Origin of the sequence: Sinorhizobium numidicum (genome assembly GCF_029892045.1) — a bacterium.
GTDB classification, from domain to species: Bacteria; Pseudomonadota; Alphaproteobacteria; order Rhizobiales; family Rhizobiaceae; genus Sinorhizobium; species Sinorhizobium numidicum.
Genome location: NZ_CP120368.1, coordinates 623,511 through 848,750 on the forward strand (window position 1 = coordinate 623,511; position 225,240 = coordinate 848,750).

Below are 225,240 nucleotides of genomic sequence, written 5' to 3' on the forward strand. Positions count from 1 at the left end.
TTAAATACAAATAAACCAATCGCTTAGAGACAAGAATACCCCTTGCCTCATCTATCCGACAACCTTAGCCTGTCAGTGTGTCAACTGTAGGAGGCAAAGCATGGCGGTCAGGGAACGCGGGAAAGGCTATCAGGTAGACTTCGCCGTAGCAGGGGTAAGATATAGACCACCGATCTTTGCCTCTGCCGAAGACGCAATCAAATGGGAAGCTGAAGCTCGGGCCGCTGTTAGGCTTGGAAGGACGTTGCCGAGCCTTCCGACATTCATTGAGGGTTTGCAGGAGAGCAGCATCGGACACGCTCTGAAGCAAGCGAAGGAGAAACGGTGGGCGTACAAGAGGGGCTCTTCAAGGACCGTCTGTAATGCCGAGAAGTTTGCGGAATGGGTCGGCAAGAAGGAAAAAGTCTCCATCGCGCTATCCGAGGATAAAATACACGAGTTCGTCCGCTACCTCATCAATAAGCGGAAGGTTTGCGGATCGACAGTGAACCGGTATCTCTCGGCTATCTCGGTCCTGATCGAACACGCGAGGGTGGAGCGGCCCGAACTTCCTTACCAGAGCAAAGGGAAGACACGACAACGGTTCTTTACTGACGAAGAAGTTGACCTTGTCATTCAAACCCTCTCGCTTTGGGGCAAAAGTCGCGAAAGGGACCTGTTCATCTTCCTCGTGGATACCGGAGCGCGCCCTTACGCCGAAGCTTGCGCACTCCGATGGGAGAACGTCGGCAATCGTAGAGTAACTTTCGTGGGTACTAAGAACGGCGACGACCGGACACTGCCTCTGACAACCCGCGCATGGGAAGCGGTGCAGCGCCAGCGAAGCGGGGCACAGCGCCAACTCGAAGGGCCCTGGTTTGATATTGCCGATTGGCAGATGGTGGAGGTCTGGCGGAACATACGGGCGCATATCCCGGCATTGAAGGACACCGTCGTCTACACAGCCCGTCACACCTGTGCATCTAGGCAGGTAATAGATGGCATAGACCTTTTGCGGGTCATGAAGTGGATGGGCCATCGATCGTACCAAACGACACTCGGCTATGCCCATCTTGCTCCAGATCATCTAATGGAAAACCTTCGCGTACTAGAAGGCCGTGGATCGAATAGGTTGATGGAGATCAATCGCAGAAACGACTAGTCCGCCCGCGTTTTGGCTTTCACATCATATTTCGGGAGCTTGAGAATTTCACGATACAGCGCTTTCATGGTGTTCTCGCCGTAGTCAGAACTTGCACTGCCATCTTCGTGACCCTGTATGGCGTCCATGTATCGAGGCGCAATATCGACATCTCGCGCGACCGTTTTGAAGCGGTGCCGCCATGCGTGATTGGGCTGCACACGCCTGTCGGTAATCTTTGCAACATCCCTAACCCAATCACTCACTTTACCCCGAACGCTTGCTGCCTGAGTGTGCCCAGGCTTTCTTTTGCGGTCGTTCGGAATGTAGAAGAGCGGACCTTGCGGTCTCGATTGGACGAACTCTATCAACCCCAGTTCAACCAGGTGGGGATGGATTGGCACCATCCGATATAGGCCCGTTTTGACCGAGCCGGCTTCCGGCGTGATCTTGAGAAACGGGATGCCGTATTCCTCTGAAAAATCCTCCCGCCTCAACTGCGTGATTTCCCCGGCTCTTGCTCCCGTATAGGCGCAAATCCACGGAACCCATCGACAGGCCAACTTATTGAGCTCTGACATCTGACCGAGAGAGGATGGATCCCCTAGGGCACACGCCAGAATGACCTTGGCCTCCGCATCTGTGAAGCTCTTGGGTCGTTCTTTGATGGCCTTCGGGACGGAGACTTTGATGTTCGCCGTGGGGTCAGCTTTGATACGAGATTTCGCGAGCCCAACTCGGAAGATGATCCGGATTGCAGCGAGATATTTGCCGTTGACTGTTTTGGCAGACAAGCCCCGTTCGTGTCGCAGCATGTCGCAATATTCCGACACATTCAGCCCGGTTACCGTCTCTGCGTTCTCATGCCCTAGGTGCTTTTTGAAGTCTTTGATCTTCTGCAGGAAGTCCGCTGGCGTTCCCTGTGCGCCATTGTCGGCTAGGTGATCGCGCTCCCATAGCTTGAACAAATCTGTGAGCGTTACGGCTTTGGCCTTCGTACCCCTTGGCTTCAGAGGGGGAAAGCGATTGGCATTGGGGTCTGGACTGTAGTTGCCCTCGGCTTTCTTAACTTGCTGTGCCGCCGCTAGGAGAAGTGTTTGATGCACCTGCTGGATGAGGCGCTCGCGGCTCTCGTGATCGGTTACGGTGTCTTCGCTCAGAAGAAGTTCATCTACGCTCGGACCGTACCATTGTTCCCAGTTTCCATCAGCTGCGACCCGCTCGGCCAGCGATATGATGTTTCGCCACAGTTGCGGGCTACCGGGCTCGTCATCAAACTTCTCGATAATTTTCCGGTAGACCTTGCCGCTCAACGCAACGATCTGTTTCTGAGACAGTGGTTCCGGTCTGGTCCTAAGCAACCTCCAATGTTTCGTGACCTGCTGTTCCTTAGCGGAGAACAGCTCTTTGGCGGCTGCTGGCTCTTTGGTTCCCAGCGAAATTTTTATCTCACGCTTTCCGATGGCACCCACCAAATCGGCAGGGACGCGCATTCGAAAATAGTAGACACCGGTCTTAGGATGTTTGAACGGGCGGGGCATGTGCAGAACCATTGTGGCCACCTCTGTGTACCACCGAGGTGCTTACAAATCCTTGAAAACAGCTAGTTATTTGATTTCCAGATAGGAAAACTGGTGCTGCTAGAGAGATTTGAACTCTCGGCCTCTCCCTTACCAAGGGAGTGCTCTACCCCTGAGCTATAGCAGCGTCCGGCGGCGGTTTTTCACAAGCCGCATCAGGCGAGGCGCCTATTGCCATAGCTTGAGGGAGAGCGCAAGCCGCATTTCCAAGTTTTTGGCCGGACCGAGATCATGAGGATTTCCGCTGAGCCAAGCCAAAGGCATAAAGCTGATCGATTCCAATGCGTTGAAAGCGGGAAGCGAGGGAAAACCGCACCGATTTTTCCTTTGCCCGTTTAAACAGAAATCGCCGTGCCGCTTTCGAATATCCGTCTTTTGCGCTAAGGCATTGCGCATGCAAGACGATGACGACAAGCAGCGTGCGCGGGGTCCGGAAAGGGGCGCGGAGCGCAGCAGCAAACAGGCCGAGGCGAGAAAGTCGCGCTTGGCCAAGAACCTGCGCGACAACCTCCAGCGCCGAAAGCAGCAGATGCGCGCGCGCCGTGCCGGCGCCGCCGACGAGACATCCGGACTGCCTGCCGCAAAAACGGACGAATCGGAAGATTAGACAGCGGCGGGGATGGAGGTTGCGAAGCCTCTGTCTACCATTCCCACAGACCGGCAATTTCAAGGCACTTCTAATTTCATGGCATCTCCACTAAGAGACGCCCCCTAGCACCACTGAATTTGGCACCACCGAATTTGGCAACATCGTATTTTTTGGAAAGGCGGGCACGGCCCGTTCGAGAGGTCTCATGGATCGCATCAGGATTGTAGGCGGAAATGAACTTCACGGGGTCATCCCCATTTCCGGCGCGAAGAACGCCGCTTTGCCGCTGATGATCGCGTCGCTCTTGACCGACGATACGCTGACGCTGGAAAACGTGCCGCATCTCGCCGACGTCGAGCAACTGATCCGCATTCTCGGCAATCATGGCGCCGATATTTCCGTCAATGGCCGGCGCGAGCGCCAGAGCGAAAGCTATGCCCGCACCATTCATTTTACCAGTCGCAACATCGTCGATACGACGGCGCCCTATGAGCTCGTCTCCAAAATGCGTGCGAGCTTCTGGGTCATCGGACCCCTGCTTGCCCGCGAAGGCAAGGCGCGCGTGTCGCTGCCGGGCGGCTGCGCCATCGGCACAAGGCCCGTCGATCTCTTCATCGAAGGGCTGACGGCGCTTGGCGCCAACATCGAAATCGACGGCGGTTACGTCAATGCGACGGCGCCACAAGGCGGGCTCATCGGTGCGCGCTATCAGTTTCCGAAGGTTTCGGTGGGGGCGACGCATGTGCTGATGATGGCGGCGACGCTGGCCAACGGCACGACGATGCTCGGCAACGCGGCGCGCGAGCCCGAGGTTGCTGACCTCGCCAAGTGCCTGAACGCCATGGGCGCCAAGATCACCGGGCAGGGCACCAGCACGATCACCATCGAGGGGGTACACTCGCTTTCGGGCGCGCGCCACCGCGTACTGCCCGACCGCATCGAGACGGGCACCTACGCCATGGCCGTCGCGATGGCCGGCGGCGATGTCATCCTCGAGGATACGGACGCTGCCCTTCTCGATACGGCACTCGAAGCGATCCGCCGCGCCGGTGCCGAGATCAGCCAGACGAACAGCGGCATCCGCGTCGTTCGCAACGGTGCCGGCATCAAGCCGGTCGATATCGTTACCGACCCGTTCCCCGGATTCCCTACCGATCTCCAGGCCCAGTTCATGGGACTGATGACCAAGTCGGAGGGCACCTCCCACATCACCGAAACGATCTTCGAAAACCGTTTCATGCATGTGCAGGAACTGGCGCGCCTCGGTGCCAAGATCTCGCTCTCCGGCCAGACGGCGAAGATCGAGGGCGTCAGCCGACTGAAGGGCGCCCCCGTGATGGCGACCGACCTGCGCGCTTCGGTTTCCCTGGTCATCGCCGGACTTGCGGCCGAGGGCGAAACCATGGTCTCGCGTGTCTATCACCTTGATCGCGGCTTCGAGCGGCTCGAAGAGAAACTCACGCGCTGCGGTGCCCATGTGGAACGCGTCAGCGACTGATTCATCGCCGGTCCGCACCTGATACCGTTGCGGTTTCAGGCGCGACGTCCTATGTCCTTGGCGGTCACAGCGCAATATTATGGCCGCGAAGCAAACAGGGATGGATCGCATGGATGCTCTGAAACTGCTGGCACTCGACGAGGAAGACCTTGGTGTCGTTTCCGCTCATGTGCAGGACGCAGTCTTCAAGGTGGCCGGCATTCTCTATGATGCCCGCCACAGGCACTTTTCCCTGGTGATCAATCGCTTCGTCTGGGAAAAGGCGGAAGGCAAGCGCCGCAACTTCGAGCGGCGGCGAGCCGTGCTCCTGTTCAAATGCGTTACCGCCGTGCGCTCGCTGGGCTTCGACCGCAATGACATGGACGCGGTGCTCGATCTCCTCGCGCTCCGCTTCTCGGTCAAGGGGGATGGACCGGAGGGAACGATCGAACTCGTGCTCGCCGGCGAGGCATCCATCGCACTCGATGTGGAATGCATCGAGGCGCAGCTTACCGATACCGGCGGCGCGTGGGAAACCGCGTTCAAGCCGCGCCATCCCGAAGGTGCGTGAGCGCACAACCAGCTATCACCAAAAGGATCGTCCCATTGGCAATCAGGCTGAACTATCTCGACAGCAGCTTCGAACGTGAGTTCGCCGCGTTCTTGACAACCAAGCGGGAAGTTTCGGAAGACGTCAACGCCGCCGTACGCGCCATCATCGAAGACGTTCGGGCGCGCGGCGACGCAGCGCTCGCCGATTATTCCGCCCGTTTCGATGGCATCGATTTCGGGACGACGGGCATGGCCGTCACCGCCGCGGAAATCGATGCGGCGATCCAAGCGGTGGCGCCGGAAGTCCTCGGCGCTCTAAAGGTTGCAGCGACCCGGATCGAAGCCCATCACCGCCGCCAATTGCCGAAGGACGACATCTACGAAGACGCGATGGGGGTGGGCCTCGGTTCGCGCTGGACGGCAATCGACGCAGTCGGGCTTTATGTTCCCGGTGGTACGGCAAGCTATCCAAGCTCGGTTCTGATGAACGCCCTGCCGGCGAAGGTGGCTGGCGTCGCGCGCATCGTCATGGTCGTGCCGGCAAGCGGGGGCGCGATCAATCCCGCCGTGCTTGCGGCTGCGCGCCTCGCCGGTGTCGAGGAAATCTATCGTGTCGGCGGCGCGCAGGCCATCGCAGCACTTGCTTACGGCACCGGGACGATTGCACCGGTAGCGAAGATCATCGGCCCAGGCAACGCCTACGTCGCTGCCGCCAAGCGGCAGGTCTTCGGCGTGGTCGGGATCGACATGATTGCCGGCCCATCCGAGGTTTTGGTGATTGCCGACCGCGACAACGATCCCGATTGGATCTCCGCCGATCTGCTCGCGCAGGCCGAACATGACGCCGGCGCCCAGGCGATCCTGATCACCGACGATGCCGCGTTCGGAGAGGCGGTCGAAACGGCGATCGAGCGGCAGCTGAAAACGCTTCCCCGCGCCGAGACGGCGACTGCGAGCTGGCGCGATTTCGGGGCGGTCATCGTCGTTCCGGATCTGGAGGATGCGGTGCCGCTTGCCAACCGCATCGCGGCGGAACACCTTGAGCTGGCGCTTGCGGATCCGGACATGATGGTCCCGAAGATCCGCAATGCCGGCGCGATCTTCATCGGCCGCCACACGCCCGAGGTCATCGGCGATTATGTCGGCGGTTCCAACCACGTCTTGCCGACGGCCAGGTCGGCACGCTTCTCCTCCGGCCTTGGCGTGCTCGACTATATGAAGCGGACCTCGATCCTGCGGCTCGGCCCGGAACAGTTGCGCATGCTTGGCCCCGCGGCGATCGCATTGGCGCAATCGGAAGGGCTCGAGGCTCATGCTCGCTCCGTCGCTATCCGCCTCAACCTCGGAGGAGAGGGATGAAGGCCGATCGCAACCTGCGGCTCTGCGACGTCGTGCTGGACGAGACGATCGGCCGCTCGACGCCGGACGTTGAGCATGAGCGTGCGGTTGCGATCTTCGACCTTCTCGAGGAGAACCTGTTCGAGCCCGTCGGCCATCCCGGCGGACCTTATCGGCTCAACCTGTCGCTGGTCGACGCAAAGCTCGTCTTCTCGATTTCGACCGACGGAGGCGCCGACGTCGCCACCCACATTCTGTCGCTGACACCCTTTCGCCGGATAGTGAAGGACTATTTCATGATCTGCGAGAGCTATTATGAGGCGATCCGATCGGCGACGCCGAGCCAGATCGAGGCGATCGACATGGGGCGCCGCGGAATTCACAACGAGGGCTCGCAAACGCTGATGGATCGGCTGTCCGGCAAGATCAGACTGGATTTCGACACGGCGCGCCGGCTCTTCACGCTCGTCTGCGTGCTCTACTGGCGCGGCTGACGGGGACGACATGATCGGGACCGCCTCGCTGCAATCAAAGACGCCCCGCTCGATTCTCTTCATGTGCGGGATGAACGCCATCCGCTCCCCGATGGCCGAGGCGCTCGCCAAGGCGGTATTGCCGAAAGGGACCTATGTCGCCTCCGCCGGCGTTCGGCACGGCGAGCGCGATCCCTTTGTCGACGTGGTCCTCGATGAGGTAGGCCTGACGATCGGCCGCCATCAGCCGCGCACGCTCGAGGAGCTAGAAGACGATTACTTCGACATCATCGTAACGCTGGCGCCGGAGGCTCACCACGTGGCGCTTGAGTTGACCCGCTCCATGGCCGTCGATGTCGTTTATTGGCCGACGCCCGATCCGACGGTCGCGACCGGTACGCGAGAGCAGATCGTCGCGGCCTATCGAGCGGTGCGCGATCATCTGGCGACGCTGATCGCCAACCGGCTGGTCGCCGATGGCCGACGCAAGGGCGGCTGACCGGATGAGAGGCTTCCGCCGGTAAAGTGTGTCGCTCGGGCACGTTGAATGCCGCTGCGGTCCGCTCCTGTTCCGGGCAGCGCGTAGTCAGTCGGCAGAATTCGGAAAAAGCGCAGTCAAGGCGGTTCACAAAGACGTGGCGATTGTGTAGTTTCCGGCAAATTTTTCGGGATGCGTGGCGCATCCGCGAATGAACACGAGAAAGAACAATCCCGCATGGCGAAAGAAGAAGTCCTCGAATTTCCGGGCGTGGTCACCGAATTGCTCCCCAACGCGACGTTTCGCGTGAAGCTCGAAAATGAGCACGAGATCATCGCTCACACGGCAGGCCGTATGCGCAAGAACCGCATCCGCGTTCTTGCCGGCGACAAGGTGCTCGTCGAAATGACCCCCTACGACCTGACGAAGGGCCGCATCACCTACCGCTTCAAATAGGCCCCGGCGACGGCAGGCTGGCCAAACCCGGGATTGACGGCTCGCTTTAATGGCAGTGACCCAAAAATTGATACTGGCGTCCGGATCGCCGCGTCGTGTCGAGCTTCTGGCGCAGGCGGGCATCGAGCCCGCGCGCCTGTTGCCGATGGACCTCGACGAGACGCCGAAGCGTTCGGAGCATCCGCGCTCTCTGGCGCGCCGCCTCTCCGCCGAAAAGGCAAAGGCGGCATTGGCTGCGATCAAGGGGGAGCCCGGCTGGGACGGGAGCTATATTCTGGCCGCTGACACGGTCGTTTGCGTCGGCCGCCGCATTCTGCCGAAGCCGGAACTGGTCAGCGAGGCCTCAAGCGCCTTGCACCTTCTGTCCGGCCGCAGCCATCGCGTCTACACGGGGATTTGCCTGGTCACGCCGGACCGCACGCTTCGCCAGAAGGTCGTGGACACGAAGGTGCGTTTCAAACGCCTCTCCAGCCTCGATATCGAGAGCTATCTCGCTTCCGGCCAATGGCGCGGCAAGGCGGGAGCCTATGGTATTCAGGGGATTGCCGGAAGTTTCGTCATCAAGATCGTCGGATCCTACACGAATGTGGTAGGCTTGCCGCTCTATGAAACGGTCAATCTGCTCATCGGTGAGGGATATGACGTGCACAATCGCTGGCTGGAAGGCTGAAGGAAAGTGAGCGGCGAAGACAAGAAAAGCCGTTCGAATGTCGAGCCTCTGCGCCCGACGCGCCCCTGCCCGGAATGCGGTCGCCCGTCGGTGCGCGAGCATTATCCGTTCTGCTCCGTGCGCTGCCGCAACGTCGACCTCAACCGCTGGCTTTCCGGCTCCTATGCGATCCCTGTCGCCGACGACGAGTCGCAAGCAGACGATGACGACGATCGTTAGAGGATCCCGAGTTCGTTCGATCGAAGGACGAGGGCGAAAGCGCTGAGCAGCCTGCGCTTCACCCCTCGGCTTGCATCTGCGAGGATAAACCGACCTCGTCTCCGACCCGCGGCCTCCGTGATCGTCCAGGCGATCCTGCTGAATCCGTTTGCTTTTCGGGGCTTTTCCGCCGCCAGCTAAATTCCTTCGAAAAAGAGTCATTTTGGTGCTGGACACCGCCGAGCAAGATGTTATAACCCCGCTCGCTTCCGGGGCGAACCAAGCGCCCCGACGATTTCTCAGAGAAATCGTTGCTCTCAAAAGCAGATGCCCGGATAGCTCAGTTGGTAGAGCAGCGGATTGAAAATCCGCGTGTCGGTGGTTCAAATCCGCCTCCGGGCACCATTTTTCTCTCAATAAAATCAGCGGCTTATCGCAAGATGGGCCGCTTTTGTTTTGATATTTTATGTTGCATGCCGCTTTCAGAAATTCCCGCGCATTTCCAATGGGTTCCTAAAAATGCCCGCCAACCCTTGCGACACGAACTGCGACATGAAATGCGCCACAAATCCTGTTTTGTTCCGGCACCTTAAAGCGCGCCTAGAATGGCTGCCTGGCCTCGCAAATTTCATCAATTTCACGCGCAGCATTCAAGGCAAGGTGGCGTCATAGTCGCGTCGTGCGCTATCCAGTGCGAGGAAGAGGCACTTCGGAGGACATGGGATGACGAAGCGGACGCGGCACCCGACCCAAAAGGAATTCACGCCCGGCCATGGGAGCATCAAAGGGGGTCGGGACGAGGTTTCCGATAGCCCCGCCGCCAATCACGAGCAGATTGCAAAAGCTCGCCGTATGGACGAAACATGCCCTGAGTTAGCGGATTTCATACGGGCGCTCGCTCGTTACGCTGCGCGGCGCGACCATAACGAGCTCTTGGGATCAGAGCCAGCGGGCAGACAGGAAAAAGACGGTGCCCCAGAGAAACGGGGCCGTATGCGCGCGGTGCTTAGGCGCCCGCAATCGTCGGGCGAGTGAAAATGAAAAGCCGCTTGCCCGGCACAGCAAACGGCTTTTTCATCAGTCGGCGTGATCAGTCGCGAAGCAGCGGGCGCGATGCAACAACTGCTCGTACCGCCTCAAATGCGGAGTTGCTCACATCGTCGGACAGGCCTGCATCGGCGATCCCCTCGAACACCAAACCCGATCGGGCCAGGGAGCCATGCCAATCTCCGGGAGCCACTTCCATGCTCATAGCGTGGTCGAGGATTTCCACCATCTTTACGTTGATCGCGTCAAGCAGGAGCTCAATCTGCTCGCCGCCCCCGTTCAGGGCTTTGTCGCCGATGCAGGCAGGCGAATTCAGCGTAGCGCGGAGGGCCTCTCGCGCGGCACGGAAAGCGGTCCAAACCGTCTTTGCCTCGTCGGCGAAAGGAGGGAGAAATCAAGGCCACTGATCATAGCGAAGCCTTCGGTGGTTTGATAATCGGCGGCTAGCGGCCGATACGCAGGTAAGGCATTGATGTCTTCCAGGGGAGCTTTTGGATCAACGTGGGCATTCATGAAATAGTCATCCTCTCTGTTTCAACACCTGGGGTCGTCGGCTAAGCCGAAGTGATCAGGTATGTTTACGCTAGGAATAACCTATGAATAATGCAACCGAGAGCGTTAGAAAAAACCTTGGAGGACGACCAAGGGTGGATAGCGAACAACTGAATGTCCGCCTGCATCGTGCCGAGATCGACGCGATCGATGCATATGCGGCAACCCAAGACGACACACCGAGCCGCACGAAAGCGGTGCGGAGTATCATTCGAGCATGGCTTATTGATCACGGCTATTTGCCGAAGTAGCGCAAGCGCCCTGGCAGGTTTTTCTAAAACGAGATCATCGACCAGCGCGATAGTCGGTCGGTTGTTCTTTCATTTGGCGCCCTCGTCCTGCTTGCCGCCGCGCGCCCGCTTGATGCTTGCGGCAAGATCGGGGAAGACCTCGGCAAAGGGGCGAGCCTGCGCAAGCTGCTCGGGGGTCGCCTCGGGGCTGTCGGACACTTCGTCCCAATCGGCTTTGGTATAGCCTCGGCCGGGGACGAATTCCTTTTGAATGGGGTGCTTCTTCGCCATAGGAAGGCTTTCCTTTCTGCCGCGCTTGCGCGGCGCATGCCGATTACCGAAATCCCCTCGCTTCCGAGGCGGGCCAAGACAACCGCGATGGTTCCGTCTTCCCCTTTGCGCGCAGCGCAGCCGCCTCTTCCTGCTGCCGGGCGACAGCCTCGGGATCGATCTCGTCGCCGCTGCCCTATGCCCGGCGCTTCTATGCGAATGAGGGGCGGTATGCGCAGTCAAGATATGCTCCGTTTGCTGAAATTGCTACGCAACCGACAATAGCGCGTATTTCTTCCATGCAATTTACAAGGTGCAGGATTTCCGGTTGGAAATTTTCCAACGCAGGAAAACCTATGGTTTAAATTAATTACAGATCGAGTACATAAGGGCTATCGGCTGATTGGGGTTGGCATGGGGAAATCTATTGATGAAGATTGGGTCAAGAATGGCCTGTTGGTTTTCGGTGCGCTGGGTACGCTTGTTGGTATCGGAGGCTGGCTCACCCAAGACCTAACCCTCCTGCTAGCGTTCGTGGCCGGAGCTGGCTGGACACTCGCGGTCCCGCTGCTGGTGATTGTCGGACGCAATTCCCGGGAACTTTCCGATCTGCGAAGGGAGATAGCCACTACGCGCGAAGCGAGCGAAGCAGAGGCGCGTGACCTTCGGCAGCAGATATCAGAATGGCGCACCATCGCGACGCAGGACAGCGAAAGCCTCAATCGGTTTGTTAGCCGGGCGGTCGAGATGCCGATTGTCCACCCGCGCAGGGCGGGCGTGCTTGCAGTCGATCCGGAAGGAGAAGAGTAGGAATGACCGTCGATTTTGATGCCTATCGTTACTATCCCTCCCTGCGCACGCGGCTTTGGGAAATGCGTGGCTATAAGGAACTTGGCGAACCGGAAAAAGATAAGCTTCTGCCGATTATTGTGCTGGCGAGCCACGGCCGGACAAAGGGCATTGCAGACGTAGGCGCAAAAGTCGAAGAAGTCTTGGAAGGTCGCCCGAGGATCATCGATCTTGAGCAGAGCCCCATCTACTCTTGCGACGAGTGCGTAGCCCTCAGCAATCCCGATAAAGGCTTTGCTGCTTGGCGAAAGTTCGTAGGGAGCCAAGCCAACATTGTGCCAACCGCGCTTTTGCCTTCGGATGGCCCTCTGCGCGACATCGTACGACAGGTAATGCTGCTTGAGCACGTTAGCGGCCAGGTCGTGGTCCGATCGCGGTCTCCTCAGAGCGATCTACCTATCCTGTCAGCGATCATGAGCGCCGTAGATGCCGTAGACAATTTGTTGCTGGTCCTCGATTTCGGATACGTCCGATCTCGGGTCAAGGCGCGAACTATCGAAGCAGCAAACGTGATCAATGCGCTCCGCGAGATTGATGACGCTGCTCGTATCGTCGTGATGGGCTCAAGTTATCCCAGGTCCGCAGCCGCTTACGACGACAGCGCGGCGGTGTTGGAAATTGAGGAGCGCGCTATGCATGCCGCCTTGGGCGGCGACGCAGTTGCGATCTACGGTGATTTTGCGTCTATCCACCCGGAACCCATGGAGCCCGTACAGTCGCGCTTTGTTCCCCGAGTAGATTATGCACTGCCCGATGCATGGGTCTTTCGACGGGTCCGGGCCGATCAAGGTGGCTATGAACAGTGCGCTCGCAGGATCACACAACTCGTGGATTGGGACCCCTCCCTCGTCGAAGCAGGGGTTTGGGGGGCCGAGAAGATCAGCGCGGCAGCTAGAGGCGACCTTACGTCAATGAACACGCCCGGCCCATGGATTGCTGCTCGCGTCAATATGCATCTATGGCAGCAAATCCATTATCGAGATGGCGCAGTTACAGTCGAGGACGCCGATATCTTTGGTTAGCCCATTCTGCGAGGCCGTACGGCCAGGGCAAGTGATGCCAGGTCGGCGGCATCGGAAACGTCGGGAGAGCGGCGCTCGATGACAGCGGGGCGTCCTTCATTCCACGCCGGGCGCCGAAGGAGCGGCAAGGCTGTAAGCGTTCCATGCTGCTTCCGCGCATCGGCGAACTCTTCGAATGGTCGCCGATAGCGCGTCTTAACCGCCGCCAAGGCGGCGCGACGCACATCAGCTAGCGGAAGCGTGCGAACCCGCGCTTCTAAGGTAAAGCGATCGCGGGCACCATCCGAATTGGCAGCAAACTTGCTAGCGAGCCTATACAAGTCATCGGCACGCATTTGAGCGATGGCGGTTTCGATACTCATGCTCCGAAGATGAGGTTTCCGGACCATTCTCGCCTTGGGAAGATCAGCCTCGATCTGGTCCACCGCCACCACGCCGACTGCCTCGGGCGTGCATTCGAGGACTTCGTCGAGGTGTCGGGCGCCGGTCACGATGACGATCCCTTCGAACGCCTTTTGGTAGGCCTCAAGCTGGCCCATAAGGCGGGAGGTCTTGTCCCCGTCGGACTTGATCTCAAATCCTACCAAATGGCCATTTGCCAGCACGATATCAGCTCGGCGAGCCATGAAGGCGACCGGCATTTCGCTGATAACAACGGTGTCGTCGTAAACGCGCCCATCCGCGAACAAAGCGTCGATGAGGGCCGCTTTGATCTCGGGTTCCCGCAACCTCGCTGTGGCAGAAATTGAATTGGTGCCGTTGTCCATGCCGGTGTCCCTACACCTTTTGTGGCGCGCTCCGAAGCAAATTCTCTTACCGCAACACTTTCGAGACCGTTATCGGCGAATTGCCAGATTTAACGATCAATGCTGACCACGGACTATGTCGTCATCGGTCAACCCCATTGCAATGATAGCCAGGGCCCTGTCCCGAGCTCGATACGCAGTGGGGCGGCTCCATCCTCTTCGCTCGATAGCCTGACCAAAGGTCATCCCCTTTGTCAACCTGGCACGCACCCAATGCTTGAGCACGCGCGCCGGGCCGGACTGATCCGCGAGATACCTCGCCTGCCACCACAGCGCCCGCTCAAGCTGCGAGACGCGGGCGGGCGGTATTGCCCGCCGCATCGGCCAGGCTTCGAGATCGGGAATGGGAGGCCACCCTTCGAAGTCCCGGTCGGTCAAGATCATCGCGAGGTCCGGCATCGCGGAGCGGACGCGCGCCGGGCCTATGGGACCGGCGCTGCGATTGGCCCACCGTACTGCTTCGAGCAACTCATCGCCAACCAGCTTAGGCGTCCACATGCCATAATCGATATCATGAACCGGCAAGATCGTCCTCTGATGAAAATTGAAGCGTGACAGATCGATGTCACGCTAAGTCACGGTCGGAGCAATTTTGTTACGATGAAGTGTCACGCTCAAACGGCTGCGGTGGTCCTCGCGAGAGCTTCAATTCAACCGGAGCTCCAGGTCCCTGGCGACGCACCATCAGGTAGCCAAGTGCGCCCAAGCGATCGAGGCAATGCGAAGCCGTCGGCGCCGTTGTTCCGGCGGTGGCGGCGATCTCCGTCAATCTTGCCCGGTAGCTACCCCGCTTTGAGTGCGCAGCGACAGCGTGAGCGATGCGAAAGGCCGCGTTAGTCACCGAAGGATCGCGCCGCACACGCTCAAGCCACAAATCGGGGGGCAGGACCTCTTTCGCACCCGCAACAGCGGCGGCAACGACAGCGCTCATGGGCGATCCTTTCTCTTGTTTGGAGATTATTCGATGAGACCGGAAATATGTCGCTGAACTCACCACAATGCTAGGCATTTATCGAATTTTATGCGGCCAGAACCCAACCCAACCGCGTTTTTGAGAAGTTGAAAAACACTCAAAAGTCGGGGGGCCGCGCTCCCGCGCCCTATAGGGAGCCGAAAAGGTACCTGTTGCCGCAAGCGCCGATCTGATCTCACCCGGATCGAAATTGTCAGATGTTCGAAGATTAACTTGTGGACAAATGCAGATGCATTCGAACGGAGAAGCCGTCTGACTTTCCTCAACCCAGCGGCCAATAGATCATCGCGAGATCGACAACAGAAACGGTAGTAACCCGCTGATGATGCCTGACGTAAAATGGCTTGATGCCCTTAAACTGCCGACCAAGATCATGGGCGGCTTGTTCGCCTTCTTCGTGATTGCGCTGGTTTTCCACTGGTTTGGCTTTGTCAATCTCACAGATTTTGGTGCGGTGGTCTTCTCAGCGTTCGTTCTCGCCGCCCTATTGTTCGGCTGCCTTTTTCTGTTTTCTGCTGGGGATGTCGTTCGACTTTGGCTCGCTGAGCGATCCGATCGCAGGCGACAAGAGAGCGCCGCCTCTGCTGCGAAAGCCGAGGAGATCGCCAAGGCCGATGCTGCCAAGAAACGCATCTTGGACAACTTGGATCATCTGACGAGCAAAGAACTGCAATATCTCGCGACCGCACTGAGAAAAGGCGAACGCTCCTTTTTGGCATATGTTCACGATGGTGATATCGCGAATATGCTGATGAAGCATTTGATAGGGACACCCGGCGGGGAGCACCATCAAGACTACTATCCCTTCACCATTACGGATTTCGTCTGGGAGGAGCTCCTCAATCGCAAGGAAGAGTTTCTCGCGCGAAACGACAAAAACGAGCAGCTACAACGAAACATTCGTCGTGGGCCGGGCGGTCGCCGGTAAGATGCAGCCCTTTGCTGCTTTCATCGTTCGAACCGAACAACATTATTCTGCGAACTGTCGAGCGAGCTCCTCTCTTTCCGGACACGTAACCGGGCAACAATGTCGCCGTGGCTTGCTCCTTCCTCGATCAGCTTGAGGGCTTCCGCTTCTCGACCGCGAACGGCGGGGTCCGACAGGATCAGGCGGGCGAGCCGGAGGGCCGCGAGCGCTCCTTCCTCAAATGCCGTGCCGTAGACCATTGCTGCGGCGGCTTCGCCCTCAAGCAGGCCAAGACGCTGCGCCGCATCGTAGACACCGCGCTGCATCCACGGTCGCCGCGCCTGCTCAGTGACGAGGCGGGACGCATCTGCCCCGCCTCGCCGAATGAGACTGTCGATGATCAAATCGAACAAGCGATCTGTAGCCATCAGCGCGCCGGAAAGTCAGCGTGCGCGCCCCGGAGGAGACTGTCGATCTCGTCCCTGACCAAATCACGAGCCCGGCGCGCCGCTTCCATTGGGTCGCTGACACCGTTGATGTTGAATGGTCCGATTGTGATCGGGCCGCTCAATCCGGCTTTACTCGCGGGGGTGATCGTTCCGGCCGACTTCGGGGTGAAGACTTCTGGCTCCTTCTCGCCGACGAGGAACGACCCGCCCGGCCACACCGGCCCGCCGCGAGCGCGGTGACCGGATACGGCAGGCTTGGCAGCCGCATTGTCGGTTGCGGGCCCAGGACCCTCGACGCCGCCGGCCCAGGTCGGAAGGTAGCCCCGGACCTTGTTGACGGCGTTGATAGCGGAATTTGCGATCGCGGCGCCGATCTGCGCACCGATGCCAGCCGCCCAATCGACCAAGCCGGTGAACACTGACTTGATTGCCTCGATCATCCGCGTCGCTGCATCGTGCCCAGCCCGCTCCCATGCGGCCTTTTGATCCTCGGATAGCACCTCCTGCTCGAAGAACGATCCGATCCATCCGGCGAAGTCGCTGATCGCCTGGGAGGCCTTCCCCCATCCAGACGCGATGGCCTCCCCGACGGGACGAAGCCATTCGAGGTAAGGCTTGGCCGCCTCGATCGCGGGGGCGAACTGCTCACCGAGCGCACGCGCGACGCCGCTGACCACGGAGGAGGTGCGGTCCCAATACTTCCACAGGAGCGCCCCTGCTCCAGCAACGGCTGCGACGCCGAGCGCGATCAGCCCCCACGCAGGAGCGGAGATCGTAGCGAGCGCGGCCCCCACGGCCGATAGAGCCCCGCTGATTGCGGAGACGCCGGGGACGGCAAGGGCCATCCCTTTAAGCGCGTCCACCGCTGCGTTAAGGCCGGTGTACCGAATGCCGCTCATAGCCGCGAGGGACGACTGCAAGGCAACCATCCCCCGAGCGCCGCGTGTTGCTGCGATCGCCGCCCGGCCGACGGTGTTGAAGCCGAGGGCCAGCATCGAGAGGGCGCCGCCTCGGCCAATCAAACCGACAAACGTCAACCCGGCGGTCGCGATCTTGAAGCCGACGACCGCCGCTGTGGCTGCGATCACATTCCTCGTCAGGTCCGGGTGCGCCTGGGCGAAGCTCGTAATCCCATCAACGATCGGTGCGAGCCGGTCCATCAGATCATTGAGCGCCGGGATCAGGGCCGCACCGATGACGATCTTCAATGCCGACAGGCGATTGTTGAAGACCTGCACCGCGTTCTCAAAAGTCTTGGACCGGACCGCAAATTCGCGGAAGGACGACCCGGCGAACTTCGCTTGATTATCCACGAGCCCGATGCTCTTGCGCAAAAGATCGATGTTCGTCAGGAGCGGACCGAGCGCCCTCGCCTCATTGCCGAACAGATCAGACGAAATCGCCGCCTGCGTCTCTTTCGGGAGCTTGCTGATCCGCTCAAGGACATCGATCGTCGTCGCGACCGCATCCTTCTGCATCGCCTTAGCGACCTTCTTCGCGTTCAGACCGAGCTTCTTAAAGGCGGCATCCTGCCTGTCTGTAGCGCTTTCCCCGCGAGTTAGCGCCTGCGCCATGTTGCGGAAGGAGGTTGCTGCGACATCAGTCTCCGCACCCGCCGAGATCATCGCGGACGCGAAGGCCGAGACCTGTGTCGCAGTAAAGCCGAACTGCTTCGACTGCGCGCCGACGCGACGCACAACATCGAGGATTTCAGCGGCCGAGGATGCCTGCGCATTGGACAGGTGGTTCATGCTGTCCGTGAGCAGGACCGCCTCGTCGATCGTCAGACCGAGGCCGGTCATCAGCTTGGCGATCGCGTCGCCAGCCTGATCGGCGCTGATATCGAAGGCAACGCCGACCTTGGCGGCAGCCTCCGTGAATTTGATTAGATCGTCCCCGGCGATGCCTGCCTGACCGGCGGCGGCGGCGATCTGCGCCAGGCCGTTGACCGACATGGGCACGGTCTTCGACAGGTCCATAAGGGCCTGCTGGAACTCTTTGAACGCCTTCGGGGTCGGAAAATCGACGACCTTTTTGACATCGGCCATCGCGCTTTCAAAGGCCATCGCTTCGCGCACAGGCCCGGCGATCGCGCCCTTCAAGGCGAAGAAGCCCGCAGCGGCGTCGAACAGGGAGCCGCGCGCGTTATCCAGCGCGCGATTGTTCCGCTCGATGGCCGCGCCGAGACGCGAGCCGAAGCTGCCGCTCGCAGCCCTATTCAGCCCGAGCAGGCCGCTTGCAGCCTTGCGCGCCGGGCCGCTGACCTGATCGATCAGGCGAACGACGAGGGATGAAGTGAGAGTGCGACCGGCCATGCCGTCAGCTCCTTATTGCTTTGCCGATCCGCTGCGCCTGCGCGTGCATACGCAGGAGCAGGCTGATCGGTGTTTTGCGGCATTCGGGGAAAGGCGTGTGCAGAAGGTGGGCGACCTCAGCGACTATCCTGTCGCCGCGATCGCGCCACAGCAACACGACCGAGATCAGCCCACCGACGCCGCCGCGCGCAAAATTGCGCGTGCTGCGTCTTCTGCAAGAAGCGTGTGCTGATCGAGGAACCGGCCGATGTCGGCGATCGTTTGCGGGGTCAGCATGGCTCAACCTCCCATCACGAGGGCATTGTCGAGGCCAATGTCGTGACGCGACCGCCAAGCGGGCGACGTTTCGACGACCTCAAGGACGGCGCGCGGATCAGCGTCGGCGCGGCGCGGGATCACCTGGCCGATCGCGGCGGCGGCAGTGATCGTCGTCTCTTCCAGCCGCTCGGCCGCGAGGCGGTCGGCGGCGAGCTTCCCGAGTGCGGCGTCGCGCTCGTCGTCGCTCATTGCGTTTTCTGGCTCGATCGTGCCAGCTAGGGCAAGTGCCTGCTCGGTGATGACATCCCGCATCGCCCAAACCAGTGTCTCCGCAATGCGCGGCCCGGCCTTGGAATTGACGAAACCGAGTGCCCGGTCGAGCCTGATCGGCGACACCTCGCGGGCGGTGAAGCTGATCGAGGGGCGGCCCCTCTCGGCGATCGCGTCGATCTCGCGGACGATAGACTTGCGAACGTCCGCAAGCGGGAGCGGCGCATATTCGACCGCAGCAAGCCGCTCTTCGATTTCGGCGATCTCTTCCCGAACGCGCTCAACATCCTTCAGGAAGTCGCTCGTCTTCAGCTTCGCGGCGGGCGCGTCTTCGAGCCTGGCCTTGGCCCGCATAGCTTCATTGAGCCACTGCACGGTAGCATCAACGACGGCGAACGCCTGAAACGCTTCTGACGCCCGGTCGAGGCGAGGCTTGAGCCGTTCCGCGATGTCGAGCTCGGCCTTTGCGAGGAGCGGCGTGACGAGGTCTTCGTCAGTCGCGCCGGAGATCAGTGCACGCAGCTTGTCGGTCGGATAGTTCGCAAGGTTGACCGTGCCCGTCCGAATGCGCTGTCCGGCATTCCGGGCATCGCGTTCGATGGCATCCCTACGCGCCCATCCGGCTTCGAGGTCGTTGTTTGCCGCCTTCACGGCGGCAGCGGCGGCGTCCCGCGCCTCGTCGAGCGCGATTGCTTTTGCGCGCGCCTTCTTCGGCAGGAAATTAATATGAACGTCGGAAAATACGGGCAATCGAGCCTCCATCTGAGATAATTGAGCAAATATTACCGTTCAGATGGACGCCGCTCTACGAATGAAATCTGCACAAATCTGCAAATCGGCAAAGCAACGGCCGGAGATTATCTCCGGCCACGTAAGTTGATTGCGTCGAGATAGTACCTTCCCCCTATTCGGACGCCGGACCCTCCCGCCTTGATCTTTCTGACGACCGTACCCGGATCAGTGCGCACTATGACGGCGGCTTCTTTCGGAGCGAGCCAGCGGCGCGAGCCGTCGGGAAGTCGCTCATCAAGATCGACGGTCGTCGGGTCGATCGGGCCCAGTTCGGGTAGAAGGTCGAGCTGCTTGGGCGCGGCGGCGTCGCCGCCCGCCCTACGCGCGAGTTCGGCGAGGGCAGCGGTGGCAAGCTCCGCGAGATCGGCTGTCGGTAAAGCTTCGAGTTCAGACTGCATGGCGGACCTCGAAAATCTTGTGCGAGCCATCGAACCGCGACCGGATCACACCCGTCGCTTCGACTTCTCGAACGAGGTCGCGAACGTCGTGCCTGCCGATGCGCAGGCGCTCGGCGAGCGCCCGCGACCCGATACGGGCGTGTCCTTCCGCGCCGATTTCGCTCAATATTTCGAAGCCGACCTGTAACGCGCGAAGGGAGATGCCGGACGCGATCAGAGCTTCCGCGATTTGCCGCTTCGTCATCGAGCGGCCCTCCGATTTTCCGAGGCGCGCGGGGCGGCCTCAGAGCCGCCCGGAAGCGCGCCGGTCTGGCTGGACGCGAGGGCGAGAGCGACCCGCCGCGTTATCCTGTCTCGTAAGGAGATGAAGGACTGAACGACCCTTTCGAAATCCGGGCAGGTCGTGTATTTTTCCGCGTGTACTAATTTCTTATTGATCCGGTCGCGTCCCGCCGAGGATGTGGCCGGTTTCTTTTTCCCGTCGATCAGATTGACGGCGGCTCGGGCCTTGCGCGGCCTTATCGGCCGCTTGCCCGCCGCCGAATTCGAGGTTGGCAAAGTCGCGTCCCCCCTATTTCTCTTACCGTGGGCCCGCGAGATTGACACGTCGCCGATTGTCCCATCTTCGATCCAGCGGCGGATCGTCCTGATGGACTTACCGTGCACCTTCGCCAATTCTTCGAGAGCTTCCCTCTTCGCCTTTTCATCAGCGCGTCTCTCGTCCATGCTGCGCGAACGGGCGCGCCGCTTCCGATCAGCCCGTCGCCTCCTGTCCTCATCCTTTAAGAAGGCCGTGTATTCGTCGTCGCTGAGGTCACGGGCGCCGATCATCGTAAGCCCGAGCCACTGCCGCTCTTCGAGGCCGACGCCCAACAGCCGGGCGACATCCTGGCTGCTCATCGCGTAGGAACCAGCCCCGAGTTCAATAAGCTCCTCAACCGTGAAGTTTGGAAAGGCGTTAGCTGTGAAGCGGGCCGCGACCAATCGGTTTCCACGTTGCTCCCACATCAATGTGAAAAGCAGCGCTCGCACATATGGCTTGGCTACAGCGCGAGGAACTTTCTCTCCCCCGAAGCGGGAATTCACCACAGCAATAATATCGTTGACACGGCGGCGCGCGAGCTGCTGCCGCCGATACGCACCTTTCGCGACTGTGACCTCGGACATCGCATCATCGAGCGAGCGCTCTGCCCGCGCTATGCGATCCTTTGCCTTCAAGAGTGCGTCAGTCCTCATCGCCGCCCTCCATCAGCTTGATGCGGACGATCCGGGCCTCGATGGCGGCTTTCAGGTCGGCCACGTCTTGCCGAGCCGTTTCCCGTTCGACGCCTAGGGCGGCAAGTTCGGTTACGCGCTTGTTGAGCCAACCCTGCACGCCGGGCGACCGACCGGCAATGATCGCACGGGCTGCACGCTCGATCTCGCGGCTATTGCGGGCCGACGGAAACGGCACCGGGCCACCCCCGGGGGCGCCGAGCTCGTAGTGCAAAACCCAAGGATCGCGAAGCTCTTCGAAAGTGAAATTCCGGGCAGCGCTCATTCCGTAACCCTCCCGCACTTCGAGCACCATAGCCGCCGCCCCGCCAAGGCGGGCGGCAGGGCGACAGAAGCCTTATGGCCGCAGACGCAGCGGACTATCCGCGTAATCTTTGCCTGCGCCTCGGCGAGCTCCTCGCGGAGGCTCGCCTTCGATTGCCGCAACTTCGGCGGCGTCAAGCCGCCGGGGAGGCCGTAATCTGCGAGGTTGTCGGAGCCCTGGCGAGCACTCCGGTCGCGATCGGCAGCGCCACTCCAATTCATCCGCTTCGTCATGCGGCGCCTGCCTGAGGGTTGCCGTGTTTGAAGAATGCCCGGAGCTCCTCGCGATCTGCCACCCATCTGCCGCCTACTTTCCGGGCCGGGATATGGCCGGCCTCAAGAAGTGCAAACGTCTGCCGACGCGTTCGGTTGATTTCAGTGGCGATCCGGTCAGCGCCCCAAACGAGCGATGCCTCTTTCTCCGTATGCGCCTGCATCGATATCTCCTTTGATGTTGCGGTAATTTGAAATTTACCGTAACGCTAGGTAATTATCGGAACGCATCGAAATCAACCGGCAAAAGTTCCATATGCAATCGTGCACGGAATTAGAATAACGGGGGCGGCTATGTATATGATTTCATTGGATTGGCGGCGACCGTCGGATGGGGTGGAAGTTGTACCCGCAAACACATTGCTGCCCGACATTCTAGGGGACGCACAACTGGTCAGGGCGAAGACCGATCGAAAATCTTTGATCCCTTTCCGAGTAAAAAGTCTTGAAGACCCGATGGCCTTGCGCCTCGTCAACGCGCGGAATATCGACGCACTTGCATCATTTACATCGCGGTTCGGTATGCCCGCGCCGCCCGACTACAAGGCTGATCGTGAGTGGATGCTTGTCCCGCTCTTAGAAAGCCTGCGGGAGGAACTCGAAGAAGGCCTACAACTAACGAACGCCGATGAAGACAGCGGGCGAGCCCTTTGGGCCGAGCGATATCTCCGCAACGTCTCATTCTATCCGGCATTCGAACACTCAGAAGATGCGAAGAGGCAGAAGTTGGTTTTTAAACCGTCTTCGCTTGCTGATCTGATGTTTTGTGAGGTCGCCTTTGCGCTCGAAGCGGGCGCGAAGTTGCGACACTGCGAGCATTGCGGATCTGTGTTCTTGACCGGGCATCTCACCGGACGCCGTGCCAGCGCCGTCTATTGCTCTGACCGCTGCCGGGTTGCTGCGCTCCGAGCCAAGAATTCAGCCAGTGCAAAACCTAAGAGATGAGGCGTCTGACATGTCGGTAAGGAAGCGAGAATGGACGACTGCGAAAGGTGAGGAAAAATCCGCCTGGATTGTTGATTACTTCGACACGAAGGGCGTCCGGCGGCTCAAGACCTTCGCAAAAAAGAAAGATGCAGATCAGTTCGCAGCGACAGCGAAAATCGAGGTACGTGAAGGCACTCACGTTGCAGACCGCGACAGCTCCACTGTGAAACAGGCGGGAAAATTTTGGATTTCGAGCGGGGAGGCGGCTGGTCTTGAGCGCGCGACTATCGAGCAGCGAAAACAGCACCTTAAATTCCACATTGAACCGCTCATCGGGACGCCCTCCTTTCCCGCCTCAATGTCCCGGCGATCCGCGATTTCGAGGACCGGCTGCGCGCTGACGGCCGCAGCCCGGCGATGGTCAAAAAGGTGCTGGGGTCCCTAGGCTCTATACTTGCCGACGCGCAGGAAAGAGGACTGGTGACGCGTAATCCAGTTCGGGACATTCGCGGCGCCCGTCGGAAGGGGAAAGAGCGCGCGGCGGAAAAGCGAGCGAAGGGCAAGCTCAAGATCGGTGTCGATGTTCCGACGCCTGCCGAAGTCCGCTCGATCATCAACGAACTTGCCGGACGATGGCGTCCATTGATCTTAGCTGCGATCTTCACCGGCCTGCGCTCATCCGAGCTTCGCGGCCTCCGGTGGGCTGATGTCGATCTCAACACGCTCGAAATCCACGTGACGCAGCGCGCAGATCGCTACGATGACATCGGGCGTCCGAAATCAGGGGCAGGGGAGCGCAAGGTGCCGTTGCCACCGCTCGTCGCCAATGCCCTGCGGGAATGGAAGCTGATATGCCCCCGCAGGGATATAGGACGGATCGATGATGCCGGGAATGCGATTACGGAGTTGCATTTCGTTTTCCCAAACGGTTTCGGGAATACCGAGAGCCACGCCAACATCGTCAATCGCGGCCTTATCCCTCCCCAAATCGCTGCCGGGCTTACGGTCGATACCGGCAAGGTCGATAAGGACGGCGATCCGATCCTCAAGGCGAAGTACACCGGCCTTCATGCCCTCCGGCATTTTTACGCCTCGTGGTGCATCAACCGGCACGAAGACGGTGGTCTCGGCCTACCGCCGAAAGTCGTTCAAGAACGTCTCGGACACTCGTCCATCACCATGACCCTCGACACGTATGGCCACCTGTTTCCAAAGGGCGATGACGGTTCTGCACTGGCGGCGGCGGAGGCAATCTTGATGGGGGGTTAATTTTGGACTGCGACATGGTTGCGTCATGGAGGCGAAAAGACCAATACTTTCAAGACATGATCTCGGATTGAAAATCCGCGTGTCGGTGGTTCAAATCCGCCTCCGGGCACCATTCTACAAATTAGCGCTTGCTCACCGAATACAATTTCCTGCCGTGTCGCTCGCACGCCTTGCGACCGAAGGCTGTTTATTGGGCTGGCGTGAACGCGATTTTTCGATCACAAATAAGAAAATATGTTGGGGACGCCGATCCGAATTGATTGGCGAAGGGCAAGGGGTTTGGAATGAAGTTCCGCGTCTCTGACGGGGCACGATTTTTCCTGCTTGGTCAACGGAAGACGGTTTTTGTTGAATCGTCGCAACAGATTTTTGAAGTCGACGATCTCACGGCCTACCTGACGTGCACGCTCGCCGAGGCCACGTCGTTTCAACAATTGGAAGCCGATCTGACGGGACGTGGCATCAGCCCGAGGGGCGCGCGCTCGTTCATCAAAGAATATCTTCTCTATTGGTCGCGCCAGCAATTGCTGGACATTGTCCTCGATCGGGAGGATGGAGCGCCCCTTCATAGGCAAGTGCTCGATCTCGCAGGGACGGCGGTGTCGGTGGCCTATCATGATCAAGGATTGCTCGACCTCGTTCTGCCTGTCTTCGATCATCAGGCATCGCAAGACCTTCGGCCCTCGATTTCCTACGAAGTGGCGCGCTTCGGGGACCGGGCGTGCATCATCAGGAACCGCTCCGGAGGGACGATCGTCACTGCGGCAGAAGCGGCACCGACTCTGAAGGCATCGCTGACGGACGATGTTCTTGCAAACGTCGGGACGAATGTTGCCCTTCATGCGGCCCTTCTGGTGAAGAAATCGAATGGCCTTCTGCTTTGCGGCGCGCCCGGCGCCGGCAAGACGACGCTCGCTCTGGCGCTTCTCGAAAGAGGCTTTGCTTGCGGCGGCGATGACATCGCGTTGATGAGCGCGGATGGCTTGCTGCGGGGGGTGCCCTTTGCGCCGGCGCTGAAGCGAGGTTCATGGAACCTCTTTGCGGGCCTCCAGGATGCCATCATGGCCTGTCCGATACACCGCCGCCTGGACAATAAAAATGTGCGATATCTCGCGCCGGTCCGGTATGCACCGCGCGAGACGGTTCCGCTCGGAACTATCGTTCTCATCCGCCGCCGGAAAAAGGGCCCGGCCGTGATTTCAGATGTCGAGCCGGCGCGGGTCCTGTCGGAGCTGCTTTCGGGCGCCTTCACGCCGGCGGGCCGTCTGAGTTTGATGCAATTCCAAAGCTTGTTGCATGCTATTTCTGGTGCTCGCACAATCGAGCTTACCTTTTCGCGGCTCGATGAGGCCGTCGAGGTGCTGAGTCGATATCATGACGGGAAATAGCTACCGAAATCTTCTGGCCCTTGCGTCCTGTCTCGATGGCAAACCCCCTAAGGAGATAAATTGGGATGAACTGATAGCGCTGGCGAACAACAGCCTGACGATCTCATTCCTTGCTCTCGCGACAGCTAAATTTCCAGAAACGGTCGGCGTGCCCGAGGACGTCCGGAAATACCTGGCCGTGCTTTATGAGAGAAATACGCAGCGCAATTTGAGGCTGAAGACGCAGCTGAAAGAAGCGGTCAATTGCCTTAATCGGGTCGACATCGAGCCGATCGTCATCAAGGGCACGGCAATTCTCCTGGCCCGGGCACCGAGCGAGATCGGTGCCCGAATACTGACCGACCTGGATATTCTCGTTCGTCCCGCGGACATGCCCGGAGCTATCACAGCGCTTCAGAGCATCGGATATGAAATCCAGTTCACCGCTGGCGACGGCTCATGGCCGGGAAATCCAAAATTTCATCTGCCGGCCGTGCTGGTGCGCCCAACGGATGTCGGGAGCATCGACCTTCAATGCCGCCCGAAAGGTCCCATCTCCTTCAGCGATATCGAACGGCTATACCGCCACAGCAGCCGCACGGCCGTTGATGGCGGTGTTGTGCATATCCCGTCGGCTTTAGCGCAGATCGTCTTCCTGATACTGCATGATCAGTTTCAGGACGGCGATTATTGGCGAGGTCTGGTGGACCTACGCCATCTTTTCGACATTGCGAACATCGTCCGGTCGAACGACGTTAGGTGGGAGACGCTAAGGTCGCTGTTTGCAGATGGTTATGAAAGAAACGCCGCGGATACGCAAATTCTGACGGCTGCCACTTTGTTCCGTATCGACAATGCGACCAAACTGACATTCGGCAAGCTGCCGCATCTACAGCTTGCCCGGCGGAAGATGCAAATCGAAAGACAATACCTCGCCGTGCCTTTGACGCTTTTGACGCTTCTGACGGAAGTGGCGCACTATTCATCCTGGGACCGCTATGGCGGCGAGCCTTACCCCTCCCGATGGCAGGAGGCGAAGCGGAAAGCCCGTGAGTTGCGCCGCATTTTTCGGCCAAAGCCTTTGGGCAAGGTATAGAATTGGCCGTGAAAGCGCGCAGGAATTTCACTGTAACGCCTGCTAACGTGTTGAAATTTATTTGCAGTTTGCAACTAATGATTTCGGATTAATCCGAAATTATCGCGAGCTAAGTCTGGAGATTGGAAGTAAACAAGATAAATTCAGTGTCTATTGTGTAAATATTATTGTATTACTAATAAAAGACGCAACGCGAAGGAGAGGCGTGGATGTCCGAGATGCCAAACGAGCTGCCGTCACGGAGCGAGGAAGATCGGCGAGAATTTTTGAAAAGCTGTGGCCGATTCGCGATCGTGACGCCGCCCGCCGTCACCATGCTGCTTTCCACCAGCCTCACATCCAATGCGATTGCCGCTTCCGGAGGCGGTGGCAAAACTAAGGGTAATAATGGCTGGGGCAACGGCGCTAGCCCCAACAATCCCGGCAGTTCGCATGGCAACGGCGTGTCGCAGGGCGGTTCCGGCGCGGGACAGTCGCAAAGCGGCTCCAAGACCAACGGGGTTCGGTAAGCCAGCCTGCGTAAGATTTTTTTGCCGTTCCGATGGAAAAGTTATTCGCTCGTCCTCTTGCGCCGTGGGTCTTTTCAGACGCGCGGCGCCTTCACCTTTTGGATGCCGTTACTGCATGATTCCTCAAATCGGTTCTGATTAAGGAAGGGGTGCGCCTCCCCTTCCCGCAGGGGAAATGGAGACTCCTCGTTACTGCTCCAGGAGGCTCAGATCACGACGGTGCTGACGATGTCGCTCTCGCAGAAGACCAGATTCGGCGAGTAGCCTTCCGCAAGAAATGATTGCCGATCCTCACCGGCGACGACAAAGACCGCTGTCCGCAGGATTTCGTCCGGGGAGAGATCGGGGTCGTGGCTGACGACGGCAATATCTTGGCGGAGGCCGAGTTCTCGCAGGAGCCCTTCCAGCGAAGCGTGACTGTCGACGCCATGCAGCACCAGCCGATGAATCTCGGCTGCGGCATTCGTCGACCAGGCAAGGGTTTGCACCGCGACCATGAGCGGCAGCGATCCCTTCAGCTGCTGGGCAACCGGATGATGCTCGAATCCGGCAAGCGCCAGTCGCGAGAAGATTTCATACGCCTTGATATAGTCTTTCTTCGCCGCCCACATGCGCATCGCAACGGCCATGCGGACGCATGTGAACTGTTTGATGAGCTTGTCATGTGCCTGTCGCCGATCGGGCGTCAGCCGCACGGCACCGTGTTTGGCTCCGACGTGCAGGAAATATTCCAATCCACCCCTGTACCGATCCCACGCGGTCAGCAGTTCGTCGTGGCCCGCCTGCGGGCGATCACGGGCGATCTTCGACTGAATGACCTGGCGATAGAAGGGTTTCTTCAGGAAGGCGACGCCGCCTTGCACCATGTAATGGGCGAGATTCGCGAACGCCCAATAGGCGAAGTGGCGAGGCAGCCAGGCCGAGCGGAGCGTTGCCGTCCGGTAAATGCCGATTTCCGGAAAGATATGCCGCTCGACCATGAAGGCGAACAGCCGCTCGAACGCATCCTTGTCGAATTTGACGTCGGCGTCGACGTTGTAGAACAGCTCGGTATCTCTGCCCTCGACCTCGTTGTGGATGTACCAGGGTGCAAAGCAGGCGGAAATCTCCGGGTTTAGATCGAGATAACGAATCGCCTCCAGGAGGCCGTCGATGGCCAGCATGTCGTCGTCGGCGAGGTAGACGGCGTATTCGCCCCGCGCATGGCGGAAGGCGCTCGCCAGATTTGGCTCGGCGCCGTGGTTTTCCGCGCGTCGAAAGTAGCGGATGGGCAGCCCCTTGCCGACAAAGGTGTCGACGGTCTCGCGGGTGTTATCGGTGGAGGCGTTGTCCGAGACGACAATCTCATAGCGGTAGGGGATCTTGTAAAGATCGACAAAATAGCCGAGCGCCTTCTCGAGAAACGGTGCCCGATTGTATGTCGGTATGCAGATGCTGAGCTTGATTTGATCCACCCGGTTGCTCCTTATGATCTCGGCTCGTGCAGTGTCCGCTGCACAAGCGGGCTCGGCCTGAGACTGTTCTGCAAGGTCGTCGCTCAACGACAACTATGGCGACGTTCGCATTCCGGAATGCAGGCTTCGGCTTGCGTCCGACGAGATTATCCGGAGATCAGACGGAGCACAGCTATTCGACTTTGATCTTGCGCGAGGCTTGATCCGTCGAAGTATTTCGGTTGCCGCGAGACGCCGGCCATCGGCACGTTTTTGAGCCCAACCCCGGCAAGTCGACCGGGCAAGCGAGCCCGAGCGGATGAGGCTGGGCTACCTACGGCCGGGCTACTCCCTATTGGCAGGATGATTTCTTAGCCGATTTGTTACAAAATCCTTGACGTCCGATGAGGCGGGCCGGACTTCCGCGTCAGCCCGGACGTTGCATTCGTCCATTCCTGGGAGCTGAGGGGAATGACGGAACATATGATGAAGGTATTGATAAGCATCATGGCCGCGCTTTCGCTCGGCTCGTTGATGTTTCTATTCGCCATTCTCTAACTGCCGGACCGGCAGCCGCCTCAGAGCGGATCGCCGGGGTGCTTTGCACGCGCTCTGCGTCTCTCAGACGCACAGAGCTCGCGATAGCTTTGGCCATTCCAGATGATCAAGTTTCCGACACGTCGATCCATTCGGCTCCGGTCAGCTCAGCCATGCGCGCCGGGCTGATATGCACGGCGGCATTGGTTGCGCCGGCGGCGGGAACGACCACGTCATAGGTCTTAAGGCATTCGTCCAAGTAGATGCTGTGCGGTTTGGCAAGGCCGAAAGGGCAGACGCCACCGACCGGGTGCCCCGTCTCCGCCTCGACTTCTTCGAAGCCGAGCATGCGCGCCTTGGTGCCGAAGCGGGCCTTGTATTTCTTGTTGTCGAGGCGGGCGTCGCCACGGGTGACGATCAGGATGACATCATCGCCCACTCTGAGCGCCAGGGTTTTGGCAATCTGGGCCGGTTCGACGCCATGACCTTCGGCAGCGAGCGCGACCGTCGCGGTGCTTTGCTCGAGTTCAATGACATTGATGTCCGGGGCGTGGTGGGAAAAAAACTGCTTGACGGAGGCGAGGCTCATTTCGGGCGATCTATGCTGTAAATTGCTCGTTGTGAACGGACGGAATGCGCTGCCGGCGCGCTGCAGTTTCAGCGGCGTCGCGTCCGGATGGCGCAACGTTTCAATCGTCATTCGAGGCGTCAAGTTCTTCGGGGCGCAGGCCTTCCTGTTGCGGCGGCAGGTAGCCGTGGCTTGCGAACCAGTTTTCCAGAATCGTGGAAATCGCCTGTTCGCGTGTCAATGTGCCCGGATGATCGGTGATGAAGGACTTAAGCGCCGTCTCGATCTTTTCGGCATAGCGTTCGGTCATCTTTGCCTCCGCTCGTTCATTGCAGTGGTCGGCCCGCGCATAGTGCGCGGACCGTCTAAAAGGGTACCGCCATTCAGGCTTGTTTGACGATGCGAATGAGCACCAGGAGGATGATCGCACCGATCGTCGAGTGAACGATCGCGGAAAGAATGCCGCTGCCGATGCTGATGCCGATCGCCGGGAAGAGAAAGCCGGCAATGAGGGCACCGACAATGCCGACGACGATGTTGCCGATCAATCCGAAGCCGAAGCCGCTGACGATCAGGCCTGCAAGCCAGCCCGCAACGGCGCCGACGATCAGAAATACCAGAATGCTTTCAATACCCATGAACGGTTCTCTCCATTGTACCCCCAAGGAAAGATAGATCATGAAATCAGATAGCGGGCAATTCGATCACACAACGATTTTTGACCGGAGTCACACGGCAGATGCCGTTGAAAAACAGCGCGATCTTTCTCCAACGTGGTAATTGCCGGAGGTGCGGAGCGCGAAATGTTCCCTTTTCTTCGCGCCCCGGAACGCGGTTCAGACGATGCCGCCGCCACCGCCGCTGACTGCCGGGCGCTCCGCCGCCACTTTCATGCGGTAGCCGCTGGTGCGATAGGTCGCGACCGGCGCGATGGCGCCGCCGTTTTCGAAGCGTGCCATCGCGAGGATCGGCTCGACATCGGTTCGGAAAGCGACTTTCAGCGTTTCCGAGGCCATCAGCGCATCGTTTTCCTGCTGATAACCCTCGAGTGCCCTGCGATCGACGAGGAGCGCCTGGGCATAGGCGCGGCCGACTTCCATGGCGCTCGTCATCAGGCTCTCGATCGGGTCCGTCACATTGTGACTCTGATCGAGCATATGGGCTGGATTGAAGCCGTCGGCGGCCCGCACCTCGGCATCGACGAGTTCGTTGAACACCAGGAACAGGCGATAGGGATCGATCGATCCGGTATCGAGATCGTCGTCGCCATATTTCGAATCGTTGAAATGGAAGCCGCCGAGCTTCTTGAACTGGATCAGCCGAGCGACGATCATCTCGATATTGACGTTCGGGGCATGGTGGCCGAGATCGACGAGGCAAAAGGCTTTTGGGCCGAGCTCCTGTGCGATCAGATAATTCGTGCCCCAATCCTGCACCACCGTCGAATAGAAGGCGGGCTCGTACATCTTGTGCTCGGTGAAGAGCCGCCAGTCGTCGGGAAGCGCCGCATAGACCGCCTTCATCGCGTCGAGATAGCGCTCGAAAGCCCTTGTGAAATTGCTCTGCCCCGGAAAGTTGGAGCCGTCGCCGATCCAGACCGTCAGCGCCTTCGAGCCGAGTTCCTTTCCGATCTCGATACACTCGAGATTGTGCTCGACCGCCTGGCGCCGTGTCGCCGCATCGGTGTGCGAGAGCGAGCCGAACTTATAGGAGTGCGCCTGACCAGGGGTATCGGAGAAAGTATTGGAGTTCATCGCGTCGAAGCCGAGTCCGAGCGCTGTGCCCTTTTCCCTCAATGCCTTGAGATCGGAGACCTTGTCCCAGGGAATATGCAGCGAAACGGTCGGGGTCGCGCGCGTTAGCTGCTGAATGACCGAGCAATCTTCGAGCTTGTCGAAGATGCTGCGTGGCTCGCCCAGGCCCGGAAAGCGCGCAAAGCGCGTGCCGCCGGTGCCGACCCCCCAGGAGGGAACGGCAACGCCATAGGCGGCGACCCTCTGCTTGACGGCGTCAATGTCAATTCCCCGGCGCGCCAGACGCTCGCCGAGACTTTCGTAGTCGCGGCGCAATACATCCCGACGGTTTGCATTTTCGGCCTCGACAACGGATGTGCTGATCATTTCGGTCATGGCAGCCTCCCAATCAACGGGTGAAGGACTGGGCGTTGCCCGCGTCGACGTTGACGATGTTGCCGGTCGATTTCGCCGACATGTCGGAGGCGAGGAAGTAGACCGCCTCGGCAATATCTTCGGGGAAGACGCTGAGCTTCAACATGGAGCGTTCACGGTAATGCGCCTCCAGTTCGTCGACGTCCATCTTGTAGGCGGCAGCGCGCTGCTCCTTCCACTCGCCACTCCAGATCTTGGAGCCGCGCAAGACTGCGTCGGGATTGACCACATTGACGCGGATCTGCGCCGATGCGCCTTCGAGCGCCAGGCAGCGTGCAAGGTGAATCTCGGCCGCCTTGGCCGTGCAATAGGCCGAAGCGCCGGGCGAGGCGGCAAGACCATTCTTGGAGGCGACGAAGACGATGTTGCCGCCGGCCTTCTGGCTGCGGAAGATACGGAAAGCTTCGCGCGAAACCAGGAAATAGCCGGTCGCGAGAATATCCATGTTCTTGTTCCAGAGCGTGAGCGTCGTATCCTCGACGGCTGCCGACGAAGCGAGTCCTGCGTTGGAGACGAGAATGTCGAGCCCGCCGAAGGCGAGCAACGTGTCGCCGAAGCCACTTTCGACGGCCGCCTCGCTGGTCACATTCATATTGACGGAGCGGACGAAGTCTTTGCCGTAACGCCCGGCGAGTTCCCCCCGAGCGGCCTCGAGTGCCGTTTCGTCGATATCGGCGAGAACGACGCAGGCGCCTTCCTGCATCAAACGGTCGGCCGTCGCCTTGCCGATGCCGCCGGCGCCGCCGGTCACGAGCGCAATGCGTCCGGCGAGGCTCTTCGGCTTCGGCATCCGCTGGAGCTTGGCCTCTTCGAGGAGCCAATACTCGATGTCGAAGGCTTCCTGTTCGGGCAGGCCGACATAGGTCGAGACGCCGGAGGCGCCGCGCATCACGTTGATTGCATTGACGTAGAATTCACCCGAAATCCGGGCGGTCGCCTTGTCCTTGGCAAAGGTGATCATTCCGACACCTGGGATCAGGTAGACGACCGCATTCGGGTCGCGCATCGCCGGGCTGTCGGCGTGCTGGCAGCGCTCGTAATAGCCTGCGTAATCGGCGCGGTAGGCGGCGATCGCCGCCGGAAGTCCGGCAAGCGTCTGTTCGACGTCCGGCTGCGCCGGGTCGAAATCGATGACCAGGGGCCGGATTTTCGTCCGCAAGAAATGGTCCGGGCAGCTCGTTCCGAGCGCCGCCAACGGCTTCAGCTCTTTGGAGGTTACGAAGTCCAGCACTGCCTGGCTGTCGTCGAAATGGCCAACCTTCTTCTCGTCGGCGCTGATCAGGCCACGGATTATCGGCATCAGCCGCTTGGCGATGGCGACACGCTCGGACGCTTCGAGTACGGGCTTCACCGGACCGCCGAAAGCCGGCGCCGTGTTCTCGGCTTCGAACCATGCGATCGCCCGATTGATGATCTCGATCGTCGTCTCATAGGCCTCTTTGGCCGTATCGCCCCAGGTAAAGAGGCCGTGGCTTTCGAGCACGACGCCGCGCGCCTTGGGGTTTTCGAGGCAGAACTTTTCGAGCCAGAGCCCGAGTTCGTAGCCCGGCCGCTTCCATGGCAGCCAGCCAATCTCGTCGCCGAAAATCTTCTGGGTGAGTTCGCGGCTGTTTTTCGATGCGGCAATCGCGATGATCGCATCCGGATGCATGTGGTCGACGTGAGCCTTCGGCACATAGGCATGCAGGGGCGTATCGATCGAGGCGGCGCGCGGATTGAGGTTGAACGTGCAATGCGGCAGATAGCCGACCATCTCGTCTTCGAATTCGACGCCGCGATAGATGCCTTTCAAGGCGTTGAGCTTGTCCATATAGAGGGTGGCAAAGCCGTCCATCTTGATGGTGCCGACGTCGCCGCCCGATCCCTTGACCCAAAGGACTTCCACGGTCTCGCCGGTAAGCGGATCCTTTTGCATCACCTTCGCGGAAGTGTTGCCGCCGCCATAATTGGTGATGCGCTTGTCCGACCCGAGGAGATTTGACCGATAAAGAAGCCGCTCCGGCTCGCTCATCCCTGCCGGCTTGGCCTCATCCCAGAGATTGGCCAGGCGTGCGCCCTGTTGCTTGTCGAGCATCTCGATTTCCTCCCGGTCAGATGTCCGCTGGCGCTCAGGCCGCGGCGATATGATTGACATCAGATCACACGGTGGCTGCGCAAATGTCAATCAAAAACGATCAAAAACATTCATATTGCGGCGCACAATGAAAAATTATGATCGATGCTGATTGACAATGCTCGGGACTGATGGAAGCATGCAGGCATCGGAGGAGCGCATGCACGAGAAAGAAAGACATAGGGTCATCCTGTCGGCCGTACAGGAAAAACCGGTCGTAACCGTGCCCGAACTCGTCGAGCTCACCGGCAGCTCGGAGGCGACGATCCGCCGTGATGTCGCGGCATTGCATGTGCAGAAGCGCCTGCGCCGGGTGCGCGGCGGCGCCGAGGCGATCAATCCGCCGCAATTCGTCGGGCTCGCCGGCCGCCCCTTCAGCGTGAATGAAGGTCTGCATGCGCGAGAGAAGCAGGCGATCGCCCGGGAGGCGGTGGCGCTTTGCAAGGACGGCGAGCCGATCATTATCAATGGCGGCACGACGACCTTCCAGATGGTGCATTTCCTGGCGAACCGGCGGATGCAGGTCTTCACCAATTCCTTCCCGATCGCCGAGCACCTGCTTAAGCACTCGAAGAATACGGTGATGCTTTCGGGAGGCACGATTTACCGCGAGCAGAACATCATCTTGAGCCCGTTCGATAATGACGTGACGCGCAACTTCTATGCGCGGCGCATGTTCATGGGCGCCCAGGGGCTCGGACCGCTCGGCCTGATGGAGGCCGATCCGCTGCTGATCCAGGCCGAGCAGAAGCTGATCGACCAGGCCGACGAACTCGTCGTGCTCGTCGATTCCTCGAAATTTCACAAGCGTTCGAGCCTCATTCTCTGCGGGCTCAAGCGCATCGCCACGGTGATCACGGATTCGGGTATCGAGGACAGGCATGCCTCGATGCTCGAAAGTGCCGGCGTCAATCTCGTCATCGCCAATGCGAGGCCGACGATAGACGCGGAAAATGCTTCGACATCCGCCTGATGCGGATGGGGAGAGGGGAGTAGAGTCGGCCTTCCCGGGCGGGAGCCCACAAGAAGGTCGCTGAAAGCACAGGCGGGCCGGACGATGCATCCACTCCGGATACACGGGCCCAAGGGAGGAGAAAGTCATGAAAATTCTGAAATCACTGATGGTCACGGCGGCAGTCGCGGTTGCGCTGATGGCCAATGCCGCTCACGCGGAAAACAAGAAAATCGCGCTCGTCGTCAAGGCGCTCGGTATCGGCTTCTTCGAAGCCGCCAACAAGGGTGCGCAGGAGGCGGCGAAGGAACTCGGCGATGTCGATGTCATTTATACCGGTCCGACGACCACGACTGCCGAGGGCCAGATTGAGGTCATCAACTCGCTGATTGCCCAGAAGGTCGACGCGATCGCCGTCTCCGCCAACGACACCGACGCCCTCGTGCCGGCCCTCAAGAAGGCGATGGATCGCGGCATCAAGGTTATTTCCTGGGATTCGGGCGTCGCCAAGGAAGGGCGGCTGATGCACCTCAACCCGTCGTCTAGCCCGCTGATCGGCAACATGATCATCAAGCTCGCTGCGGATCATCTGCCCGAGGGTGGTGATGTCGCCGTGCTCTCGGCTTCCGCAACGGCCACCAACCAGAATACCTGGATCGCGGAGATGAAGAAGGTCCAGGGCAACTACAAGGGCATCAATGTCGTTGCCACCGTCTACGGCGACGATCTTGCCGACAAGTCCTATCGCGAGACGCAAGGCCTCATCCAGTCCTATCCGAACTTGAAGGCGATCATCGCGCCGACCTCTGTCGGCATCGTCGCAGCGGCGCAGGCGGTTACGGACGCCGGCAAGATCGGTCAGATCAACGTCACGGGCCTTGGCCTTCCGTCCGAAATGGCTGGCCATGTGAAGTCCGGCGCATCGAAGTCCTTCGCCATCTGGAACCCGATCGACCTCGGCTACTCGGCAACGATGATCGCCTATGACCTCATCAACGGTGCCGAAGCCAAGCCCGGCGCGGAATTGAAGATGGGCCGCATGGGGACCGTCAAGCTCGACGAGAACAATGAGGGCGCCATGGCCGACCCGTTCGTCTATGATGCCTCTAACGTCGAGGAATTCGCGAAGATCTTCTGATCGGCGCATGTGGTGGGCAAATTGCCCCTCATCCAGCCTGCCGGCCCACCTTCTCCCCGTAGAGATGGGGAGAAGGGAAATGCGGCGACGCCTTCGTCCCGCAAAGAGGTTGCTGCCAATGACGGCCGACCATCGGGGCGGATTCCCTCTCCACGCGAACGGGGAGAGGGCCAGGGTGAGGGGCGGTTCGCCTCGACGGGCGGCTCACCTCGAAGAAGGCACAGCCGACCGCCGCCTTATAGAAACGACTGACTTGGTGGACTGTCTTTTGTTACAGGATACGATCACATCGCGGATGAAACCCGCCGTTGCACTAGAGGGCATATCGAAGTCCTTTCCGGGCGTTCGTGCGCTCTCGGATGTTTCGCTTGCGCTCTATCCGGGTTCGGTGACGGCGCTCGTTGGCGAGAACGGCGCAGGTAAATCGACCCTCGTCAAAATTCTGACGGGCATCTATCAGCCCGATTCCGGGGTGATCCGGGTCGCCGATACAGAAACAACTTTCCCGACCGCCCTTGCTGCGGCTAGGGCAGGGGTCACCGCCATCCATCAGGAGACGGTGCTGTTCGACGAACTCTCTGTTGCGGAAAACATCTTTCTCGGTCATGCGCCGCGCAATCGCTTCGGCCTCATCGACTGGAAAAAACTCAACGAAGATGCGCAAGCCCTGCTGCACCGGGCGGGCGCGGATTTCGATCCGACTATCCGGTTGCGCGACCTCGGGATAGCCAAGAAACATCTGGTCGCGATCGCGCGCGCGCTTTCGGTCGATGCGCGTGTCGTCATCATGGATGAGCCGACGGCGGCCTTGTCGCACAAGGAAATTCACGAACTCTACGCCCTGATCGAACGGCTCAAGGCAGACGGCAAGGCGATCCTCTTCATCAGTCACAAATTCGATGAGATCTTCCGCATCGCCGATCGCTATACCGTCTTCCGAGACGGAGCCATGGTCGGCGAGGGACTGATTGCCGACGTCAGCCAGGACAATCTCGTCCGGATGATGGTCGGCCGCGCCGTCGGTTCCGTCTATCCGAAGAAGGAGGTTGCGATCGGTGAGCCGGTTCTTACCGTCTCCGGCTATCGCCATCCGACCGAATTCGAGGACATCAGCTTTGAACTGAGGCGGGGCGAGATCCTCGGTTTCTATGGTCTGGTCGGCGCCGGGCGTTCGGAATTCATGCAGTCCTTGATCGGTATCACCCGGCCGTCGGCCGGCGCCATTCGACTGAATGGTCAGGTGCTGGTGATCCGCAGCCCGGCCGAAGCGATCCGCGCCGGCATCGTCTATGTGCCGGAGGAACGCGGCCGCCAAGGCGCTATCATCGGCATGCCGATCTTCCAAAATGTCACACTGCCTTCTCTATCGCAGACGTCGCGCTCCGGCTTTCTGAAGCTCGCCGATGAATTTGCGCTTGCACGCGAATATACCTCGCGTCTCGATCTCCGTGCCGCCTCGCTCGATCAGGACGTCGGTACGCTCTCGGGCGGCAATCAGCAGAAGGTGGTGATCGCCAAATGGCTGGCGACCAAGCCCAAGGTCATCATTCTCGACGAGCCGACCAAGGGCATCGACATCGGCTCCAAGGCCGCGGTCCACGCTTTCATGAGCGAACTCGCCGCTCAGGGCCTGAGCGTCATCATGGTGTCCTCTGAAATTCCGGAGATCGTGGGCATGTCCGACCGGGTGATCGTCATGCGCGAAGGGCGCATTGCCGGTCGCTTCGAACGTGCCGAACTGACGGCCGAAAAGCTGGTGCGCGCGGCCGCTGGCATCGAAACTGAGCTCAATGGCAGGGCCGCATGATGGCGAAGCTTCTGAAGAATCGAGAAATCCTGCTGGTCGCGGCGATCCTTGTGCTCGTCGCTCTCATCGCGCTGCGCTTCCCCGCATTCGTAGCACCGGCAAACCTCGCCCGCGTTTACAACGACACGTCCATCCTGATTATTCTCGCTCTTGGGCAGATGGCGGTGATCCTGACCCGCTGCATCGATCTGTCGATGGCGGCCAATCTTGCGCTTTGCGGCATGGTCGCGGCCATGCTGAATGCTGCGTTTCCCGGTCTGCCGGTTCCGCTCATCATCCTTGTCGTCATGGCGCTCGGCGGCATTCTCGGCATGATCAACGGCGCGCTCGTCTGGAAGCTCGACATTCCGCCGATCGTCGTCACGCTCGGAACGCTGACGATCTATCGCGGCCTGATCTTCCTTTTGACGGACGGCAAGTGGATCAACGCGCATGAGATGAGCGACGCTTTCAAGGCGCTGCCGCGTTTTGAACTGGCCGGTGCGCCGGTGCTTTCGTGGCTGTCGCTGCTGACGATCGCGCTGATGTTCATGATCATGAGCCGCACGCCGCTCGGTCGCGCCTTCTATGCGGTCGGCGGCAATCCGCATGCGGCCGTCTACACCGGCATCGATGTCGGCCGCACGCGCTTTTTCGCCTATTGCCTCTCGGGCACTTTGGCCGGGCTGTCGGGCTATCTCTGGGTTTCGCGCTACGCCGTCGCCTATGTGGATATCGCCGCGGGCTTCGAGCTCGATATCATCGCGGCTTGCGTGATCGGCGGCATTTCGATCGCCGGCGGCATCGGTTCGGTGGCGGGAGCCATCCTCGGCGCTCTTTTCCTCGGCGTGATCAAGAACGCGCTGCCGGTCATCAACATCTCGCCCTTTGCGCAGATGGCGATTTCCGGAACGGTTATCATCATCGCGGTTGCGGTGAATGCCCGCGCCGAACGCCGCAAGGGCAGGGTCATTCTCAGAAAGGCGGAGGCTGTCTGATGGCGGACGCTCAACTCTCTCCTCGCAACATTCCCGATCGCTTGCAGGGACGCGGTGCGCGCATCCTCAAAAGCTGGGAATGTCTGCTCCTGGTCGTGGCGGCCGCCGTCTTCCTCGGCAATTCGCTGGCCTCTCCCTATTTTCTCGATCCATGGAATCTCTCCGACGCCACCTTCAACTTCACCGAAAAGGCGATGATCGCCTTCGCCATGGCGCTCGTCATCATTTCCGGTGAGATCGATCTTTCGGTGGCATCGATCATCGCGCTCGCCTCCACCGCCATGGGCTATGCGGTACAATTCGGCTTCGACACGCCGGCGCTTGTCGCCATCGGTCTTGGCGTCGGCCTCGTCTGTGGCGCCGTCAACGGATTGCTGATCACCGGTCTCGGACTGCCGTCGATCGTCGTGACGATCGGCACCATGAGTCTGTTTCGCGGGCTGTCCTTCATCGTTCTCGGCGACCAGGCCTTTACAGGCTATCCCGAAAGCTTCGCCTGGTTCGGCCAGGGCTATGTCTGGTGGGTCTTCTCCTTCGAGTTCACGCTGTTCGTGCTGCTCGCCGTCATCTACGGCGTAGTGCTTCACAAGACGAACTTCGGACGCGCCGTCTATGCCATCGGCAACAACCCGACGGCGGCGCTGTTCTCAGGCGTTCGCGTGGCGCGGATCAAGTTCACGCTCTTCCTGCTCACTGGGCTGATGGCAGGACTGGCATCGATCTGCCTCACCTCCCGTCTCGGCTCCACGCGTCCATCGATCGCGCTCGGCTGGGAACTGGAAGTCGTCACCATGGTGGTACTCGGCGGCGTCAGCATTCTCGGTGGTTCCGGCACCATACCCGGCGTTGTGCTGGCGGCGCTGATCATGGGCATGGTCACCTTCGGCTTCGGCCTGCTCAATGTTCCGGGCATCGTCATGTCGATTTTCATCGGCCTCTTGCTGATCTCGGTCATCGCCTTGCCGATCCTGTGGCGGCGCGCCCGCCGTCGCCTTGCGCATTGAGGTTCACTATGGAGAAATACGCGTTTCGCATGCGGCTCAATCCAGGCAAGGCCGCTGAATATCAAGCACGCCATAATGCGATCTGGCCCGAATTGGTCGTCCTGCTCAAGGAAGCCGGCATCTCCGACTATTCGATCCATCTCGACGAAGAAACCAACCTGCTTTTCGGCGTGCTCTGGCGGACGGACACGCACAGGATGGCGGAGCTTCGCTCAGATCCCGTGATGCGGAAATGGTGGGCCTACATGGCCGATCTCATGGAGACCCACACGGATAACGAGCCCGTGGCTGTACCGCTTAAGACCGTCTTTCATCTGAGCTGACGATGAGGACCGTTGCTGTCATCGACATCGGCAAGACGAACGCCAAAGTCGCACTGGTCGATCTCGACCGGTTCGAGGAAATCGCCGTGCGCAGGACGGCAAACAGCGTCGTCGATAGCGGACTTTATCCGCATTTCGACACCGAGCGCCTTTGGCGCTTCATCCTCGCCAGTCTCGCCGCGCTCAATCGCGAGCAGCGGGTGGACGCGATTTCGGTTACGACCCATGGCGCGACCGCCGTGCTGCTCGATGAAGCGGGCGAACTCGCACTGCCCGTTCTCGATTATGAGTTCGCCGGGCCGGATGCGCTGGCAGATGAATATGGCAAGGTCCGCGCACCCTTCTGCGAAACCGGTTCGGCAAGACTGCCGATGGGCCTAAATGTCGGGGCCCAGCTCTTCTGGCAGCAGCGCATGTTTCCGGAGCATTTCTCGAGAGTCGCGACGATCCTGACCTATGCGCAATATTGGTCCTATCGCTTGACCGGCGTGCGGGCCTGCGAACTGACGTCGCTCGGCTGCCATACCGACCTCTGGAATCCGAAAGCCGCAACATTTTCGACGATGGTCGATGTACAGGGCTGGGGCCATCTCTTTGCACCCGTGCGCAAGGCAGGCGACGTGCTTGGCGGATTGTTGCCGCCCTTGGCGGAGGAGACGGGCCTGCCGCCGGGATTGCCGGTCCATTGCGGCATTCACGATTCCAACGCCTCGTTGCTGCCGCACCTCCTGACGCGCCCCGCGCCGTTTTCGGTCGTCTCGACCGGGACCTGGGTCGTCATCCTGGCCGTGGGCAGCGATGCGGTCGATCTTGATGAGACCCGCGACACGCTGATCAATGTCAGCGCGCTCGGCGATCCGGTGCCCTCCGCCCGCTTCATGGGGGGCCGCGCCTTTTCGATGCTCTTAGGCGACAATCCGCCGGCGGCTTCGCCCGAGGCCGAAGCGCGCGTTGTCGCGGCAGCACACATGCTGCTGCCGTCGGTTCCGGGCGGCTCCGGTCCCTTTCCAGCGGCACAACCGCGTTGGACAACGGACGAAGAAAAGCTGAAGCCTGCCGAGCGGCTCGCCGCCGTTTCGTTTCATCTCGCCTTGATGACCGCGACCTGTCTCGATCTCATAGGTGCGAGGGGAGAGATCGTTGTCGAAGGGCCCTTCGCGACGAATGACGCCTACTTGCGGATGCTTCTAGCCGCGACCGGACGGCCGGTCCTCGCCAACAGGCTGAGTACCACCGGCACAAGTCTCGGGGCGGCCTGCCTCGTTACGGGAGCCCGCATCAGAACGGGTGCGGAGGCCTTTACCGAAGCAGTGCCGAAAACCTATCTCGATTATGCAGGCGACTGGCGCAGGTTGACCGCGGAGCATGTGCAATGCGGTGTCGGTTCCGAATGCTGATCGGTCGATTGACGAAGTAGAGCTACTGCATGTTTCGTTAAATCGGAACCGATTTTAAGGACAAAGACATGCAGCAATTAAAAGTGCTACAGCGACCTTGTACGTCTGAAAAGACGCATGGCGCTGTAGTGGAGCTTTGCAGAGACTGGGCGCGGTAACGGCGCCTTAGAATATGTTTCTGTTCTCTGCGCGGCTATGATCGAGATTTATGACGATGGATATTGCCGTCATTGCCAGGATCGCGGTAATGGCGGCGCCGATTCCAAGAACAATCATTGTTCATTTCCCGTGAGCGCATCTTCATGATGTCGCCCTGTGCCTACGATGGTGCAGTTCGCGCGCTTTGCGCCCATTTGACTTTCGCTTCGATACAGGGCGCCAAGTAGAACTGCAATTCTAAACTCTTGTGAGTGAAAACCTGTTCCTTCGACGTGAATAAGTAGTGCAAAAACAGCAGTGAGTGACGTCCTGGTTGAATTTTAGCGATTCCGATTACGCGCCAGGGAGCGTTAACCTTCAAGCAAGGAATTAACCATAAACATGGTCCAACACGTCGGAATGGGAAGTTTCAGGTTCCCCTCAAGGCATGATGCCGCCCCGCCGTACCGGTTCCGGTCCGGTATCTATTCTTCATCGAAATTACTTGCGGAATGGACGATACCAGACGCTCAGGCGCGCTGATCTCATCGATCGGGCGTGACCGGCCACGGCCCCGTGATGGGCCAAATCTTCCCTCAGGCAAGTTTACGCATTACAGCGCCGCGCGTCGGTTCAGGCGTGCAAAGTCCGCTGTAACACTTTGAATTGCTGCATAGTTTTAAGGAGTTATGCAGTAGCCCGGGGATCAGCGTGAAGCAGGAAGCGTCAGAACAGGCAAGAAGCAGCCAGGCGGGCAGTCTGCTCGAACGCCTGCGCTTTGCCGGCCTCGACGAGGATGCCTGCGCGCTCCTGCGCGACCACAGGCAAGCGCTTTCGCCGCGCATCGATGCTGCTCTTCGTGACCTTTTCCATCGGCTACAGACCAATCCGGATGCCGCTCGTCACTTCGATAGCGATCGCCAGCTCGATCGCCTGCATGATCTTCAGTCGTCGCATTGGAACGTACTGACCGACGCTCGCTTCGATGGGCTTTACGCCGAGCGCGTGAAAGTGCTCGCCGACACGGAGGGCCGCATAGGCCTTGATCCGCGGTGGCAGATCGCAAGCCATGCGGTCGTCCTGGAGCACCTGCTTGTAGGCGCGATCGAGGATGCCTGGCCCAGGTCCATGCTTTCCTTTGGCAAGGCTCGCAGAAAGGAACTCTGCGATCTTGTTGCGGCTCTTGTTCGCACGGCCTTTGTCGATGCGGAGATTGCCGTTTCGCTGCGTTTCAATGCCGCGCGACACCAGTACCAGCGCCAGCTTCTGGAGCAGCGCAAGGACGACGAGACGGAAGTCACGGCTCTTTTCGCGGATGTCCTGCGGGCGCTCGCTGAGGGCGGGTTGGGTGTTCGTCTCCCGGAAGATGCGCCGGATGCCTATCGGCCGATCGTTGCCGGTTTCAACGCCGCGTTGGATCGGATCCAAGAGGCCCTTATTTCGGCGGCCGAGCGCGCCCGAGCGGCCGAAACGATCGTTTCCGACCTGTGCGGCCGCGCGACCGAATTTTCGGGCAAAGCCGCGGTCGATGCCGAGACCCTTTGCGACCGGGCTGCCGCGCTTGAAGCCGTGACCGGCCGTATGCGCATCGGATCGGCCCGGATCGGCGAGACCGAGGCGAAGGCGAGTGAAACGCGCATTGCCGTCGAACGGAGTGGCGAGATCGCCGGCCAGGCAATTTCGGCCATGGCTGACATCGAAGCATCGGCGGAAAAGATCGGCCAAATCATCGGCGTGATCGATGAGATCGCCTTTCAGACCAATCTTCTGGCTCTCAATGCCGGAATCGAAGCCGCGCGCGCCGGCGACAGCGGCCGCGGTTTTGCCGTGGTGGCTCAGGAAGTTCGCGCACTCGCGCAGCGTTCCGGGGAAGCGGCGCGCGAGATCAAACAGCTCGTGACGGGAACAAAGGCCCAGGTTGAGGCGGGCGTGAAGATCGTCGGCCGGACCCAGGACGCGATCGGCAGCATCGTCGAACAGGTGATTTCGATCAATGCGGCGGTTTCGGGCATTGCCCGGGAAGCGGAAGGTCAGGTGAACGACCTGGCTGCGGTCGCCTCGGAGATCGGCGGCGTCTCACAAGCGATTGAGCAAAGTGCAGCGCTGGCGAACACCGCGCTCGCCTCCTCGGATGATCTTCACGGCGTCATCCTGGAACTGGGGCAGACGATCCGGCGATTCCGATTCGAGCGTCAGATGGGATTGTCGCCGTCATCCGCCTCGTCCCCCGCTTTGCCGCCGCAGGTGCAAGAAGAGGAATCGTCGATGCTCTTCGACGATGACCTCGCCTCCGAGCGGCACCATGCCGGATGGCGGCGCTAGGTTCAGGGCAAGTCGATGAAGCAGGCGAGGGAAAAAAATGGCCAGCAGGAACACCGCTCAAGAAACGCTCAAGCTCGCTCCGGTGCTTGATCTGAACGAAGCGACGGCGCTGCACGAGAAGCTCCTGGCGCTGAAGGGCGGCGCGGTTTCGATCGATGCCTCCGCCGTCGAGCGGATCGGGGCGCTCTGTGTTCAGGTTCTGGTCGCCGGCGCAAGAAGTTGGGAAGAGGACCAATTGTCTTTCACCTTTGCCAAGGTGTCGGACGCTTTCGTTAAAACGACACAGCTCATCGGCGTGGATGTCGATCCCCTGATGGCAAAGGAGATTTGAGAAATGAAGAAGAGAGTTCTGACTGTCGACGACTCCCGGACGATCCGGAACATGCTTCTCGTCACGCTCAACAATGCCGGATTCGAGACGATCCAGGCCGAGGACGGCGTCGAAGGCCTTGAAGTACTCGAAGCGGCCAATCCGGACGTGATCGTCACCGATATCAATATGCCGCGGCTCGACGGCTTCGGCTTCATCGAGGGCGTGCGCAAGAACGACCGCTATCGCGCCGTGCCCATTCTGGTGCTGACGACGGAGAGCGATGCGGAAAAGAAGAACCGTGCACGACAGGCAGGCGCTACCGGCTGGATCGTAAAACCGTTCGACCCGACCAAGCTTATCGATGCCATCGAACGTGTAACGGCCTGAGATCCGGGGACAGCCATCCAATGGATATGAACGAAATCAAAGAGATCTTCTTCCAGGAATGCGAGGAGCAACTCGCGGAACTGGAGACGGGTCTCCTGAAGCTCAATGACGGCGATCGCGACCCGGAAACGGTGAACGCCGTATTTCGCGCGGTCCACTCCATCAAGGGTGGCGCCGGCGCGTTTGGGCTGGATGACCTCGTCTCGTTCGCACATGTGTTCGAGACGACACTTGATTGCGTTCGGTCCAACAAGCTGGAGCCCAACCAGGATGTTCTGAAGGTCATGCTGAGGTCTGCGGACGTGCTCGCCGATCTCACGAATGCCGCCCGCGATGGCGGTACCGTCGACGAGGCCCGCAGTCGCCAGTTGATCAAGGAGCTTGAGGCTCTCGCCAACGGCGAATCGCCGCAGGCGGCCGCTGCCGAGCCCGCTCCGAAAGCGGCGCCGGTCGTCGCAACAATGCCCGCGCCCGCAGCGAACGATGAAGGCTTCCAGCCCGTTGCCTTCTCGTTTGACGATTTCGAGACCGAGGAACCGGCCGCTTGCGACCTTCCGGCCTACGACATCGTCTTCAAGCCGAAATCCGACCTTTACTCCAAGGGAAACGACGCGACGCTCTTGCTGCGGGATCTGTCGCGCCTCGGCCAAATGAGCATCCATTGCGATATGGACGGCTTGCCGACGCTTGATCGCATGAACCCGGAGGCCGCCTACTTTACCTGGAAGGTTTCGCTGAAGACCGACAAGGGCGAAGAAGCGATCCGCTCTGTGTTCGAGTTCGCCGAGTGGGACTGCGACCTCGATGTGACGCTCGCAGGAGATACTCCTGTCGCGACCGACGAACTGCCGATGCAGCCCGTTCCTTTCGATCTCTCCATGCTCGATGAAGGGGCCCAAGCGCCAACCAGTGCGGCCCAGGATCAGATCGCCGCACAAGAGCGTGACGCGAGGGATGCAGCTGTGTCGGCTGCGGAAACTGCAAGCAATGTATTGCAGATGGCGCAGACGGCTGCGCGCCCGCCGGCCGAGGCCGGGAGAAACGCGACGACCGCATCTTCTGCCGCGCAGACTGCCGCTGCCCAGCAGGCCGCCTCCGCCGCGACCCCGACAATCCGCGTGGACCTCGATCGCGTCGACCGGTTGATCAACCTCGTCGGCGAACTCGTGATCAATCAGGCGATGCTGTCGCAGAGCGTGATCGAGAACGACACCAACGGCACATCGTCGATCAATATGGGTCTCGAAGAGCTGCAGCAGCTCACTCGCGAGATTCAGGACAGCGTGATGGCAATCCGCGCTCAGCCGGTGAAGCCCGTCTTCCAGCGCATGTCCCGCATCGTCCGGGAAATTGCCGACATGACCGGCAAGTCCGTTCGCCTCGTTACCGAGGGCGAGAATACGGAAGTGGACAAGACGGTCATCGACAAGCTCGCGGAACCGCTGACGCATATGATCCGCAACGCGGTGGACCACGGGCTCGAAACGCCCGAAAAACGTCTCGCCGCCGGCAAGAGCGCCGAGGGAACCGTCCGGCTGACGGCCAAGCATCGTTCCGGCCGCATCGTCATCGAGCTTGCCGACGACGGCGCCGGCATCAATCGCGAGAAGGTGCGGCAGAAGGCGATCGACAATGATCTCATCGCCGCCGACGCAAATCTTTCGGACGAGGAAATCGACAATCTGATCTTCCACGCCGGCTTCTCGACCGCGGACAAGATCTCCGACATTTCCGGTCGCGGCGTCGGCATGGACGTCGTCAAGCGTTCGATCCAGGCGCTGGGCGGTCGCATCAACATCTCGTCGAAGCCGGGTCACGGCTCGATCTTCACGATGAGCCTACCGCTGACGCTCGCGGTTCTCGACGGCATGGTGGTGACGGTCGCGAACCAGACGCTCGTCGTGCCGTTGACGGCAATCGTAGAAACACTTCAGCCGGAGGCTTCCGCGATCCACAGCTTCGGCGCCAGCCAGCGCCTGATCTCGATTCGCAATTCCTTCTGCCCGTTGGTCGATGTCGGCCGCATCCTGAACTTCCGCGGGATACAGGCCAATCCCGTCGACGGCGTGGCCCTGCTCGTCGAATCCGAAGGCGGCGGACAGCGCGCCTTGATGGTGGACGCGATCCAGGGCCAGCGCCAGGTCGTGATCAAGAGCCTCGAGGCGAACTACACGCACGTTCCCGGCATCGCCGCAGCAACGATTCTCGGCGACGGGCGCGTAGCGCTCATCCTCGATGTCGATGCCATCGTCTCCGCATCGCGCGGACAGTCCCTGAAACCTGAAATATCACTTGCCGCAGCCGGATGACGATCATGAGCAATGCCGCAAAAAATCTGACGACTGGCGCCCGGGAGCTTATCGCTTTCCGGGTCGGCAATCAGGAGTTCTGCGTGAACATCATGTCCGTGCGCGAAATCCGCGGCTGGGCGCCGGCAACGCCGATGCCCCATGCACCGCCCTTTGTGCTCGGCGTCATCAACTTGCGCGGCGCGGTGCTGCCGATTGTCGATCTCTCGGCACGGCTCGGCATGACGCCGGCCGAGCCGACGGTTCGGCACGTCATCATCGTCGCGCAGGTGAAGAACCAGGTGGTCGGGCTGCTGGTAGACGCCGTTTCCGATATCCTGACGGTCTCGGATGAAGAGATCCAGCCCACGCCCGACATCTTGTCCGACTTCGAGAAGAGTTTCGCGCGCGGCGTGCTCGCGATCGGTGGTCGCATGATCTGCCTGATCGAACTCGATGCGGTCTTTCCCCGCGAGGAGAGGGAAGCTGCATGAAAGCCCATGCCATTCTCGAACAAAGACAATCTCCCGACGAATGTCTCGCAAGCGGCGAATATCCGCTGACGCGTCGCGACCTTAGCGAAATCGCCGCGATGATCTATGCGGATGCCGGAATCTACCTCAACGAATCCAAGGCGTCGCTCGTCTACTCGCGGCTGTCGAAGCATATCCGCAATCTCGGGCTAAGAGGGTTCCGCGACTATTGCCAGCTCGTCGCCTCTCCCGCAGGTGCGGCGGCCCGCCGCGATATGCTCTCGCATCTGACGACCAATTTCACCCGCTTCTTTCGCGAGAACCACCATTTCGAACACCTGAAGACGGATGTATTGCCGGGGCTGATTGCCCGGGCGAAAAACGGCGGGCGCGTTCGCATCTGGTCGGCAGCCTGTTCGGATGGGCAGGAGCCGTATTCTATTGCACTCACGGTCCTCTCGCTGTTGCCGAATGCCAGCGACTACGACTTCCGCATCCTTGCGACCGATATCGATCCGAAGATACTCGCGCTGGCGCGGACAGGCGCCTATGACGCGACGGCACTCGAGACTGTGAACCCCGCAATGAGGAAGCAATGGTTCAGCGAGGTCAATGTCGGCGGGCGCGTCAAATGGCAGGTCGATGAGCGTGTGAAGCGGCTAATTACCTTCAACGAGCTCAACCTGATGGCGCAATGGCCGCTCAAGGGACCGTTCGACGTGATCTTCTGCCGCAACGTCGTGATCTATTTCGACGAGCCGACGCAGATGAAGATTTGGTCGCGCTTTGCCGGCGTGCTCGACACCAGTGGACATCTCTATATCGGCCATTCGGAGCGTGTATCCGGAGACGCCAAGTCGCATTTTGACAATATCGGCATCACCACCTATCGCCATACCGGCAAGTTTCACGGAGCTCGGGCATGACCGTTCCCGCACGTGTTCTCGTCGTCGACGACTCCGCCACCATGCGCGGGCTGATCTCCGCTGTGCTCAACGCCGATCCGGACGTGAAGGTCGTCGGCCAGGCGGCCGACGCGGTCGAAGCGCGCCAGGCCATCAAGCAGCTCGATCCCGATGTGGTGACGCTTGATATCGAAATGCCGAACATGAACGGACTCGAATTTCTCGATAAGATCATGCGTCTGCGGCCGATGCCGGTCATCATGGTTTCGACGCTGACCCACAAAGGCGCGGAAGCGACGATCGCCGCCCTTGAAATCGGCGCCTTCGATTGTGTCGGCAAGCCGCAACCAGGCGAGCCGAACCCGTTCGGCGATCTGGTCGACAAGGTGAAGGCGGCCGCCCGTTCGCAGCGAAAGTCCATCATTACCAGCAACAAGGCCGCAGCGCCGGCCGCGCCTGCCGTTTCCGAATACCGGGCCGGACGCAAGATCATCGCCATCGGTGCTTCGACTGGGGGGGTCGAGGCCCTGATCACTGTGCTGCAGAAATTTCCGGCCAATTGCCCGCCGACAGTGATCACGCAGCACATGCCGCACACTTTCACCAGGAGCTTTGCCGAGCGGCTGAACCGCCTTTGCGCTCCGACCGTGCAGGAGGCAACCGATGGTGCGCGCCTGGAGATCGGCAAAGTCTATCTCGCACCCGGCGGCGAACGGCATCTTCAGATCGCCAATGCCTCGGCGCCGTGCTGCCGGCTTATCGATCGCGATCCGGTCAATGGACATCGGCCCTCGGTCGACGTGCTGTTCGACTCGGTTGCCGAGCTCGCGGGCCGCAACGCGATCGGTGTCATCTTGACCGGCATGGGCCGCGACGGTGCCGCCGGTCTTCTCAAAATGCGGCATGCCGGAGCACGCACTTTCGGACAAAACGAAAAAACCTGTGTCGTCTACGGCATGCCGCGAGTTGCCTATGAATTGGGTGCCGTCGAAACGCAGCTCCCCCTCGGATCGATCGGGGACGAGATACTGAAGACGGCGGCAGCCCGGAAAGAAGGAAGCGAATAATGTCCCTCGCCGAAAAAATAAAAGTTCTGATCGTCGACGATCAGGTCACGAGCCGCTTGCTCTTGGGCGATGCCTTGCAGCAGCTTGGCTTCAAGCAGATCACCGCCGCCGGCGACGGGGAGCAGGGCATGAAGATCATGGCTCAAAACCCTCATCATCTGGTCATCTCGGACTTCAACATGCCGAAGATGGACGGGTTGGGACTGTTGCAGGCGGTGCGCGCCAACCCTGCGACGAAAAAAGCGGCGTTCATCATCCTGACGGCGCAGGGCGATCGCGCGCTGGTACAGAAGGCGGCGGCACTTGGCGCCAACAACGTTCTCGCCAAGCCGTTCACGATCGAGAAGATGAAGGCTGCCATCGAGGCCGTATTCGGGGCGCTGAAATGATCACTGAAGCTGCCGGCAGGCGCGTGCATGTCATTCAGGGCGAGTTCAAGGTCGTCAACGATCCCGATATCGTTCTCTCGACCATTCTCGGCTCCTGCGTGGCTGCCTGCATGCGCGACCCGGTAACCGGCGTCGGCGGCATGAATCACTTCCTGTTGCCCGGCTCCGCGACGTCACCGTCCTCGGGCGGGGACGCCACCCGTTATGGCGTGCACCTGATGGAGCTCCTTATCAACGGCTTGCTCAAGCAGGGTGCGCGCCGTGATCGGCTGGAGGCGAAGATCTTCGGTGGCGCCAGGACGATTGCGCGGTTCTCGAATGTCGGGGAGCAGAATGCAGCCTTCGCGCGCCAGTTTCTCATGGACGAGGGCATCCGCATCGTCGGCGAGAGCACCGGCGGCGAGCACGGGCGCAAGCTCGAATATTGGCCTTCCTCCGGGCGTGCCCGCCAATATGCTCTGACCGGCGTCGAAGCGCAGCGCGCGATCCAGATGGATCAGCGGCCAGCACCCGCGCCGAAGCCGATGGAAAGTTCCATCGAATTCTTCTGATCGTGCCCGGCCGCAGGTCGGCTTACGGTACTTCTCTAAATTCGCCCGCAAACCACGTGAGAACAGACGATGCAAACCGATTATCTGAGCCATATGCCTCACGTGGAGGAATCCTTGCCGGCCGTACTGATGCGCATCGTTACCGAACTCCATGATGTCGCCTATCTCATCGAGCGTATCGAGCCGCAGCTTTGGAACGATCACGGTGCAGCCGCGCCGGACACGGCTGACAAGATGATGGTGCTCCAGGGTATCGACCTTGCGGTGCAGAAAATGCGTGGGCTTGCCGAATTCATCGATACGATCACCGCCTCGATCCCGGATACGTGGCTCGTGGACGTTACGACCGCCGTCAACTTAGTCAAACTGGCCGATATGAAGAAAGCGCTCGGCAACGGCATGCTCCGCCACGGACACTCGCAGCCGCTGACGAAAGCCTCCGGCGATTTCGAGGCATTCTGACACTCGCCTCGGCATCGCTTCCGTTTCGTCAACTTCGCGCAAGTTTCGCCGCCTAGCTTCGCTTTCGGGGCTGGTAGATTCGCGCGTAGTGGACTGAGGGCACGTCGAACCCAGCAAACCCGAATGTTGAATTTGCGCGGGCGCCAGCGGATGGCTGTCCTCGCGATACTGGGTGCGAAAACAGAATGAATCTGTTCGATCAATTTTCGACGCTTACGAAAAATCTGAGCAATCTCGGGCAGGGCAAGCTGATTGCGCTTGCGATCGCCGGCATTGTCGCGGTCGGCTTCATTCTCGGAGCCGGTATCTACGTCAACAGACCCTCCTATGAGACGCTCTATGTCGGCCTTGAGCGCAGTGATGTCACCCAGATCAGTATTGCGCTTGCCGAAGCCAATATCGATTTTAACGTCGGTTCGGATGGCGGCAGCATTCAGGTGCCCGTCGGCATGACCGGCAAAGCCCGCCTGCTGCTTGCCGAGCGCGGCTTGCCGAGCAGCTCCAACGCCGGCTACGAACTTTTCGACAATGTCGGCTCCCTCGGCCTCACCTCATTCATGCAGGAAGTGACGCGCGTTCGCGCGCTCGAGGGCGAAATCGCCCGCACGATCCAGCAAATCTCCGGCATTGCTGCTGCGCGCGTCCACATCGTCATGCCGGAACGCGGAAGCTTCCGCAAAGCCGACCAGACGCCGACCGCATCGGTCATGATCCGCGCCAGCGCCACGGTCGGCCGCAACGCCGCCTCCTCGATCCGCCATCTGGTCGCGTCGTCGGTGCCCGGGCTCGATGTCGACGACGTCACCATTCTCGATTCGACCGGCCAACTCCTCGCTTCCGGCGACGACCCGGCAAGCAGCGCTCTCAATCAGTCGCTCGGCGTCATTCAGAATGTTCAGACCGATCTCGAAAAGAAGATCGACAATGCGCTTGCGCCGTTCCTCGGCATGGACAATTTCCGCACCAGCGTCACGGCGCAGCTCAACACCGATGCACAGCAGATCCAGGAAACCGTCTTCGACCCGGAGTCACGGGTCGAACGCTCGACGCGCGTGACCAAGGAAGAGCAGAAGTCCAGCCAGCAGCAGCCGGACAATGCCGCGACCGTGCAACAGAACGTGCCCCAGGCAGCGCCGCGTGGCGGAGCCGGGCCGCAATCGAGCGACGAGGCGGCGAAGAAGGAAGAGCAGACCAATTACGAGATCAACAGCAAAACGATCGCCACGGTCAAGAACAGCTATTCCATCGAGCGGCTCTCGGTTGCGGTCGTCGTCAACCGCGGCCGCCTTGCGGCCATGGTCGGGGAGCCCGTCGATCAAGCGAAGATCGACGCCTATCTCCAGGAAATGCAGAAGATCGTCGCAACTGCCGCTGGCGTCGATGCGAGCCGTGGCGATGTCGTGACGCTGAACGCGATGGATTTCGTGGAGACGCAGCTCCTCGATCAGCCGGTCGCCGGTCCCGGCGTCATGGAAATGCTGACACGCAATCTCGGCGGAATCATCAACTCGCTGGCCTTCGTTGCGGTCGCCTTCCTCGTCGTCTGGATGGGTGTGCGGCCGTTGGCTCGCCAGCTGGGTTTCGGCGGCGCGGCAGGTCAGCTCGAAGGCGAGGCTGCCGGTCTCGAACTGCCCGACTTCTCTCCGGTCGGCGCCAGCACCGGAGGCGCACTCATGGAAGGCTTCGGCTCGGATTTCGGTTTCGACAGCACGGACGACCTGCTCAATCTCGGCGGCGACAGCGGCAATTTCAATCGACGCGTCAAAGAGGGACCGGAGCGGCGCCTTGCGCGCATGGTGGAGATCAGCGAGGAGCGCGCGGCGAAGATCCTGCGCAAATGGTCCCTCGACCGCGCCGCCTGACGAAAATCCTCCCAAGCAAAACTTCAACAGCGATCCCGCCCTCGAGGCGGGATTTCTACAGCGCCGTGCGTCTTTTCAGACGCACAAGGGTCGCCGTAGCACTTTGAATTGCTGCATGTTTTATCCTTAAACCGGCTCCGATTTGAGGAAACATGCAGTAGTTTGGCCGATTGCAGCGCGACACGCTTATAAGACAAGAGCGCGGTCGATCGTGCTCTGAGCCGCGTATGCGGGCTGCCTGGTCGCCGTGAGCCTCAGGCTCCGCCCATCAACTAATCCGCAAGTTGTCGTACGCATCTGGAATATTACCAAGGTCTAAAGCTTGCTCACCGGCAAGATCGGGAATCTGAATGAAGAATCCTCTACGCGCACCGGAGTCATGATCGAAACTTCGCTCGCGAAAATTTAATAAGAATTTAACTTTCTTAAACTCCGAGACGTCGACAACGCTTTGAGAGTTGTGTCGTCCGCTGGCCATTGTTTGCCGGTGGTGCAGTTGTTCTTAAATATAACCTTGATTTCCACAACTATAATGTAGATCATAGAGTTTGTTAGTCGTTGTTTTGTTGTCGTCTAACTGCATCTGAACTGATGCATTTCGGCAACAGCCAGATGTCTAAAGTAAAACCATGGCGCCGCCAAGTTCGAAAAAGTGGGCGCTCTTCAGGGCCTCGGAAGAGAAAAAAAACGCTGCCTCAGCCTTCCGCTTGCCGCGTTAGCACCATTGGGCAATCGGGAAAATGCTTGAAAATCAAACCTGTGCGTAAAAGCCGTCGACCCTGATCGGGATGCCTTCATCCGCGGAGCAGGACATGCGGTGACGTTTTCCAAGGGCAAATGCGGAAGTAAACGGCGCTAGGAGGGCGGTGTCATTTTAGGGGAGGCGATGTACAGTTTACCAGTTGATTCGATTCCTGATTTGCGAACGGTGGTAAAGCCGGCGGTGGCGGCGGTACGAGCGCAATTCCCAGGTCGTCGGATCCGACACGGGGGCTGAAAAATTATGGGCATTTCGCGGGCAGACGCAGTCTGGTCAGCTGCGTCGCGTATGTGTGGACGGGGAATTTCACGGGAACAGTTGATCCGAAGGCTCGGCGAAACCGCCGAGCGCAGCGGTCTCGGTAACGGGCTGGCGGCCCTGACGGAATATGTCGGAGCGGCGCATTATCTTCTTGCCCGTCATGATCTCTCTCAGCAAGGCGGGCTAGATTGTATCGTCTGCTCCGATTGGCCGTTCGATATCGTCCGCCGCTTGTCGGGCATCATCAACGGACTCAACGCCAAGACGACCGAGCTGGAAAAGTGCCTGGGTGTCCTGCAGCCATGCTTCCTGACCATGCCAGATGACATCGACTTGCCGCGCAGCGTCAGCCGTAGCTACTGCGCCACCACATTCAACGTGGGGCGTTCGCGGTTCTCGTTGATGCTGTTGTTTCCCGAGGACGTAATCCTGTCCCAGGAGGGGTTGCGTGATGTCGCGCTGCTTGCGGGCTATATCGCCAGCCTGAAGGCCGGCGTCAATGTGCGGCATGATCGCGAGTTCGAATTGACCGAACGCGAGCTCGAGTGCCTGTTTTGGATCGCAGAAGGAAAGACGAGCGAGGAAATCGCCGTCATCCTGGGGATTTCTCGCAACACGATCAACAACTACATCACCAGCGTGATGCGAAAGACCGCAACGCGGACAAGATCGGAAGCGATCGCTCACGCCGTACGAAACAATCTGGTATAGGAGCGGCGGCGATGATGCATTTCGCGAGTGGAGGCCGTGCCGACGATGCCCAGACGGGCCGAAACGCCCGGGCGGCGCGCGCCGCGACCTTGGTGACACGCCTCCAGGCGATGCAGCGGCAGATCAATGCCAGAAACTTTGCTGTCCTGCGCGTCAATGGACGCGGCACGCCGGTGACGCGCAAGCTCACCTGCGCTCTCAACAACTGGGGTGTCTCGTCCGAGCTGAACGCGCATGATCTCATAAAGGTTTACGGCGAGGAGTTGCTTGCGCATCTCGATCGTTCTCTGCTGCCGGTATTATGGGATGGACAGGGCGAGCACCAGGCGACCGACGTTTCCGGCTTCGGACCGTTCACACTCCGGTTGAACGGGCGAACGCTATCCTATTCGGGTATAGCCTTTCCAATACGTCTCGGCGCTCAGGGCAACGGCTACGTGGTCTTCACCGGCAGCTATATCGACGCCTCGAGTGAGCAGATCATAGACTTGCACGTCGGCTGCGCGCATATCATGACCGATATGCTGGCAGCGGACGAAAAAAGGCTGTTCAAGGCCGAAACTCTCAGTGATCGGGAGATAGCCTGTCTGCAGATGGCCGGCGACGGTTATATCAGCGAGGAAATCGCCGAGAAAATGGGGCTTTCCGTCCACACCGTGAACGCCTATCTCGGCGCCGCGACGACGAAACTCGACTCCGTCAACCGCATCCAGGCGATCGCCAAGGCTATACGCCTCGGCTACATCAGCTGAGACTCGTGGTTGCTTCCAATAAGTCGACGCGGGACGCGCCTGAGGCTGCGTCCCGCACTGTTTCGGCTTATTCAGCTTGCAAGCCGCAGCGGGTAGGATTTGACGAACTTCGCTTCCTCAAGGCTGCTGGCAAGAAAGGCCGTATTCTCTTCCGGATCCGGTGAGGGGTGCTGAAAGTTGATATGGCTGATCTCAACGCCCGCGGTTTCCTTGGCGAGCACGAGGCGCGCATAGACGGTGACGCCGCGTGGCTTCAGTTCGAGGTCGAGAACGATTTCCGGGTGGCTATCCCAATCCAGATCGTAATTGCCGCCCAGTCCGAAATTCACCGTTCCCGGCAGGAAGTAGAGCTCGGCCGCCGATTCCACCAGATCGGCGAGGCTCGCATAGGACTCGAACCGCAGGAGCGCGATGAAATCCGCAGCATCGATGAGGCGTAGTTCCGTTGCTACCGGACGGATCGCCTCCGCCACTATCTGTTCGCGTTTTTCGGAGAATTCGGACTTTTTCAAGATTATGTCACCCGTTTTTGTTGCGGCTGAGCTGCATAGACCCGGTGAATGAGTTCGGCGACCGCCTTGTAAAACACCGGTGGAATCACACTATCCACCGAGACTTGTGCAAACATGGAGCGTGCCATTGGTGGATCCTCGAAGACGGGAATGCCATTTTTCTCGGCAATTTCGCGAATCTTCAGCGCGACGAGATCCTGTCCCATCGCCACGACGACGGGGGCGTCGCTTTCTTCCCGCACGTAGCGTAGTGCAACGGCGTAGTGCGTCGGATTGGCAATGACCAGGGTGGCGCGGGGCACGGAGGAAATCATGCGTTTGCGGGCACGATCGCGCTGCATCGACCGCAGCCGCGACTTGACGATCGGGTCGCCCTGCGACTGCTTGAGCTCCTCCTTTACCTCCTGCTTGGTCATCATCAGTTCCGTGTACCAATGATGGCGGGTCCAGAAGAGATCGATGATCGCCAACAGGGCCGTCGCCAAGAGTACGACGATCAGGATCTGCTTGAGATCCGATGTCATTGTCGTGAAGATGGTCACCGGATCGGAGAACATCAGGTCGAGAGTGGCGAAATAGTCGTTCCATAGGACAAGGACGACGATGATCGAAACGACGATGATCTTGAACAGCGACTTGCCGAATTCCACCAGACCTTGGACGCCGAAGATACGCTTGAAACCCGCCGCCGGCGATATGCGGTTCATCTTGGGTTGGATGCGGTCGAGCACGGGTCGAGGCAGGTTCTGGAAGATCGAAGAACCGACACCAAAGACGATGAGGAGGATGAAGATCGGCACGAGCAGCGCTGCCGATTTCAGGATGATGTGCGAAATCAGCCCGACGGCGTCGGTCGCCGTTTCCAGGCGCCAGGCCTCCGGTTGTTCGAATACGTCCTTCAGCGCCTCGGCGATGCTGGCCGCGCCGTCCGCAAGAAAGAACACAACGAAGATATAAATCGCTAATGTCGAGGCGAAGATCGTCACTTCGCGGGAGAAAGGGACATTACCCTTGTCGGCCGCGTCGGATAGCTTCTTCTCCGACGGCGCCTCGGTTTTGCTGTCCTTATCCTGATCTTCCGACATGAAACGGGAAAACTCCCCAGCCTGTGGCAATCGAGCGCGGGGCGATCAGGCGACCTGACGCGCGCTCTGCTTCTGTGGTGAACCCGGGCGGGCTCGCGCGCAAGGGCCGGGGGCCGGCAACGCAGCCGGTTCAACAGAAATTAGATGCTCATTGAGCAACGAAAGCTTCAGGCGGCTTCCGCTTCCTTGTCCTTGAGCTCCAGCTGGCCGCTTGCGGCAAGCCGGATAGCTTCCTGGGTAATCGACCGTCTTGCGATCGCGATGTCGCGCGGGTTGATTCCGGCGTCGCCAACCGCGAGGTCCGATTCGATCATGCGCCGCTGGCGGGCGCCGATCGAGGCAAGGATCGATTCGCGCAGTTCCGGGGCCGAGCCCCTGAGAGCCATCGTGATGACATCCGTGGACACGTCGTTGAACAGTTGCACGCGGCTTCTTTGCGGCATGAAGAGAATGTCGTCGAACAGGAAGATCTTCGGCCGGACTTTCTTGACCGAATCGGTGCTGATCGTTTGGAGGGAGGCAAGCAGCGTGTCCACCTGTCCCTTTTCGAGTTCGTTCATCACTTCCGCGATCTTGGCCGGTCCGGGCGAATTGCGCTCCGCTTCCATGTCGCCGATCATCTGCATCACCCGCGCTTCGATGATGCCGGCCGCCTTCGGGCTGACATTCTTCATGTTGACCGCACGATTGAGAATGTCCGGCCGCTGCCTTTCCGATAGCTGCAGCAGCACCTTGGCGCCGAAACTGGACGGCATCATCGACAGGACATAGGCGATGGTCTGCGGATGCTCCCTGGCGAGCGACTGGGCGACCGCGACGGGATCGCAGTCCTGCAGCCGATCCCAGATGCTCGCTTCGTAGGACTGGAAGGTGGCGCGGCGGCCGAGAAGGCCGTCGACTTCATCCGGGGTCAGGCCTTCTTCGAGAATACTCTCGATCGCCTTGGCGTTGTCCATCAGACCCGCGCCCTCGGTGAAAAGATCCTCGAACTCGTTGACGAGGGCCTCGAGCTCGTGGGGAGGAATCGCGCGTAGTGATTGCGCGGCTGCGATGATCGCCTGCAGCTCGCTCTGCGTGAAGAACTTCAACAGTTTCCCGGCCACTGACTTGCCCATGGCGAGCAGCACGGCTGCGGCCTTGTCCGTCTGGCTCAGCGGTCGTGCCAGCGCTTGTGCCTCGAAACTTTCGAAATCCATCATGGATCCATTCCTCGCCCAATCATCGGGCCTATGACTTCTTGCCGCCCTTGATCTCGATGAGCTTGACGCCGAACCGGGTCACATCGCCCTCGAGAACTGTAATTTCGCCGCGGCCGATAATTCGGCCGTTGACCATGATTTCCACCGGCTCGCCAACCTTGCGGTCGAGCGCGATGGTTGCGCCTTCGCTCAGCCCCATCAGACCAGAAACCTGCATACGGCTGGTGCCGAGCACGATCTGGACATCGATCGGGATGTCCATGATCAGGTCCATGTTGGCCGTCATGCCGCTTCCTGGAGCGATTTCGGCGGCCGTGTCCGCCACGGCAAAGTCGCCGCCGCCAAAGCCTGCGTCCGTGCCACCGACCAGGCCAGCGTCGGCGAAATCACCGCCGAAGCCGCTCGCGCCGATGTCGCCGAATGCGTTTGCGCTGTCTGCCGCACCGAAATCACTGCCGAAATCGGCAGTCTGATCCAGGGGGTCGGTAGCTGCGAAATCCGCTCCGAAATCCGCCGGTCCGTTATCCTTCTTGAGAACGCCGCGCAGATCGTCGATCGCCTGGTCGAGCTCGTTGTCCTCCGCGAATGCGGCCGGTTCTGCGATGGGTGCTGCTTTCTTGGGTGCCATGTGCGGATTATTCCAGTTGAAGCTTGCCTCAGGCATTCTGCCGAACGAGGGCGGCTGTTTAGCTCATGATGTGGCGAAGAATGTCCTGCTCGGAACCGTGTGTATCCTTGATCCTGACCGTGTATTTCGATCCCGATCGGCCGAACTCGCAGAGATAGAGATCGCGGCCGTTGGCGTTAACCTCGACGCGCACGTCCTGGCCGTCGTGGAACGGGATCACGTCTCCTGGCTGCAGGCGGCTGATCGTGTTCAGCGTCAGACTTTCCAGACGAACTCGCGCCTCCAGCATCACGGCCGAGCGGCGAACCTGCTCCTCGAGCTGTTCGGTCCATTCCGTCTTTAGATGATGAGCCTGGCCCGCGCCCTTGGGAAAGACGATCTCGGTCTTTAGGAGGGCGCTTTGAGGCACGATAAGCGAGAAGGTGGAGAGCACCGGCCCAAGACCTATCGTCATATCGATGGACGCTGCGTAGACGTCCTCGATCGCGGCATCGGGCCTGAGGCGCTCGGCGCTATTGTGCGGGCGGCCGACCACCGGCTCGAATCCGCCCGCCGCGTTCACCGCCGTGCGCAAAACCTCGGCAATCTTGTCGAAAATCGGCACAGCCACGTCGATCTCGATTTCAGACAGCGCCCTTGGCTGCGGTTCCTCGATGCTCGTCGGCTCCGCCCCGAGCAGAGCTTCGACGAGAGTGATCAACACAGGGCTGTCGCAGCCGATCTGAAAATCCGCGCACCAGTTGCGCAAAGAAACGTCGCTGAGCAGAACCCCGTCCCCGAGGGCCGCGATCAGATTGTTCCTGAGTCCAGTCCTGAAGCCGGCATAGCCGATCGCGATATCATGCCCGATTTCGGCCCTGAGGATATCCGGAAGGAACTCGCTGAACACCTGACCGAACTCGAGGGCCGTGCGGCCGATGGTCTTGTCGTCGCCGAGCGCGCCGATCATGCGCGCAAGCAACCTCTTGTCGAATGCATGTACGTTCGATGCGGTGCTCGGATTCATGGTGTTAAGCCGCCTTGCTTTCGCTGCCGCCGCGCGGGTTCATCATTTCCTGCTCGACCGCGTCGATGGACGGGCGTTCATAGGCGGAAATCGTCTTGCGGCCATATTCGAGCGCGACCTGCGGAACCGAGCCGTTCATGTAGGCGAGCAGGGTCTGCTTGACGATGACATAGAGCCGGTTCTGCTTCTCGCGGACGGACTTGATGTTGGCCACCAGCGGGGCAACGACCGAATAGGAGAGGAATACGCCGAGCAGCGTTCCGACGAGTGCGGCAGCGATCTTTGCGCCCAGCACCTCCGGCGCCTCGTTAATCGCCCCCATCGCCTTAATGACACCCAGGACCGCGGCGACGATGCCGATTGCCGGCAGAGCGTCGGCCATAGTTGTCAGCGAATGATAGCACTTCATCTTATCGTGCGTGATTGTCTGGATCTCCTCGTCCATCAGCGCCTCGATCTCGTGCGAGCGGGCATTGCCGATGATGATCAGCCGCACATAGTCGCAGATGAAGGCTGTCAGCTCCCTGTTCTGTAGAACGGTGGGTGCGGATTGGAAGATGGGGGATTCTTCCGGGTTGTCGATATGGCTTTCGATCTCATTGCGCGATTTGGTCCTCAGATCGCGCATCAGGCTGTAGAGGACACCGAGTGTGTCGAGGTAGTGACGCTCTTTCGGCACCTTATGCCTGAAGGCCTCTCCGAGCGCTTTGCCGGTATCTTTGACCACCTTCATGGAGTTGGCCATGATGAAACCGCCGATGCCAGCACCGCCGATGATCATCAGCTCGAAGGGCTGATTCAGGACTTCCATATGGCCGCCCATCGCCAGGTACCCGCCGAGGATACAGCCGAAAGTCACAAGAAGCCCGATGATGATGTTCATTGTCGATACCTGTCGCCATCCTGATTTTCCCTCTGTGGAATAGGGTTTCATCCTTGCGTGAGGCTGGCCGTCGAAGCCAGTCGGAAACCGGCACGCGAGACAGGTTCGCGCAAGCCAGTCAGGTCAGGATTTGCGAAGGTCGGGCCAAGTCGCGCCGGCCCAATCCAGGACGAACCGATCGTGACCACGACCTACACGAGCTACAAGCTGATCACCGCCGATCTGACGAAGTCGCTGCAACGCGTCTCCGAGCAGCCGGACGTCGCCCGGGAAACCGAATACTATCTATCGAAAATCGGCAGCATCAAAACGATCGACGAATTCTTCGCCGACAGCCGACTCTACGATTACGCGATGAAGGCGCACGGCCTCGAAGACATGGCCTATGCCAAGGCCTTCATGCGCAAGGTGCTTTCCGAAGGCATAGACAGTGACGATGCTTTCGCCAACAAGCTTGCGGATGGTCGTTACAAGGAATTGGTCGAGTCTCTGAACTTCGCTCGTAACGGCGAGGCGGCAACGTCGTTCGATCGCGCCCAGAAAGGCGTAGCCGACAGATACGCTCGACAGACACTGGAGCAGAACGCCGGCGACGAAAATGCCGGCGTGCGGCTGGCGCTCTATTTCTCGCGCATGGCGCCGACGATCGACAGCGGTTATGCGATCATCGCCGACGAGGCTCTGGCGCAGGTGGTTCGAACCGCTCTGCAATTGCCGGAGGAATTCGCAGCGACCGAGGTCGACCGGCAGGCCGAAGCCTATGAGGCGGCGGTCGATCTCAAGGACTTTCAGGATCCCGAGAAGGTCGCGGCCTTCCTCGATCGCTTCACCGCCCTTTGGGAAGTGAACAACTCCACGGGCAGCTACGATCCGCTCGCCGTTTTCGGTTCATCGAGCGGCTACGGAATCTCCTCCGACCTGCTTCTGTCCATCAACAGCTTGAAACTCGGGGGACGCTGACTTGCAGACCGGTCTCTATGTGGCGATTTCGTCCCAGATGGCGCTTGAGAAGCGCTTGAACACGCTTGCCGACAATATCGCGAATTCCAACACAGTCGGCTTCCGCGCCTCCGAGGTGAAGTTCAACCAGATGCTCGGTGATACCAAGCCGACCAAAGTTTCCTACGTTTCTGAAGGCGAGGAATACATCAGCACCAACAATGGCGCGCTTGCGCGTACCGGCTCTGCGCTCGATTTTGCCGTCAAAGGCGATGCCTGGTTCTCGATCGAAACGCCTGGCGGGCTGGCGCTGACCCGCGACGGCCGCTTCACACTGACGGAGACCGGTGAACTTGTGACCATCAGAGGCTATCCCGTGCTCGACGCCGGCGGCGCGCCGATCCAGCTCAACGGCGGAGCGGGCGAGATCACCGTCGGCGCCAATGGCGCCATCCATCAGAACGGTGTCCAGATCGCTCTGCTCGGCCTCTACGAGGCGGATTTCAGCAAGGGGTTCATGCGCTACGACAACAGCGCCGTGATGCCGACCGTCCAGCCGGAGCCTGTCGTCGACCGCTTCGACGTCGGTGTGATGCAAGGATTCCTGGAGGAATCAAACGTCAACGCCATTCAGGAAATGTCGCAGTTGATCATGGTCACCCGCGCCTTCGACAATATCACCGCCCTGATGCGCGACAGCGAAGGATCGCTCGACGAAGCGATCAAGACGCTCGGCGGCAGCTAACGGCCGACAAGTGTGAAGCGGCTTTCGGCCCCGCATCGCCGCCATTTCACGACAGTCGATCCCGACGGAAATCTGTATGGAAGACCAAAGCTCCGAGATCATCGCAACTTCGACGTCGCTGGCGGCACTCGCCGGGCTCATCGAGCGTTACGCCAATCCCGAGTTTTCGATCGCGCCGGGCGGCCACGTCCAGACGATCTCGCCCGGACATTACACCGTCAGCGGTCTCTCGCGCCATGTTCGGCTTGGCGACTTTGTCGCACACAAGAGCGCGACCGGGACCCATCTCGGCGAAGTCGTGCGTGTCGAGCCCGAGCGGGTCGTCGTGTGCCCGATCGAACCGGGTGATCCGATCGGCATTCATGATGTTGTCATTCGCAAGGGGGCCTTCCGCGTAGCACCCACGGATGGCTGGTGCGGGCGCACGATCAATGCCCTGGCGGAGCCGATCGACGGTCTCGGGCCCTTGCTGCAGGGCGACATCCGCCGGTCGATCTCCAATACCGCGCCGCCGTCCATGACCCGCAAGCGCGTTGAACAAGGTTTCCGAACCGGCGTGCGCGCCATCGACATTTTCTCGCCGCTCTGCCTCGGGCAGCGGCTCGGCATCTTCGCCGGTTCCGGCGTTGGCAAGTCGACGCTTCTCTCCATGCTGGCGCGCGCCGATGCCTTCGACAAGGTCGTGATTGCGCTCGTCGGCGAGCGCGGCCGCGAAGTCCGCGAATTCATCGAGGACACGCTCGGCGATAATCTCTCCAAGTCCGTTGCCGTCGTCGCCACCAGCGATGAGAGCCCCATGCTCAGAAAAATGGCGCCGCTGACAGCGGTCACGATCGCCGAACACTACCGCGACAAGGGCGACAATGTCCTCTTGATCGTCGACAGCGTAACCCGCTTCGCCCATGCCATCCGGGAGGTCGCGACGGCGGCCGGCGAGCCGCCGATCGCGCGCGGCTATCCGGCCTCCGTCTTCACGGAATTGCCGCGCCTGCTCGAGCGCGCCGGCCCCGGCGCCGAGGGAACCGGAACGATCACTGCGATCATCTCGATCCTGGTTGATGGCGACAATCATAACGATCCGGTCGCCGATTCGGCGCGGGGCATCCTCGACGGGCACATCGTCCTCGACCGGAGCCTCGCCGAGGAAGGCCGCTATCCGCCGGTGAACCCGCTCGCCTCGATCTCTCGCCTGGCTAGAAAGGCGTGGACGCCGGATCAGGAAAAGCTGGTCGCCCGGCTGAAATCGTTGATCCATCGGTTTGAGGAAACCCGTGATCTCCGCCTGATCGGTGGTTATCGACCTGGGGGCGACGCAGATCTCGACATGGCGATCAAGCAGGTGCCGGTCATCTATGAGGTTCTCAAGCAGACACCCGGCGAGCGGGCTGCGTTCGACGCCTTCACCGATCTTGCCAGTGCGCTGAAGGCGGCCGCAATGGGAAATCAGCCCGGCGCCGCCGGCATGCGACCGAGGGGGTAAGGGTGACCGACTACGACGCAGACGAAATCGTTCATCAGCGCCGGCAGGATGCCAAGATGCCGCTGATCGACAAGGTCCTTGGGACAATCGGTTTGGCGATGGCCGCTTTTGCGACCTTCTTTCCCTGGTACGCCTTCCTGCATCCGGAAAAATTCTCGATGCCTCTCCTTTGGCAGGGGACGACGCGCGACCTGCCGGAAGGCCCTGGCCGTGAGGTTCTATCGATTTCGCCGTTGGCAATGAAGGACATGGACGGCGAGACTGCCGCCGCGGTCGACCGCCTTACGACGGCGACGGTGCCCGGCATCGGAAATGAGTCGGCATCGGCGGCGGACGAGAAAGCCGATCTTGAGCAGCCCTTCCCTGAGCGATCCAACTTCCGGCTGATGCACGTCGCCAATGGCCGCGCGCTGATCGAGGACGCGAGCGGCATGTATATCGTCCGTGTCGGATCAGCCCTGCCGGACAACAGCCGGTTAGCGACCTTCGAGGAGCGGAACGGCCGATGGGTGATGATCACCTCCAAAGGCGAGATCTACGAAACGAACTAGGCCGGCTGCTGCTGCATAACTCTTTAAAACGCGCAGTGCTTTTAAGGACGAAATTATGCAGCACTCAAAGTGTCACAGCGACCTTTGCGCGTCTGAATAGACCCGCGGCGCCGTAGACGCAGGAAAAACCGGATCGCTTCTTCCGTCCGGCGTTCTCGACAAGTCCCACGCAAGATTACCTGCCTAGGTTCGTCATCATCAGCAGGAGCTCTTGATGGAACCGATTCAGCTTTTCGAACTCGCGTCGCGCCAGGCCCAATGGTTGACGGTTCGCCAGAACGTCGTGGCCGGCAACATCGCCAATGCCAATACGCCTCATTACAAGGCGAAGGACGTTCAGCCCTTCGAGAGCGTGCTGCAGAACACGGGCGTCCAGATGGCCGCAACCCATCGTGCCCATTTCACCGAAGGTCCGGAAGCCGCGCACGTGACGGAGGTCAGCATGATCGATGACGTGCAGGTGCAGCAGTCCGGCAACAGCGTCGCGATCGAGCAGGAAATGATGAAGACCGGTGAGATCAAGCGCGATTACGAGCTCAATGCCGGGCTCGTGAAATCGTTTCACCGGATGATGCTCATGACGGTACGGAAGTAAGAACGATGGATCCATTGACTTCGGCGCTCAAGGTCTCGGCCTCCGGTCTGCAGGCGGAATCGACCCGGCTGCGGATCGTTTCTGAAAATATTGCCAACGCTCGATCGACTGGCGATACGCCTGGTGCCGATCCGTATCGCCGCAAGACCATCAGCTTTGCGGCGGAGGTTGACCGCGCGAGCGGCGCATCGCTTGTCGAGATTCAGCGCCTCGGCACGGACGATTCGAATTTCAACATCGAGTTCGATCCGGGCAACCCGGCTGCCGACGAGAAGGGCATGGTGAAGATGCCGAACATCAATGTGCTGATCGAAATGGCCGACATGCGCGAGGCAAACCGCGCCTATGAGGCCAATCTGCAGACCATCAAGCAGTCTCGCGATCTCATTTCCCAGACAATCGACCTGTTGAGGGCTTCGCAATAATGATCGATGCAATTCAGTCTGTCGGCGCGTTTTCGGCCATGAAAGAGGTCGAGGGCACAAACCTCACCGCCTCGACCTCGCTCGCCATGCCGGTCGCTGGCGCTTCCGTACCCCAGTCGCAGAGTTTCGCCGAAGTGCTCGGCAACATGACGACGGACGCCATCCGTTCGATGAAGTCCGCTGAAGGGGCGTCGCTGCAGGCCGTCCGCGGCGAAGCCAATACCCGTGAGGTCATCGACGCGGTGATGAATGCGGAACAGTCGCTGCAGACCGCGATCGCCATTCGCGACAAGGTGGTGAGCGCCTATCTCGAAATCGCGCGCATGCAGATCTGAAGGAACGAGACATGAAGGCCCTTTCCATCGCAGCCACCGGCATGAACGCCCAGCAGTTGAACCTGGAGGTCATCGCCAACAACATCGCCAATATCAACACGACCGGCTACAAGCGTGCCCGTGCCGAGTTTTCGGACCTGCTCTACCAGACCGAACGCGCTCAGGGCGTGCCGAACCGCTCCAACCAGGCGATCGTGCCGGAGGGTGCGATTATCGGTCTCGGCGTCCAGACTTCGGCCGTGCGCAACCTTCATATCCAGGGCAGCCTCGTCAATACCGGAAACGACTATGATTTGGCGCTCGTCGGCCGCGGCTGGTTCCAGATCGAAACGCCGGACGGAGAAACCGTTTATACCCGGTCGGGCGCCTTCAACACCAACGCCACCGGCCAGCTCGTCACCATTGACGGCTACACGGTCGTGCCCGGCATAACCGTGCCGCAGGATGCGACCGAAATCACCTTCACATCTTCGGGACAGGTGATGGTGCGCATCGGCAACAACACGGAACTGCAGGAAATCGGCCAGCTGACGATCGCGAATTTCGTCAACGAGGCGGGGCTCGAGCCGCAAGGCGAAAACCTCTTCAAGCAGACACCGGCCTCGGGCGAGCCGATCATCGGAACGCCGGCCGATCCTGGTTTTGCGCTGGTCAAGCAAAATTATCTCGAGGCCTCGAACGTCGATCCGGTCAAGGAAATCACCGACCTGATTTCGGCTCAACGTGCCTACGAGATGAATTCCAAGATCATTCAGGCCGCGGACGAGATGGCGGCGACAGTGAGCAAAAACCTCAGGTAAACGGGAGCAGGGGGCAAACATGACGTTTCGCCGATCCGCCAAAAGGGCAGCAATCGAAAGCGGCGTCGCGCCTCGAGCGCGGGCCGTTCTGTTCGCCGCAATCGCCGCCGGCTTCCTGTCGCCGGCGGTCGCCTCCGCGGAACCGCCGACCGCAGTCATTCCCAAGCAGACGATCTATCCCGGCGAACCTCTCGATGCGAGCGTGCTGGAGGTCGTCGACGTGACTAATCCCGACCTCGCCGGCGACTATGTCCGTTCTCTCGATGAAGTTGAAGGCAAGATTAGCAAGCGGACCCTCCTTCCCGGACGGGTGATCCTCGCATCGGCCTTGCGCGAGCAATACGCGGTCGAGCGCGGTTCGACGGTTCGGCTCATCTTCAGCAATGGCGGCTTGACGATCACCGCTGCGGGGTCGCCGTTGCAGGATGCCGCCGTCGGAGAACTGATCCGTGCGCGCAACATCGACACCGGCGTCATTGTCTCCGGCACGGTGATGGCCGACGGCACTATTCATGTGGTGGCGAAATGAAGATGCGTGCCTGTAAGTGGTTGCTTACCGTCACCGTGGCTCTTGTCGCTACCTTGACGCTTGCGCATGGTGCTTCCCGCATCAAGGACGTCGCTTCGCTGCAGGCCGGCCGCGACAACCAACTGATCGGCTACGGCCTGGTGGTCGGTCTGCAGGGGAGCGGAGACAGTCTGCGTTCTTCTCCTTTTACCGATCAGTCGATACGCGCCATGCTGCAGAATCTCGGCATCTCCACCCAAGGTGGCGATTCGCGCACGCGCAACGTCGCGGCAGTCCTGGTCACCGCAACACTGCCGCCCTTCGCGAGCCCCGGCAGCCGCGTCGACGTAACCGTCGGCTCCCTCGGCGACGCGACGTCGCTGCGCGGCGGCACCCTGGTGATGACCTCGCTTTCCGGTGCCGATGGCCAGATCTACGCGGTGGCGCAAGGCTCCGTCGTCGTGACCGGGTTCAGCGCTCAGGGCGACGCAGCAACGCTATCGCAGGGAGTGACGACGGCGGGCCGCGTCCCGAACGGCGCCATCATTGAGCGGGAACTGCCGTCGAAGTTCAAGGATGGATTCAATCTTGTGCTGCAACTGCGCAATCCCGACTTCTCGACCGCCGTCGGCATGGCGGCCGCGATCAACAACTACGCCGCCGCGCAATTCGGCGGTCGTATCGCCGAAGCCTTGGATTCGCAGTCCGTCCTGATCCAGAAGCCCAAGATGGCCGATATGGCGCGCCTGATGGCCGACGTGGAAAACCTGGTGATCGAGACGGATGTGCCGGCACGCGTCGTTATCAATGAGCGCACGGGAACGATCGTCATCGGCCAGGATGTGCGCGTCGCCGAAGTGGCCGTGAGTTACGGCACGCTGACGGTGCAGGTCAGCGAAACGCCGACGGTCGTGCAGCCGGAGCCTTTCTCGCGCGGCGAGACGGCGCTTGAGCCGAATACCACAATCGAAGCGCAGTCGGATGGTGGCACGGTCGCGATCCTCAACGGATCGAGCCTCCGCTCGCTGGTCGCCGGCCTCAACAGCATCGGTGTCAAGCCGGACGGGATCATCGCGATCCTCCAGAGCATCAAAACGGCGGGAGCCCTACAGGCGGAGCTTGTTCTGCAATGACCGGAAACTTGGATCATTTTCTCGGCAGACCGCTTCGGATGCTTGTTGCCTCGGCTGCCGGTGCATTGGTGTTGGCGATGCCAGGCGCCTTCGCGCAGGACGTGACGGCGCCGCCCGCGGACGGCGCCACTGCGAATGAAATCCAGCAGTTCTGCACCAATATCGCCGACGCCGCACGTGACCAGCGCTACCTCCTGCAGCGCAAGGATCTCGAAGCATTGCAGGCGAGCGTCGACGAGCGGATTGCGACGCTCGAGAAGCGCCGTGCCGAATACGAGGACTGGCTGAAGCGCCGCAACGATTTTCTGAAGCAGGCGGAACTCGGCCTTGTCGATATCTACAAGACGATGAAGCCCGATGCCGCTGCCGGCAAGCTCGAGATGGTGCGCCCGGAGATCGCGGCGGCGATCGTCATGCAGCTGCCGCCGCGCCAATCTTCGCTGATCCTCGCCGAGATGAGCGACGACAAGGCGGCGGTGCTGACCAACATCATCTCAAGTGCGAGCGATCCGAACACCTCGAAGGAGCCATCATGAGAATGCGTCTTACGGCCGTAATGGCCGCAGGTCTCCTTGCGGGATGCCAGAACCAGGCCTTCAAGGAGATCGGCCAAGCGCCGTCGATGAGCCCGATCGGCAGCGGCCTGCAATATACGCAGACGCCGCAGCTTGCCATGTACCCGAAGCAGCCGCGGCACGTCGTGAACGGCTACTCGCTGTGGAACGATCAGCAGGCGGCCCTTTTCAAGGATGCGCGCGCGATCAATGTCGGCGACATTCTCACCGTCGATATCAGGATCGACGACAAGGCCTCCTTCGACAACAAGACGGACCGCAGCCGCAAGAACACGAGCGGCTTCAATCTGGGCGCAAGCGGCCAATCGCAGACAAGCGATTTCGAGTGGTCCGGCGACCTGGAATACGGTTCGAACACGAAGACCGAGGGTGACGGCAAGACGGAGCGGGCCGAGAAGCTGCGGCTGCTCGTCGCCGCCGTCGTCACCGGCGTCCTGGAAAATGGCAATCTGCTGATCAGCGGTTCTCAGGAAGTTCGCGTCAACCACGAGTTGCGCATTCTCAATGTCGCAGGCATCGTCCGGCCGCGGGATGTCGATGCCGACAACGTCATCTCCTACGACCGCATCGCCGAGGCCCGCATTTCCTATGGCGGTCGCGGCCGCCTGACGGAAGTCCAGCAGCCGCCTTACGGCCAGCAGATAGTTGATCTCATTTCGCCGATCTGATCCGGGCATTCGCTCCGAGAGAAGATCGGCACGGAACGACACGATGGAAGAAATCGATAGCGCGCAGTCCTCCAAATCTCCATCGACGGTGGTAACGATCGCCATCGTCGCGGTGCTGACGCTTGTCGCCGGAGGTGGCGGCTGGCTTGTCGGGGGGCTGTTGGCGCCGCCGCCGGCAACGGAGAAGGCGGAAGCCGCGGCGGAAATGCCGGCGAATGCCACCGGCGAAGAAGGCATTCCCAAAATTGCGACCGAAGCCAATGGGATCGTCCAACTCGCGCCGATCACGACGAACCTTGCCTATCCTTCGGAAAACTGGGTCCGCCTTGAGGTCGCCTTGCAGTTCGATGGCATTCCAGACGTTGCGATGGCGGAAGAAATACACCAGGACATTGCCGCCTACGTGAAGACCGTGTCGCTGCAGCAAATCCAAGGGCCGCGCGGCTTTCAATATCTCAGGGATGACGTCCAGGAACGGGTTGACCTGCGCTCCGGCGGACGCGTAACCAAGGTGATGTTCCGAACCTTCGTCATCCAATGATTCGCTAGATGCTCCGGATTGCTGCCTTTATAGTTGCCGTGATGGCGATGTCGGGAATCGCCGGGGCTCAGGGCTTTCCCGCCGATATTCTGAATACGCCGGTCGAGGGCTCGGTCGCCTCGTGGATCATCCGCACCTTTGGTCTCCTCACCGTTCTTTCGGTGGCGCCGGGCATCCTGATCATGGTGACGAGCTTCCCGCGCTTCGTCATCGCCTTCGCGATCCTGCGCTCAGGGATGGGGCTCGCAACCACGCCCTCCAATATGATCATGGTGTCCCTGGCATTGTTCATGACCTTCTACGTCATGGCGCCGACCTTCGACCGCGCCTGGCGCGAGGGCATCGATCCGCTGTTGAAGAACGAAATCTCCGAAACTGACGCGTTCCCGCGTGTCGCCGAACCGTTCCGGGAATTCATGCTGGCCAACACCCGCGACAAGGACCTCCAGCTTTTCATCGATATCGCCAAGGAAAAGGGGCAGACCGTCGTCGTCGACGAAAAGGTCGATCTGCGCGCCGTCGTGCCCGCTTTCATGATCTCGGAGATCCGCCGCGGCTTCGAGATCGGCTTTCTGATCATGCTGCCGTTCCTTGTGATCGACCTGATTGTCTCGACGATCACCATGGCCATGGGCATGATGATGCTGCCGCCAACTGCGATCTCGCTGCCGTTCAAGATCCTGTTTTTTGTGCTGATCGACGGCTGGAACCTGCTCGTCGGCAGTCTGGTGCGCTCGTTTACCTGATCCTGTCTTGCGCGAACGCTATCCAGCGCCTAGCCCGCCTCTTTCTTCCAGGATCGGAACTTTCTCAAACGGAAAGAGGCAGGGTTTCCTGCCTCCTGCCGCGACTCCAACACAGCGCGGTTGCGTCTTTTCAGACGCACGAAGGACGCTGTGACACGTTGAACTGCTGCATGGCTTTGTCCTTAAATCGGCTCCGATTCAAGGAACCATGCAGTAGCTTCGCTGATCTATGGCTCGAAAGAACCGTCGCGCGGCGGAAGCGCCGGCACGTCGATGTGATCGGGCGGCAATTTCCGTTTGGCCCGATCGACCATCATTTCATAACCGCGCTCGAGATGACGGCAGAAGCGTTCCGCATCGAAAAGCGGCGTGCGGAAGCGGTTTTCCTGCAATGCGGCCTTATACTCAGCGATCCTGTCTCGGTTTTCGTAAAGCGCGACGGCATCGGAGACGTATTCTTCCGGTCCGGCACTGACGAGTTCCGGCAGCCCGATAGCTCGAAGCAGGCTTTCGCTCACCCGAGAGGCGAAGTTGGTCCCTTTGAAGGTGAGCACCGGCAGGCCGGCCCATAGCTGCTCCGAAGTGGTCGTGTGGCCGTTATAGGGATAGGTGTCGAGGCCGAGATCTGCGGCGGGCAAGCGGTTTATGTGTTCGACATAGGCCGCCTTGCTGCAGAAGATGATCCGCTTCGAGGCGATGCCGCCGCTTTGAAGCTTGCGTAGAATATTGGCCTTCGCGTCTGGCTTGCACATGATCCACAAAACGCTTTCGGGCGTCCGGCGCAGGATTTCGATCCAGAGATTGATCGTCTGGAGCGAGATCTTCCTGTTCGCGTTGAAGGAGGCGAAGACGAATGCGTCGTCAGGAAGGCCGAGATCCTTACGCGCGATACCGTAGGGGCGAGGCCGGTGGTAGGGATCGTTCGGCTGGTATGTTTCCGGAAGGCGGCAGAATTTTTCGTAATAGTGCTCCTGACTTCCGTCGGGCAGCACATACGGATCGCCGATAACGTAATCGACATCGACATTCGTGGCGGTTCCGGGAAAGCCCAGCCAGGTGACCTGAACGGGAGCAGCCTGATGATCGAGTATCTTCAGCCGATTATCGAGCGTATGTCCCTTCAGATCCACCAATATGTCGATACGCTGCGCCCGGATGGCGCCTGCGGCCTGTTCATCCGACATCTCGTTGATACGAACTATTCTCCCCCACTTGCCGCGATTGCCTCTGTCGCGCGCCAGATTGCTTTCCTTCGTGTGGCAGAAGAGCGTGACGTCGAATTTTTCCGGATCGTGCAACTCCATCACCGCTTGCAGCAGCTTCATGGTCGCATGCTGGTCCCAGAAGTCGGCTGAAAGATAGCCGACACGGATTTTTTCTGCCCATTGATGGGGCATATTGCGCCGTGCCTCGGCGATTGCGGAGGCGGACGGCCGTTTTCGCGCGCCGGCCCATCGGTTGAGCTTCTCATCGCCGCACCAGGTGACGTGATAATAGGGGGACTCGGCGGCGAGGATTTCGTAGCGGCCGGCATCGAGCGCTTTCTGAATTTCCGGATAGTGGCGTTCCATCTCGGCAAAGTCGTTGGCTTCGCGAGCAAAGACGAGATAGGCGGCACGCAAGACGCTGCTCTTCGGATTCTTTCGGAAGAGATTGATCACCGCATCGCGATCCTGCGCGTCGTCGATTTCGGCTGTCAGAAGCCTGAAGGCGAGCGTCTGGTGCTGAAGGCTTGGGCTCGTCGAGAGCGGCGCCTTGAAGAGACCGAGAATTTCCTTCTGGCCGCGTTTCAGGAAAATGGACGCGATGATGAAGGCGATCTCCGGGTCGGTTTTTGCCGTCTCCAGAAGAGGCAAACCGATGCTCAGCGCTTCGTCCTCATTGCCGCAGGCAAAATGGAGCTTCATCGCTTCGGCCAGGTAATGTTCGGAGCGCGAACCCTTTTCCTCTCCCGCCAGTTGATAGGCACGCGCTGCGTCAGTCTTGAACCCGAGTTTCAAAAGCACCTTTGCCAGCAGGACGAATGTCTTGGATTCCCTGCTGACGTTCATCAGCTGATTAAGTTGGTCGAGCGCTTCCGTGTATTGGCCTTTCTGGTATTGCCGGGAAGCGGTCGCAAAGAGGGCATGGGCGTTCAATTGCGGCTCCGTCGGATTGCGGGACCAGCGCCGGCAGCCGGCAGCTCGGGCCCTGATTCGATCGACATTTTTCGGAGAGCATTGTCGCGCTGGGACCTTGCCTCAGGCGTGATTTCCAAACGGCCGTGCTGTCTCGCAAGCGGCGTCCCCATGCGGATCTCTGCAGAGCAGAAAAACACGCGCAGTCAGGTATTTAAGACGGCATTAAGCATGAATGGAGTCTCGCAGTGGCGGCTTTCGCATTTAATGAATTTGCAAGCTTTGGCCTCGATATTCCTCCTCACATGACGGGTTTGGTTTCTTCCAAGGATGTTTGTTGGAACCGAGTGGCATGAAGCCGGTCCGTCATCACCGGTAGTGTACGCAGTCCGGTATGTCCCCCAACCGTATTCAGTAAAAAAGGGACAACTCAAATGACCAGCATCATGACGAACTCTTCGGCAATGGCCGCAATCGCGACCCTGCGCTCGATCAATTCCTCCATGGAAACGACGCAGGACCGGATTTCCTCCGGCTACCGTGTTGGCTCGGCCTCCGACAACGCCGCCTACTGGTCGATCGCGACCACGATGCGTTCGGATAACAAGGCGCTCTCGACCGTTCAGGATGCTCTCGGCCTCGGCGCCGCCAAGACCGACGTTGCCTACACGGCGATGAAGTCCGCCATTGACGTCGTCGACGAAATCAAGGCCAAGCTGGTTGCGGCAAGCGAGCCGGGCGTCGACAAGGGCAAGATCCAGAAGGAAATCACCGAGCTTCAGAACCAGCTCGTCAGCGTCGCGAAATCCGCTTCCTTCTCCGGCGAGAACTGGGTCTACAACGATGCCAACAACGCTGCCGGCACCAAGTCGATCGTCGGCTCGTTCAACCGTGACGCCAACGGCAATGTCAGCCTTACGCAGCTTCAGTTCGACACGGCGAAGAGCTCGCTCATCGAAGTCGATGCGTCCGGCGATTACGTCACCAACGGCTCGGGCCTGCTCTCTAGCGACCTGGAGTACACCGACACCGATGGCACCACGACCGTCACGCTGAGCTACAACCTGCTCGAAATGGACATCTCCAGCATGACTGCTGGCGATCTGGCGGAAGCCATCTCCGGTGTCGATGCCGCCCTGCAGACCATGACCGATGCCGCCTCGGATCTCGGCGCTCTCAACAGCCGCGTCGATATGCAGAAGGACTTCGTCGCCGATCTGATGGATTCGATCGAAAAGGGTGTCGGCAAGCTCGTCGATGCCGACATGAATGAGGAATCGACGCGCCTCAAAGCACTGCAGACGCAGCAGCAGCTCGGCATCCAGTCGCTTTCGATCGCCAACAGCAACTCGCAGAACGTTCTGTCGCTGTTCCGCTAATCGCGATGAAGCGCGGGTTGGAACCCGCGCTTCATTCAAAAAGTCCAGAAGCCGCGTCTCGCAAGAGGCGCGGCTTCTGCATTTCCCGACCTAATTCTCGCAATCGAGAAAATTCTGCGCAGGTGACGCTTCGGCTTTAGCCTTCGTTAACCAAGTTGGTGTTTTCTGTGGCCATCGAAACAGCGGGTTAACCAACAAGATTAACGCGTTAGCAGGCATGAAGCTGACCGCCGTTTCCCGGTAATCCCGGAATGTCCCTTTCATCTCGAACTGTCAACAAGGGGCACTCAGCCAATGACAAGCATCATGACGAACACCGCCGCAATGACGGCGCTTGCAACCCTGCGCTCGATCGACGCGTCGATGGAAACGACCCAGGATCGGGTTTCCTCCGGTTACCGCGTTGGCGCTGCCGCGGATAATGCCGCCTACTGGTCGATCGCGACCACGATGCGTTCCGACAACAAGGCACTCTCGACGGTTCAGGATGCTCTCGGCCTCGGCGCCGCGAAGACCGACGTCGCCTACACGGCGATGGAATCCTCGATCGATGTCGTCGACGAAATCAAGGCGAAGCTGGTTGCCGCCAGCGAACCGGGCGTCGACAAGAGCAAGATCCAGAAGGAAATCACGGAGCTCCAGGCTCAGCTCGTCAGCATCGCCAAGTCCGCTTCCTTCTCCGGCGAAAACTGGGTCTACAACGACGCCAACAACGCTGCCAGCACGAAGTCGATTGTCGGTTCGTTCAACCGTGACGCCAACGGCAATGTCAGCCTCACGACGCTTCAGTTCGACACGGCGAAGAGCTCGCTCATCGAAGTCGATGCGTCCGGCGATTACGTCACCAACGGTTCGGGCCTGCTCTCCAGCGATCTGGAGTACACCGATACCGATGGCACCACGACCGTTACGCTGAGCTATAATCTGCTCGAAATGGACATCTCCAGCATGACCACTGGCGACCTGGCGCAAGCCGTTTCCGGCGTCGATGCTGCCCTGCTGACGATGACCGATGCCGCTGCGGATCTGGGCGCTCTCAACACCCGCGTCACCATGCAGACGGACTTCGTCGCCGACCTGATGGACTCGATCGAGAAGGGTGTCGGCCGCCTGGTTGATGCCGATATGAACGAGGAATCGACCCGCCTCAAGGCACTGCAGACGCAGCAGCAGCTCGGCATCCAGTCCTTGTCGATCGCCAACACCAACTCGCAGAACATCCTGTCGCTGTTCCGTTAATAGGAAACCGCGACTGGGCGGGCCGTCCCGCCGATTGATTGGTAGACAAAGCCGCGCAGTTCGAAAGCTGCGCGGCTTTTCTTTTTTACCGGCGAGTCGGCTTAAGACTTCGTCCATCTTTATTTATTTTCATTCATTTTTCTTACCGCCTTGCAGCCATCGTTAACTATTTATTAACCATCAAATCGTTACATCTTCGTTAAGAGCGAAGGGCTGCCTCTTCAGGGCAAATTAGGGGCGGTTCGCATGACGCTGGTCCCGTCGCTGCCGGTAATCACTCCGGAATGCTTTCGAAAATCATCCAGGGCAAACAATAATGACCAGCATCATGACCAATGCCGCCGCCATGGCGGCACTTCAGACATTGCGCTCTATCAACACCAACATGGCCGAGGTGCAAAACCGCATTTCGTCCGGTTACCGCGTCCAGACCGCTGCCGACAATGCGGCCTACTGGTCGATCGCAACGACGATGCGGTCCGACAATGCGGCTCTTTCGACCGTCCAGGACGCTCTTGGCCTCGGCGCCGCCAAGGTGGATACCGCCTATGCCGCCATGGACACGTCCATCGATGTCATTAGCGAGATCAAGGCCAAGCTCGTCGCGGCACGCGAACCCGGTGTCGACAAGCTGAAGATCGACAAGGAACTCACCGAGCTCAAGAACCAACTCGTGGCGGCGGCACAATCCGCTTCGTTCTCCGGCGAGAACTGGCTCTACAATTCAAACGCCGCGGCAGTAGGCACCAAGTCGGTCGTGGCGTCTTTCAATCGCAGTGGCAACGGAAATGTTTCCGTCACGACGCTGGATTTCGATACGGCACAGTCGATGCTGATCGATACGGCGGATGCCACGCGCGGTCTGCTGACCAACAGCTATGACGCCGATCAACTGCAGGCGACACCAAGCGGCACAGCGCGGCTTTACCACCTCATCGTCGCACCACCGGCTACCCCCGTTGCCGGCAGCACCGAGATCAAGCTGACGACTGCGACAACGAGCGTCCAACTCGACGACATGATCAGGGTTGTCGATAAGGTGCTGAGCAAGCTTACCGATTCGGCCTCCACGCTCGGTGCGATCACCACGCGCATCGACATGCAGGAGGGATTTGTCGCGAACCTGATGGATGTGATCGACAAGGGCGTAGGACGGCTGGTCGACGCGGATATGAACGAGGAATCGACACGCCTCAAGGCTCTGCAGACGCAGCAGCAGCTCGGCATTCAGGCACTGTCGATCGCCAACACCAACTCCGAGAACATCCTGCGCCTGTTCCAGCAGTAAGGCGGCAATATCCGTAGGAAGTCGGCTCACTCGTCGGCCGCTTTTCGCTCGCCATGAGCGAATGCATGATTTCTGCCGTGCCGCCGGTCATCGGCACCTGGTGGAAACCGTTGGACCGCGCTACTTGCCCTGGCGCGGTCCAACCCCTTCATTTTCGCACAAGTTTGACCGGATAGCCTCCTTTCGCAGTCTGATCCGACGACTGCCGGCCGAGATGACTCTTGCGCCGCCGCTTGCATCGGCCTTTCGCTCGGACCTGCTTCCGCGAAACCTTTGCACATCGAGAATGTGGGTTCTGTCGCTGTCTCGGGCGGTCGGAACCGATGGAGATATTGCAACCGTGTCAGGCTGTTTGGATTTCCGGGCCATGAGGCGAGCTCTGCCGAGCAGGCGGAGAGCTTCGACAGCCGATGCGCGCAAGCCGGAGGTCCGCCGATGAGCGCCTCGCTCTCCCGCTACCTCAAGGATTTCAGTGCGCCGAAAATCGAATTGTCGAGAGTGTCGCCGAAATATTTCCCGGACCTCGGCGTCGATTTCTCTGATGGCGATCGCACTGGTGCGAGGCAGGCCATGCCCGTGATAGACATTGACTCCGAGCGCCGCGCCGCCTTTGAGCAAGGTCGCGCAGAAGCCAGCGCCGAGCTCGTTTTCGAGCATGAGAGGGAGATCGCCGAACTGAAGGCCCGTCACGCCCAGGAACTCGAGGCGTTGGCGCGGCGCCTGGAAGAGGAGGTCGCCGTAAAGCTTGCTGCCAATTTCAATGAAATGACGGATCGGCTGGCCCTGGCGCTTGGCGACCAGACGGCGCGCGTCCTTGCACCGGTGATGGAGAACGCGCTGCTCAAGCGGGCCATCGAGAGCCTCGCCGCTATGGTCAGGCAGGGTCTCGCCGGCGGCGAAGGTTTTGCCGTAACGGTCAGAGGGCCGCTCGCACTTTTCGAGGCGCTGAAGCGGCATCTCCCGGACGAGGCGACGGCGTTCCGCCACGTTGAAACCGGCGATGTCGACCTCACCGTCGAAATAGGCGGCGCCGTATTGGTGACCCGAATGGCCGCCTGGTCCGATACTGTCCGGAAGGTTCTCGCATGAATGACGAAAGTCATCACAACGGCAAGAATGAAATCATCATCGTCAGGCGTTCTGCGGATGGCCACGGTGAGCATCACGGCGGCTCGTGGAAAATCGCCTATGCCGACTTCATGACAGCGATGATGGCCTTCTTCCTCGTCATGTGGCTGATCAATGCCGCCAACGAGGAGACGAAGGCGGCGATCGCTTCCTATTTCAATCCGGTGCAACTCACCGACCAGAAGCCGTCGGAGAAGGGCCTCAAGGACCCCGCCAAGGACGCCCAGGGCGAACAGACGCAAGAGCGATCGAAAACGGACGGCGAGCAGACAAAATCCGGCGGTTCGGCCAAGACCGGCGACCAACTGACGGCAACTTCCGGCGAGGAGACGAAATACTCCGACGCGGACTTCTTCGAAAATCCCTATTCGGTTCTTTCCGAGATAGCCCGGGAGGTTGGCCACGAGGCCAATATCAGCGTCAAAGGCGATGGCGGTGCCGCACAATCGGGGCCGGCGACCGGTGCCGAGGGCGGCGAGGCCTACCGCGATCCCTTCGACCCGGATTTCTGGACCAAGCAGGTCGAGGTCAAGCATGCGGGCAATGCGGCGGAAACCGACGTGGCGGTCGCAGCAAACCCGGCGCCGGAGGGCGGCGTTGCGCTGCAGTCGCCCGACGGGCAGGAGCTGACGAAGGCAGAAGACGAAGCGGCAAAGGCTGACGTCGCACCTGAAGACCAGCAGAAGGCGGCCGACATTCTGAAAGCCGAAATCGAGAAGGCGCTCGGCGGTGAGGCCGGCCGGCTGCTTGAGGGGCTGGTGGTGACACCGGCCGAGGGCGGTTTGCTGGTCACCATCAGCGAGCAGACAGATGCGCCGATGTTTACGGTCGGCTCCGCCGTGCCGCAGAAGGAATTGGTGCTTGCCATGGAGAAAATCGGCAGGCTGCTCGCCGAGCGCGAGGGAGCCGTCGCCATCCGGGGACACACCGACGGGCGTCCGTTCAAGGACGGGACCTATGACAACTGGCGCCTGTCGGCGGCCCGCGCCCAGAGTGCCTATTACATGCTTGTTCGTGGCGGCCTGAAGGAAGATCGCGTCAGCCAGATCAGCGGCTTTGCGGACAGGCGCCTGCAGGTGCCGAACGATCCCTATGCGGCCGGCAATCGGCGGATCGAAATCCTGTTGCAGTCAGGGCAGGGTTGAGGGCGATGCTGAATCGGCTGCATGCCATTCTTGTGATCTCGGTTTTGTCGCTTCCGTTTGCGACCGGCCTTGCCCATGCGAGCGAAACAGCCGAGCTTGCGCCGTTCAAGATGATCCGGTCGCTGCAATATGTGCAGGACTCGGTGGTCCTCGGAGATCATTCCGCGATCGAGATGCAGCGCTTTATGCTGGGGGCAATCGACAAGCGCCTGAGGGCGGTCGATCCATTGGCCTTTCGGGATCCCCGCAACGTCGACGCGGCCCTTGTTTACGCAATGAGCGGCGGCAACCCGGATACGCTGAAATATCTCGCGGATCGCGATATCGACGGTAATTTCGACAGTCGCGTGACGGATGCGCTGCGACAATATCTGCGCGGCAAGGGGCCGCTGATGGTCGAGAACCTTTCCAAGGCCGCTCCGGAGTACAGGAATTCCCGCATCGGGCCCTACCTTTTCCTGATCCTCGCAAACGCCACGTCGCAGCAGGACCCGGTCGCTGCGATGAAATACTACGATTGGGCCCGCCTGACTGCGCCTGGCACCATCATTGAGGAGGCGGCGCTGCGCCGTTCCGTTTTTCTTGCCACGCGCGCCAACGAACCAGACAAGGGGTTTCGCTACGCTCTGAATTATGCGCGGCGTTACCTGACATCGCCCTATGCGAGCCAGTTCGCCGATGTCTTCGTTGAATTGGCGGTGGCGAATTTCGACGAGGCGGCCGAACAAAGGGTCTCCGAGATCCTCGCCTTCATGGACCGGTCGCGCCAGCGCGAAGTCTATCTGCGTGTGGCGCGCCGTGCCGCGATCGGCGGCAATCAGGCGCTTGCCCGCCTCGCATCGAAGCGTGCGGAGGAACTGGCGGAAGATGCCGGCTCGCAATCCCAGTTGCTCGCGAACTTTTACGAGGGAATCGCGACTGTACCGTCGCCGGACGTCTTCTCCGCGACGCAGATGATCAGCGCAATTCCCGACGAAAAGCTATCGCTGCGCGACCGTGCCTTGCGTGAGGCGGCCAAGGCGATCGCGGACGCGGTGGTGCGGCCGCCGCAGGATGACAGCTCCACGCAAGCGGCCCAGCCTACAACCGATGGATCCGTTCGGGTCGAGAGGCTTACCGACACCGAGGAAACCGGAAGCGGCATGAGTCCCTTTGGCCAGCCAATCGAGACACCACCGCCTGCCCCGAAGGACGGCGGGGGAGCCGAGCTCGCTGCGTCGAACGACCCGGTGCTGGAGGGCTTTCTTGCCAACGGGCGCTCGAAGCTCGAGGAAATCGATGCGCTCCTGAAGGAGGAAGGACAATGAGGCCTCTTGAAGAGAGTTTGCGCGGACAGGCCGCGGCTGTCAGCGGCAGGCCCAGCTCGAAGCAGGGCGGGCGAGAGCAACTCGGAGGAGAAGCTGGTGCCTTCGAGACTGCGGTCGCCGACGCTGGCCGTCAGAAAGCACAGGGACAGGTTCCGGTGCAAGGCACGAAAACAGAGACGGGCAGCAACTCAACGGCAATCGGCTCGCAAGATACGCCCCGCAATTTTGCCATCGGCAATCGCGGAACGGACGTCTTGATCGGAAGCAATGCAGCAGAGGCAGCAGACCGTATTCCGGCCATCTCGATACAGGCCCTGGGACTCGGCGAAACAGAGAGCGCGGCCGACACGGGCGAGACGACGCCATCCGATCCCTTCGAGACCGTCCACGAAAACGCAGCGACGGCGTACCGTCGTGGCGGTTTGATGGGCAGGACTCACGTACCTGCGGCGGATGAGCAAGGCGCCGACGAAACGGAAACGGACGCGCGCGCCACAGCCGCAACGGGCCTGTTGCGCCGGCAGGGGCAGGCAGCCGCCGGTCCGTCGACGGAAGTCCTGACGACCGAAATGGCGGATGGAGATGCTGCTTCCGCTGGGCCTGCGAACGGAACCGTCGACGATATCCTGACGATGCTTGGCGGCGTCGCGATGCCGGCCGTCGGTATGCAGCCGGAGGGCAAGACATCCGTTCCTGCGGGCGAGCGTACCGTCGACGGAATGTCGGTGAAAATCGACGGCGTCTTGTCGGATGCTGCTGGCCAAGATCATCCGCAGATCGAACAGCATAGTGATGATATGACTTCGGACCGGCTCTTCCGGTTCGCCCGCGCCGACGGCAAAGGCCAGGCGGTCTCGATGAGCATTTCGAAGGACGGCGATAGGGTTGCCGTAGAAAGCGGCAAATCGGTCGGCTCCAAGGCCGAGACCGTGACCGTCCTGGAAGCGCGCCGCTATCTCGGAGTGGCGATGAATGCGAGCTCGTCATCGGTCACCGACGCGATTTCTGGCGATGCGGCGCAATCGTTGCAGCCGAGCGCAGCACTGGCGCAACCGGGCGCCTGGAGTCAGGCCGGCAAGACGCTCAACACCCTCAAGATTCAGCTACACCCGATCGAACTCGGGATGGTGACGGCGACGCTGCGGCTGAAGGACGACGAGCTTCAGGTCGATTTGAAAGTCGAGACGGGCGAAGCGTTCCGTCAGTTGAGTGACGACCAGAGCGAAATGGTGAAGGCGCTTCGCGCTCAAGGCTTCGCGGTGGATCACGTGAACGTCGTCTTCAACGCGGGGGGAGACGCATCGAACGGCAGCGGCTCGCAACCGCAGACGCAGCTGGGGCAGCAGAGCCGCGAGGGCGGCAGACAGGAGCGGCGGCAGGATGGCAGCCAGGCTGCGACAGTGGAGAGGTGGACAGGCAATGATGGTACGGATGACGCGCCGGTCGGCGCTGAGCGCCCTCGTGCTGGTCATGTCTACATGTAGCGCTTTGGCGAGCGCGGGCGTCTGCGAACGCGAGATCGTCTCGGCCGCCTCCAAATATGGCATTCCCACCGGGATTCTCTACTCCGTCGGTTTGACCGAGACCGGGCGCAAGGGTTCTCTTCAGCCTTACGCGATGAACATCGAAGGTAAGGCCTATTTCGGAAGCAGTGCCGCGGACGTTCTGGCGCGGTTCGGCGCTGCACGGGCGCAAGGTGCCAAGCTGATCGATCTCGGCTGCATGCAGATCAACTACTACTTCCATGGCGAGCACTTCACTTCGCCGGAGGAAATGCTTGATCCGCGCAAGAATGTCGAATATGCCGCGCGCTTCCTCTCCGACTTGCGCGCCAGGCACGAGACCTGGACGATGGCTGTCGCACGCTACCATGCCGGGCCGAACAATGACCCGGCGCAGAAGAAATACGTCTGTCGGGTCATCGCGAATCTTGTCGCGACCGGCTACGGCAAATGGACGCCGAACGCGACGCAGTTCTGTCAGTAATCAACCTGCAATTGTCTTTTCGCGATCAATGCCGCATTGTGGCGACAATGCGGACAGATTGTGATCGCAAGAAAATTCATGTCCTTGCGTTAACTTTTCCACATCATTTTAGTGTCATGCTTAACGGACACCTACTAGATATAGATCAAATCGGCACGCAATCCTTAATCAACTATTAAAATCTCCCATTAACTTCCTCTAGTTGTTCGTGAATCCTTCGATTCGTACCTCTGTTTCAACGAGGCATCCATACTGATTCGGAGGCGGACGAATGATCGTGGTGGTTGATGACAGAGAGCTTGTTAAAGAAGGCTACACATCCCTGTTCGGGCGCGAGGGCATTCCCTCGACGGGCTTTGATCCGAAGGAGTTCGGCGAATGGGTGAGTACGGCAGCGGATTCCGACATCGATGCAGTCGAGGCGTTCCTGATCGGCCAGGGCGATAGCGCCTTCAGCCTGCCGCGGGCGATCCGCGATCGCTCGATGGCGCCGGTCATCGCCATGAGCGACACGCCGTCGCTGGAGAACACGCTGGCGCTCTTCGACTGCGGCGTTGACGACGTGGTGCGCAAGCCGGTGCATCCGCGCGAAATTCTCGCGCGTGTCGCGGCAATCCGCCGGCGGCTCAAGGCTATCGCCAACTACACGGATATCGGCCCGGTTCGCGTTTTCGCCGATGGCCGCGATCCCGAGATCAACGGCGAGGTCTTCGCCCTGCCGCGTCGTGAGCGCCGCATTCTCGAATATCTGGTCGCCAACCGCGGCCGCCGGGTCTCCAAATCGCAGATATTCAATGCAATCTACGGCATTTTCGACGAGGACGTCGAAGAGAACGTCGTCGAAAGCCATATCAGCAAGTTGCGCAAGAAACTGCGCAAGAAGCTCGGCTTCGATCCGATCGATTCCAAGCGCTTCCTTGGCTACTGCATCGACTGGAATTGATGCGCGTTGATCGCCAGCAGGGCCAGCTTAAGACAGGTTCACGCAAGGCCCGGCTCCTAGTCTCGCTGCAACAAGGAAACGAGGATCCGATATGAGTCTCTACGGTACCATGAGAACGGGCGTGTCCGGTATGAACGCCCAGTCGAACCGGCTCAGCACAGTCGCCGAGAACATCGCCAACGCCAACACGACCGGCTACAAGCGTGCCTCGACGGAATTCACATCGATGATCCTGCCGTCGAGCAACGGCGCGTACAATTCGGGCGGCGTACAGACCCAGGTCCGCTACAGCATCTCCGACCAGGGCGCCACGACCTACACGACGTCCGGCAGCGATCTTGCAATCGACGGCGGCGGTTTCTTCATCGTAGAAGGCGCCAACGGGCAGGAATATCTGACGCGTGCCGGCTCCTTCGTCCAGGACAAGGAAGGCAATCTCGTCAACGCCGCTGGCTTCACGCTGATGGGTTACGAGTATCAGGCCGGCGTCGATCCGACGGTCGTTGTGAACGGTTTCGACGGTCTGGCCAAGGTGAACCTCGCTTCCGAAGGGCTGGTGGCCGAGGGATCGACGACGGGTTCCATGGGAGCCAATCTGCCCTCAGGTGCGGCGGTGGGTGACATCTCCACCACCTCGCTTGTCGTCTACGACAGCCAAGGCAATACGCGCATTCTCGACTTCAACTACGAGAAGACGGCGGCGAATGCATGGTCGGTCGAGATTGTCGACCGTACATCGTCCACCGTTCTCGGTACCAGCGCGCTGACCTTCAATGCCGCGGGTGACCTGACGACATCACCGGCGACCGTTGTTGCTAACGGCGCGCTGATCAGCCCGCTCGCAGGTACAGGTGCCAACCTCGGTGCGATAACGATCGACCTGACCAAGACCACACAGCTCGGCTACGCCTTCAACTCCGATGGCGGCACGATCGATGGCAATGCGCCGAGCAAAGTCGCCGGCTATCAGATCGATTCCGACGGCATCGTTTACGTCAAGTACGAAAACGGCAAGCTCGATCCCCGTTACCGCATAGCGCTCGCCAATGTGCAGAGCCCGGACAAGCTGCTGCCGGAATCCGGCAACGTCTATTCGCAGGGCGTCGACTCTGGCGTCATCATCACCGGTTTTGCCGGCTCCGGAAACTTCGGCGAGATCCTCTCCGGCGCGCTTGAGAGCTCGAACGTCGATATCGCCGAGGAACTGACGGCGATGATCGAATCCCAGCGCAACTACACCGCCAATTCCAAGGTTTTCCAGACCGGCGCCGAATTGCTCGACGTTCTGGTCAACCTGAAACGGTAATCGAAAGAGAGACGGTCCCGCGTCATGTCGCTGTCCACCGCAATTACGATCGCGCAGTCGGCCTTCAACAACACGGCGGCGCAGACCGCCATCGTGTCGAAGAACATCGCGAATGCGGGCAACGCCGACTATTCGCGTCGGCTGGCCTTGCTGGGCAGCACGCCGAACGGAGCGCAGGTCGTTTCGATCTATCGCGCGCAGAACGAGGCGCTGCTCAAGCAAAGCATATCGAGCATCGGCCAGTCATCGGGGCAGGGTCGCCTTCTTTCCGGCCTGGAGCTTCTGAAATCGTCACTGGGCGGCAACGACTACGAAACCTCGCCGGCCACCTTCTTGGCTGCCTTCCGCGATAGTCTGCAGACATTCGCGTCGACGCCCGGAAACACGACGATGGCTGCTTCGGCCGTGTCGGATGCCGGCGATCTGGTGAACTCCATCAGCACCACGGCAAATGCGGTTCAGAACCTGCGGACCGATGCCGACAAGGAGATCGCACTCGAAGTCGAAAAGCTGAACAGCCTGCTTGCCGATTTCGAGCAGGCGAACAATGCGGTCAAAGCCGCGACCGCGCAGGAGCAGGATGCAAGCGACGCCCTCGACCAGCGCGACACGATCCTGAAGCAGATTTCCGAAATCGTCGGCATCTCGACGGTTACAAGGGCCAACAACGATACCGTTATCTACACTTCGGACGGCACCGTGCTTTTCGAGACCATGGCGCGGTCCGTCACCTTCACGCCCAAGACGGCCTATGATGCGACGATTGCCGGCAACAGGATTTATATCGACGGCGTTCCAGTTGCTGCCGGCGCCGGCGCCAATACGACGGCGGAGGGCAAGCTCGCAAGCCTGCTGCAATTGCGCGATGACATTGCGCCGAAATTCCAGTCGCAGCTTGACGAGATCGCGCGCGGCCTTGTCACGATGTTTCAGGAAGGCGGCGCACCCGGATTATTTACCTGGGCGGGCGGAACGGTTCCTGCGACGGCGACAGTGCAGCCCGGCATGGCGGCGACGCTTGTCGTCAATCCGCTGGCCAAGGCCAATCCGCTCCTGCTGCGCGACGGCGGTTTCAACGGGATCGTTTCCAATCCCGGCGGCGCTGCGACGCCCAACGCTGGCTACACCGCGCTGCTCGAAGGCTACATCGCTGCCATGGGGCAGGACATGACCTTCGACCCGGCCACCGGGCTCGACGGAACGAGCTCGATCCTCGATTTCGCGACCTCCTCCATCGGTTGGCTGGAGCAACTGCGCAGCACCGCCTCGACCGCCAGCGACAATAAATCGGCGCTTCTCGCCCGCACGCAGGAGGCGCTCAGCAAGGAGACGGGTGTCAGCATCGACGAGGAGCTGTCGCTGTTGCTTGACCTGGAGCAGTCCTACAAAGCGTCGGCCAAACTGGTCAGTACTGTGGACGCCATGATGGCGGCCCTTCTCGAAGCCGTGAGGTAATCATGAAGACATCCTTCGTTTCGAATCTGGCGGTACAAAACGCCATGCGGCTGACGATCCAGCAGCAGCAGGCGGAGATGCTCGACCTTCAGAAGGAATTGACGACGGGCCGCCATGCGGATGTCGGCGTCACGCTCGGAGCGGCGACCTCGCGCTCGCTCAATTTGCAGCGCGAGCTGGTGCGATTGAATGCGCTGACCAGCACGAACTCGATCGTCAACCAGCGGCTCTCCGCGTCTCAGGAAGCGCTGGAGACGATGTCGAGCGCAGCCCAAAAGGTGCGCGACACGCTGGTCACCTTCAAGGGCAACGATTCAGCGGACAAGCTGGCGATCCAAAAGACGGAGATCGACAGCGCCCTGTCATTGTTCACGGCTGCGGCAAACACCTCCTTCAATGGAGAGTTTCTGTTTTCCGGCATCAATTCGGACGTGAAGCCGCTCGCCGACTATAATTCAGCGGTGCCGTCCGCCGCCAAGACCGCTTTCAACACGGCGCTGTCGACGTTCATGGCGGCGCAGGTTCCGCCGCTGACGGCGATGGATCAGTTCTCGGTCACGCAGATGAACGACTTCATCACGACTGTTGTCGAGCCGATGTATACCGGTGCTGACTGGGACACGGACTGGTCCGACGCCTCGAATCAGAACATGACCAGTCGCATCAGCACGACGGAGGTGATCGAGAGCTCCACGAACGTCAACACGAAGGGCGTTCGGATGTTCGCGCTCGCGAGCGTCATAGCATCGGAGCTGATGGACACGGGGGTTACCTCCCAGGTGCGCACCGCGATCGGTGAAGCCGCGTTCCAATATGTCGAACAGGGCATCACCGACATCGATGCCCAGCGCAGTGCGCTTGGCGTCGCCGAAGCGCGCGTCAAGAAGGCGAACGACTCGCTGGCGGCGCAGACGAAGCTCATTGCGACACATATCGGCGACATCGAAGGCATCGACGAGGAGGCAGCCTCGACGCGGATAAACCTGCTGAAAACGCAACTTGAGACATCCTACACACTCACGTCGCGGATCCAGCAGTTGAGCTTGCTCAACTACCTCTGATTGAGAGGGACCGGACAAACATGAAGGATGTCTGAATGTACCAATTTTCTTATGCCGAGATCATGGAAGACGGCGTTGCCGATTCCAAAGATCGCGAACGGCAGGTACTCGATCGCTCGATCGCGCTGCTGGAGGCGGCGAGAGAGCAGAAGGGTTACTCCAGGGAGGCTATCGAGGCGATCTATTTCACCCGGCGCGTCTGGATCCGCTTCATCGAAGATCTGCGCACGCCGGATAACCAGCTCAACGAAGAGTTGCGCGCCAATCTGATTTCGATTGCCATCTGGATACTGAACGAGACGGAGAAGATCCGCAAACGTGAGTCTTCGAACTTCCAGGGCATAATAGACATAACCACCATCATCAGGGATGGACTGAAATGAAGAGCACACTGCGTATCTCGCTGAAGTCGGGCGAAAGAATCTTTGTAAACGGCGCGGTGCTCCGCGTTGACCGCAAGGTTGCGGTCGAATTCCTGAATGACGTCACGTTCCTTCTGGAAAATCACGTCCTGCAGCCGGAAGATGCGACCACGCCGCTGAAGCAGCTCTATTTCATCGCCCAGATGATCCTGATCAATCCCGAAGGCGCGGAGCAATCGACGGCAATGTTCCGCAAGTCGATCGTCATGCTGCTGACCTGCTTCAAGAACGACGAGGTGCTGGCCGAACTGAAACGCATCGACGGTTTGGTCACGCAGGGTCGCGCCTTCGAAGCGCTGAAGGCGATCCGTGCGCTCTACCCAATCGAGGATCGCATTCTCAACGCCCAGGAAATCACGCCGGCTACGGTCGAGCAGATACGCAAGGAGATCGCACCATGGCGGTAAGCGGCGTCAACAACACGTCGAGCAGCTACACACCAACCGTGTCGGGGGTGGAGTCGGGCGCGGACGCCAGCGCCGCGGCGTTGAACTACGAGAGCTTCCTGAAGTTGCTCGTGGCGCAGATGAAGAACCAGGACCCGACCGAGCCGATGGACGCGACGCAGCAGATCGCGCAGCTCGCGACCTTCTCCCAGGTGGAGCAGACAATCAAGACCAACAAGAATCTCGAAAGCCTGCTTCAGCGCACCTCGCTCAGCGAGGCGGATGCGGTTATCGGCAAGACGGTGACTAGCGCCGACGGCAAGACGACTGGCATCGTCAAGGAAGTGAAACTATACTCGGACGGAATCATCGCGGTGCTCGACACGGGCAAGGAGCTTGTCATCGGTCCCGGCGTTAAAGTGAAGTGACGTCTTCATGAATGAGGCAGATGCCCTCGACATCGTACAGGCTGCGATCTGGACCGTGATCGTCGCGTCGGGTCCTGCCGTTCTGGCCGCCATGGTGGTCGGTGTGGTCATCGCCTTCATCCAGGCGCTGACCCAGGTGCAGGAAATGACGCTGACCTTCGTGCCGAAGATCCTGGCGGTCATGATCACCGTCGCCGTCTCGGCGCCCTTCGTCGGGGCGCAGATATCCATCTTCACCGATCTCGTCTTCTCGCGAATCCAGTCCGGTTTCTGACGTTGCAGCAACCTTTGTGCATCTGAGCAGACGCACGGCGCTGTAATACCACCTTCGCGCAAGCTTGGGCCTTTAGATCTTCCGTCATAGCTTGGGCAGCTTCGCGATCGCTGCCCGCCTCTCATGAAGAGACGGAAGAGACATGGCACAACAGGCGACGCTGACTATCCCGAAACTCGCACCCAAGAGCCGGGACGTCGGCTTTGCGCTCGGGATCGTCGCGATCCTGTCGATCCTCTTCCTGCCTATTCCCCCGTTCCTGATCGATCTGGGCCTTGCATTCTCGATCGCCTTCTCGGTGCTGATCCTGATGGTCGCGCTCTGGATCCAGCGGCCGCTGGACTTCTCCTCCTTTCCGACCATCCTCCTGATCTCGACCATGATCCGTCTGTCGCTGAACATCGCGACGACGCGCGTCATCCTTTCGCACGGGCATGAGGGCCATGGCGCCGCCGGCGGCGTCATTTCCGGCTTTGCAAGCCTCGTCATGTCGGGCGATTTCGTCATCGGTCTGATTGTCTTCCTGATCCTGATCACGGTGAACTTCATCGTCATCACCAAAGGCGCGACGCGCATTGCGGAAGTCGGCGCCCGCTTCACTCTCGATGCGATCCCCGGCAAGCAGATGTCGATCGATGCAGATCTTTCAGCCGGCTTGATCGACGAGAAAGAGGCGCAGCGTCGCCGCCGCGAACTGGAGGAGGAAAGCTCCTTCTACGGCGCGATGGACGGTGCGTCGAAATTCGTGCGCGGCGATGCGATCGCCGGCCTGATCATTACGGCGATCAACGTCTTCGGCGGCATCATTATTGGTTACCTGCGGCATGGCATGCCGATCGGCGAGGCAGCCGACGTCTTCGTCAAGCTCTCCGTCGGCGACGGTCTGGTCTCACAGATTCCGGCGCTGATCGTCTCGCTCGCCGCGGGTCTGCTCGTCTCGCGCGGCGGTACCGCGGGCTCCACGGATCAAGCGGTCGTCGGCCAGCTCAGCGGCTACCCCCGCGCACTGATGGTCGCCGCCGGCCTCATTATCCTGCTTTCGGTCGTGCCCGGTCTGCCGTTCCTGCCTTTTGCTACCCTCGGCGGCGGCATGGCTTTCCTCGGCTGGGCTATTCCGAGGCAGCTCGAAGCCGCCAACGCGGAGAAGCGGGCTCAGGAGGCGGCGAAGGCGCAGCAGACGAAGGAGAGCGACAAGGACTCCGTCAAGTCGGTGCTGAAGACGGCGGAGATCGAGCTCCTGCTCGGCAAACAGGTCTCGACACGGCTTCTCGGCGCGCATCAGGAGCTTGCGTTCCGGGTGGGCAAGATGCGCCGCAAGTTCGCCGTGCAGTACGGCTTGGTCGTCCCGGAAATCAAGGTATCGGACGATATCTCCATTCCCGACAAGGCCTACCACATCCGTATCCATGGCACGACCATCGCATCGAACACCGTTCGCGTCGGCGAAGTCCTGGTGGTGACCGGCGGTGGTCGCCGGCCGAGCGTGCCCGGCGACGAGATCCGCGAACCGGCCTTCGGCATGCCGGCCGTTTCCATCCTGGAGACCTTTACGGAAGACCTGAAGCGCGAGGGCTTCCATCCGATCGACAACGTCTCGGTGGTGCTGACGCACCTCAGCGAAGTGATCCGCAACAACCTGCCGCAGCTTCTGTCCTACAAGGACGTGAAAGTGCTGATCGAGCGGCTCGATCCGGAGTACCGCAAGCTCGCGGACGAGATCTGTACATCACACATATCCTATTCCGGGCTCCAGGCGGTCTTGAAGCTGCTGCTCGCCGAGCGCGTTTCGATCCGCAACCTGCATCTCATTCTCGAAGCCGTGGCGGAACTCGCGCCGCACGTGCGCAAGACCGAGCAGATCGTCGAACATGTGCGCGTCCGCATGTCGCAGCAGCTCTGCGGAGACCTCGCCGACAACGGCGTTCTGCGCGTCCTGCGACTCGGCAACAAATGGGACATGGTCTTCCATCAGGCGCTGAAGCGCGATGCCAAGGGGGAAGTCGTCGAGTTCGACATCGATCCGCGTCACCTAGAGGAATTCAGCGAGCAGGCGACGAAGGTTATCCGTGAACATCTCGATCGCGGCATGCCCTTCGTGCTGGTAAGTTCACCCGAATCCCGCTCATATGTGCGCATGATCATCGAACGACTCTTCGCCACGCTTCCCGTGCTCTCCCATGTCGAGCTCGCCAAGGGCCTTGAGATCAAGATCATCGGCTCGATTTCATGATAACCGACCCCGAGGGTACGGTGCTGGCGCTGTTTGCGGCCTTCTGCCGGATCGGTGCGTGCATCATGATCATGCCGGGATTTTCAACCGCACGCGTCCCTCTTCAGATCAGGCTGTTCATCGCGGTCGCGGTTTCGATGGCTATCCTGCCGGTCATGTGGACGGATATCTACCCGCAGGTCACGGGGAAAGGGCATACCTACATCTATTTCATCGCGACCGAGACGGTCGTCGGTGCCGTCATCGGGCTCATTGCACGTTATTACGTGCTTGGCCTGCAGTTCGCCGGGACGGCGATGACCATGCTGATCGGATTCACCCCGCCGCCGACGGCCGATGTGCTTGAAGATACCGCCGAAAACCAGCTCACCAGCATGATCAGCTTCGCGGGCCTGATGATCCTCTTCATGCTGGATTTCCATCACGCCATCCTGGAGGCGATCGTGCAGTCCTATCGCGTGATGCCACTCGGCGTTGGCTTCGATCCGCAGAGCGTGCTGATCACGCTTACGAACGCGCTGGAACAGACATTCATGATCATGTTGCGGCTCGCCAGCCCGTTCGTGATCTATGGCCTGCTCTTCAACGTCGCTATCGGCATGGTGAACAAGCTGGCGCCGCAGATTCCGATCTATTTCATTTCCCAGCCCTACCTCATCATGGGCGGTATGTTCCTGCTCTATCTCGGGATCGCCGCGATGCTGCGCCTGTTCGCGGATGGCTTCGGGCCGGTAATGCAAGGGGGATAGAGCATGAAAACGCGATCGGAAAAATTGAAACGCCTGGTCGCCGTTCAGCGGCATCTCGAGCAGATGGCGGAGAGCGAACTCGCCGAAACCGCGCGCCAGCGCACGGCGCTTGCCGAAACGATCGATGTCGTCGTGGATGCAATGGGCTCGGCTCACCCGATGCACCGCATGTTTTCAGGGCACTATTCCTCCCAGCTCGGACGCCTCGTGCAAAAGGATCAGATGCTGCTCGGCATTCAGCAGGTGCATGAGGCCCGCATGCTGAAGGAACGCGCAAAGGGCGATCGGCTGAAAGAGAGCATGAAGGACGCCCGCGTCCTAGAGGATCGTGAGGCGGCCGACAACTCTATCCTCGATCTGATCGATCAGCACGTCTCGGGCGGGACGCCAGCTTCCGGTAAGGTTGACGGGCGATAGTACCCATCCGGAGGCGCAGCAAACGACGCCGTTCCGGTTCGGGACACTGACTGCGCCCCCGGACGGCGACGGCCGCCGCTCCGGCTTCGAGAGGATCTGACATGGCAATTTCCCCGCCCAGCGACCTGGTTATGGACGTCGTCCGTGCCGCCGATCCGGCCGAAATTCAGGAGGCCCAGGCGCGGCTCAAGGCCAATCGCGCGGCCTTCCAAGCAACCAGCCTGGCGGAAAACGGCAATGGCTTCGCAGCCGCCGTTTCTGTGCTGAATCCCTCCGACGGATCGAGCGGCCTCGGCGACATCAACAATCGCCTCGAACCGAAGAAGATCCCCGAGACCTATCGCAAGTTCGAGGCGATGGTGTTGCAAAATTTCGTGAAATCCATGTTGCCGAGCGAAAGCGAGAATGTCTTCGGCAAGGGCACGTCCGGCGATATCTGGAAGAGCATGATGGCCGAACAGATCGGCGACGTTCTCGCCAAGGGAGGCGGGATCGGCATTGCCGACCGGATGGCAGGCAACGACGCGGCCGACCGCGTGAACGCTTCGCTTGACGGCGACAGCCGCAATCTGGCTGCGGGCATGGTTCAGGAATACGAGCGCAAGGCGCTCGCCGGTTTTTTGACGAACGACGACAGAAAAAAGCAAGCCTAGAGCGGGCCCTCGACAAGCGCGCGGACATCATCCGCTCGCATCCCGCCATGATTGATCTTGGGAGTTGATTTATGGAAGCAGTGGCATCCAATGACGTACGGATACAAAATGTTCTCGGCCGCCTGGAGATGATCATCGACAACGAGAACAGCCGCATCGGCGTGGACCCCGACTTCGACATAAAGACGTCGAACGCGCACAAAAGCCGCTGCCTCTATGAGCTGACGATGCTCCACCGTGACGCTGTTGCCAGCGAAATCTCACCGGCCTTCGTCTCGCAGACGCGCCATCTCAGAAATAAGCTGCAGATCAATTCCCAGAAGGTGGAAGCGCATCTCGACGCGGTCCGTTCCGTCGTCGACCTTCTGAAGACGGCTGCGCAGGACGCCGATGCGGACGGCATCTATACCGAAGCGCAGTTCCGCTATAGCGATTTCTGATGCTGAAGCTTGCTCTTACCGGGGTTTGGGTCTGTGCCGTTACGCTCGGATCCGTGTATTTTTCGATCCAGCATGCTTCGGCGCCCGTTATCTCGGAGGCCGAAGCCGACCGTCGCGCCGCAGAAGAATATGTCCCGGGAGAAATCATTACCGTCCCGATCATCAGGGACGGAGCCGTGCAGGGATATTTCCTTGCAAAGCTCTCCTTTTCGGCAATGAGGGAAGGAATCGCGAAGCTGCACGCACCTCTTCGCCAGGTCGTCACGGATGAGCTCTATGATCTGCTTGTCGGCTCAAAACTAATCGACGTCGCCGATATGGGGACATTCGATCTTCCGAGCTTCAAGAACGCGGTCAAGGATGGCCTCAACGGCAAGCTCGGAAGCGAAGTGATTACCGAAGTTCTGGTCGAGCAGCTCGAATATCTCACCAAGGATGATGTCGAACGCGTGGCCAACAGCCAAAACAGGCCGTACCAGAAGCCGGTCGCCATCGTCGACCGAAATGGCAAAGTCGCTTCCGATAAGATTCCGGAAGGTGCGGTGAAGGCCACAAGCGGACATTGATCTACCGCACGTTCCTTAATCGGGAGCCGATTTTAAGACATGCAGCAATTCAGAGTGCTGCAGCGACCTTGTGCGTCTTAAACGACGCACGGCGCCGTAGGACTGCGCCGACGCAAGTCACCCTTTCGGCTCGTCGGGGGATTGCTCGCCGACAAAACCGATTTCGGCCATCAGACGGCCCACTGCCACATAGAAGTGATAGAGGCCTGCGGCGGCAAGGCCGGTTTCCGCCCAAAGCTTGAGACCACGCGGCAGCGAAGTCACGAGCAGCGCAAGGGATTTACCAACCGTTTTCAGTCGGCCGGCGAAAGTCGAATCGCGCTGGTGCTCCAGGAGTGTCGAAATCGCGCCAGCTTCGAGGCTGCGGGCACGGGCCCATGACGCCGTCGTGTGATGCGCCGGGACCGTCTCCGCGACCCATGCCTCCGCTGCCCAGGCAAACGAGAATCCCTTGGCCTTGCAGCGGTTGAAGAAGTCCGCGTCGCCGCCACCGGGGAAATTCAGGGCCGGATCCAGAAACGGCTGGGCCATGGCGTTGAGCACAGGCCTGGTCAGAAGGACGTTGCCGGCGGAATAGAGTACCGGCACCTGTCCTGTCGCTTCGTAATGGGGCGCAAAGACCGGATGTCTCTTCCATCTTTGCCCTTTCGGATCCTCGAAGACGGGCAGTTGTGGGCCGCCAACGATGTCCGCTCCTTGCGCTTCCTGGACCGCAGCAAGACAATCGAGCCATTCGGGCGCGGCCACTTCATCGTCATAGATGACGGCCAGGGTGCGCAGATTGGGATAGCGCTCGAGGGCCATCGCCCATCCGGCATTGCAGGCATGGCTGTGTCCACGACGCTGGGCGACGATAATGGTGGAATCGGACGGATGCCCGAGAAAGAAGCCTTTTGCCGCTTCTGCGCCGGCCAGGCCGTCGGCGTCGTTCTCGACCACGATTGTTGCGCAGGGAACGTCAGGCCGTTGTGAAATGATGGTTTTCAGCGTCTTGATGAGGTGATCCGGACGACGAAAGGTCGGCAGGACCACGACGAGTTCGATATCCGCCGCGTCCTCCAGTTCGGTCTGAAAGTGGACGGAAGTATCCTGACCAGTCGGCGTCATCATCAAAGCCCCTGCGCGCAGAGTGCAGACTAGCACTACAGCAGATCTTCCTAAACAGATGTTGAATCTGGAAAGCGGTTTTTGAATGAGAGCTTTAAGCGCAACTTCACCGCGTGCCGCTAAAAGCTGGAGGAACGGTTTTCACCACGCGTATCTCTCTTCACCCGTGCCGGCGCGAATCTTGGGAACAAATGCATGACGAACTCGCTCCTGCGCGGCGCCGCTAAACCGCTCAACCCGACGACCGGCGACATAGCCCCCCGCGACCTTGGATGGGCCGAAGCGCTCGCCTTCGCGGACAGGGCGGTCTCTCGGGCCAAGGGACAGGTGATGGTGACCTTCCTGAATGCGGGCAGTGCCAAGCTGACGATGCGGGACGAAGGGCAGGGGGACGCGCTTCGGCGACAGGAGTTGAGCGGATGCGACGCCGCTCGCGCTTCTCGCCTGTCCTGCGACCGGGTGTTTGCAGCCAAACTGAACGAGTCCGATTTCGTGCCAGCGCTCCTGACTTACGTCGAAAAACCGATGCGTGTCGCTTTGGTCGGTTCGCGCAGCGACGTTCTGCAGTGCGCTGCCGCAGTTTTCCGGGCTCGCACGCCCTGGCACGAATTCGTTCCGATCATGGATGCCTTCTGCGACCATTCAATTTCGCAGAAGGTTCTCGATCGCCTGCATTCGCTTGCGCCGGACATTCTTGTCGTTGCCGTAGAGGGCCTGCCACAACGCAAATGCGTCGACCGACGACTAGGTCAAGACGAGGCGCCTCTCGTCATCACGGTGAGCGCTCTTTTCGATCATGTCACGCAGGAACAGGCTGCGGCGCCGACGCTTCTCCGCCATCCCGGACTGGGGTGGCTCTATCGCCTTCTCCTGGGATTTCGGCGGCTGTGGCGCCGGCACTTCCTGGGCGATCCCGTTGTTTCCTAGGGGCGCCGAGCCGCGGTCGATCCGCTTCCGGCATCTTGGCGCCGGCCGATAAGCCACTCGGACGCTGCGCTCTCGCATCGGCTGATCCACAGCAATTTGCTGCATGCCGGCTGCGACCTTTCACAAATGCAAGGAAATGCGACGCTCGCCGGCCGATCGCGGCCTCGGCACTTTCCGGCTCTTGCATTTATGCGTTTGGGACAGCATAGGGCGCATGCAGGCAATCGCGCGATGCCGCGCGAATTAGAGTGTGCCGCGTTCGAGACAAATCGGGAGATACGCCGTGACGACTGTGATTGATGGCAAGGCCGTTGCCGCATCGGTCATCGAAACCGTGAAATCCGCCACCAGAACGCTGGAGAGCGAGACGGGCGTACGTGCGGGCCTCGCAGTGGTCATCGTTGGAGACGATCCGGCGAGTCACGCCTATGTGTCGTCGAAGAGCAAGATGGCCAAGGAATGCGGTTTTCTCTCCATCCAGCACACGCTGCCGAACGAGACGTCGCAACAGGACCTGGCAAAGTTGGTCGCAGACCTCAATGCCGACCCCGAGATTCACGGCATTCTCGTGCAATTGCCGCTGCCGAAGCCGCTTCAATCGGAGCCGATCATCCAGTCGGTTCTCCCGGAGAAGGACGTCGACGGCCTCCATGTCGTCAACGCCGGCAAGCTCGCTACAGGCGACCTCGAGGGCGGGCTCGTCTCCTGTACTCCGGCCGGCGCGATGGTGTTCGTGCGCCGCACCTATGGCGAAGATCTTTCCGGTCTCAATGCTGTCGTCGTCGGTCGCTCCAACCTCTTCGGCAAACCGATGTCGGCCCTGCTTCTTGCAGCCAATGCAACGGTGACCACCGCGCATTCGCGCACCAAGGACCTCCCGGCCGTCTGCCGCGATGCGGATATTCTCGTGGCCGCAGTCGGCCGTCCGGAAATGATCAAGGCGGATTGGGTGAAGCCTGGCGCGATGGTGATCGACGTCGGTATCAATCGCGTTCCGGCGCCGGAAAGAGGCGAGGGCAAGACGAAGCTCGTCGGCGATGTCGCCTTCGAGGAATGCGCCAAGATCGCAAGCGTCATCACCCCGGTGCCGGGCGGCGTCGGGCCGATGACGATCGCTATGCTGATGGCGAACACGATCATTGCCGCCTATCGCAAGGCGGGCCGCAAGCCGCCGAAGTTCTGACGATCGCGATCGCTTTCACGAAGAAAGGGATGCCTCCTTTCCTGCTACCGGCCGGGCGCCGGTCCTGTCGAAGCTCTGACGATCAGTTCGGCGCGCCACAGCTCCTGTTCCGGATAGTCGCCACTGTCGAGAATCCCGCCGATCAGTCGCGTGGCAATACGAGCTCCGGCCGCCCGGAGCGATGAGCGGGTGGTGGTGAGCGGCACGCTGAAATTCTCCGGCTTCAGCATCGGCAAAACGTCGTCGTGGGCGATGACAGAAATGTCGGCGCCGATGGTGAGGCCCGCCTGATTGATCGCACGCACTGCGCCGAGCGCCAGTACGGTACTGGAGCAGAGAACGGCGGTGGGCGGATCCGGCTGCTGCAGGAAACTCTGCATGCTGCGATAGCCATATTCGTCGGTCATGACCGAGTGATGGACCAGGGCTTCGTCGAGACGGAGGCCCCACTCTTCCAGCGCACGCATCAGCCCCTTTTTTCGACGGATGGAGAAGGTCAGGTATTCCAGCCCGTTGATCAACGCGATCCGCTGATGGCCGAGCTGGAGCAGAAGCTTGGCCGCGTCATAGAACGCACGCGTATTGTCGATATCGAGGAACGGGTAGTCCTGCGGTCCGCCGATCGATCTGCCATGCACGACGAAGGGCATCGAGAGCGATTTCAGCATGGCGATGCGTGGGTCGTTCGCGCGCATGTAGGCGAGGAAGACCGCGTCGACGGTGCCGCTTGCCGCGAGGCGTCGAAATGTTGCTTCCTCGTCCTCCGGCGCGCTCGGATTGAGGACGAAGTGAAAGTCGTGCTTGATGGCCGCCTCGCCGAGGCCGGCGAGAAACTCGCCGAAATGAATATCGGAGTCGATGCCGGGCGCGATTGGCATGACAAGGCCGATGGAATAGGCCTTTCCCGTCGCGAGCCGCTGAGCGGCCCTATTGGGCCGATAGCCGGTCTCGCGCACCGCCTGCAGGACCCGTTGCCGTGTTTCCGCGTTGACTTCCGGGTAGCCGTTCAGCGCTCGGCTGACTGTCGTCTGCGACAGGCCGAGCAGCTCCGCCAGCTGCTTAAGATTAACCGGCATGCTCCGCATTCCTCCCAAAGCGCTTTGAATATTGCTTTTCTTTTTGTTGTCGCGGCAAGCGCTCTTTTTGTCCTCTATCACTCGTCCGGGGCATGAAAAAGCAGAAAACCGTCTCTTCGCGTCGCAAAATGTTGACGCACAGCAAAATTCTGACGCACTGGGGCGCTGGTGGAAAGCTCTTGACTCTTCGTCTGCCGCGATGGTTTCTTAGCAAACTCAAAGCGCTTTGAATTCGCGCTTGGTGATCCGCCCGTGGCGCAACGTCCGGGTTTCATGTTGGGGAGGAGAAGAACGTGAAAAGATCATTTCTGATGGGTGTGGCTGCGCTCGCTCTGATGGCAGGGGCCGCGAACGCCGCCGACCTCAAGTTCAAGCCGGGCGAGGATTCCAAGTTCAACTGGGCGAGCTTCGAGGAGTTCAAGAAAGGTCATGACCTGAAAGGTCAGACACTGACGATCTTCGGCCCTTGGCGCGGCGAGGACGAGGCTCTGTTCAAGAGTGTCTATGCCTATTTCGTCGAAGCGACGGGTGCTGAGATCAAGTATTCGTCCTCCGAGAACTACGAGCAGCAGATCGTCATCGATACCCAGGCCGGCAGCCCGCCGGATGTGGCGATCCTGCCGCAGCCGGGTCTGATTGCCGATCTTGCCTCCAAGGGTTATCTGACGCCGCTGGGCGACGAAACCAAGCAATGGCTGCTCGACAACTATGCCGCAGGTCAGTCCTGGGTGGATCTCTCCACCTATAACGGCAAGGACGGCACGGCGGCTCTCTATGCCTTCCCCTATAAGATCGACGTCAAATCACTCGTCTGGTACGTGCCGGAAAATTTCGAAGACGCCGGTTACGAAGTGCCGAAGACCATGGAGGAGTTGAAGGCGCTGACGGAGAAGATCGCCGCTGACGGGGAGAAGCCCTGGTGCATCGGTCTCGGCTCCGGCGGTGCGACCGGATGGCCCGCAACGGACTGGGTCGAAGACCTGATGCTGCGCACGCAGGCGCCCGATGTCTACGACAAATGGGTCAAGAACGAGATCCCCTTCAACGACCCGGCTGTCACCGGCGCGCTTGACGAATTCGGCTGGTTCGCCCGCAACGATCAGTTCGTCGATGGCGGCGCGGCCGCCGTCGCCTCCACCGACTTCCGCGACAGCCCGAAAGGTCTCTTCACCTCTCCGCCGAAGTGCTATCTGCACCATCAGGCCTCGTTCATCCCGTCGTTCTTCCCCGAAGGGACAGTCATCGGCGAGGATGCGGACTTCTTCTACATGCCGCCTTACGAGAGCAAGAAGGAACTCGGCAATCCGGTGCTCGGCGCCGGTACGCTCGCGCTGATCACCAAGGATACGCCGGCCGCACGCGCCTTCATCGAGTTCTTGAAGACGCCGATCGCGCATGAGGTCTGGATGGCGCAGACGAGCTTCCTTACGCCCTACAAGAGCGTCAATGTCGACATCTACGGCAATCCGCCGCTTAAAAAGCAGGGCGAAATCCTGCTCAGCGCGACGACCTTCCGCTTCGACGGTTCTGACCTGATGCCGGGCAAGATCGGTGCCGGCGCCTTCTGGACCGGCATGGTCGATTTCGTCGGCGGCAAGTCGTCGGCCGATGTCGCGGCCGACGTGCAGAAGGCTTGGGACGCCATCAAGTAAACCTCAAAGTGGCGGACGAACACGGGTGTCGTCCGCCCTTTCCTCACTTCGGGTTGTTCAGCGAAATTGCGGGCCATCCCAAAAACGAGCGGTAGCCGCCGTCACGCGATGCGCTGGAGCGTCCTGCTCCGGCGGCATTTACAGCGCCGCGCGTCTAATTAGACGCGCAAAGGTCGCTGTAGCACTTTGAATCGCTGCATGATTTTGTCCTTAAATCGATTCCGATTTAAGGAATCATGCAGTAAGGGGGAGGATGTGTCATGCAGCTCGTCGCTGCCATTCTGATGATGATAGCCGGTGTTCTGGCCTGCGCGGCGTATTTCTGGAGCACCAATTTCATCCTTGATTGGATTTTTCCCTCGAAGGGGCTGTCGGGTGCCGCTGCATCCCGCAATCTGCGCATCACCAATGCCATCCGGCCCTGGCTGTTCCTCGCGCCGGCCCTGTTTGCGCTGACAATCTATCTCATCTATCCCGTCATCCAATCCGCGATCTTGAGCCTCCATGACAGGGGAGGCCTGAATTTCGTCGGGCTGCGCAACTACGTCTGGATGATCAACGACGGTGAGTTCCGGCAGTCGATCTTCAACAACTTCCTTTGGCTTCTGGTCGTTCCGGCGCTTTCGACGTTCTTCGGTCTGATCATCGCCGCGCTGACGGACCGCATCTGGTGGGGCAACATCGCCAAGACGCTGATCTTCATGCCGATGGCGATCTCCTTCGTCGGCGCCGCAGTGATCTGGAAATTCATCTATGACTATCGGGCCGAGGGGTCCGAACAGATCGGCCTGTTGAACGCGATCGTCGTCGCCTTCGGGGGCTTGCCGGAGGCGTGGATCACGTTGCCCTTCTGGAACAATTTCTTCCTGATGGTGATCCTCATCTGGATCCAGACAGGCTTCGCAATGGTGATCCTGTCAGCGGCTCTGCGCGGCATTCCCGAGGAGACAATCGAAGCTGCCGTCATCGATGGCGCCAATGGCTGGCAGATCTTCTTCAAGATCATGGTGCCGCAGATATGGGGCACGATCGCCGTGGTCTGGACGACCATCACCATCCTGGTGCTCAAGGTCTTCGATATCGTGCTGGCGATGACGAACGGGCAATGGCAGAGCCAGGTGCTCGCGAACCTGATGTTCGACTGGATGTTCCGAGGCGGCGGTGATTTCGGCCGCGGCGCCTCGATTGCAGTGGTGATCATGGTGCTCGTCATTCCGATCATGATCTGGAATATCCGCAACGCGACCAAGGAAATGGGGGGCCGTTGAGATGAACCCGTCCACGCGTTCCCCGCTCACTTGGGCCGTGCATGTCTCGGTGCTGCTTCTGGTCGTGCTCTGGACCATGCCCACGGCCGGGCTCTTGATTTCATCGCTGCGAGACAAGGATCAACTCGCCGTCTCCGGCTGGTGGACGGCGCTTGCCACCTCGTCACGCAACAGCGTCGCGCGCGCGCCTTCCGCCGACAGCCAGGTCGAACGCGACGGCAAGTTCGTCATCTCCGGCAACTTTCTTGGCGGACAGCCCGGCCAGGTTTCCGCCTTCGGTTTTTCGAGCCGCGAGCCCGCCAAATTCAAGCCTGGAGAGACGGCGGAGCTCAATGACGGCGAAAGACTCACCGTGCAGGAGGACGGCAGCTTCGAGATCGTTTCGGACAAGAGGATGGAAGGATCGCGCGGCCAGCGTATTTTCTTTACCTCCGCGACGCCGCCACGTTTCACCCTTGAAAATTATGGTGAGGTGCTGAGCGCCGAAGGCATCGGCCGGTCGTTCATCAACTCGCTGACGGTCGCGGTTCCCTCGACGGTCATCCCAATTCTGATCGCAGCCTTCGCGGCCTATGCACTCGCCTGGATGCCCTTTCCGGGGCGCGCGATTCTGCTCGCTGTCGTCGTCGGTCTGCTGGTCGTGCCGCTGCAGATGTCGCTCATTCCGCTGCTGAAGCTCTATAATGGGGTGGGGGCCTTCTTCGGCGTTCCCGCCAAAACCTATATGGGCATCTGGCTTGCCCATACCGGCTTCGGCCTGCCGCTCGCGATTTATCTGCTGCGCAACTACATGGCCGGCCTGCCGCGCGAAATCATGGAATCCGCGCGCGTCGACGGCGCCAGCGATTTCGACATCTTCGTCAAGATCATCCTGCCGTTGTCGTTCCCTGCGCTGGCATCCTTCGCCATCTTCCAGTTCCTGTGGACCTGGAACGATCTTCTCGTCGCCATCGTCTTCCTCGGTACGGGCCAGGATCAACTGGTCCTGACGGGCCGTCTCGTCAATCTTCTCGGCTCACGCGGCGGCAATTGGGAAATCCTCACCGCCTCCGCCTTCATCACCATCGTCGTTCCTCTGATCGTCTTCTTCGCTTTGCAACGCTACCTTGTTCGCGGTCTGCTGGCTGGCTCGGTCAAGGGCGGCTGATTTCATTCAAGGCAAGGACATTTAACGCGCATGACAATAACCGAAACGACCGGCTCCATTCTGCAGCCCGACAGGGATTGGTGGCGTGGAGCGGTGATTTACCAGATCTATCCGCGCTCCTTTCAGGACACGAATGGCGATGGCATCGGCGATCTGAGAGGCATCACCGCCCGCCTGCCGCATGTGGCGGCGCTCGGCGCGGATGCCATCTGGATCTCTCCCTTCTTCACCTCGCCGATGAGGGATTTCGGGTACGACGTCTCCAACTACACCGATGTCGATCCGATCTTCGGGACGCTCGAGGATTTCGATGCGCTGATCGCGGAAGCGCACCGGCTCGGCCTTCGGGTGATGATCGATCTCGTGCTGTCTCACACGTCGGATCAGCATCCGTGGTTCATCGAGAGCCGATCGAGCCGCAGCAATGCCAAGGCGGACTGGTACGTCTGGGCCGATTCGAAGCCGGATGGTACGCCGCCGAACAATTGGCTGTCGATCTTCGGCGGTTCCGCCTGGGCCTGGGATCCGACGCGACTGCAATATTACCTGCACAATTTCCTGACCTCGCAGCCGGACCTCAACCTGCACAATCGACAGGTGCAGGAGGCGCTCCTCGGTGTCGAGCGCTTCTGGCTGGAGCGCGGTGTCGACGGTTTCCGGCTCGATACGATCAACTTCTATTTCCATGACAAGCAGTTGCGCGACAACCCGGCACTGGCTCCGGAGCGGCGGAACGCCTCGACGGCGCCCGCCGTCAATCCGTACAACTATCAGGAACATATCTACGACAAGAACCGGCCGGAGAACGTGGAGTTCCTCAAGCGCTTCCGCGCGGTGATGGACGAATTTCCGGCGATTGCCGCCGTCGGCGAGGTCGGCGACAGCCAGCGCGGTCTTGAGATTGCCGGCGAATACACATCCGGCGGCGACAAGATGCAAATGTGCTACGCCTTCGAATTCCTGGCGCCCGATGCGCTGACGCCCGGAGGGATCGCCGAGGTGCTGCTCGATTTCCAGAAGGCCGCTCCGGAAGGCTGGGCCTGCTGGGCCTTCTCGAACCATGATGTCGTGCGCCATGTCAGCCGCTGGGGAGGTGGCGTCGCCAATCACGACGCGCACGCTAAGCTGCTCGCCAGCCTGCTCATGTCGCTGCGCGGCTCCGTCTGCATCTACCAGGGCGAAGAGCTGGGGTTGAGCGAAGCGGAGCTCGCCTACGAGGACCTTCAGGACCCCTACGGCATCCAGTTCTGGCCCGACTTCAAGGGCCGCGATGGTTGCCGGACCCCCATGGTGTGGGAGAGCTTGCCAGATGGCGGCTTCAGCAGCGCGAGACCCTGGCTGCCGGTTCCGGAGAGCCATCTTTCCCAAGCGGTTGCAGCGCAAGAAGGCGATCCGGCCTCAGTCATGCAGCACTACCGCCGCTTCCTATATTTCAGGAAGGCACATCCGGCTTTCGCCAAGGGAGAGATCGAATTCGTGCGAACACGGGCGCCGCTTCTTGGCTTCCTGCGGACCCACGGCGATGAGAAGCTGTTCTGCCTGTTCAACATGAGCGAGGAGCCGGCGGCCGCGGAACTGCCAAGTGGAGGGCTGAAGCCGCTCGAAGGTCACGGCTTCATCTCTGATATAAAGGACAACGGGATCAATCTTCCGGCTTGGGGCGCGTTCTTCGCGCGTCTGGCCTAAAAGGAGGGGAGGGTGCGATGACGGGCCTGCTGCTTAAAGATATTCGCAAGTCCTATGGGGCGGTCGATGTCATTCACGGCATCAATCTTGAGATCAAGGAGGGCGAGTTCGTCGTCTTCGTCGGACCGTCCGGCTGCGGGAAATCGACGCTGCTCCGGATGATCGCCGGGCTTGAGGAGATAACGGGCGGCGACATGTTTATCGACGGCGATCGGGTCAACGACGTGCCGCCTTCGAAGCGCGGCATTGCGATGGTCTTCCAGTCCTACGCGCTTTATCCGCACATGACGGTCTACGACAACATGGCCTTCGGCATGCGGATCGCCAGGGAATCGAAGGAGGAGATCGACCGCCGCGTGCGCTCGGCGGCGGAGATACTCCAGCTCACAAAATACCTCGACCGTCTTCCCAAAGCCCTCTCCGGCGGTCAGCGCCAGCGTGTGGCGATCGGGCGGGCGATCTGCCGCAACCCGAAGGTCTTCCTTTTCGATGAACCACTCTCGAACCTCGACGCTGCGCTGCGCGTTGCCACGCGTATCGAGATCGCCAAGCTCAGCGAGCGCATGTCGGGCACGACGATGATCTATGTGACGCACGATCAGGTGGAGGCCATGACCCTTGCCGATCGCATCGTCGTTCTCTCCGCAGGTCACATCGAGCAGGTCGGCGCTCCGCTCGAGCTCTACGAACGCCCGGCGAACCTCTTCGTCGCCCGCTTCATCGGCTCGCCGGCGATGAATGTGTTCCCGTCGACGATTTCAGCGGCCGGTGCGCAGACGACGGTGATGCTGGCGGGCGGAAAATCCGTGACGTTGGACATCTCGACCAATGCCTCCGAAAACGGAACGGAGGCAAGCTTCGGCGTCCGGCCGGAAGACCTGCGCGTGACGGACTCCGAGGATTTCCTGTTCGAGGGGACCGTTGCGATTGTCGAAGCGCTCGGCGAAGTGACGCTGCTCTACATCGAAGGGCTCGTCGAAAACGAACCGATCATCGCGAAAATTCCGGGAATCACGCAGGTCGGGCGCGGCGACAAGGTGCGGTTCACCGCCGACAGGGCAAAGCTGCATCTCTTCGATGCGGCCGGGCAGAGCTATCGCCGCTAGATTCGACTAAGGCCGCAGGCGAGAATGCCCCTCACCCTAGCCCTCTTCCCGCAGGCGGGGAAAGGGGACTAAAAACACCGCGCTCGTACTTAGTCTCCCGAAGCGCGCGCCACGCGCGTCCTTCTCCCCACGTGCGGGGAGAAGATGCCGGCAGGCGGATGGGGGCCGCCGAACGGTGGAACACCGCGCGTCGCCTCGTCCCCATCATCGCCTTCCCTCTGACCCTTCCGGCAGCCGCCGCGCAGCTTTTTCGTGTTTTCGAGACCGGCCAAACTCTCTGTTAAATTTCAGGGGTTAGCGTGGTTGCAAACAAAATACGAAAGGCGAGTTCGATGAGCAGCGCAGCTCCCATGATGCACCGGCACTTTCTCAACAAGGAAGAGTCGTTCATGTACGATCGGGAGGTAAACTTCCCGATGGAAGATACGCGAAACGAGGCGCGTATCGAGTTCACGGAGAAGGCTGTTCAAAATCTTTCGTCACGCCGTTGCGAGATTATCAAGCTCTCCAAGAGCAGCGCCGTCATCAGCATTCTCACGCAGTTTCAGCTCCCGCAGAACTTCTACCTCGATATCCCAAGCGCCCGCATCCCGCTGATCGGCTGCCTGCTGAAGCGCGTTCACGCCAACAACATCATTGAGGCCCGCTTCCTGCGGCTGCTGAGCGATCGCGATCTGAACCGGATTTTCGTCTACAGCACGCATCCGAGCCACCGAAATCGCACGCTCGACATCTATCGATAAACGCGGAAAGCTCGATCGACACATGATCGATTGACCACATGACGCAGCGCAAGCGAGGGAGCCGCCATGCAACGACCCTATCGTCTTTCCTGTCACTGCGGCGGAATCGCGATCGAGGTCGAGGCTGAACTTTCGCGGCTCGTTGAGTGCAACTATTCGACGTGTCGGCGCTCGGGCTTCCTTCACTGGAAGGTGGATGCCGCCGCTGTCAGGCTCGTCACGGAAAAGCGCCGGATGTCGACCTACGTCTGGCGCGGCATCACGGAGGGCCATCATTTCTGCCCGACATGCGGCACCGCGATCATGCGCAGTGGCTATCCAAACGCCAGCGTTTCCCTCAATGCCGGGTGCATTGAGGGCGTGGATGTGTATTCACGCTCGAAGTCGAGCGCTACGACGGTCGGAATGATATGCCTCCCGGGCCGATCCCGTAACGCTGTGACGGTGCCGACGCCTCAGTGAAAGAGTACGCTTGCTCCATGATCGGCCGAGCCGGCGATCTGGCGGAATGGGGCGAAGAGTTCGCGGCCCATGCCGAACTCGTTATCGGAGAGATCGATATGCGCGGGCACACGCGTCTTCAGCGCGATATCTTCGACCAGCACCTCGATCGTTCCGTGAACGGCATCGATGCGGATGATATCGCCTTCCTGGATGCGGGCGATGGGACCGCCATCCTTTGCTTCCGGCGTTACATGAATGGCGGCCGGAACCTTGCCCGATGCGCCCGACATGCGGCCATCCGTGAGGATTGCGACTTTCTGGCCGCGGTCCTGCAGAATGCCGAGCACCGTCGTCAGTTTGTGTAGTTCCGGCATGCCGTTGGCCTTGGGACCCTGGAAGCGTACGACGGCGACAAAATCGCCTTCCAGCTTGCCCGCCTTGAATGCGGCGTTCAGTCCCGCCTGATCGTGGAAGATCTTGGCCGGCGCCTCAATGACGTGGCGTTCCGGCTTGACGGCTGAAGTCTTGATGACCGCCTTGCCGAGATTGCCGGTCAGCATCTTGAGGCCGCCGGTATGCTGGAACGGATGGTCGATGGTTGCGAGCACCTTCGAGTCGCCGCTTTCCTCGGGCGCCGGCTCGCGCCGCACGCCGCCGTTGGCGCCGAGCTTCACGTCGATCGCATAGGCATTGAGGCCCTGACCGAAGACCGTCCGGACATCGTCATGCAGCAAGCCTTTCTTGAGGAGCTGGCTGATCAGGAAGCCCATGCCGCCGGCCGCGTGAAAGTGGTTCACGTCCGCAAGCCCGTTCGGATAGACGCGCGCGAGCAGCGGCACGATGTCGGAGAGTTCCGAAATGTCCTGCCAGGTGAGCACGATGCCGGCGGCGCGCGCCATCGCGACGAGGTGCATCGTGTGGTTGGTCGAGCCGCCGGTCGCATGCAGGCCGACGACGCCATTGACGATCGACCGCTCGTCGATCATCTCGCCGGCGGGTGTGAATTCGTTGCCAAGTGCGGTGATCGCCAGCGCCCGCTTCGCCGCCTCCTTGGTCAGAGCGTCGCGAAGCGGTGTGCCGGGATTGATGAAGGAAGCGCCGGGCAAGTGGAAGCCCATGATTTCCATAAGCATCTGGTTGGAGTTGGCGGTACCGTAGAAGGTGCAGGTGCCGGGACCGTGATAGGACTTCGACTCCGCCTCCAGCAACTCGTCGCGGCCGACCTTGCCCTCGGCGAAGAGCTGCCGGACGCGGGCTTTCTCGTCATTCGGCAGTCCCGAGGTCATCGGGCCTGCCGGAATGAAGACCGCGGGCAGGTGCCCGAAGGTAAGCGCCGCGATCGCCAGGCCCGGGACGATCTTGTCGCAGACGCCGAGATAGACGGCGGAATCGAACATGTTGTGGGAGAGGCCGATGCCTGCCGCCATCGCGATCACGTCCCGCGAAAAGAGCGACAGCTCCATGCCGGGCTGCCCCTGGGTGACGCCGTCACACATCGCCGGCACGCCGCCGGCGACCTGCGCGACGCCGCCGGCCTCATGGGCCGCCTCCCGGATCAGCGCCGGATAGGTCTCGAACGGCTGATGCGCCGAGAGCATATCGTTATAGGAAGTGATGATGCCGAGATTGGGAACGCGGTCGCCGGCGAGCGCCACCTTCTCGGCGGGGGAACAGACGGCAAATCCGTGCGCGAGGTTGCCGCAGCCGAGCACGCTGCGGTGCGGTCCATTCGCCGCGGCGCTGCGGATCCGATCGAGATAGGGTTCGCGATAGGGCTTCGAACGCTCGACGATACGGGCGGTAATGGCGGCAATGCGGGAATCGGCGGACATGGCAAATCCTATTCCGGAGTCTTGGGACTCCTCATCTTCATCCTGTCATCGGCTTACAGCGGCATCGCTTTTGCAGAGGCGCACGTGCCGGTGTAACGCTTTGAATTGCTGCATAATTTACCGTCAATTCGGTCGTGAATTAAGGAATTATGCAGCGAGAATCGCTCCTTCGTGCTGGAGCATCCCTCCGCTCCGGTGATCCCACCGAAAAAACCGGGACACTCCAAATCTCCCCGCCGGACCGTGTTACGGCGCCCAATAGATCTGCAACGGCGATCTTGCGCGCCTCAGCATGGCACGGATCGGCATCTCCATCTCGTCGCCGGGCGCTTCCGCCCGGGCAAGGACCTCTTTCTTGCCGTCGCCTTCAATATGCAGGACCAGAAACCCGGCATCCTGAAGGCTCGAAAAGGTAAAGGTGAGGCGCGTTTCACCGGCGCCGTCGGCGTTCATGGTGATCACGCTGCGTGGCGTCGCCGGATCGATCGCCTCCCTGAGGCGTGTCCCACCGGGAAAGAACGAAGCCGTATGGCCATCCGTTCCCATCCCGAGAACAACGATGTCGAAAGGATTAGCAAAGCCTGCAGTCGCTTCGCTTGCCATTGCCGCAGCGTGTTCCGCGGTGGCCGCGGCACGATAGAGCGGCACGAAACGCGCCGCTGCAGCCTTGTTTTGCAGGAGGTTGGCGGCGACAAGCCCGTGATTGGAACGATCGTTTTCCGGCGGCACGAAGCGTTCGTCGACAAGCGTGACGATTACTCGCGTCCAATCGAGCTCGCGCTGCGAAAGCGCCTGGAAGAAAGCCTTGGGTGTGGAACCGCCAGAGACGGCGATGCTTGCCGTCCCGCGCTCTTTGATTGCCGCCGCGAGCCTGTCGCCGACTGCGTCTGCAAGCGCCTCAGCCAGCGCGGTTCCGTTCTCGAATGTGTGCAGGGTTGCGCTCATGGATCGGCCCTAGATCGCATCGTTCCAGGTGCGGCCGTCGCGCTCGATCAGCGCGATCGACTGGCTCGGGCCCCAGGTGCCGGCGGTATAGCCCTGCACCTGCTGTCCCGTCGCTTCCCACGCCTTGAGGATAGGATCGATCCATTGCCAGGCGGCCTCTACCTCGTCGCGGCGAACGAACAGCGTCTGGTTGTTGCGGACCACGTCGAGCAGCAGCCGCTCATAGGCATCCGCGTTGCGCACGCTGAAGGCCTCGGCGAAGCTCATGTCCAACGGAACGTTCCTGAGGCGCATGCCGCCCGGTCCGGGATCCTTGATCATCAGCGATTGCTTGACGCCCTCGTTCGGCTGCAGGCGGATCATCAGTTGGTTGGCCGAAATGCGCCCGGCGCTGTGGTCGAAAATCGAGTGCGGGATCTGTTTGAAGGTAATGACGATCTCCGACATCCGGCCTGCCATGCGCTTGCCGGTGCGGATATAGAACGGTACGCCGGCCCAGCGCCAATTGCTGACCTCGGCCTTGATCGCCACGAAGGTTTCGGTGTTGGAAACGCCGCCTTCAAGCTCCTCGAGGTAGCCCTTGACCGGGCCGCCCGCGGATGCGCCGGCGCGATACTGGCCACGCACCGTCACCTGCTCGACATTGCCGGAGGTGATCGGCCTCAGTGCGCGAAGCACTTTGAGCTTCTCGTCACGCACGGCCTCCGCGTCCATCGAGGTTGGCACTTCCATGGCGACGAAGCAGACGAGCTGGAGAATGTGATTCTGCACCATGTCGCGCAGCGCGCCCGCTTTGTCGTAATAGCCGGCACGGTTTTCGAGGCCGACCGACTCCGACACCGTGATCTGCACGTGGTCGATATGGGCGGAGTTCCACAGCGGCTCATAGAGCGCATTGGCGAAGCGCAGCGCCATCAGGTTCTGCACCGTTTCCTTGCCGAGATAGTGGTCGATGCGGAAGATCTGCTCTTCGCGGAACACCTTGCCAATGGTGTCGTTGAGTTCCGTCGCCGAGGCAAGATCGCGCCCGATCGGCTTTTCGACGACGATGCGGGTGTTCTTGGTGATGAGCTTATGATCGCGGATCTTTTCCGAAATATCGCCGAAGATCGCCGGGCCGACGGCGAGATAGAAGGCGCGGATGCGATCCCTGCCTTCTTCGAGAGCTTTCTTGAGCGTATCCCAGCCCTGATCGGACTTGGCGTCGACCGAGACGTAATAGAGACGAGAGGTGAACTTCTCCACTTCCGCCTCGTCGAACTCGCCCTGCTTCAGATGTTCCTTCAGTGCGGCGGTCGCAAATCCGCGATATTCCTCGTGGGTGAGGGCTGCGCGCGAGGCACCGATGACCCGCGTCGGTTCCGTGAACTGGCCCTCGATCTGCCGGTGGTAAAGCGCCGGCAGCAACTTGCGCTCCGCAAGATCGCCGGTGCCCCCGAACACGACATAGTCAAAAGGTTCGACGGGTATGATCTGGCTGCTCATGGGATATCTCGATCTCGTTCAGTCTGGGGCCAGGTATATTCTAATCGATTTAAAAAGGCTAGGGTGCGGCGCAACAAAATAGCGGCGCTGTACACTTAGTAGTGCATCCTACCCCCAGGTGGAACCCGGATAAAATGCTCCGGACGAACACGTCGAAGAGCTATTTGCGCGTTCGGGTGGCGCCTGCGTTTCAGAACCGGTCGCGCAGGGCATACCAGCTGAGAGCGAGAAAAAGGAGTACCGAGCGGAATCGCATTCCCCCCGGAAAGGCCGGTATTTTCAGATCCCCAAGAAGATCAAGTTCGGTCTTGTTGCCGAGCGTCAGGTCGGCGAAAAGCTTGCCGCAATAGTTGGAGAGCATGACGCCATGGCCGGAATAACCGCCAATTGTGGTAACGCCCGGAATAACCTCGCGGTAAAACGGCTGTCGGGGCATGGTAATGCCGACCGAGCCGCCCCAGGCATGCGTGATCTCGATATTGGCGAGCGCCGGATAGATTTCGCTGATCTGGCGGCGGATGTGACTGGAGATGTCGCGGGGGTTGTCGGCCGTATAGGCCTCGCGACCGCCGAAAAGCAGCCGTCCGTCCTTCGACTTGCGGAAATACCGCACCACGAAACGCGAATCATCGACCGACTCGCCGCCGGGAAGAACTTCCGGATGATCGGATAGAGCCGTTGTCGCACCGATGAAGGAACGGATCGGCATGACATGGCTGGCGGTTACCGGCTCGAGATTGCCGATGTAGGCATTGCAGGCGATCAGCGCGCGATCCGCCGTGATGGTTCCGTGGGTCGTCTCTATGACGATCGCGCCACCCTGCTTTTCTATCTTCAACGCCTTGGTCTGCTCAAAGAGCTTGGCGCCTGCGAGCGCTGCCTGTTTTGCCAGGCCGACGAGCAGCTTCATCGGGTGGATATGGCCGGTGCCCGTGTCTCTTATGCCGAAATGATAGTGGCTCGACCCGAGCCGGCTCACGGTCTCCTCGCGGTCCATGAAGGTAAGATGCGGATAGCCGAACCGCTCGGCCATTGCGTCGACGTGATTACGGTAGTCTTTTTCGAGGCTCTTCTTATGGCTGACGGAGAGTTGACCGGGCACGAACTCGATGTCGATACCGTGTGTTTCTGCGAAATCCAGCACATAGCGCTTGGCATTTTCCGCCATGCCGAAAAGCAGTTGCGCGCGCTCATGGCCGAGCGCCTCTTCCGCCTCGTCGGCCCAAGCGCGCTGGCCTGTTCCGAATTGACCGCCGTTTCTCCCCGACGCGCCATCGCCGAAACGGCAGGCGTCGATCAGCGTGACGTCGGTGCCGGCCCGCGCGAGATTGTATGCCGCCTGCAGGCCGGTATAGCCGCCGCCGATGATTGCGACATCGGCCTTGCGCGAGCCCGGCATTGTCGGATAGGGCGGTCGCTCCGGAACTGTCGCCTCATACAAGGAGGTTCCAGGAGAGATAGGGCTTTGCCAGATCATGGGGACGTCTCGCGGATCAGACATTCAGAAGCAGGAATTCGCGTTCCCAAGGGCTGATGACCTGCATGAAGGTTTCGAATTCCCCGCGCTTCACGCCGGCATATATGGCGATGAACTCGGCGCTGAACACGTCGGCGAGCGATGGCTCCGATTCGAGCAGCGAAACGGCCTCGAGCAGTCCGCGCGGCAGATCGATTTCGCCTTCGTTGGCGGTATCGTCGCTGGGCGGGCTCGGATGCAGGCCCTCGATGATGCCGAGATAGCCGCAGCCGAGCGAGGCGGCGAGCGCCAGATAGGGGTTGGCGTCGGAGCTCGGCAGGCGGTTCTCGATGCGTCTGGCGGCCGGATCGGAAACGGGAATTCGGAAGGCCGTGGTCCGGTTGTCGTAACCCCAGGCGGTGTTCACGGGCGCGGACATGTCGGGGGTCAGCCGCCGATACGAATTCACGTAGGGCGCCATCATCGACAATGTTTTCGGCACGTAATGCTGCATGCCGCCGATGAACGAGAAGAACTCCTTGGAAGGCGCGCCGTCCGCATTGGAGAAGAGATTGCGGCCGGTATTCATCTCGATCACCGACTGGTGGATGTGCATCGCGGAGCCCGGCTGTCCCTGCATCGGCTTTGCCATGAAGGTGGCATAGATGCCGTGCTTCAGCGCTGCTTCGCGGATCGTGCGCTTGAACAGGAAGACCTGATCGGCCAGCTCGATCGGATCGCCGTGCCGCAGATTGATTTCGAGCTGGGCCGGTCCCTCTTCGTGGATCAGCGTGTCGATCTCCAGACCCTGCTTCTCGGAGAAATGATAAATGTCGTCGATCAGCTCGTCGAATTCGTTGATGCCTGCAATCGAATAGCCCTGGCCGCCAAGGATCGAGCGGCCGGAGCGGCCCTTCGGCGGGCGCAGCGGATAATCCGGATCGTCATTCTGCGCGACGAGGTAAAATTCGATCTCCGGCGCTACGACCGGTTTCCAGCCTTTCTGGCGGTAGAGATTGACGACGCGCTTCAGAACGTTGCGGGGCGTGTAGCTGATCTGCTCGCCCTGCGAGCCGGCGATATCGCAGATCACCTGCGCCGTCGGGTCGGTTTCCCACGGAACGATGGAAAGGGTGGAAAGATCCGGCACCAGCTTGATGTCGCTGTCGCGCGAATCGTAGCGGAACTGACCGGTTTCCTCGGGATATTCGCCGGAAATGGTGTGGCGGTAGATCGCTGACGGCAGAGCGAGCGAGGTGTTCGAGGTGAACTTTGAGGTCGGCATCATCTTGCCGCGCGGCACGCCGGCAAGGTCGGGAGTGATGCACTCGATGTCTTCGATGCCGCGGATCTTGAGCCAGTCGACCGCCTCCTTCCAGGTCTTCACGCCTCGGGCAGAATGGAGCGCGACGGGTATTTTCGAACTTTTGCTGATCCTTGTTGTCTGTTGGGCAACACTTCTCTTGGATGGCATAAATCACCGGATTTCGCTTCGGATAGCGCATCATAGCCGCAGATTGGTAATTGGCTACTGCATGTTTCCTTAAATCGTAGCCGATTTAAGGATGAAAACATGCGGCAATTCAAAGTGCTGCAGCGACCTTTGTGCGCCTGAGAAGACGCACGACGCTGTAGAGCGGTTGACGATTGACTCTTGCGTTCGTCATCGGGAAGGAAAGCGGAAACGTGAAGAGGGCACTGCGTGGCAGAGAAACAGGACGTGGTAATCATCGGCGCGGGCGCCGCCGGCATGATGTGCGCCATCGAGGCGGGTAAGCGCGGGCGCCGCGTGCTGGTGCTCGACCACGCCAAGACGCCTGGGGAAAAGATCCGTATTTCCGGCGGCGGCCGCTGCAATTTCACCAACATCCATGCGGGCCCGAGGAACTTCCTCTCCGACAATCCGCACTTCTGCAAATCGGCGCTCGCCCGCTACCGGCCGCAGGATTTCCTTGCGCTTGTCGAGCGGCATGGCATCGCCTGGCACGAGAAGACGCTGGGGCAGCTTTTCTGCGATCACTCGGCCAAGGATATCATCCGGATGCTGCTCGCCGAGATGGAGAAGGCAGGTGCGGAACTGCGGCTGGAGACGGCGATCTCGGCCGTCGAAAGCGCAGAATCGAGCTTCCGCCTGGCGACGAATTCCGGAACGATCGAGGCCACGTCGCTGGTCGTTGCTAGCGGTGGCAAATCGATCCCGAAAATGGGAGCGACGGGTCTTGCCTATAAGATCGCGGAGCAGTTCGGTCTGCCGGTCGTGGAGACGCGGCCGGCATTGGTTCCCCTGACCCTCGACCAGGCCCAACTCGAAAAGCTCGCCGCCCTTGCCGGCGTCGCCGCCGATGCCGAGGCCCGTTTCGGCAAGGCTGCCTTTCGCGAAGCGGTGTTGCTCACTCATCGGGGGCTGAGCGGGCCGGCAATCCTGCAGATTTCCTCCTATTGGCGCGAAGGCGCCGAGATCGTGCTGCGGCTGATGCCGGATATCGATATCGCGTCCATTCTCAGGGGAATGCGCCGGACGAACGGGCGTCACGCGGTGCAGACCGCGCTGGCCGACATCCTGCCGCGACGGCTGGCACAGTTTTTTGCCGAGGAAGCAAAGCTGACGGGGCGGTTGTTGGCCGATCTCTCGGACAAGGCCATCGATGCGCTCTCGACCTCCATTCAGGCCTGGACGCTCAAGCCAGCCGGCTCGGAGGGCTACCGAACCGCCGAAGTGACGCTCGGTGGGGTCGACACGCGCGCACTCGATTCGAGAACAATGCAGGCACGGAGCATTCCGGGCCTCTATTTCATCGGCGAATGCGTGGACGTTACAGGCTGGCTCGGCGGCTATAATTTCCAATGGGCCTGGGCCTCCGGTTTTGCCGCCGGTCAAGACGTGTAACCATCCGCCAAAAATGGTGATTTGCACCTTCAGCCATTGTTAAGGGAAATGGCTGAACCTGCTTTCATGGCTGCAAGGCCGGCCGAACGGTCCACGAATGGAGACCACACTGTTTCCATTTCATGGACTTACCCTGGCGGCAGGATGGTTGCACCATGATGCGCATGGGCAAGGCGGCATCGGCCTTGCCGGCCAATGACAAGGACAGGAATGCCATGACCCAGCAACGCCGCCGTCCCCGCGCTATCGCCATCAGCCGCACCGGTGGAAGCCGTTCGCAGAATGAGCTGATCGCATTTGCTGCCGTTCTCGCCCTTTTTACTGTCCTGGCCTACGCGATATTTCCCTCTTTCTGAGAGGCGAGGCAGGCGCTTCCCGCGTCTGAAAGGATTCGCGGCGCTGTGGGGCGGCTTTCAGTAACCGACCGCGCTTATACAAATCTTAATCGTTCAAAATGAATATGAGCAACAAGTGAGTCCGTCAGGGCGTCGCTGCCCGTGAGGTGGCGCGGTCCCGCAATGATTGCCGACGGACTGGCGGCGTGCTCCGCATGACTTTCCAAAAACATCAGCCTGTTTGCGCACCGGGTGCGCCCGCGCGTTCGCCTCGAATTTCGGCCTTCGAGACGATTGGACGCTTCGAGCCACCGGGGGAGGCGAAATGCTAGCTGGGAGCCAAGGTGTTTTCCATGTTCATTGATCGGATTCTTGCCCGGTTCAAGATTCAGACGAAGGTGCTGTTCTTCATCCTGCCGTTCGTCGTCAGCATTTCGGCTGTCGGCATTACCGGCCTCTATGCCTCGGGTTTGCTTCAGGGCCGCATGGAGATTTCCAACAGCGTTCTGCAGACGCTGAGCGGCTTCAAGGATGTTTATGCCGGAATGAACAACTTCCTGCACAAGACCACCGAAGAAAGCCGGCAGGCAGTTCAGGCCACGATTGGCGCGCAGAAGGACATTCTGGCGCAGACGGCCGCGCAGGTCGCCGGGCAGAACGGGGAAAACGAACTGGGTGCCGCGATTTCCGCGACGACCGATATCGAAGCGCGCATCGACGAGCTTTGGACGCTTCATGTCGGTGAGCAGCAACTGCGCGGCGCGACGAAGGCCAATCTGGAGCGCCTGGTCGCCGAACAGGTGAAGATCAATGACGAGGCGAACCGACTGCAATACGCCGTGCGCAAGGATGAGAATGCTGCGAAGACGATGCTGCGAAACGCCGAGAAGCTCATGCGCGCGAGCCGTTTCTACACAGAATTCGCGACCGAGGTCAGCAAAGTCACGACGATCGAGGAGAAGCTAAAGGTCGCAAAAGACCGCTTTCCAATGGTCGGCCGCACGCAGCGCGACATTTTCGTGCTGCTGCCGAAGGGCGAAAAATCTCTCGCAGATACCGTCAATTCGTCTGCAAGCGCGATCGGCTCACTTGTTAACAAGCCGGCCGGCCCGGAAACCCTCGCCGGTCTTGCGAAGTATGTCGATCGCTTCCGCACGGCGAGCTTCCGCCTGGAGGCGGCTTCCGTCGGCAAGATGCGCGAAGCGACGCAAATCTTCAGCGAACTCGACGGCAAGATAGCGAGTACCGAATCCGTCCTGACCGCGACACGCAGGCTCTCGGCATCGATTACCGATATCCAGATCGCCGCCGCCGCGTTTCTCGGCAGCACGACCGAGGAAAACCGCCAGAAGCTTCTGGACAAATTTCTCGCCGTTCAGGCCAACTTGACGACCTTGCGCGGGGTCGCCAAGGGCATGAGCTTCTTCGATGTCACAGCCGATACGCTTCTGCCGATCGTCAACGTGATGAAGAAGGATGGCGTCGCCCTGGTCGAGATCACGCAGAAGCGGACCGCCGAATTCAATGCTGCTGGCGCGTCGATCAACGCGATCTGGGGCGATCTCACCGTGTTTGCCGAGCAGCAGAAGGTTGCCGCAGGCACGGAGAGGGAGGAAGCCAATCAGATTTCAGTAGCCGCGACGATCGCCGGCGTCGTGATCGCTCTTCTCGCCGGCATCGCGCTGACGCTCACGCTTAAGAAACCGATCGGCCAGATCACCGCCGCCATGCGCCGGCTCGCCGACGGCATGCTCGATACCTCGATCGACGGCGATGCGCGACGCGACGAGATCGGCGACATGGCGCGCGCGCTTGGCGTCTTCAAGGAAAATGCCCTTTCGAAAGTACGCATCGAGGCCGAAAGCGAGGAACAGCGCGCCCGCTCCGAGGCCGAGCGCAGCCGCAACGATACGGAAAAGCGTGAACTCGACCGGCAGATCGATCTGGCCGTCAGCGAGCTTGCGGCGGGCCTCGGACGGTTGGCACAGGGCGATCTGTCGCGGCAGATCGCGGTTCCGTTCCATGGCCGGCTCGAGCAGTTACGGATGGATTTCAACGGGTCGCTTATCCGTCTTCAGGACACGCTGGCGCAGATCCGCGCGAACGCCCAGGCGATCCAGCAAAGCGGAGCGGACATGCATCATTCCGCCGACGCGTTGTCCAAGCGCACGGAAGCGCAGGCTGCATCGCTCGAGGAGACGGCGGCCGCGGTTGACCAGATCACCGTAACGGTGCGCTCGTCAGCCGAACGTGCGCATGAGGCGAACCACGCCGTGTCGCAGACCAAGAAGAGCGCCGACAGCTCGGCGACAGTCGTCACCAACGCGATTGCCGCGATGGGGCGTATCGAAGGGGCCTCGCGGCAGATCGAGCAGATCATCGAGGTGATCGACGATATCGCCTTCCAGACCAACCTGCTCGCCCTGAATGCCGGTATCGAAGCCGCACGCGCCGGCGAGGCCGGAAAAGGCTTTGCCGTGGTCGCGCAGGAAGTCCGGGAACTGGCGCAACGCTCGGCCGAGGCGGCCCGGGAAATCAAGGGCCTCATCAACAAATCGACCGAAGAGGTCAATTCCGGCTCGTTGCTTGTCAAGGAGACAGGCGCGGTGCTCGCCTCGATCAGCGCCCAGATCGTCTCCGTCAGCCAGCATGTCGAGATGATCGCGACCGCAAGCCGCGACCAGGCGATGGCGCTGAACGAAGTCAACGGTTCCGTCAACCAGATGGACCAGATGACGCAGCAGAACGCCTCGATGGTGGAAGAGGCGACGGCCACCAGTCGGGCGCTGGCCAACCAGGCGGACACGTTGATGATGCTGGTCGAACAGTTTCGCCTGGAGCCGGAAACCGGAGCCGGCCAGGTTTATCGCGCGGCGTAGCGGAACAACCGCAAGGCGGATGGATGCTGCTGCAAGCAAGATGGAGCGCCGCGCATCCCACTGCATGTTTCCTTAAATCGGAGCCGATTTAAGGATAAAAACATGCAGCAATTCAAAGTGCTACAGCGACCTTTGTGCGTCTGAAAAGACGCACGGCGCTGTAGATGCGCGGCGCATTCATTTGATGCCACCTTCGCAGGAAGCGGTCCGAGTGCTTTCATAATCCCTGCACGTCTCCACCGGTCGCCGCTTGCGGATGACCGTGGACAGCAATCGTGTCGCGAGCCGCTCGGTCCGGCTTGGCGGGCGAGGTTCGAACGCCTCATCCCACGGGCGGTTCTTCGAAAGCAGGTCGAACATATAGGCCATTGCCATCATATCCATGGTGATGCTCCTTGTGTTTGGGCATCCCCTTTTTATGCATCTGAAACTGGTTTACATACAGTTGATTTCCCCATATGTTTTTCACTCATGAAAAACGTTGACTGGGACGTATTCCGCTGTTTCATGACCGTGGCGCGCGGCGGCGGGCTGACCGGAGCAGCACAGATTATGGGGCTCAGCCCTGCCACCATCGGCCGGCGCATGCTGGAACTCGAGGAGCACACCGGGCGCGCACTCTTCATCCGCAGCCAGACCGGATACACGTTGACCGCGGACGGCCGGTTCCTCTTCGAGCAGTTGCAGGAGATGGAGGCGGCCGCCCGCAAGGTCGAGAGTTGGCAGAAGGAGGGCGAGGGGGCTACCGTCGTCCGCGTTGCGGCTGGCACGTGGGGTTCGTGGCTGATCGCCGAGAACTTTCCCGCGATCTGCACGGAGCGCGACACATTCGGCATTTCGCTGTCGATCGGTGAGGCGCGGGCGAACCTGGCCTACCGCGAGAGCGACGTCGGTATCCGCGCCTTCGAACCGGAAGAGGCTTACCTCGCTTCGCGGCTGATCGGCGAAGTCGCCTATGCCGCCTATCGGCAGAAGAACACGTCCAGCGGAACGGAGCGCTGGGTAGCCGTTGCCGAAGAGGAAGCATTGTCGGCCTATCTGCGCTGGCCGCACGAGCATGCGTCTGGCCGCATCGTTGCGACCGTCAGCCGCCCCCGTTCGCTGCTTGATCTCGCGCGCGCCGGCGCCGGCAAGGCGGTGCTGCCCTGTTTCGTCGGCGATCTTGATCCGCAGCTCGAGCGGGCGGGCGACGAAATCGAGCCGCTCAGGCACCGGCAATGGATCGTCATGAACAATGAGGACCGCCACCGGCGGGACATCCGCACCGTCGTCGATCGCATGACGCGTCTGCTGCGCAGCCATGCGGATCTCTTTGCCGGCAAGCGGCCGCGGCGGAACTCTGCTTGATCCGATAAATACTTTTCGGCCGACGTTGCCGCCGGCCGATATGGCATGATCGCCGGTTAGGCCGTCAGTTCAGGCTCGGCCCACGCGGACGGCCTAGTGGGATGGAGCGAGCCTCCAGCCTCCTACTGCATGATTCCTTAAAATCGGAGCCGATAAGGACAAAACCATGCAGCAGTTCAAAGTGTTACGATGTCCTTTGCGCGTCTGAAAAGACGCACGGCGCTGTAACGCGCATTTCCTGCCAGCTTACGGAGCAGAGCAGGAGCGCGGCCGCAGCCGATGCGAGCGCAATCATCACGTCCGTCCCTGGGTGACGATGACCGGGATCAAGAGATCGCCCCAGTTGCCGTCACCGCCGTGATGGCGCGCCGAGCGCACGAGCTCGACCGAGACGCCCGCGTCGACCGCCTTCATGACCGACTGATTGAGGCGATGCAGGTCGTTGGCGACCATACGGATGGCTGCCTGCTGTTCCGTTGTCATGGCCGATGACTGTTCCTCGGCCCGTTCCTTGACGCGTGTCTGTACTGTCATTGGACTGCTCCCTTAAAGTTGTGTCGCTTCGGTTCGAGCTTCCCGCCAGGCGCGCGACGGGCAGGGATTGCCGCGCGCCCCTCTTTTTTCATTCGGCCGCCGGAAGGAACTGGTCGTGCTCGGTCGATTCCTTCATGGCGGTCGTCGATGACTGCCCGCCGGTGATCGCCACCGACACCGCGTCGAAATAGCCGGTGCCGACTTCGCGCTGGTGCTTGGTCGCGGTGTAGCCGTTTGCCTCGGCGGCGAATTCCGCTTCCTGCAGCTCCGAATAGGCGGCCATCTGCCGTTCCTTGTAGCCGCGCGCCAGTTCGAACATGCCGTAGTTCAGCTGATGGAAGCCGGCGAGCGTGATGAACTGGAACTTGTAGCCCATCGCGCCGAGCTCGCGCTGGAACTTGGCGATCGTCGCGTCGTCCAGGTTCTTCTTCCAGTTGAACGAGGGCGAGCAATTATAGGCGAGCAGCTTGCCGGGATGGGCCTTGTGCACGCCTTCGGCGAATTTGCGCGCCTGCTCCAGATCAGGCTTCGAGGTTTCGCACCAGATGAGGTCGCAATGCGGCGCGTAGGCGATGGCGCGGGCGATGCAGGGCTCGATCCCGTTTTTCACCTGGTAGAAGCCTTCGACCGTGCGGCCGGCGTCGTAGTCGACAAAGGGCCGGTCGCGCTCGTCGATATCCGAGGTCAGAAGCTTAGCCGCTTCCGCGTCGGTACGGGCGATGACCAGCGTCGGCGTGCCCATGACGTCGGCCGCAAGCCGCGCGGCATCGAGATTGCGGATATGCGCCGCGGTCGGGATCAACACCTTGCCGCCGAGATGACCGCATTTCTTTTCCGACGCAAGCTGGTCCTCGTAGTGGACGCCCGCCGCACCCGCCTCGATGAAGGCCTTCATGATCTCGAAGGCGTTGAGCGGCCCGCCGAAGCCGGCCTCGGCATCGGCGACGATCGGTGCGAACCAGGTCTCGACCGAGAGGCCCTTGCCTTCCGCGGTCTCGATCTGGTCTGCGCGCTGCAGGGTGCGGTTGATCCGCTTCGCCAGCTCCGGCGCCGCATTGGCCGGATAGAGCGACTGATCCGGATACATGGCGGAAGCCGTATTGGCGTCGGCGGCGACCTGCCAGCCGGAGAGATAGATCGCCTTCAGGCCGGCGCGAACCATCTGCATCGCCTGGTTGCCCGAGAGCGCACCGAGCGCGTTGACGAAGTCTTCCTCATGAATGAGTTTCCAGAGGCGGTTGGCGCCCATTTCGGCAAGGGAATAACGGATTTCGATCGAACCTCTGAGCCGCTTCACATCGTCGGCGGAATAGGGACGTTCGACGCCTTCGAAGCGGCCGGGTGGCGCGGTGAGGACGAGCTTGTAAAAATCAGTCATTATTTTTTCCTCGCGAAATTCATAATTCTTCGACCTTCGTCTAACGCCGTTTCAGGCGATAAGATCATGTGACAGTTTTTACATTGCGCTGCATAAGGACGCTATGAAAAAGGGTGGAGCGCCAGGATCAAAAAGGGTTAGCTTGTCTTGTGTTTGACAAGGCGGATCTGTAATTTTGTAAAAGTTGTTAAACAGGTTCGGATCGTTGATCTGTAAAGGAAGTTACAAATGGCCGAGAACAAGATTTTCGCCGGGCCACGGGTCAGGAGAATCCGCAATGGCCTTCAACTGACGCAAACGGCGATGGCGGAGGCGCTCGGTATCTCGCCGTCCTATCTGAACCTGATCGAGCGCAATCAGCGGCCGCTCACGGTGCAGCTGCTTCTCAAGCTCTCCTCGGTCTACAAGGTCGACCTGGATGAATTGCAGGGCAAGGCGGGTGGCGGGCTCGGGCAATTGCGCGAGGTCTTTGCCGATCCGCTGTTGGCCGGCGAGCTTCCGGGAGATCAGGAACTGATCGAAGTTGCCGAAGCGGCGCCGAACGTCTCAGGCGGCATCGTCAAACTCTATCGAGCCTATCGCGAACAGGCGTCGCGCCTGAAGGACCTCGCGGATCTTTTGGCGGGCCAAGGGCACATGGCGGCGCTTTCGGATGCGCGATTGCCGATCGACGAAGTGCGCGAGGCGTTCGAGGCGCGGCCCAATCATTTCGCGCGCATCGAGGAGGCGATGGAGGCGTTCCACGCACATCTCTCGCCCGGTGACGATCTGGCCGGAGCCCTCAAGAGTTGGCTGAAAAAGGAGCATGGCCTTGTCGTCAGGACCCTGCCGGTGCACGCAATGCCGAACCTGCGCCGCCGCTTCGATCGCCACTCCATGCGCCTCTTCATTTCCGAGCGCCTGTCGCCTTTCGATCAGACACGGGAAATCGCGATGGAAGTGGCGTCGATCGCCGGTCACGAGGCAATCGCCGCTGAACTGGAACACTTCCGCTTCTCGACTGCCGAAGCGCGACGGATCGGCCGTTTCGAACTTGCGCGCTACGCCGCCCATGCGCTGCTGATGCCCTATGCAGCCTTCCATGCGGCCGCACAGCGCGCAAAATACGATGTCGATGTGTTGAGTGCGCGTTTCCAGGTGTCCTTCGAGCAGGCCGCCAATCGCCTGACGATGTTGCAGCGTCCCCGTGCCGTCGGTATCCCATTTTTCCTGATGGAAATCGACAATGCCGGCCATCGATTGCGTCGCGCCGGAGCGCAAGGCTTCCCGCATACCCGTTTCGGCGGCTCCTGTCCCAAGCTCAACATTCATGCCGCCTTCGCGGTCCCTGGACAGATCCTCGTCGACCACGTGGAAATGCCGGACGGCAGCGAGTTCCTGGTGATCGCGCGGGCGCTCGACGGGCCGCAGGCGGGTTTTCAGGAGCGGGTGAGACGCACGGCGCTTCTCATCGGCTGCGAGGCCGGTTTCGCTGGGGACACTGTTTATGGTGCAGCGCGGATGGCGGCAGTCCCCGTTGGCCCGGCCTGTCGCCTTTGTGAGCGGCAGGGCTGCCTGGCGCGCGCTGAGCCGCCCGTCACCCGTCCGCTTGGGCTCGATGAAATGGTGACGGGGCTGAGCGTCTTCGATTTTCAGTAGCTGGCGGGATGCTGGCTTGGCAGCAGCGGCGCGTTCGACGCGAAGCATTCCGCGGGAAGCCCGGTCGTATAACCGCGCGTGATATGCGCTTTTGCCGCATAAGCTTCGTTTCGCATCAGGATCGCGTGCAGTTCCGGCAGATTGTAGTAAGGCACGCCGGGATAGAGGTGATGCTCCAGGTGGTAATTGATGTTGTGGGGCGCGAAGAACAGCTTCTCCCAGGCATGCGGATAGACGGTTCGCGAACTGGTCAGTTCGTCGCTGTAGTCCATGCTGCCGAAATGCTCGGCGACGCTACGGACATAGAGAAAGAGGCAGAAGAAAGTGAAATACGGCACGAGCCAATAGATCACGAACTCGCGCCAGATGCCAAGAATGGTGAAAACCACGGTGGCACCGAGATAGAAACCGAGCCGAAGAGCCTTGTAGCCGCGCGTGGAACGGTCGCTTTTCCCGATCCGCCTGGCCATGTGCATGAGGTCGCGAATCGAATTGATTGCGACGAGGTAGCCGAGCAGTTGGGTGATACCGCGCGCCAGCTTCTGCGGGAAAGTGAATTGCGCCATGCCGACTTTCGACGTCCAGTCCGGATCGTGGTCGGTGTTGGCGTGCTGGTGGTGGGCGAGATGGTTCTGCCGGTAGCCGTCGACCGTTCCGAGGATAGGCCAGGCCAGCAGAACGTCACCCATCCAGTCGCTGACTTTGCGATCGCGAATGATGCGGTAGTGGGCGGCTTCGTGGACAAGACAGCCGAGCGCGTGCATTCGACCGGCGATCAAGGTGACGGCGATCACATAGACGATGGGATGGCCGGCATATTCGCTGGCGGCGATCGCCGCCGCGATAATCGCCCAATCCGAGGCGATTGCAGTTAGTGATTTTCGCGGTTCCAGCACGGAGAGGCGTTTCAGTTCCCTCGGATCGATCCTGCGGTCTCGCTTACTCATGACTTGGGGCCTGGACGCTGATGCACAACCGTCGGTAAAGAAGCATCTCCGGTAGGGTTAATCAATGGTAAACGCGCGCTTGGCCTGGGATGTTGCTGCCATGGTTAACGCCGGCACATGCTTCAGATCGAGACAGGCGCGCTGTTGATCCGCGGCGGTAAGTGCCCGTTTTTGCTTGCGCTTGCCAAAGCGCATCCGATCCGGGATCGTATCTTCGTCCGGCGTGAAAGCGCTTGAGCTTATTGCGAAACATGCCTAACTTCGGCACCGGAACGATCGACAGACGGGGCTCGACCGCGCGGGAACAGGCGGCTTGTCTCCAACCGACAATAAGAGGGGAGTTGCATGTCCAAACTCATCGTCGCAACCTTGGCGGCCGCAGTGCTGGCGGGATCGGCCACGCTCGCCTACGCACAGGAGCGGGTCGTCAATGTCTACAACTGGTCTGACTATATCGACAGCAGCATTCTTGAAGACTTCACCAAGGAGACCGGCATCAAGGTCGTCTATGACGTCTTCGATTCCAATGAAATTCTCGAAACGAAACTGCTTGCCGGCAGCTCCGGCTACGATGTCGTCGTCCCAACCGCATATTTCCTGCAGCGCCAGATCGCCGCGGGCGTGTTCCAGAAGCTCGACAAGTCGAAGCTGCCGAATCTCTCGAACATGTGGGACGTGATCATGGAGCGTACGGCCCAGTACGATCCGGGCAACGAATATGCCGTCGACTACATGTGGGGGACGACCGGCATCGGCTACAATGTCGAAAAGATGAAGGAAATTCTCGGCACCGACGAGAAGCCGAACTGGGACGTCATCTTCAATCCTGAGATCGCGGCGAAATTCAAGGATTGCGGCATCCATCTCCTCGATTCGCCGACCGACATTATTCCTTCTGCGCTTGCCTATCTGGGGCTCAACCCCGACAGCCATGATCAGGCTGATCTCGACAAGGCCGCAGAGGTGCTCACGAAGATAAGGTCCTATGTGCGCAAGTTCCACTCGTCGGAATACATCAATGCGCTGGCAAACGGCGACATCTGCCTCGCGGTCGGTTTCTCGGGTGACATCTTCCAGGCGCGCGACCGCGCGGCAGAAGCCAAGGCGGGTGTAACCGTCGACTATTCGATCCCGGTACAAGGGGCGCAGATGTGGTTTGACATGCTGGCGATCCCCGCCGATGCGCCGCATGTTGCCGAAGCGCATGAGTTCATCAACTACCTGATGAAACCCGAAGTCATCGCCAAGGCGTCGAACTACGTGTTCTACGCCAACGGCAACAAGGCCTCCCAGCAGTTCCTGGACAAGGAGGTGCTCGAAGACACGGCCATCTACCCGTCGGACGAGGTGATGCAGAAGCTCTTCACGGTTACGCCATTCGAGCCCAAGGAGCAGCGGGTGCTAACCCGGCTCTGGACCAAGATCGTCACCGGTCAATAGAGCGGAAACATAAATGCCCGGACCTGAAAAATCCGGGCATTTTCTTAGAGTGGATGAGGAACGAGAGCTGCTGCCGCGGGGAGCGGGCGCTGCCCCAATCCGCTCTTGAAATACAACGGGCACCGGACAGGCAGTGACCCCGTTGGCTGTGGCATTCGGGGATAGATGATGAAGTCTCTCGGTAGTATCCGGCGTTCGTTCGCACCATGGGCGGACCCCGCCTCCAAACCGTTCATTTCCGTCAAAAACGTGACCAAGAAGTTTGGTGACTTCACCGCCGTCGACGATCTTTCGCTGAATATCTATACGCGCGAATTCTTCGCCCTCCTCGGCGCATCGGGTTGTGGAAAATCTACCCTGTTGCGCATGCTCGCCGGCTTCGAGCAGCCGACCTCTGGGGAAATCATCCTCGACGGCCAGAGTCTCGCGGGCATTCCGCCCTACCGGCGGCCCGTCAACATGATGTTCCAATCCTACGCGCTGTTTCCGCACATGACGGTTGAGAACAACATCGCCTTCGGTCTGAAGCAGGACGGCATGCCGAAGGCGGATATCGCCGGGCGCGTGGCGCAGATGCTGAAGCTCGTCAAGCTCGAGAAGTTCGCCAAGCGCAAGCCGCACCAGCTTTCCGGCGGTCAGCGCCAGCGCGTGGCACTCGCCCGCTCGCTCGCCAAGCGCCCGAAGGTCCTGCTGCTCGACGAACCGCTCGGCGCGCTCGACAAGAAGCTGCGCGAGGAAACGCAGTTCGAACTGATGGATCTGCAGCAGGAGCTCGGCCTCACCTTCGTCGTCGTCACCCACGATCAGGAAGAGGCGATGACCATGGCCGACCGCATCGCCGTCATGAGCCACGGCAAGGTTGTTCAAGTGGCGACGCCGGCCGAAATCTACGAGGCCCCGAATTCGCGCTTCGTTGCCGACTTCATCGGCGATGTGAACATATTCGACGGGACCGTGGCTTCGGTCGAGGCGGGCTATGTCCGTGTGGAAACCACCGGCGGGATGCCGATCCGCATGGCTTCGTCGGAGCGGTTAGCGAACGGCGCCAGGGCCGCCGTCGCCGTTCGGCCCGAAAAGATCAGGATCAGCCGGCAGGCACCCGCGCACGCGCCGACAAACGCGGCCGAGGGGGAAATCTGGGACATCGGCTATCTCGGCGACATGACCGTCTTCCACGTCCGGCTGAAGGACGGCAAGGTCATCAAGGCATCGTCGCTCAACGCCGTGCGCGCGATCGAGGATCCGTTCGGCTATGACCAGCAGGTCTGGATCTCGTTCGGCGAAGACGCGGGCGTCGTGTTGAAGGATTGAAACCATGGCGAAACTTGCCTCAGCCCTGTTCAGCCGCCTGGTCATCATCATTCCTTATGCCTGGCTACTGTTCTTTTTTCTCATTCCGTTTTTCATCGTCTTCCGCATCTCGCTCTCGCAGACGGCGATCGCCATGCCACCCTACACGCCCGTCTTCGACCTTGCCGGCGGCGTCTCGGGCGTTCTCGAGAAGATCAGGGAGCTGTCGATCGACAACTATGTTTGGCTTACAGAGGACGCTCTCTATTTCAACGCCTATGTGTCGAGCATCATTATCGCCGGCGTTTCGGCGTTCCTGACGCTTCTGATCGGCTACCCGATCGCCTACGGGATGGCGAAGGCGCCGCGCTCGATCCGGCCGACGCTGCTGATGCTGGTGATCTTGCCTTTCTGGACGAGCTTCCTGATCCGTGTCTATGCCTGGATCGCTATCTTGAAACCGGAAGGCTTGCTCAATCAGTTCCTGATGTCCGTTCATGTCACCGGTCAGCCGCTGATCATCCTCAACACCAACTCGGCGATCTACATCGGCATCGTCTATTCCTATCTCCCCTTCATGGTGCTGCCGATCTACTCGGCACTTGAAAAGATGGATCACTCGCTGACCGAGGCAGCGCAGGACCTCGGCTGCACGCCGAGCACGGCGTTCTGGCGCGTCACATTCCCGCTGTCGCTGCCAGGCGTCGTGGCGGGCTGCCTGCTCGTCTTCATTCCGGCCGTCGGCGAATTCGTGATCCCCGATCTGCTCGGTGGCTCGGAAACACTGATGATCGGCAAGACGCTCTGGAACGAATTCAATTCCAACCGCGACTGGCCGGTCTCCTCCGCCGTGGCGACGATCCTTTTGCTGATCCTCGTCATCCCGATCGTCTACTTCCAGAATATCCAGGCGAAGGCCGACGGCGAGGAGAAATAGAAATGGAAAGATGGTCGCGCTTCAACATTGCCTCCGTCGTTCTCGGCTTCGGCTTCCTCTACCTGCCGATCGTCCTGCTGGTGATCTTTTCGTTCAACGAGTCGAAACTCGTGACGGTTTGGGCCGGTTTCTCTACCAAGTGGTACGCCCAGCTCTGGCACAATCAGGGGCTCCTGGACGCCGCCTGGGTGACCATTCGGGTAGCGTTCCTCTCGGCCACTTCCGCGACGGTGCTCGGAACGTTGGCGGCACTCGCGCTAGTGCGCTACACGCGTTTTCGCGGCCGAGTGCTTTTTTCCGGCATGGTCTACGCGCCGCTGGTGATGCCAGAGGTGATCACCGGCCTTTCGCTACTCTTGCTCTTCGTGGCCATCGGGCTCGACCGCGGCTTCTGGACGATCACGCTTGCGCATATCACTTTCACGATGTGTTTCGTCGCGGTCGTCGTGCAGTCGCGCCTCTTGAGCTTCGATCAGTCGATCGAGGAGGCGGCGCTGGACCTTGGTGCGACGCCGGTAAGAACCTTTTTTGCCATCACCCTGCCGGTGATAGCGCCGGCCGTCTTTTCAGGCTGGGTGCTTGCCTTCACGCTTTCGCTCGATGACCTGGTGATCTCAAGCTTTACCACCGGCCCGGGCGCCACGACCCTACCGATGAAGATCTACAGCCAGGTTCGTCTCGGCGTGACGCCGGAAATCAACGCCATCTGCACGATCCTGATCGGTGTCGTCGCCTTGGGTGTGATCATCGCTTCGATCGTGACGAAGCGGCGGGAGGTCCAGCGCGAGAGGGATGAACGGGCGGCCTTTGCCGCAATAGGTTGACGGCATTTTCAGCCGCACAAAGGTCGCTGTAGCACTTCGAATTGCTGCTGCTTCCTTGAATCGGTGCCGATTTAAGGAAGCATGCAGCATCTCATTTCGGCAGAACGGAGAGCGGAGAGATCACAGCGTTCGGCCAGGAGCCGCCGACGAAAAAGCGCAATGGCTCGCTCGCGGTTCCTGCGGTTTCCAGCGCTCCGGCGAGTGCCAGGCTGCCGTTGCGATAGGGAATGATCCCGGTCACCGACATTTTGCTGGAGGATCCGGCAAAATCCGCCCGGTCCAGCCGAGCCGTGCCGGCTTGGAAGCTTGCTTCGAACTCGGCAGTCTGGAAGTCGAAAGTGCCCTCACTTGCTTGCGACAGCGAGAAGAACTCGCCTTTCCGGACGAGATCGGTAAACGCGTTGACATCGAATCCGGCAAGGCTGCCATTTGTCAGCGAGTAAGTAAGACGGCCCGAAACATCCGCCAGGCTCGTCGCCCAGAAAGCATGGTCCGTCGCGATATCGATGTTGAGAATTCCCCTGCCGCCGGGGACCGGGCCCTTGAGACCGAAACCGTCGAGCACGGCGGCGAAATCGGCATCTTTCAGGCTCATCTGCAGCCTGCCGCCATGCTCGAGGCCTTTGTCCGAGAGAACGGCGCGGCCGCTGAGGCTGCCGTTCGCATAGGTGCTGTCGCCGATATCGAGCGACGCGCGGCTGCCGTCGATCATCACGCCGGCGGCAACGTCCGTCAGATGCAACGGGCCGACAAGCACCTCTTGAGACGAGAGGCGAAGATCGGCGCGCCAGGCGCCGGCAAGGGCTTGCGCCATCCGCCAAACGCGATCGTCGCCGTCGGTCCGCTCCAGCGTCGGCGGGCGTAGGCCGTTGAGATCGATGCGGTCGAAGGCGAGCGTCCCTTCGATGCGCGGCGTTTGACCGGCCGGAAGCGCAATATCCAGCACTCCGGTGGCGCCGGCGCCGCCCATCGCAAGCTGCAGTTCCTCGAGCTTGAGCGCCTTCTCAGCGGTGGTCACCTTGGCGTCGATGCTGAAGGCACCTGCTGGGAGCGTCGTTTCCGAGCCGCCGCGGTACCATGCGACGAGCGTTGCAAGCGAGGGCGCGGACATCTGCAAATGGCCGGAGGCGAAGGGCTGCATCGAAAGATTGCCAGTACCTTCGAACGAAAAGGTCAGGAGACTAGAGGTCAGCGATGTTTTGAGCGGCGAGTTGCGCCTGGCAAAAAGAGCCAGCGGTTCCTCACACACGAATGCCCAGGCGATTTCTTCCCCGCCGACGTTCGCCGACACCTGCGCACTCAACCGTCCTGCGAAGGAAGGCCACTTGACCGTGCCGGAAATACCGGGAATGTCGACGCTGTTATCACCGGCCATTCGATCGATGACGCGAAGTCGGCCGTTCTCGATCGCGATGTCGCCGAATGGGCTATCCTCTTCCGGGATCGCCGTTTCCGGTGGAACGAGCCAGTGCGGCCTTTGCCAGTTGATCGTACCGTCGGCTGCCCGCTCGATCGTGATGACCGGATTGACGAAGCGAATGTCGTCGAGCGTATGTTCGCCGCGAAGAGCCGAAAGCAAGCTGAACGAGGCGGTGATGCGGCCAATGCTCGCAAGCTCACGCGAGTCTGGCCCTTGCGATTCGATGGTCGCGGAGGGGAGCGTCAGCATGGGCTCCGGCCAGAACCGGATTTCGGGCTCTCCGCTGATCCTGCTCTTGCCGCCCGACCAGGCGTCGAGCATCCGCTCCATCGTCGCGCGGGCGCCGGTCGTCGAAACGAGCAAGGGCAGCGCCACATTGTAGCCGATAGCGAGACCCACTCCGATCGCCGCCGACCAGACGAAGTAGCGGCGGCGCAGCCGCGACCGCAGGCTGGAAGCGCGCAATTTCTGCAGGATCTGTCTTGTCATTTCGATCGGATTGCCGTCGCCTTGGATGAAGCTCGTCTGGATAGGCCTTCAGCTTGCATAAAGCAAATCCGGCTGACATGGAAATGTCGCCGTCGCAACGCCGGGGCCGTGCGCATGCTGTTTATTTTGCGTTGCAGCATGATATAGATCATGGGAGAGGAGTGGAGGACAGCATGCAAGCAGATAGACCTTTGTGGGTTCCGGACAGCGAGACGCTCGAACGAAGCCCGATGGCGCAATTCATGGCGTGGTGCGGGCAACGCTTCGGTCGGACATTTGCCGACTATGACGCCTTTCACGAGTGGTCGGTGTCAGAGCGTGGCGATTTCTGGACTGCGGTCTGGGAGCATTGCGGCGTCGTGGGCGAGCGAGGCGAGCGAGCCCTGATCAATGGCGGTCGGATGCTGGATGCGCGCTTCTTCCCGGACGCAAAGCTCAACTTCGCCGAAAACCTGCTGCGCAAGAGCGGCAACGGCGATGCGCTGGTCTTTCGCGGCGAGGACAAGGCGTCCTACCGGCTTTCCTGGAACGAGCTACGCGCGCTGGTCTCGCGGCTGCAACAAGCGATGAAGGCGCAGGGCGTCGGCGTCGGGGACCGTGTTGCGGCAATGATGCCGAACATGCCGGAGACCATCGCCCTGATGCTCGCCACCGCTTCCATAGGCGCCGTCTGGTCGTCCTGCTCTCCTGATTTCGGCGAGCAGGGCGTTCTCGACCGCTTCGGCCAGATCGGCCCGAAGCTGTTCATCGCCTGCGACGGCTATTGGTACAACGGTAAGCGGCAGGACGTGGATGCCAAGGTGGGCGCGGTTGCCAAAGTTCTTGGCGTGCCGACGCTCGTCGTTCCTTATGCCGGAGACAGCGGCTCTCTCGCCGCCACGGTCGAAGGCGGCGTGACGCTTGCCGATTTCATTGCCGGCTTCGAAGCGAAGCCGCTTAAATTTGAGCGGCTGCCATTCAGGCATCCGCTCTACATCCTGTTTTCCTCCGGCACGACCGGCGTGCCGAAATGCATCGTGCATTCCGCCGGCGGAACCTTGCTGCAGCACCTGAAGGAGCACCGCTTCCACTGCGGCCTCAAGGACGGCGAGAAGCTCTTCTACTTTACCACCTGCGGCTGGATGATGTGGAACTGGCTGGCGTCCGGCCTGGCGACGGGAGCAACGCTCTGCCTCTTCGACGGCTCGCCTTTCCATCCCGACGGCAATGTTCTCTTCGATTTTGCTGCGGACGAGAAATTCGCGGTCTTCGGCACTTCGGCGAAATACATCGACGCGGTGCGCAAGGGCGGTTTCACCCCGGCACAAACCCACGACCTTTCCGCCCTGCGGCTGCTGACCTCGACCGGTTCGCCGCTTTCGCCGGAGGGCTTTTCCTTCGTTTACGGGGGCATCAAATCGGATGTCCAGCTTGCCTCGATCTCCGGCGGCACCGACATCGTCTCCTGCTTCGTGCTCGGGAACCCGATGAGGCCGGTGTGGCGCGGCGAAATCCAGGGGCCGGGGCTCGGCCTGGCTGTGGATGTCTGGAATGACGAAGGCAAATCCGTCCGCGGCGAGAAAGGCGAACTCGTCTGCACCAAGGCGTTTCCGTCGATGCCGGTCATGTTCTGGAACGACCCTGACGGCGCCAAGTATCGGGCAGCCTACTTCGAACGCTTCGATAACGTCTGGTGCCACGGCGACTTTGCCGAATGGACGCCGCATGGCGGCATCATCATCCATGGCCGCTCGGACGCGACGCTCAATCCGGGCGGCGTGCGGATCGGCACGGCCGAGATCTACAATCAGGTCGAGCAGATGCAAGAGGTCGCCGAGGCGCTCTGCATCGGCCAGGATTGGGAAGGGGACGTTCGCGTCATCCTGTTCGTGCGCCTGGCGCCCGGCGTGGAACTGACCGATGGACTGACCAAAGCCATCAAGAATCGCATTCGCAGCGGCGCCTCGCCGCGCCATGTGCCGGCAAAAATCATCGCCGTCGCGGATATTCCGCGCACCAAGTCCGGCAAGATCGTCGAGCTTGCCGTTCGCGATGTCGTGCATGGGCGCCCGGTGAAGAACAAGGAAGCGCTGGCGAACCCCGAGGCGCTGGATCTCTTTGTGGGACTTGAGGAGTTGAAGAGCTGAAAGAGGGAGACGCGAGAACTCCTACAGCGTCGTGCGTCTTTTCGGACGCACAAAGGTCGCTGTAGCACTTTGAATCGCTGCATGTTTTTTTCCTTAAATCGGCTTCGATTTAAGGAAACATGCAGTAGTCCCTCCGATGTCCGCGAGCTCACGTTAACCCACTGGCGCCGCCGGAATTAACCAAGTCTGCCGACTTCCGGCACATCCCCTAAGATTGTCGGAGAAAAAAGTAAGGTCTTGTTTACGTTTAGCGGCGCATGGTCAAGCCAACTTGAGGCCGACCGATCAAGGGCCGGTGCCGCAGCAGCGATGTTGCCGCAGACATGACGTCACCTTCTCGAGCATTTGTTGGTTAGCATTCAATTCAAGGGTGGCCTCCCAGCCGCCCTCTTTTTTTGTCCATAACGGCCCAGGCAGTCCCCAGCCGCCCGGAAGATGGTTTTACGATCGGCGTTCCATCGACCGCGATACCAGAATGACCGGAATCATCCCGGCGACAACGATGATCATCGCGGCGACCGATGCATCTTCCACCTTCGCGCGCGAGGCGTCCTCGTACACGAGCGTTGCGAGAGTATTGAAGTTGAAGGGGCGCAACATGATGGTCGCGGAAAGCTCCTTCATCGTCTCGATGAAGACGAGGAGCGCCGCCGTCAGCACCGCAGGCCGCATCATTGGTAGGAGCACCGTCCGCAATGTCTGGCCGCTCGTGCGGCCGAGCGCGCGCGCGGCCATATCGAGATGCGGTGACAGCTTATGGAAGCCCGCCTCGAGCGTGCCCTCCGCCATGGTCAGGAAGCGAACGCTGCAGGCATAGACGATCGCAAAACCCGTTCCGCTCATCAGCAGCCCGGTGGAAAACCCGAATGCGCCCCGCATTTGTGCGTCGATCGCATTGTCGAAAGCGGCGAGCGGAAAGAGTACGCCGATCGCCAGCACCGTGCCCGGCACCCCATAGCCAAAGGAGGCAAGCCGGCCGGCGACGTCAGTGATACGCGAACGGCCGGTTCGGGCGGCATAGGCGAGGACGAAGCCCAGGAGGACGGTTACGAGCGCTGTCAGGCCGGAGACCAGAATGCTGTGCAACAGGGCGTTCAGGAGGCGCGGTGCCAGAAACTGGTCGAGGCGCTTCAGCGCGTAATTGCCGAGGATGAAGAAGGGGATGGCAAAGCCCGACAACATCGGCAGCAGGCAGGCAATGGTCGCGCCCCACTTCTTCCAGCCGGAGAGCTTCAGTCTCACGACGTCGTGGACGGCGGCGGTTGTCTTCTGGCTTGAAAAGCGCTGCCTGCGCCGCGCCGCGCGCTCGATCATCATGAGGGCGATGACGAAGACCAGCATGATGCAGGCGATCTGCGCCGCCCCGGCGAGACTGCCGCGGTTGAGCCAGGTATCGAAAATCGAGAAAGTCAGGGTCTGGACGCCGAGGAATTCGACGGCGCCGATGTCGTTCATGGTTTCCATGGCGACGAGCGTGAGGCCGATCATGATCGCCGGTCGCGCCATCGGGATCTGGATGCGAAAGAAAACCTTGAGCGGCCCCGCACCGAGCGTTCGCGCCACGTCTGCCGCCGCGCGCCCCTGCATCAGGAACATCGAACGACAGGCGAGATAGACATAGGGGTAGAGGACCGAACTCAGCACGAGTACGGCGCCGCCGAGCGAACGCACGTCCGGGAACCAATAGTCGCGGCTTGTCTGAAATCCAAAGATCGCTCGAACAAGCCCTTGAACCGGACCGGTGAAGGTGAGCAGCTCGCCGAATGCATAGGCGGCGAGATAGGCGGGTATCGCAAGCGGCAGCACAAGCGCGGCGGAGAGGAAGCGGCGCAGCGGAAATTCGCAGCTCGCCACCAGCCAGGCGGTGAGAATACCGGTGAAGGCGGTCGCCGCTCCCGTCAACAGCACGAGCTGGATCGTTCGCCCGGTCGCTCGCGGGATCACGTTCTCGATGAGATGCGGCCAGTCGGCGCTGCCGCCTGAAATCGCAAGCCAGGCGATCGCCACGATCGGCATCAGGACGATGGCCGAAGCAAGACCTGCCCAGGTCGCAAGCAGCGGGTGCGACAGGCCCGTCCCTGAACTCGCATATCGTCGGAGGCTTTTGGGCTTAGATTGCAATCGATCTGTTCCGAGGCGAAGCGGCCGCCCGTGCGGCAATCTTCATGCGTCCGGCAGGACGCAGGCGCTGTGTTCCCTGCCGAGCCAGCAAACTGGTTTCTGCAGGTCAACATTTCCTTTACAGCATTCGTCCTTAATTCGCCAAGACGCGTTGTGACGGGAAGGATATTTCCACCAATGTGCCTTCGTTCTGCGCCGAGCTGATCGCGAACTGGGCACGGTTCGCCTCCGCCATCGCCTTCGTCAGCGGCAGGCCAAGGCCGGTGCCGTCGCTGCGCTTGCGCCCGCCGGTCGTCACCTGGCGGAAGGGCTTCATCGCCTGATCCAGCTCGCTCCGAGTCATGCCGATCCCCGTGTCGCGTATCCGAAGGATGACGCCTCCATTGGCCTCGTAGGATGTCGACACGACGATCTGCCCGCCCGATGGCGTGAAGCGAATGGCGTTTGCCAGAATATTCAGCGCGATCTGCTTGATGGAGCGGCCATCGGCCACGACCTCCGGCACCGAAGCCGAAAGCGAGGTGCGGATAATCACGCGCTGGCTGTTGGCCTGCGGCTGCACCAGCGATACCGCCTCGGAGACCGCGTCGTTGAGATCCACGGCGCTGAAATCGAGATCCATCTCGCCGGCCTCGATCTTCGAGATATCGAGCAGGTCATTGACGATATCGAGGACATGCCGGCCCGACCGGCCGATATCGCCCGCGTATTCAACGTAACGCGGGTGGCCGGCAGGGCCGAAATGTTCGCTCGCCATCATATCGGAAAAGCCGATGATGGCGTTCAGCGGCGTGCGGATCTCATGACTGACCCTTGCGAGGAATTCCGTCTTGTGGGCGTTTGCCGTCTCGGCCGCCCTCTTGGCGTTGCGCAGTTCTTCCTCGGTCCGCTTCCACTGGGTGATGTCGCGTATCACAGCGCAATAGCCGTTGGAGGACGAAAGCCGCCCGATCGTCATGAACAACGGGATGAAGCCGCCGCCCGCTTCGCGGCCGATCACTTCGCGACCGTCATTGAGGACGCTCGCGACGCCATGGCCTGAGAGCCCCTGGAGATAGTCGATTACCGCCTTCTGGCTCTCATGAGCGAAGAGCGCGCCAAAAGGCTTTCCGCGGATCTCGTCCTCATCATAGTTGAAGAGCGCGCTTGCCGACCGATTCATAGTACGCACATCGCCTTCCTGTCCCAGGATCACGACGCCGTCGGTGGCAGTTTCCAGGATCGAGCGAAGCTCGTCGATTTCCATGCGAAGGCGGGTTTCTTCCTTTGCCGCGGCGTCTCCGTCCTCCGCCTCGTTTTCGGCGATGCTCCCGCTTACCGGGGCGAGCGCAAGCATGAGCGCGCTTTTGCCCTCCCAGCGGATCGAGTGCAGATGTGCACTGACCGATGTGAGTTGGCCGTTCTCGCGGATCAACGTCATCGTTCCGTCCGGCTGCTCCTCGCCGGCTTCGTCGCCGTGTGCGAAAAGGGCTTCGATACCACCTTCGCGTGCGAAGGCTTCGAGGTCTTGATAGCCCGTCAACCGCAGGAATTCCGGATTGGCATGCAGCAGCTGGTCGCCATGGTGGACGAGCAGTCCCAAAGGCAGTCTGTCGAGAATCTCGCTGCTCATGCTGACAGCCGTGCGCGCGGCGGGGACGGCCTCGTCATCGGCTGCCGGCGTGGCATCGTCTTGCGCGACCGTCGTCTCGGGTTCGCCCGCTTGCGTGCCGTCCGCCGACGCTACTTCGGTGGGAGTTGCTTCCTGTGCCGGCGGCGCTGTGGTCACCGATTGGCCGCTGTCTTCACCCTCCGCGGGTGCCTCTGCCGCAGGGGTACCGAAATGCTCGCCGAGCTGCCTCGCGATTTCGCGGAAGGCTGCCTGCTCGCCTCGCGTCAGCGACGCGGAAGGCCTGCGTTCGTGGAGTGCGATGACCTTGTCGGTTGACGGACGTTCCGGCGTATCGACAACGCGAAGTGCCGGCTGTTCGCCGCGGAAGGGATCTTTCGACGCGGCCGGCGCCGCCGGATCGCCGGACACCATTTCCGGCGCTTGCGGCGTGTCGGAGGCAGCCGCATCCGAGTCGAGTTGCGTCGCCACCTCATCGTCGGCGCGCCCCGCGATCCTATCCTGCCCTTCCGTATCCGATGGGATGCTGTCTTGCTGGGGAAGCGCGAGCCCGCCGAGAGCTAGCCCATTGGCCTTTTCGTCCACGATGGCGTCTGCGAGCCTGACGATGCCGAAGCCACGGAAGCCGTCGAACTCGCGCGACCGCGAATAGGTGGGAAGGGCGGCGAGATCGACCGGCACCTTGAGGCTGGTGCCTTCGACCGGCCAATAGATCGTCTTGCCGGACCAAGTGTCGCGACGATGGAGGAGCTCGTTGATCTTGTTGTCGGGGTCGAGGTCATAGCGGGCGGCGAGGTCGGCAAAGGTCACCCCGATGACGTCGGCCGCTTTCGGGCCGACCGCGGACGCGAACTCCTCGGAGATTTCGCTGAAACATCCCTCCGCGTCGATCTTCCAGACGAAACGGACGGCACGCCCGCCAGCCGCGAACGCAAAGTCCGAAGCTGTCCGGTCTGCCTCTGCCGTCGGATTGACCGGTTCGGATTCGGGAAGTTCCCCGCCTCGCGCCGGTTCCGTGGCCGCTTCGTCGCCAGCCTCCAGCGTCAGTTCGTCCTGCGTATTGGCGGAGCCACTCGGCGTTTCTGGCTCGCCCATCGAATCCGTATCTGCTGCCGAGGCGTCCGTCGAAATCTCCTGCGTCGGCGCCTCGGCGGGCTCTTCCGGCTCGGCAGGCGGGGAAGCATCGTCTGGCGTCTCCGCTTCTACGTTGTCGCTCGCCAAGGGCTCGTTCGTTGCAGTCGGCTCCTGGCCATCAGCTTCCTCGAGGAGAGCCTCCACCGCAAAGAGAAGGTGAAGTGCCGGATGGTCGGAAATCTTGCCGATCGCAGCCGGAAGCTCGCCCTTCTCGGTCGCGACCGGACGCTTGATCAAGCGGTCCTCGTCGCGCGTTACGGCTGCGACAAGGCTCCGGCGAGTCTCTGCCGGAAGCCCCAGGCCGTCGAAGCCCGGCGACTGGGCAATGATCGCTCCGTCGCTGTCGAGCACGGCCATGTGCGTGCCAGGGCCGTCGAGGCCGGCGATCATTCGGGCGGCACGGTCTTCCGTCGAAAGCGCCTTGCCGTTATCCGGGACAGTGAAGAGAATGCCGTCTTCACCGGGCCGAATGCGGACCATCTCCACGGTCGCATTGAGCGGGAGCCGCCGGAAACCGGCCGCTATGCGGATCAAGAGCTGCCGGCGATCGCCGACGGCCGTGAGCTGCGCCGCGGCCGCGCGCAACTGGCGAAGCGAAAGGTCGTTCGGGTTCAGCGCCGTATCGATGAAATCGTAGACAGAGGCCGCGCCGAACAGGTTCGCCCCCTGATCGTTGGCCCATAGCACGCGCGCGAGATCCTTCGAAAACAGGACGGATGCGTCCCCCCGGGCAAAATGCTCCCGGACCCGTGCATGCACGGCAATGTCGATGAATGGGTACTGTCTCGCGGGCATGGGCAGGCCTATTGACGGATCGCTTGCGCGTTAACACTATATTAATACCCGGCCCACCTGCGAGGGTCCAGCAATGGCTCCCGGTCGGCAACGGCTTTCGACGCGCAAGGTTAATGGCAGGGATTTGTGCGTTGCACAATTATGTTGCATTGCACAATGAAATCGATTATAGAATGCGCAGCAAGCAACCGGCGCCTCTGAAGAGGGCCACACCAAGGAGCGCATACCATGGCTACCAAGAAGACCGACGACGCATTTTCGCTTTCCTCTTTCGACCCGGCCAAGTTTGCCGACAGCTTCCGCGATTTCGCCGAAAAGGGCGCTGCGCAGTCGAAGGAAGCTTATGCCAAGATGAAGACGGCCGCCGAAGAGGCGACGAAGACGGTGGAAGCCACCGTTGAGAACGCTCAAGCCGGCACCGTCGAGCTCGGCCTCAAGGCCATCGATGCGCTGCGCACCAACGCCGAAAATTCGCTGTCGCATATGGAAGCGCTGCTCGGCGTCAAGTCGCTTTCGGAACTCGTCGAACTGCAGACCGCTTTTATCCGCAAGCAGGCTGAACTCGCCGTCGAACAGGCCAAATCGATGCAGGAAGCTACGAAGAAGGTCGCCGAAAACGTTGCCAAGCCGGGCAAGGATGCCGCGGAAAAGGCAATGTCCAGCCTGAAGAAGAGCTGATCGGCAAGACTGCCATCTTCAATCTGATCGCAGGGACCGGATGGCTTGCCATCCGGTCTTTTTGCTTGATAATCTTAAGTTAAGGCTTGCAAATCATCGGCACTGCCCGTATGTGAGCCGCCAAGCGACGTGGTCGCGGCGTGCGGTTGTAGCTCAGTTGGTTAGAGCGCAGGTTTGTGGCACCTGAGGTCGGTGGTTCGAGACCACCCAACCGTACCATTTCTCTTTTTCATGCCCAGTTCACATAAAAACCTGATGCTCCGCCGTCACCAGTTCCTGCAGGAATGAGACGACGGTGCGCACCCGCACCAGATCGCGTGCGCTCTCGTGATAGGTCGTCCAGTAGGCGCGCCGGATCGTCGTCTCCGGCAGCAGCCGCTTGAGCTCCGGATATTGGCGGGCGATGTAATTGTGCAGGATGCCGATGCCGGCGCTGGAGCGGACCGCCTCGGTCTGTCCGGTGGCGCTGGAGATCTCGAAGGAGGCGTCCCAGCTGCGCATGATCTCGGCGGAGAAATTGAGCGAGGGCGTGAAGATCAGGTCCTCCACATAGCCGATCCGGCGATGGTTTTTGAGGGCGTCGATCGTCTGCGGCGTGCCGTAGTGGTCAAGATAATCCGCCGATGCATAGAGCCCTAGTGTATAATCCGTAAGCTTGGACGAGACGAGACGCCCCTGTTCCGGCCGTTCGATGGTGATGGCGATGTCGGCCTCGCGCTGCGACAACGAGAAGGATCTGGGCACCGGAACGAGTTGGAGCTTGAGCTCAGGATAGCGCGCCGTGAGTGCCCCGAGGCGCGGCGCCAGGAAGGAGACGCCGAAGCCGTCGGGGGCGCCGATGCGTACGGTGCCGGCGATCGCCGTGTCGATCCGTCCGATCTGCGACTGCGCCGCGAGCATTTCGGTTTCCATGCGCTCGGCCGCTGCCAGGAAGACCTCGCCTTGGGCGGTCAGTTCGCAGCCACTGGGACGACGGACGAGAAGCCGCGTCCTCAGCGTTTCTTCCAGCGCCGTGACCCGGCGGCTGAGGGTGGCATGATTGATGCCGAGCCTCTTCGAAGCGGCGAGGATCTGGCCCGTTCGCGCCACAGCGAGAAACACTCTGACATCGTCCCAGTCCATGTTGTTACTCTGAGGCTTCGATTTTTGCACAACGGTTCCTGAATATCGGAAATTGAATTGTTTAAATCGTAGTGCCATCATGCGCCCGAGATCAAGACCAGGAGGAACACTCGATGTATGAGATCGGACATTTCATCAACGGCGAGCGCGTCGCCGGCAAGAGCGGGCGCACAAGCAACATCTTCAACCCCGCGACCGGTGAAGTTCAGGGCACCGTGGCGCTCGCAAGCGATGCGGAACTCGCCGCAGCCGTCGAAAGCGCCAAAGCCGCCCAGCCGAAATGGGCCGCCACCAACCCGCAGCGCCGCGCCCGCGTTTTCATGAAGTTCGTCCAGCTCCTGAACGAAAACATGAACGACCTGGCCGAGACCCTTTCCCGCGAGCACGGCAAGACCATTGACGACGCCAAAGGGGACGTCGTTCGCGGTCTCGAAGTCTGCGAATTCGTCATCGGCATTCCGCATCTGCAGAAGAGCGAGTTCACCGAAGGCGCGGGGCCGGGCATCGACATGTATTCGATCCGCCAGGCTGTCGGCATCGGCGCCGGCATCACCCCGTTCAATTTCCCCGCCATGATCCCGATGTGGATGTTCGCGCCGGCGATCGCCTGCGGCAACGCCTTCATCCTGAAGCCGTCGGAGCGTGATCCCTCCGTGCCGATCCGTCTTGCCGAACTGATGATCGAAGCGGGCCTGCCTGCCGGCATCCTCAACGTCGTCAACGGCGACAAGGGCGCGGTCGACGCGATCCTCACGCATCCGGACATCTCCGCCGTCTCCTTCGTGGGCTCGACGCCGATTGCCCGCTATGTCTATGGCACGGCAGCGATGAACGGCAAGCGCGCCCAGTGCTTCGGCGGCGCCAAGAACCACATGGTCATCATGCCGGACGCCGATCTCGACCAGGCGGCGAACGCCCTGATCGGAGCCGGCTACGGTTCCGCCGGCGAACGCTGCATGGCGATTTCGGTGGCCGTGCCAGTGGGTGAGGACACCGCAAACCGGCTGATCGACAAGCTGGTGCCGATGGTCGAGAGCCTGCGCGTCGGCCCCTATACGGATGAAAAGGCCGACATGGGTCCGGTCGTCACCAAGGAGGCCGAACAGCGCATCAGGAGCTTGATCGAGAGCGGCATCGAGCAAGGCGCGAAGCTCGTCGTCGACGGCCGCGATTTCAAGCTGCAGGGCTATGAGAACGGCCATTTTATCGGCGGCTGCCTATTCGATCACGTGACGCCGGATATGGATATCTACAAGACGGAGATTTTCGGCCCGGTGCTCTCGGTCGTGCGTGCAAAGAATTACGAGGAGGCCCTGTCGCTGCCGATGAAGCACGAATACGGCAACGGCGTCGCGATCTACACCCGTGATGGTGATGCCGCACGCGACTTCGCCTCCCGCATCAATATCGGCATGGTCGGCGTCAACGTTCCGATCCCGGTTCCGCTCGCCTACCATTCGTTCGGCGGCTGGAAGTCCTCCTCCTTCGGCGATCTCAACCAGCACGGCACGGACTCGATCAAGTTCTGGACCAAGACGAAGACCATCACCTCCCGTTGGCCTACGGGCATCAAGGATGGTGCCGAGTTCTCGATCCCGACGATGAAGTAACGGGATAAAGATCCTCCCTCCACTCGGGCCTCCTTCGGGAGGCCCTCTTTGTTGCATCGGCCCACAAACGAAAACAGCGGGCTCGCGCCCGCTGTTTCGTATTATCTGTCTACCTGCGTATCAGTCCTGCGGACCGTCGTTGTAGCCGACTTTGTCCACCAGTTCCGATGCCTTCTTGCGGTTTGCCGCGATCTCGGCAAGCGGCAGCGTATCCGGCTTGATCGCTCCGAAGGACTTGACGACGTCGGACGGCTCGGCGCCCGGCAGGACCGGATATTCGAAGACCTGCTCGGCGTAGATCTTCTGGGCTTCGCCCTCGGACAGGAATTCCATCAGCTTGAGCGCGTTCTCTTTGTTCGGCGCGTTCTTCGCAAGCGCCATGCCGGAGATGTTCACATGCGTGCCGCGGTCCTTCGCGTTCGGGAACAGGACCTTGATGGCGGCGGCCCATTCCTTTTGCTCGGGCTCCTTCTCATTGGTCATCATCAGGCCGACGTAGTAGGTGTTGCCGAGCGCGAGGTCGCATTCGCCGGCGAGAATGGCTTTCGCCTGATCGCGGTCGCCGCCGTCGGGCTTCTTGGCGAGATTGTTCTTGAGACCCGTCAGCCATTTTTCCGTCTCAGCCTCGCCGTGATGCGCGAGCATCGAGGCGAACAGGCCGATATTATAGGAGTGCTGGCCGTCGCGGGTGCAGATCTTGCCCTTCCATTTCGGGTCGGCAAGTTCCTCATAGGTAATATCGTCCTCCGTCACGCGCTCCTTCGAAGCGTAGACGACACGGCCGCGCGTGGTCAGGCCGAACCAACTGCCGTCCGGATCGCGGAAATGGGCGGGAATGTCCTTGTTGATCGTCTCGTTAACGACCGGCTGCGTCACGCCGGCGTCCTTCGCCTCCGTCAGGCGGCTGATGTCGACGGTCAGGATGACATCGGCAGGAGAATTCGCGCCTTCCGCCTGGATACGCTCGACCAGGCCCTTGTCGAGGAAGAGCACATTGGTCGTGATGCCGGTCTTCTTGGTAAAGGCGTCGAGCAGCGGCTGAATGAGATCAGGCTGGCGATAAGAATAGATGTTGACTTCGCCATCTGCCCGGACCGATGCAGTAGAGGCAAGAATGGTTGCCGCCACGGACAGGGTGCCGATCAGCGCTTTTGAGACGTGCATGGTGTTCTCTCCATTTTCATGCTTATAACTTAACTATGTCGGTCATATTTCTGACTTCGGTGCGCCTGACAGTCAACTGCGAAACGGTGAAGATGAGCACGGCCGCAAGTTTTTTGCGTTTTTGGAATTGTTCCAAACTATGATCCATCCTATATGATGAAGAACGAATTTTTCGATTCCGGAGTGAACTATGCGTCTGACGAAGCAAACAAACTACGCCGTTCGCATGTTGATGTACTGCGCTGCGAATGGTGAGAAGCTCAGTCGCATCCCCGAGATCGCCAGGGCCTACGGTGTCTCCGAGCTGTTTTTGTTCAAGATTTTGCAGCCGCTGACCAAGGCGGGCTTGGTCGAAACGGTGCGTGGCCGCAATGGCGGCGTACGGCTGCCGAGGCCGGCTTCGGAGATCAGCCTTTTCGACGTCGTGAAAGTCACCGAAGACAGTTTTGCCATGGCCGAATGCTTCGAGGCAGGCGAGATCGACTGCCCTCTGGTCGACAGTTGCGGCCTCAATTCCGCATTGCGCAAGGCGCTGAATGCTTTCTTCGAAGTGCTTCAGGGCTACTCGATCGACGACCTGGTCAAGGCCCGGCCGCAGATCAATTTCCTTCTGGGTATCGAGGAAACGGCACGCCCGCAGACCTCCGCGGCCTGAACGCCCGAGCTGCTGTACGGCCGCTGCTGCGTTTGCGGTAGCTATTCCCTTAGATAAATCGATCACTGTCGGACCGATTTCCGATCTGTCGAGCTGGAAATCCGCTCAGCCGCTTCACTGAAAGCTGCTTCCCTATCGCCGCTAGACCAATTGCGTCCGACTAAGCACGTCAAGCCTCTTGATGGGTGGCGGTGCACGAATTCACCGTGTGTTCCGGGGCTGAGACTATCAGGCGACCTCGCCGGCTGTGCTTCCCAGCCGCGACGGCGAGGTCAGCTCAGCATGGCCGGAATTGTTGAAAAAAGCGCCACAACCAGCCTTAATGGGCAGCAACCGACGGTCAGCATGGCCGACCGCGCCGGCCGTGTTCGAAAATAGTGGAAAGCTCGGCTCGGTTCTACTTGCGGAAGAATTTTTCGCATAGACAAATTTCTGAAGTGACTTATTGCATTGCGACGCCAAATGTCGTTCCATCCGCCCTTGACCGGGCGGTAAACGTCCGCGTCAGGAAGAATACGAGAACAAAAAACAAATCTGGGAAGCAAGCTCATGAAAAAGCTCACTACTCTCTTCGCAGCGACGGCGCTCGCCACGCTGATGGCCGGCGCCGCCTGGTCGAAGACGTTCGTCTATTGCTCGGAAGGCTCGCCGGAGGGCTTCGACCCCGGCCTCTTTACCGCCGGCACCACATTCGATGCCGCCGCGCACACCGCGTATAACCGTCTGCTGGAGTTCAAGAAGGGCACGACCGAAACCGAGCCGGGTCTTGCTGAAAGCTGGACGATTTCGGACGACGGCCTCGAATATACTTTCAAGCTGCGTCCAGGCGTCAAGTTCCAGACCACCGAATACTTCACGCCGAGCCGCGATTTCAACGCCGACGACGTGATCTTTTCGCTCGAGCGTCAGTGGAAGTCCGACCATCCGTGGCATGGTTACGTGACAGGCGGGTCTTGGGAATATTTCTCCGGAATGGGTCTGCCGGAAGTACTCGAGTCGATCGAAAAGGTCGACGACATGACGGTCAAGATCAAGCTGAAGCGCAGGGAAGCGCCATTCCTCGCCAATCTTGCCATGCCCTTCGCCTCGATCATGTCCAAGGAATATGCCGATAAGCTGCAGGCCGAAGGCAAGATGAACCAACTGAACCAGATGCCCTTGGGCACCGGTCCCTTTGCCTTCGTCGCCTATCAGCAGGATGCGGTCATTCGCTACAAGGCGCATCCGGATTACTGGGGCGGAAAGCAGAAGATCGACGATCTGGTCTTCTCGATCACCACCGATGCAGCCGTCCGCTTTCAGAAGCTTAAGGCAGGTGAGTGCCACCTGATGCCCTACCCGAACGCGGCCGATGTCGAAGCGATGAAGGCCGATCCGAACCTCAAAGTGATGGAACAGGCCGGCCTCAATGTCGCCTATCTCGCCTATAACACGACGCAGCCTCCGTTCGACAAGGTTGAAGTCCGCAAGGCGCTGAACAAGGCGATCAACAAACAGGCGGTCGTCGACGCCGTCTTTCAGGGGCAGGCTACCCCGGCTACGAACCCGATTCCGCCGACGATGTGGTCTTACAATGATGCCATTGAAGACGACACCTACGAGCCGGAAGTAGCAAAGAAGATGCTTGAAGATGCCGGCGTCAAGGATCTGTCGATGAAGCTCTGGGCGATGCCGGTCGCGCGGCCGTACATGCTGAACGCACGTCGCGCCGCGGAACTGATGCAGGCCGACTTCGCAAAGATCGGCGTCAACGTGGAAATCGTCTCTTACGAGTGGGCCGAATACCTTGAGAAGTCGAAGGCGAAAGACCGCGACGGTGCGGTGATCCTCGGCTGGACGGGTGATAATGGTGACCCGGACAACTTCCTCGACACGCTGCTTGGTTGCGATGCTGTCGGTGGAAACAACCGAGCCCAATGGTGCAACAAGGAATTCGATGATCTAGTGACGAAAGCCAAGGAAACGTCCGACGTCGCTGAGCGCACCAAGCTCTATGAACAGGCGCAGGTCGTGTTCAAGCGCGAAGCGCCATGGGCAACGATCGACCACTCGCTCTCTATCGTCCCGATGCGCAAGAACGTTGAAGGCTTCGTGCAAAGCCCGCTCGGCGACTTTGCTTTCGACGGCGTTGATATTGTAGAGTAATCTGACCAACTGACCGAAGGGGGCGTTTGCGGCTGGCGAGCGCCCCTCTTCGTTTTTTGCCAGCGCTGCCGCTCAGCGAGACCGCGGCGATGATGGCATGAGGTTTAACATGTTCCGATTTTTCCTGGGGCGATTGGCGGTCCTGATCCCGACCTTCATCGGGGTCTCCATCATCGCCTTCTCCTTCATTCGCCTTCTTCCTGGCGATCCTGTCGCCCTTCTTTCGGGCGAACGCGTGATGTCACCGGAGCGGCACGCAGAGATTTCACATCAGTTGGGCTTCGATCGGCCCATCGTTGTTCAGTATCTCGATTATCTCTGGGGTGTCCTGCAGGGTGATTTCGGCCTTTCGATCGTCACCAAGAGGCCGGTTATCGATCAGTTCTTCGAGCTCTTTCCGGCGACGGTCGAGCTTTCGCTTTGCGCCATCATCTTTGCCGTTGTTCTCGGCATTCCAGCTGGCGTCATTGCGGCGATCAAGCGCGGCTCCTTCCTGGACCAGCTCATCATGGGTACCGCTCTCGTCGGCTTCTCCATGCCGATCTTCTGGTGGGGTCTGCTGCTGATCATCGTGGTTTCCGGCATCCTGCAGTGGACGCCGGTATCGGGCCGTATCTCGCTGATGTTCTTCTTCCCGTCGGTCACTGGCTTCATGCTGATCGATTCCTTGCTGTCGGGGCAGGAGGGGGCTTTCCAATCGGCTTTCAGCCATCTCATTTTGCCGACGATCGTTCTTGGAACGATTCCGCTTGCGGTGATCGCACGTCAGACGCGCTCGGCGATGCTCGAGGTGCTGTCGGAGGATTATGTTCGGACCGCACGCGCCAAGGGACTCTCGACCTTCCGAGTGGTGGGGATACATGCCCTGCGGAACGCCATGATCCCGGTGATTACCACTATCGGCCTGCAAGTTGGCGTCATGCTGGCGGGTGCTATCCTCACGGAAACGATTTTCTCGTGGCCAGGCATCGGCAAGTGGCTGGTGGATTCCGTTTTCCGCCGCGACTACGCCGTCATTCAGGGCGGACTTTTGATCATTGCCGGCGTCATCATGCTGGTGAACCTCGCCGTGGACTTGCTCTACGGTCTCATCAACCCGCGTATCCGGCACTGAGGAGGGCGACATGTCTGAAGCAACAGCAACCAGCCCCATTTCGACCGACCCATCTCGCCGAGCAAGACTAGCCGAGTTTTGGTTTTACTTCGCCGAGAACCGGGGCGCGGTCATGGGACTTGTGTTCTTCGTGTTTCTGGTGCTGCTCGCACTATGCGCTCCGCTGATTGCCCCGCACGACCCGAGCATCCAGTTTCGCGAAGCCGTTCTGGTGCCGCCGTTCTGGGAGGAAGGCGGGCGCGCCGACTTCCTCCTCGGTACCGACGCCGTCGGGCGCGACATGCTTTCCCGTCTCATCTATGGAACGCGGTTTTCTCTGTTCGTCGGCGTCATCGTGACGACGCTGTCCTTGGTCGGCGGGATATTCATCGGCGTCATCGCAGGTTATTTCCGCGGATGGGTCGATACCGTCATCATGCGGCTCATGGACATAATCCTGGCCTTTCCGTCGCTGCTGCTGGCGCTGGTGCTGGTCGCCGTCCTCGGCCCGGGCCTGACCAATGCGATGATCGCTATTGCTCTCGTTTTCCAGCCGCATTTCGTCCGCCTGACCCGGGCAGCCGTGATGACCGAGAAGACGCGCGACTACGTCGTCGCGGCCAAGGTGGCCGGCGCGAGCCACCTGCGGCTGATGTTCAAGACGATCCTGCCGAATTGCATGGCGCCGCTGATCGTTCAGGCGACGCTGTCGTTTTCCAGCGCAATCCTCGATGCTGCGGCGCTCGGCTTTCTCGGTATGGGCGCGCAGCCACCGACACCGGAATGGGGGACAATGCTTGCGGAAGCACGCGAATTCATCCTGCGAGCATGGTGGGTCGTTACCTTGCCCGGTCTCGCCATTCTCGTGACCGTGCTGGCAATCAATCTGATGGGCGATGGCCTGCGTGATGCTCTCGACCCGAAGCTGAAGAGGTCCTGATATGGCGCTTCTCGAAATTGAGAATCTGGTCGTCGAATTCCAGACGGCAACCGGCCCGTTCCGAGCCGTCGACGGCGTCTCGCTCAAGGTTCATGAGCGCGAAGTGCTGGCAATCGTCGGAGAATCAGGCTCGGGCAAATCGGTGTCCATGCTTGCGGCGATGGGGCTTCTGCCCTGGACCGCGAACGTTACGGCTGACAAGCTCACCTTCAACGGGCGGGATCTGTTGAAGATGTCGCCGCCCGAGCGACGCAAGATCATCGGTAAGGAAATCGCGATGATCTTCCAGGAACCGATCGCCAGTCTCAATCCCTGCTTCACGGTGGGCTTCCAGATCGAGGAAGTCCTGCGCATTCACATGGGGCTCGACAAAGCGGCGCGGCGTAGGCGCGCAGTCGAACTTTTCAAAGCGGTCGGCATTCCCGACCCCGAGGAGCGGCTCGGCCACTATCCGCATCAGATGTCGGGCGGGCAGTGCCAGCGCGTGATGATCGCCATCGCCATTGCGTGCAATCCGAAGCTTCTGATCGCCGATGAACCGACGACAGCGCTCGATGTCACGATCCAGAAACAAATACTGGACCTGTTGATGAGGTTGCAAGCCGAGTACGGAATGGGCCTCATCATGATCACTCACAACATGGGCGTCGTTGCAGAAACGGCCGATCGGGTGGTCGTGCAATACAAGGGTCGCAAGATCGAAGAAGCGGACGTGCTGTCGCTGTTCGAGTCGCCGAAAAGCAACTATACCCGCGCGCTTCTCGCCGCGCTCCCGGAGAACGCGACGGGCGACCGGTTGCCGACCATTTCCGAACTCTTCAATGACCAGCAGATCCTCGAGGGAGCCGCTCGATGACCCATGTTCTCGAAGCCAGGAACCTGGTGCGCGACTATCACGTTCCCGGTAGCCTTTTCAAAAAGGCCCGGACCGTTCACGCGCTGAAAGGCGTCAGCTTCACCGTTGATGAAGGAAAGACACTGGCGATCGTTGGCGAGAGCGGTTGCGGCAAGTCGACGCTTGGACGCATCATCACGCTGATCGATCCGGCGACCGCAGGCGAGTTGCTGATCGAGGGAAAGAAGGTCGACATCGCAAGAGACGGCCTGACGCCGGAGATGCGTCGCAAGGTGCAAATAGTCTTCCAGAATCCCTACGGCTCACTGAACCCGCGTCAGAAGATCGGCGATATCTTGGCAGAACCGCTGATCATCAACACCAAGGCACCGGCCGACGAGCGGCGCGAGCGTGCCATGGCGATGTTGAAGAAGGTCGGTCTCGACGAGAAGCACTATAATCGCTATCCGCACATGTTCTCCGGCGGACAGCGCCAACGCATCGCAATTGCGCGCGCGCTGATGCTCAACCCGCGGCTCCTCGTGCTCGACGAACCCGTCTCCGCGCTTGATCTATCCGTGCAGGCGCAGGTGCTCAATCTCCTCGCAGACCTCCAGGATGAGTTCCAACTGACCTATGTCTTTATCAGCCACGACCTGTCGGTGGTGCGCTACATTGCCGACCATGTGATGGTGATGTATTACGGCGAGGCGGTGGAGTATGGCAGCCGCGACGAGGTTTTCGCCGACCCGAAGCACAGCTACACCAAGACACTGTTTGCCGCCACTCCACGCGCTGACGTTGCCAGCATCAAGGCTCGCCTTGCCCGAAAGGCCGCGTAGCTTCCCCGGCCCCGCCGCCCCATCATCGGCGGGGCGACTTATCGCCCGTGCGGTAAGGCGCAAGTGTTTGGACAGCTCCTTGGACTCGTTTCGCCTTTAGTGTAGAGCTTCGTCGCTGCCATTTACTCCTCGCCTTTCGGCAGCGGACAAACCCTATTTGGCTGGACGAAATATGTTCGGCCCAACCTTCAGGAACGACGATTATGGAAATCAAGCGCTTCGAAACCGGCCCGCGAATGAGCCAGGCCGTGGTCTATAACAACACGGTTTACCTGGCCGGCCAGGTCGGCAATGCCGGAGATGACGTCGTCACTCAGACCAAGCAGGCACTGGCCGAAGTTGACCGTCTGCTTGCGCTCGCCGGCACAGATAAGACGCGCATTCTTTCCGCAACGCTCTGGCTTGCCGACATGGCGGATTTCGCCAAGATGAATTCCGTTTGGGACGCCTGGGTGCCCCAGGGCCATACGCCCGCCCGCGCGACCGGCGAAGCCAAGCTCGCAACGCCGGAATACCTCGTCGAAGTCATCGTGACGGCAGCACTCTAAGTTCTTTCTGCCAGCCGCTGGAGCGGGACAGGAAGCCTGTAAGCAGTGTGCGCCCATCCTGCTGCAACGCCTCGGAGCCGGTCTCGGCCAGCTTGGTCTATTCAAGCGAAATCATCGCGATGCGACGCAGGCTGATACCGTCTGCTCAACGCCGCTGGGCTCTGTGCCCGGCGGTTTTTTTGGTCTCCGCTACTGCATCTATCCTTAAATCGGAACCGACTTAAGGATAAAAACATGCAGCAATTCAAAGTGTTTACAGCGATCTTTGTGACGCGCGGCGGCGTAGTGCTTCCGTCAGGAACCAATCTCATCTTTGCACGTTTATCGCTCATTCCGCATGTGGAGGAATGAACATGCTCTACTGGCTGCCACGGCTTTGCTTGGTTTTGCTTGCCGGGGCGGTAATCGTCTTCGGTCTCGTCCCGCAGACGTCGGAGGGTGTGGCCTATACTTTGCTGATAATCATTCTGGGCTTGGGGCTGCTCTCCCTGACGCTCCACATATTCCCGCCTGAGAAGCATTGAGTGTGGGCGCGATGCGGCTTGCCGAGCTACGGCGTGTGTTCACGGCGGCGCGGTGTCTTGCGGCGGCGTTTTGTGCACCGTCGGAAGAGTGCTGGGTCGATGGGTTCGTTTGACGAAGGATACCGATGGACACGGCAAGGCGCATAGCGGCTGCCCGCAGCCGCAAGCGGGATGCTGAGAAAGAGATCGCCTTGGCCAAGGCGTCGAAGACCGCTGTGCGAAAACGCGACGGAATTGACCTGCTCGTTGCGTGGAGCGTAATCGGCCTGTTTGTGGTCGCCAGTTCTGCAGCCGTCTATTCGATGGAAGCGATCCTGATGCCGGTCACCCTTGCGATCATCGTCGGCATCGTTCTCGGCCGGGCGGCCGATGAATTGGCGCGATTCGGTCTCCCTCCGTTATTCGGCGGCCTGTTGCTGGCGCTCTTCTTCGTTCTTGCGCTGTCGTCGCTGGTGAACGCTATTCTCGGCCCGATAACCGAGGTCGCGCGCGAGGCGCCGCGGTTGGCAGAAGGCGTCATGAAGCGGATACTGCCGTTCATCGATCGTTTCGAATGGGTGGAAATGGCATTGGCCCGTGGCGCCGGTGAGGATGCATTCGCCGATGTCATCGTAGAGAACGCGGGGCCCCTGATCGGGACGGTTGCGGCGAGCGTGACGCCAGCGCTCATCCAGACGCTTATCTTCCTGGCGGCGCTCGTCCTTTTTTTGCTCGGCCGCGTTCAATTGCGCACCACTATCATTCTCGCGTTTGCCACTCGCGAGGGCCGCCTGAGCGCGATCCGAGTCATGAACGCTACCGAGGATGCGCTTGCTCAATATTTTTCAACGGCAAGTTTGATCTATTTGGCGCTGGGCGCGTCGACCATGGTGATTGCGCTCGTCGGCGGGCTTACAGTACCCCCACTATGGGGGCTCTTCGCCTTCGTTTCCAGCTTCATTCCCTACCTCGGCGTGACCTTCATGACCCTGTCACTACTGGTCGGCGGCCTTATGACGCACGACTCGCTGTCTCTGGGGATCGCGCCGGCTGTCGCCTTCTTCCTCCTTCATCTCGCCATGGAAAATCTTGTCGTGCCCGCAGTTCTCGGCCGCCGCTTTGAAGTCAATCCGTTCTTGATCTTCGTGGCGATCATCTTCTGGACGTGGATGTGGGGTGCCGTCGGAGCGATCCTCGCCTTGCCTCTTTCGCTGATTGCAATGACCATTTTCGAACAGATGCGTGAGCCACCGCCGGAACCGCAACTGCCCGGTTGAGATGCAGCCACTCGACCGACTCATTCGGCCCTAGCGATCGCCCGTGCGCGCGTGCTCGTCGAAGAACAGAGCCTGACTGATCAGTGCCTTTACCATCTCCGGATTGAAAGGCTTGGTTACCAGAAAAGCCGGCTCCGGCTTCCTGCCCGTCAGCAGTCGCTCCGGGAAGGCGGTAATGAAGATCACCGGAACAGAGGTATGGGTAAGAATGTCGTTAACTGCGTCGATGCCGGAACTGCCATCGGCAAGTTGAATGTCCGCAAGAACCATCCTTGGTGATGTTTCGTGGTAGAGAGCGAGAGCCTCGTTGCGGGTGCGGGCGATCCCGGTGACCCGGTGACCGAGGCTTGTCACCATATCCTCGATGTCCATGGCGATCAGCGGTTCGTCTTCGATGATCATGATGTCCGTCGTCACCTGACGCGAAATCTCTTCCGAAGCGCTGGCAAGGAGCTTGGAAAAGGCGCCTTGGTCGACTGCCATGATCTCGGCCGCTTCGCTCGGCGAAAACCCTTCAACGGCAATCAACAGAAACGCCTGTCGGGGCGCCGGCGAGATAAGCGCCAGATTGGCTGCGGCGTTCTGCTCCCAGGCGTAAGGCGAGGTAAGGCTCGATCGGTCGACGTCCAACTTTTCGAACAGCGAACAGAACAGCTTATAAAGGCTGATTCGGTCGCTGGACGCGGCAGGGAACAATTCGATGTCGTCGATCAACGCTTCGAGGACAGCGGCGACATAGGCATCGCCGGCCGCCTGCGAGCCGGTGACGGCACGGGCATAGCGCCGCAGATAGGGCAGGTGGGGCGCAATCCTTGTGGAAAGTGACATTTAGGCCTTCCTAAACTATTGTGCGGTATGGTCCGCGTCTTGCGGACCATGGACGTGCAGCCGGATACGTCAATGGAGCACGTCTTTCGCATTATGAAAAGTCTTGAGCGAGCAGATGACGGGATATGGATTGAGAACGGCCGCGAGAGGGGGACAGCGCGCCTCCGCGCACGGGACTGGAAAATGAACGAGTCATTGAGAGGGCCTGGCGCGCGCGGTGCGGCTGCCGGCCGCGTTCAGAAAACGGATCCCAACGCCCGGATCGCTTCGAAGCTGAAGATGCTTTATCAGGCGCTGGAGAACGAGCCCGTTCCGCAACAGTTTATCGAGCTCCTCGAACGTCTTGACCAAGCGGAGAGAGCGCAATCACGCGATTGATGGCTGGTGTCGTAGCGGCTGTTGGCGCCACACCGCTGCACGATCTTTGTGGTTGGCATCACGTAGCATGATGCAGCGGTCCATACAGCGCCGCGCGTTTTTTTAAGACGCGCAAACGCCATTGTAACATTGTGAATAGTACACAAGTTTGTCCTTAAATCGGCTCCGATTTAAGGAATTGCGCAGTACTGCATCTCCGGAAAGACGCACAGCGCCCGGGTTCCTTGTGGGATCGGTCGCGTTTCGATCAGCAAGCCGCGGTATAGCGGCGTCCGTAGCGGTCGCGGTAGATGCAGCGGCCAGGTTCGCTTGCACTGCCGATGAGAGCGCCGGTGGCGCCACCGACTGCTGCACCGACGGCAGCTCCCCTGACATCGTTTGTTACGGCCCCGCCGATAATTCCGCCAGAAGCGGCGCCGATTGCCGCACCTCTCTCCGTTTGCGTGCAGGCCGCCAAGGGAAGAACAAGGCTTGCGACGACAAGTATCTTCTTCATGATGCGTTCCTATCTCAGGTTGGGTTTAAGGATTGTGGGAAATGGCAAACGGTGCCGCCCGATCGGTGAAACGCCGACCGGCCGACAGGAGTGGGCGAAATCACGCACCGGGGGTAATCTCGGTGATGCTCACGATCGCCGCGTATTTCTGCGATTGCTGGGATACTCGTAATAGGCGCACCTGAGGCTCGCATTCCCATCTCCCATGGACATGGCCGCCGCCGCGGCGCTTGTTATTGCTGCCAAAACGCCGATTGCCGACTTTTGTTCCGCGCCTCCGGCCCGCGGCGCGCGCGATGGTTGCCGGTCGGCCCTGTTTCGGTCCGGGCACCGACCGTCGGCGGATGGAGCCGGCGACATTTGCATCAGCTTTCCAGAATATTTCTGATCTTCGCTCAGGAACCGGCGACGGGTCTGTTCCGTTTTCTTCCTCACGTAAGCGTTGAGGAGCACGCAAATGGAACATGTTGCGGCCATCATGATCCTCGTCGGCTGCATGCAGGGCGCTATGGCCTGCCGCGAGGTGCCGTCGCCGGTCGTTGGTTTCGAGACCGCCAAGGAATGCCAGGCGTTGCTTTCGCCTGCAGTGGAGGAAGTCGGCAAGGTGTTCAAGGAAGCCTATGGCAAGTGCGCCCCTGTCGATCCCGCCCTGTTCGTCGAAAACGTGGTCATCGAATGGGAGGTCACCTCCGCGCGGGAGCTCCAGGTCCAGATAATCCCCGAGGAGGAAGCGCCCTACGCCATTGCTGAGCGTGGTCTGCGGCCGACCCCTCCAACTGAACCTTCAACGATCTCGCCTCGGCGATCCGGCCTCGGCTGGGCAGTCTCGAACCCATAGACGGAAAGGAAGAGGCAATGAACTGGGATATGATCGAAGGCAAATGGAACGAGTTCAAAGGCAAGGCGCAAGTGCAGTGGGGCAAGCTGACGGATGACGATCTCGACATCATCAACGGCAGCCGCAAAGAGCTCGCGGGGCGCATCCAACTGCGTTACGGAATTGCCAAGGATGAGGCCGAGCGCCAGATCGACGAGTGGGTGTCGCGTCACTAGCGCGGGATGAGGAAAAGTGTGCGCGGTTTTCCGCCCGCATCCCGCGCTAACTTATTAGAATCGATCACGTTCATGATTTTAGGTCGATCCGACCTAAAATCATCGTGATCTAGCGCGTGAGGACAAGAATCGCTCCCGCCAGGGCCTGGCGGGCGCGCGCTTGCGCATGTGGCGAAGGCCCTTGATGACCTACCTGCGAATTTTGCGTTCGGCTTTCTCCAACTCCTCGAGCAGGCCCTGAAGTCGCGCATTGAGCTTTTCTTCCGTATGCATCTGAAGATCACGGATGGTTCTGCCGATATGCAGATTATGGTTGCGGAGATCGGACTTCTGCCGAGCACTGTCGGTCACCGATTTCCATATATGTCGCGAGGGGATCTTCATTTCATTCCCGAGAAGCCTGTTACCGAAACAACGCCAACCCCTATCGAAGGTTCCTGGCCAATTTCGTTGTGGCGTCTCGATTTTCGAATGTTTTCGTTTTCGTGGTTAACCGACGGTTTCCACTCGTGAATTACTGAGCCGTCTCGCAAGGAAAGTGCTTGCACTGGAACAAAGGCGAGACGCCGTGCGTTTCGATTCCCAGCAACGTACGCAAGGAGATTAGAAATGCTCTATTATGCGCTCGTCTTTTTGATCATCGCCATTATTGCCGGTATTCTCGGCTTTGGCGGTATTGCAGGCGCTTCGGCCGGCATTGCTCAGATCCTATTCTTCTTGTTCCTGATACTCCTGGTAATTTCGCTCGTGGCAGGCTTTATTCGCCGAACGTGAGGCAGCGAGGGTCAGCGAGCTCCGATGGCAGCGGGAGAAACCTGCGCGGCCTTCCGCTATAATTCGTTAGAATCGATCGCATTTACGATCTTGACTGGTTAGGCGGAAATCATTGCAAGCCGGGGCGGAGCGATCAGCTTTGCCCCTTTTCCATTTTCGCGTGACACTCTGTTCCCTTGCTCCGGCCAATGCGCTTGGCTATTCATGCGGCGACACCCGCCTCACACGTCAGAACAGGCGCGGCGATGATTTCGAGCGGGTAGCGGGGCAGCGGATATGAAGACTGACATAGTGGTTCTTGGCGCCGGCATTGTCGGCATTTCCGCTGCCATCCATCTGGCGCGACGCGGTAAGTCGGTGGTGCTGCTCGATCGCCGCGGGGCGGGAGAAGAAACGTCCTATGGCAACGCGGGCCTCATTCAGCGCGAGGGTGTCTTTCCCTATGGTTTCCCGCATGATTTCGGCGCTCTTTTCCGCTACGCGCTCAACAACACCATCGATGCCAGCTATCACTTTCGTGCATTGCCCGGGCTCGTGCCCTTCCTGGTGCGATACTGGTGGCATTCCGGATTCACCCAGCACCAGAGGATTGCGCATCTTTATGCGCCGCTCATCGAGAATTCGATAGCCGAGCACAAGGATCTGATCGAAGCATCCGGTGCGGGCGAGCTCATTCGCAAGGACGGCTGGATGAAGGTGTTCCGCACGGAAAAAGAACGCGACGCCGCGTACAAGGACGCCGAAAAGCTTTCCGCGGCATTCGGTGTCAATCATCAGAAGCTTTCGACCAGCGAGATGAAAACCATTGAACCGTCTATTCAGGTCGAACTCGCCGGCGGTCTGCGCTGGACGGATCCCTGGTCTATCCGCGATCCGCACAGTCTCAACAAGGCCTATCTCGACTATTTCCAGTCGCTTGGTGGCCGGCTCGTTTCGGGCGACGCGGCAACACTTGAGCATATTCTGGAAGGTGCGGGCTGGCGCGTGGCTACACCGGAAGGCCCGCTGGAGACCCGCGAGGTCGTGGTCGCCCTCGGCCCCTGGGCAGACACGGTGACACGCAAGCTCGGTTACCATTTTCCTCTCGCAGTCAAGCGCGGCTACCATATGCATTACGGCGTGCAGGACGGTGCCCAGCTCAACAACTGGGTGCTCGACGCCGAGAGGGGCTATTTCCTGGCGCCGATGCTGCGCGGCATCCGCTTGACGACGGGCGCGGAATTCGCGCTTCGCGATGCGCCGAAGACACCGGTGCAATTGACCCGCGCGGAACGGGTGGCGCGCGAATTCTTCCCACTGGCCGAACGGCGCGACGAGGAGCCGTGGATGGGGGCGCGGCCCTGTACGCCGGACATGATGCCGATCATCGGCAAGGCCCCGCGGCACGAAGGCCTCTGGTTTGCTTTCGGTCACGCGCATCATGGCATGACCCTCGGCCCGGTCACCGGCCGCGCACTTGCAGAAGCGATGACGGGAGAGAAGACCGTCATCGACATCGCTCCCTATCGGCCGGAGCGGTTCCTCGCCTGACAGACAGACTGGCTCCATCGAGAGACGGCGGCCATGTGCCGCCTTTTTCGTTTTTCGCCGGAACCAAAGCGGCGCCCGGGTGTTTCCCGGATGGCTGAAGCAGGGGGGCTCGGTCCGCTGACGGATGTCCAGCGAACCGGCTTCAATGCGGAAGCGCCGCGGGAGGAGCTTCATATCCATGAGCAAGCAGACGATCGAATTCGCCGGCGAGGCCGTCGGTGCGCTGATGCCCGATAACGGCCAGTTGCGTTTTGTCGCCGTCAAATACAGCGTCTGGCCGCTGGATGGCCGGCTGTTCGCCACCCCGGAGGATGCCCGCAAGGCCATTGCGACCTTGCATGTTCTTCGACAATGGGGGCCGCCCAGTGCGACTCCCTCTCCCGCCGGTCGGATCATCGGTCCGTCCTTGCAAGGATCGGCTTAGTCCCTGCACCAATTTTTCCGCTATCGTTCTCTCGAACCGGCGGCAACGCTGTCTTCAGGACGTTTGGCGGTACTGTTTTCGCCCGAGGGTTCCGGCACCTTCCATTGCAAAGCAACTTCCAAACGGCCGAGGATGAAAAGCACGATCAGGCTGGCGCCGGTGGCGAAGGCGGCGATCCACCAGAAACCGAAACCGATCGATAGGCCGACAGCACCGGCGAGCCACATGCCGGCGCCGGTCGTCAACCCTTTGATCTCCCCCCTCGAAAACACGATCATGCCGGCGGCAAGAAACGCAACGCCGGCCGTGACCGCCTCGACGACACGGATCGGGTCGATGCGGACTTCCGGGCCGGAAAGGCTCACCATATGCACGCTTTCGACCGCGACCACGGCAAAGATCGAAGAAGCGAGGCTGACGAGAATATGGGTTCTGAGGCCGGCGGGGCGCTGCCGCTTTTCCCGTTCGATGCCGATGAGCGCGCCGAGCAGGATGGCGCCGCAGAACCGCGCGAAGATCACCGGATAGGGGGTCCGCGTTGCAACAAAAATATCAGCGACGATCTGGTCCATGAACGGTGAAACCCGATCGGAACGTCCGACCTGCTCGCATTATAGCGCGGAGGCGGGAAAAAGCTCTCCCCGCTCTCCGAAACGCTTGGTGACCGCGCCTATTGCGCCGGAGGGCTCTGCGGCTGCGGAGCCGGCGTTGCCGGTGTTTGCGGGGCCGGCGGAGTCTCGGGTGCCGCGGGAGTCGTCTCTGTGGCCGGCGGTGTTGTTGGCTCGGCGGCCGGCGGCTGAGTCGTCGTAGACTGATCGGACGTTGCCGGAGGCTGAGTAGTATCCTCCGCGTCCCTGGTCAGTTCGGCCGGCAGCCAGGCTATCAGCGCGAGCACCAGGCCGGCGAGAAGAATGATCAGCAACGGCCAAGTGCTGCGGCCCGACCATGCTCGGCGCGTCTCGGTCTCTCGCGGTGTCGGCTGTCCGGTCGCGGGATCGATCGGCGGTCTTTCCTTGAACTCTTCAGGCTGAGTCATCGCATTAACATCCTTTCTGGCCATCATCTGTTGCCGACAGCATTTGTCGGTATCCGACTCCCTAAATCAGCGATGACTGAAGGAGGGACACAGGGCCATCGCAAGTATAGTTGCGACCTCGCCGCAGCCAGATAGACCCACGGCGAAATATTAAACGCTCAAGAACTTGCAAGGTTCCGTTGCACCGGTTGCGCGTGCACAATTTGTCTATGAAAGGTGCTTTACAGATGGGCATTGTACCTGCGAGAACTCGAGTAGGATGCGGCGAAGACGCCGTACGAGGAGCGAGTGACAGAAAATGACTGACGCATATGAGACCGGAACCTTTGTCGGACGAGTTTGGCGGCCGGATGTCGCCGGACCGAGCCTGGTGGTCGTCAAAAATGGCGAATTGATCGACATCACGTCGAAGGCGGTGCCGACGATGCGCGACCTTCTCGATCTTGACGATCCCGTAGCGCATGTTCGCTCCGCTCCGGGCGAAGTGCTTGCTCCTCCGGCGGCTGTCATGACCGCGGCGGAACAGAGGGGCACGGACGAACTGCATTTTCTCGCCCCTTGTGACCTGCAGGCGGTGAAGGCCTGTGGCGTCACGTTCGCCCGCTCGATGATCGAACGTGTGATCGAGGAGCGCGCCGCCGGCGACGCGGCGCTGGCCGAGGCAATCCGTGGCCGCGTCACGGCGATCATCGGAGACAGCCTTAGAAACCTGAAGGCGGGGTCCTCCGAGGCGGCGGACGTCAAGGCGGCGCTGATCGAAGAGGGCCTCTGGTCGCAGTACCTTGAAGTCGGGATCGGTCCCGATGCCGAGGTCTTCAGCAAGGCGCAGCCGCTGTCGGCGGTCGGCTGGGGCGCGTCGGTCGGGCTCCACCCCATTTCGCGCTGGAACAATCCCGAGCCGGAAATCGTCGTCGCAGTTGCCGCCGACGGGCGCGTCAAGGGCGCAACGCTCGGCAACGACGTCAATCTGCGCGACGTCGAAGGGCGCTCCGCGCTGCTTCTCGGCAAGGCCAAGGACAACAATGCCTCCTGTGCCATCGGTCCCTTCATCCGCCTCTTCGACGAGACCTATTCGATTGACGACGTGCGCAATGCCGAACTCGATCTCTCGATCGAGGGGATCGACGGCTTTCGCCTGAAGGGCGCGAGCAGCATGCGGGAAATCAGCCGTGATCCGCTCGACCTCGTCGCCCAGACCATCGGGCCGCATCATCAATATCCGGACGGGCTGATGCTGTTCATGGGAACGCTGTTCGCCCCTGTCGAAGACCGTGGCGAGCCGGGCCAAGGCTTCACCCACAAGCTCGGCGACGTCGTGACGATTTCGAGCCCTGCGCTCGGCAGTCTGACCAACACCGTGCGGCTTTCCACCGAGTGTCCGCCATGGACTTTTGGTACGGCCGCGCTGATGCGCAATCTGGCGCGGCGCGGCTTGCTTTAGAACGAGCGTGGTCCTTGCAAGCATTGCAAAAGGTTGCACCAGAGCACAGTTACGCGCAATCTTAAGTGCACTGAATCATTCTGTTTGCTAAGAACAGAGGGCTGGATCGACATGAACGTTGTTGCAGGATTAGCTTTGACCGGAGTGCTTCTCGTCTCCACAACAGATCAGCTACGGGCGGAACCGCTGAATACGGTGGAGGACCTGGGCGCCGCACTGAGCAACTGCTGGACCCCGCCGCCCGGGATCAAGAACTCCTTCGTCACGCTGAGGTTCGGCTTCAAAGCCGACGGAACGCTGCTTGGCCGGCCACAACCAACGGCCATCAATGTCACGGGCGACGAGAAGCAGCGCCAGGCCTTCGTGGATGCCGCGACCGAAGCCATGCAAAACTGCGTGCCGCTGGAGTTTTCGAACGAGCTTGGCAAGGAGATCGCTGGAAACGTGTTTACGCTGCAGTTCAGGTCGAGGGAATGAGTGAGGCGAATGCGTTAGAGCAAGCAAGCATCGCAACCGGAGGTCATTTCACGAATGATGGCAGCGGCTTGAGATTGGCGGGGGCCGGGATTCTCACATGATTCAAAGGCCTACTCCAATCGCCTTTGATTCCCTTGCGTTTTTTTCGATCGCGAGCGACGATGGATGCCACCTTTGCGCCCTGGGTTCGGGCCTCAGTCAACACGTGTGGTGAGCGGCGATAATTTCCGCTTTTGGGGCCGAAGCGGGCCTTCGCTGGCTGGTCAGCACCAGCAGAAATGGGTGGAGTGCGGAAGTTCGACGCTCGAGCATATGGCGGCGGCTATGGCAAATACCGGACATTATAGCTGTCCCAGTTCGACCGATATGAGGGGCTATCGAGATCGGTACCGGAAAGCCGCGACAAAGGCGCCAAAGGCCGGCGAGAGATTGCGCCGGCTGGGATAGTAGAGATGATAGCCCTGAAAGGTCGGGCACCAATCCGCGAGGACCGCCTGCAGCTGACCACTCTCAACGTATGGTCGGACAAGCTCCTCCGGCGCATAGGTCAAACCTACGCCGTCGAGCGCGGCATCAAGCGCTGGTCCGACATCGGTTAGAGTCAATTGCCCGTCGACGCGCACGCTGAACTCGTGTGCATCCTTCTTGAACTCCCAAGCATATATCGCGCCTGACGTTGGAAGCCGCAGGTTAATGCAATTGTGGTCGGTCAGGTCCTGCGGTCTTCTCGGCGCGGAACAACGCGTGAAGTAATCGGGTGAGCCGACCACGGCATAGCGGACATCGGGACCAATGCGAACGGCCACCATGTCGCGCGCGATTGCCTCGCCGAGCCGAACGCCGGCGTCGAACTGGCGTTCGACGATATTCGTGAAGCCATTGTCGACAATGAGTTCCACGTTGATGTCTGGGTGATCGCGCAGGAACGCCGGCAGCCTAGGGCGAAAGACCAAGCCTATGGCATCGTCGGGGCACACGATGCGGACGTGACCCGATGGCTTGTCACGCAAGGCGCTGATCGCACTGATCTCGGCAGCGATACTCTCAAAATGGGGTTCGATGCCCTCCACGAGGCGCTCCCCGGCCACGGTAGGTGCTACGTCACGGGTCGTACGGGAGAGGAGACGGGCGCCAAGCCGTTCCTCGAGTGCCCTGATTGTATGACTAAGGGCAGAGCGGGTCACGCCCAACTTAGCGGCCGCGCGCGTGAAACTCCGCTCGCGAGCAACCTCGAGAAACGCTCGCATCTCGGTGAACTCGTCACGCCGCATTGTTGAATCTCCTTCACCTCAACATGCAGATTATAGCTGCTAGTCGGCCAAAACCAACCCGGCTATTTAGTCTGGCAGCGGACAGGAGAGCATGGGATGACCATCGAACTGACACTGGATGAAACCCCTTCAGCCGAAAGGACGACGACCCCATGGGCTGCCGTTACCTGCCTCTCGCTGCTGACCTTTCTCCTGGTGGGGTTGGAGTTCATGCCGGTGAGCCTTTTGACTCCGATTGCCCAGGACCTCTCCATCTCAGAGGGTCAGGCCGGACAGGCGGTTACCGTCTCCGGCTTCTTCGCCGTGATCACCAGCCTTTTCGGCAACGCCCTCTTGGCCACGCTCGATCGGAAAACGGTCGTCTTGCTCTATACGGCCGTTCTGGTCGCTTCCAGTTTGGCTGTGGCTCTCGCTCCCAACTTCGTTGTCTTTCTGGTTGGACGGGCACTGGTCGGCATTTCGATCGGCGGTTTCTGGTCGCTTTCAACCGCTGTTCTGGCACGCCTGGCCTCGGGATCCGACCTGCCGAAGGCTATCGCCTTGCTCCAGGGCGGCACCGCGTTCGCGCTCGTCCTTGCCGCGCCGCTCGGCAGTTTCCTCGGCGGGCTGATCGGGTGGCGGGGCACGTTCTTTATCACCGTGGCGATGGGCCTTGCCGCGCTTGCATGGCAGTTGGCCGTACTGCCGAAGATGCCGGCAACGGCGCCCGTCTCAGTAGCCAGAATCTTCGGGCTGCTGCGCAACCGCACATTCGCGGTCGGAATGGCGGCGACCAGTCTCGCCTTCATTGGCCAGAACTCGCTGTCGATTTACCTGCGTCCCTTCCTCGAAGGCGTCACGGGCGTCGAGTTGAACGTTCTGTCGATGATGCTGCTCGGGCTGGGTTTGGGTGGCCTGGCCGGAACGTCGATCGTTGGCTTCGTCCTCCGACGGCATTTCACTGCTCTGCTGATCGGACTGCCGAGCGCGCTCGCGATCCTCGCCCTCCTGCTGATCGCTCTTGGACCCGTCGCGACCGTCACGGCTGCTCTGCTGGTGTTGTGGGGATTTTTCACGGCCCCCATTCCGGTGGCCTGGAATACGTGGATGACCAGGATCATCCCCAACGAACTTGAAGCAGGCGGCGGATTGCAGGTGGCACTGATCCAATTTGCCATCGCGGGCGGCGCTTTCGCTGGCGGAGCGCTGTTCGACATCGCTGGGTGGTGGAGCGCCTTCCTTCTTGCCGCCGTTCTTCTGGCAGGATCGGCCCTCCTCGCCACGTTCGCTAACCCTCGCACGTAAGTCCTCAAGGCCGAGATAGGAGATCGTCATGTCTCAAGGAATCGAAAATAAGGTCGTGGTCATCACCGGCGCAAGCAGCGGACTTGGTGAGGCCACGGCCCGTCATCTCGCCGAGCGGGGTGCCGTGGTCGTCCTTGGCGCGCGTCGAAGCGATCGCATCGAGGCACTGGCCGCCGAGCTGACGGCCAAGGGATACAAGGCTAGGGCTGTTGCGACCGACGTCACCGATCAGAATCAGGTCAAGAACCTGGTCGATACCGCGGTCCAGGAGTTTGGCCGCATCGACGTGATGTTGAACAACGCGGGTCTAATGCCCCTCGCTCCACTCGAACGGCTCAAGATTGACGAGTGGGACCGCATGATCGACGTCAACATCAAGGGCGTGCTCCACGGCATTGCCGCAGCGCTCCCGCACATGAAGGCCCAAAAATCGGGACACATCATCAACGTGTCCTCCGTCTACGGCCATGTGGTCGATCCGGGCGCCACGGTCTACTGCGCCACCAAGTTCGCTGTACGCGCCCTATCCGAGGGCCTGCGGAAAGAAGTGAAGCCGTACAACATCCGCACGACGATCATCTCTCCCGGCGCGGTCAGCACCGAGCTCCTTGAGCACATCAGCGAAAAGGACATCCAGGCGGGCACGAAGGAGTTCGTCAGCAAGATTGCGGTCGGTGCAGACACCTTCGCCCGGACGGTCGCGTTCGCGGTGAACGAACCCGATGACGTGGATATCAACGAAATCCTGTTACGGCCCACGGCTCAACCCGTCTGACGTGAGGCGCGCTATGTCTATGACATCCCAGTTCATGAGCCGTCGCGCGGTGCTGGGCGGAGCCTTGGCGGCTGCCGCTATACCTCTGCTGGCCCACGGGCAGGAAGGGCGCGACCCCGCCAGTCAGGAGCCGACAGACGTCAGGATCAGGATAGCCTTCAACGACCTGACACTGACCGCGACGCTCTATGACAATCCGTCCGCGCGTGATCTGGCCTCGATGCTCCCCTTGAATCTCAGGATCGAGGATTACGGCGAGAACGAGAAGATCATTCATCTGCCGCGCAAACTTACCGAGGAAGCCAGTGGTCCCTTCGGAAACGAGCGGCCAGGCGACCTTTGCTACTTCAAGCCTTGGGGCAACCTGGCCCTGTTTTATGCCGACTACCGCTGGGACGGACTGATCCGGCTTGGCCGTTTCGACAATGGCTTTGATCCGCTGCTGGTGCGCGGCGAGTTCCCGGTTCGCATCGAGCGCATATGACGGTGGCGTTCACGGCCCAGAACCTTGATTTCTCTGCCTCCCAGAAGGAAAGGACTAAACATGAATTCGGCGGGCTTTGTCTTTCAACGATCGCACGGGCTGGACGGCTATCGTGCGGGCCACATTCCTTACCTAAGCGAAACGACGTCTGGAGTTCGCGCTCTGTGCCATCGGCTCAAGCTACGACACTGGTGATCGTTGATCAAGCGGCTGCGCACTGCGTTAAACAATCACTTCGATTGCCCCTCCGCTTATTTGCCACCAACCTAGTAGCGGCTGGGGTCTTTCGAGAACGGCCGACCCGACATCGGCAGAGTTATCCCGGCGCTGCCGCGCTTAAAGTATTCATCGCCTAAGAGCCAGTGATAGAGGTTCACGTAAGAGTAGTCGGGGTGAATTTTGAGCCCCACGCCCCCAATCCGGCCTAGATCTGATCGCAACGTTGACCTCACCGGCCCAAAGATGGGCGCAGCGTATTCCGTATGGCCCGCCACCATCGCCGTTGTAATGGAGACGACCAGATCAGCGACTTGAAGCAGTCGGGAATTCTGGAACGGCATCGTTAAGACGTTAGTCGCCAGATTCGTGAACTTCGCGTAGTCACTCCCATTGGTGACCAGTTCGGCGCATTCAGCTAGAAATTTGTCTTCATCGGTTCGACCACCCGACGGGCGAGCGACTATCACGATTCCTAAGTCGCCCCTGATTGAATAGTTGAAGCGCTCCAGAGCCATCAAAAGCACGTCTGTCTCGTGCTTCACCGAATTCTTAGAGGCCAGCCCTTTCGTGGTGTCCGAAATGGTTACCTGCCCTCTGGCACCGTAATCGCCCGCAAGCGTCAAGACCCTCTCAAAGAAGGCCACCCGATCCGCGCCGATTAAATTCTCGCGCATCCAATGGTCGCGATTAGGTGACCACTTGAAGGGCTCTCGCGAGGGAAAGCCTACTTCGTCGCAGAATGCGTTCAGAACGCTTTCAAGGTCGCGAGCCGCCGCAGCTTCGATTGAGACGCCGCCAACGGCTACAAGAGGTCCGCGCGCTGGCGAGAAGGTTTGCGTTGGGCGGCGTCATCGAGAAACAGCAGTTGCATGCGGACCCTTTTCGATTCGTTACGGCCCCTTCTTTTAGCATGTGGCGAAAAGCGATTCCTCCACGACATTACGCGCTGCCCGCAATTCACAGCCCCGGTGAAGATCGGCGGGCTTTTCTATATCTTGTCGATGGACGAATCGGGTGAGGTTACGTGGAAGACGACGGTGCAGAGCAAATCGCGGCAGAATGGGGCGTGAGCGTTGACGCGTTGCGGGAAGCAACATGGGAGCTTGAGGAGCTGGGATGGCAATGACGGCGAGCTCTACGGCTACTTTGTTCGGTTTGATGAGGACAACGACTCGGCGATTCTCGCAGAGCTTGGACTAGAGCCCGGCGAGTTTCTCCGCGAAGTCAGCATCAACGCGTTCGACGCGCCGGACTATAACCGGCATGATTTCGCGCCTCAGGAACCTCCCCGGCGTCCCAACAACAGCCGGCGCGCCTACTATATTGATGATGAACGTTTCACACCCTCTCAGTTCAAGAGGCCTTCGAAGCCTCGGAAGATTGAAGCCATGGTTCAATGGTTTCACGCCAACTTCGAGGACCCGGCAAATCGCACTCCCTACAACAGCCAGGAAGGTGGGTATCAGTGGATTTGGGGTGGCCCTTTCGATGCTGATGAAGAATTGCAGGATCAGTTCTCAGACCTCGCTGACTTCGACGTCATTCAAGCGGCGGTCGCCGAAGTCACCAACGATGGAATCTACGAGTGGGAGCGTGTTGCTGACCCCGACGACTACGAAGACGTAGAGCCGGATCGAGGTTACGTTCCCCCTCCGGGTTCTCTTGCGGAGCTAATGGCTGACGAAGGTGAGAGCAATGTTGCCTATCTTCAGACCGACGACGGTGACTATCTCACCACAGAGGACGGAGAAAGACTTGTCGTTGAAGTCAGAGAAGACGACCTTCGCGATGAGATCGAGCGCAATCTTCGCGTGCTCGACGACGCTGTTGAGGAACTCCAGAACCTAGTAAGACGAACACATAACAATCCGCCGGCCTTGCTGGATGATCTTCCGCCCGTAGGCGCACTGATCCACGAAATCAGAGCGGCGCAGGAAGCCACGCGTGTTGAGTTGTCAGCACCCAGCCCCAACCTTCCGAATGTTCAGCAGCAAGCTTCAATCTTCCGGCGGCTTAGCCGAATTGTGTGGGGTGCAATTGGCGTCGTTGTCACTGGAGTCGCCGGCGATGTCGCTAGCGATGCCCTTAAAGGCGACTACACGATTCCTTTGTCGCTTTACAACGCTCTGGAGGGTGTGGCTAACGCAGTGCAGGCATGGGTAAGCTATCTCGGCGGGTGAGGACGCCTAAAAGTCCGCGTGTATCATCCACAAGACTGTAACACTTAACGCTTGCTAATGTTAGCTAAGTAGTTGAAAAATAAAGAAAGAAAAGGAGTGGCTGGGGAACCTGGATTCGAACCAGGACTAACGGAGTCAGAGTCCGCTGGTCTACCGTTAACCTATTCCCCAAGGCCTGCTGACAGTTCGCAACCGCAGCGTCGGTGTGGCGGGCTTATAAACAAAAGAATGTCTGATGCAAATACCTTTTGGCAAAAAAATGCGGCCGGGGTGTGGTCCGATCGCATACCGCCCCGGCGAGGGCGGCGTCATTGAGGCTCCCATTTTTTGGTGCACGGCTGGCGTAAATCCAAAGCCTGTTCCGGTCGTAAGTCCCGGCGAGCGTATCAAAAAGGGTTTGGCGAAAAGAGGCGGCGCTGGTACAGTCGCCGCAACGTAAAATCGAGAAAAGCGCCTTGAGCGGCCGAAAGGCATCGCCCGGCGCGATGGTTGAGACAAGTGAAAGACCCCGATCACGGCGAAAGGCCGTCAGAATCCGGGGCGTCGGCAGCAGGTCGTGGCGAGGCGCACAAGCTCGTGCCGCGCGGCGGCAAAGGCAAACGGAGGCGGCGCAGGCTGTCCGGTTCGCCGTCTGCAATTGCCACCCTATCCGGCCCGACCGGAGAGGCAGGGCGTCCCGCAGGACTGGATGAGGCGGAGCCAGCGCGCAAGCGCAAGCGGCGTCGCCGAAGCAAAGCAGCAAGAGCGCAGGGCCAAGGTGCCGCCGCCGCTGTTGGCGGAAGCGGTGCGCCTCTCGATGCGGCGATTACCGACAAGAAGAATCAGAAACGCAGTAAGAAGGCGCGCCATCGGCGCGGGCTTCAAGGGCGGCCTCTGGCTGCGGGCACCAAACCGAATGCGGTGGAGCGCCCTGGGGAATCCCCGCGTCCGCGCGGCGCCGAAGCAGCCTCCGTTTCGCAGTCCCAACAACGCCCTGAAAATCTGCGCGCGCCCTTTGTTGCGGGCAGCGAACCGCCGGCGCCCCTCTATGCGGCGCTTGATCTCGGCACCAATAATTGCCGCCTGTTGGTCGCGCAGCCGACGCGGCCGGGGCAGTTTCGGGTGATCGACGCGTTCTCGCGCATCGTCAGGCTGGGCGAGGGGTTGGGCGCGAGCGGGCGCCTTTCCGACGACGCCATGGATCGCTCCGTCGAGGCGTTAAAGGTCTGCGCTGCGAAGCTCAATGCACGCTCGATCCGACGCAGCCGGCTGATCGCGACGGAGGCCGCGCGTTCCGCCGCCAATGGCGAATCCTTTCTCAAGCGTGTGGCTGAGGAAACCGGGCTCGAACTGGAGATCATCGATCGGGAGACCGAGGCGCGGCTTGCCGTTTCCGGCTGCTCGTCTCTGGTCGACCGCGAGACCAAGTCCGTCGTCCTTTTCGATATCGGCGGCGGTTCTTCCGAAATCGCCGTCATCCGCATCGGCGACAACCGATCGAGCCGGCTTGCCAACCACATCACCCATTGGACGTCGCTGCCCGTCGGTGTCGTCACGCTTTCGGAGCGCCACGGTGGCGAGCATGTCACGCCGCAGAGTTTCGAGGAGATGGTGCGCGAGGTCGAGAGCATGCTCGCCCGGTTCGACGGCCCGTCGGTCGAGGCGCTGGCAAGCAGTGGGCGCGACAGCGGTTTTCATCTGATCGGTACGTCTGGCACCGTGACGACGCTGGCGGGTGTCCACCTGGACCTGCCGCGCTATGACCGGCGCAGGGTGGATGGGCTTTGGCTCTCCGACGGCGAGGTTTCGGCCATGCAGGCGCGGCTGCTCTCCTGGGATTTCGAGGCGCGTGCCGCCAATCCCTGCATCGGCCCCGACCGTGCCGATCTGGTGCTGGCGGGCTGCGCCATCCTCGAAGCGATCCGCCGTCGCTGGCCCTCGACGCGCATGCGTGTGGCGGATCGCGGCCTGCGCGAGGGGCTTTTGACCGACATGATGGCCGATGACGGGGCCTGGCGCCGGGCGCGCCCGCGCCGGCATCAGCGGGGCTTTGGTTCCACACCGGCAGGCGAGGAGCGGAGCAGGGCCCATGAAGGAAACAAGGCATGACGAAATCCCCGATCGGCGGCAACCGCAGCGGCCGCAAGCTCGGCCAGAAGGTGAAGAAGGGCAAGCTCAAGGCTTCCTCGCGCCGGTGGCTGGAGCGCCACATCAACGATCCCTATGTGCAGCGCGCGCAGCTCGAGGGCTACCGGGCGCGGGCCGCCTTCAAGCTGCTCGAGATCGACGAGAAGCATAAGATTCTCGCGGGTGCCAAGCGCATCATCGATCTGGGCGCAGCACCCGGAAGCTGGTCGCAGATCGCTGCCAAGGTGACGACTTCGACCGATGCCGACCCGCGCGTCGCGGCAATCGACTTTCTCGAAATGGACCCGATCCCGGGCGTCCGTTTCCTGCAGATGGATTTCCTCGATCCGCAAGCGCCGGAAAAGCTCAAGGAGGCGATCGGCGGAGCGCCCGATATCGTCATGTCCGACATGGCGGCGCCGACCACCGGCCATCGCCAGACCGACCATATTCGGACCATGCATCTCTGCGAGGTTGCAGCGCATTTTGCCGTCGAGGTGCTCGCCGAAGGGGGACACTTCCTGGCAAAGACGTTCCAGGGCGGCACGGAGCGCGAGCTTCTCAATATGCTGAAACAGAATTTCCGCCAGGTCGTCCACGTGAAGCCGGCGTCGTCCCGGGCCGAATCAGTGGAGATGTTCCTGCTCGCAAAGGGGTTCAAGGGCCGCCATCCGGCCGCGACCGACAAGGCCGCGGAAGACGCCGCGGCGGAGTAAGGGCAATGCTGCTTTACGTGACGGTTGGTACCAACGACCTCGAGCGGGCCGGCGCGTTCTATGACCCCGTTCTCGCGATTTTGGGCTTTCGGCGGCAGCGTCAGGACGATGCTGAAATCGGCTATGGCGCCGATGATGACGTGCGCTGCCGCTTCTGGGTGGTGAAGCCGTTTGACCGCCAGCCCGCAACCTTTGGTAACGGCGCGACGGTTGCGCTCGTGGCGGAAACGAGAGCTGCGGTCGACGCGTTCCATGCAGTCGCGCTTGCGAGCGGCGGCAGTGACGAGGGCGGGCCGGGTCTTCGCCCGTTTCACGCACATTTTTACGCCGCCTTTGTCCGGGATCCGGACGGCAACAAGCTGTCGGCGGTGTGCGAGCGGCCGGAATAGCCCGCCTTTACCTGCCGGCCGTCGTTTCCGCCTCCCGCATCGCCAACCGATGGCCGGAGACCGAAGCGCCGGCATTCTTTGCCATTGTGACGAAGGGGATCGCCGCCAGCAGATTGGCGACGGCGATGATCATGAAGGCGACATGGAAATCTTTAAGAGCGAGCGGACCGCCGCTGATAGCCGTCCCGATCTCGAGGATGGCGCCGGCGACCGCAACGCCCAGAGCAAGGCTGATCTGTTGCAGGACGGCGCTCATCGATGTCGCCTTGCTCGCATCCGCATCCTCGATATCGGCAAAGGAGAGGGCGTTGACGCTCGTGAAGAAGAAGGAGCGGGCGAAGCCGGCGACGAGCAGGATGAAGAGCATCATCAGGTAGGGCGTCGCCGGCGTGAAGAAGCCGCTTGCGAAGGTCGTTACCGCAGCAATGACGGCTGCGACGATCAGCGTCGTGCGGAAGCCGGCAAAGGCGAGTACCCGCCGGGCGAAGAACTTGGTGGTAAGGGCGCCGACGGCACCGATGAAGGTGATGAGGCCCGACTGGAACGGGTTGAGACCGAAACCGATCTGCAGCATCAGCGGCATCAGGAAGGGAACCGCGCCGACCGAAATGCGGAAGACCGTGCCGCCGATCGAGGCGACCCGAAAGGCGCTGTCGCGAAAGAGGCGGAGGTCGAGAATCGGCGCCGGGTGGCGACGGGCATGAGAGATGTAGAGGAGCGTAGCGGCGATGCCCACCGATACGGAAGCAAGGCCGATCGCCGGCGGCAGGGCGGGCAGGCTGATGACGGAGAGGCCGAAAACGATGCCGGAGGCGGCGATGCCGCCGAGCAGGAAGCCACGGATATCGATCGGCGGCGGGTTTCGCCGTTCCATCTCCGGCAGATAGATGCCGGAAAGCGCGTAGCCGGCAATGCCGACCGGCACGTTGATCAGGAAGATCCAGTGCCAGGAGAAATAGGTGGTGATGAAGCCGCCGAGCGGCGGCCCTGCCAGCGGGCCGACGAGCGCGGGAATGGTCAGCAGCGCCATGGCCGAGACGAGTTCGCTTCGCGGGGTGCCGCGGACGAGGACGAGGCGGGCGACCGGGGTCATCATGGCGCCGCCCATCCCTTGCAGGAAGCGCGAAAGGACGAAGGCGATGAGGCCGTTCGAAACGGCGCAGAGCACCGATCCGACAATGAAGACGAGGATCGCCGCGCGGAAGATGCGCTTGGCGCCGAACCGGTCCGCCATCCAGCCGCTCAGGGGGATGAAGATCGCCAGCGCTACCATGTAGGAGGTCAGCGCCAGCTTCAGCGTGATCGGCCCGACGCCGATGTCACGCGCGATTGCCGGCAGCGACGTCGAAATGACGGTGGAATCCATCTGCTCCATGAACAGAGCGACGGCGAGGATCATCGGGACGATGCGGTTCATGGAGGATGCCTTGGACGCGGGGCAGCAGTGGTGCGAACAGAGCCTAGCCTTTGCGATGGCTTTGTCGGGGCCAAACCGGGGATTGCAATTCAAAAACCTGTGATCCCGCTTGCCGTTTGCTGTCAAGGTTCCACGTCTCGCCTGTTAGGCAAGGGGCGCATTGAAGGCGCCCCGTTTTGCAGGAGGGACGACGATGACAATTTCGCTGAAGCGCCGAACGCTGTTCGGAGCCGGAGCAGCAGGCGCCTTGGCGGCGCCGGGCCTGTTTGCGGGACTTGCGATGGCGCAGGAAAAGACGGAAAAGCCCGGCATGACGAGCAATGCCAATTTTAGGACATTCGGACTCGGCGCTTTCAAGCTCACGGTGATCAATGACGGCACGCGCGCCTCGGGCAACCCGCACGAGATCTACGGGCTCGATCAGCCGGCAGAGGCGGTATCGGCGCTGCTTGCCGAAAATTTCCTTCCGACGGCCGGGTTCATCAACGGCTTTTCGCCTGCTCTCGTAGACACCGGCCCTGAGCTCGTGCTTTTCGACACGGGCTTCGGCGAGGCCGGCCGGGAAATGGGAACCGGCAGGCTCATCGATGGCATCACGGCCGCCGGCTATTCAGCCGATCAGGTCTCGGTGGTTGTGCTCACGCACATGCATGGCGACCACATCGGCGGACTGACGGCGGCCGGCAAGCCAGCTTTTGCGAACGCCCGCTATGTCGCCGGGCAAGTGGAGTTCGACTTCTGGAGAAGCGAATCCCGCATCGGCACGCCGGCGGAAAATGGGCACAAGGCGGTGCTTGAAAAGGTTGTGCCGCTTGCGGAGAAGATGACCTTCATTGGCGACGGCGCCGAAATCGTGCCGGGCGTAGTGTCGATCGCCGCCTTTGGTCATTCGCCCGGGCACATGGTGTTTCGGCTTGAAATCGGAAGGCAAAGCGCTGCTTCTGACGGCGGACACGGCTAATCACTATGTTCTGTCGCTGCAGCGGCCGGACTGGGAAGTTCGCTTCGATATGGACAAGGTCGCCGCGAGCACGGCGCGGCGAAAAGTTTTCGACATGATCGCGACGGAGCGGCTACCATTTATCGGCTACCACATGCCGTTTCCGGCCGTCGGATTCGTCGAGCGGCGCGATCAGGGTTACCGCTTCGTTCCGGCGACGTACCAGTTCGACATTTGAGCGTTGCTGCATGTTCCCTTAAATCGGAGCCGGTTTAAGGATAAGAACGTGCAGCAATTTAAGTGCTATGGCGATCTATGTGCGTCTGAAGAGACGCACGGCGCTGCAGAACATTTGTTGCTCTGCAACGACATTTGCGCAGGCCCGGGCGATTTCCGGGACTTGACTATTTTCATTCCGACATATCCGTGTTACGAGCCCTCGCCAACTTCCAAGACAAGCTTTGAAGTCGCCCGGTGGACAAATCGCTGACCGCCCCGGGGATTTTCGTTATTGAAGGGATTGGCCATGGCGCGCATCATCGAAACGGCAACCGGTCTGGAGGCTCTGACCTTCGACGACGTTCTGCTCCAGCCAGGACATTCCGAAGTGATGCCGGGGCAGACAAACATCTCGACCCGCATCGCGCAGGACATCGACCTCAATCTCCCGATCCTCTCTTCCGCCATGGACACGGTTACCGAAGCTCGTCTGGCGATTGCCATGGCGCAGGCCGGCGGCATCGGCGTCATCCATCGCAACCTGACGCCCGCCGAGCAGGCCGAGGAGGTTCGTCAGGTCAAGAAGTTCGAGAGCGGCATGGTCGTCAATCCGGTCACCATCGGTCCTGACGCCACGCTTGCGGACGCTCTGAACCTGATGAAAGTTCATGGAATTTCCGGCATCCCGGTGGTTGAAAACGGCGGCAGCGGCGGACAGAAGCAGGGCCGCCTCGTCGGCATCCTGACCAATCGCGATGTTCGCTTCGCTTCCGATCCTGCTCAGAAGATCTACGAGCTGATGACCCGGGAGAACCTGATTACGGTCAAGGAAAACGTCGACCAGCAGGAGGCTAAGCGCCTCTTGCACAAGCACCGCATCGAAAAGCTGCTGGTCGTCGATCCGGAGGGCCGCTGCGTCGGCCTGATCACGGTGAAGGACATCGAGAAGTCGCAACTGAACCCCAATGCGTCCAAGGATGCCCAAGGGCGGCTTCGCGCCGCCGCCGCCGTCAGCGTCGGTGACGACGGTTTCGAGCGTGCCGAGCGGCTGATCGACGCCGGCGTCGACCTGATCGTCGTCGATACCGCCCACGGGCATTCGCAGCGCGTGCTCGATGCCGTAGGCCGGATCAAGAAGCTTTCGAACTCCGTTCGCATCATGGCGGGCAACGTCGCGACCGCCGACGGCACCAAGGCCTTGATCGACGTCGGCGCCGATGCCGTCAAGGTCGGTATCGGACCCGGTTCCATCTGCACGACGCGAATCGTCGCCGGTGTCGGCGTTCCGCAGTTGGCCGCGATCATGGCGGCGGTCGGGGCTGCGCAAGCGTCCGGCATACCGGTTATCGCCGATGGTGGCATCAAATTTTCCGGTGACCTCGCCAAGGCGATCGCGGCAGGCGCCTCCGCCGTGATGATCGGTTCGCTGCTCGCCGGCACCGACGAGAGCCCGGGCGAAGTCTTCCTTTACCAGGGCCGTTCCTTCAAGGCCTATCGCGGCATGGGTTCCGTGGGCGCCATGGCGCGCGGTTCGGCCGACCGCTATTTCCAGGCCGAGGTTCGCGATACGCTGAAGCTCGTCCCCGAAGGCATCGAGGGCCAGGTTCCCTACAAGGGGCCGGTTGCCGGCGTGCTGCACCAGCTTGCCGGCGGCCTCAAGGCTTCCATGGGTTATGTCGGCGGCGGAACGATCGGGGAGTATCAGGAACGCGCGACCTTCGTACGCATCTCCGGTGCCGGTCTTCGCGAGAGCCACGCGCATGACGTGACGATCACGCGCGAGAGCCCGAATTACCCGGGCGCCGTCTGATCGTCTCCTCCAGGGCGCCATCCGGTGCCCCGGCCACTTTTCATAATCAGTTTCGAAGCATGATGAGAGTTTCGAGATCTTCTGACCCATGGTCGCCCATGTCGTGCTGGTCTTCGTTCTCTATGCGCTTCTGTCGGCGCGCCGCTTTGCGCTCGTGCAGGCAGGCAAGGCCGAGGCATTGCAGTTTCGCGAAACCGTGGCGATGGCTGATCATCGCTCCTGTCTTTCAGCGGACGGAAGAAGGGTAAGATCGGCGGCCGCATTTGCTCGAACTCAGCGCTTGAGACTCAACCGCAGCGGTAACGCAGTTTTGTATGCGATGCGTCAGCCGTTGACCTATCCTGTCGCCGGGCGGGTTGCCGTTGCCCTACCGCCTGCGGAGAAAATTGCCCAAGGAGGTCGTCATGAATAAGCCTGCCATCACCCAAGCGATGATCGATGCCTATGACGAGTACACGCATCTCACTCTGGATCGCCGCCGCTTCATGGAGAGGCTGACGGCGCTTGCCGGTTCTGCCGCGGCCGCCGCCGCAATTGCGCCGATGCTGGCGGCCAATAGCGCGAAGGCGGAAATGATCGCCGCGACGGACGAGCGCATCAAAGGCGAGGACATCACCTATCCCGGTGCCGATGGCGAGATGAAGGGCTACCTTGTCGGGCCCGTCAATGCGTCGGGCAAACTTCCGGCCGTGATCGTCATCCATGAGAATCGCGGCCTCAATCCGCACATCAGGGACGTCGCCCGCCGGGTCGCGGTCGAAGGCTTCGTGGCGCTCGCTCCCGATTTCCTCTCGCCTGACGGGGGAACGCCGAGCGACGAGGACAAGGCGCGCGAGATGATCAGCGCGCTCGATGCGGCCGAGACCAATGCGGACGCGGTCGCAACCGCCGCCTTCCTGAAGGGGCACGAGGAAGGCACCGGCAATGTCGGCGCAATAGGCTTTTGCTGGGGCGGTGGTCTGGTTAACCGGCTCGCGGTCAATTCGCCCGACCTGAAGGCCGCCGTCGCCTATTACGGGGCACAGCCGAATGCCGAAGATGTGCCGAAGATCAAGGCTGCGATGCTCCTGCACTATGCCGGGCTGGACGAGCGCATTAATGCCGGCATCGAGGACTATCGCAAGGCGCTGCAGGACAATGGCAAGGACGCCACGATCTATGTCTATGACGGCGCCAACCACGCTTTCAACAATGACACCTCGGCTGCCCGCTACAACAAGGAAGCGGCCGATCTCGCCTGGGGACGAACGATAGAGTTTCTGAAAGCGAAGCTCGCCTGAGACCGGCGGCGCGCACCGAGGATGTGAAGAGCGATCCACGTTCTTCTAGCTCCTCGCGGCGGCCGTGTCCCGGAAAGACCCAAGGCCACGTGTCGCGAGACACATGGCCTTCTTTTTTGAGAGATTGGAAGGCTTACCAGCCGGGCAGCATGTGGCTCTGACGCAGGCGCGGATAGCGCGGATAGCCCTTGAGATCGCCGTCGAGATCGTCGTTGACCGTAATCGGCGTGATGTTGTCGAGGCAGGCCGTGATGTGATTGGTGATCGCGTTGGAAAGCGACGGCGAAAGTCCGGGACGTTTCATGATGCCGATCTGGACCGGTGCCAGCGCGGGAAAACCATCCGCCAGCGTCAGCACCTTCATGCCGGGACGCAGCGCCGATTCCGGCAGCACCGACACGGCCATGCCGGCAAGCACCGCAGCGGCAACGACCGTCGACGACCAGCTCGTGAACAGAATCTGATATTCCTTGCCCGTCGCATCGAGCGCCGCGCAGGCAGCCTGCCGCCACTGGCAATCGCGGCGGCCGACGGCAAGCGGGATGGGCGCGTTTTCCGGCAGCGGGTGGTTGATCGAGCTGACCCAACAGAGCGGCTCGGTTCTGACCACGTCCGAGGCTCGCGCGCGCGGATTGTGGGTGACGAGTGCGATATCGAGGTCACCCTTCGCCATCTTCTCCGCCAGATCTACCGACGGTTCACAGATGATATAGAGCTCGACATTCGGGTGGGTCTTGGCAAAGCGAACGATGATCTCCGGCATGTAGCGGTCGGCATAGTCGTCGGGCGTGCCGATCCGGAGCGTGCCTTCAAGCCGGTTGTCGTCGAAGGATGCCATCGCCTCGTTGTTCAGGCGGATCATCCGCCGGGCAAAATTCAGGAGCCTGTCGCCCTCGACGGTCAGCCGGTTGCCGCGGCCATCCTTCATGAACAGCGGCTTGCCGATGCGTTCTTCCAGCCGGCGCATCTGCATCGATACCGCCGATTGGGTCTTGAAGACCCGATCGGCGGCCTTCGTGAAGCTGCCGGTATCTGCAATAGCGACGAAGGTTTGCAACTGATCGATATCGAGCGGTGCGGACATGGCCGGAATACCCATAAGATTGTTTGATGAATATCATTAAAAACATTCGTTGGACTGATCAATAAGGATTTGCGATTCATAACGTGCAAATCGCGTCAATCTTCCCGGCGAGAACGTCGCCGATTTTACCAAATCGATCCGGCCTGCCCCTGCGTATGATCTCGCCGCAGGGGACGGGCTTCTTCGTGCCTGAAAAAGGAGCTCCGTCATGCGCACGACCCAACACGCCCTCGATCTCGACCTCGTTGCAGGCAAGCAGCCGCTTGTATCCCGCACGGCAGGCGTCGTCGGCGTGCTGACGGCTATCTGGCGCCTGTTCCGAAACCGATACCAGATCGCCCGTCTGCATGATCTCGACGATCGCCAACTGCTCGATATGGGATTGCGACGGGAAGATGTGCACGAGGCCTTGACCTCGTCTTTCTTCGACAATCCGGGCAGCTATCTGACACGTGCGTCCCGAAACCGGGCGAACCTCTTCTTCAGGGGGGTACGCCACGATTGATCTTCCCCATGGCGCGTCCCCTTCCGCCTCGGACGCGCCATTGCGGCATGATCCGCAAAAGGTTGCCGCCCGCGGATCATGCCGCGAAATTCTACAGCGCCGTGCGTCGTTTCAGACAAAGCTCGCTGTAACACTTTGAAGTGCTGCATGTTTTTTCCTTAAAGAAGCATGCAGCAGACAAGTGGGATGAGGAATGGGTGAAGCGGTTTCCGCCCTCGTTCCGGATCTCCCACTTGAAGGTGGGCACGCCCACCGAACCGTTCCCCGCAGGGTATGAGCCAATAGACCCTGCTGCTTGCCCGGTACATGGCCAAGACATGTACCGGGCTTTTTTTGTGCGGCGGTGCTCGCTGTCCTCCACCGACAATGGCGCCTCATCCGGCCGGCCGGCCACCTTCTCTCGTTAGACACGGGGAGAAGGGGCGTTGCGGCGCCGCTCTCCTTCCTCTTTGCGTCGGCAGGGGAAGAAGGCAAATCGAGGTAGGTTCGAGGGCGTGCGTTCTTAGTCCCCACTTGCGGGGAGGAGCAGAGGGAGGGGCAAAACCGCCCGCCTGAATAGGTTGCTATTTGGATCCTAAGCCTTACCGCCGGCGTTGCTCCTATAGCTTTCGAAGAGGGCGTCGATATTCTTCTGGTATTCCTTCTGCATTTCCAGTCCGCTGTCGAACATGTTGTTCATCACCTGCGAGAACTGGGCGAAGGCCGGGTTTTCCGGCGCTGCTTTCTCCGCCGTGCCGGCGCCGTTCTGCATCATCTCCTGAAACGCCTTGACGAAGGGATTATCGGCAAAGAGGTCGGGCGTCTTCGGCTTTTCCTGTGTCTTGCCCATGCCGAAAAATCCCTGCATCGCCTGGGTGAAGGGATTGTCGAAGGGGTTCGGCGGCGGCTCGGGCTTCTTGGCAAGCCCCGTAGCCTCCATCCATTGCTGCAGCCAAATCATCACTGGATTGTTGGCGAGAGCGTCATTGACTTGGCTGGTCGTCTGCTTGAAGAGCCCGCCCATGAGCGTGCTTGCCATCACCGGCAGCATCTGCTTGTAGACTTCCTGACCGATCCCCGTCATCTGCGCCGCCTGCGCCGCGATGGCGCGCGACATTTCCTTTGAACCGAAGAGCTGTCCGAGAACGCCGTTGCCGTCTGCCACGCCCTGCGGCGTGAAGGCCTGGCTCATATCTTCGAAATACCTGGCGTAGTTGCCGGTGGAGATCGCCGTCAGCAGCGCGCCGAGATCATAGGGATTGGTCGTGTTGCGCTTGAAACCGGTGGAGAAGGCCGGCATCAGCGCCGCGGTCGCCTTCGCCATTTGCTCTTGCGCGAGCCCGAACTGCTTCGCCATCAGCTCGATAGCGTGGCCGTTCTGCGCCTGTGCGAACATGTCAAAAAGCGGTGCCATCCCCATTTCCTTCCCGGCCGAACGACGCATCTCATTGCACTATAACGGGAAATGATAGGCTGGTAACGGCTTTTTGTGCGGCAGGGTTCGAAGCGGCGCGCTCAATATTGGTATTCGGCGAAGACCGGTTCGACGGAGCCGTTCCACCGGCCATGATAGAGCGCGAGCAGGTCTTCGGCGAGCGTCGCCTTCTTGGCCAGCACTTCATCGAGCGGCGCCAGGAATTGGCTCTCGTCGATCCCATCGCTGTTCACGCGGTGGCGGCGCTTCAAGCCGGCGCGCGAGATGGCGAGAACCTCCCGCGCAACGTCGAAGAGCGACGTCGTCCCGAGTTTTGCCGCCAGCGCCTGGGCGGGCACCGCGTCCCTCAGCGCCTGAACATCGCCAAAGGTCCAGTCGCGGGTCAGCGCCTCGGCTGCGGCCAATGCTTCGTCGTCATAAAGAAGGCCGACCCAGAAAGCCGGGAGCGCACAGATCCGCCGCCACGGGCCGCCATCGGCCCCGCGCATCTCGAGGAAACGCTTCAGCCGGACATCGGGGAAAAGCGTCGAAAGATGATTGGTCCAATCGCCCATGTTCGGTTGCCATTCGGCGATCTCGCCCTTCAGCGCCCCGTTCATGAATTGCCGGAAGGTGACATGGGTACAGTCGTGATAGTGCCCGTCGCGCACGACGAAATACATCGGCACATCGAGCGCCCATTCGACATAGTGGGCAAAGCCGAAATCCGGCCTGAAGGTCGCCGGCAGGAGGCCGGCACGCTGGTTGTCGGTGTCGCGCCAGATGTCACCTCGCCAGGAAAGGAGCCCATTGGGCTTGCCGTCGGTGAAGGGGGAACTCGCGAAGAGGGCGGTCGCAAGCGGCTGCAGTTTCATCGAGACCTGCATCTTGCGCCGCATGTCCTCCTCGGAGGAGAAGTCGAGGTTCACCTGGATCGTGCAGGTGCGATACATCATGTCCAGGCCTTGGTTGCCGACTTTCGGCATGTAGCGCGTCATGATCTCGTATCGCGATTTCGGCATCCGCGGCGTCTCGGCGAAGGTCCATTTCGGGCTGCCGCCGATTCCGAGGAAGCGAATGCCGAGAGGCTCGGCGACTTCGCGAAGAACGGCCAGATGCTGATTGGACTCCTTGCAGGTCTGATGAAGGTCCTCGAGCGGTGCACCGGAAAGCTCGAATTGCCCGCCCGGCTCCAGCGAGATCGCGCCATTTCCCTCACGTTCGGCGAGGCCAATGACATTGCCCTCGTCGAGAATCGGTTCCCAGCCGCTCCTTTCGGCCATGCCCTTCAGGAGCGCCTGGATGCTGGCCTCGCCGAAATAGGGCACGGGACTGTTGTCGGCCTTGAAGAAGGCGAATTTCTCGTGCTCCGTACCGATGCGAAATCGCTCTTTCGGCCTCGACCCCGATGCCAGATAGGCGGTCAGGTCAGCGACAGAGGTTACCGGCGTCTGGTCGGTGGTATCTCGGGCCATATTCGTCTTCTTTTGTCTTAGCGATCCTGCCGATCAGCAGGAATGAATGGAGGGTGCTTGAACCGTAATCAAGTGCCGTGCAAGTCAATTTCTTTCAAGATGCTCTCAAAAAAACTCCGCGCGCTCGCCTGAGCTGACGGCAGCTCATTGCCAGTCGCCGATGGAGGCCTGAAGGACTGCCATCGCCGCCACCGCTGCCGTATCGGCGCGCAAGATGCGCGGCCCAAGCGGTATTGCCGTCACGAAATTAAGGCTGTGCAACAGGACCCGCTCGGCTTCGGAAAATCCGCCTTCCGGACCGATCAGCAGCGCCAGATGGCGTTCCGTGATTCTTTGGAGAATCGGGAGGGGGTTCTGGCTTTCATTGCTCTCATCGCAGAAGATGATGCGCCGGTCTTGCGGCCACGCCGCGAGCAAATCCTCGAGCTTTCGCGGCGTTTCGACAGAGGGGATGCCGAGGACGCCGCACTGCTCCGCCGCCTCGATGACATTGGCGCGAACGCGATCCAGGCTGCCGATCTTGCCCTGCACATGCTGCGTCATGACCGGCTGCAGCACGCCGGCGCCCATCTCGACTGCCTTCTGGACGAGATAGTCGAGCCGGCCCACCTTGAGCGGCGCAAAGAGGTAGACGAGATCGCAAGGAGCTGGCTGCGGGCGCGTCTGCTCAACTGCGGTGAGGATCGCATGCTTCCGGGAAGGCATGGAGAGTTCCGCCCGCCATTCGCCATCTCGGCCGTTGAAGATGAGGATAGATGTGCCCTGCTCGAGGCGAAGCACATTGATGAGGTAATTGAACTGCTCCTTTGTTGCCTCATGTCTTGCACCGGCGTGAAGCGGACTTTCGACGAACAGTCGCTGCATACGAAAATTGGCGCGCATTCGGATAGCTTTCAGAGAAATAGACTGGAGAGGACGAGATAAACGAGTGCGGAGAGCAGGGCCGAGACGGGTACCGTGATCACCCAGGCGGCGACGATCGTCAGGAAATGCGAGCGTCTCACCAGCCGCCGCCGGCGCACCTCGGCGAAATTTGTTTCAGCCGATTCCATGAACTCGGCTTGGCCGGTCTTCAGCCGAACATATTCCAGGCGTCGCTTGGAATGGCGTGTATACCATTCGCGGAAGAAACCGACGCCGAAAACGGCGCCGACCGCCGTGTGCGTCGAACTGATCGGCAGGCCGAGAGCCGAGGCCAGCAGCACGGTGACCGCTGTCGCGAGCGCGACGCAGAAGGCGCGCATTGGATTGAGGCGGGTAATCTCCTCGCCGACGACCCGGATCAGCCGCGGACCGTAGAGCAGCAGCCCCAGCGAAATACCGAGCGCGCCGATAAGCAGCACCCAGAAAGGCGCCTCCGACCGTTCCGTCGCGACGGCGCTGCCGGCCGCCGAGACAATCGCCGACAACGGACCGATTGCGTTCGACACGTCGTTCGCCCCATGAGCAAAGGACAAAAGCGCGGCGGAGAACATCAGAGGCAGGCGAAACAGCTTGCGAAGCGACTGATTGCGATTGTCGAGTCCCTCGGATTGTCGGTGGATCCACGGTCTGCTTAGCACGTAACAGGCGGCGCCGACGAGAACGCCGCTCAAAAGGCTGCCCGGAAGCGAGATGACGGCCAGATGACCAAGCGCGAAAACCAGGACATAGGCCGCGAAAGAACCTGCCGTGACGGCGAGGACGATCGGCATCCAATGCCGGGCGGCCTCGATCTTGTCGTCCCGGTAAATAATGAATTCCTTCAAGAATGCGAGAAAGAGGGCAGCGATGGCGCCGCCGAGCAAAGGGGAGACCGACCAACTCGCGGTAATGCCGGCGATCGCCCACCATTTGACGCTGGCAGGTCCGGCCGCCGCCAGACCGGCGCCGATGATCCCGCCGATAACCGAATGCGTGGTCGAAACCGGCGCGCGCAAGTAGGTGGCGAGATTGATCCAGACTGCCGAAGAGATCAGGGCCGCCATCATCACCCAGATCAGAACTTCCGTGCCGACCAGTTGTGCGCCGTCGATGAGGCCGGCTTCTATGGTGAGCGTGACCTTCCGCCCGGCGGTCAGCGCACCGGCAATTTCGAACGTGGCAGCGATGGTCAGGGCGGTGGCCATCGTCATCGCCTTCGCGCCGACCGCCGCGCCGACATTGTTCGTCACGTCGTTGGCGCCGATGTTCATCGCCATGTAGCCGGCGACGGCGGCCGCAGCGATGACGATAGGGGCGCCGGACGCACCGGTGACATAAGTCGCGGCGAACGCCATGCTGAGGATGAGGAAGAGCAGCGCGAGGCTAGGGGCGGCCATTCCGCGCATGACGTGGTACGAGGCCTCCTCGGCAAGACTGAACTTGTCGAGGTCTTTGTCGAGTGTCAGCTTTTCCAGGCGCGGGCGCGGCTTGGCCACCGGTTGTTCTCCATTGTCATGATCGCCAGTAGCGGTACGCGCCGGCGCATTCAAGCGGAATTGGAAGAGAGTTGACGGCCGTGACAAAAACGGCTTTAGAGCGAGCCCGGTGCCGCCTGGCCGCTAACCGTTGGCGGCTGTCGACAGGGGCGGTTCAGGCGCGGCCATGCGCTCGCCGAACGCCAGTATGAGGTCGCGCAGTGAAGGTTCGGCAACGCGCTTTGCCGCTTCCTGGTAGCTGACCCATTCGAGCTGCCGCGCCCCTTTTTCGGGAAAGTTCTTGCAGAAGTCCTCGACTTCGAGTGCGTGCACCTGCACTTTGCAGGAAATCTTCAGACCGTGGTCCATGCGCTTCTGATAGACGTAGTAACCGATCGCAGCCTTCTGCACTTTGCCCTTTACGCCGGCTTCCTCGTAGGCCTCGCGTTCAGCCACCTCGTGAGCCTTTTTCCCCTGCATCGGCCATCCCTTTGGAATGACCCAGCGGCCTGTGTCGCGGCTGGTGATAAGCAGGATGTCCAGCGCTCTCGTCTTCTTGCGGATGCGGTAGCACAGTGCAGCATATTGCATGCGCGCGGGGCGACGCAGCATCAGATGCACATCAGAGGCTAGCCGGTGCAGAAAGCTCAAGAGTTCAGCGCTCCTCATGCGAATCAACAGGGAATTAGCCATCCCGAATGTATGCCTCGTCTGCCTTGCCTGTAAATGAGCTCGACGTCAAAGCAGGCGGGTCGAAAACGGCTTCGCGCTTCTTCATCTCGCTCTGGCAGATAACCGGCAAGGTGCCGTTGCGGTTCCGACGGCAAGCGCGTTCATCGCGACTCCATGTAGTGCGCAGGATATATTGCGCAGGCGAGCCCTTCGCTAGGCAGGGTCTACGATCCGGCGCGATCGCGCTGCTGAAGGCGCAGCCGTCCGATGCGTGCCCATTCGCCGCTGCGTTCTGCCTCACGCGCCGCAGCAGCGACGAAATCGATGTGGCTTTGGGCGGCCTCCTTGGCTGCCTTCGGATCCGCGGCCATGATCGCAGCGTAGATCGCTTCATGTTGGGCGAGAAGCCGGTCGCGCGCGCCCGGTGCATTGAACACCGAATTGCGGTGAAAGAAGATGCCCTGGGTCAGAAGTCTGTAGCAAGCTCTCAGCGTATGCAGCAGAATGATGTTGTGAGCGCTTTCGCCGATGGCGTTGTGCAGCTCGATGTCCGCTTCAAGCTCCTCGTTGAAATTGCCACTGCGATGCGCCTCGCGCATCCGCTCGATCACGCGCGTGAGAATGTCGCGATCGATCTCCGTGGCGCGGGTCGCGGCGAGTTCCGCCGTCAGCCCCTCGAGCTCGCGCCGGTATTCGAGATAGTCCTGCGTTGCCTTGTGGTGCCGTCCGATGAGCTCTATGAGCGGTTTCGAGAAGATCTGGCCGACGACGTCGGCGACAAAGGTGCCGCCGCCATGCCGGCTCTCGACCAGCCCGCGCGCTTCAAGCTCCTTGAGCGCCTCGCGCAGGATCGGCCTCGAGACATCGAATCGTTTCGACAGTTCCCGCTCGCCGGGCAAGCGGTCGCCATCGCGCAGCACCCCCTCGAGGATCAGAAGCTCGATCTGCTGCACCACCTCGTCCGCTGTTCGGCTGTGACTGATGGGCGCATAGAGGTCGATCCGGTCTTCGGTCACTTGTGATGTCTCCTGCAGGCGGAAACCGCTTCCGCGCTTCGTCCTCCCGCTCCTGGCGGCAAATCTAGCAGTCTTAACCAAGTGGTCAAATTGATTGCCCACTTCGGAGCAGCAACACTGACAAAAGTCAAACTGCGTCAAAGCGTCTTGTTCATTTTGCTCACTTCATTGATAAGAAAGTCGTGATGGACGCGCGAGGGGACAAAGCGATTCATGGCAAAGGGCAGTTTTGCATTTCCGGTCGCACCCCTGCGCGCGCAGGTGCTCGGCGAGGTTCATTCGCGGCCTTATGCCTTGGTGACGACGCCGCGTGTCATCTTTCAGCTTGCCTTCATGACCGAAGGCGGATCCATCGTCGATCACGCTGTGCTCTCCGAACTGTCGCGCTCGCGCGGCATTGCGCCACCGGGCCGCGACGCGAATCATCATGCGATGCCTTGGGGGCAGGGCACGTTGCGCTGGGAGCGGCACACCGAATTCTCCACTTATTTCTGGGATGGTCCAGCACCGGAGAATTTCGGCGGGGAAGTGCCGATCCACCCATTCGGCGATGGCTTTTCGCCGCCAGGCCCGCTGATTTCCGGCATTCGTCTCGAAATCCGGCCCGACACGGCTGAAACGAGCGAGGCGATCAAGGCCTTCGATCCGACGAGCCTCTGTTGCAGCGAAACGAAGAACGGCCAGGCGGTGCTGCTTACCGATTTTCGCCAGAACGGCGATGGCCTGACACAAATTCTCATCATCGACCGCGGCATGACCGAGGCGGGAACGGGTGCGCTGGTGCAGCGCCTGCTCGATATCGAGACCTATCGCACGCTTGCCATGCTCGGTCTGCCTCTCGCGCAATCGCTGTCGCCCGAAATCCGCCGGACCGAGGATGGCTTGACTGCGGTCACGCAGCGGATGAAGGAGAACGTCCGCGAGGAGGCGGACGAGATGCTGGCCGAAATCACCCGGCTTGCCGCCGACCTCGAGGCAGGTGCCGCCCTCAGTCTCTATCGCTTCGGCGCGAGCCGCGCCTATTACGGCATTGTCCAGGAGCGTATCCGTACGCTGTCCGAAACGGCCGTGCCTGGCTACGAGACGATCGGTACGTTTCTCGAACGCCGACTGGCGCCGGCGATGCGCACCTGCCAGTCGGTCGAGGAGCGGCAGGAGAACCTCTCGCGCAAGCTGGCCCGGGCCACCACGCTGCTCAGAAGCTGGATCGATGTCGAGCTCGAACGGCAGAACGGCGCGCTGCTGAATTCCATGGACCGCCGCGCCAAGCTGCAGTTGCGCCTGCAGCAGACCGTCGAAGGCCTGTCGGTTGCCGCTATCTCCTATTACGTCGTCGGGCTCTTCGGTTATCTCGCCAAGGCGGTGAGCCACGAGGTCCCCGTCGATCCCGGTGTGTTGACCGGCCTTGCCGTTCCCGTCGCTCTCCTCGGCGTCTGGCTGGTGGTCAGGCGCATTCGCCGCCGTCACGAAGAAGGTGCGCACAAATGAAGCGGGTGGAAGCTGTTACCGCTTCACTGGTGCAACTCACTGCTCCCAATAGGGCACCGGCCCGTAGAGTGCGGCCAGATAGTCGATGAAGAGCCGCACCTTCGCCGGCAGGAACTGCCGGCTTGGGTAGACGGCCGAAACGGTCAGCTTGCGGGAGCCTTCCCATTGCGGCAGCACCTGGACCAATCGGCCGTCGCGCAATTCCTCGCCGACGTCCCAGGTGGAGCGGAGCGCGATGCCGGCGCCGGCGATCACCGCCTCACGGATGATTTCCGATGAGTTGGTCACGAGCGGTCCCTCCGGCCGATAGGAAAGGCTGCCGTCCGGGCCCTCCAGTCTCCAGTTGTCGTTATTGTGTGCTGGCAGACAGATGTGCCGCGCGAGATCGCCAATTTCGCTCGGGGCTCCGTGCCGGGCTATATAGCCGGGCGCCGCGCAAAGCAGGCGCCGGACCGGAGCGAGCTTGCGGGCGACAAGGCTCGAATCCGTAAGCTCGCCGATTCGGATGGCGAGGTCGAAACCTTCGGCGACGATATCGGTGAAATCGTCGCCGAGAACGATGTGCAGTGTTAGGTCGGGATGATCCTTCATGAAGCCCGTCAGATGCGGCGCGATGTGGATGCGGCCGAAGGACGTCGGCGCCGATATGCGTAAGGTGCCCTGAGCCTGCGACGAGCGTCCCGAAGCATAGGCCTCGGCCTCCTCGAGGCCCGCCAGAATGCCGAGCACCCGATCGTAGAAGCCCTGTCCCGCCTCGGTCAACGAAATTTGCCGCGTGGTGCGCTGGAAGAGTCGCGTGCCGAGTCGGTCCTCGAGCCGCTTGACGCGCTTGGAGATTACCGCCGGAGAAAGACTGAGCGCACGACCGGCGGCGGACATGCTGCCGGTCGACACGATGCGCGCAAAGATCTCAAGGTCGCCCAGATTTGTCATCAATCTTGATCATTGTTTCCGAAAACGAAAAGCTGAATAACATCAGCGACGTGTTGATCCTAGAGCAGCCCACTTTCACAAAGCGGATAAGATCTCTAGAATCGAATGGCGTCCTTTGCGCATTCATTTGAACGCGCGGCGCGCTCGGATCGCTATGATTTTTCGGGCGGGACGCGGGCGAAAAGCCGCGCACGCTTTTCCTCATGCGACTGTAGTGGTAAACAAAAAATACCACCCGGTGGCGCTTTTGCTTGGAGGATCTTGATGCCGGAGACGATCGGGTTTCTGAAGCCGAGACAGGCCGTCCTGGACCGTCGGCGGGAAATCGTAGCCGACCTTGCCGATCTTTTGCCCGAAGGTTGCCTGATCAGCGACGAGCGGGGGCTGAAGCCCTTCGAAACGGATGCTTTCCTCGCCTATCACCGTTTGCCGCTCGCCGTCGCTCTGCCGGAGACGACGGAGCAGGTGGCCGCCGTCCTCAAATATTGCAGCCGATACGGCATTCCGATGGTGCCGCGAGGCGCGGGCACATCGCTTTCCGGCGGTGCCATTCCCCAGGAAGACGCAATCGTTATCGGCCTTTCGAAGATGTCACGCATTCTCGACATCGACCTTTTCAACAGGACGGCGACGGTTCAGGCAGGCGTCACCAACCTCAATATTTCCGAGGCCGTCGCCGCCGATGGCTTCTTTTATGCGCCCGATCCGAGCTCGCAGCTTGCCTGCACGATCGGCGGCAATATCGGCATGAATTCCGGCGGGGCCCATTGCCTGAAATACGGCGTGACCACCAACAACCTGCTGGGCGTCAAGATGGTCCTCTTCGACGGCACGGTCATCGAACTCGGCGGCAAGGCATTGGATGCGCCGGGATACGATCTGCTTGGCCTCGTCTGCGGTTCGGAAGGCCAACTCGGCATCGTGACGGAAGCGACCGTCCGACTGATTGCGAAGCGCGAAGGCGCGCGCCCCGTCCTCTTCGGCTTCGCCTCGGCGGAGGCGGCCGGTTCCTGCGTGGCCGATATTATCGGATCGGGCATCATTCCGGTCGCGATCGAATTCATGGACAGGCCGGCGATCGAAATCTGCGAAGCCTTCGCCCATGCCGGCTATCCGCTCGACGTCGAAGCCCTGCTGATCATCGAGGTCGAGGGTTCCGAGGCCGAGATGGACACGATGCTCGAAGGCATCATCGAGATCGCTCGCCGCCACGGCGTTACCACGATCAAGGAATCGCAGTCGGCGCTCGAGGCGGCGCTGATCTGGAAGGGCCGGAAATCCGCCTTCGGCGCCACGGGCCGAATCGCCGATTACATCTGCATGGACGGAACCGTTCCCCTCGGTCAGCTTTCATATGTGCTACGCAAAACCGGCGAGATCGTTGCGGGGTATGGCCTGCGCGTCGCGAATGTCTTCCATGCAGGCGACGGCAACATGCATCCGCTGATCCTCTACAACATCAACGATCCGGAGGACGCAGCCCGCGCCGAAGCGGCCGGCAACGATATCCTGAAACTCTGCGTCGACGCCGGCGGCTGCCTGACCGGGGAGCACGGTGTCGGCATCGAGAAGCGCGACCTGATGCTGCACCAATACAGCCAGGTCGACCTCGACCAGCAGATGGCGGCACGCGCCGCCTTCGACCCCCAATGGCTTTTGAACCCGTCGAAAGTCTTTCCGCTCGAAAGGCGCCCCGTCGCATGATCGTCCATTTCGAACCGGCAAGCCAGGAAGGGATTGCCTCGGTCGTTCGCTCCGCCGCGGCAGAGCGCGTGTCCCTTGCCATCGTCGGGGGCGGCACCCGTTCGGGTCTCGGCAACCCGGTGCGCGCGGACCGAACCCTGTCGACAAGGCGCCTCTCCGGCATCGTCACCTACAATCCGGCAGAGATGACGATGAGCGCGCTCGCCGGGACACCGCTTGCTGAAGTGGAGGCGGCGCTTCGTGCGAAGGCCCAGACGCTTTCCTTCGAGCCCATGGATCATAGGCCGATCTTCGCGACATCCGGCGAGCCGACGATCGGTGGGGTCTTTGCGGCCAATGTCTCTGGGCCCCGCCGCTACGTTGCCGGTGCCGCGCGCGACAGCCTGCTCGGCATTCGTTTCGTCAACGGTTACGGACAGGTGATCAAGGCCGGCGGCCGCGTCATGAAAAACGTCACCGGGCTCGATCTCGTCAAGCTGCTCGCGGGGTCTTACGGCACGCTTGGAATCCTGACGGAAGTGATCTTCAAGGTGCTCCCGCTTCCGCCCGCGGCCGCGACCGTCGTCATCTCCGGTCTCAATGACGCGGAAGCCGCCGCGGTCATGGCGGAAGCGATGGCTCAGCCGGTTGAGGTGTCGGGCGCCGCGCACCTGCCGGAAAGCGTGCGGAGCCGCTTCATCGATGGCGCGCTGCCCGACGGGGCGGCGACTGTCCTGAGGCTGGAGGGATTGGACGCATCCGTTGCCATACGCGCCGAAAAGCTCGCTGCGACACTCTCGCGCTTCGGACCGGTGTCGCGGCTCGACGCTGCAGCGACCCGAACGCTTTGGACGGAGATCCGCGATGTGAAGCCCTATGCCGACGGCACCAAACGAGTCTTGTGGCGGGTGTCGGTCGCGCCCTCCGTGGGACATCAGCTCGTTGCCGCACTGCGTCTTCAGACTGGGGTCGATGCTTTCTATGATTGGCAGGGCGGCCTCGTATGGCTGCGCATGGAAGCCGATCCCGAGGCCGATCTCGTCCGCCGTTACATCGGCGCGATGGGTGGCGGCCATGCGACCCTCGTCCGGGCCGGCGACGAAGCGCGCGCCCGGATTCCGGCTTTTGAGCCGCAGGCCCCGGCCGTGGCGCAATTGTCGGAGCGCGTTCGTGCCAAGTTCGATCCATCGCGGATTTTCAATCCGGGGCGGATGGCGGCCGTCGTATAGTATGGGATGAAGAGCCGATTTGTGGGTCCGCTCGCAATTCGTTCCTACACGCCAAGGGAGAAACCGATGACCGATCGTGGTCCGCAGACGCCGCTTTCCAGCGAGACCGATCGCTGGTTGGAACCCGGCAAGGTCAATATCCAGATCATCTACCTCCTGTATCTGGTCGGCTTTGCCATCGGGATCACGGCGATTGTCGGTATCGTGCTTGCCTATCTCAACCGGGATAAGGCAGAAGATTGGGCGAGAACCCATTATACGTGGGCGATCCGCACCTTCTGGATCGCGCTGCTCTTCGCCGTCATCTCGGCACTGCTGACCATGTTGCTCATCGGTGTGCTCGGCTTCATCGCCACGGCGATATGGATCGTCGTGCGCTGCGTCATCGGCCTTCAAAAGGCCGCCCGCGAGGAGCCGATCACCAATCCCGAAAGCTGGCTGGTCTAGAATGAAAGGACGAGGACGGCTTTCCGCCCTCATCCGGCTGTAATATCTTGAAAAAACGATCGCGTGATTTCGCTTGCTTGGTGCAAATCACGATCCCGGGGTCGCAAGGCCCACTATCTGGAGTATTCGGTTGCAGACCAACTTCTCCCCAACACAGCTTGCCGATCCGCATGTCGCCGAATCCGAAAAGATCCTGCGCAAGTGCGTCCACTGTGGTTTCTGCACGGCGACCTGCCCGACCTATGTGGTTCTCGGCGACGAGCTCGATAGTCCGCGCGGGCGGATCTATCTCATCAAGGACATGCTCGAGAACGGGCGTGCGGCCGATACTGAAACCGTCACGCATATCGACCGCTGTCTTTCCTGCCTTTCCTGCCTGACTACCTGTCCGTCGGGCGTCGATTACATGCACCTCGTCGATCATGCCCGCGTTCATATCGAGAAGACCTATAGGAGGCCGTTCAAGGATCGCTTCGCCCGTTCCGTCGTCGCTGCGGTCTTGCCCTATCCGTCACGATTTCGGCTGGCGCTGCGAGCCGCCGGCATCGCACGCCCAGCAGCGGGTTTATTGAAACGTGTTCCCTGGCTGAAGACCTTCGGCGTCATGCTCGACCTTGCACCAAGTGGGACGCCGCCAGCGTCCGCCGCGACTAAGCCGGCCGTTTACGCGCCCAAAGGCGACCGCCGGGGCCGCGTCGCGATCCTTACCGGCTGTGCGCAGCCGGTATTGCGGCCGCAAATCAATGAAGCGGCCATCCGGCTGCTTACCGGCCATGGGGTTGAGGTCGTCGTTTCCGCGGGCGAGGGCTGTTGCGGAGCGCTCGTACACCACATGGGACAGGAGGAGCAGGCGCTCAAGGCGGCTCGGCGCAATGTTGATATTTGGCTCAAGGCGGCCGAGGACGATGGTCTAGACGCGATCATTATCACCGCCTCCGGCTGCGGTACGACGATCAAGGACTACGGCCACATGCTGCGGCTGGATCCCGCATATGCTGAAAAAGCGGCGAAGGTTTCCGCGCTGGCGAAGGATATTACCGAATATCTGGCCGCGCTCGACCTACCGCAGCGGCAGACGCGCGGGATGACGGTCGCCTACCATTCCGCGTGCTCGATGCAGCATGGCCAGAAGATCACCAGGGAGCCGAAGGAGCTTCTGAAACGGGCCGGCTTCACGGTTCGCGAGCCGGCAGAAGCTCACCTCTGTTGCGGATCGGCAGGTACCTACAACATCCTGCAGCCAGAGATCTCAGCGAAACTCAAGGCGCGCAAGGTCAGGAATATCGAAGCGACGAAGCCGGACGTCATCGCGAGCGGCAATATCGGCTGCATCACGCAGATGGCGAGCGGGACGAACATTCCGATCCTGCATACCGTCGAACTGCTCGACTGGGCCTATGGCGGCCCGAGACCTGCCGGGCTTTGACGGAAAAATGCCGGCACTGACCGAGCGCCGGCATTTGTCGGGACCGCTGTCTTGGCTGCTCAGCCGCCGAAGATCGTGCGGAAAATATCGACGCCGCGGTCATCGTAGCTGACGTCGCCGTGCCTGCTGCCGGGACCGATCACGATCACTTTCGTGCCGATCTCGGCACGATCGTAAAGGTGTTCGACGTCTTCATTCATCATCCGGATGCAGCCTGACGACATGTTCTGGCCGATCGTCCAGGGCTGGTTCGTTCCATGGATGCGGAAGATCGTGTCGCGACCGCCCTTGTAGAGATACATCGCGCGGGCGCCGAGCGGATTGTCGATGCCGCCTTCCTGAGTGATCGGCAGGATTCGGCCCTTCGCCGCTTCTCGCTGGCGCATTTCCGCCGGCGGCGTCCAGCTCGGCCATTCGGCTTTGCGGCCGACCTTGACGACGCCGGACCAGCCGAAACCTTCGCGGCCGACCCCGATGCCGTAACGCGTCGCGCGGTTCGGCCCATCGATACGGTAGAGAAATTTGTTGTTGGTATCGACGATGATCGTGCCCGGCGCTTCATTCGTCCGGAACCGGACCTTGGTGCGCCAATACTTTTGTGGCGGCCGCTTCTTCTGGGCGACCAACAGAACGTCGGAGCGTTTATTGGCGGCCCCCTGTGCGTTCGCCGGCGTGAACGCCGATGCATTTGTCGCGCCAACTAGCGCCGCGGCCGCGACAACTAGCGCAACCACCTTCCTGGTATGAAGTTTCATTAACGATTCCCTCTCAACCCTTAATCGCAAGCAGGTTTCTGAAATTACCTGCAAGCTGGAGCGTGCGCTATATCCGATAGAGCATGGGCATCTGCGAATGTTGTTTCTATGGGAACAGCTGTTGCGTTTAGACCACTGTTCCGACGGCAAAACGCAAATGGTGCGCGCGTTGTTCTAGCGACGGCGCGCGTCTATATCACGATAACCTTGGTGCCGACATTTACCCGCTCGTAAAGATCGACGACATCCTCGTTGCGCATGCGGATGCAGCCGGAGGAAACCGCATAGCCGATCGTCCAGGGCGCATTGGTGCCGTGGATGCGGTACAGCGTGGAGCCGAGATACATTGCGCGGGCACCAAGCGGGTTCTCCGGGCCGCCCTCCATGCGAGCCGGAAGATAGTGGCCCTTCGTCGCCTCCCGCGCGATCATCTCCTGCGGCGGCGTCCAGTTCGGCCACTCGGCCTTACGGGTAATGCGGTGTTCGCCGGCCCATTCGAAGCCCGGCTTGCCGACGCCGACGCCGTAGCGCCGGGCCTGTCCGTTGCCGGTGACGAGATAGAGGAAGCGGTTGTTGGTGTCGATGACGATCGTGCCCGGTTTTTCCGCGCCCTCATAAGCCACCATCTGCGGAAGGAATTGCGGGTCGAACTTCGTTGCCACAGGCTTTTGCGCACGCACGGCTGCAACGGATTGCACGGTGGCCGCGCCGGATCGCCGTTTAACCTGGCGCCGTTCGAACTGCTTTCGGGTGGCCGCCGGAATCTGCTGGCGGTAGACGACCGGGCGAACGCGCTGGCCGCCGAGTTGCATTACCCAAGGGGCGGTCAGGTCGGGGCTGACGATGACCGGCGGGCGGTTCTGGTATCGGTCCTGCGCGCTGGCGGTACCGGACAGGAAGCACAGGAAGGCTGCGGCAAGGAAAAGGGATTTCTTCATCATCGGACGGACTCGCTACTGATGCCGAAAATTTTGAGAGGGTTTGGCGATGGCACGATGGTGGCACTCGTCCGCCACCGAAAGGTAAACAGAGGTTCGTCAAAAGACCACGGCGCGAATAAAGCTTTGGGTAGGGTTATTTACCGCTTTATGAATGTAGTTTGCGAATGGTAAATGGAACAAAAGAGAAACGGCGGCGAGAAGGAACGATGGCAGCAAAGGGCTTGATCACTGGGGAGGACGGGCTTGACCGTTGCGCCTGGCACGGCAACCTCGAAGACTACCGCCGCTATCACGATGAGGAATGGGGACGGCCGGTTACGGATGACCGCCGGTTGTTTGAAAAGATTTGCCTGGAAGGCTTTCAGTCGGGCCTGTCGTGGTTGACGATCCTGAGGAAGCGCCAAGCGTTTCGCGCGGCGTTCGCCGGCTTCGATTTCGACCGGGTCGCCGAGTTCGGCGAGGCCGACATAGAACGCTGCCTTGCCGATACCGGGATTGTTCGCCATCGCGGCAAGATAGTCTCGACCATCAACAATGCGCAGCGGGCAAGGGAATTGCGCTCGGAGTTCGGTTCGCTCGCCGCTTATTTCTGGTCACACGAACCGGGCCAAAGCGAACGTCCGAACGTGATCGACTATGAAGCCTTGATCGCCAATCCGACGACCCCGACATCGGTGCGGATTTCCAAGGATTTGAAGAAGCGCGGCTGGACCTTCGTCGGACCGACGACGATCTATGCCTTCATGCAGGCCATGGGCCTCGTCAACGACCATATCGAGGGCTGCTTCTGCCGTGCCGGCATCGAGGAAATGCGGCGCCACTTGACAAGGCCGGCCGCGTGAGATGAAGCCGGACGAACACGCCGCGACAGGCGATGCAGCACGCGTACTACATAGGATGATCCAACAGAAATAAGAGAGCACGCACGCTCGAAAGCCATCAAGCGCAGATTTTTTCTCTTTGCCGGGGAACGGCGAATATCCCGCGCAGGCAGCCCTGTTCCCGATGTTCGCTAAGCGTTGAGTTTCCGATGCAGTAAAGCCGGGAGGAACGTCCCCGTGAGCCGCGGATGATCGTCGAGAAGCAGAAAGACGAGGGCGTAGCGGACGCCTGCTCCAGGATGTTCAAAATCGTCGGCCGGTCGCTCCTGTCATAAGCCCGAACGAGATCGACGATGCCGCAGGGATTTTGCCGCGCACCCAAGAGTGCAAGCGTGCGCAAACCGACGATAAAAGCGCCGCTGGCCAGGTCGCAACGCCATGGCTCGACCAGGTAACCCGCTTTCGTCAGGCTGCGTGTCCAGGATTTATGGGTCTCCAGATGCAACGGCTTTATCGCGCCCCAACCGGGCGTTATGAACGTCAGCATGTTGCCAGAACCTCCGTTGAAACCCTCGCGTCGATCGACACTAACTTATAAGGGTATTTCGTAACTGATACAATCAACGATTTTGTTACTGAGACACAGATGGCGATGATCCGTCATCCGACGACTTTCGGGGGGCCCGCACGGGCATGCTTTGTCCGTCCTGCCCTTGCCGCCCTTGATGTGATCCGGTAGGGAAGGCACCGATCAAGCTTGAAGCCGGAATGCCTTTAATGAACGAGAAACCAAAGAAAACGCAGAAGCTCAAGGCGCGCCTGCCGCGCGGCTTCGCCGATCGTTCGGCCGCGGATATCCGCGCCGTCGACGAGATGATCGCGAAGATCCAGGAAGTCTATGAGCGCTACGGCTTCGATCCGGTAGAGACGCCGCTGTTCGAATATACCGACGCGCTCGGCAAATTCCTTCCCGACAGCGATCGTCCGAACGAGGGCGTCTTCTCGTTGACGGATGACGACGACCAATGGATGAGCCTGCGTTACGACCTGACGGCACCGCTCGCGCGGCACGTGGCGGAAAACTTCAACGAAATACAGCTGCCCTACCGGACCTATCGCGCCGGCTATGTTTTCCGCAACGAAAAGCCGGGCCCGGGCCGCTTCCGGCAGTTCATGCAGTTCGATGCCGACACCGTCGGTGCGGCCGGCGTCCAGGCCGATGCCGAAATGTGCATGATGATGGCAGACACGATGGAGGCACTCGGCATCGCGCGCCGCGACTACGTGATCCGCGTCAACAACCGCAAGGTTCTCGATGGCGCCCTGCAAGCGATCGGCCTCGGCGGCGCCGACCAGGCCGACACACGGCTGACGGTACTGCGCGCGATCGACAAGCTCGACAAGTTCGGACCGGAAGGCGTGCGGCTGCTGCTCGGCGAGGGGCGTAAGGATGAGAGCGGCGACTTCACCAAGGGTGCCGGTCTGAACGATACTCAGATCCGCAAGATCCTGTTCTTCATCGGCATCACCGACTATGCGAAGAGCGCCGCGGAGCTCGCCGATCTCGTTGCCGGAACCACCCGCGGCGTAGAGGGCGTCGAGGAGCTCAATACGATCCGCAGTCTTGTGCTGAGCGCCGGCTACGAGGCGGACCGCATCAAGATCGATCCCTCGGTCGTGCGCGGTCTCGAATATTATACCGGCCCGGTCTTCGAGGCCGAGCTGCAATTTGCCGTTACGAACGAGAAAGGCGAAAAGGTCGTCTTCGGCTCGGTGGGTGGGGGCGGTCGCTATGACGGCCTGGTCTCGCGCTTCATGGGGCAGCCGGTGCCTGCAACGGGCTTCTCGATCGGCGTCTCGCGCCTGATGACGGCGCTCAAGAACCTCGGCAAGCTGGGCACCAAAGAGGTGATCGCGCCGGTCGTCGTCTGCGTCATGGATCGCGACATCGAGAGCATGGGACGCTATCAGCGCTTCGTGCAGCAGTTGCGTCATGCCGGCATCCGCGCTGAAATGTATCAGGGCAACAAGAAGCACTTCGGCGACCAGCTGAAATATGCCGACCGGCGCGGTTCGCCAATCGCCATCATCCAAGGTGGCGACGAACGCGCTTCCGGTGTCGTTCAGATCAAGGACTTGATCGAGGGCAAGCGTCTCTCGGGTGAGATTCAGGATAACGTCGCCTGGCGTGAGGCGCGTGTCGCCCAGGTTTCCGTTCCGGAGAGCGAACTCGTGGAAAAGGTCCGCGGAATTCTGGCGGAGCAGGCCGAGGACCGGAAAAGGGCAGGCTGAGGGCAATGCCTCTGATCAACCTTCCAGCCTTTGCCGGTGACCTCCTTGCCGATTTCGAGCGCCTGAAAACGCTGCGTGTCGACACGCCGGTGATCCAGCCGGCCGAGCCTTTCCTCGACATGGCCGGCGAAGACCTGCGCCGGCGCATCTTCATGACGGAAAGCGAGACCGGCGAGAGCCTCTGCTTGCGCCCGGAATTCACCATTCCCGTCTGCCTTAGGCACATCGAAACCGCAACCGGCACGCCGCAGCGCTATGCCTATCTCGGCGAGGTGTTTCGGCAGCGTCGCGAGGGCTCCAGCGAGTTCTACCAAGCTGGCATCGAGGATCTTGGCGACACGGACACGGCCTTTGCCGACGCACGGGCGGTCGGTGACGCGATGCAGGTCCTTGCCAATCGACTGCCGGGCAGGCGGCTCCAGGTGACGCTCGGCGACCAGGCGGTATTCGAGGCCGTGATTGCAGCCTGCGGCCTGCCGGCCGGCTGGCAGAAGCGGCTTATTCACGCCTTTGGCGATCAGCAGCAATTGCACAAGCTGCTGGCGGAACTTGCCGACCTCAAATCGCCCGGTGTCTTCGGCCCTGATGTCGAGCGGATTGCGATCCTCGGAATGCTCGAGGACGAGGAGCGGCTCGTCGCGCACATCGCTGAAACGATGGAGGCGACCGGGTATTCCACCAATGCTAGCCGCTCGCCCCGGGACATTGCCCGCCGTCTCAAGGAAAAGGTCGAACTTGCGACCACGCGGCTGGATAGAGCCTCGCTTGCGGTCATGCGCGAATTCCTGGCGCTCGACCTGGCGCTCGTCGATGCGCCGGCCGCGCTCCACCGCTTTGCCAGCAAGTCGCGGCTGAAGATCGACGACGCGCTGGCGCTCTTCGACGCGCGTGTCGCGGCGCTTGCCGAGGCGGGCGCCGATCCGCGTCTGATACGCTATCGCGCCGCCTTCGGCCGTCCGCTCGACTACTATACCGGCCTCGTCTTCGAGATCGAGGTCGAGGGAACGGCGGCCGTTCTTGCCGGCGGAGGTCGCTTCGATCGGCTGCTGACGCTTCTCGGCGCGCGCGAGCATATTCCGGCAGTTGGTTTTTCTCTCTGGCTCGACCGGATCGAACAGGCCATCGCTGCCGGGAGGAGCGCAAAATGACCATCACGATTGCGCTTCCTTCCAAGGGCCGGATGAAGGATGCCGCTTCGGCAATCTTTGAACGCGCGGGCATGAAGATCGCTGCGGTCGGCAATGATCGTTCCTATCGCGGTCGGGTCGAGGGCTGGGACGATGTCGAGATCGCCTTCCTATCGGCCTCCGAAATCTCTCGAGAAATCGGCAGCGGCGCCGTTGATTTTGGCGTCACCGGCGAGGATCTCGTGCGCGAGGGCCTGGCGGGCGCCGAAGCGCGCGTCGAATTCGCAGCCCGATTGGGCTTCGGCCATGCGGACGTCGTCGTGGCGGTGCCGGAGATCTGGTATGACGTCGATACCATGGCCGATCTCGGCGACGTCGCCGCAGACTTCCGCGCGCGCCACGGCCGCCGGCTCGCCATCGCCACCAAGTACTGGCGGCTGACGCAGCAGTTCTTCTCCGGAAGCCACGGCATCCAGCTCTACCGCATCGTCGAAAGTCTGGGAGCAACGGAAGGTGCGCCGGCCTCTGGTTCGGCGGACATCATCGTCGACATCACCTCCACCGGCTCCACGCTGAAGGCGAACCATTTGAAGATCCTTTCGGATGGCGTGATCCTGCACTCGGAGGCTTGCCTCGTCAGAGCTCGCAAGCCGGCCCATGAGGGAAATGCGACCATTGACCGGATCATTGCAGCCGTCTGCGCTGTGCTCTGATAATTGCGCGCTTTGGCGAGGGATAGAGGAGCGGCGTCTGTAGCCCTACGCGTCCTCGTGGCGCTCGGCGGGCGGAAATTTTGCCTTGGGTCCTGACAAATGCAATCGAGGTGACCTATGTAGGGGCGGCAGACACAACCTCCGACATTCCCACCTTCGAGGCATCCTCTATGGCTGATCTTTCCTCTTTTTCGATCACGACTCGCTGGCCCGCAAAAAATCCCGACATCATCCAGCTTTATTCGCTGCCGACGCCGAACGGCGTGAAAATCTCGATCGCTCTCGAAGAACTCGGGCTGCCCTATGAGGCACACCGCATTTCCTTCGACAGCAACGAGCAGAAGTCTCCCGAATTCGTGTCCCTCAATCCGAACGGCCGCATTCCGGCGATAATCGACCCGAACGGACCGGACGGCAAGCCGATCGGCCTCTTCGAATCCGGCGCCATCCTGTTTTATCTCGCTGAAAAGACAGGGAAACTCATTCCGGCCGACGCAGCCGGCCGCTACGAGACGCTATGCTGGGTGATGTTCCAGATGGGCGGTATCGGGCCGATGTTCGGCCAATTCGGCCATTTCTTCAAATTCGCGGCCGAAAAGGTCGCCAATAATCCCTATCCGGTGCAGCGCTATCGCGACGAGGCGAAGCGCCTGCTCGGCGTTCTCGAAGCGCGGCTCGAAGGTCGGCAGTGGCTGATGGGCGACGAATATACCATTGCCGATATCGCCACCTATCCCTGGGTGGAGGGCGCACGCAAATTCTACGGCGGCGCTGAAGTGCTCGACTACAAGAGCTTCCCGAATGTCATGGCCTGGGTCGATCGCGGCCTGGCACGCCCGGCGGCACAGAAGGGCATGGAAATTCCACGAAAGGAATGATCCTCAAGCGATGCGCCATTCCCGGCCCGAGTTGACGAGACTCGGGCCGGGAGGCTACGGGTTAGCAAAGACAGTGAAGACGGGTGGAAAAGGTGGCGGGAAGACTTGTTGTTGTCGGCGGTGGCCAGGCTGCGTTTGCCTTGATCGCCAAGCTCCGCGCCCTGCAGGACAAGCGTCCGATCACCGTTATCGCCGCCGAGGCGAGCCTGCCCTATCAGCGGCCGCCGCTCTCCAAGAAATACCTGCTCCGCGAAATCAGCCTGGATCGGCTGCTTTATCGGCCGGGGCCGTGGTACGCTGAGCACGAGATCGATATCCGTCTCTCGACGAGGGTGACACGGCTGGACCGCGGCGCAAAACAGGTCATGCTCAGCGACGGCTCGTTGCTTTCCTATGAGACGCTCGCCTTCGCCACGGGGGCGGCGCCGCGCCGGCTGCCGGCTTCTATCGGCGGCGATCTCCGAGGCGTCTACGTCGTGCGCGATTTTCGGGATGCGGACCTGCTTGCGGAGGAGATGCAACCTGGGCGGAGGGCCCTGGTGGTCGGCGGCGGCTACATCGGCCTCGAGGCGGCGGCCGTGGCTCGGATCTCAGGGCTGGAGGTCACCGTCATCGAGATGGCTGACCGTATTCTCCAGCGGGTCGCCGCCGCCGCGACGTCCGCGATTGTTCGAGAGATCCACCGCTCCCGCGGCGTCGACATTCGCGAACGTACGGGCCTTCACCGCCTGATAGGCGAAAACGGTCGCGTCTCGGCAGCCGAGCTTTCCGACGGCTCCATCATTCCGGCTGACCTCGTGATCGTCGGCATCGGTGTGACGGCGAATGACGCGCTTGCGCATGAGGCGGGCCTCGAAACTGCCAATGGCATCGTCGTCGACGCCTACGGCCGGACCGCCGACCCGGCGATCTTCGCGGTTGGCGATTGCGCGGTCTTGCCGTGGCAAAATATGCGCATCCGCCTGGAATCGGTTCAGAATGCCGTGGACCAGGCCGAAGCGGTCGCCGCCATTCTCGCCGGAGGCTCCGAGCCTTATGATCCCAAGCCTTGGTTCTGGTCGGACCAATACGACGTCAAGCTGCAGATCGCCGGCTTCGGGCTCGGCCACGACGAAACGCTTGTCCGGCCGGGGCAACGGGAGGGCAGCGTCTCTGTCTGGTATTTCCGGCAACGCAAGCTGATCGCTGTCGATGCCATCAATGACGCCAAAGCCTATGTGACGGGAAAGAAACTGCTCGAAGCGGGTGTCACGCCGGATCGTGCAGCATTGGCCGACCCTCACGCCGATCTCAAGTCATTGCTGGCATAAACGGCCACGCTTTTCCGCGGTTCTTGACCGCGAGATAGTTCCGACCAGTTTCTTACGAGTTGCTTCTCAAAATAAAAAGGGCGGCCCGAGAGCCGCCCTTCAGATCCGGATGGATCCCGTGCTAAGGCTTTCGCCTTATCACATCATGTCCATTCCACCCATTCCGCCCATGCCGCCAGGCATTGCCGGAGCGTCCTTCTTCGGCAGTTCGGCGATCATGGCTTCGGTCGTGACGAGCAGGCCGGCAACCGAGGCTGCGTCCTGAAGCGCGGTGCGAACGACCTTGACCGGGTCGATGATGCCCATGGCGATCATGTCACCATATTCGCCGGTCTGCGCATTGTAGCCGAAGTCGTCGGTGTTCTTCTCGAGGATCTTGCCGACAACGACAGAGGCTTCGTCGCCAGCGTTTTCCACGATCTGGCGGGCCGGAGCCTGCAGAGCGCGGCGAACGATGTTGATGCCGGCTTCCTGATCGTCGTTTTCACCCTTGACGGTGATCTTGACGGAAGAGCGCAGCAGGGCAACGCCGCCGCCCGGTACGATGCCTTCCTGAACGGCAGCGCGCGTCGCGTTGAGAGCGTCGTCGATGCGGTCCTTCTTCTCCTTCACTTCGACTTCCGTCGCACCGCCGACGCGGATGACGGCAACGCCGCCAGCGAGCTTGGCAAGGCGCTCCTGCAGCTTCTCGCGGTCGTAGTCCGAAGTGGTTTCTTCGATCTGGGCCTTGATCTGGGTAATGCGGCCTTCGATGTCGGACTTCTGGCCGGCGCCGTCGACGATCGTGGTGTTTTCCTTGGAGATCGAAACCTTCTTCGCACGGCCGAGCATGTCGAGCGTGACGTTTTCGAGCTTGATGCCGAGGTCTTCGGAGATCACCGTGCCGCCCGTCAGGATGGCGATGTCTTCGAGCATGGCCTTGCGACGGTCGCCGAAGCCCGGGGCCTTGACGGCAGCGATCTTCAGGCCGCCACGCAGCTTGTTGACGACGAGCGTTGCAAGGGCTTCGCCTTCGACGTCTTCAGCAATGATGAGGAGCGGCTTGCCGTTCTGGACGACGGCTTCGAGAACCGGGAGCATGGCCTGGAGGTTCGAGAGCTTCTTCTCGTGCAGGAGAATGAAAGCGTCTTCGAGGTCGGCGACCATCTTTTCCGGGTTGGTGACGAAGTAAGGCGACAGGTAGCCGCGGTCGAACTGCATGCCTTCGACGACTTCGAGTTCGGTTTCGGCGGTCTTGGCTTCTTCAACCGTGATGACGCCTTCGTTGCCGACCTTCTGCATCGCTTCTGCAATGTCGAGGCCGATCTGCTTTTCACCGTTTGCGGAGATCGTGCCGACCTGGGCAACTTCTTCCGAGGTGTTGATCTTCTTGGCCTTGGCGAGCAGGTCCTTGACGACTTCGGTGACGGCGAGGTCGATGCCGCGCTTCAGATCCATCGGGTTCATGCCGGCAGCAACGGCCTTTGCGCCTTCGCGAACGATTGCCTGGGCGAGAACGGTCGCGGTCGTCGTGCCGTCGCCGGCGATGTCGTTGGTCTTCGAAGCGACTTCGCGGACCATCTGGGCGCCCATGTTCTCGAACTTGTCTTCGAGTTCGATCTCCTTGGCGACGGTGACGCCGTCCTTGGTGATGCGCGGAGCGCCGAAGGACTTGTCGATAACGACGTTACGGCCCTTCGGGCCGAGCGTCACCTTGACTGCATCGGCGAGGATGTCGACGCCGCGCAGCATCTTCTCGCGCGCGCCGCGGCCGAACTTGACTTCTTTAGCTGCCATTTTGAAAGCTCCTGGTTTCGAAATTCCGGGACACGCCCGGTTTCAAATTGCGGAAGTTTTGGGAAGGATTGTCGGCCGATCAGCCGATGATGCCCATGATGTCGGCTTCCTTCATGATCAGAAGGTCTTCGCCGTTGATCTTGACTTCGGTGCCGGACCACTTGCCGAACAGGACGCGGTCACCAGCCTTGACGTCGAGCGGAACGACCTTGCCGCTTTCGTCGCGAGCGCCCGAGCCGACAGCCACGATTTCGCCTTCCTGCGGCTTTTCCTTTGCGGTGTCCGGAATGATGATGCCGCCCTTGGTCTTTTCCTCAGACTCGACGCGGCGAACGACAACGCGGTCGTGCAGCGGACGGAAATTGGTGCTTGCCATTGTCTAATCCCTCGATCAAATGACATTGCGGATCGTTCATCGACCCGATGAGTGTGCGTTAGCACTCATGTTTGGCGAGTGCTAACGCCGCCGAGATAAGGCTGTCCGTAAAACGAGTCAAGGATTTACCGGGAGATTTTTTGGCTGCCGTGATCGTTGGACACGGGGTTCGCATTCTGTTTGATAATTTTATGGGGCGAGCGAATATCTCACGAGGCGTCATGTTGGAATTTCGCGTCCAGTAGCAACAAAGGACGTCCTAATCATGGCCTCGTTCAATTCTATTTCCTCAGAAAAACTTGCGAGATTCGTCGGAACGCGAAAGCCCAATCGTGCGTGACGAGTGCAGCGGCTGGAGCTTGGACCTTTATCGCTCTCTATCCTCTCCCGGCGACACTCGATCCCGTCGCCCTGTGCTTCACGGTTGCGGCCGCCGCCTTGAGTTGGAAGCGCGGGATTTTCCAGACGCTCTCCATCTGTGCCGCGGCCGGGAGACTTTTCTGACCTCGTCCGGCATCGCGTAGCTTCGAATCCGTGGAAGGCCCGGCGTTTTTCTGCGTCCGAGACTTGTATTCTGGCCCCTTCCTTGCGATGTCAGCCGGAAAGGCGAGTTTGCGGGAAGCCAGTATGGCCGTCAGGATCAACAGTTTTCGGGAAATCACCAGCCGCTACGATGTGGTGCTCTGCGATGTCTGGGGCGTGCTCCACAACGGCCTTCAGGCCTTCGCGTCCGCTTGCGAGGCGCTTGCCGAGGCGCGCGCTCGGGGATTGACGGTCGTCCTCATCACCAATTCGCCGAGGCCGCACCCGGGCGTCACGGTGCAGATTCGCGGCCTCGGCGTGCCCGACGAAGCCTATGACCGCATCGTCACTTCCGGCGATGTGACGAGGGCGCTGATCGCGGCTGCCGCGAAACGGATTTTTTTCATTGGAGCCGACCGCGACCTACCGCTGCTCGAAGGGCTCGGCACCGAAATCGTCTCGTCGGAGGATGCCGAAACGATCGTCTGTGCCGGCTTCTACGACGATGAAACCGAGACGCCCGAGCACTATCGGGCCACGCTGACGGGGCTTGCCGAACGGAAAATACCGTTCATCTGTGCGAATCCCGATCTCGTTGTTGAGCGGGGGCATCGGCTGATCCCCTGTGCCGGCGCCATTGCCAAGTTCTATGAGGAGCTCGGCGGCGAGGCGCGCATTGCCGGCAAGCCCTATATAGCGATCTACCGGGCAGCCCTCTCGGAAGCGAAAGCTGCCAGAGGCGCGTTCGACCTTTCGCGGGTGCTTGCCATCGGCGACGGCATGCCGACCGATGTCAAGGGCGCGCAGGATGCGGGCTTCGATCTGCTCTATATCAGCGCGGGCATTCACGCGCAGGAATACATGCATGAGAGCCGCACCGATGAGACAAAGCTGGCGGCGTTCCTGAAGAAAGAAGGCGCGGCGCCGAAGTGGTGGATGCCGCGGCTTGCATGACGGGACGACGACATGACGGTTTTTCATCGCAACGAAACCCGTGATCCGCTTCCGGAGCACTTGCGCGGCGGCGTCATCGCCATTGGCAATTTCGACGGCGTTCACCGCGGTCATCAGTCGGTGCTGAACCGCGCGCTGGAGGAGGCGAAAAACCGAGGCGTTCCCGCGCTCGTCCTCACCTTCGAGCCGCATCCGCGCACGGTCTTCAGGCCCGACAAGCCCGTATTTCGTCTGACACCGGCGCCGCTGAAGGCCCGCATTCTTGAGGGCATGGGCTTTGGCGCTGTCATCGAATATCCTTTCGACCGGACATTCTCGGAGCTCTCGGCGTCGGATTTCATTCACCGCATTCTGCGTGAATGGTTGCATGCCTCGCATGTCGTTACAGGCTTCGACTTCCATTTCGGCAAAGGGCGCGAAGGCGGCCCGGCATTTCTGATGGCGGCCGGGGAGCAGGAAGGATTCGGCGTCACGCTGGTGGACGCCTTCCGCGACGAAAACGCCTCGGTCATCTCGTCGAGCGTCATTCGCGCCTTGCTCGCCGAAGGAGATGTTTCGCACGCGGCTGGCCTGCTCGGTTATCGCTACACGGTCGAAGCGGAGGTGATCGGCGGCAAGAAGCTTGGGCGAACGCTCGGCTATCCGACGGCGAACATGCGCCTGCCGCCCGAAGTGGAGCTCAAGAACGGCATCTATGCGGTGCGGTTCCGCCGGGCCGACGGGACACTCCACGACGGCGTCGCGAGTTTCGGTCGCCGCCCGACCGTTGACAGTGATGGCGAGGCCCTGCTGGAAACTTTCGTTTTCGATTTCTCCGACGAGATTTATGGAGAGACCTGCAGCGTCTCCTTCTTCGGCTACCTTCGCGACGAGCTGAAGTTCGATGGACTGGAGCCGCTGATGGTTCAGATGAGGAAGGACGAGAACGAAGCGCGCGCTCTTCTTGCCGGCGTTCAGCCCTTAAGCGAAATCGACCGCAGGATCAATTTCGCATAGGACGCGACAGGGAGGCGAGAGCACCTCGCCTTTTCGCGCCAAAGAATTCCGCCGCGCGGGCGGCCGTGGACCTTTTCAAAACACAGAAAACACCTTAAACAACCGGCCACTATGACCCGGTACCGTCGATTGACCGTCGATCAGCGAATTATTGGCCCGGCTTTCCGCGCGCACTAGACCGCGCCGGAAGGTCCGGGATTTCGGCGTTTTTCAACGCCCCCATTCATCTTCGAGATACCGACCCTTTCGCATGCGCGACGATCCGCGCGGAAAAGACGAATGCAAAGACCATGACAGAGACCGCTGAAAAGATCGATTATTCCTCCACTCTCTACCTGCCGCAGACGGAATTTCCGATGCGCGCCGGTCTGCCGCAGAAGGAACCGGAGACGGTCGCGCGCTGGCAGAAGATGGAGCTCTACAAGAAGCTCCGCGCCTCCGCGGCCGGCCGCGAGAAGTTCGTGCTGCATGACGGCCCGCCCTATGCCAACGGCAACATCCACATCGGCCATGCACTGAACAAGATCTTGAAGGACGTGATCAACCGCTCGTTCCAGATGCGTGGTTTCGATGCCAACTACGTTCCGGGCTGGGATTGCCACGGCCTGCCGATCGAATGGAAGATCGAGGAAAAGTATCGCGAAAAGGGCCAGAACAAGGATGAGGTCCCGGTCAACGAGTTCCGCAAGGAATGCCGTGATTTCGCCAGCGGCTGGATCGAGGTGCAGACGGAGGAATTCAAACGCCTCGGCATCGAGGGCGACTTCGAAAACCCCTACACGACGATGAACTTCCACGCGGAAGCGCGCATCGCCGGTGAATTGATGAAAATCGCCAAGGCGGGCCAGCTCTATCGTGGCTCCAAGCCGGTCATGTGGTCGGTCGTCGAGCGTACGGCCTTGGCAGAGGCCGAAGTCGAGTACGCTGATGTCGAAAGCGACATGATCTGGGTGAAATTCCCGGTCACCGAAGGACCGGCCGAGCTTGCAGGCACGTTCGCCGTGATCTGGACCACCACGCCCTGGACGATCCCGGGCAACCGCGCGATCGCCTATTCGTCGCGTTACGCCTACGGCCTTTACGAAATCGCAACGGCTGAAAACGATTATGGCCCGCAGCCGGGCGAAAAGCTGATCTTCGCCAAGCGACTCGCGGAAGAATCGGCTGCCAAGGCAAAGGTCACCTTCAACTTCGTCCGCGACGTGGAAGCGGACGAACTGGCGGCGATCACCTGCGCCCATCCCCTGCATGGCCTCGGTGGCGGCTACCACTTTACCGTGCCGCTCCTCGATGGCGACCATGTGACCGACGACGCCGGCACCGGCTTCGTCCACACGGCGCCGGGCCATGGCCGCGAGGACTTCGACGCTTGGATGGACAGCGCCCGGGCGCTTGAAGCGCGCGGCATTTCCTCGGCAATCCCGTTCACCGTCGACGATGCCGGCTATTTCACGGCCGACGCGCCCGGCTTCGGCCCGGATGCGGAAGGCGGTGCCGGCCGCGTCATCGACGACAAGGGCAAGAAGGGCGATGCCAACGATCGGGTGATCAAGGCGCTGATCGCCCGTCACGCGCTCTTTGCCCGCGGTCGTCTCAAGCACTCCTATCCGCATTCCTGGCGGTCGAAGAAGCCGGTGATCTTCCGCAACACGCCGCAATGGTTCGTCTACATGGACAAGGACTTCGGCGACGGCACGACGCTGCGCTCGCGCGCGCTGACTGCGATCGACGGCACTCGCTTCGTGCCCGGCGCCGGCCAGAACCGCCTGCGGGCGATGATCGAGCAGCGCCCGGACTGGGTGCTTTCGCGCCAACGAGCCTGGGGTGTGCCGATTGCGATCTTCGTCGACGAGCAGGGTGAAATCCTCGTCGAAGACGCAGTGAACACTCGCATCCTGGAAGCCTTCGAAAAGGAAGGCGCGGACGCCTGGTTTGCTGGAGGCGCCAAGGAGCGTTTTCTCGGAAACGATCATGACCATTCCCATTGGCATCAGGTCATGGACATTCTCGATGTCTGGTTCGATTCCGGTTCGACCCACACTTTTACGCTGGAAGACCGCCCGGATCTGAAATGGCCGGCCGATGTCTATCTGGAGGGTTCCGACCAGCACCGCGGCTGGTTCCACTCGTCACTGCTCGAAAGCTGCGCAACGCGTGGCCGCGCGCCCTACAACGCCGTCGTCACCCATGGCTTCACCATGGATGAGAAGGGCGAAAAAATGTCGAAATCCAAGGGCAACACGGTCACCCCGCAGGAGGTGATGAAGGATGCCGGCGCCGACATCCTGCGGCTGTGGGTGATGACGACGGACTATTGGGAAGACCAGCGTCTCGGTAAGACCATCATCCAGACCAATATCGATGCCTACCGCAAGCTCCGCAACACCATCCGCTGGATGCTCGGCACGCTGGCGCATGACAAGGGCGAGGTCGTCGCGCTTTCCGGCATGCCGGAACTCGAGCAGTTGATGCTGCATCGGCTTGCCGAACTCGACCGGCTGGTGCGCGAAGGCTACGATGCCTTCGACTTCAAGCGGATCGCGCGCGCACTCATCGATTTCTCGAATGTCGAGCTCTCGGCATTCTATTTCGATATCCGCAAGGACGCGCTCTATTGCGATGCGCCGTCGTCGGTCCGCCGCCGCGCCGCGCTGCATGTCATCCGTACGCTGTTCGACTGCCTGGTGACCTGGCTCGCTCCGATGCTGCCCTTCACCGCCGAGGAAGCCTGGCTTTCCCGCAACCCGGAAGCCGTCTCCGTGCATCTTGAGCAGTTCCCGACCGTCCCGTCCGAATGGCGCAATGATGCGCTCGCGGAGAAGTGGCGGAAGATCCGCGAAGTTCGCAAGGTCGTAACCGGCGCGCTGGAAATCGAGCGCAAAGACAAGCGTATCGGCTCCTCTCTGGAGGCGGCACCGGTCGTTTACGTTGCGGATGGCGATTTGCGCCAGGCACTCGAAGGCCAGGATTTCGCTGAAATCTGCATCACCTCGGCGATCCATATAGAGGCAGCCGAGGCTCCCGCCGACGCCTTCACGCTGCAGGAGGTCCCTAAAGTCGGCGTCGTTCCGAAACTCGCCGAGGGCCGGAAATGCGCGCGCTCCTGGCGGATCACCACCGATGTCGGATCCGACCCGCTCTATCCGGACGTATCCGCTCGTGATGCTGCTGCATTGAGGGAGCTCGGGTTCAAGCCTTGATGCGACGTTTATCGGGTGAATTGCGCTTGGGCTGTTCATCCGGTACAACCTGCCCGAAATTTGGCGGATTTTTCCGCCAAGGGCGCTGAGTGGCCGCGGCATGCGAGGTGCGGCTGGCTGGAAGGAATTCATGGAAATGATGCGAGAGTTGCGAGTTGTTGCCGGCATTGCCGCCATCATGGCGGGGGGCTTGGTGCTTTCGGGCTGCATCGGCGGCCCCACCTATGGCACGGACAAGACGGCCGGCGAACAACTGCTCGACGACCTCGGCAGCGCCGTCAGCCTGGCTCCGCCGAAGAAAGATTCGGTCAAGTATCAGCCGCGCCCGGCGCTCGTGCTTCCGCCGCAAACGCAGAAGACCGCGCTGATCGAGCCGCAGAAATCGCTGGCGAGCCGCGAAGCCAATCCGGCCTGGGTCGAATCGCCGGAAGAAACCCGTGAGCGGCTGCGCGAAGAGGCCGATGCCAACAAGAACAATCCCAATTACGTTTCGCCGCTCGCCAAGGCGAGCGCCAATGGCCGCCAGCTTTCGGCCAAGGAGCAGCAGGAAGCCTATCGCGAAGCCCGCAAGATCGAACAGGGCGCCTATTCCGACAAGCGCCGTTTCCTGAGCGACCCGCCGCTTGAGTACCGCCGCCTGCCTGAGGGGGCCGAGACGGACCTTGGCGAACCGGAGAAGGACAAGGAGCGCCGTCGCAAGAAGGAAGCTCAGGTCAAAAATTCCGGCAGCAAGTGGTACTGGCCTTTCTAGAGCGGAATGGCAAAGCCCGGAGTGGTTTTCCGACCGTCCGTTCTAATGGATTGAAACGATTAGCGGATCATGGCTATCAGCATTCGCAACGCAGTTCCCGAAGATGCCGCCACGGTCCTGCGCTTCATCACGGAACTTGCCACCTATGAAAAGGCCGGGCATGAAGTCGAAGCGACTGTCGAACTCCTGGAGCAGTCGCTCTTTGGACCCGGCGCCGTTACCCGCGCGGTGATTTGCGAGATCGATGGCGTCCCCGCCGGCTTCGCCATTTGGTTCTATAGTTTTTCCACGTGGCAGGGCCGCAAGGGCCTTTATCTCGAAGATCTTTATGTCACGCCCGAGTACCGTGGTTCCGGAGCGGGCAAGCAGCTTCTGAAGCACTTGGCACGGATCGCCGTCGAAGAAGGTTGCGGCCGGTTCGAATGGAGCGTTCTTGATTGGAACGAGCCTGCTATCCGCGTCTATGAGGCGATCGGTGCCGAGCCCCTGTCGGAATGGAAGCGCTATCGGCTGGCCGGCACGGCGCTTGAAGCTCTCGCCGCCGACTGACGTCCCGCGCCCTCATCGCCTGGCGGCAAAAAAATCGCGAAGAATATCGGCGGCCTCACGCCCGGCAAGGCCGGAATAGACGTCCGGCACGTGGTGGCAGGTGGGGGAGCCGTAGAACCTGACCCCATTCTCCACGGCCCCGCCTTTCGGATCTTCCGCGCCGTAATAAAGCCGGCGTATGCGGGCGAAGGAGATGGCCGCCGCGCACATGGTGCAGGGCTCGAGCGTGACGTAGAGATCGGCTCCCGTCAGCCGCTCGTCGCCGACGAGAGCCGAGGCTTGGCGGATCACTTCGATCTCGGCATGGGCAGTGGCGTCGTTGCATTCACGAGTGCGGTTTCCGGCAGCCGCGACAATCTTGCCGTCGAGCACCACGACGGCGCCGATCGGCACCTCGCCGCGTGCCGCCGCTTTCCTGGCCTCTTCGAGGGCCGCATCCATGAAGCGCGTCGTTTCCGCCATCATTCGATCAATATTTCTCTTAACCCACGGCCTTCGACCTGATAGGACAGCCGCAAAAGGCAGGCAACACAAATGACATCCAAAGACAAGCCCACGCGGACCGGCGGCAAGGCCAAAGGCGGCGAAAAGAAGCTTCATTCCGGCGACAGGAAGACTGGCGCCGCGCATGCGCCCAGGGGGCAGCCGCCGGCGGCTGCGGCCGGTACGGACGAGCCGCAGCGCATCTCGAAAATCCTGTCGCGCGCCGGCGTCGCCTCGCGCCGCGACGTCGAGCGGATGATCATGGAAGGGCGCGTCAAGCTCAACGGCGTGGTGCTCGACACGCCGGTCGTCAATGCGACGCTTGCCGACAGGATCGAGGTCGACGGTCATCTGATCCGCGGGATCGAGCGCACGCGCCTCTGGCTCTATCACAAGCCTGCGGGACTCGTGACCACCAATGCCGATCCGGAAGGCCGCCCGACGGTCTTCGACAACCTGCCCGACGAATTGCCGCGCGTGCTGTCGGTCGGCCGCCTCGACATCAACACCGAGGGCCTCTTGCTGCTGACCAACGACGGTGGTCTCGCCCGCGTGCTCGAACTGCCCTCGACCGGCTGGTTGCGTCGATATCGCGTCCGCGCGCATGGCGATATCGATCAGGCAGCGCTTGATCGGCTGAAGGAGGGTATCGCCGTCGACGGCGTCCTTTACGGCGCGATCGAGGCGACGCTCGATCGCGTACAGGGCTCGAACGTCTGGATAACGATGGGCCTGCGCGAAGGCAAGAACCGCGAGATCAAGAACGTGCTCGGCGCCCTAGGGCTCGACGTCAACCGGTTGATCCGCATCTCCTACGGGCCTTTCCAACTTGGCGACCTGCCGGAAGGTCATGTTCAGGAAATTCGCGGCCGCACGCTCCGGGATCAGCTCGGGCCGCGGCTGATCGAGGATGCGAAGGCGAATTTCGACGCACCGCTTTATAACGACCAACCGGCCGCAGCCGAGCCGCAGGCTCATGACGAGGACGCGCCCGACGGTAGCAAGCCGGAACGCGGCGGATGGCGCGAAAAGCCGGAGGACAAGCGCGAACGTGCGCTTGCTCGCCTTGACACGCGACGCGATGACGGCCGTTCCCGTGAGCATGGCGAACGTCCCCGTGGAAAGTTCGAGGACCGTCCGGCCCGGGCGCCGGCGAAACGCAGCCGCACCGCGAATGTCTGGATGGCGCCCGGCGCCCGCCCCGTCGCCGAGAAGAAGGCGAAATCGGCCGAGGAAGACCCTTCAGCGAAACCCGTTCGCCGCGAACGTCCGGAAGGCGCGCCGAAGACGAAGCGCTACGGCCGTACCAAGGATGGTCTCGCCACGAAAACATCGGGAAAGTTCGATCCCGACCGCAAAGATAGCACGGCCAAGGGCGCCGCCCGTCCGGACCGCGCCCCGCGTCCGTCTGTCAAACGCGCCGATGAGGGTGGGGAATGGATCAGCGCCAGCGAACCGGTCCGCCGCAAGGATGATAAGGGCGAGGGCGGTTTTGACCGGCGCCGGTCCTTCGATGCCGCGGAACGGAAATCCCGGGACCACGGCGAACGCCCGCCCCGTCGGGAAATCAGCGAACGTCCTCGCGGCGAGCGCCCGGCCCGTGCCGGAGGTGAGGCCCGCGCATTTTCCGGAAAACCGCAGGCAAAGCGAGGCGAACAGACGAAGCGGGGCGAAGGAGATCGCCCTGAAGGCCGCGGAGCAGGGGACCGCCCCTTTAGCGACCGGCCGCGCGGGAAACCGTCGGGCGGCAAGCCCGCCGGAGGCAAATCCTTCGGTCAGCGCTCCGGTGGCCCCCGCGGCGGCAAACCCGGTGGTGGCCCCGGTGGTGGCAAGCCCGGCGGTCGCAGCGGTGGTGGCAAGCCCCGGGGCAAGGGGAAGTAATCGGCCGTGCGCATCGTTGGCGGAGAGTTTCGCGGCCGTATCCTGGCCACGCCCACATCCAACGATATCCGTCCGACGACCGATCGGACACGGGAAAGCCTGTTCAACATTCTGAGCCACACCTATCCGGAAGCGCTCGACGGCACGCGCGTTCTCGATCTTTTTGCCGGCACGGGCGCCGTCGGACTCGAGGCCCTCTCGCGCGGCTGCCGGCAGGCGCTCTTCGTCGAGCAAGGGGTCGAGGCTCGAGGCTTGCTTCGGGTCAATATCGAAGCGCTTGGCCTGCAGGGGCGCGCCAAAATCTTTCGCCGGGATGCGACCGATCTCGGGCCGGTCGGGACGATGGAGCCGTTTCATCTGGTCTTCGCAGATCCGCCGTACGCAAGGGGGCTCGGCGAACGCGCGCTTGATGCGGCTGCTGCCGGAAAATGGCTTGTTACCGGCGCTTTGGCGGTTCTCGAGGAGCGTGCCGACGTGCAGCCTCGGCCGTCCGAGGCATTCGAGCTGCGTGATGTTCGCGCCTTCGGCGACACACGCATGCATTTCTACCGCTTCCGAGGCGCCTGACGTCGAGCGTCTCGCCGGAGAAGAGGCGTCGGCAAGGAGGATGTCGATGGAGCAGGACATATCGATGCGATCAAGACCGGCGACGACCGATGAGCCCACCGTCGCGCTTGCCCTCGGCGGCGGCGGTGCGCGCGGCCTTGCCCATATCCACATGATCGAAGCTCTTGACGAAATGGGCATTCGGCCAGTGGCGATCGCCGGCTCATCGATCGGCGCGATCATGGGCGCTGGCATGGCTGCCGGTATGACCGGTAGGGAGATCCGGGATCACACGCTATCGACGGTCGGGCACCGTGGCGAAGTGCTCAACCGCTTGTGGCGCTTGAGGCCGAACAGCCTTTCCGAGGCCGTCTCGCGCGGCTTCCGCTTCGGGCAGTTCAATATCGAGCGGGTCTTAAAGGCGTTTCTGCCGGAAGCGATCCCCGCCCGCTTTTCCGACCTGGTGATCCCGTTGAAAGTCATAGTGACCGACTATTACGGTGAGGCGGAGCATGTCTGCGAAAGGGGCGATCTGTATCAGGCAGTGGCGGCTTCCTGCGCCTTGCCGGCGATTTTCATGCCGGTGAAGATCGACGACCGCATCATGATCGACGGCGGGATCTATAACCCGATCCCCTTCGATCATCTGCGAGGACTGGCGGATATCGTCATTGCCGTCGATGTCGTCGGCGGCCCGGATGGCGACGGCAGGACTATACCGAGCCGCATCGACAGCATGTTCGGCGCAAGCCAACTGATGATGCAGTCGATCATCGCGATGAAGATGAAGGCCGGCGCACCGGATATTCTGTTGCGCCCCGACGTTGGCCGCTTCCGCGTCCTCGATTTCCTGCGCGCCCAAGAGCTACTCGCCGCCACCAGCCCAGCCAAAGACCAGTTGAAGCATGCGCTCTCGGAGCGGATCGAGCAGTGGCGGCGCATCGACCTTTAGATCACGATGATCTTGGGGCGAATCGAGCACACACTTTTTCTGATCCCGCTCTACGGCGCCGTGAGTCTTTCCAGACGCACAAGGTCGCTGTAACGCTTTGAAATGCTGCATGGTTTTATCCTTAAGAACCATGCAGTAGCTAAGAAGTGAGTGCAGAACAGGCGAAGGACCGGTTCCGAGCTTGGCTCATCCCGCGAATGCTCAATCCGTTTTTGCCAATGTTTCGTCGAGGCGCGGTTGGCCATTGGCGGGAAGGGTGGGCAGAATTCGTTCCTCCGTTTCGGCCGTGTGGTTCACTTCCTTTTTCGGCCTCACCAGCGGTTCCGGCCGGACCGGCCTTGAATGCAGCATGTCGCGTCCGGCAGAGATGCCTTCCGCCTCCTGCAGCACGAGGCGCGCCTCATCGCGGCGGCGGATGTCGTCCATGATGGCGATCGCTTCGTCGCCGCCGACGCCCAACGACTCAAGCGTCTTGCGACCAAAAAGCAGACCGGACTCGAACGTCTCGCGCAACTCGTAGTCAATGCCCCGGGCCCGCAGTTCCAGCGTATGCAGCCGATCGTAGGAACGCGCGAATAGGCGCGCATTCGGATATTCGGCCTGGACGAGGTCGATGATCCTGTCCGTCGTTTCCTTTTTCTGCGTGCAGACCGCCACGATTTTCGCCCGTTCGATGCCGGCGGCTCTGAGCACGTCCAGGCGATTGCCGTCGCCGAAATAAATGCGGAACCCGAACGTCGCGGCTTGGCGCACACGGGCGGCTGAATGGTCGATGATGGTCACGTCGCGGCCACCGGCGAGCAGGATCTGCGCAGCAATCTGGCCGAAACGTGAGAAGCCGATCATCAGCACGTCGGCGCCGGCGCCTTCGAAATCCTCCTCGATTTCGTCAGCCATTTCGTCCTGCTCGTGCATCAGCCGCTGCGACAGCATTGCCGCCACGGGTGTCAGCGCCATGGAGAGCGTGACGATGGCAACGAGCAGGGAGGAGGTGCCTTGCGAGAAGACCCCGGCCGCAGCCGCGGCGGTGAAGAGCACGAAGCCGAATTCGCCACCCTGCGGCAGAAGCAGCCCGATCCGGACGGCGTCGTTGTGGGGAGAGCCGGCTGCCCGGCAAAGCCAATAGAGAATGAGACTCTTGACCAGCATCAACAGCGGCACTGCAACGATGATCAGGAGATAGTTCTCGACGACCACGCCGAGTTCCAGCGACAGGCCGACGGCCATGAAGAACAGTGCCTGGAGGATACCGCGGAACGGCTCGATATCGGCTTCGAGCTCGTGACGATAGGACGATTCCGCGAGAAGCACACCGGCGAGAAACGCGCCCATCGCCATCGACAGGCCGGCCAGTTGCATCATCGTCGCCGCCCCCATGACGACGAGAAGGGCGGCGGCAATCATGACGTCGCGCGCGCCGGTGCGGGCAATGATTTGGAAGAGGGGATTGAGCAGATAACGGCCGGCGGCAAAAAGGGCGGCGACTGCGGTTATCGCGATCGCGAAATCCTCGAGCGGCGTGGTCGTGTCCTCCGGCGCCTGCGCCGCCATCAGCGGAATCAGGGCGAGGAGCGGGACGATCGCCAGATCTTGCAGCAACAGAATGGAGAAGGCGCGCTGGCCATAGCGTGTATTGGCATCGTTGCCCTCGTCGAGGATCTGCATGGCAAAGGCCGTCGACGAGAGTGCCAGGCCAAAGCCGGTGATGATGCTTGCCGCCCCTGTAAGGAGACCGGTGAACGCAATCAGGAACGACAGAGCCAGACCGGTCAGCACAACCTGTGCGGTGCCGAGCCCGAAGATGTCGCGCCGCATCTGCCACAATCGCGACGGCTTCAATTCAAGGCCGATGATGAACAGCAGGAAGACAACCCCGAGCTCCGAAACGTGCAGGATCTCCTCGCCCTCGGTAATCCGCTGGGCGACCGGCCCGATCAATATGCCGGCGGCGAGATAGCCGAGAATGGTCCCGAGCCCCAGGCGCTTGAAGAGCGGCGCTGCAAGCACGGCGCCGCCGAGTAGCATGAGCGCTTGGGAATAGAGGATCGGTGTCGTTTCCATGCGCGACGCTTTCGCTATAAGGGTTGCGAGGCCGCCGCTCGACGGGCCTCGGCCGGAGTTCATTTGGCTGTTGGAGCGGGAATCGCGTTGATGCCCTTGATGCATGCTTCAGTGCACAATAAATGGGGCAGGAATGAAAGGCCACATCATGTCTGAAACGATCGATTCCGCCACCCTCGAAAAGCATGCTGCCGACCTCGTCGATCTCGCCCTTCGGGCGGGCGCCGATGCCGCGGATGCCGTCGTCGTGCGTGGCCACTCCCGCTCCGTCTCGGTTCGGCTGGGCAAGGTCGAAGCGACTGAAGCCTCGGAAAGCGATGATTTTTCGCTGCGGGTTTTCATCGGCCGGCGCGTCGCCAGCGTCTCGGCCAATCCCGGTTTCGACCTGAAACTCTTGGCGGAACGGGCGGTGGCGATGGCCAAGGCTTCGCCCGAGGATCCCTATGCGTCGCTGGCCGACCCTGACCGGCTGGCGAAGTCCTACCCGGATCTCGGCCTTTTCGACAGCCGGGAGGTTTCGACCGAGGCACTGACGGAGGCTGCGCTGGCCGCCGAGGCGGCGGCGCTCGCGGTATCCGGCGTCACCAATTCCAGCGGCGCCGGTGCCTCCGCCGGGATGGGCGGTCTCGTGCTTGTGACCTCCCATGGGTTTTCCGGCTCGTACATGGCAACTCGTTTCGGCTGCTCCGTCAGCGCGATCGCCGGTGAAGGCACGAAGATGGAGCGTGACTATGATTTCGACAGCCGGCTCTATTTCGATGAGCTGCGCGCGGCCGAGGACATCGGCCGGGTCGCCGGCGAGCGCGCGGTGGCGCGCCTCAATCCGCGTCAGGTTCCGACCGCGAAGAACATAACCGTCGTTTTCGATCCACGCGTGGCGCGCGGATTCATGGGACATCTCGCAGGCGCCATCAACGGTGCCTCCGTGGCGCGCAAGACGAGCTTCCTGCGCGATATGATGGGCAAGCAAATCATGAAAGCCGGCATTGCCGTCACCGACGATCCACTGATCGTCCGCGGCGCTTCCTCGCGCCCCTTCGACGGTGAAGGGGTCAGTGGTTCGAAACTGTCGATGGTCGAGGACGGTGTACTGCAGCATTGGTTCCTTTCAACATCCGTTGCCAAGGAGCTGGGGCTCGAAACCAACGGGCGCGGCGTTCGCAATGGTCCTAGCGTCAATCCAGCTTCGACCAATTTCGCCCTCGAACCTGGAGAAATTTCGCGGGAGGATCTGATCCGCGGCGTCGGCACCGGTTTCTACGTAACCGAGCTCATCGGCCAGGGCGTCAACATGGTGACGGGCGAATATAGCCGCGGGGCTTCCGGCTTCTGGATCGAAAACGGCGAAATCGCCTTTCCGGTGTCGGAGGTGACGATCGCCTCCAATCTCAAACAGATGTTCATGGCCTTGACGCCCGCCGATGATATCGACAGGAAGTTCGGCATTGCCGCGCCGACGATTGCGATCGAAGGCATGACGCTCGCTGGAACCTGAATGCAGGCGGTGCGTTCCGCCAATACCTGAGGCGCGCGGGCAGGTCCCGCGCGTACGGAGTCGAATGTCAGAAACAGCCCTTCCGATCATGCCGAGCTGGGACGAGGATCTTGAGCTTATCCTCGCCGCAGCCGTCGCGGCCGGCGATACTGCACTGGGGTATTTCCGTCGGGCCGTGGGCGTTCGCTGGAAAAATGAAGGGCGTTCGCCCGTCAGCGAAGCCGATCTCGCCGCCAACGATGTCCTCAAGGCACGGCTGCTTGCCGCGCGCCCCGGCTATGGCTGGCTATCGGAGGAGACCGACGACGACGAGACGCGTCTTTCCCGGGATACGGTTTTTGTCGTCGATCCCATCGACGGCACACGTGCCTTCATCGCCGGCAAGGAGCAGTGGTGCGTGAGCGTTGCCGTCGTCCAGCATGGGCGACCGGTCGCGGGCGTGCTTTTTGCACCGGCGCTTGGAGAGGTCTTTCAGGCGACCTGCGATAGCGAAGCACGAAAGAACGGAGCCGCAATCGCGGTGCGCGATCCCGAGCCCGGCGAGACGCTGAAAATCGCCATGGCTGGGGACCTCGTTGACAAGCTCACCTTTCCCTACCGTGAATCGATCGCGCGTGTGTCGCACGTGCCCTCGCTTGCCTATCGGCTGGCGATGATCGCCGACGGGCGCATCGACGGGACGATCGTGAAGAGGAACTCGCACGACTGGGACTTGGCGGCCGGAGACCTCATTCTTGCGCGGGCGGGCGGAGCGCTGCGCAGCCTGGACGGATTGCCATTGTCCTACAATCGCCCGATTGTCACTCATGGAATTCTGGGTGCGGCATCGGGGTCGGCGCTTTCGGCTTTGCTTGCCGCCTCCAGACCGCTGGAGGGCCATTGACCTTTGGGGGTGAATGCAGCAAACCAACGCCCAACTTCAAGAAAAACATGGAAATCCGATGGCTCACAATCCCGAGAAGAAACAACGTCTGCACCTTGTCTTCGGTGGCGAACTGACGACGCTCACGGACGTCCATTTCCGCGATCTGAACACGCTGGATATCGTCGGCATCTTCCCCGACTACGAGAGCGCCCATACCGCCTGGAAAGCCAAGGCACAGATGACCGTCGACAACGCCCATATGCGTTACTTCATCGTCCACATGCATCGCCTTCTCGACCCGGAAAACGACTGATGCCGATGTCGCCGAGACGCGCGGGTGAGGGCGAGCGGCCATGAGCAGCCTTCGCGCACGACTTGCGCTCTCCAGCTATCGTTGGATCGGGACCGCAATCTATCCTTTCGTCGGGTCCTATCTCGCCCTGCGCGCGGCGAAGGGCAAGGAAGATGCGGCGCGACGTCGCGAGCGCTACGGCTATGCGAGCGCTCCGCGTCCGCAGGGGCCGCTCGTTTGGTTCCATGCCGCTAGCGTCGGAGAGACGGCGGCCGTTACCCCGCTGATCAAGGAAATCCATAGGCGCGGCATTGCGGTGGTGCTGACCACCGGCACGATGACGTCGGCCCGCGTTGCCGCGGAGCGCCTGGGCTCGACCGTCGTGCATCAATACGTACCGCTCGACTTCAAGCCGGCGGTGAGCCGTTTCCTTGAATACTGGGAGCCCGATCTGGCGATCATCGCGGAATCGGAAATTTGGCCGATGACCATCATCGAACTCGGCAGGCGCCAGATCCCGCAAGTTCTGGTGAACGCCCGTCTCTCGGATCGGAGTTTCGAACGCTGGAAGAAGCGGCCGTCGCTCGCCGACGCGCTTTTCGAGAACCTGGCGCTCGTCATCGCACAGTCCGACGTCGACGCGGAGCGCTTCCGCACGCTCGGTGCATTGCCTGTCATGGTCTCGGGCAATCTCAAGGTCGATACTGACGCCCTACCGCACGACCCGCAAGCTCTGCGCGACTACCGCCAGCAAATCGGCACCCGCAAGACCTGGGCTGCGATCTCCACCTTTGACGGCGAAGAGAACGCCGCGGCGACCGTTCACCGGGCGCTGATGGAACGAACCAGGCTACTGACGATCATCGTTCCGCGGCATCCCGAGCGTTGTGACGACATTGAAGCTGCCCTGGCCGCCAAGGGGCTGAAGATCGCACGGCGCACGCGCGGCGATCCGCTGACGCCGGATGTCGACATCTTTCTTGGCGACACGATCGGCGAGATGGGCCTCTACCTGCGGCTGACCGAGGTCGCCTTTGTCGGCCGTTCGCTCTTTGCCGAGGGTGGGCAGAACCCGTTGGAACCGGCTATGCTCGGCTGTGCGGTGCTCTCCGGCGGCAATGTCCAGAATTTCCGCGAGACCTATCAGATGATGTCCAAGAACGGCAGCGCCAAGATCGTGCGCGATGTCGAGATGCTCGCCAAGGGCGTCAACTACCTGCTCGCCAACGACGACATGCGTCGCTCCATGATCGATGCGGGCCTTGAAGCCGTGCAAGAGATGCGTGGCGCGCTAACGGTGACGGTGAAGGGGCTCGAGCCTTACATCAACCCGTTGGTGGTGAAGGCGCGGCTGCAGCCGCGTGCGGACAGCTGACGCGCCCAATTTCGGACGGGACCATGAGTGCACCGAAGACCATCGCCGGCATCTTGTTCGACAAGGACGGCACCCTTCTCGATTATGTGAAAAGCTGGGTGCCGGTGAACTATGAGCTGGCGCGCATTGCAGCGAAGGGTGACGAGAGCCTGGCGAGAGTGCTCCTTCAGGCGGGTGGCATGGATCCGGATACAGGCCACGTCGCGCCGGACAGCCTGCTTGCCGCCGGCAACACCGTGGAAATCGCGGCAGGCATGGTTGCGGCCGGCGCGCCGTTCACCGTGGAAGAGCTGACGGCGCTTTTCGACCGGCTCTTTTCGCGCTCCGCGGAATATGCTGTGCCGGTGACCGATCTCGGTGCATTCTTCGCCGGCTTGCACGCCAAGGGCTACCGCCTCGGCGTCGCATCGAGCGACAACGAACGTTCGATACGAGAAACCGCGAGACGCTTCGGTTTCGACGGCTACCTGCACTATGTGGCCGGCTATGACAGCGGTTACGGCGTCAAGCCGGAGCCGGGGATGGTGCTCGGTTTCTGCGCAGCGACCGGGCTCGAGCCGCGACAGGTGGTCGTGGTCGGCGATAACAACCACGATATGCATATGGGCCGCAGCGCCGGGGTCGGCATGACGGTGGCGGTGCTGACGGGAACCGGCTCGCGCCAATCGCTCGCCGATGCTTCGGATCATTGCCTGACAGACATCACCGAGTTGGAAGCGCTCCTCTAAAGCCGACGTCACCTGATCGCCTTGCCTTTTTTCCCATTCTGACGTCTTTTGTCGGCGTTCATGCCGTCGTCGAGCCCGGTAGCCGCGTGACGGATAGTTCTGGCTTCATCTTCCTGGCCGTTCAAGGGCAGGAGCGGCCGTGGAGGCAGCATAGGTAGAAATGGTTTCGGAAGCGCCTCCGTTCTGGTGGACCAAGGCCGACTGGCGCGCCTACGTTCTTTGGCCGTTCTCCTGGCTCTATGGCCGTGTCGCCGGAATGCGCATGGATCGGGGCCGCCGTGTCGCGACGTCGCTGCCGTTGATCTGTGTCGGCAACTTCACTGTCGGGGGCGCCGGAAAGACACCGACCGCCATCGCACTTGCGCGCGCCGCCAAGGCGAGGGGGCTGAAGCCCGGTTTCCTCAGCCGTGGTTACGGTGGTTCGCTGGATATTACGACCGTCGTCGATCCACACCACCATCGCGCCCGCGATGTCGGTGACGAGCCGCTGCTTCTCGCCCGCGAGGCGCTGACGGTCGTCTGTCGGCGGCGCGTCGAGGGCGCCGAGAGACTCGCCGCCGAAGGCGCAGATTTCATCATCATGGACGATGGCTTTCAGAGCGCGCGGCTCGCGTTCGATTTCGCCCTGCTGGTGATCGATTCCGGCCGCGGCATTGGCAACGGTCATCTCGTGCCGTCCGGCCCGGTCCGGGCGCCGATACCCGATCAGCTTCGCCATGCGACCGCGCTTCTGAAGCTCGGCCATGGATCCGCGGCCGATCTTCTGATCCGCCGTGCCGCGCGCGCGGGCAAGCCCGTCTACGCGGCGGAAACGGTCCGCGTTGATGATGGGTCGCTTGCCGGCATCGAAGTTCTTGCGTGGGCGGGCATTGCCGATCCGGAAAAGTTTTACCGAACGGTGCGCGAGACCGGCGCAATCATCGGGGAAACGCGGAGCTTTCCGGATCACCACCATTTCTCCGAGGACGAAGTCGCCGATCTCCTCGATCGTGCGGCAAGCCAGGGCTATAAGCTGGTGACCACGGCGAAGGACATGGTGCGTCTCGAACCCGGTCATGGAAGGGCCGGCGAGTTGGCAGCGAAGAGCAAGGTGATCGAAATCGACGTGCGTTTCGACGATCCCTCGGTGCCGGGCAAAATCATCGACGCGACGCTTGCCGCCGCCCGGGCGCGCAAGTTGCGCCCGGCTAAGTCGAGCTAGATAGAACAAAAGTGCCCGAGTTCGTCAGCGCCGCTGGTTCGGCAGGGCACCGGCGCGCTTCTCCGCTTCCAGAGAGGCGGCGGCATCCACATAAGGCTCCTGACGCGCGACGCTCCAATAGCGCAACTCGTCCACTGGAATGGCGTTGCCGGTCATGGCGCAGACGACATGAGATCCGGCAAGCACGATCTGGAAGTCGCCGTCGAGATAGCGGATCTTCGCCTCGCGGGAGGAGCTTCCCTCAAAACGGTTCATCATTGCGGGTATCTGCCTCGTCACCTGCTGGATGTACTGATCTATCGCGGCGCCCGGGAAAAGGCCAGCGGAATCCCGGCGGAATCCAAGTCCCCACGTGACGTCTATCGACTCGAACGGATTTTCAACTTCGGCCGAAAAGCCGCTCGATATCGGAGAGCCTTAGCTCGATATAGGTCGGCCGACCGTGATTGCACTGTCCGGAGCCAGGGGTAGCCTCCATCTGGCGAAGCAGCGCGTTCATTTCCTCCGTTCGCATTCGCCGGCCGGAGCGGACGGAGCCATGGCAGGCCATGGTTGCGGCAAGATATTCGAGCCGCCCCGCCAGTCCATTCGCCGTATCCCATTCCGCAAGTTCGTCGGCAAGCTGTCGCACCAGCCCCACTGCGTCCACTTCACCGAGCATCGCCGGCGTCTCGCGCACGGCGATCGCCCCCGGCCCGAAGCGCTCGATGGCAAGGCCGAGCCGGGTGAACTCCTCCGCATGCGCCATCAATCGATCGCAGTCATCCTCCGCCAGGTCGACGATCTCGGGAATGAGCAGGACCTGCGCAGGAACAGGACGGGAATGGAGCGCCGTTCGCATCGTTTCGAAGACGAGACGCTCATGCGCGGCGTGCTGGTCTACGATAACGAGCCCGTCGTGCGTCTGTGCGACGATGTAGTTTTCGTGAAGCTGTGCCCGTGCCGCGCCAAGCGGGAAAGAGGGTTCGCGATCGCCATTGGCAGCCGTGACCTCGGCGGCCGGCGCGGCGGCACGGGCCGATGGCTGAGCGAATTCCGCGAAGGCCGCTTGCGGCGCTTCGGCAAAACCGCGCCTGGGCTCATCGAAACGCATCGGGCGGTAGGGCGAAGCGGCCGCCGTCCAGGTCTCTCGCGGCCTTTGCGGCTCCGCCCGGAAGGCGTGCATCATCCCGCGCGCGCCGGTCGTCGCGGCTCGGTCGCCGTCGCGCGCCAAGGCCTCGCGGATTGCGCCGACGATCAGCCCGCGGATCAATCCCGGGTCGCGGAAGCGTACATCCGACTTTGCCGGATGGACGTTGACGTCGACCAGCGCGGGGTCAAGCGTGATCGACAATACGGCAATCGGGTAACGTCCCTGCGGAATGGTTTCCGCATAGGCGGCACGGATCGCGGAGAGAAGCAGCTTGTCCTGGACCGGCCGGCCGTTAACGAAAACATATTGCTGAAGCGAATTGCCGCGGTTGAATGTCGGCACGCCGGCAAATCCCGCAAGCCGCGCGTCCTCGCGTTCCGCGTCGATTTCGAGCGCGTTGTCGCGGAAATCCTTGCCGAGCACCTGCGCCATTCGCGCCAGCCGATCCTCGCCCGTCGCCGGAAATTCGAGCGTCGCGCGATCGGAACCGGAAAGGACGAAGCGCACTTTCGGAAAGGCGATCGCCATGCGGCGGACGACTTCAGAAATCGCCGCGGCTTCCGCCTTTTCCGATTTCATGAATTTGAGCCGTGCGGGTGTGGCGAAGAAGAGATCGCGCACTTCCACCACGGTTCCGATATTCGCGGGCGACGGGCGGACCGCCTCAGTCTTGCCGCCCGTTACGGCGATCGCCGCACCCTCATTTGCACCGGTCGTCCTCGTTGTAATCGACAGACGCGCGACCGATCCGATCGAGGGGAGGGCTTCGCCGCGAAAGCCCAGCGTCCGGATGTCGGTTAGGTTATCGCTGATCTTCGAGGTGCAATGCCGACGGACCGCCAATTCGAGATCGGAAGGCGACATGCCGCTTCCGTTGTCGGTGACCCTGAGCAGCGTCTTGCCGCCCCCTGCAGTCGCGATCTCGATTCTCGTCGCGCCTGCGTCGAGCGCATTCTCGATCAGCTCCTTGGCGGCACTGGCGGGCCGCTCGATGACCTCACCGGCAGCGATCTGATTGATGAGGGTTTCGGAAAGTTGCTTGATGACCATGGCGCATTTTCCAGGATTCGGCGCCGGAGGGAAAGGGGCTCGTTCTCTTCAGCCGATGCGCCGGTGGAAAGAGTGGATCGACGCGGGACAATCCGGCAAAAAAGGTAATACGATTTAATTCGGCCTTAACGTTCTGCTGCGACGTTCCACAACAACCTGAATGATCCCGGGTTTTGTCTTTGGAGCATCGCGGCGTTGCTGGACGCTGCCCCATCCCGCCCGAAGAAGTGCCGTCAAAGGCCCCCAGCATGTCCCCGAAATTGAGGCCGCCGCTACAGCGCCGCCGGTCTTTTCAGACGCCTCGCTGTAGCAGTTTGAATTGCTGCAGTTCCTGAAATCGGAAGCCGATTTCGGGAACCGTATAGTCGGCGAAAACGAGGGCAATGTAATGAACGATGTGGCGCCGGGTGGCGCGGACATCAGCAAGATCGTTCTGGAGTCGAGCTGCGATGCGCTGGGCCTCGCCTTGCTCGTCTGCGGTCGAGACGACACGATCCTTTTTGCCAGCGCCGCGGTGCTGCAATTCTTCCCCGTTCCGGCACATGTTCTCGCGCCCGGTACGCGGCTCCGGGACTTTCTCGGTGTGGTCTACGACACCGGCATACGCCCCGGAACCCTGCCGGAGAACAGCCGGCGCCGGACCAATCGAGAAGACTGGATCGCCGAACACATGGCGCTTCATTGGCGCGAGCGCTACGAGAATATTGAACGGGCCGGCCGGACGAGGTGGATCTGCCTGCGTAAGCGCCGGCTGTCGAGCGGAATCGGCATCCTGTCGATGAGCGATGTCTCCGAGCAGAAGAAGCGCGACGAGCAACTGCAGACCGATCTTGAGCGCGTCGAGCTCACGGAACGGATCCTCGATGCCCAGCCCAATCCGATATGCGTCAAGGATCGCAACCTGAATTACATCGCCGTGAACAAGGCTTTCTGCGCAGTTCATGATCTGGCGCAAGAGGCGATCCTCGGGCGTTCGGCCTGGGATCTCGTGGAGGCGGAGCTCGCGGAACGCTTCGAACAATCGGATCGACACGTGCTGGAGACGGGCGCGCCCTATTCGGAGGCGGAACATATCGTTCGCGCCGACGGCAGCGACCTTTGGGTCGTCAGCCGGAAATACCGCGTCGGCGTGGGCGGTCGCCATTTCGTCGTAACCTGCATGAATGACGTGACCGACATAGCGGCTTGGTATCACGGTGGGGAAGACGGCAGCGTCAATGCCGGTCTCCAGATCCGCGATTACAGCATTTTTGCGCCCGCGCAGAATTTCTACGATCCGTTCCGGGCGCTGAACGTTCAGCAGCTCATCGAAGCCGGGTCGATGATCGAGACACTGCCGGCCCGTGGACTGCGCGTGCTTTTGGCGACCGCCAATCGAGATATGGAAGAACGGGTGATAAAGCGCCTGCGCGGCTCCGGCCTCGACGCCTGTGCCGTGCGCAACATCGAGGAACTTCGCGCTTTTGTGCTCGCCGCCGAAAATTGCGGTTTGAAGCTCGACACTCTGCTGCTCGATGCCGCGCTTTCGGGCAGGGATGATATTGCTGGCTCGTGGCGTGACTGCCCGCTTTTGCAGGTTTCGCCCGATGTGGACGCCACTTCGCTGCTTGCGGAGATTTTTCGCGTCTGTGCCGAACGCCGCCAATCGCGGCCGCCGCTTGCGCAGCCGGACTGGGAGATTTCCTTCGAGGACAACGTCCCTTCCGGCACCCATGCGCCGGAGGTGGAGGTGTTGGTCGCCGAGGACAACCAAATCAATCAGTTCGTCTTCGCGCAGATACTGGAAGGTCTCGGTGTCTCCCACAGGATCGCTGCCAATGGCAGAGAGGCCGTGGAACTCTGGCACGAACTTCAACCCGCTTTGGTGCTGATGGACATATCGCTGCCGGTGATGAATGGTTTCGAGGCCGCCGCGGCCATTCGCGAGGCTGAAAAACGCACCGGCCGCCATACGCCTGTCGTCGCCGTTACCGCCCACGCCTCCGATATCGATCTTCAGCGATGCAGGGCATCAGGCATGGACGACCACATCATGAAGCCTGTCAGTCCGGATATGATCGAGGCCCTGCTTAGGAAACACATGCCGGCTGCCAACATGCGCGCGGCGAGCTGATCCTGGATGTGCCAACTCACTACAGCGCCGTGCGTCTTTTCAGACCAGAAAGGTCGCTGTAGCACTTTGAATTGCTGCATGTTTTCATTCTTAGACCGTCGCCGATTTAGGAACCAGGCAGTAGAACCGGGATACTCACGGCAGATTTGATAGCGAAGCAATATGGGATTGTTAACCGCTGATTGTCATCGTCTGCGTCCAACTGCCGGACAGAGTAGAGCATCGCAGGCATGAATCCGCCCCATCCAGCCGCCCAGCACCTTTTTTTCTCGCAAGCCGGGCACACGTTCCGGCGGGCGGACGATGCGGCTCGATCCGATGGGCATGCCGGGCCTGCGCTGTCGGTCGACCCACTGACCGGCTTGGGCAACGGAAGACAACTGCAGCAGAGAGTCCGCGAACTGGCGGCAGAACGGGCAAGCGATCCGGCTCCATTTACCATAGGCCTCGCCAATCTCGACGGTTTCAAACCGATCAACGATCTGTTCGGACCGGAGGCCGGCGATCAGATTTTGTGCCAAGTGGCGCTCCGGTTGAAAGCCTGCGTTCCGGTCGGCGCCACGGTAACGCGCACGGCGGACGACGAATTCGCCATCGTCCTGCCACTGGTTTTCGAGCGAAAGGGCGCGGAGAAACTTGGCCAGGTGCTGAAGGAGGTGCTCTCGGCCCCGTTCGATCTCGGCGACCGCAATGTCCGCCTGTCGGCTTCGTTCGGCTTCGCCGTCTACCCCTTCGCAGGCGATACTTTCGACGATCTCCTGAAGAGCGCCGATACGGCCCTCTATCGGTCGAAACGCCGCGGCCGTGGTCAGATCACCGTCTACTCGCAGG

219 protein-coding genes, 4 tRNA genes and 2 pseudogenes (1 of these 225 cut by a window edge) are annotated in these 225,240 nt (G+C 60.8%); 155 read left to right on the forward strand and 70 right to left on the reverse strand.

Annotation, left to right across the window (positions count from 1 at the left end):
• Positions 1-100: 100 nt before the first annotated feature.
• Positions 101-1,141 carry a tyrosine-type recombinase/integrase gene (locus PYH37_RS14010; protein ID WP_280735538.1) on the forward strand — a complete coding sequence of 347 codons (1,041 nt, stop codon included), beginning with the start codon at positions 101-103 and terminating at the stop codon, positions 1,139-1,141.
• Here PYH37_RS14010 and PYH37_RS14015 read toward each other — a convergent pair.
• Both PYH37_RS14015 and PYH37_RS14020 read right to left on the reverse strand, forming a co-directional pair.
• A complete protein-coding gene (locus tag PYH37_RS14015) occupies positions 1,138-2,673 on the reverse strand; it encodes a DUF6538 domain-containing protein (protein WP_280735539.1) in 1,536 nt (511 codons plus the stop codon). The two genes, PYH37_RS14010 and PYH37_RS14015, sit on opposite strands and share 4 nt — an antisense overlap.
• Positions 2,674-2,752: 79 nt before the next feature.
• A tRNA-Thr gene (locus PYH37_RS14020) sits at positions 2,753-2,827 on the reverse strand.
• Positions 2,828-3,088: 261 nt separating this feature from the next.
• Here PYH37_RS14020 and PYH37_RS14025 point away from each other — a divergent pair.
• The 12 genes from PYH37_RS14025 (at position 3,089) to PYH37_RS14080 (ending at position 10,781) form a co-directional block, all read left to right on the forward strand.
• A complete protein-coding gene (locus PYH37_RS14025; RefSeq protein WP_425336139.1) occupies positions 3,089-3,307 on the forward strand; it encodes a hypothetical protein in 219 nt (72 codons plus the stop codon).
• Between the two features lie 187 nt (positions 3,308-3,494).
• Positions 3,495-4,787 (forward strand): UDP-N-acetylglucosamine 1-carboxyvinyltransferase, encoded by a 1,293-nt coding sequence (gene murA / locus PYH37_RS14030; RefSeq protein WP_280735541.1) that lies wholly within the window; start codon positions 3,495-3,497, stop codon positions 4,785-4,787.
• A 109-nt stretch (positions 4,788-4,896) separates the two neighbouring features.
• On the forward strand, positions 4,897-5,337 hold the full coding sequence (locus tag PYH37_RS14035; RefSeq protein WP_280735542.1) for a DUF2948 family protein: 441 nt from the start codon (positions 4,897-4,899) through the stop codon (positions 5,335-5,337).
• A 35-nt stretch (positions 5,338-5,372) separates the two neighbouring features.
• A complete protein-coding gene (hisD, locus tag PYH37_RS14040) occupies positions 5,373-6,677 on the forward strand; it encodes a histidinol dehydrogenase (protein ID WP_280735543.1) in 1,305 nt (434 codons plus the stop codon).
• Positions 6,674-7,150 (forward strand): UPF0262 family protein, encoded by a 477-nt coding sequence (locus PYH37_RS14045; protein ID WP_280735544.1) that lies wholly within the window; start codon positions 6,674-6,676, stop codon positions 7,148-7,150. Before hisD ends, PYH37_RS14045 begins: the two co-directional genes overlap by 4 nt.
• A gap of 10 nt (positions 7,151-7,160) precedes the next feature.
• Complete coding sequence (locus PYH37_RS14050) at positions 7,161-7,628, forward strand: arsenate-mycothiol transferase ArsC (RefSeq protein ID WP_280735545.1); 468 nt, start codon at positions 7,161-7,163, stop codon at positions 7,626-7,628.
• Between the two features lie 216 nt (positions 7,629-7,844).
• On the forward strand, positions 7,845-8,063 hold the full coding sequence (gene infA, locus PYH37_RS14055; RefSeq protein ID WP_004435948.1) for a translation initiation factor IF-1: 219 nt from the start codon (positions 7,845-7,847) through the stop codon (positions 8,061-8,063).
• Positions 8,064-8,112: 49 nt separating this feature from the next.
• Complete coding sequence (locus PYH37_RS14060) at positions 8,113-8,733, forward strand: Maf-like protein (RefSeq protein WP_280735546.1); 621 nt, start codon at positions 8,113-8,115, stop codon at positions 8,731-8,733.
• A 6-nt stretch (positions 8,734-8,739) separates the two neighbouring features.
• On the forward strand, positions 8,740-8,952 hold the full coding sequence (yacG, locus tag PYH37_RS14065; protein WP_280735547.1) for a DNA gyrase inhibitor YacG: 213 nt from the start codon (positions 8,740-8,742) through the stop codon (positions 8,950-8,952).
• Positions 8,953-9,260: 308 nt separating this feature from the next.
• A tRNA-Phe gene (locus PYH37_RS14070) sits at positions 9,261-9,336 on the forward strand.
• A gap of 814 nt (positions 9,337-10,150) precedes the next feature.
• Entirely contained in the window at positions 10,151-10,411 is a 261-nt protein-coding gene (locus tag PYH37_RS14075) for a hypothetical protein (RefSeq protein ID WP_280735548.1), read from the forward strand.
• A 163-nt stretch (positions 10,412-10,574) separates the two neighbouring features.
• The gene (locus PYH37_RS14080; RefSeq protein ID WP_280735549.1) at positions 10,575-10,781 is read left to right on the forward strand and encodes a hypothetical protein; all 207 of its coding nucleotides are present in this window, start codon (positions 10,575-10,577) and stop codon (positions 10,779-10,781) included.
• Positions 10,782-10,850: 69 nt separating this feature from the next.
• Here the strand turns inward: PYH37_RS14080 and PYH37_RS14085 are convergent, their stop codons facing one another.
• A complete protein-coding gene (locus PYH37_RS14085) occupies positions 10,851-11,051 on the reverse strand; it encodes a hypothetical protein (protein WP_280735550.1) in 201 nt (66 codons plus the stop codon).
• A 393-nt stretch (positions 11,052-11,444) separates the two neighbouring features.
• Here PYH37_RS14085 and PYH37_RS14090 point away from each other — a divergent pair, with 393 nt between their 5' ends.
• The gene (locus PYH37_RS14090) at positions 11,445-11,840 is read left to right on the forward strand and encodes a hypothetical protein (protein WP_280735551.1); all 396 of its coding nucleotides are present in this window, start codon (positions 11,445-11,447) and stop codon (positions 11,838-11,840) included.
• 2 nt (positions 11,841-11,842) lie between these two features.
• On the forward strand, positions 11,843-12,901 hold the full coding sequence (locus tag PYH37_RS14095) for a beta family protein (protein ID WP_280735552.1): 1,059 nt from the start codon (positions 11,843-11,845) through the stop codon (positions 12,899-12,901).
• Here PYH37_RS14095 and PYH37_RS14100 read toward each other — a convergent pair.
• Both PYH37_RS14100 and PYH37_RS14105 read right to left on the reverse strand, forming a co-directional pair.
• Complete coding sequence (locus tag PYH37_RS14100; protein ID WP_280735553.1) at positions 12,898-13,668, reverse strand: sce7726 family protein; 771 nt, start codon at positions 13,666-13,668, stop codon at positions 12,898-12,900. The two genes, PYH37_RS14095 and PYH37_RS14100, sit on opposite strands and share 4 nt — an antisense overlap.
• Before the next feature lie 96 nt (positions 13,669-13,764).
• On the reverse strand, positions 13,765-14,232 hold the full coding sequence (locus PYH37_RS14105) for a hypothetical protein (RefSeq protein WP_280735554.1): 468 nt from the start codon (positions 14,230-14,232) through the stop codon (positions 13,765-13,767).
• A gap of 770 nt (positions 14,233-15,002) precedes the next feature.
• On the opposite strand from PYH37_RS14105, the gene PYH37_RS14110 reads away from it, so the two are divergent.
• Positions 15,003-15,608, forward strand: a complete 606-nt coding sequence (locus PYH37_RS14110; RefSeq protein WP_280735555.1) for a hypothetical protein — start codon at positions 15,003-15,005, stop codon at positions 15,606-15,608.
• A 20-nt stretch (positions 15,609-15,628) separates the two neighbouring features.
• Here the strand turns inward: PYH37_RS14110 and PYH37_RS14115 are convergent, their stop codons facing one another.
• The 9 genes from PYH37_RS14115 to PYH37_RS14155 form a co-directional block, all read right to left on the reverse strand.
• On the reverse strand, positions 15,629-16,015 hold the full coding sequence (locus PYH37_RS14115) for a hypothetical protein (RefSeq protein WP_280735556.1): 387 nt from the start codon (positions 16,013-16,015) through the stop codon (positions 15,629-15,631).
• Positions 16,015-18,351, reverse strand: coding sequence for a phage tail tape measure protein (locus PYH37_RS14120; protein ID WP_280735557.1), 2,337 nt, complete (start codon positions 18,349-18,351; stop codon positions 16,015-16,017). The genes PYH37_RS14115 and PYH37_RS14120 overlap by 1 nt, the downstream gene beginning before the upstream one ends.
• Before the next feature lie 279 nt (positions 18,352-18,630).
• On the reverse strand, positions 18,631-19,629 hold the full coding sequence (locus PYH37_RS14125; RefSeq protein WP_280735558.1) for a hypothetical protein: 999 nt from the start codon (positions 19,627-19,629) through the stop codon (positions 18,631-18,633).
• Positions 19,630-19,736: 107 nt separating this feature from the next.
• Entirely contained in the window at positions 19,737-20,069 is a 333-nt protein-coding gene (locus PYH37_RS14130) for a hypothetical protein (protein ID WP_280735559.1), read from the reverse strand.
• Positions 20,059-20,313, reverse strand: coding sequence for a hypothetical protein (locus PYH37_RS14135; protein WP_280735560.1), 255 nt, complete (start codon positions 20,311-20,313; stop codon positions 20,059-20,061). The genes PYH37_RS14130 and PYH37_RS14135 overlap by 11 nt, the downstream gene beginning before the upstream one ends.
• Positions 20,310-21,305, reverse strand: coding sequence for a hypothetical protein (locus tag PYH37_RS14140; protein WP_280735561.1), 996 nt, complete (start codon positions 21,303-21,305; stop codon positions 20,310-20,312). The genes PYH37_RS14135 and PYH37_RS14140 overlap by 4 nt, the downstream gene beginning before the upstream one ends.
• On the reverse strand, positions 21,295-21,609 hold the full coding sequence (locus PYH37_RS14145; protein ID WP_280735562.1) for a DUF6074 family protein: 315 nt from the start codon (positions 21,607-21,609) through the stop codon (positions 21,295-21,297). Before PYH37_RS14145 ends, PYH37_RS14140 begins: the two co-directional genes overlap by 11 nt.
• The gene (locus PYH37_RS14150) at positions 21,606-21,881 is read right to left on the reverse strand and encodes a hypothetical protein (protein WP_280735563.1); all 276 of its coding nucleotides are present in this window, start codon (positions 21,879-21,881) and stop codon (positions 21,606-21,608) included. The genes PYH37_RS14145 and PYH37_RS14150 overlap by 4 nt, the downstream gene beginning before the upstream one ends.
• Positions 21,878-22,084 carry a DNA-binding protein gene (locus PYH37_RS14155; RefSeq protein WP_280735564.1) on the reverse strand — a complete coding sequence of 69 codons (207 nt, stop codon included), beginning with the start codon at positions 22,082-22,084 and terminating at the stop codon, positions 21,878-21,880. The genes PYH37_RS14150 and PYH37_RS14155 overlap by 4 nt, the downstream gene beginning before the upstream one ends.
• A 130-nt stretch (positions 22,085-22,214) precedes the next feature.
• On the opposite strand from PYH37_RS14155, the gene PYH37_RS14160 reads away from it, so the two are divergent.
• The 5 genes and pseudogenes from PYH37_RS14160 (at position 22,215) to PYH37_RS14180 (ending at position 27,088) form a co-directional block, all read left to right on the forward strand.
• Positions 22,215-22,865 carry a hypothetical protein gene (locus tag PYH37_RS14160; protein ID WP_280735565.1) on the forward strand — a complete coding sequence of 217 codons (651 nt, stop codon included), beginning with the start codon at positions 22,215-22,217 and terminating at the stop codon, positions 22,863-22,865.
• 10 nt (positions 22,866-22,875) lie between these two features.
• Positions 22,876-24,116, forward strand: a pseudogene (locus tag PYH37_RS14165) (site-specific integrase).
• A 284-nt stretch (positions 24,117-24,400) separates the two neighbouring features.
• On the forward strand, positions 24,401-25,504 hold the full coding sequence (locus PYH37_RS14170; RefSeq protein ID WP_280735566.1) for a phosphoenolpyruvate carboxykinase (ATP): 1,104 nt from the start codon (positions 24,401-24,403) through the stop codon (positions 25,502-25,504).
• Positions 25,491-26,579, forward strand: a complete 1,089-nt coding sequence (locus PYH37_RS14175; RefSeq protein WP_280735567.1) for a nucleotidyltransferase family protein — start codon at positions 25,491-25,493, stop codon at positions 26,577-26,579. Before PYH37_RS14170 ends, PYH37_RS14175 begins: the two co-directional genes overlap by 14 nt.
• A gap of 209 nt (positions 26,580-26,788) precedes the next feature.
• Positions 26,789-27,088, forward strand: a complete 300-nt coding sequence (locus PYH37_RS14180; RefSeq protein ID WP_280735568.1) for a hypothetical protein — start codon at positions 26,789-26,791, stop codon at positions 27,086-27,088.
• Positions 27,089-27,294: 206 nt separating this feature from the next.
• Here the strand turns inward: PYH37_RS14180 and PYH37_RS14185 are convergent, their stop codons facing one another.
• From PYH37_RS14185 to PYH37_RS14210, 6 genes are all read right to left on the reverse strand, one after another.
• Positions 27,295-28,542: a glycosyltransferase family 2 protein gene (locus PYH37_RS14185; protein ID WP_280735569.1), complete on the reverse strand. Its 1,248-nt coding sequence runs from the start codon at positions 28,540-28,542 to the stop codon at positions 27,295-27,297.
• 643 nt (positions 28,543-29,185) lie between these two features.
• Complete coding sequence (locus tag PYH37_RS14190) at positions 29,186-29,647, reverse strand: YbaK/EbsC family protein (RefSeq protein WP_280736043.1); 462 nt, start codon at positions 29,645-29,647, stop codon at positions 29,186-29,188.
• Positions 29,648-29,747: 100 nt separating this feature from the next.
• Positions 29,748-29,936, reverse strand: coding sequence for a hypothetical protein (locus PYH37_RS14195; protein ID WP_280735570.1), 189 nt, complete (start codon positions 29,934-29,936; stop codon positions 29,748-29,750).
• A 73-nt stretch (positions 29,937-30,009) separates the two neighbouring features.
• Positions 30,010-30,264, reverse strand: coding sequence for a GlsB/YeaQ/YmgE family stress response membrane protein (locus tag PYH37_RS14200; protein WP_280735571.1), 255 nt, complete (start codon positions 30,262-30,264; stop codon positions 30,010-30,012).
• Between the two features lie 198 nt (positions 30,265-30,462).
• Positions 30,463-31,755 carry an L-rhamnose catabolism isomerase gene (rhaI, locus tag PYH37_RS14205; protein WP_280735572.1) on the reverse strand — a complete coding sequence of 431 codons (1,293 nt, stop codon included), beginning with the start codon at positions 31,753-31,755 and terminating at the stop codon, positions 30,463-30,465.
• A gap of 13 nt (positions 31,756-31,768) precedes the next feature.
• A complete protein-coding gene (locus PYH37_RS14210) occupies positions 31,769-33,868 on the reverse strand; it encodes a bifunctional rhamnulose-1-phosphate aldolase/short-chain dehydrogenase (protein ID WP_280735573.1) in 2,100 nt (699 codons plus the stop codon).
• 199 nt (positions 33,869-34,067) lie between these two features.
• On the opposite strand from PYH37_RS14210, the gene PYH37_RS14215 reads away from it, so the two are divergent.
• From PYH37_RS14215 to visR, 20 genes are all read left to right on the forward strand, one after another.
• Positions 34,068-34,880 (forward strand): DeoR/GlpR family DNA-binding transcription regulator, encoded by an 813-nt coding sequence (locus tag PYH37_RS14215; protein ID WP_280735574.1) that lies wholly within the window; start codon positions 34,068-34,070, stop codon positions 34,878-34,880.
• Between the two features lie 127 nt (positions 34,881-35,007).
• A complete protein-coding gene (gene rhaS, locus PYH37_RS14220; RefSeq protein ID WP_280735575.1) occupies positions 35,008-35,997 on the forward strand; it encodes a rhamnose ABC transporter substrate-binding protein in 990 nt (329 codons plus the stop codon).
• A 295-nt stretch (positions 35,998-36,292) separates the two neighbouring features.
• Positions 36,293-37,804, forward strand: a complete 1,512-nt coding sequence (locus PYH37_RS14225) for a sugar ABC transporter ATP-binding protein (RefSeq protein ID WP_280735576.1) — start codon at positions 36,293-36,295, stop codon at positions 37,802-37,804.
• The gene (locus tag PYH37_RS14230; protein ID WP_280735577.1) at positions 37,801-38,781 is read left to right on the forward strand and encodes an ABC transporter permease; all 981 of its coding nucleotides are present in this window, start codon (positions 37,801-37,803) and stop codon (positions 38,779-38,781) included. Before PYH37_RS14225 ends, PYH37_RS14230 begins: the two co-directional genes overlap by 4 nt.
• On the forward strand, positions 38,781-39,785 hold the full coding sequence (locus PYH37_RS14235; protein ID WP_280735578.1) for an ABC transporter permease: 1,005 nt from the start codon (positions 38,781-38,783) through the stop codon (positions 39,783-39,785). The genes PYH37_RS14230 and PYH37_RS14235 overlap by 1 nt, the downstream gene beginning before the upstream one ends.
• An 8-nt stretch (positions 39,786-39,793) precedes the next feature.
• Complete coding sequence (gene rhaM / locus PYH37_RS14240) at positions 39,794-40,108, forward strand: L-rhamnose mutarotase (protein ID WP_280735579.1); 315 nt, start codon at positions 39,794-39,796, stop codon at positions 40,106-40,108.
• Positions 40,105-41,505: an FGGY-family carbohydrate kinase gene (locus tag PYH37_RS14245; RefSeq protein WP_280736044.1), complete on the forward strand. Its 1,401-nt coding sequence runs from the start codon at positions 40,105-40,107 to the stop codon at positions 41,503-41,505. Before rhaM ends, PYH37_RS14245 begins: the two co-directional genes overlap by 4 nt.
• An 849-nt stretch (positions 41,506-42,354) precedes the next feature.
• On the forward strand, positions 42,355-43,965 hold the full coding sequence (locus tag PYH37_RS14250; protein WP_280735580.1) for a globin-coupled sensor protein: 1,611 nt from the start codon (positions 42,355-42,357) through the stop codon (positions 43,963-43,965).
• A gap of 37 nt (positions 43,966-44,002) precedes the next feature.
• Complete coding sequence (locus tag PYH37_RS14255; RefSeq protein WP_280735581.1) at positions 44,003-44,296, forward strand: STAS domain-containing protein; 294 nt, start codon at positions 44,003-44,005, stop codon at positions 44,294-44,296.
• Positions 44,297-44,299: 3 nt separating this feature from the next.
• Complete coding sequence (locus PYH37_RS14260) at positions 44,300-44,665, forward strand: response regulator (protein ID WP_280735582.1); 366 nt, start codon at positions 44,300-44,302, stop codon at positions 44,663-44,665.
• 20 nt (positions 44,666-44,685) lie between these two features.
• Positions 44,686-46,974 carry a chemotaxis protein CheA gene (locus PYH37_RS14265; protein WP_280735583.1) on the forward strand — a complete coding sequence of 763 codons (2,289 nt, stop codon included), beginning with the start codon at positions 44,686-44,688 and terminating at the stop codon, positions 46,972-46,974.
• Positions 46,975-46,979: 5 nt separating this feature from the next.
• Positions 46,980-47,447: a chemotaxis protein CheW gene (locus PYH37_RS14270; RefSeq protein WP_280735584.1), complete on the forward strand. Its 468-nt coding sequence runs from the start codon at positions 46,980-46,982 to the stop codon at positions 47,445-47,447.
• On the forward strand, positions 47,444-48,352 hold the full coding sequence (locus PYH37_RS14275; protein WP_280735585.1) for a protein-glutamate O-methyltransferase: 909 nt from the start codon (positions 47,444-47,446) through the stop codon (positions 48,350-48,352). The genes PYH37_RS14270 and PYH37_RS14275 overlap by 4 nt, the downstream gene beginning before the upstream one ends.
• Positions 48,349-49,398: a protein-glutamate O-methylesterase CheB gene (gene cheB, locus PYH37_RS14280; RefSeq protein ID WP_280735586.1), complete on the forward strand. Its 1,050-nt coding sequence runs from the start codon at positions 48,349-48,351 to the stop codon at positions 49,396-49,398. The genes PYH37_RS14275 and cheB overlap by 4 nt, the downstream gene beginning before the upstream one ends.
• Entirely contained in the window at positions 49,398-49,787 is a 390-nt protein-coding gene (locus tag PYH37_RS14285; RefSeq protein WP_003529938.1) for a response regulator, read from the forward strand. The genes cheB and PYH37_RS14285 overlap by 1 nt, the downstream gene beginning before the upstream one ends.
• Positions 49,784-50,338, forward strand: a complete 555-nt coding sequence (gene cheD, locus PYH37_RS14290; protein WP_280735587.1) for a chemoreceptor glutamine deamidase CheD — start codon at positions 49,784-49,786, stop codon at positions 50,336-50,338. Before PYH37_RS14285 ends, cheD begins: the two co-directional genes overlap by 4 nt.
• 69 nt (positions 50,339-50,407) lie before the next feature.
• Positions 50,408-50,800 carry a chemotaxis protein CheT gene (gene cheT, locus PYH37_RS14295; protein ID WP_280735588.1) on the forward strand — a complete coding sequence of 131 codons (393 nt, stop codon included), beginning with the start codon at positions 50,408-50,410 and terminating at the stop codon, positions 50,798-50,800.
• Between the two features lie 185 nt (positions 50,801-50,985).
• Positions 50,986-52,662, forward strand: a complete 1,677-nt coding sequence (gene fliF / locus PYH37_RS14300; protein ID WP_280735589.1) for a flagellar basal-body MS-ring/collar protein FliF — start codon at positions 50,986-50,988, stop codon at positions 52,660-52,662.
• Positions 52,663-53,665: 1,003 nt separating this feature from the next.
• The gene (gene visN / locus PYH37_RS14305; protein ID WP_280735590.1) at positions 53,666-54,394 is read left to right on the forward strand and encodes a transcriptional regulator VisN; all 729 of its coding nucleotides are present in this window, start codon (positions 53,666-53,668) and stop codon (positions 54,392-54,394) included.
• A 14-nt stretch (positions 54,395-54,408) separates the two neighbouring features.
• A complete protein-coding gene (gene visR / locus PYH37_RS14310; protein ID WP_425336153.1) occupies positions 54,409-55,146 on the forward strand; it encodes a transcriptional regulator VisR in 738 nt (245 codons plus the stop codon).
• Positions 55,147-55,217: 71 nt separating this feature from the next.
• On the opposite strand, the gene PYH37_RS14315 is transcribed toward visR, so the two are convergent.
• The 6 genes from PYH37_RS14315 to motA form a co-directional block, all read right to left on the reverse strand.
• Complete coding sequence (locus tag PYH37_RS14315; protein WP_280736045.1) at positions 55,218-55,664, reverse strand: hypothetical protein; 447 nt, start codon at positions 55,662-55,664, stop codon at positions 55,218-55,220.
• Positions 55,661-56,743 carry a flagellar biosynthesis protein FlhB gene (gene flhB, locus PYH37_RS14320; protein ID WP_280735592.1) on the reverse strand — a complete coding sequence of 361 codons (1,083 nt, stop codon included), beginning with the start codon at positions 56,741-56,743 and terminating at the stop codon, positions 55,661-55,663. The genes PYH37_RS14315 and flhB overlap by 4 nt, the downstream gene beginning before the upstream one ends.
• Positions 56,744-56,910: 167 nt before the next feature.
• On the reverse strand, positions 56,911-57,942 hold the full coding sequence (gene fliG, locus PYH37_RS14325; protein WP_280735593.1) for a flagellar motor switch protein FliG: 1,032 nt from the start codon (positions 57,940-57,942) through the stop codon (positions 56,911-56,913).
• Between the two features lie 28 nt (positions 57,943-57,970).
• Entirely contained in the window at positions 57,971-58,570 is a 600-nt protein-coding gene (gene fliN / locus PYH37_RS14330) for a flagellar motor switch protein FliN (protein WP_280735594.1), read from the reverse strand.
• Positions 58,571-58,628: 58 nt separating this feature from the next.
• Positions 58,629-59,576, reverse strand: a complete 948-nt coding sequence (locus PYH37_RS14335) for a FliM/FliN family flagellar motor switch protein (protein WP_280735595.1) — start codon at positions 59,574-59,576, stop codon at positions 58,629-58,631.
• 4 nt (positions 59,577-59,580) lie between these two features.
• Positions 59,581-60,459: a flagellar motor stator protein MotA gene (gene motA, locus PYH37_RS14340; RefSeq protein ID WP_280735596.1), complete on the reverse strand. Its 879-nt coding sequence runs from the start codon at positions 60,457-60,459 to the stop codon at positions 59,581-59,583.
• A 180-nt stretch (positions 60,460-60,639) separates the two neighbouring features.
• On the opposite strand from motA, the gene PYH37_RS14345 reads away from it, so the two are divergent.
• The 14 genes from PYH37_RS14345 (at position 60,640) to fliP (ending at position 70,500) form a co-directional block, all read left to right on the forward strand.
• Positions 60,640-61,419, forward strand: a complete 780-nt coding sequence (locus tag PYH37_RS14345) for a DUF1217 domain-containing protein (protein WP_280735597.1) — start codon at positions 60,640-60,642, stop codon at positions 61,417-61,419.
• A 1-nt stretch (position 61,420) separates the two neighbouring features.
• Positions 61,421-62,143 carry a flagellar basal-body rod protein FlgF gene (gene flgF / locus PYH37_RS14350; RefSeq protein WP_280735598.1) on the forward strand — a complete coding sequence of 241 codons (723 nt, stop codon included), beginning with the start codon at positions 61,421-61,423 and terminating at the stop codon, positions 62,141-62,143.
• A 76-nt stretch (positions 62,144-62,219) separates the two neighbouring features.
• Positions 62,220-63,623, forward strand: coding sequence for a flagellar protein export ATPase FliI (gene fliI, locus PYH37_RS14355; protein ID WP_280735599.1), 1,404 nt, complete (start codon positions 62,220-62,222; stop codon positions 63,621-63,623).
• Positions 63,624-63,679: 56 nt separating this feature from the next.
• A complete protein-coding gene (locus PYH37_RS14360) occupies positions 63,680-64,174 on the forward strand; it encodes a flagellar protein (RefSeq protein ID WP_280736046.1) in 495 nt (164 codons plus the stop codon).
• Between the two features lie 214 nt (positions 64,175-64,388).
• The gene (gene flgB, locus PYH37_RS14365) at positions 64,389-64,769 is read left to right on the forward strand and encodes a flagellar basal body rod protein FlgB (protein WP_280735600.1); all 381 of its coding nucleotides are present in this window, start codon (positions 64,389-64,391) and stop codon (positions 64,767-64,769) included.
• 5 nt (positions 64,770-64,774) lie between these two features.
• A complete protein-coding gene (gene flgC / locus PYH37_RS14370; protein WP_280735601.1) occupies positions 64,775-65,194 on the forward strand; it encodes a flagellar basal body rod protein FlgC in 420 nt (139 codons plus the stop codon).
• On the forward strand, positions 65,194-65,529 hold the full coding sequence (gene fliE / locus PYH37_RS14375; RefSeq protein ID WP_280735602.1) for a flagellar hook-basal body complex protein FliE: 336 nt from the start codon (positions 65,194-65,196) through the stop codon (positions 65,527-65,529). The genes flgC and fliE overlap by 1 nt, the downstream gene beginning before the upstream one ends.
• Positions 65,530-65,540: 11 nt before the next feature.
• The gene (flgG, locus tag PYH37_RS14380; RefSeq protein ID WP_280735603.1) at positions 65,541-66,329 is read left to right on the forward strand and encodes a flagellar basal-body rod protein FlgG; all 789 of its coding nucleotides are present in this window, start codon (positions 65,541-65,543) and stop codon (positions 66,327-66,329) included.
• Between the two features lie 19 nt (positions 66,330-66,348).
• On the forward strand, positions 66,349-66,858 hold the full coding sequence (gene flgA / locus PYH37_RS14385) for a flagellar basal body P-ring formation chaperone FlgA (protein ID WP_280735604.1): 510 nt from the start codon (positions 66,349-66,351) through the stop codon (positions 66,856-66,858).
• A complete protein-coding gene (locus PYH37_RS14390; RefSeq protein WP_280735605.1) occupies positions 66,855-67,970 on the forward strand; it encodes a flagellar basal body P-ring protein FlgI in 1,116 nt (371 codons plus the stop codon). The genes flgA and PYH37_RS14390 overlap by 4 nt, the downstream gene beginning before the upstream one ends.
• Positions 67,967-68,506, forward strand: coding sequence for a MotE family protein (locus PYH37_RS14395; RefSeq protein ID WP_280735606.1), 540 nt, complete (start codon positions 67,967-67,969; stop codon positions 68,504-68,506). Before PYH37_RS14390 ends, PYH37_RS14395 begins: the two co-directional genes overlap by 4 nt.
• Positions 68,503-69,213 (forward strand): flagellar basal body L-ring protein FlgH, encoded by a 711-nt coding sequence (gene flgH, locus PYH37_RS14400; protein ID WP_280735607.1) that lies wholly within the window; start codon positions 68,503-68,505, stop codon positions 69,211-69,213. Before PYH37_RS14395 ends, flgH begins: the two co-directional genes overlap by 4 nt.
• 43 nt (positions 69,214-69,256) lie before the next feature.
• On the forward strand, positions 69,257-69,754 hold the full coding sequence (locus PYH37_RS14405) for a flagellar basal body-associated FliL family protein (RefSeq protein ID WP_280735608.1): 498 nt from the start codon (positions 69,257-69,259) through the stop codon (positions 69,752-69,754).
• A gap of 8 nt (positions 69,755-69,762) precedes the next feature.
• Complete coding sequence (fliP, locus tag PYH37_RS14410) at positions 69,763-70,500, forward strand: flagellar type III secretion system pore protein FliP (RefSeq protein ID WP_280735609.1); 738 nt, start codon at positions 69,763-69,765, stop codon at positions 70,498-70,500.
• 227 nt (positions 70,501-70,727) lie between these two features.
• On the opposite strand, the gene PYH37_RS14415 is transcribed toward fliP, so the two are convergent.
• Positions 70,728-72,638 carry an O-linked N-acetylglucosamine transferase, SPINDLY family protein gene (locus tag PYH37_RS14415; protein ID WP_280735610.1) on the reverse strand — a complete coding sequence of 637 codons (1,911 nt, stop codon included), beginning with the start codon at positions 72,636-72,638 and terminating at the stop codon, positions 70,728-70,730.
• A 413-nt stretch (positions 72,639-73,051) separates the two neighbouring features.
• Between PYH37_RS14415 and PYH37_RS14420 the strand changes: the two genes are divergently transcribed.
• The 22 genes from PYH37_RS14420 (at position 73,052) to PYH37_RS14525 (ending at position 93,419) form a co-directional block, all read left to right on the forward strand.
• A complete protein-coding gene (locus PYH37_RS14420; protein WP_280735611.1) occupies positions 73,052-73,996 on the forward strand; it encodes a flagellin N-terminal helical domain-containing protein in 945 nt (314 codons plus the stop codon).
• Positions 73,997-74,290: 294 nt separating this feature from the next.
• Entirely contained in the window at positions 74,291-75,235 is a 945-nt protein-coding gene (locus PYH37_RS14425) for a flagellin N-terminal helical domain-containing protein (protein WP_280735612.1), read from the forward strand.
• Positions 75,236-75,551: 316 nt separating this feature from the next.
• A complete protein-coding gene (locus tag PYH37_RS14430; protein ID WP_280735613.1) occupies positions 75,552-76,523 on the forward strand; it encodes a flagellin N-terminal helical domain-containing protein in 972 nt (323 codons plus the stop codon).
• A 435-nt stretch (positions 76,524-76,958) separates the two neighbouring features.
• The gene (locus PYH37_RS14435) at positions 76,959-77,612 is read left to right on the forward strand and encodes a FliH/SctL family protein (RefSeq protein ID WP_280735614.1); all 654 of its coding nucleotides are present in this window, start codon (positions 76,959-76,961) and stop codon (positions 77,610-77,612) included.
• Positions 77,609-78,796 carry a flagellar motor protein MotB gene (locus PYH37_RS14440; protein ID WP_280735615.1) on the forward strand — a complete coding sequence of 396 codons (1,188 nt, stop codon included), beginning with the start codon at positions 77,609-77,611 and terminating at the stop codon, positions 78,794-78,796. Before PYH37_RS14435 ends, PYH37_RS14440 begins: the two co-directional genes overlap by 4 nt.
• Positions 78,797-78,801: 5 nt before the next feature.
• The gene (motC, locus tag PYH37_RS14445) at positions 78,802-80,103 is read left to right on the forward strand and encodes a chemotaxis protein MotC (RefSeq protein ID WP_280735616.1); all 1,302 of its coding nucleotides are present in this window, start codon (positions 78,802-78,804) and stop codon (positions 80,101-80,103) included.
• Positions 80,100-81,587, forward strand: a complete 1,488-nt coding sequence (gene fliK / locus PYH37_RS14450) for a flagellar hook-length control protein FliK (protein ID WP_280735617.1) — start codon at positions 80,100-80,102, stop codon at positions 81,585-81,587. Before motC ends, fliK begins: the two co-directional genes overlap by 4 nt.
• Positions 81,535-82,089, forward strand: coding sequence for a transglycosylase SLT domain-containing protein (locus PYH37_RS14455; RefSeq protein WP_425336140.1), 555 nt, complete (start codon positions 81,535-81,537; stop codon positions 82,087-82,089). The genes fliK and PYH37_RS14455 overlap by 53 nt, the downstream gene beginning before the upstream one ends.
• Before the next feature lie 271 nt (positions 82,090-82,360).
• The gene (rem, locus tag PYH37_RS14460; protein WP_280735619.1) at positions 82,361-83,032 is read left to right on the forward strand and encodes a transcriptional activator Rem; all 672 of its coding nucleotides are present in this window, start codon (positions 82,361-82,363) and stop codon (positions 83,030-83,032) included.
• Between the two features lie 91 nt (positions 83,033-83,123).
• Complete coding sequence (locus PYH37_RS14465) at positions 83,124-84,338, forward strand: flagellar hook protein FlgE (protein ID WP_280735620.1); 1,215 nt, start codon at positions 83,124-83,126, stop codon at positions 84,336-84,338.
• A gap of 24 nt (positions 84,339-84,362) precedes the next feature.
• Complete coding sequence (flgK, locus tag PYH37_RS14470) at positions 84,363-85,793, forward strand: flagellar hook-associated protein FlgK (RefSeq protein ID WP_280735621.1); 1,431 nt, start codon at positions 84,363-84,365, stop codon at positions 85,791-85,793.
• A 2-nt stretch (positions 85,794-85,795) separates the two neighbouring features.
• Complete coding sequence (locus PYH37_RS14475) at positions 85,796-86,854, forward strand: flagellar hook-associated family protein (RefSeq protein ID WP_280735622.1); 1,059 nt, start codon at positions 85,796-85,798, stop codon at positions 86,852-86,854.
• A gap of 35 nt (positions 86,855-86,889) precedes the next feature.
• On the forward strand, positions 86,890-87,237 hold the full coding sequence (flaF, locus tag PYH37_RS14480) for a flagellar biosynthesis regulator FlaF (protein WP_280735623.1): 348 nt from the start codon (positions 86,890-86,892) through the stop codon (positions 87,235-87,237).
• Positions 87,234-87,683 (forward strand): flagellar biosynthesis repressor FlbT, encoded by a 450-nt coding sequence (gene flbT / locus PYH37_RS14485; protein WP_280735624.1) that lies wholly within the window; start codon positions 87,234-87,236, stop codon positions 87,681-87,683. Before flaF ends, flbT begins: the two co-directional genes overlap by 4 nt.
• The gene (flgD, locus tag PYH37_RS14490) at positions 87,674-88,090 is read left to right on the forward strand and encodes a flagellar hook assembly protein FlgD (protein ID WP_280735625.1); all 417 of its coding nucleotides are present in this window, start codon (positions 87,674-87,676) and stop codon (positions 88,088-88,090) included. Before flbT ends, flgD begins: the two co-directional genes overlap by 10 nt.
• Positions 88,091-88,097: 7 nt before the next feature.
• Entirely contained in the window at positions 88,098-88,364 is a 267-nt protein-coding gene (gene fliQ, locus PYH37_RS14495; protein WP_280735626.1) for a flagellar biosynthesis protein FliQ, read from the forward strand.
• A gap of 142 nt (positions 88,365-88,506) precedes the next feature.
• Positions 88,507-90,594 (forward strand): flagellar biosynthesis protein FlhA, encoded by a 2,088-nt coding sequence (flhA, locus tag PYH37_RS14500; protein ID WP_280735627.1) that lies wholly within the window; start codon positions 88,507-88,509, stop codon positions 90,592-90,594.
• Positions 90,591-91,343 (forward strand): flagellar biosynthetic protein FliR, encoded by a 753-nt coding sequence (gene fliR, locus PYH37_RS14505; RefSeq protein ID WP_280735628.1) that lies wholly within the window; start codon positions 90,591-90,593, stop codon positions 91,341-91,343. The genes flhA and fliR overlap by 4 nt, the downstream gene beginning before the upstream one ends.
• 3 nt (positions 91,344-91,346) lie before the next feature.
• Positions 91,347-91,760, forward strand: a complete 414-nt coding sequence (locus PYH37_RS14510; protein ID WP_280735629.1) for a hypothetical protein — start codon at positions 91,347-91,349, stop codon at positions 91,758-91,760.
• Between the two features lie 101 nt (positions 91,761-91,861).
• Positions 91,862-92,413, forward strand: coding sequence for a rod-binding protein (locus PYH37_RS14515; protein WP_280735630.1), 552 nt, complete (start codon positions 91,862-91,864; stop codon positions 92,411-92,413).
• 71 nt (positions 92,414-92,484) lie between these two features.
• Complete coding sequence (locus tag PYH37_RS14520; RefSeq protein ID WP_280735631.1) at positions 92,485-92,853, forward strand: hypothetical protein; 369 nt, start codon at positions 92,485-92,487, stop codon at positions 92,851-92,853.
• A complete protein-coding gene (locus PYH37_RS14525; protein ID WP_280735632.1) occupies positions 92,853-93,419 on the forward strand; it encodes a hypothetical protein in 567 nt (188 codons plus the stop codon). Before PYH37_RS14520 ends, PYH37_RS14525 begins: the two co-directional genes overlap by 1 nt.
• 117 nt (positions 93,420-93,536) lie before the next feature.
• On the opposite strand, the gene PYH37_RS14530 is transcribed toward PYH37_RS14525, so the two are convergent.
• Positions 93,537-94,526, reverse strand: coding sequence for a glycosyltransferase family 2 protein (locus PYH37_RS14530; RefSeq protein ID WP_280736047.1), 990 nt, complete (start codon positions 94,524-94,526; stop codon positions 93,537-93,539).
• A 195-nt stretch (positions 94,527-94,721) separates the two neighbouring features.
• On the opposite strand from PYH37_RS14530, the gene PYH37_RS14535 reads away from it, so the two are divergent.
• Together PYH37_RS14535 and folD are read left to right on the forward strand one after the other, a co-directional pair.
• Positions 94,722-95,453, forward strand: a complete 732-nt coding sequence (locus PYH37_RS14535; RefSeq protein WP_280735633.1) for a WecB/TagA/CpsF family glycosyltransferase — start codon at positions 94,722-94,724, stop codon at positions 95,451-95,453.
• A gap of 283 nt (positions 95,454-95,736) precedes the next feature.
• A complete protein-coding gene (gene folD, locus PYH37_RS14540) occupies positions 95,737-96,636 on the forward strand; it encodes a bifunctional methylenetetrahydrofolate dehydrogenase/methenyltetrahydrofolate cyclohydrolase FolD (protein WP_280735634.1) in 900 nt (299 codons plus the stop codon).
• Positions 96,637-96,680: 44 nt separating this feature from the next.
• On the opposite strand, the gene PYH37_RS14545 is transcribed toward folD, so the two are convergent.
• Positions 96,681-97,712 (reverse strand): substrate-binding domain-containing protein, encoded by a 1,032-nt coding sequence (locus tag PYH37_RS14545; RefSeq protein WP_280735635.1) that lies wholly within the window; start codon positions 97,710-97,712, stop codon positions 96,681-96,683.
• Positions 97,713-98,005: 293 nt separating this feature from the next.
• Between PYH37_RS14545 and PYH37_RS14550 the strand changes: the two genes are divergently transcribed.
• The 7 genes from PYH37_RS14550 (at position 98,006) to PYH37_RS14580 (ending at position 105,776) form a co-directional block, all read left to right on the forward strand.
• On the forward strand, positions 98,006-99,364 hold the full coding sequence (locus PYH37_RS14550) for an ABC transporter substrate-binding protein (RefSeq protein WP_280735636.1): 1,359 nt from the start codon (positions 98,006-98,008) through the stop codon (positions 99,362-99,364).
• 260 nt (positions 99,365-99,624) lie between these two features.
• Positions 99,625-100,632: a carbohydrate ABC transporter permease gene (locus PYH37_RS14555; RefSeq protein WP_280735637.1), complete on the forward strand. Its 1,008-nt coding sequence runs from the start codon at positions 99,625-99,627 to the stop codon at positions 100,630-100,632.
• A 1-nt stretch (position 100,633) separates the two neighbouring features.
• Complete coding sequence (locus tag PYH37_RS14560; protein WP_280735638.1) at positions 100,634-101,779, forward strand: carbohydrate ABC transporter permease; 1,146 nt, start codon at positions 100,634-100,636, stop codon at positions 101,777-101,779.
• 30 nt (positions 101,780-101,809) lie between these two features.
• Positions 101,810-103,465, forward strand: coding sequence for a beta-galactosidase BglA (gene bglA, locus PYH37_RS14565; RefSeq protein ID WP_280735639.1), 1,656 nt, complete (start codon positions 101,810-101,812; stop codon positions 103,463-103,465).
• A gap of 17 nt (positions 103,466-103,482) precedes the next feature.
• The gene (locus PYH37_RS14570; RefSeq protein WP_280735640.1) at positions 103,483-104,571 is read left to right on the forward strand and encodes an ABC transporter ATP-binding protein; all 1,089 of its coding nucleotides are present in this window, start codon (positions 103,483-103,485) and stop codon (positions 104,569-104,571) included.
• A gap of 332 nt (positions 104,572-104,903) precedes the next feature.
• Entirely contained in the window at positions 104,904-105,314 is a 411-nt protein-coding gene (locus tag PYH37_RS14575) for a hypothetical protein (protein WP_280735641.1), read from the forward strand.
• Positions 105,315-105,380: 66 nt separating this feature from the next.
• Entirely contained in the window at positions 105,381-105,776 is a 396-nt protein-coding gene (locus tag PYH37_RS14580) for a GFA family protein (protein WP_280735642.1), read from the forward strand.
• Here PYH37_RS14580 and edd read toward each other — a convergent pair.
• From edd to PYH37_RS14605, 5 genes are all read right to left on the reverse strand, one after another.
• Complete coding sequence (gene edd, locus PYH37_RS14585; protein WP_280735643.1) at positions 105,770-107,590, reverse strand: phosphogluconate dehydratase; 1,821 nt, start codon at positions 107,588-107,590, stop codon at positions 105,770-105,772. The two genes, PYH37_RS14580 and edd, sit on opposite strands and share 7 nt — an antisense overlap.
• A 246-nt stretch (positions 107,591-107,836) precedes the next feature.
• Positions 107,837-108,535, reverse strand: a complete 699-nt coding sequence (gene pgl, locus PYH37_RS14590) for a 6-phosphogluconolactonase (RefSeq protein WP_280735644.1) — start codon at positions 108,533-108,535, stop codon at positions 107,837-107,839.
• 9 nt (positions 108,536-108,544) lie between these two features.
• Complete coding sequence (gene zwf, locus PYH37_RS14595; RefSeq protein ID WP_280735645.1) at positions 108,545-110,020, reverse strand: glucose-6-phosphate dehydrogenase; 1,476 nt, start codon at positions 110,018-110,020, stop codon at positions 108,545-108,547.
• 190 nt (positions 110,021-110,210) lie between these two features.
• Complete coding sequence (locus PYH37_RS14600; RefSeq protein ID WP_280735646.1) at positions 110,211-111,497, reverse strand: NAD(P)/FAD-dependent oxidoreductase; 1,287 nt, start codon at positions 111,495-111,497, stop codon at positions 110,211-110,213.
• 16 nt (positions 111,498-111,513) lie between these two features.
• Complete coding sequence (locus PYH37_RS14605) at positions 111,514-112,950, reverse strand: glutamine synthetase family protein (protein WP_280735647.1); 1,437 nt, start codon at positions 112,948-112,950, stop codon at positions 111,514-111,516.
• A gap of 228 nt (positions 112,951-113,178) precedes the next feature.
• Here PYH37_RS14605 and PYH37_RS14610 point away from each other — a divergent pair, with 228 nt between their 5' ends.
• The 3 genes from PYH37_RS14610 to PYH37_RS14620 all read left to right on the forward strand — a co-directional run bounded on the left by PYH37_RS14610 (position 113,179) and on the right by PYH37_RS14620 (position 117,577).
• Positions 113,179-114,363, forward strand: a complete 1,185-nt coding sequence (locus tag PYH37_RS14610; protein WP_280735648.1) for a BaiN/RdsA family NAD(P)/FAD-dependent oxidoreductase — start codon at positions 113,179-113,181, stop codon at positions 114,361-114,363.
• Positions 114,364-114,518: 155 nt separating this feature from the next.
• Positions 114,519-114,719, forward strand: coding sequence for a hypothetical protein (locus PYH37_RS14615; protein ID WP_280735649.1), 201 nt, complete (start codon positions 114,519-114,521; stop codon positions 114,717-114,719).
• Positions 114,720-115,051: 332 nt separating this feature from the next.
• Positions 115,052-117,577 carry a methyl-accepting chemotaxis protein gene (locus tag PYH37_RS14620; protein WP_280735650.1) on the forward strand — a complete coding sequence of 842 codons (2,526 nt, stop codon included), beginning with the start codon at positions 115,052-115,054 and terminating at the stop codon, positions 117,575-117,577.
• Positions 117,578-117,754: 177 nt separating this feature from the next.
• Here the strand turns inward: PYH37_RS14620 and PYH37_RS14625 are convergent, their stop codons facing one another.
• On the reverse strand, positions 117,755-117,961 hold the full coding sequence (locus PYH37_RS14625; RefSeq protein ID WP_280735651.1) for a hypothetical protein: 207 nt from the start codon (positions 117,959-117,961) through the stop codon (positions 117,755-117,757).
• 87 nt (positions 117,962-118,048) lie between these two features.
• Between PYH37_RS14625 and PYH37_RS14630 the strand changes: the two genes are divergently transcribed.
• Entirely contained in the window at positions 118,049-118,924 is an 876-nt protein-coding gene (locus tag PYH37_RS14630) for a LysR family transcriptional regulator (protein WP_280735652.1), read from the forward strand.
• Between the two features lie 294 nt (positions 118,925-119,218).
• On the opposite strand, the gene PYH37_RS14635 is transcribed toward PYH37_RS14630, so the two are convergent.
• Both PYH37_RS14635 and aceA read right to left on the reverse strand, forming a co-directional pair.
• Positions 119,219-119,458 (reverse strand): SMc00767 family acetate metabolism repressor, encoded by a 240-nt coding sequence (locus PYH37_RS14635; protein ID WP_280735653.1) that lies wholly within the window; start codon positions 119,456-119,458, stop codon positions 119,219-119,221.
• A gap of 88 nt (positions 119,459-119,546) precedes the next feature.
• Complete coding sequence (gene aceA / locus PYH37_RS14640; RefSeq protein ID WP_280735654.1) at positions 119,547-120,836, reverse strand: isocitrate lyase; 1,290 nt, start codon at positions 120,834-120,836, stop codon at positions 119,547-119,549.
• A gap of 228 nt (positions 120,837-121,064) precedes the next feature.
• On the opposite strand from aceA, the gene PYH37_RS14645 reads away from it, so the two are divergent.
• The gene (locus PYH37_RS14645) at positions 121,065-122,474 is read left to right on the forward strand and encodes a helix-turn-helix domain-containing protein (protein WP_280735655.1); all 1,410 of its coding nucleotides are present in this window, start codon (positions 121,065-121,067) and stop codon (positions 122,472-122,474) included.
• Here PYH37_RS14645 and PYH37_RS14650 read toward each other — a convergent pair.
• A complete protein-coding gene (locus PYH37_RS14650; RefSeq protein ID WP_280735656.1) occupies positions 122,468-123,421 on the reverse strand; it encodes a fatty acid desaturase family protein in 954 nt (317 codons plus the stop codon). The genes PYH37_RS14645 and PYH37_RS14650 overlap by 7 nt on opposite strands.
• A gap of 57 nt (positions 123,422-123,478) precedes the next feature.
• A complete protein-coding gene (locus tag PYH37_RS14655) occupies positions 123,479-123,616 on the reverse strand; it encodes a hypothetical protein (protein WP_280735657.1) in 138 nt (45 codons plus the stop codon).
• A gap of 150 nt (positions 123,617-123,766) precedes the next feature.
• Between PYH37_RS14655 and PYH37_RS14660 the strand changes: the two genes are divergently transcribed.
• The 4 genes from PYH37_RS14660 (at position 123,767) to PYH37_RS14675 (ending at position 127,912) form a co-directional block, all read left to right on the forward strand.
• Positions 123,767-124,861, forward strand: coding sequence for a polyamine ABC transporter substrate-binding protein (locus PYH37_RS14660; protein WP_280735658.1), 1,095 nt, complete (start codon positions 123,767-123,769; stop codon positions 124,859-124,861).
• A gap of 168 nt (positions 124,862-125,029) precedes the next feature.
• Positions 125,030-126,172: an ABC transporter ATP-binding protein gene (locus PYH37_RS14665; RefSeq protein WP_280736048.1), complete on the forward strand. Its 1,143-nt coding sequence runs from the start codon at positions 125,030-125,032 to the stop codon at positions 126,170-126,172.
• A gap of 4 nt (positions 126,173-126,176) precedes the next feature.
• Positions 126,177-127,088 (forward strand): ABC transporter permease subunit, encoded by a 912-nt coding sequence (locus PYH37_RS14670; protein ID WP_280735659.1) that lies wholly within the window; start codon positions 126,177-126,179, stop codon positions 127,086-127,088.
• A gap of 2 nt (positions 127,089-127,090) precedes the next feature.
• On the forward strand, positions 127,091-127,912 hold the full coding sequence (locus PYH37_RS14675; RefSeq protein WP_280735660.1) for an ABC transporter permease subunit: 822 nt from the start codon (positions 127,091-127,093) through the stop codon (positions 127,910-127,912).
• A 91-nt stretch (positions 127,913-128,003) separates the two neighbouring features.
• Here the strand turns inward: PYH37_RS14675 and PYH37_RS14680 are convergent, their stop codons facing one another.
• Positions 128,004-129,821, reverse strand: coding sequence for an AsmA family protein (locus PYH37_RS14680; protein WP_280735661.1), 1,818 nt, complete (start codon positions 129,819-129,821; stop codon positions 128,004-128,006).
• 173 nt (positions 129,822-129,994) lie between these two features.
• Here PYH37_RS14680 and PYH37_RS14685 point away from each other — a divergent pair, with 173 nt between their 5' ends.
• Entirely contained in the window at positions 129,995-131,947 is a 1,953-nt protein-coding gene (locus PYH37_RS14685; RefSeq protein ID WP_280735662.1) for an acetoacetate--CoA ligase, read from the forward strand.
• Positions 131,948-132,388: 441 nt separating this feature from the next.
• Here PYH37_RS14685 and PYH37_RS14690 read toward each other — a convergent pair whose 3' ends face one another.
• Together PYH37_RS14690 and PYH37_RS14695 are read right to left on the reverse strand one after the other, a co-directional pair.
• The gene (locus PYH37_RS14690; protein ID WP_280735663.1) at positions 132,389-134,068 is read right to left on the reverse strand and encodes an ABC transporter permease; all 1,680 of its coding nucleotides are present in this window, start codon (positions 134,066-134,068) and stop codon (positions 132,389-132,391) included.
• 133 nt (positions 134,069-134,201) lie between these two features.
• Positions 134,202-137,606, reverse strand: a complete 3,405-nt coding sequence (locus PYH37_RS14695; RefSeq protein ID WP_280735664.1) for an ATP-binding protein — start codon at positions 137,604-137,606, stop codon at positions 134,202-134,204.
• Between the two features lie 228 nt (positions 137,607-137,834).
• On the opposite strand from PYH37_RS14695, the gene PYH37_RS14700 reads away from it, so the two are divergent.
• Both PYH37_RS14700 and PYH37_RS14705 read left to right on the forward strand, forming a co-directional pair.
• Complete coding sequence (locus PYH37_RS14700; protein WP_280735665.1) at positions 137,835-138,284, forward strand: phasin; 450 nt, start codon at positions 137,835-137,837, stop codon at positions 138,282-138,284.
• Positions 138,285-138,426: 142 nt separating this feature from the next.
• A tRNA-His gene (locus PYH37_RS14705) sits at positions 138,427-138,503 on the forward strand.
• A 21-nt stretch (positions 138,504-138,524) separates the two neighbouring features.
• On the opposite strand, the gene PYH37_RS14710 is transcribed toward PYH37_RS14705, so the two are convergent.
• Complete coding sequence (locus PYH37_RS14710; RefSeq protein WP_280735666.1) at positions 138,525-139,406, reverse strand: LysR family transcriptional regulator; 882 nt, start codon at positions 139,404-139,406, stop codon at positions 138,525-138,527.
• Positions 139,407-139,519: 113 nt separating this feature from the next.
• Here PYH37_RS14710 and PYH37_RS14715 point away from each other — a divergent pair, with 113 nt between their 5' ends.
• Positions 139,520-141,016: a CoA-acylating methylmalonate-semialdehyde dehydrogenase gene (locus PYH37_RS14715; RefSeq protein WP_280735667.1), complete on the forward strand. Its 1,497-nt coding sequence runs from the start codon at positions 139,520-139,522 to the stop codon at positions 141,014-141,016.
• Between the two features lie 120 nt (positions 141,017-141,136).
• Here the strand turns inward: PYH37_RS14715 and PYH37_RS14720 are convergent, their stop codons facing one another.
• Positions 141,137-142,180 carry a Fe(3+) ABC transporter substrate-binding protein gene (locus PYH37_RS14720; protein WP_280735668.1) on the reverse strand — a complete coding sequence of 348 codons (1,044 nt, stop codon included), beginning with the start codon at positions 142,178-142,180 and terminating at the stop codon, positions 141,137-141,139.
• A gap of 190 nt (positions 142,181-142,370) precedes the next feature.
• Here PYH37_RS14720 and rirA point away from each other — a divergent pair, with 190 nt between their 5' ends.
• The 9 genes from rirA to PYH37_RS14765 all read left to right on the forward strand — a co-directional run bounded on the left by rirA (position 142,371) and on the right by PYH37_RS14765 (position 151,018).
• Positions 142,371-142,835 carry an iron-responsive transcriptional regulator RirA gene (gene rirA, locus PYH37_RS14725; RefSeq protein WP_280735669.1) on the forward strand — a complete coding sequence of 155 codons (465 nt, stop codon included), beginning with the start codon at positions 142,371-142,373 and terminating at the stop codon, positions 142,833-142,835.
• Positions 142,836-143,384: 549 nt separating this feature from the next.
• Complete coding sequence (locus tag PYH37_RS14730) at positions 143,385-144,980, forward strand: ABC transporter substrate-binding protein (protein WP_280735670.1); 1,596 nt, start codon at positions 143,385-143,387, stop codon at positions 144,978-144,980.
• Between the two features lie 109 nt (positions 144,981-145,089).
• Positions 145,090-146,094: an ABC transporter permease subunit gene (locus PYH37_RS14735; protein WP_280735671.1), complete on the forward strand. Its 1,005-nt coding sequence runs from the start codon at positions 145,090-145,092 to the stop codon at positions 146,092-146,094.
• Positions 146,095-146,104: 10 nt separating this feature from the next.
• Positions 146,105-147,013 carry an ABC transporter permease subunit gene (locus PYH37_RS14740; RefSeq protein ID WP_280735672.1) on the forward strand — a complete coding sequence of 303 codons (909 nt, stop codon included), beginning with the start codon at positions 146,105-146,107 and terminating at the stop codon, positions 147,011-147,013.
• 1 nt (position 147,014) lies between these two features.
• On the forward strand, positions 147,015-147,869 hold the full coding sequence (locus PYH37_RS14745; RefSeq protein ID WP_280735673.1) for an ABC transporter ATP-binding protein: 855 nt from the start codon (positions 147,015-147,017) through the stop codon (positions 147,867-147,869).
• Entirely contained in the window at positions 147,866-148,690 is an 825-nt protein-coding gene (locus PYH37_RS14750; RefSeq protein ID WP_280735674.1) for an ABC transporter ATP-binding protein, read from the forward strand. Before PYH37_RS14745 ends, PYH37_RS14750 begins: the two co-directional genes overlap by 4 nt.
• A gap of 203 nt (positions 148,691-148,893) precedes the next feature.
• Positions 148,894-149,238: a RidA family protein gene (locus PYH37_RS14755; protein WP_280735675.1), complete on the forward strand. Its 345-nt coding sequence runs from the start codon at positions 148,894-148,896 to the stop codon at positions 149,236-149,238.
• Between the two features lie 353 nt (positions 149,239-149,591).
• Entirely contained in the window at positions 149,592-149,762 is a 171-nt protein-coding gene (locus PYH37_RS14760; RefSeq protein ID WP_280735676.1) for a hypothetical protein, read from the forward strand.
• 125 nt (positions 149,763-149,887) lie between these two features.
• Positions 149,888-151,018, forward strand: a complete 1,131-nt coding sequence (locus PYH37_RS14765; RefSeq protein WP_280735677.1) for an AI-2E family transporter — start codon at positions 149,888-149,890, stop codon at positions 151,016-151,018.
• 30 nt (positions 151,019-151,048) lie between these two features.
• Here the strand turns inward: PYH37_RS14765 and PYH37_RS14770 are convergent, their stop codons facing one another.
• Positions 151,049-151,846: a response regulator gene (locus PYH37_RS14770; RefSeq protein WP_280735678.1), complete on the reverse strand. Its 798-nt coding sequence runs from the start codon at positions 151,844-151,846 to the stop codon at positions 151,049-151,051.
• Between the two features lie 183 nt (positions 151,847-152,029).
• Between PYH37_RS14770 and PYH37_RS14775 the strand changes: the two genes are divergently transcribed.
• On the forward strand, positions 152,030-152,224 hold the full coding sequence (locus PYH37_RS14775) for a NepR family anti-sigma factor (RefSeq protein WP_280735679.1): 195 nt from the start codon (positions 152,030-152,032) through the stop codon (positions 152,222-152,224).
• A gap of 247 nt (positions 152,225-152,471) precedes the next feature.
• Here PYH37_RS14775 and PYH37_RS14780 read toward each other — a convergent pair whose 3' ends face one another.
• A complete protein-coding gene (locus PYH37_RS14780) occupies positions 152,472-152,720 on the reverse strand; it encodes a YMGG-like glycine zipper-containing protein (RefSeq protein WP_280735680.1) in 249 nt (82 codons plus the stop codon).
• Between the two features lie 457 nt (positions 152,721-153,177).
• Here PYH37_RS14780 and PYH37_RS14785 point away from each other — a divergent pair, with 457 nt between their 5' ends.
• Positions 153,178-153,558: a hypothetical protein gene (locus PYH37_RS14785; RefSeq protein WP_280735681.1), complete on the forward strand. Its 381-nt coding sequence runs from the start codon at positions 153,178-153,180 to the stop codon at positions 153,556-153,558.
• Between the two features lie 17 nt (positions 153,559-153,575).
• Positions 153,576-153,773: a CsbD family protein gene (locus PYH37_RS14790; protein ID WP_280735682.1), complete on the forward strand. Its 198-nt coding sequence runs from the start codon at positions 153,576-153,578 to the stop codon at positions 153,771-153,773.
• A 189-nt stretch (positions 153,774-153,962) separates the two neighbouring features.
• Here PYH37_RS14790 and PYH37_RS14795 read toward each other — a convergent pair whose 3' ends face one another.
• Positions 153,963-154,124 (reverse strand): hypothetical protein, encoded by a 162-nt coding sequence (locus PYH37_RS14795; protein ID WP_280736704.1) that lies wholly within the window; start codon positions 154,122-154,124, stop codon positions 153,963-153,965.
• A gap of 258 nt (positions 154,125-154,382) precedes the next feature.
• Here PYH37_RS14795 and PYH37_RS14800 point away from each other — a divergent pair, with 258 nt between their 5' ends.
• The 3 genes from PYH37_RS14800 to PYH37_RS14810 all read left to right on the forward strand — a co-directional run bounded on the left by PYH37_RS14800 (position 154,383) and on the right by PYH37_RS14810 (position 156,501).
• Entirely contained in the window at positions 154,383-154,547 is a 165-nt protein-coding gene (locus PYH37_RS14800; protein WP_280735684.1) for a DUF1328 family protein, read from the forward strand.
• A 276-nt stretch (positions 154,548-154,823) separates the two neighbouring features.
• A complete protein-coding gene (locus PYH37_RS14805; RefSeq protein ID WP_280735685.1) occupies positions 154,824-156,077 on the forward strand; it encodes an NAD(P)/FAD-dependent oxidoreductase in 1,254 nt (417 codons plus the stop codon).
• A gap of 178 nt (positions 156,078-156,255) precedes the next feature.
• Positions 156,256-156,501 carry a hypothetical protein gene (locus tag PYH37_RS14810; RefSeq protein WP_280735686.1) on the forward strand — a complete coding sequence of 82 codons (246 nt, stop codon included), beginning with the start codon at positions 156,256-156,258 and terminating at the stop codon, positions 156,499-156,501.
• Positions 156,502-156,521: 20 nt separating this feature from the next.
• On the opposite strand, the gene PYH37_RS14815 is transcribed toward PYH37_RS14810, so the two are convergent.
• Both PYH37_RS14815 and PYH37_RS14820 read right to left on the reverse strand, forming a co-directional pair.
• Positions 156,522-157,073 (reverse strand): MgtC/SapB family protein, encoded by a 552-nt coding sequence (locus PYH37_RS14815; protein ID WP_280735687.1) that lies wholly within the window; start codon positions 157,071-157,073, stop codon positions 156,522-156,524.
• A 98-nt stretch (positions 157,074-157,171) separates the two neighbouring features.
• Entirely contained in the window at positions 157,172-157,537 is a 366-nt protein-coding gene (locus PYH37_RS14820; protein WP_280735688.1) for a hypothetical protein, read from the reverse strand.
• 298 nt (positions 157,538-157,835) lie between these two features.
• On the opposite strand from PYH37_RS14820, the gene PYH37_RS14825 reads away from it, so the two are divergent.
• Together PYH37_RS14825 and PYH37_RS14830 are read left to right on the forward strand one after the other, a co-directional pair.
• On the forward strand, positions 157,836-158,978 hold the full coding sequence (locus PYH37_RS14825; RefSeq protein WP_280735689.1) for a fumarylacetoacetate hydrolase family protein: 1,143 nt from the start codon (positions 157,836-157,838) through the stop codon (positions 158,976-158,978).
• Positions 158,979-159,089: 111 nt separating this feature from the next.
• The gene (locus PYH37_RS14830) at positions 159,090-159,455 is read left to right on the forward strand and encodes a hypothetical protein (RefSeq protein WP_280735690.1); all 366 of its coding nucleotides are present in this window, start codon (positions 159,090-159,092) and stop codon (positions 159,453-159,455) included.
• 374 nt (positions 159,456-159,829) lie between these two features.
• On the opposite strand, the gene PYH37_RS14835 is transcribed toward PYH37_RS14830, so the two are convergent.
• Entirely contained in the window at positions 159,830-160,726 is an 897-nt protein-coding gene (locus PYH37_RS14835) for a LysR family transcriptional regulator (protein WP_280735691.1), read from the reverse strand.
• A gap of 96 nt (positions 160,727-160,822) precedes the next feature.
• Between PYH37_RS14835 and PYH37_RS14840 the strand changes: the two genes are divergently transcribed.
• The 3 genes from PYH37_RS14840 to PYH37_RS14850 are packed head-to-tail and all read left to right on the forward strand — an operon-like array spanning position 160,823 to position 163,269.
• Positions 160,823-162,010 (forward strand): MFS transporter, encoded by a 1,188-nt coding sequence (locus tag PYH37_RS14840; protein WP_280735692.1) that lies wholly within the window; start codon positions 160,823-160,825, stop codon positions 162,008-162,010.
• A gap of 28 nt (positions 162,011-162,038) precedes the next feature.
• Positions 162,039-162,785, forward strand: a complete 747-nt coding sequence (locus PYH37_RS14845; RefSeq protein ID WP_280735693.1) for an SDR family oxidoreductase — start codon at positions 162,039-162,041, stop codon at positions 162,783-162,785.
• 13 nt (positions 162,786-162,798) lie between these two features.
• Positions 162,799-163,269 (forward strand): cyclophilin-like fold protein, encoded by a 471-nt coding sequence (locus PYH37_RS14850; protein ID WP_280735694.1) that lies wholly within the window; start codon positions 162,799-162,801, stop codon positions 163,267-163,269.
• Positions 163,270-163,535: 266 nt separating this feature from the next.
• Here PYH37_RS14850 and PYH37_RS14855 read toward each other — a convergent pair whose 3' ends face one another.
• Positions 163,536-164,162 (reverse strand): hypothetical protein, encoded by a 627-nt coding sequence (locus PYH37_RS14855; RefSeq protein WP_280735695.1) that lies wholly within the window; start codon positions 164,160-164,162, stop codon positions 163,536-163,538.
• A 429-nt stretch (positions 164,163-164,591) separates the two neighbouring features.
• Between PYH37_RS14855 and PYH37_RS14860 the strand changes: the two genes are divergently transcribed.
• Positions 164,592-165,668 carry a hypothetical protein gene (locus tag PYH37_RS14860; protein WP_280735696.1) on the forward strand — a complete coding sequence of 359 codons (1,077 nt, stop codon included), beginning with the start codon at positions 164,592-164,594 and terminating at the stop codon, positions 165,666-165,668.
• Positions 165,669-165,765: 97 nt separating this feature from the next.
• On the opposite strand, the gene PYH37_RS14865 is transcribed toward PYH37_RS14860, so the two are convergent.
• Positions 165,766-165,839, reverse strand: a tRNA-Gln gene (locus PYH37_RS14865).
• Between the two features lie 327 nt (positions 165,840-166,166).
• On the opposite strand from PYH37_RS14865, the gene PYH37_RS14870 reads away from it, so the two are divergent.
• From PYH37_RS14870 to PYH37_RS14880, 3 genes are read left to right on the forward strand one after another with little or no spacing between them, the layout of a single operon-like run.
• Entirely contained in the window at positions 166,167-167,756 is a 1,590-nt protein-coding gene (locus PYH37_RS14870) for a Ppx/GppA phosphatase family protein (RefSeq protein ID WP_280736049.1), read from the forward strand.
• Positions 167,753-168,490 carry an RlmE family RNA methyltransferase gene (locus tag PYH37_RS14875; protein ID WP_280735697.1) on the forward strand — a complete coding sequence of 246 codons (738 nt, stop codon included), beginning with the start codon at positions 167,753-167,755 and terminating at the stop codon, positions 168,488-168,490. The genes PYH37_RS14870 and PYH37_RS14875 overlap by 4 nt, the downstream gene beginning before the upstream one ends.
• A 5-nt stretch (positions 168,491-168,495) precedes the next feature.
• Positions 168,496-168,879, forward strand: a complete 384-nt coding sequence (locus PYH37_RS14880; RefSeq protein WP_280735698.1) for a VOC family protein — start codon at positions 168,496-168,498, stop codon at positions 168,877-168,879.
• Between the two features lie 7 nt (positions 168,880-168,886).
• On the opposite strand, the gene PYH37_RS14885 is transcribed toward PYH37_RS14880, so the two are convergent.
• On the reverse strand, positions 168,887-170,296 hold the full coding sequence (locus tag PYH37_RS14885) for a DHA2 family efflux MFS transporter permease subunit (protein ID WP_280735699.1): 1,410 nt from the start codon (positions 170,294-170,296) through the stop codon (positions 168,887-168,889).
• A 193-nt stretch (positions 170,297-170,489) separates the two neighbouring features.
• Between PYH37_RS14885 and PYH37_RS14890 the strand changes: the two are divergent.
• The 4 genes and pseudogenes from PYH37_RS14890 to PYH37_RS14905 all read left to right on the forward strand — a co-directional run bounded on the left by PYH37_RS14890 (position 170,490) and on the right by PYH37_RS14905 (position 174,545).
• Positions 170,490-171,474: pseudogene (locus PYH37_RS14890) on the forward strand (MBL fold metallo-hydrolase).
• A gap of 288 nt (positions 171,475-171,762) precedes the next feature.
• The gene (guaB, locus tag PYH37_RS14895) at positions 171,763-173,265 is read left to right on the forward strand and encodes an IMP dehydrogenase (protein ID WP_280735700.1); all 1,503 of its coding nucleotides are present in this window, start codon (positions 171,763-171,765) and stop codon (positions 173,263-173,265) included.
• Between the two features lie 88 nt (positions 173,266-173,353).
• Entirely contained in the window at positions 173,354-173,677 is a 324-nt protein-coding gene (locus PYH37_RS14900) for a hypothetical protein (RefSeq protein ID WP_280735701.1), read from the forward strand.
• On the forward strand, positions 173,670-174,545 hold the full coding sequence (locus tag PYH37_RS14905; protein WP_280735702.1) for a dienelactone hydrolase family protein: 876 nt from the start codon (positions 173,670-173,672) through the stop codon (positions 174,543-174,545). Before PYH37_RS14900 ends, PYH37_RS14905 begins: the two co-directional genes overlap by 8 nt.
• A gap of 133 nt (positions 174,546-174,678) precedes the next feature.
• On the opposite strand, the gene PYH37_RS14910 is transcribed toward PYH37_RS14905, so the two are convergent.
• Positions 174,679-175,629, reverse strand: coding sequence for a LysR substrate-binding domain-containing protein (locus PYH37_RS14910; RefSeq protein ID WP_280735703.1), 951 nt, complete (start codon positions 175,627-175,629; stop codon positions 174,679-174,681).
• 208 nt (positions 175,630-175,837) lie between these two features.
• Here PYH37_RS14910 and PYH37_RS14915 point away from each other — a divergent pair, with 208 nt between their 5' ends.
• On the forward strand, positions 175,838-176,134 hold the full coding sequence (locus PYH37_RS14915) for a DUF1127 domain-containing protein (RefSeq protein WP_280735704.1): 297 nt from the start codon (positions 175,838-175,840) through the stop codon (positions 176,132-176,134).
• Positions 176,135-176,708: 574 nt separating this feature from the next.
• On the opposite strand, the gene PYH37_RS14920 is transcribed toward PYH37_RS14915, so the two are convergent.
• From PYH37_RS14920 to PYH37_RS14945, 6 genes are all read right to left on the reverse strand, one after another.
• The gene (locus tag PYH37_RS14920; protein ID WP_280735705.1) at positions 176,709-177,527 is read right to left on the reverse strand and encodes a DUF937 domain-containing protein; all 819 of its coding nucleotides are present in this window, start codon (positions 177,525-177,527) and stop codon (positions 176,709-176,711) included.
• A gap of 101 nt (positions 177,528-177,628) precedes the next feature.
• Positions 177,629-179,002 (reverse strand): glutamate--cysteine ligase, encoded by a 1,374-nt coding sequence (locus tag PYH37_RS14925; protein WP_280735706.1) that lies wholly within the window; start codon positions 179,000-179,002, stop codon positions 177,629-177,631.
• A gap of 144 nt (positions 179,003-179,146) precedes the next feature.
• The gene (locus PYH37_RS14930) at positions 179,147-179,884 is read right to left on the reverse strand and encodes a 16S rRNA (uracil(1498)-N(3))-methyltransferase (RefSeq protein ID WP_280735707.1); all 738 of its coding nucleotides are present in this window, start codon (positions 179,882-179,884) and stop codon (positions 179,147-179,149) included.
• An 11-nt stretch (positions 179,885-179,895) separates the two neighbouring features.
• The gene (locus tag PYH37_RS14935; protein WP_280735708.1) at positions 179,896-181,401 is read right to left on the reverse strand and encodes an inorganic phosphate transporter; all 1,506 of its coding nucleotides are present in this window, start codon (positions 181,399-181,401) and stop codon (positions 179,896-179,898) included.
• 123 nt (positions 181,402-181,524) lie between these two features.
• Positions 181,525-182,031 (reverse strand): NUDIX hydrolase, encoded by a 507-nt coding sequence (locus PYH37_RS14940; protein WP_280735709.1) that lies wholly within the window; start codon positions 182,029-182,031, stop codon positions 181,525-181,527.
• Positions 182,032-182,276: 245 nt separating this feature from the next.
• Positions 182,277-183,068 carry a FadR/GntR family transcriptional regulator gene (locus PYH37_RS14945; protein WP_280735710.1) on the reverse strand — a complete coding sequence of 264 codons (792 nt, stop codon included), beginning with the start codon at positions 183,066-183,068 and terminating at the stop codon, positions 182,277-182,279.
• 213 nt (positions 183,069-183,281) lie between these two features.
• Here PYH37_RS14945 and PYH37_RS14950 point away from each other — a divergent pair, with 213 nt between their 5' ends.
• Positions 183,282-184,556, forward strand: a complete 1,275-nt coding sequence (locus tag PYH37_RS14950; RefSeq protein ID WP_280735711.1) for a DUF3422 family protein — start codon at positions 183,282-183,284, stop codon at positions 184,554-184,556.
• Between the two features lie 36 nt (positions 184,557-184,592).
• Here the strand turns inward: PYH37_RS14950 and PYH37_RS14955 are convergent, their stop codons facing one another.
• Positions 184,593-185,489, reverse strand: a complete 897-nt coding sequence (locus PYH37_RS14955) for a LysR family transcriptional regulator (RefSeq protein WP_280735712.1) — start codon at positions 185,487-185,489, stop codon at positions 184,593-184,595.
• Positions 185,490-185,753: 264 nt separating this feature from the next.
• On the opposite strand from PYH37_RS14955, the gene PYH37_RS14960 reads away from it, so the two are divergent.
• The 4 genes from PYH37_RS14960 to glcF all read left to right on the forward strand — a co-directional run bounded on the left by PYH37_RS14960 (position 185,754) and on the right by glcF (position 190,274).
• On the forward strand, positions 185,754-187,193 hold the full coding sequence (locus PYH37_RS14960) for an FAD-linked oxidase C-terminal domain-containing protein (RefSeq protein ID WP_280735713.1): 1,440 nt from the start codon (positions 185,754-185,756) through the stop codon (positions 187,191-187,193).
• On the forward strand, positions 187,190-188,401 hold the full coding sequence (glcE, locus tag PYH37_RS14965; RefSeq protein WP_280735714.1) for a glycolate oxidase subunit GlcE: 1,212 nt from the start codon (positions 187,190-187,192) through the stop codon (positions 188,399-188,401). Before PYH37_RS14960 ends, glcE begins: the two co-directional genes overlap by 4 nt.
• A 66-nt stretch (positions 188,402-188,467) precedes the next feature.
• Positions 188,468-188,848 (forward strand): DUF4870 family protein, encoded by a 381-nt coding sequence (locus PYH37_RS14970; RefSeq protein ID WP_280735715.1) that lies wholly within the window; start codon positions 188,468-188,470, stop codon positions 188,846-188,848.
• Between the two features lie 130 nt (positions 188,849-188,978).
• Positions 188,979-190,274: a glycolate oxidase subunit GlcF gene (glcF, locus tag PYH37_RS14975; protein ID WP_280735716.1), complete on the forward strand. Its 1,296-nt coding sequence runs from the start codon at positions 188,979-188,981 to the stop codon at positions 190,272-190,274.
• 59 nt (positions 190,275-190,333) lie between these two features.
• Here glcF and PYH37_RS14980 read toward each other — a convergent pair whose 3' ends face one another.
• Complete coding sequence (locus PYH37_RS14980; protein ID WP_280735717.1) at positions 190,334-191,029, reverse strand: L,D-transpeptidase; 696 nt, start codon at positions 191,027-191,029, stop codon at positions 190,334-190,336.
• Positions 191,030-191,220: 191 nt separating this feature from the next.
• The gene (locus PYH37_RS14985) at positions 191,221-191,970 is read right to left on the reverse strand and encodes a L,D-transpeptidase (RefSeq protein WP_280735718.1); all 750 of its coding nucleotides are present in this window, start codon (positions 191,968-191,970) and stop codon (positions 191,221-191,223) included.
• Between the two features lie 206 nt (positions 191,971-192,176).
• Here PYH37_RS14985 and PYH37_RS14990 point away from each other — a divergent pair, with 206 nt between their 5' ends.
• Positions 192,177-192,812, forward strand: coding sequence for a DNA-3-methyladenine glycosylase I (locus tag PYH37_RS14990; RefSeq protein ID WP_280735719.1), 636 nt, complete (start codon positions 192,177-192,179; stop codon positions 192,810-192,812).
• 97 nt (positions 192,813-192,909) lie between these two features.
• Here the strand turns inward: PYH37_RS14990 and PYH37_RS14995 are convergent, their stop codons facing one another.
• The gene (locus PYH37_RS14995; protein ID WP_280735720.1) at positions 192,910-193,338 is read right to left on the reverse strand and encodes a hypothetical protein; all 429 of its coding nucleotides are present in this window, start codon (positions 193,336-193,338) and stop codon (positions 192,910-192,912) included.
• Between the two features lie 230 nt (positions 193,339-193,568).
• On the opposite strand from PYH37_RS14995, the gene hisS reads away from it, so the two are divergent.
• The 5 genes from hisS (at position 193,569) to PYH37_RS15020 (ending at position 199,111) form a co-directional block, all read left to right on the forward strand.
• On the forward strand, positions 193,569-195,083 hold the full coding sequence (gene hisS, locus PYH37_RS15000) for a histidine--tRNA ligase (protein WP_425336141.1): 1,515 nt from the start codon (positions 193,569-193,571) through the stop codon (positions 195,081-195,083).
• Between the two features lie 5 nt (positions 195,084-195,088).
• Positions 195,089-196,231 (forward strand): ATP phosphoribosyltransferase regulatory subunit, encoded by a 1,143-nt coding sequence (locus PYH37_RS15005; RefSeq protein ID WP_280735722.1) that lies wholly within the window; start codon positions 195,089-195,091, stop codon positions 196,229-196,231.
• Positions 196,228-196,923, forward strand: a complete 696-nt coding sequence (gene hisG / locus PYH37_RS15010; RefSeq protein ID WP_280735723.1) for an ATP phosphoribosyltransferase — start codon at positions 196,228-196,230, stop codon at positions 196,921-196,923. The genes PYH37_RS15005 and hisG overlap by 4 nt, the downstream gene beginning before the upstream one ends.
• A gap of 170 nt (positions 196,924-197,093) precedes the next feature.
• Positions 197,094-197,801, forward strand: coding sequence for a glutathione binding-like protein (locus PYH37_RS15015; RefSeq protein ID WP_280735724.1), 708 nt, complete (start codon positions 197,094-197,096; stop codon positions 197,799-197,801).
• A gap of 92 nt (positions 197,802-197,893) precedes the next feature.
• Complete coding sequence (locus PYH37_RS15020) at positions 197,894-199,111, forward strand: NAD(P)/FAD-dependent oxidoreductase (protein ID WP_280735725.1); 1,218 nt, start codon at positions 197,894-197,896, stop codon at positions 199,109-199,111.
• Between the two features lie 138 nt (positions 199,112-199,249).
• On the opposite strand, the gene groL is transcribed toward PYH37_RS15020, so the two are convergent.
• Positions 199,250-200,887, reverse strand: a complete 1,638-nt coding sequence (groL, locus tag PYH37_RS15025; protein ID WP_280735726.1) for a chaperonin GroEL — start codon at positions 200,885-200,887, stop codon at positions 199,250-199,252.
• A 79-nt stretch (positions 200,888-200,966) separates the two neighbouring features.
• A complete protein-coding gene (groES, locus tag PYH37_RS15030; protein ID WP_012706990.1) occupies positions 200,967-201,263 on the reverse strand; it encodes a co-chaperone GroES in 297 nt (98 codons plus the stop codon).
• 627 nt (positions 201,264-201,890) lie between these two features.
• On the opposite strand from groES, the gene PYH37_RS15035 reads away from it, so the two are divergent.
• From PYH37_RS15035 to PYH37_RS15055, 5 genes are all read left to right on the forward strand, one after another.
• Positions 201,891-202,739, forward strand: a complete 849-nt coding sequence (locus PYH37_RS15035; protein WP_280735727.1) for a TIGR01459 family HAD-type hydrolase — start codon at positions 201,891-201,893, stop codon at positions 202,737-202,739.
• Positions 202,740-202,751: 12 nt separating this feature from the next.
• Positions 202,752-203,735 carry a bifunctional riboflavin kinase/FAD synthetase gene (locus tag PYH37_RS15040; protein ID WP_280735728.1) on the forward strand — a complete coding sequence of 328 codons (984 nt, stop codon included), beginning with the start codon at positions 202,752-202,754 and terminating at the stop codon, positions 203,733-203,735.
• 290 nt (positions 203,736-204,025) lie between these two features.
• Complete coding sequence (ileS, locus tag PYH37_RS15045; RefSeq protein WP_280735729.1) at positions 204,026-206,935, forward strand: isoleucine--tRNA ligase; 2,910 nt, start codon at positions 204,026-204,028, stop codon at positions 206,933-206,935.
• A gap of 130 nt (positions 206,936-207,065) precedes the next feature.
• Positions 207,066-207,686, forward strand: coding sequence for a hypothetical protein (locus PYH37_RS15050; protein ID WP_280735730.1), 621 nt, complete (start codon positions 207,066-207,068; stop codon positions 207,684-207,686).
• A 69-nt stretch (positions 207,687-207,755) separates the two neighbouring features.
• Entirely contained in the window at positions 207,756-208,235 is a 480-nt protein-coding gene (locus tag PYH37_RS15055; protein ID WP_280735731.1) for a GNAT family N-acetyltransferase, read from the forward strand.
• A gap of 12 nt (positions 208,236-208,247) precedes the next feature.
• Here the strand turns inward: PYH37_RS15055 and PYH37_RS15060 are convergent, their stop codons facing one another.
• On the reverse strand, positions 208,248-208,697 hold the full coding sequence (locus tag PYH37_RS15060) for a nucleoside deaminase (RefSeq protein ID WP_280736050.1): 450 nt from the start codon (positions 208,695-208,697) through the stop codon (positions 208,248-208,250).
• Positions 208,698-208,769: 72 nt separating this feature from the next.
• On the opposite strand from PYH37_RS15060, the gene PYH37_RS15065 reads away from it, so the two are divergent.
• Genes PYH37_RS15065 through PYH37_RS15075 form a run of 3 tightly spaced genes read left to right on the forward strand, consistent with a single transcriptional unit; the run spans position 208,770 to position 212,097 of the window.
• The gene (locus PYH37_RS15065; RefSeq protein WP_280735732.1) at positions 208,770-210,599 is read left to right on the forward strand and encodes a pseudouridine synthase; all 1,830 of its coding nucleotides are present in this window, start codon (positions 208,770-208,772) and stop codon (positions 210,597-210,599) included.
• A gap of 6 nt (positions 210,600-210,605) precedes the next feature.
• Entirely contained in the window at positions 210,606-211,166 is a 561-nt protein-coding gene (gene rsmD / locus PYH37_RS15070) for a 16S rRNA (guanine(966)-N(2))-methyltransferase RsmD (protein ID WP_280735733.1), read from the forward strand.
• A 46-nt stretch (positions 211,167-211,212) separates the two neighbouring features.
• Positions 211,213-212,097 carry a patatin-like phospholipase family protein gene (locus PYH37_RS15075; protein WP_280735734.1) on the forward strand — a complete coding sequence of 295 codons (885 nt, stop codon included), beginning with the start codon at positions 211,213-211,215 and terminating at the stop codon, positions 212,095-212,097.
• A 201-nt stretch (positions 212,098-212,298) separates the two neighbouring features.
• On the opposite strand, the gene PYH37_RS15080 is transcribed toward PYH37_RS15075, so the two are convergent.
• Entirely contained in the window at positions 212,299-214,158 is a 1,860-nt protein-coding gene (locus tag PYH37_RS15080; protein WP_280735735.1) for a monovalent cation:proton antiporter-2 (CPA2) family protein, read from the reverse strand.
• A 148-nt stretch (positions 214,159-214,306) separates the two neighbouring features.
• On the opposite strand from PYH37_RS15080, the gene PYH37_RS15085 reads away from it, so the two are divergent.
• The 6 genes from PYH37_RS15085 to lpxK all read left to right on the forward strand — a co-directional run bounded on the left by PYH37_RS15085 (position 214,307) and on the right by lpxK (position 220,114).
• Entirely contained in the window at positions 214,307-215,653 is a 1,347-nt protein-coding gene (locus tag PYH37_RS15085; RefSeq protein ID WP_280735736.1) for a TldD/PmbA family protein, read from the forward strand.
• 64 nt (positions 215,654-215,717) lie between these two features.
• A complete protein-coding gene (locus tag PYH37_RS15090; RefSeq protein ID WP_280735737.1) occupies positions 215,718-216,536 on the forward strand; it encodes a 3'(2'),5'-bisphosphate nucleotidase CysQ in 819 nt (272 codons plus the stop codon).
• A gap of 58 nt (positions 216,537-216,594) precedes the next feature.
• Positions 216,595-216,831: a DUF4170 domain-containing protein gene (locus PYH37_RS15095; RefSeq protein ID WP_280735738.1), complete on the forward strand. Its 237-nt coding sequence runs from the start codon at positions 216,595-216,597 to the stop codon at positions 216,829-216,831.
• Between the two features lie 40 nt (positions 216,832-216,871).
• Positions 216,872-218,185: a lipid IV(A) 3-deoxy-D-manno-octulosonic acid transferase gene (gene waaA, locus PYH37_RS15100; RefSeq protein WP_280735739.1), complete on the forward strand. Its 1,314-nt coding sequence runs from the start codon at positions 216,872-216,874 to the stop codon at positions 218,183-218,185.
• A gap of 23 nt (positions 218,186-218,208) precedes the next feature.
• Complete coding sequence (locus PYH37_RS15105) at positions 218,209-218,913, forward strand: HAD family hydrolase (RefSeq protein WP_280735740.1); 705 nt, start codon at positions 218,209-218,211, stop codon at positions 218,911-218,913.
• Positions 218,914-219,073: 160 nt separating this feature from the next.
• Positions 219,074-220,114, forward strand: a complete 1,041-nt coding sequence (gene lpxK / locus PYH37_RS15110; RefSeq protein ID WP_280735741.1) for a tetraacyldisaccharide 4'-kinase — start codon at positions 219,074-219,076, stop codon at positions 220,112-220,114.
• A 24-nt stretch (positions 220,115-220,138) separates the two neighbouring features.
• On the opposite strand, the gene PYH37_RS15115 is transcribed toward lpxK, so the two are convergent.
• A complete protein-coding gene (locus tag PYH37_RS15115) occupies positions 220,139-220,372 on the reverse strand; it encodes a DUF2093 domain-containing protein (RefSeq protein ID WP_280735742.1) in 234 nt (77 codons plus the stop codon).
• Positions 220,373-220,493: 121 nt separating this feature from the next.
• A complete protein-coding gene (gene mutL / locus PYH37_RS15120) occupies positions 220,494-222,296 on the reverse strand; it encodes a DNA mismatch repair endonuclease MutL (RefSeq protein ID WP_280735743.1) in 1,803 nt (600 codons plus the stop codon).
• Positions 222,297-222,684: 388 nt separating this feature from the next.
• On the opposite strand from mutL, the gene PYH37_RS15125 reads away from it, so the two are divergent.
• Together PYH37_RS15125 and PYH37_RS15130 are read left to right on the forward strand one after the other, a co-directional pair.
• Positions 222,685-224,409 (forward strand): response regulator, encoded by a 1,725-nt coding sequence (locus PYH37_RS15125; RefSeq protein ID WP_280736051.1) that lies wholly within the window; start codon positions 222,685-222,687, stop codon positions 224,407-224,409.
• Between the two features lie 230 nt (positions 224,410-224,639).
• Positions 224,640-225,240, forward strand: the 5' end (the start) of a protein-coding gene (locus PYH37_RS15130; protein WP_280735744.1) for a putative bifunctional diguanylate cyclase/phosphodiesterase. Its footprint extends 797 nt past the window's final position; only the first 601 of its 1,398 coding nucleotides appear in the window; it begins with the start codon at positions 224,640-224,642; its stop codon lies beyond the right edge, outside the window.

Bases quoted from the DNA above. Each gene is read 5' to 3' on its own strand.
- PYH37_RS14010 (WP_280735538.1), top strand. From the start codon at position 101: ATGGCGGTCAGGGAACGCGGGAAAGGCTATCAGGTAGACTTCGCCGTA.
- PYH37_RS14015 (WP_280735539.1), bottom strand. From the start codon at position 2,673: ATGGTTCTGCACATGCCCCGCCCGTTCAAACATCCTAAGACCGGTGTC.
- murA (WP_280735541.1), top strand. From the start codon at position 3,495: ATGGATCGCATCAGGATTGTAGGCGGAAATGAACTTCACGGGGTCATC.
- PYH37_RS14035 (WP_280735542.1), top strand. From the start codon at position 4,897: ATGGATGCTCTGAAACTGCTGGCACTCGACGAGGAAGACCTTGGTGTC.
- PYH37_RS14045 (WP_280735544.1), top strand. From the start codon at position 6,674: ATGAAGGCCGATCGCAACCTGCGGCTCTGCGACGTCGTGCTGGACGAG.
- PYH37_RS14050 (WP_280735545.1), top strand. From the start codon at position 7,161: ATGATCGGGACCGCCTCGCTGCAATCAAAGACGCCCCGCTCGATTCTC.
- infA (WP_004435948.1), top strand. From the start codon at position 7,845: ATGGCGAAAGAAGAAGTCCTCGAATTTCCGGGCGTGGTCACCGAATTG.
- PYH37_RS14060 (WP_280735546.1), top strand. From the start codon at position 8,113: ATGGCAGTGACCCAAAAATTGATACTGGCGTCCGGATCGCCGCGTCGT.
- PYH37_RS14075 (WP_280735548.1), top strand. From the start codon at position 10,151: ATGCCAATCTCCGGGAGCCACTTCCATGCTCATAGCGTGGTCGAGGAT.
- PYH37_RS14080 (WP_280735549.1), top strand. From the start codon at position 10,575: ATGAATAATGCAACCGAGAGCGTTAGAAAAAACCTTGGAGGACGACCA.
- PYH37_RS14085 (WP_280735550.1), bottom strand. From the start codon at position 11,051: ATGGCGAAGAAGCACCCCATTCAAAAGGAATTCGTCCCCGGCCGAGGC.
- PYH37_RS14090 (WP_280735551.1), top strand. From the start codon at position 11,445: ATGGGGAAATCTATTGATGAAGATTGGGTCAAGAATGGCCTGTTGGTT.
- PYH37_RS14095 (WP_280735552.1), top strand. From the start codon at position 11,843: ATGACCGTCGATTTTGATGCCTATCGTTACTATCCCTCCCTGCGCACG.
- PYH37_RS14100 (WP_280735553.1), bottom strand. From the start codon at position 13,668: ATGGACAACGGCACCAATTCAATTTCTGCCACAGCGAGGTTGCGGGAA.
- PYH37_RS14110 (WP_280735555.1), top strand. From the start codon at position 15,003: ATGATGCCTGACGTAAAATGGCTTGATGCCCTTAAACTGCCGACCAAG.
- PYH37_RS14115 (WP_280735556.1), bottom strand. From the start codon at position 16,015: ATGGCTACAGATCGCTTGTTCGATTTGATCATCGACAGTCTCATTCGG.
- PYH37_RS14120 (WP_280735557.1), bottom strand. From the start codon at position 18,351: ATGGCCGGTCGCACTCTCACTTCATCCCTCGTCGTTCGCCTGATCGAT.
- PYH37_RS14130 (WP_280735559.1), bottom strand. From the start codon at position 20,069: ATGCAGTCTGAACTCGAAGCTTTACCGACAGCCGATCTCGCGGAGCTT.
- PYH37_RS14135 (WP_280735560.1), bottom strand. From the start codon at position 20,313: ATGACGAAGCGGCAAATCGCGGAAGCTCTGATCGCGTCCGGCATCTCC.
- PYH37_RS14140 (WP_280735561.1), bottom strand. From the start codon at position 21,305: ATGAGGACTGACGCACTCTTGAAGGCAAAGGATCGCATAGCGCGGGCA.
- PYH37_RS14145 (WP_280735562.1), bottom strand. From the start codon at position 21,609: ATGAGCGCTGCCCGGAATTTCACTTTCGAAGAGCTTCGCGATCCTTGG.
- PYH37_RS14150 (WP_280735563.1), bottom strand. From the start codon at position 21,881: ATGACGAAGCGGATGAATTGGAGTGGCGCTGCCGATCGCGACCGGAGT.
- PYH37_RS14155 (WP_280735564.1), bottom strand. From the start codon at position 22,084: ATGCAGGCGCATACGGAGAAAGAGGCATCGCTCGTTTGGGGCGCTGAC.
- PYH37_RS14160 (WP_280735565.1), top strand. From the start codon at position 22,215: ATGTATATGATTTCATTGGATTGGCGGCGACCGTCGGATGGGGTGGAA.
- PYH37_RS14170 (WP_280735566.1), top strand. From the start codon at position 24,401: ATGAAGTTCCGCGTCTCTGACGGGGCACGATTTTTCCTGCTTGGTCAA.
- PYH37_RS14175 (WP_280735567.1), top strand. From the start codon at position 25,491: ATGACGGGAAATAGCTACCGAAATCTTCTGGCCCTTGCGTCCTGTCTC.
- PYH37_RS14180 (WP_280735568.1), top strand. From the start codon at position 26,789: ATGTCCGAGATGCCAAACGAGCTGCCGTCACGGAGCGAGGAAGATCGG.
- PYH37_RS14190 (WP_280736043.1), bottom strand. From the start codon at position 29,647: ATGAGCCTCGCCTCCGTCAAGCAGTTTTTTTCCCACCACGCCCCGGAC.
- PYH37_RS14195 (WP_280735570.1), bottom strand. From the start codon at position 29,936: ATGACCGAACGCTATGCCGAAAAGATCGAGACGGCGCTTAAGTCCTTC.
- PYH37_RS14200 (WP_280735571.1), bottom strand. From the start codon at position 30,264: ATGGGTATTGAAAGCATTCTGGTATTTCTGATCGTCGGCGCCGTTGCG.
- rhaI (WP_280735572.1), bottom strand. From the start codon at position 31,755: ATGACCGAAATGATCAGCACATCCGTTGTCGAGGCCGAAAATGCAAAC.
- PYH37_RS14210 (WP_280735573.1), bottom strand. From the start codon at position 33,868: ATGCTCGACAAGCAACAGGGCGCACGCCTGGCCAATCTCTGGGATGAG.
- PYH37_RS14215 (WP_280735574.1), top strand. From the start codon at position 34,068: ATGCACGAGAAAGAAAGACATAGGGTCATCCTGTCGGCCGTACAGGAA.
- rhaS (WP_280735575.1), top strand. From the start codon at position 35,008: ATGAAAATTCTGAAATCACTGATGGTCACGGCGGCAGTCGCGGTTGCG.
- PYH37_RS14225 (WP_280735576.1), top strand. From the start codon at position 36,293: ATGAAACCCGCCGTTGCACTAGAGGGCATATCGAAGTCCTTTCCGGGC.
- PYH37_RS14230 (WP_280735577.1), top strand. From the start codon at position 37,801: ATGATGGCGAAGCTTCTGAAGAATCGAGAAATCCTGCTGGTCGCGGCG.
- PYH37_RS14235 (WP_280735578.1), top strand. From the start codon at position 38,781: ATGGCGGACGCTCAACTCTCTCCTCGCAACATTCCCGATCGCTTGCAG.
- rhaM (WP_280735579.1), top strand. From the start codon at position 39,794: ATGGAGAAATACGCGTTTCGCATGCGGCTCAATCCAGGCAAGGCCGCT.
- PYH37_RS14255 (WP_280735581.1), top strand. From the start codon at position 44,003: ATGGCCAGCAGGAACACCGCTCAAGAAACGCTCAAGCTCGCTCCGGTG.
- PYH37_RS14260 (WP_280735582.1), top strand. From the start codon at position 44,300: ATGAAGAAGAGAGTTCTGACTGTCGACGACTCCCGGACGATCCGGAAC.
- PYH37_RS14265 (WP_280735583.1), top strand. From the start codon at position 44,686: ATGGATATGAACGAAATCAAAGAGATCTTCTTCCAGGAATGCGAGGAG.
- PYH37_RS14270 (WP_280735584.1), top strand. From the start codon at position 46,980: ATGAGCAATGCCGCAAAAAATCTGACGACTGGCGCCCGGGAGCTTATC.
- PYH37_RS14275 (WP_280735585.1), top strand. From the start codon at position 47,444: ATGAAAGCCCATGCCATTCTCGAACAAAGACAATCTCCCGACGAATGT.
- cheB (WP_280735586.1), top strand. From the start codon at position 48,349: ATGACCGTTCCCGCACGTGTTCTCGTCGTCGACGACTCCGCCACCATG.
- PYH37_RS14285 (WP_003529938.1), top strand. From the start codon at position 49,398: ATGTCCCTCGCCGAAAAAATAAAAGTTCTGATCGTCGACGATCAGGTC.
- cheD (WP_280735587.1), top strand. From the start codon at position 49,784: ATGATCACTGAAGCTGCCGGCAGGCGCGTGCATGTCATTCAGGGCGAG.
- cheT (WP_280735588.1), top strand. From the start codon at position 50,408: ATGCAAACCGATTATCTGAGCCATATGCCTCACGTGGAGGAATCCTTG.
- fliF (WP_280735589.1), top strand. From the start codon at position 50,986: ATGAATCTGTTCGATCAATTTTCGACGCTTACGAAAAATCTGAGCAAT.
- visN (WP_280735590.1), top strand. From the start codon at position 53,666: ATGGGCATTTCGCGGGCAGACGCAGTCTGGTCAGCTGCGTCGCGTATG.
- visR (WP_425336153.1), top strand. From the start codon at position 54,409: ATGCATTTCGCGAGTGGAGGCCGTGCCGACGATGCCCAGACGGGCCGA.
- flhB (WP_280735592.1), bottom strand. From the start codon at position 56,743: ATGTCGGAAGATCAGGATAAGGACAGCAAAACCGAGGCGCCGTCGGAG.
- fliG (WP_280735593.1), bottom strand. From the start codon at position 57,942: ATGATGGATTTCGAAAGTTTCGAGGCACAAGCGCTGGCACGACCGCTG.
- fliN (WP_280735594.1), bottom strand. From the start codon at position 58,570: ATGGCACCCAAGAAAGCAGCACCCATCGCAGAACCGGCCGCATTCGCG.
- PYH37_RS14335 (WP_280735595.1), bottom strand. From the start codon at position 59,576: ATGAATCCGAGCACCGCATCGAACGTACATGCATTCGACAAGAGGTTG.
- motA (WP_280735596.1), bottom strand. From the start codon at position 60,459: ATGAACATCATCATCGGGCTTCTTGTGACTTTCGGCTGTATCCTCGGC.
- fliI (WP_280735599.1), top strand. From the start codon at position 62,220: ATGGAAGACCAAAGCTCCGAGATCATCGCAACTTCGACGTCGCTGGCG.
- PYH37_RS14360 (WP_280736046.1), top strand. From the start codon at position 63,680: ATGCCGCTGATCGACAAGGTCCTTGGGACAATCGGTTTGGCGATGGCC.
- flgB (WP_280735600.1), top strand. From the start codon at position 64,389: ATGGAACCGATTCAGCTTTTCGAACTCGCGTCGCGCCAGGCCCAATGG.
- flgC (WP_280735601.1), top strand. From the start codon at position 64,775: ATGGATCCATTGACTTCGGCGCTCAAGGTCTCGGCCTCCGGTCTGCAG.
- fliE (WP_280735602.1), top strand. From the start codon at position 65,194: ATGATCGATGCAATTCAGTCTGTCGGCGCGTTTTCGGCCATGAAAGAG.
- flgG (WP_280735603.1), top strand. From the start codon at position 65,541: ATGAAGGCCCTTTCCATCGCAGCCACCGGCATGAACGCCCAGCAGTTG.
- flgA (WP_280735604.1), top strand. From the start codon at position 66,349: ATGACGTTTCGCCGATCCGCCAAAAGGGCAGCAATCGAAAGCGGCGTC.
- PYH37_RS14390 (WP_280735605.1), top strand. From the start codon at position 66,855: ATGAAGATGCGTGCCTGTAAGTGGTTGCTTACCGTCACCGTGGCTCTT.
- PYH37_RS14395 (WP_280735606.1), top strand. From the start codon at position 67,967: ATGACCGGAAACTTGGATCATTTTCTCGGCAGACCGCTTCGGATGCTT.
- flgH (WP_280735607.1), top strand. From the start codon at position 68,503: ATGAGAATGCGTCTTACGGCCGTAATGGCCGCAGGTCTCCTTGCGGGA.
- PYH37_RS14405 (WP_280735608.1), top strand. From the start codon at position 69,257: ATGGAAGAAATCGATAGCGCGCAGTCCTCCAAATCTCCATCGACGGTG.
- fliP (WP_280735609.1), top strand. From the start codon at position 69,763: ATGCTCCGGATTGCTGCCTTTATAGTTGCCGTGATGGCGATGTCGGGA.
- PYH37_RS14420 (WP_280735611.1), top strand. From the start codon at position 73,052: ATGACCAGCATCATGACGAACTCTTCGGCAATGGCCGCAATCGCGACC.
- PYH37_RS14425 (WP_280735612.1), top strand. From the start codon at position 74,291: ATGACAAGCATCATGACGAACACCGCCGCAATGACGGCGCTTGCAACC.
- PYH37_RS14430 (WP_280735613.1), top strand. From the start codon at position 75,552: ATGACCAGCATCATGACCAATGCCGCCGCCATGGCGGCACTTCAGACA.
- PYH37_RS14435 (WP_280735614.1), top strand. From the start codon at position 76,959: ATGAGCGCCTCGCTCTCCCGCTACCTCAAGGATTTCAGTGCGCCGAAA.
- PYH37_RS14440 (WP_280735615.1), top strand. From the start codon at position 77,609: ATGAATGACGAAAGTCATCACAACGGCAAGAATGAAATCATCATCGTC.
- motC (WP_280735616.1), top strand. From the start codon at position 78,802: ATGCTGAATCGGCTGCATGCCATTCTTGTGATCTCGGTTTTGTCGCTT.
- fliK (WP_280735617.1), top strand. From the start codon at position 80,100: ATGAGGCCTCTTGAAGAGAGTTTGCGCGGACAGGCCGCGGCTGTCAGC.
- PYH37_RS14455 (WP_425336140.1), top strand. From the start codon at position 81,535: ATGACGCGCCGGTCGGCGCTGAGCGCCCTCGTGCTGGTCATGTCTACA.
- rem (WP_280735619.1), top strand. From the start codon at position 82,361: ATGATCGTGGTGGTTGATGACAGAGAGCTTGTTAAAGAAGGCTACACA.
- PYH37_RS14465 (WP_280735620.1), top strand. From the start codon at position 83,124: ATGAGTCTCTACGGTACCATGAGAACGGGCGTGTCCGGTATGAACGCC.
- flgK (WP_280735621.1), top strand. From the start codon at position 84,363: ATGTCGCTGTCCACCGCAATTACGATCGCGCAGTCGGCCTTCAACAAC.
- PYH37_RS14475 (WP_280735622.1), top strand. From the start codon at position 85,796: ATGAAGACATCCTTCGTTTCGAATCTGGCGGTACAAAACGCCATGCGG.
- flaF (WP_280735623.1), top strand. From the start codon at position 86,890: ATGTACCAATTTTCTTATGCCGAGATCATGGAAGACGGCGTTGCCGAT.
- flbT (WP_280735624.1), top strand. From the start codon at position 87,234: ATGAAGAGCACACTGCGTATCTCGCTGAAGTCGGGCGAAAGAATCTTT.
- flgD (WP_280735625.1), top strand. From the start codon at position 87,674: ATGGCGGTAAGCGGCGTCAACAACACGTCGAGCAGCTACACACCAACC.
- fliQ (WP_280735626.1), top strand. From the start codon at position 88,098: ATGAATGAGGCAGATGCCCTCGACATCGTACAGGCTGCGATCTGGACC.
- flhA (WP_280735627.1), top strand. From the start codon at position 88,507: ATGGCACAACAGGCGACGCTGACTATCCCGAAACTCGCACCCAAGAGC.
- fliR (WP_280735628.1), top strand. From the start codon at position 90,591: ATGATAACCGACCCCGAGGGTACGGTGCTGGCGCTGTTTGCGGCCTTC.
- PYH37_RS14510 (WP_280735629.1), top strand. From the start codon at position 91,347: ATGAAAACGCGATCGGAAAAATTGAAACGCCTGGTCGCCGTTCAGCGG.
- PYH37_RS14515 (WP_280735630.1), top strand. From the start codon at position 91,862: ATGGCAATTTCCCCGCCCAGCGACCTGGTTATGGACGTCGTCCGTGCC.
- PYH37_RS14520 (WP_280735631.1), top strand. From the start codon at position 92,485: ATGGAAGCAGTGGCATCCAATGACGTACGGATACAAAATGTTCTCGGC.
- PYH37_RS14525 (WP_280735632.1), top strand. From the start codon at position 92,853: ATGCTGAAGCTTGCTCTTACCGGGGTTTGGGTCTGTGCCGTTACGCTC.
- PYH37_RS14530 (WP_280736047.1), bottom strand. From the start codon at position 94,526: ATGACGCCGACTGGTCAGGATACTTCCGTCCACTTTCAGACCGAACTG.
- PYH37_RS14535 (WP_280735633.1), top strand. From the start codon at position 94,722: ATGACGAACTCGCTCCTGCGCGGCGCCGCTAAACCGCTCAACCCGACG.
- PYH37_RS14545 (WP_280735635.1), bottom strand. From the start codon at position 97,712: ATGCCGGTTAATCTTAAGCAGCTGGCGGAGCTGCTCGGCCTGTCGCAG.
- PYH37_RS14555 (WP_280735637.1), top strand. From the start codon at position 99,625: ATGCAGCTCGTCGCTGCCATTCTGATGATGATAGCCGGTGTTCTGGCC.
- PYH37_RS14560 (WP_280735638.1), top strand. From the start codon at position 100,634: ATGAACCCGTCCACGCGTTCCCCGCTCACTTGGGCCGTGCATGTCTCG.
- bglA (WP_280735639.1), top strand. From the start codon at position 101,810: ATGACAATAACCGAAACGACCGGCTCCATTCTGCAGCCCGACAGGGAT.
- PYH37_RS14570 (WP_280735640.1), top strand. From the start codon at position 103,483: ATGACGGGCCTGCTGCTTAAAGATATTCGCAAGTCCTATGGGGCGGTC.
- PYH37_RS14575 (WP_280735641.1), top strand. From the start codon at position 104,904: ATGAGCAGCGCAGCTCCCATGATGCACCGGCACTTTCTCAACAAGGAA.
- PYH37_RS14580 (WP_280735642.1), top strand. From the start codon at position 105,381: ATGCAACGACCCTATCGTCTTTCCTGTCACTGCGGCGGAATCGCGATC.
- edd (WP_280735643.1), bottom strand. From the start codon at position 107,590: ATGTCCGCCGATTCCCGCATTGCCGCCATTACCGCCCGTATCGTCGAG.
- pgl (WP_280735644.1), bottom strand. From the start codon at position 108,535: ATGAGCGCAACCCTGCACACATTCGAGAACGGAACCGCGCTGGCTGAG.
- zwf (WP_280735645.1), bottom strand. From the start codon at position 110,020: ATGAGCAGCCAGATCATACCCGTCGAACCTTTTGACTATGTCGTGTTC.
- PYH37_RS14600 (WP_280735646.1), bottom strand. From the start codon at position 111,497: ATGATCTGGCAAAGCCCTATCTCTCCTGGAACCTCCTTGTATGAGGCG.
- PYH37_RS14605 (WP_280735647.1), bottom strand. From the start codon at position 112,950: ATGCCATCCAAGAGAAGTGTTGCCCAACAGACAACAAGGATCAGCAAA.
- PYH37_RS14615 (WP_280735649.1), top strand. From the start codon at position 114,519: ATGATGCGCATGGGCAAGGCGGCATCGGCCTTGCCGGCCAATGACAAG.
- PYH37_RS14620 (WP_280735650.1), top strand. From the start codon at position 115,052: ATGTTCATTGATCGGATTCTTGCCCGGTTCAAGATTCAGACGAAGGTG.
- PYH37_RS14625 (WP_280735651.1), bottom strand. From the start codon at position 117,961: ATGGATATGATGGCAATGGCCTATATGTTCGACCTGCTTTCGAAGAAC.
- PYH37_RS14630 (WP_280735652.1), top strand. From the start codon at position 118,049: ATGAAAAACGTTGACTGGGACGTATTCCGCTGTTTCATGACCGTGGCG.
- PYH37_RS14635 (WP_280735653.1), bottom strand. From the start codon at position 119,458: ATGACAGTACAGACACGCGTCAAGGAACGGGCCGAGGAACAGTCATCG.
- aceA (WP_280735654.1), bottom strand. From the start codon at position 120,836: ATGACTGATTTTTACAAGCTCGTCCTCACCGCGCCACCCGGCCGCTTC.
- PYH37_RS14645 (WP_280735655.1), top strand. From the start codon at position 121,065: ATGGCCGAGAACAAGATTTTCGCCGGGCCACGGGTCAGGAGAATCCGC.
- PYH37_RS14650 (WP_280735656.1), bottom strand. From the start codon at position 123,421: ATGAGTAAGCGAGACCGCAGGATCGATCCGAGGGAACTGAAACGCCTC.
- PYH37_RS14655 (WP_280735657.1), bottom strand. From the start codon at position 123,616: ATGCGCTTTGGCAAGCGCAAGCAAAAACGGGCACTTACCGCCGCGGAT.
- PYH37_RS14660 (WP_280735658.1), top strand. From the start codon at position 123,767: ATGTCCAAACTCATCGTCGCAACCTTGGCGGCCGCAGTGCTGGCGGGA.
- PYH37_RS14665 (WP_280736048.1), top strand. From the start codon at position 125,030: ATGAAGTCTCTCGGTAGTATCCGGCGTTCGTTCGCACCATGGGCGGAC.
- PYH37_RS14670 (WP_280735659.1), top strand. From the start codon at position 126,177: ATGGCGAAACTTGCCTCAGCCCTGTTCAGCCGCCTGGTCATCATCATT.
- PYH37_RS14675 (WP_280735660.1), top strand. From the start codon at position 127,091: ATGGAAAGATGGTCGCGCTTCAACATTGCCTCCGTCGTTCTCGGCTTC.
- PYH37_RS14680 (WP_280735661.1), bottom strand. From the start codon at position 129,821: ATGACAAGACAGATCCTGCAGAAATTGCGCGCTTCCAGCCTGCGGTCG.
- PYH37_RS14685 (WP_280735662.1), top strand. From the start codon at position 129,995: ATGCAAGCAGATAGACCTTTGTGGGTTCCGGACAGCGAGACGCTCGAA.
- PYH37_RS14695 (WP_280735664.1), bottom strand. From the start codon at position 137,606: ATGCCCGCGAGACAGTACCCATTCATCGACATTGCCGTGCATGCACGG.
- PYH37_RS14700 (WP_280735665.1), top strand. From the start codon at position 137,835: ATGGCTACCAAGAAGACCGACGACGCATTTTCGCTTTCCTCTTTCGAC.
- PYH37_RS14710 (WP_280735666.1), bottom strand. From the start codon at position 139,406: ATGGACTGGGACGATGTCAGAGTGTTTCTCGCTGTGGCGCGAACGGGC.
- PYH37_RS14715 (WP_280735667.1), top strand. From the start codon at position 139,520: ATGTATGAGATCGGACATTTCATCAACGGCGAGCGCGTCGCCGGCAAG.
- PYH37_RS14720 (WP_280735668.1), bottom strand. From the start codon at position 142,180: ATGCACGTCTCAAAAGCGCTGATCGGCACCCTGTCCGTGGCGGCAACC.
- rirA (WP_280735669.1), top strand. From the start codon at position 142,371: ATGCGTCTGACGAAGCAAACAAACTACGCCGTTCGCATGTTGATGTAC.
- PYH37_RS14730 (WP_280735670.1), top strand. From the start codon at position 143,385: ATGAAAAAGCTCACTACTCTCTTCGCAGCGACGGCGCTCGCCACGCTG.
- PYH37_RS14735 (WP_280735671.1), top strand. From the start codon at position 145,090: ATGTTCCGATTTTTCCTGGGGCGATTGGCGGTCCTGATCCCGACCTTC.
- PYH37_RS14740 (WP_280735672.1), top strand. From the start codon at position 146,105: ATGTCTGAAGCAACAGCAACCAGCCCCATTTCGACCGACCCATCTCGC.
- PYH37_RS14745 (WP_280735673.1), top strand. From the start codon at position 147,015: ATGGCGCTTCTCGAAATTGAGAATCTGGTCGTCGAATTCCAGACGGCA.
- PYH37_RS14750 (WP_280735674.1), top strand. From the start codon at position 147,866: ATGACCCATGTTCTCGAAGCCAGGAACCTGGTGCGCGACTATCACGTT.
- PYH37_RS14755 (WP_280735675.1), top strand. From the start codon at position 148,894: ATGGAAATCAAGCGCTTCGAAACCGGCCCGCGAATGAGCCAGGCCGTG.
- PYH37_RS14760 (WP_280735676.1), top strand. From the start codon at position 149,592: ATGCTCTACTGGCTGCCACGGCTTTGCTTGGTTTTGCTTGCCGGGGCG.
- PYH37_RS14765 (WP_280735677.1), top strand. From the start codon at position 149,888: ATGGACACGGCAAGGCGCATAGCGGCTGCCCGCAGCCGCAAGCGGGAT.
- PYH37_RS14770 (WP_280735678.1), bottom strand. From the start codon at position 151,846: ATGTCACTTTCCACAAGGATTGCGCCCCACCTGCCCTATCTGCGGCGC.
- PYH37_RS14775 (WP_280735679.1), top strand. From the start codon at position 152,030: ATGAACGAGTCATTGAGAGGGCCTGGCGCGCGCGGTGCGGCTGCCGGC.
- PYH37_RS14780 (WP_280735680.1), bottom strand. From the start codon at position 152,720: ATGAAGAAGATACTTGTCGTCGCAAGCCTTGTTCTTCCCTTGGCGGCC.
- PYH37_RS14785 (WP_280735681.1), top strand. From the start codon at position 153,178: ATGGAACATGTTGCGGCCATCATGATCCTCGTCGGCTGCATGCAGGGC.
- PYH37_RS14790 (WP_280735682.1), top strand. From the start codon at position 153,576: ATGAACTGGGATATGATCGAAGGCAAATGGAACGAGTTCAAAGGCAAG.
- PYH37_RS14800 (WP_280735684.1), top strand. From the start codon at position 154,383: ATGCTCTATTATGCGCTCGTCTTTTTGATCATCGCCATTATTGCCGGT.
- PYH37_RS14805 (WP_280735685.1), top strand. From the start codon at position 154,824: ATGAAGACTGACATAGTGGTTCTTGGCGCCGGCATTGTCGGCATTTCC.
- PYH37_RS14810 (WP_280735686.1), top strand. From the start codon at position 156,256: ATGAGCAAGCAGACGATCGAATTCGCCGGCGAGGCCGTCGGTGCGCTG.
- PYH37_RS14815 (WP_280735687.1), bottom strand. From the start codon at position 157,073: ATGGACCAGATCGTCGCTGATATTTTTGTTGCAACGCGGACCCCCTAT.
- PYH37_RS14820 (WP_280735688.1), bottom strand. From the start codon at position 157,537: ATGACTCAGCCTGAAGAGTTCAAGGAAAGACCGCCGATCGATCCCGCG.
- PYH37_RS14825 (WP_280735689.1), top strand. From the start codon at position 157,836: ATGACTGACGCATATGAGACCGGAACCTTTGTCGGACGAGTTTGGCGG.
- PYH37_RS14830 (WP_280735690.1), top strand. From the start codon at position 159,090: ATGAACGTTGTTGCAGGATTAGCTTTGACCGGAGTGCTTCTCGTCTCC.
- PYH37_RS14835 (WP_280735691.1), bottom strand. From the start codon at position 160,726: ATGCGGCGTGACGAGTTCACCGAGATGCGAGCGTTTCTCGAGGTTGCT.
- PYH37_RS14840 (WP_280735692.1), top strand. From the start codon at position 160,823: ATGACCATCGAACTGACACTGGATGAAACCCCTTCAGCCGAAAGGACG.
- PYH37_RS14845 (WP_280735693.1), top strand. From the start codon at position 162,039: ATGTCTCAAGGAATCGAAAATAAGGTCGTGGTCATCACCGGCGCAAGC.
- PYH37_RS14850 (WP_280735694.1), top strand. From the start codon at position 162,799: ATGTCTATGACATCCCAGTTCATGAGCCGTCGCGCGGTGCTGGGCGGA.
- PYH37_RS14855 (WP_280735695.1), bottom strand. From the start codon at position 164,162: ATGCGCGAGAATTTAATCGGCGCGGATCGGGTGGCCTTCTTTGAGAGG.
- PYH37_RS14875 (WP_280735697.1), top strand. From the start codon at position 167,753: ATGACGAAATCCCCGATCGGCGGCAACCGCAGCGGCCGCAAGCTCGGC.
- PYH37_RS14880 (WP_280735698.1), top strand. From the start codon at position 168,496: ATGCTGCTTTACGTGACGGTTGGTACCAACGACCTCGAGCGGGCCGGC.
- PYH37_RS14885 (WP_280735699.1), bottom strand. From the start codon at position 170,296: ATGAACCGCATCGTCCCGATGATCCTCGCCGTCGCTCTGTTCATGGAG.
- guaB (WP_280735700.1), top strand. From the start codon at position 171,763: ATGGCGCGCATCATCGAAACGGCAACCGGTCTGGAGGCTCTGACCTTC.
- PYH37_RS14900 (WP_280735701.1), top strand. From the start codon at position 173,354: ATGGTCGCCCATGTCGTGCTGGTCTTCGTTCTCTATGCGCTTCTGTCG.
- PYH37_RS14905 (WP_280735702.1), top strand. From the start codon at position 173,670: ATGAATAAGCCTGCCATCACCCAAGCGATGATCGATGCCTATGACGAG.
- PYH37_RS14910 (WP_280735703.1), bottom strand. From the start codon at position 175,629: ATGTCCGCACCGCTCGATATCGATCAGTTGCAAACCTTCGTCGCTATT.
- PYH37_RS14915 (WP_280735704.1), top strand. From the start codon at position 175,838: ATGCGCACGACCCAACACGCCCTCGATCTCGACCTCGTTGCAGGCAAG.
- PYH37_RS14920 (WP_280735705.1), bottom strand. From the start codon at position 177,527: ATGGCACCGCTTTTTGACATGTTCGCACAGGCGCAGAACGGCCACGCT.
- PYH37_RS14925 (WP_280735706.1), bottom strand. From the start codon at position 179,002: ATGGCCCGAGATACCACCGACCAGACGCCGGTAACCTCTGTCGCTGAC.
- PYH37_RS14930 (WP_280735707.1), bottom strand. From the start codon at position 179,884: ATGCGCGCCAATTTTCGTATGCAGCGACTGTTCGTCGAAAGTCCGCTT.
- PYH37_RS14950 (WP_280735711.1), top strand. From the start codon at position 183,282: ATGGCAAAGGGCAGTTTTGCATTTCCGGTCGCACCCCTGCGCGCGCAG.
- PYH37_RS14955 (WP_280735712.1), bottom strand. From the start codon at position 185,489: ATGACAAATCTGGGCGACCTTGAGATCTTTGCGCGCATCGTGTCGACC.
- PYH37_RS14960 (WP_280735713.1), top strand. From the start codon at position 185,754: ATGCCGGAGACGATCGGGTTTCTGAAGCCGAGACAGGCCGTCCTGGAC.
- glcE (WP_280735714.1), top strand. From the start codon at position 187,190: ATGATCGTCCATTTCGAACCGGCAAGCCAGGAAGGGATTGCCTCGGTC.
- PYH37_RS14970 (WP_280735715.1), top strand. From the start codon at position 188,468: ATGACCGATCGTGGTCCGCAGACGCCGCTTTCCAGCGAGACCGATCGC.
- PYH37_RS14980 (WP_280735717.1), bottom strand. From the start codon at position 191,029: ATGAAACTTCATACCAGGAAGGTGGTTGCGCTAGTTGTCGCGGCCGCG.
- PYH37_RS14985 (WP_280735718.1), bottom strand. From the start codon at position 191,970: ATGATGAAGAAATCCCTTTTCCTTGCCGCAGCCTTCCTGTGCTTCCTG.
- PYH37_RS14990 (WP_280735719.1), top strand. From the start codon at position 192,177: ATGGCAGCAAAGGGCTTGATCACTGGGGAGGACGGGCTTGACCGTTGC.
- PYH37_RS14995 (WP_280735720.1), bottom strand. From the start codon at position 193,338: ATGCTGACGTTCATAACGCCCGGTTGGGGCGCGATAAAGCCGTTGCAT.
- hisS (WP_425336141.1), top strand. From the start codon at position 193,569: ATGAACGAGAAACCAAAGAAAACGCAGAAGCTCAAGGCGCGCCTGCCG.
- PYH37_RS15005 (WP_280735722.1), top strand. From the start codon at position 195,089: ATGCCTCTGATCAACCTTCCAGCCTTTGCCGGTGACCTCCTTGCCGAT.
- hisG (WP_280735723.1), top strand. From the start codon at position 196,228: ATGACCATCACGATTGCGCTTCCTTCCAAGGGCCGGATGAAGGATGCC.
- PYH37_RS15015 (WP_280735724.1), top strand. From the start codon at position 197,094: ATGGCTGATCTTTCCTCTTTTTCGATCACGACTCGCTGGCCCGCAAAA.
- groL (WP_280735726.1), bottom strand. From the start codon at position 200,887: ATGGCAGCTAAAGAAGTCAAGTTCGGCCGCGGCGCGCGCGAGAAGATG.
- groES (WP_012706990.1), bottom strand. From the start codon at position 201,263: ATGGCAAGCACCAATTTCCGTCCGCTGCACGACCGCGTTGTCGTTCGC.
- PYH37_RS15035 (WP_280735727.1), top strand. From the start codon at position 201,891: ATGGCCGTCAGGATCAACAGTTTTCGGGAAATCACCAGCCGCTACGAT.
- PYH37_RS15040 (WP_280735728.1), top strand. From the start codon at position 202,752: ATGACGGTTTTTCATCGCAACGAAACCCGTGATCCGCTTCCGGAGCAC.
- ileS (WP_280735729.1), top strand. From the start codon at position 204,026: ATGACAGAGACCGCTGAAAAGATCGATTATTCCTCCACTCTCTACCTG.
- PYH37_RS15050 (WP_280735730.1), top strand. From the start codon at position 207,066: ATGGAAATGATGCGAGAGTTGCGAGTTGTTGCCGGCATTGCCGCCATC.
- PYH37_RS15055 (WP_280735731.1), top strand. From the start codon at position 207,756: ATGGCTATCAGCATTCGCAACGCAGTTCCCGAAGATGCCGCCACGGTC.
- PYH37_RS15060 (WP_280736050.1), bottom strand. From the start codon at position 208,697: ATGGCGGAAACGACGCGCTTCATGGATGCGGCCCTCGAAGAGGCCAGG.
- PYH37_RS15065 (WP_280735732.1), top strand. From the start codon at position 208,770: ATGACATCCAAAGACAAGCCCACGCGGACCGGCGGCAAGGCCAAAGGC.
- PYH37_RS15075 (WP_280735734.1), top strand. From the start codon at position 211,213: ATGGAGCAGGACATATCGATGCGATCAAGACCGGCGACGACCGATGAG.
- PYH37_RS15080 (WP_280735735.1), bottom strand. From the start codon at position 214,158: ATGGAAACGACACCGATCCTCTATTCCCAAGCGCTCATGCTACTCGGC.
- PYH37_RS15085 (WP_280735736.1), top strand. From the start codon at position 214,307: ATGTCTGAAACGATCGATTCCGCCACCCTCGAAAAGCATGCTGCCGAC.
- PYH37_RS15090 (WP_280735737.1), top strand. From the start codon at position 215,718: ATGTCAGAAACAGCCCTTCCGATCATGCCGAGCTGGGACGAGGATCTT.
- PYH37_RS15095 (WP_280735738.1), top strand. From the start codon at position 216,595: ATGGCTCACAATCCCGAGAAGAAACAACGTCTGCACCTTGTCTTCGGT.
- waaA (WP_280735739.1), top strand. From the start codon at position 216,872: ATGAGCAGCCTTCGCGCACGACTTGCGCTCTCCAGCTATCGTTGGATC.
- PYH37_RS15105 (WP_280735740.1), top strand. From the start codon at position 218,209: ATGAGTGCACCGAAGACCATCGCCGGCATCTTGTTCGACAAGGACGGC.
- lpxK (WP_280735741.1), top strand. From the start codon at position 219,074: ATGGTTTCGGAAGCGCCTCCGTTCTGGTGGACCAAGGCCGACTGGCGC.
- PYH37_RS15115 (WP_280735742.1), bottom strand. From the start codon at position 220,372: ATGATGAACCGTTTTGAGGGAAGCTCCTCCCGCGAGGCGAAGATCCGC.
- mutL (WP_280735743.1), bottom strand. From the start codon at position 222,296: ATGGTCATCAAGCAACTTTCCGAAACCCTCATCAATCAGATCGCTGCC.
- PYH37_RS15125 (WP_280736051.1), top strand. From the start codon at position 222,685: ATGAACGATGTGGCGCCGGGTGGCGCGGACATCAGCAAGATCGTTCTG.